106 protein-coding genes and 1 pseudogene (1 of these 107 cut by a window edge) are annotated in these 230,686 nt (G+C 74.9%); 67 read left to right on the forward strand and 40 right to left on the reverse strand.

Annotated features, from left to right (window positions below):
- Positions 1-189 precede the first annotated feature (189 nt).
- Complete coding sequence (locus ACIQCH_RS00005; protein ID WP_402576170.1) at positions 190-960, reverse strand: GAP family protein; 771 nt, start codon at positions 958-960, stop codon at positions 190-192.
- A gap of 393 nt (positions 961-1,353) precedes the next feature.
- Between ACIQCH_RS00005 and ACIQCH_RS00010 the strand changes: the two genes are divergently transcribed.
- Entirely contained in the window at positions 1,354-2,217 is an 864-nt protein-coding gene (locus ACIQCH_RS00010; RefSeq protein WP_402576172.1) for a YhjD/YihY/BrkB family envelope integrity protein, read from the forward strand.
- A 129-nt stretch (positions 2,218-2,346) separates the two neighbouring features.
- Here the strand turns inward: ACIQCH_RS00010 and ACIQCH_RS00015 are convergent, their stop codons facing one another.
- Positions 2,347-2,781, reverse strand: coding sequence for a hypothetical protein (locus ACIQCH_RS00015; RefSeq protein ID WP_402576174.1), 435 nt, complete (start codon positions 2,779-2,781; stop codon positions 2,347-2,349).
- A 192-nt stretch (positions 2,782-2,973) separates the two neighbouring features.
- Here ACIQCH_RS00015 and ACIQCH_RS00020 point away from each other — a divergent pair, with 192 nt between their 5' ends.
- A complete protein-coding gene (locus tag ACIQCH_RS00020; protein WP_402576176.1) occupies positions 2,974-3,270 on the forward strand; it encodes an SHOCT domain-containing protein in 297 nt (98 codons plus the stop codon).
- Between the two features lie 500 nt (positions 3,271-3,770).
- Here the strand turns inward: ACIQCH_RS00020 and ACIQCH_RS00025 are convergent, their stop codons facing one another.
- Positions 3,771-4,196: a hypothetical protein gene (locus tag ACIQCH_RS00025; RefSeq protein WP_402576178.1), complete on the reverse strand. Its 426-nt coding sequence runs from the start codon at positions 4,194-4,196 to the stop codon at positions 3,771-3,773.
- 335 nt (positions 4,197-4,531) lie between these two features.
- Between ACIQCH_RS00025 and ACIQCH_RS00030 the strand changes: the two genes are divergently transcribed.
- The 4 genes from ACIQCH_RS00030 to ACIQCH_RS00045 all read left to right on the forward strand — a co-directional run bounded on the left by ACIQCH_RS00030 (position 4,532) and on the right by ACIQCH_RS00045 (position 8,543).
- Positions 4,532-5,146 (forward strand): HdeD family acid-resistance protein, encoded by a 615-nt coding sequence (locus tag ACIQCH_RS00030; protein WP_402576180.1) that lies wholly within the window; start codon positions 4,532-4,534, stop codon positions 5,144-5,146.
- 106 nt (positions 5,147-5,252) lie between these two features.
- The gene (locus tag ACIQCH_RS00035) at positions 5,253-6,233 is read left to right on the forward strand and encodes a hypothetical protein (RefSeq protein WP_402576182.1); all 981 of its coding nucleotides are present in this window, start codon (positions 5,253-5,255) and stop codon (positions 6,231-6,233) included.
- Between the two features lie 150 nt (positions 6,234-6,383).
- Complete coding sequence (locus tag ACIQCH_RS00040) at positions 6,384-7,109, forward strand: hypothetical protein (RefSeq protein WP_402576184.1); 726 nt, start codon at positions 6,384-6,386, stop codon at positions 7,107-7,109.
- A 300-nt stretch (positions 7,110-7,409) separates the two neighbouring features.
- Positions 7,410-8,543 (forward strand): glutamate--cysteine ligase, encoded by a 1,134-nt coding sequence (locus ACIQCH_RS00045; protein ID WP_402576185.1) that lies wholly within the window; start codon positions 7,410-7,412, stop codon positions 8,541-8,543.
- A 57-nt stretch (positions 8,544-8,600) separates the two neighbouring features.
- Here the strand turns inward: ACIQCH_RS00045 and ACIQCH_RS00050 are convergent, their stop codons facing one another.
- Positions 8,601-8,906 carry a hypothetical protein gene (locus tag ACIQCH_RS00050; protein WP_402576187.1) on the reverse strand — a complete coding sequence of 102 codons (306 nt, stop codon included), beginning with the start codon at positions 8,904-8,906 and terminating at the stop codon, positions 8,601-8,603.
- 274 nt (positions 8,907-9,180) lie between these two features.
- Between ACIQCH_RS00050 and ACIQCH_RS00055 the strand changes: the two genes are divergently transcribed.
- The 6 genes from ACIQCH_RS00055 (at position 9,181) to ACIQCH_RS00080 (ending at position 15,975) form a co-directional block, all read left to right on the forward strand.
- Positions 9,181-10,881, forward strand: a complete 1,701-nt coding sequence (locus tag ACIQCH_RS00055; protein WP_402576189.1) for a hypothetical protein — start codon at positions 9,181-9,183, stop codon at positions 10,879-10,881.
- A 206-nt stretch (positions 10,882-11,087) separates the two neighbouring features.
- Positions 11,088-11,615, forward strand: a complete 528-nt coding sequence (locus tag ACIQCH_RS00060) for a DoxX family protein (protein WP_402576191.1) — start codon at positions 11,088-11,090, stop codon at positions 11,613-11,615.
- 285 nt (positions 11,616-11,900) lie between these two features.
- On the forward strand, positions 11,901-12,977 hold the full coding sequence (locus ACIQCH_RS00065) for a winged helix DNA-binding domain-containing protein (protein ID WP_402576193.1): 1,077 nt from the start codon (positions 11,901-11,903) through the stop codon (positions 12,975-12,977).
- A 174-nt stretch (positions 12,978-13,151) separates the two neighbouring features.
- Positions 13,152-14,582, forward strand: coding sequence for a polysaccharide lyase family 1 protein (locus tag ACIQCH_RS00070; protein ID WP_402576195.1), 1,431 nt, complete (start codon positions 13,152-13,154; stop codon positions 14,580-14,582).
- A 146-nt stretch (positions 14,583-14,728) separates the two neighbouring features.
- The gene (locus ACIQCH_RS00075; RefSeq protein ID WP_402576197.1) at positions 14,729-15,253 is read left to right on the forward strand and encodes a SigE family RNA polymerase sigma factor; all 525 of its coding nucleotides are present in this window, start codon (positions 14,729-14,731) and stop codon (positions 15,251-15,253) included.
- Positions 15,253-15,975, forward strand: coding sequence for a hypothetical protein (locus ACIQCH_RS00080; RefSeq protein WP_402576199.1), 723 nt, complete (start codon positions 15,253-15,255; stop codon positions 15,973-15,975). The genes ACIQCH_RS00075 and ACIQCH_RS00080 overlap by 1 nt, the downstream gene beginning before the upstream one ends.
- Positions 15,976-16,048: 73 nt before the next feature.
- On the opposite strand, the gene ACIQCH_RS00085 is transcribed toward ACIQCH_RS00080, so the two are convergent.
- The 3 genes from ACIQCH_RS00085 to ACIQCH_RS00095 all read right to left on the reverse strand — a co-directional run bounded on the left by ACIQCH_RS00085 (position 16,049) and on the right by ACIQCH_RS00095 (position 18,893).
- Positions 16,049-17,194, reverse strand: coding sequence for an RNA polymerase sigma factor (locus ACIQCH_RS00085; RefSeq protein ID WP_402576877.1), 1,146 nt, complete (start codon positions 17,192-17,194; stop codon positions 16,049-16,051).
- Between the two features lie 62 nt (positions 17,195-17,256).
- Complete coding sequence (locus tag ACIQCH_RS00090) at positions 17,257-17,664, reverse strand: YciI family protein (protein WP_402576201.1); 408 nt, start codon at positions 17,662-17,664, stop codon at positions 17,257-17,259.
- Positions 17,665-17,777: 113 nt separating this feature from the next.
- Positions 17,778-18,893: a PP2C family protein-serine/threonine phosphatase gene (locus ACIQCH_RS00095; protein ID WP_402576203.1), complete on the reverse strand. Its 1,116-nt coding sequence runs from the start codon at positions 18,891-18,893 to the stop codon at positions 17,778-17,780.
- A 269-nt stretch (positions 18,894-19,162) separates the two neighbouring features.
- On the opposite strand from ACIQCH_RS00095, the gene ACIQCH_RS00100 reads away from it, so the two are divergent.
- The 5 genes from ACIQCH_RS00100 (at position 19,163) to ACIQCH_RS00120 (ending at position 23,653) form a co-directional block, all read left to right on the forward strand.
- The gene (locus tag ACIQCH_RS00100; RefSeq protein WP_402576205.1) at positions 19,163-19,948 is read left to right on the forward strand and encodes an alpha/beta fold hydrolase; all 786 of its coding nucleotides are present in this window, start codon (positions 19,163-19,165) and stop codon (positions 19,946-19,948) included.
- A 103-nt stretch (positions 19,949-20,051) separates the two neighbouring features.
- Complete coding sequence (locus ACIQCH_RS00105) at positions 20,052-20,585, forward strand: GNAT family N-acetyltransferase (protein ID WP_402576207.1); 534 nt, start codon at positions 20,052-20,054, stop codon at positions 20,583-20,585.
- Between the two features lie 120 nt (positions 20,586-20,705).
- Positions 20,706-21,653, forward strand: a complete 948-nt coding sequence (locus ACIQCH_RS00110) for a hypothetical protein (RefSeq protein WP_402576209.1) — start codon at positions 20,706-20,708, stop codon at positions 21,651-21,653.
- A gap of 89 nt (positions 21,654-21,742) precedes the next feature.
- Positions 21,743-22,777, forward strand: a complete 1,035-nt coding sequence (locus ACIQCH_RS00115; protein ID WP_402576211.1) for a DUF6215 domain-containing protein — start codon at positions 21,743-21,745, stop codon at positions 22,775-22,777.
- Between the two features lie 168 nt (positions 22,778-22,945).
- Positions 22,946-23,653, forward strand: a complete 708-nt coding sequence (locus ACIQCH_RS00120) for an alpha/beta fold hydrolase (RefSeq protein ID WP_402576213.1) — start codon at positions 22,946-22,948, stop codon at positions 23,651-23,653.
- A 27-nt stretch (positions 23,654-23,680) separates the two neighbouring features.
- Here ACIQCH_RS00120 and ACIQCH_RS00125 read toward each other — a convergent pair whose 3' ends face one another.
- The gene (locus ACIQCH_RS00125; protein WP_402576879.1) at positions 23,681-24,325 is read right to left on the reverse strand and encodes a GAP family protein; all 645 of its coding nucleotides are present in this window, start codon (positions 24,323-24,325) and stop codon (positions 23,681-23,683) included.
- A 771-nt stretch (positions 24,326-25,096) separates the two neighbouring features.
- On the opposite strand from ACIQCH_RS00125, the gene ACIQCH_RS00130 reads away from it, so the two are divergent.
- Both ACIQCH_RS00130 and ACIQCH_RS00135 read left to right on the forward strand, forming a co-directional pair.
- The gene (locus ACIQCH_RS00130; protein WP_402576215.1) at positions 25,097-26,698 is read left to right on the forward strand and encodes an FAD-binding oxidoreductase; all 1,602 of its coding nucleotides are present in this window, start codon (positions 25,097-25,099) and stop codon (positions 26,696-26,698) included.
- A 155-nt stretch (positions 26,699-26,853) separates the two neighbouring features.
- On the forward strand, positions 26,854-27,741 hold the full coding sequence (locus ACIQCH_RS00135; RefSeq protein WP_402576217.1) for an oxygenase MpaB family protein: 888 nt from the start codon (positions 26,854-26,856) through the stop codon (positions 27,739-27,741).
- A gap of 37 nt (positions 27,742-27,778) precedes the next feature.
- Here ACIQCH_RS00135 and ACIQCH_RS00140 read toward each other — a convergent pair whose 3' ends face one another.
- The 3 genes from ACIQCH_RS00140 to ACIQCH_RS00150 all read right to left on the reverse strand — a co-directional run bounded on the left by ACIQCH_RS00140 (position 27,779) and on the right by ACIQCH_RS00150 (position 32,061).
- On the reverse strand, positions 27,779-28,999 hold the full coding sequence (locus ACIQCH_RS00140) for a glycosyltransferase (protein ID WP_402576219.1): 1,221 nt from the start codon (positions 28,997-28,999) through the stop codon (positions 27,779-27,781).
- Positions 28,996-29,832, reverse strand: coding sequence for a MerR family transcriptional regulator (locus ACIQCH_RS00145; RefSeq protein ID WP_402576881.1), 837 nt, complete (start codon positions 29,830-29,832; stop codon positions 28,996-28,998). Before ACIQCH_RS00145 ends, ACIQCH_RS00140 begins: the two co-directional genes overlap by 4 nt.
- Before the next feature lie 135 nt (positions 29,833-29,967).
- Positions 29,968-32,061: an MMPL family transporter gene (locus ACIQCH_RS00150; RefSeq protein ID WP_402576221.1), complete on the reverse strand. Its 2,094-nt coding sequence runs from the start codon at positions 32,059-32,061 to the stop codon at positions 29,968-29,970.
- A gap of 72 nt (positions 32,062-32,133) precedes the next feature.
- On the opposite strand from ACIQCH_RS00150, the gene ACIQCH_RS00155 reads away from it, so the two are divergent.
- Positions 32,134-32,631, forward strand: a complete 498-nt coding sequence (locus tag ACIQCH_RS00155) for a MarR family winged helix-turn-helix transcriptional regulator (protein WP_402576223.1) — start codon at positions 32,134-32,136, stop codon at positions 32,629-32,631.
- Between the two features lie 93 nt (positions 32,632-32,724).
- Here the strand turns inward: ACIQCH_RS00155 and ACIQCH_RS00160 are convergent, their stop codons facing one another.
- Positions 32,725-33,969 (reverse strand): SUKH-4 family immunity protein, encoded by a 1,245-nt coding sequence (locus ACIQCH_RS00160; RefSeq protein ID WP_402576225.1) that lies wholly within the window; start codon positions 33,967-33,969, stop codon positions 32,725-32,727.
- 192 nt (positions 33,970-34,161) lie between these two features.
- Between ACIQCH_RS00160 and ACIQCH_RS00165 the strand changes: the two genes are divergently transcribed.
- Positions 34,162-35,712, forward strand: coding sequence for an alpha/beta hydrolase (locus tag ACIQCH_RS00165; RefSeq protein ID WP_402576227.1), 1,551 nt, complete (start codon positions 34,162-34,164; stop codon positions 35,710-35,712).
- 33 nt (positions 35,713-35,745) lie between these two features.
- Here ACIQCH_RS00165 and ACIQCH_RS00170 read toward each other — a convergent pair whose 3' ends face one another.
- The gene (locus ACIQCH_RS00170) at positions 35,746-36,006 is read right to left on the reverse strand and encodes a hypothetical protein (RefSeq protein WP_402576229.1); all 261 of its coding nucleotides are present in this window, start codon (positions 36,004-36,006) and stop codon (positions 35,746-35,748) included.
- A gap of 582 nt (positions 36,007-36,588) precedes the next feature.
- Positions 36,589-36,753, reverse strand: a complete 165-nt coding sequence (locus tag ACIQCH_RS00175) for a hypothetical protein (RefSeq protein WP_402576231.1) — start codon at positions 36,751-36,753, stop codon at positions 36,589-36,591.
- Here ACIQCH_RS00175 and ACIQCH_RS00180 point away from each other — a divergent pair.
- The 4 genes from ACIQCH_RS00180 to ACIQCH_RS00195 all read left to right on the forward strand — a co-directional run bounded on the left by ACIQCH_RS00180 (position 36,752) and on the right by ACIQCH_RS00195 (position 40,821).
- A complete protein-coding gene (locus ACIQCH_RS00180; RefSeq protein WP_402576233.1) occupies positions 36,752-37,231 on the forward strand; it encodes a ricin-type beta-trefoil lectin domain protein in 480 nt (159 codons plus the stop codon). The two genes, ACIQCH_RS00175 and ACIQCH_RS00180, sit on opposite strands and share 2 nt — an antisense overlap.
- Positions 37,232-37,804: 573 nt before the next feature.
- Positions 37,805-38,881: a hypothetical protein gene (locus tag ACIQCH_RS00185; protein WP_402576235.1), complete on the forward strand. Its 1,077-nt coding sequence runs from the start codon at positions 37,805-37,807 to the stop codon at positions 38,879-38,881.
- Between the two features lie 53 nt (positions 38,882-38,934).
- The gene (locus ACIQCH_RS00190) at positions 38,935-40,023 is read left to right on the forward strand and encodes a hypothetical protein (protein WP_402576237.1); all 1,089 of its coding nucleotides are present in this window, start codon (positions 38,935-38,937) and stop codon (positions 40,021-40,023) included.
- Positions 40,024-40,413: 390 nt separating this feature from the next.
- A complete protein-coding gene (locus tag ACIQCH_RS00195; RefSeq protein ID WP_402576239.1) occupies positions 40,414-40,821 on the forward strand; it encodes a transglycosylase SLT domain-containing protein in 408 nt (135 codons plus the stop codon).
- A gap of 87 nt (positions 40,822-40,908) precedes the next feature.
- On the opposite strand, the gene ACIQCH_RS00200 is transcribed toward ACIQCH_RS00195, so the two are convergent.
- Both ACIQCH_RS00200 and ACIQCH_RS00205 read right to left on the reverse strand, forming a co-directional pair.
- The gene (locus ACIQCH_RS00200) at positions 40,909-41,937 is read right to left on the reverse strand and encodes a hypothetical protein (RefSeq protein WP_402576241.1); all 1,029 of its coding nucleotides are present in this window, start codon (positions 41,935-41,937) and stop codon (positions 40,909-40,911) included.
- 28 nt (positions 41,938-41,965) lie between these two features.
- Entirely contained in the window at positions 41,966-42,706 is a 741-nt protein-coding gene (locus ACIQCH_RS00205) for a CBS domain-containing protein (protein WP_402576243.1), read from the reverse strand.
- Between the two features lie 176 nt (positions 42,707-42,882).
- Between ACIQCH_RS00205 and ACIQCH_RS00210 the strand changes: the two genes are divergently transcribed.
- Entirely contained in the window at positions 42,883-45,321 is a 2,439-nt protein-coding gene (locus ACIQCH_RS00210) for a glycoside hydrolase family 65 protein (RefSeq protein ID WP_402576245.1), read from the forward strand.
- A 213-nt stretch (positions 45,322-45,534) separates the two neighbouring features.
- On the opposite strand, the gene ACIQCH_RS00215 is transcribed toward ACIQCH_RS00210, so the two are convergent.
- The 4 genes from ACIQCH_RS00215 to ACIQCH_RS00230 all read right to left on the reverse strand — a co-directional run bounded on the left by ACIQCH_RS00215 (position 45,535) and on the right by ACIQCH_RS00230 (position 49,025).
- Positions 45,535-46,536, reverse strand: a complete 1,002-nt coding sequence (locus ACIQCH_RS00215; RefSeq protein ID WP_402576247.1) for an Acg family FMN-binding oxidoreductase — start codon at positions 46,534-46,536, stop codon at positions 45,535-45,537.
- A 20-nt stretch (positions 46,537-46,556) separates the two neighbouring features.
- Complete coding sequence (locus ACIQCH_RS00220; RefSeq protein ID WP_402576249.1) at positions 46,557-47,318, reverse strand: CBS domain-containing protein; 762 nt, start codon at positions 47,316-47,318, stop codon at positions 46,557-46,559.
- Between the two features lie 211 nt (positions 47,319-47,529).
- On the reverse strand, positions 47,530-48,249 hold the full coding sequence (locus ACIQCH_RS00225) for a response regulator (RefSeq protein WP_402576251.1): 720 nt from the start codon (positions 48,247-48,249) through the stop codon (positions 47,530-47,532).
- 131 nt (positions 48,250-48,380) lie between these two features.
- Entirely contained in the window at positions 48,381-49,025 is a 645-nt protein-coding gene (locus tag ACIQCH_RS00230; protein ID WP_402576253.1) for a CBS domain-containing protein, read from the reverse strand.
- A gap of 202 nt (positions 49,026-49,227) precedes the next feature.
- Between ACIQCH_RS00230 and ACIQCH_RS00235 the strand changes: the two genes are divergently transcribed.
- Positions 49,228-49,518: an SHOCT domain-containing protein gene (locus tag ACIQCH_RS00235; protein WP_402576255.1), complete on the forward strand. Its 291-nt coding sequence runs from the start codon at positions 49,228-49,230 to the stop codon at positions 49,516-49,518.
- Between the two features lie 32 nt (positions 49,519-49,550).
- Here ACIQCH_RS00235 and ACIQCH_RS00240 read toward each other — a convergent pair whose 3' ends face one another.
- The 3 genes from ACIQCH_RS00240 to ACIQCH_RS00250 all read right to left on the reverse strand — a co-directional run bounded on the left by ACIQCH_RS00240 (position 49,551) and on the right by ACIQCH_RS00250 (position 52,061).
- Positions 49,551-51,026 carry a hypothetical protein gene (locus tag ACIQCH_RS00240; RefSeq protein WP_402576257.1) on the reverse strand — a complete coding sequence of 492 codons (1,476 nt, stop codon included), beginning with the start codon at positions 51,024-51,026 and terminating at the stop codon, positions 49,551-49,553.
- 1 nt (position 51,027) lies between these two features.
- Complete coding sequence (locus tag ACIQCH_RS00245; RefSeq protein ID WP_402576259.1) at positions 51,028-51,660, reverse strand: hypothetical protein; 633 nt, start codon at positions 51,658-51,660, stop codon at positions 51,028-51,030.
- A 119-nt stretch (positions 51,661-51,779) separates the two neighbouring features.
- The gene (locus ACIQCH_RS00250; protein ID WP_402576261.1) at positions 51,780-52,061 is read right to left on the reverse strand and encodes a pyrimidine/purine nucleoside phosphorylase; all 282 of its coding nucleotides are present in this window, start codon (positions 52,059-52,061) and stop codon (positions 51,780-51,782) included.
- Between the two features lie 171 nt (positions 52,062-52,232).
- On the opposite strand from ACIQCH_RS00250, the gene ACIQCH_RS00255 reads away from it, so the two are divergent.
- Complete coding sequence (locus ACIQCH_RS00255) at positions 52,233-52,877, forward strand: dihydrofolate reductase family protein (RefSeq protein WP_402576263.1); 645 nt, start codon at positions 52,233-52,235, stop codon at positions 52,875-52,877.
- Positions 52,878-53,012: 135 nt separating this feature from the next.
- Here ACIQCH_RS00255 and ACIQCH_RS00260 read toward each other — a convergent pair whose 3' ends face one another.
- Together ACIQCH_RS00260 and ACIQCH_RS00265 are read right to left on the reverse strand one after the other, a co-directional pair.
- A complete protein-coding gene (locus ACIQCH_RS00260; protein WP_402576265.1) occupies positions 53,013-55,355 on the reverse strand; it encodes a collagenase in 2,343 nt (780 codons plus the stop codon).
- 286 nt (positions 55,356-55,641) lie between these two features.
- On the reverse strand, positions 55,642-55,788 hold the full coding sequence (locus ACIQCH_RS00265; RefSeq protein ID WP_402576267.1) for a hypothetical protein: 147 nt from the start codon (positions 55,786-55,788) through the stop codon (positions 55,642-55,644).
- Here ACIQCH_RS00265 and ACIQCH_RS00270 point away from each other — a divergent pair.
- Positions 55,787-56,458, forward strand: a complete 672-nt coding sequence (locus tag ACIQCH_RS00270) for a HutD family protein (RefSeq protein WP_402576269.1) — start codon at positions 55,787-55,789, stop codon at positions 56,456-56,458. The genes ACIQCH_RS00265 and ACIQCH_RS00270 overlap by 2 nt on opposite strands.
- Before the next feature lie 61 nt (positions 56,459-56,519).
- Here the strand turns inward: ACIQCH_RS00270 and ACIQCH_RS00275 are convergent, their stop codons facing one another.
- A complete protein-coding gene (locus ACIQCH_RS00275; protein ID WP_402576271.1) occupies positions 56,520-56,810 on the reverse strand; it encodes a hypothetical protein in 291 nt (96 codons plus the stop codon).
- A 260-nt stretch (positions 56,811-57,070) separates the two neighbouring features.
- Here ACIQCH_RS00275 and ACIQCH_RS00280 point away from each other — a divergent pair, with 260 nt between their 5' ends.
- From ACIQCH_RS00280 to ACIQCH_RS00290, 3 genes are all read left to right on the forward strand, one after another.
- Positions 57,071-58,543, forward strand: coding sequence for a sialidase family protein (locus ACIQCH_RS00280; RefSeq protein ID WP_402576273.1), 1,473 nt, complete (start codon positions 57,071-57,073; stop codon positions 58,541-58,543).
- 28 nt (positions 58,544-58,571) lie between these two features.
- Positions 58,572-58,970: a DUF6924 domain-containing protein gene (locus tag ACIQCH_RS00285; RefSeq protein ID WP_402576275.1), complete on the forward strand. Its 399-nt coding sequence runs from the start codon at positions 58,572-58,574 to the stop codon at positions 58,968-58,970.
- Positions 58,971-59,040: 70 nt separating this feature from the next.
- The gene (locus ACIQCH_RS00290) at positions 59,041-59,646 is read left to right on the forward strand and encodes a hypothetical protein (RefSeq protein WP_402576277.1); all 606 of its coding nucleotides are present in this window, start codon (positions 59,041-59,043) and stop codon (positions 59,644-59,646) included.
- Positions 59,647-59,697: 51 nt separating this feature from the next.
- Here the strand turns inward: ACIQCH_RS00290 and ACIQCH_RS00295 are convergent, their stop codons facing one another.
- Positions 59,698-60,870 carry a hypothetical protein gene (locus tag ACIQCH_RS00295; RefSeq protein ID WP_402576279.1) on the reverse strand — a complete coding sequence of 391 codons (1,173 nt, stop codon included), beginning with the start codon at positions 60,868-60,870 and terminating at the stop codon, positions 59,698-59,700.
- A 283-nt stretch (positions 60,871-61,153) separates the two neighbouring features.
- Between ACIQCH_RS00295 and ACIQCH_RS00300 the strand changes: the two genes are divergently transcribed.
- On the forward strand, positions 61,154-62,143 hold the full coding sequence (locus ACIQCH_RS00300) for a helix-turn-helix domain-containing protein (RefSeq protein ID WP_402576281.1): 990 nt from the start codon (positions 61,154-61,156) through the stop codon (positions 62,141-62,143).
- A 41-nt stretch (positions 62,144-62,184) separates the two neighbouring features.
- Here ACIQCH_RS00300 and ACIQCH_RS00305 read toward each other — a convergent pair whose 3' ends face one another.
- A complete protein-coding gene (locus tag ACIQCH_RS00305; protein WP_402576283.1) occupies positions 62,185-63,114 on the reverse strand; it encodes a LysR family transcriptional regulator in 930 nt (309 codons plus the stop codon).
- A gap of 147 nt (positions 63,115-63,261) precedes the next feature.
- On the opposite strand from ACIQCH_RS00305, the gene ACIQCH_RS00310 reads away from it, so the two are divergent.
- Positions 63,262-64,314, forward strand: coding sequence for a YncE family protein (locus ACIQCH_RS00310; protein WP_402576285.1), 1,053 nt, complete (start codon positions 63,262-63,264; stop codon positions 64,312-64,314).
- Positions 64,315-64,559: 245 nt separating this feature from the next.
- Positions 64,560-65,723 carry an aminotransferase class V-fold PLP-dependent enzyme gene (locus ACIQCH_RS00315; protein ID WP_402576287.1) on the forward strand — a complete coding sequence of 388 codons (1,164 nt, stop codon included), beginning with the start codon at positions 64,560-64,562 and terminating at the stop codon, positions 65,721-65,723.
- Positions 65,724-65,833: 110 nt separating this feature from the next.
- Here ACIQCH_RS00315 and ACIQCH_RS00320 read toward each other — a convergent pair whose 3' ends face one another.
- Complete coding sequence (locus ACIQCH_RS00320; protein ID WP_402576289.1) at positions 65,834-67,144, reverse strand: SgcJ/EcaC family oxidoreductase; 1,311 nt, start codon at positions 67,142-67,144, stop codon at positions 65,834-65,836.
- Between the two features lie 97 nt (positions 67,145-67,241).
- Here ACIQCH_RS00320 and ACIQCH_RS00325 point away from each other — a divergent pair, with 97 nt between their 5' ends.
- Positions 67,242-67,772, forward strand: coding sequence for a MarR family winged helix-turn-helix transcriptional regulator (locus tag ACIQCH_RS00325; RefSeq protein WP_402576291.1), 531 nt, complete (start codon positions 67,242-67,244; stop codon positions 67,770-67,772).
- A gap of 47 nt (positions 67,773-67,819) precedes the next feature.
- Here ACIQCH_RS00325 and ACIQCH_RS00330 read toward each other — a convergent pair whose 3' ends face one another.
- From ACIQCH_RS00330 to ACIQCH_RS00350, 5 genes are all read right to left on the reverse strand, one after another.
- The gene (locus ACIQCH_RS00330; RefSeq protein WP_402576293.1) at positions 67,820-68,974 is read right to left on the reverse strand and encodes a hypothetical protein; all 1,155 of its coding nucleotides are present in this window, start codon (positions 68,972-68,974) and stop codon (positions 67,820-67,822) included.
- Positions 68,971-70,857 carry a ferritin-like domain-containing protein gene (locus tag ACIQCH_RS00335; RefSeq protein ID WP_402576295.1) on the reverse strand — a complete coding sequence of 629 codons (1,887 nt, stop codon included), beginning with the start codon at positions 70,855-70,857 and terminating at the stop codon, positions 68,971-68,973. The genes ACIQCH_RS00330 and ACIQCH_RS00335 overlap by 4 nt, the downstream gene beginning before the upstream one ends.
- Before the next feature lie 20 nt (positions 70,858-70,877).
- Positions 70,878-72,293 (reverse strand): radical SAM protein, encoded by a 1,416-nt coding sequence (locus ACIQCH_RS00340; RefSeq protein WP_402576297.1) that lies wholly within the window; start codon positions 72,291-72,293, stop codon positions 70,878-70,880.
- Positions 72,290-73,672, reverse strand: a complete 1,383-nt coding sequence (locus ACIQCH_RS00345; protein WP_402576299.1) for a hypothetical protein — start codon at positions 73,670-73,672, stop codon at positions 72,290-72,292. The genes ACIQCH_RS00340 and ACIQCH_RS00345 overlap by 4 nt, the downstream gene beginning before the upstream one ends.
- 298 nt (positions 73,673-73,970) lie before the next feature.
- Positions 73,971-74,402 carry an OsmC family protein gene (locus tag ACIQCH_RS00350; protein WP_402576301.1) on the reverse strand — a complete coding sequence of 144 codons (432 nt, stop codon included), beginning with the start codon at positions 74,400-74,402 and terminating at the stop codon, positions 73,971-73,973.
- A gap of 472 nt (positions 74,403-74,874) precedes the next feature.
- Between ACIQCH_RS00350 and ACIQCH_RS00355 the strand changes: the two genes are divergently transcribed.
- Together ACIQCH_RS00355 and ACIQCH_RS00360 are read left to right on the forward strand one after the other, a co-directional pair.
- Positions 74,875-75,282 (forward strand): transglycosylase SLT domain-containing protein, encoded by a 408-nt coding sequence (locus ACIQCH_RS00355; protein ID WP_402576303.1) that lies wholly within the window; start codon positions 74,875-74,877, stop codon positions 75,280-75,282.
- A gap of 92 nt (positions 75,283-75,374) precedes the next feature.
- The gene (locus ACIQCH_RS00360) at positions 75,375-76,004 is read left to right on the forward strand and encodes a class I SAM-dependent methyltransferase (RefSeq protein WP_402576305.1); all 630 of its coding nucleotides are present in this window, start codon (positions 75,375-75,377) and stop codon (positions 76,002-76,004) included.
- Positions 76,005-76,157: 153 nt separating this feature from the next.
- On the opposite strand, the gene ACIQCH_RS00365 is transcribed toward ACIQCH_RS00360, so the two are convergent.
- The gene (locus ACIQCH_RS00365) at positions 76,158-76,976 is read right to left on the reverse strand and encodes an isocitrate lyase/phosphoenolpyruvate mutase family protein (RefSeq protein WP_402576307.1); all 819 of its coding nucleotides are present in this window, start codon (positions 76,974-76,976) and stop codon (positions 76,158-76,160) included.
- A gap of 221 nt (positions 76,977-77,197) precedes the next feature.
- Between ACIQCH_RS00365 and ACIQCH_RS00370 the strand changes: the two genes are divergently transcribed.
- The 3 genes and pseudogenes from ACIQCH_RS00370 to ACIQCH_RS00380 form a co-directional block, all read left to right on the forward strand.
- Positions 77,198-77,497, forward strand: coding sequence for a DUF6247 family protein (locus tag ACIQCH_RS00370; protein ID WP_402576309.1), 300 nt, complete (start codon positions 77,198-77,200; stop codon positions 77,495-77,497).
- 186 nt (positions 77,498-77,683) lie between these two features.
- Entirely contained in the window at positions 77,684-78,850 is a 1,167-nt protein-coding gene (locus tag ACIQCH_RS00375) for a serine hydrolase domain-containing protein (protein ID WP_402576311.1), read from the forward strand.
- A gap of 17 nt (positions 78,851-78,867) precedes the next feature.
- Positions 78,868-78,978: pseudogene (locus ACIQCH_RS00380) on the forward strand (transposase); the annotation flags it as partial.
- Between the two features lie 85 nt (positions 78,979-79,063).
- On the opposite strand, the gene ACIQCH_RS00385 reads toward ACIQCH_RS00380, so the two are convergent.
- Positions 79,064-79,759 (reverse strand): DUF998 domain-containing protein, encoded by a 696-nt coding sequence (locus tag ACIQCH_RS00385; RefSeq protein ID WP_402576313.1) that lies wholly within the window; start codon positions 79,757-79,759, stop codon positions 79,064-79,066.
- 378 nt (positions 79,760-80,137) lie between these two features.
- Between ACIQCH_RS00385 and ACIQCH_RS00390 the strand changes: the two genes are divergently transcribed.
- From ACIQCH_RS00390 to ACIQCH_RS00420, 7 genes are all read left to right on the forward strand, one after another.
- Positions 80,138-81,193: a magnesium and cobalt transport protein CorA gene (locus ACIQCH_RS00390; protein ID WP_402576315.1), complete on the forward strand. Its 1,056-nt coding sequence runs from the start codon at positions 80,138-80,140 to the stop codon at positions 81,191-81,193.
- Positions 81,194-81,329: 136 nt separating this feature from the next.
- Positions 81,330-81,968 (forward strand): nucleoside-triphosphatase, encoded by a 639-nt coding sequence (locus ACIQCH_RS00395; RefSeq protein ID WP_402576317.1) that lies wholly within the window; start codon positions 81,330-81,332, stop codon positions 81,966-81,968.
- A gap of 300 nt (positions 81,969-82,268) precedes the next feature.
- Positions 82,269-83,339, forward strand: a complete 1,071-nt coding sequence (locus ACIQCH_RS00400) for a ferritin-like protein (protein WP_402576319.1) — start codon at positions 82,269-82,271, stop codon at positions 83,337-83,339.
- 78 nt (positions 83,340-83,417) lie between these two features.
- Entirely contained in the window at positions 83,418-84,293 is an 876-nt protein-coding gene (locus ACIQCH_RS00405; RefSeq protein ID WP_402576321.1) for a hypothetical protein, read from the forward strand.
- Positions 84,294-84,490: 197 nt separating this feature from the next.
- Complete coding sequence (locus tag ACIQCH_RS00410) at positions 84,491-85,258, forward strand: polysaccharide deacetylase family protein (RefSeq protein WP_402576323.1); 768 nt, start codon at positions 84,491-84,493, stop codon at positions 85,256-85,258.
- A gap of 137 nt (positions 85,259-85,395) precedes the next feature.
- A complete protein-coding gene (locus ACIQCH_RS00415; protein ID WP_402576325.1) occupies positions 85,396-86,607 on the forward strand; it encodes a glycoside hydrolase family 3 N-terminal domain-containing protein in 1,212 nt (403 codons plus the stop codon).
- A gap of 204 nt (positions 86,608-86,811) precedes the next feature.
- Positions 86,812-87,360, forward strand: a complete 549-nt coding sequence (locus ACIQCH_RS00420) for a GNAT family N-acetyltransferase (RefSeq protein ID WP_402576327.1) — start codon at positions 86,812-86,814, stop codon at positions 87,358-87,360.
- Between the two features lies 1 nt (position 87,361).
- Here the strand turns inward: ACIQCH_RS00420 and ACIQCH_RS00425 are convergent, their stop codons facing one another.
- The gene (locus tag ACIQCH_RS00425; protein ID WP_402576329.1) at positions 87,362-88,162 is read right to left on the reverse strand and encodes an alpha/beta fold hydrolase; all 801 of its coding nucleotides are present in this window, start codon (positions 88,160-88,162) and stop codon (positions 87,362-87,364) included.
- Between the two features lie 270 nt (positions 88,163-88,432).
- Between ACIQCH_RS00425 and ACIQCH_RS00430 the strand changes: the two genes are divergently transcribed.
- A complete protein-coding gene (locus ACIQCH_RS00430; RefSeq protein WP_402576331.1) occupies positions 88,433-89,821 on the forward strand; it encodes a GH1 family beta-glucosidase in 1,389 nt (462 codons plus the stop codon).
- Positions 89,818-91,101: an MFS transporter gene (locus ACIQCH_RS00435; RefSeq protein ID WP_402576333.1), complete on the forward strand. Its 1,284-nt coding sequence runs from the start codon at positions 89,818-89,820 to the stop codon at positions 91,099-91,101. Before ACIQCH_RS00430 ends, ACIQCH_RS00435 begins: the two co-directional genes overlap by 4 nt.
- A gap of 54 nt (positions 91,102-91,155) precedes the next feature.
- Here ACIQCH_RS00435 and ACIQCH_RS00440 read toward each other — a convergent pair whose 3' ends face one another.
- Positions 91,156-91,596, reverse strand: coding sequence for a VOC family protein (locus ACIQCH_RS00440; RefSeq protein ID WP_402576335.1), 441 nt, complete (start codon positions 91,594-91,596; stop codon positions 91,156-91,158).
- A gap of 491 nt (positions 91,597-92,087) precedes the next feature.
- On the opposite strand from ACIQCH_RS00440, the gene ACIQCH_RS00445 reads away from it, so the two are divergent.
- From ACIQCH_RS00445 to ACIQCH_RS00470, 6 genes are all read left to right on the forward strand, one after another.
- Positions 92,088-94,499, forward strand: coding sequence for an ADP-ribosyltransferase domain-containing protein (locus ACIQCH_RS00445; RefSeq protein WP_402576337.1), 2,412 nt, complete (start codon positions 92,088-92,090; stop codon positions 94,497-94,499).
- Positions 94,500-94,702: 203 nt separating this feature from the next.
- Positions 94,703-95,770 (forward strand): helix-turn-helix transcriptional regulator, encoded by a 1,068-nt coding sequence (locus ACIQCH_RS00450; RefSeq protein WP_402576339.1) that lies wholly within the window; start codon positions 94,703-94,705, stop codon positions 95,768-95,770.
- 140 nt (positions 95,771-95,910) lie between these two features.
- A complete protein-coding gene (locus tag ACIQCH_RS00455) occupies positions 95,911-96,297 on the forward strand; it encodes a hypothetical protein (protein WP_402576341.1) in 387 nt (128 codons plus the stop codon).
- A 111-nt stretch (positions 96,298-96,408) separates the two neighbouring features.
- Entirely contained in the window at positions 96,409-97,500 is a 1,092-nt protein-coding gene (locus ACIQCH_RS00460) for a polyprenyl synthetase family protein (protein ID WP_402576343.1), read from the forward strand.
- 274 nt (positions 97,501-97,774) lie between these two features.
- On the forward strand, positions 97,775-98,539 hold the full coding sequence (locus ACIQCH_RS00465) for a thioesterase II family protein (RefSeq protein WP_402576345.1): 765 nt from the start codon (positions 97,775-97,777) through the stop codon (positions 98,537-98,539).
- 215 nt (positions 98,540-98,754) lie between these two features.
- The gene (locus ACIQCH_RS00470) at positions 98,755-101,748 is read left to right on the forward strand and encodes an AAA family ATPase (protein ID WP_402576347.1); all 2,994 of its coding nucleotides are present in this window, start codon (positions 98,755-98,757) and stop codon (positions 101,746-101,748) included.
- A gap of 146 nt (positions 101,749-101,894) precedes the next feature.
- On the opposite strand, the gene ACIQCH_RS00475 is transcribed toward ACIQCH_RS00470, so the two are convergent.
- Both ACIQCH_RS00475 and ACIQCH_RS00480 read right to left on the reverse strand, forming a co-directional pair.
- Positions 101,895-102,527, reverse strand: coding sequence for a response regulator (locus tag ACIQCH_RS00475; RefSeq protein ID WP_402576349.1), 633 nt, complete (start codon positions 102,525-102,527; stop codon positions 101,895-101,897).
- The gene (locus tag ACIQCH_RS00480) at positions 102,520-103,770 is read right to left on the reverse strand and encodes a sensor histidine kinase (RefSeq protein WP_402576351.1); all 1,251 of its coding nucleotides are present in this window, start codon (positions 103,768-103,770) and stop codon (positions 102,520-102,522) included. The genes ACIQCH_RS00475 and ACIQCH_RS00480 overlap by 8 nt, the downstream gene beginning before the upstream one ends.
- Positions 103,771-103,942: 172 nt before the next feature.
- On the opposite strand from ACIQCH_RS00480, the gene ACIQCH_RS00485 reads away from it, so the two are divergent.
- From ACIQCH_RS00485 to ACIQCH_RS00535, 11 genes are all read left to right on the forward strand, one after another.
- Positions 103,943-104,455, forward strand: coding sequence for a hypothetical protein (locus ACIQCH_RS00485; protein WP_402576353.1), 513 nt, complete (start codon positions 103,943-103,945; stop codon positions 104,453-104,455).
- 57 nt (positions 104,456-104,512) lie between these two features.
- The gene (locus ACIQCH_RS00490; protein ID WP_402576355.1) at positions 104,513-105,013 is read left to right on the forward strand and encodes a PH domain-containing protein; all 501 of its coding nucleotides are present in this window, start codon (positions 104,513-104,515) and stop codon (positions 105,011-105,013) included.
- Positions 105,010-106,572 carry a PH domain-containing protein gene (locus ACIQCH_RS00495; RefSeq protein WP_402576357.1) on the forward strand — a complete coding sequence of 521 codons (1,563 nt, stop codon included), beginning with the start codon at positions 105,010-105,012 and terminating at the stop codon, positions 106,570-106,572. The genes ACIQCH_RS00490 and ACIQCH_RS00495 overlap by 4 nt, the downstream gene beginning before the upstream one ends.
- A 607-nt stretch (positions 106,573-107,179) precedes the next feature.
- Complete coding sequence (locus tag ACIQCH_RS00500; RefSeq protein ID WP_402576359.1) at positions 107,180-132,016, forward strand: type I polyketide synthase; 24,837 nt, start codon at positions 107,180-107,182, stop codon at positions 132,014-132,016.
- A 73-nt stretch (positions 132,017-132,089) separates the two neighbouring features.
- Positions 132,090-142,628, forward strand: coding sequence for a type I polyketide synthase (locus ACIQCH_RS00505; RefSeq protein WP_402576361.1), 10,539 nt, complete (start codon positions 132,090-132,092; stop codon positions 142,626-142,628).
- Positions 142,629-142,649: 21 nt separating this feature from the next.
- On the forward strand, positions 142,650-163,118 hold the full coding sequence (locus ACIQCH_RS00510; RefSeq protein WP_402576363.1) for a type I polyketide synthase: 20,469 nt from the start codon (positions 142,650-142,652) through the stop codon (positions 163,116-163,118).
- Between the two features lie 168 nt (positions 163,119-163,286).
- On the forward strand, positions 163,287-168,296 hold the full coding sequence (locus ACIQCH_RS00515; RefSeq protein ID WP_402576365.1) for a type I polyketide synthase: 5,010 nt from the start codon (positions 163,287-163,289) through the stop codon (positions 168,294-168,296).
- A 275-nt stretch (positions 168,297-168,571) separates the two neighbouring features.
- Positions 168,572-184,426, forward strand: a complete 15,855-nt coding sequence (locus tag ACIQCH_RS00520) for a type I polyketide synthase (protein WP_402576366.1) — start codon at positions 168,572-168,574, stop codon at positions 184,424-184,426.
- Between the two features lie 124 nt (positions 184,427-184,550).
- A complete protein-coding gene (locus ACIQCH_RS00525; RefSeq protein WP_402576368.1) occupies positions 184,551-200,894 on the forward strand; it encodes a type I polyketide synthase in 16,344 nt (5,447 codons plus the stop codon).
- A gap of 119 nt (positions 200,895-201,013) precedes the next feature.
- On the forward strand, positions 201,014-210,682 hold the full coding sequence (locus ACIQCH_RS00530) for a type I polyketide synthase (RefSeq protein ID WP_402576883.1): 9,669 nt from the start codon (positions 201,014-201,016) through the stop codon (positions 210,680-210,682).
- 45 nt (positions 210,683-210,727) lie between these two features.
- Positions 210,728-230,686: the 5' portion of an SDR family NAD(P)-dependent oxidoreductase gene (locus ACIQCH_RS00535; RefSeq protein WP_402576370.1), read on the forward strand. The gene runs 2,784 nt beyond the window's last position; only the first 19,959 of its 22,743 coding nucleotides appear in the window; the start codon lies at positions 210,728-210,730; the stop codon falls past the right edge of the window.

The following is a 230,686-nucleotide window of genomic DNA, read 5'->3' on the forward strand; positions in this document are numbered from 1 at the left end:
CGACGATGATGGTGGTGATCTGGACCGCCGTGATCGTCCTGGTCGGCTTCGCCCTCCGCGAGTTCCTCGACACCGGACCCACCCCCACCCCCACCCCCACCCCCGCCCCCACCGCCTAGAGCACGGACGTCCCCGGGCCGGCCGGCCCGGGGACGTCTGACCGGGTCGGTCCGGGCGCGGGGTGGTCGGTCAGGACGTCAGCTGGTGGATGCTGCGGGCGACCAGGAACAGTCCGACGATCAGGACGACGACCACGATGGCCTGCTCCTGGTGGCTCTGGAGCCAGCGGCGGAGGCGGCCGAGACGTTCGCGGGCCGCGTCGGGGGCGAAGGTGGTGTAGAGCTCCATCGTCAGGAGGCTGCTGGTGGCGATCAGGCAGTAGACGAACAGGGCGACGAAGGAGGAGGTCTGGGACAGGTCGGCGTTGACGACCGTCGCGGCGCCTGCTGCCACCATTCCCCAGGGCTGGAGCAGCGGCCCGAGTCCGGCCGCGGTCCACATCGAGATGTGGTCGAGCTCCGCCGCCATCCCCCCGGAGGGCTTCCCCGCCGGCCCGTCCTTGCCCGCCTTCGGCGTTTCCGCGGCCTCCGGGGCTCGTAGGGCCTCCCCGGCGTCCCGTGCCTGCCCGGCCCCCCGTCCTTCCGGTGCTTCCGAGACGGGGCCGGCCCGCCCGTCGGTCCGGCGCCTGTGCCGCTGCCAGCCGTACACGACCAGACCGATGCCGATGGCGAGCTTGAGCGCGGAGGCCGCGGTGGAGGGCGGGGACTTGGGGGCGGGGGGTTCGCCGCCCGTGGTCAGCAGGACGAGGGCCAGGACGCCGACGAAGCAGGCGAGCCAGGCGAGGATGAACGCCAGGCCCTTCCAGACGCCCCGGTCGGTGGACAGGACCAGGACGAACGCGGCGACCGACAGGGGGAACACCGCGATCCCCAGTCCGATGATCACCAGGTCAAGGACCATCACGGCTCCCGGGCGCTCGCGCGGGCCCGGCACCCGGGCCGCTCTCGCTCATGCCCCCATCGTCACCGCCCCGCCACGACCCCACAAATCCCCGGCCCCACCCCCTGCCGCCGTGCCTCCCGCACCCGGCGGACGTCCCCGTGTGGCCTGCCGGGATCTTCACCCGTTGTCCGCGCATCGCGAGCCGGGTGGACGCGGGAGCGGCAGGCTGGCTGTATGGAGCCAGGGTCGGGGGCCGGTGGGGACCCCTCAGGTGGCCGGTCGCGTCGTGCCCGGAGGCCGGACGCCGCCGCCTCCTCGCAGCCGCCGCAGCAGCCGCGGCCCGCGTCGCGGTTCGTACGGTTGCGGGCGTGGGCGGTGCAGGTGCGGCCGCGGGCCGAGGCGCGTTTCCCGTTGATCACGCACTTCATGGAGCAGCTGGTCTCGGTGAACGTGCTGGACTCGGCGACCCGGCTGGCCGCCCAGACGTTCCTGACGGCGGTCCCGCTGCTGTTCGTGGTCGCCTCCGTCGCCCCGGACGAGCTGCGGGACCAGTTCGTCAGCTCCCTGGAGCACCTGTTCGGCCTCTCCGGCGCTGCCCAGAGCGAGCTGGACAAGGTCCTCCAACAGGCCAACGGCCCCTCGGACGAGGTGCGGCAGACCACCGGCGTGGTCAGTGGCCTGATGGTGTTGATCTCGGCGACGGCCTGCAGCCGGGCGATGCAGCGGTTGTGCGAGCGGGCGTGGAGCCTGCCGAAGGCGGGCGTGCGCGTGGCGGCGTGGCGGTGGGTCGCGTGGCTGGTGGCCTGGCTGGTGATGATCGGAATGCAGGGGAGCCTGCTGAGCGGGTTCGGCGCGGGCGAGACGCTGGGGGTGGTGCTGCTGTTCGGTGCGGAGGTCGCCCTGTGGTGGTGGACGCAGCACCTGCTGCTGACCGCGCGCGTGCCGTGGCTGCCGCTGTTGCCGGGTGCGCTGCTGACCGGGGCGGCCCTGAGCGTCCTGTCGGCCACCGCCTCGCTGTACGTGCCGCGGGTGCTCAACCACAGCCTGGACACCTACGGGTCGCTCGGGGCGGTCTTCACCCTGCTGTCGTGGCTGATCACCCTGTGCGCGGTGGTCACCCTGTGCGTGACCGCCGGCGCCGTGCTCGCCCGCGAACCCTGGGTCGCCCGCAGTCTGGGTACGCCCCCCAAGCCCCCGCCCCCGGTGCCCGGCCGCCCCCCGTCCCCGCCTCCCCCGCCGGACCACCCGCGGCCCGACGGATCCCCGTCGCCGTAGCGGGCAGCCACGGTCGTTGCGTGACGGAGGGTTCCGGCCTCCCGTGGGGAGTCGGAACCCTCCGTCGTTCCTTCCTGCCGGCCACTGCGGCGGCAGCAATGACAGCGGCGTCTCCGCCTGCCCGGTGCTTCAGACCTGCAAGGCCTCCCGGTCCCTGCTGGGGCCGACGCACAGGGCCCAGATGACGAATCCGTCGATGATGATCAGGAGGATGGCCCAGAACGGGTACCAGGGCAGCCAGGCGAAGTTGGCGAGCATGGACAGGCCGGCCAGTGCGATGCCCACCACCCGCGCCCACGCGGCCCCGCTGAACAGGGCGATGCCCGCCAGCACCACCACGATGCCCAGGATGAGGTGCAGCCAGCCCCAGCCGGTCAGGCTCCACTGGAAGGTGAAGTTCCGCGTCGAGACGAACACGTCGTCCTTGGCGATGGCGGCGATCCCCTCGAAGACGGCCATGATGCCGCTGAAGATCATCATGATCGCGGCGAACATGGTCCAGCCGGACACGGCCGACCACCCGTGCGCACCGCCGCCCGACATTCTCGCGCTCTGCGTCGTCATTTCGTGCTCCTTTTGACTGGGGCAAAACACGCACTCCCAGCCTGCCACGGTTCATCCCACCCGGCAGATTCACCGTGAAGGTGCACGTCAGGGATATTCCGAGATGCCGTCAGATCAGGCCGGTGCTCTAATGGACACAGCTTGGGTGGACCGACCGTGTTCACCATCGATTCCGGGTGAGAGGCGATCACCATGCCAGGTCTTCTTCGCGGAGTCGCCCGCACCGCCGTGGTCGCGGGCACGGCGACCGCGGTGTCCAACCGCGTCTCACGCCGTCAGGCCGGCCGCTGGGCCGCCCAGTCGGCCCCCCAGTCCTACGAGGAGCCCCAGGCCCCTCCGCCGCCCGCCGCCCCCGCGGCTGCCCCCGCGCCCGCGGAGGACAGCATGAGCGACAAGATCGACCAGCTCAAGAAGCTCGGCGACCTCAAGGCCCAAGGGATCCTCACCGACGCCGAGTTCGAAGAGCAGAAGCGCCGCCTCCTCGCCTGACCGGGCGGCCGAGCGGCACGACGAGAAACCCGTGTCGAGCCCGCGGTGCGCACGCGCCCGCCGGCTCGACCGCTACGGCGGGGGCCGGACCCGGCAGGGCGGCGCCCCGCACCCCCGTACCGGGGTGCGGGGCACTCCCGTACCGTCACCCTGCCGAGGGGCCCCGGGGCCGGACGCTCCGCAGGGTCGTGGACGTGCATCAGGGGAGGACCGGCAGGACCGACAGCACAGCACAGCACAGCAGGGCAGAGCAGAGCACAGCACAGCAGGGCAGAGCAGAGCACAGCACAGCAGGGCCGGGATCCGAGATCGTCCGCGACATGGGGAGCATGCGCGGCTGTGACGGCAACCGCTCGACCGGGTTTGCGGACCGGCGGTACCCATTCCGTGAGTAGACCCGCACAGCACCTTCCGGAAACGCCCCGCGAGCGTCGAAAAGGGGCCGGCCGCCAGGCCGGCCCCTTTTCGGCCGCTTCTCCCGCCCGGGGGAGGGGGTCAGCTCACTTGCCGAGCTTGGCCTTCAGCTCCGCCTTGACCTGCTCCTTGATGTCCTTCTTCGACACCGTGCCGCCGGTACCGGTCGCGTCCCCGCTCACGGAGGTCGCGTCGCCCGTGTTGACCGCGTCGGCGCTGGCGTCGCCGCCCGTGGCGTTGCCGGTGCTGATCGTGCACTTGCCCTTGCAGCTGTTGCCGCCGGTGTCGGCGCTCCCGCCGGTCGCGGTGCCGCCGACGGTGGTGTTCTCGGCGTTCGAGTCGCCACTCGTGCCGATGCCGTCCGCGCTGTCGGCGTGGGCCAGCGACACCACGCCCTGCGGAGCGGCGGCGGGAGCGGCCATCGCGGTCGCCGGGAGGGCGATACCGCCACCCACCAGGGCCACGGAAGCACCGGCCAGAACGATACGACGGGAAAGAAGGCGCTCGAACATCACAATTCTCCACTCGGCATGAGAAGGGGTTTCCGGTAACCACGGCCCCGTGAATTGGGGTGTGATTCCTGCCCCCGGTTACCGGGGCCTTTCCCCGGTGAGGGCGTGCTTCAAATAAACCCCGCCGCCGCACCGGGGTCACGCCACTTCAATACGGGACTTGACAGACCGGGCCGGAGCGAATCAGACGGGCCCGGGTCGGGCGAGCGGCCCCGCGATTCCGGTCCGTGGCCGCTTGCGGGCGGGTCGCACCGCGGAGGAATAAAATGACCGAAAAGGTCCATCCGGCGACCTTGAGGGCCCTCCAGGGTCCTCGGCTGGCCTGGGAGGTGGGGATGTCCGTACCCTCCGCTGCATCACCGCAGCGTCCGCAGAGCGACCCCGAGGACGTCCTGAGACAGGTCGGGGGTTCGTGGCACTGGGCACTGGGCTTCGCCCTCGCCACCCTGATCCCGGGCATCGTGGTGCTCGTCTGGCCCGACGAGACGCTCCACGTCCTCGCAGTGATCATCGGCCTGCAGCTCCTGGTCGCGGGCGGCTTCCGTTTCGTCGCGGCCTTCTCCCACAGCAGGGACGGGGGCGGCAGCAGACTGGCGGGCATCCTGGTCGCCCTGCTGGCCTTCCTGGCGGGCGTGCTCGTGCTGCGCCACCCGATGCAGACGATCGGCGCCCTGTCCCTGATCGTCGGGGTCTTCTGGCTGCTGACCGGAGTGATGACGGCGTACGTCGCGATCGCCGACCGCGCACTCGTCCACCGGGGCCTGCTCTTCGGCCTCGGTGCCCTCGGGGTCGTCGCCGGAATCGTCGTCCTCTGCTTCCCCGTGGACTCCGCGGTGGCCCTGACCCGGCTGCTGGGACTGTGGCTGGTCCTGCTCGGTGTGTTCGAGCTGGTGATGGCCCTGGCACTGCGCTCCGCCCTCCGCAGGAGCACACCCGCGCCACCGGCATGAGTGCGGCCCGTCCGTCCGAGCGGCAGTGGGCAAAAGACGTGGACGCCCCGCCCACCGCGTGGCAGGCTCCGCACATGATCTACGGAATCGAGTCCCACCCCACCCGGTGACCGCCCGGGACGAGCGCAGCGCGCTCACCACCCCGCCCACCCTCTACGCCCGGGCGCTCCGCCTGAGCAGCGAGTCCACCGACGCACTCCCGCCCCAGGGCGGCCACACCCTGCCACCCGCGTCGGCACCTGCATCGGCACCCGGGCCGACGCCCGCGACGAGCGGCGCGCGCATCCCGTGGGACGAGGCCCGGCGCGCCCTCGGGGAAGCGCTCACCCCGCTCCCGGCCGACCCCGCGACCCTCCTGAGGCGCTTCGCCCGCCTCGGGCTCCGGGACCGCCACCACCGTCTCGTCCGGTACGCCGTCGCCGACCTCCCGCTCCCGGCCGGGGAACGGGCGGCGGCCCGTACCCTGGCCCGACAGCTGACCCGGTCGGGCACCACCGTGCTCACCGTCACCGTCGGCCTCACGCTGCTCGAGCGCCTCGGCGGGCCCGAGGACGTCCCCCACGTGTTCGCGCTCGGGCTGCTCCGGCCCCTCACCGGTCCGGCGGTCGCGGCGCTCGACGTCCTCGACCGCCGGTCGGCAGCCGTGCTCTGGCTCGTGCTGCACGCCCGCCGCGAGGAGTTCGGCCCCTTCCTCCGTGCCCTGTGGGCGAAGGACCGGCAGGCCGTGTCCCGGGAGCTGCTCGCGTGCCCCACCACGCCCCGTTCCGTCGGCAGTGGGACGGCCCGCCGGATCGCGGACGCGGCCCCGCTGGCGGACCTGCTCGCCGACCGCCCCACGGACCCGGACCTGCTCGCCCGGGCGGCCCTGCTGCTCGTCCGCATGGGCTGCACGCGCTACGACGCCACCGAGCTCGCCTCCTACCCCGAGGCGACGTGGGTGTACGAGGCCGTCGTCACGCGGGCCGACCTGTTCCCGCCCACCCTCGAGAACGCCGCCCTGCTGCTGTCCCTCGCCCAGGACCTCAGCAGCGGTGGCCCGGTACTGCTGGACTGGCCGCCGGGACGCCGCGAGGCGCTGCTCGAGTGACTGGGACGCTCGGCCGCCGACCCTCGCTGGGCACGGGCGGGGGCCGGCGCGACCACGCCGGACCGGCGGCGGCGGGCCGAGTGGCTCCGGCGCACCGGACGACGGCCGTTCGACCTCGCCACCGGGCCCGGGCCACTGCGCATCGAGGTCGTGGCCGGCGACCCCGAGGACCGGTACCCGGTCGAGTGCCGCATCCTGATCGACGGCCGTCCCGTCGTGCCAGAGCACTTCCGCCTGGGAACCGCGCACGCTCCCGAAGACCTGCTGGACCGCGGCGGACTACGGGCCACCGCGGAGCCCCGCGAGGTGCAACTCGCGGAGGCCTCCTGCACGGAGGGCTGCTGCGGCGCGCTCCACGTCACCATCCGGCGGGACGGAGACCACGTGGTGTGGGAGAACTGGCGCAGGCCCCTCACGCTGCCGGGTTCCCGCGGCCGCGTGCCCGAGCTGCCCGCCCGCCGGTTCGACGCGGCCGCCTACGACGCCGAGGTCGCCCGCGCGGAGGCCGACCGCTCCTGGTCCTGGCCGGCCCGGACCACCGCCCGCCTCATCGCGGCGGGGCTGACCGAGCGGCCGGAGCTGCTGCGCCGGTGGGACGCGGACCCGGGCTGGGTGAGCACCGACTGGCAGGACCCGGACACCACCGTGGTGACCTTCCGCCACGTGCCCGGGCTGGGCTCCGGCGATCCGCAACGGGCCGACTGCCCGCTCCAGTTCCGGTGGGACATCCCGGACGACGGTGCGCCGCCGGAGGCGCAGGCCGCCGCAGCCCTGCGCCGCCTGGCCGAGGAGGACCCGAAGTCGTACGGGCGGGTGTGCGGCGGCAGCCGCGAGCGCGCCGCGGAACTCGGTTTCCCCTGGCCGCTCGACGGCTGACCGTTCCCGGTGTGCCGGGGCCGGCCGGAGTCCCCGCACGCCCGGTACCCGCACGCCCGGTACCCGACGCCCGTGCCCGGAGCGCCCCGACCCGGTCCGGGCAGCCCCCTGCGCCATGCTGGTGTGCCGGCCGGGACCCGAACCGGCCGGCACACCGGTCCGCATGCCGGTGGCAGGTCCGGGCAGGCGGTGACGACCGGTCTCCGGACGGAACCCGGCGCACGGCACACGGGCGCAACGGCGCGCGGAACACGGCACACGGCACTCGGCACACGGAACGAGAGAACGATGGGCGGTTGCATGCGAAGCGTGGGCTTGGAGGAAGAGCTGCTGCTGGCGGACGCGGAAACGGGTGAGCCGCTGGCGGTGTCGAGCACGGTGCTGGCGGCGGCCGACCGGGCCGGGGCCGTGGACGGGGGCACCGGCGCGGAGGAGGGCCACGCGTTCGAATCCGAGCTCCAGGAGGAGCAGCTCGAGTTCGCCACGAAGCCGGTGACGCAGATGGGCGAGCTGATGGAGGAGGTCGTCCGGTGGCGGGCCGAGGCCGCGCGACACGCGGCGACGGCGGGGGCGGTCGTGGCGGCGCTCGGCACCTCGCCGCTCGCCGTCCGGCCCTCCAGGTCACCGGGACACCGCTACGAGTGGGTGTCGCGGCAGTTCGGGATGACGGCGCAGGAACAGCTCACCGGCGGCTGCCACGTCCACGTGTCGGTCGCCTCGGACGAGGAGGGGGTCGCCGTCCTGGACCGGATCCGGCCCTGGCTGGCCGTGCTGACCGCGCTGAGCGCGAACTCGCCCTTCTGGCAGGGCGAGGACACCCGCTACGCCAGCTACCGCAGCCGGGTGTGGAACAGGCTGCCCGCGGCCGGGCCGGTGGACGTGTTCGGCTCCGCCGACCGCTACCACGCGGAGGTGCGGGCGATGGTGGAGTCGGGGGTGCTGCGCGACCGGGGGATGATCTGGTTCGACGCCCGGCTGTCCGCCACCTACCCCACGGTGGAGATCAGGGCGGCGGACGTGTGCCTCGACGCGTCGTCCTCGGTCCTCCTGGCCGCTCTCGTACGGGGACTGGTGGAGACCGCGGCCGGTGAGTGGCGGGCCGGCCGGCCGCCGTCCCGCGTCAGCACCGGGCTGCTCCGGCTCGCGTCGTGGCAGGCGGGCCGGTCGGGTCTGGACGGTCCGCTGCTGCATCCCGACACGTTCCGGAGCACCGAGCCCGAGGGTGCCGTGGACGCGCTCTACCGCCACGTCGGCCAGGCACTGGCGGACTGCGGCGACGAGGAGTTCGCGCGCGCCGGGATCGCCCGCCTGCTGGAGGACGGCAACGGGGCCCGGGTCCAGCGCTCGATCCTGCGCGCGGAGGGGGACCTCGCCGCGGTCGTACGCCAGTGCGCCCGCAGGACCGTCGACGACGGTCTCCGCGGGGCGCCCTGAACCGGCACGGGGACGGGACCCGCCCGCCCTGCGGGCCCGGCCGTGCGAAACGTGGGCCTACAGGGCCTCGGACTCCGTCACGTCGCAGTCCGTGAAGGCGGGCGGCCGCGTGGAGAGCGCCGCGAGCCGTGCGGCGAGCTCGGCCGTCTCCGGCGCGTCGCTGTTGGCCATGGCCTCCTCGTACGAGTCGAACTCCACCACGGCCAGGTAGCGGTTCGGATTGGCGCGGTCGCGCAGCAGCGTGCGGTGCGTGGGGCCGAGCGTACGGCCCGACGCCCGGGCCTTCTCCTCGTACTGGCGGATGAGTTCGCGCATCTCGTCGGCGCGTTCGGTCTCGAAGTCGATGATCTGCGCGAACTTCACGTGGTCCTCCCGGTCCGCGGCGCCCCCGCGGGCCGGGGGCTCTCGTCCCCGTCCAAGCAAGCACCGGTCGACGGGTACGGCAACTCCGCGCGCGGCGGACCGGTGCGCGCGCCGGGGTGGATGCACCGAGCGCCCCCCTCGCGGCGGAGCGCCCGGGAACCCCCGACCGGCTGCGGAGGGAGGAACACGGCCGAATCAATGACTTGGCATGTCCAAGTCAATCCGGCAGGGTGTCGGTCCGTCCGCACACCGGTCACCGTCCGCTTGGAGCGCCATGAGATCCGCATTCCCGCCGAGGCCGCGGTCCCTGTTCACCGGCTGTCTGGCAGCCGCCGTGGCCGTGCTCGTCGCCGCCGGCGCCGGCACGGCCGCCCCGCTGCCGGCCCCGGCCTCCGCAGCCGGCACCGTCCTGCCCTCCACGGCCGCCGAACCCGCCGCGGGAACCGCAGCCGCCACTGCGGCGGCACCGGTCGACCTGGCGAACTGGATGGGGCAGCGGGCCGCCCAGCTGCACGACCGACCCCTCAACGCCATCGCGATGCCCGGCAGCCACGACTCCGGCAGCTGGAGCATCCGCCCCGGCAGCGGCCTGTGCACCTCCGGGGACGCCTACGACGTGGCCCGGGCCTACCCCGCCGTGGCCGCGAGCATGGCGCGCACCCAGAGCGGAAGCCTGGTCGACCAGCTCGACGGCGGCGCCCGCGTGCTGGACCTGCGCCTGTGCAAACAGGACGGCCGCTGGTACACGTACCACGGCTCGCCCCTGGGCAACCTGTTCTTCGACGCCGACGGGCGCCCGGGCGAGGTGGCCGCCCTGGCCGACTGGATCCGCCGCCATCCCGCGGAACTCGTGGTCCTGCGCCTTTCGGTCACGGCGCCGGCCGCGGAGCTGGCCGCCGCCCGCGGTGCCGCGGCGGACCTCCTCATGGACGCGGTCGGCCGGGACCGGATCGCCCCGCGGTCCGCGTACGACCCGCAGAGCCCGCTCGGGGCGTTCGTCGACGCCGGGCGCCACGTCGTCGTCATGGGCGACGGGCGGGAGGACCAACGCGGCCTGCTGTGGCCGGCGTCCGACTCCACCGACCGCGGCAGCTACGCCTACGCCTCGCTGTCCTGGTACGACTACCTGGGCGCACTGTTCGACAGTGCGGGGGCCGCGGAACGCACCTACGCCTCGGCCGTCACCCTCGACGACCTCGCCCTCAACTGGCCCCAGTCCGCACGCCCGACCGGGTTGTTCTCGCTCAGCGGCCTCGTCACGCCCGACCTCACCGTCCCGGGCGCCGTCCTCGCGCAGTGGGGCGCGGCGATCGGGGCCGTGCCCCGCGAGGTGGCCGACGCCTACATGCTGAACCTCGCCCACGGCTTCAACGCGCGGTTTCTCACGCTGCTGACCGGCCCGTGGCAGCTGCACCCGGCGGTGGACCAGTTCAACGTGGTGATGACGGACGACGTGAACCAGAACGGCGCGGGCGTGCCCGCCGGCGCCCTGCAGCGGGCGGTGATCGCCCTCAACGACGTCGCCCGGCAGGACGCCTGCGGTGACCCCGAGGGCACGCCGGCGCGGCCGGGGCGCACCGTTCGCTACCAGGCGCACCTGCGGGACGTCGGCTGGCAGGCCGTCACCGGGGCGGACGGCGCCGGGGTCGGCACGGTGGGCCAGAGCAGGCCGGTGGAGGCGCTGCGCCTCTCGGCCACGGGGACCGGCGGCCTGTGGGTCCGCGCCCACGTCCAGAACGTCGGCTGGCAGCCGTGGGTCAGGATCCCGGACGGCGGCACCGCGGAGGTGGGCACCACCGGCCGGGCCCTGCGCCTGGAGGCGCTGGAGGTGCGGACCGACCGCGGGACGCTGACCGGCCGGGCGCACGTCCAGGGCCTCGGCTGGCAGCCCAGGACCCGCGGCCAGGAGATCCACCTGGGCACCACGGGCCGCAGCCTGGCCGTCGAGGCCCTGGCGCTGGCCGCCTGCGACTGACTCCTGCACCCGGACGGGGCGTGCACCCGCCGGGCCTGCACCTGGCCGGGCCGACGCCCGGCCAGGTGTCCCCGCCCCGTGCGGACCGGCCCGCTCCGCCACCGGGGCTCGCCCGTTCGGCGGACGTACGCCGGGACGCGGGGCGTGACCGCCCGGAAGGGATAGGGATGTCCCGGCATCCGCCCCGTCGTCCCTGGGAGACTCCGATGACCCGCATCAACCGACGCGACCTCGCGCTGCTGGCCCTCCGCGCCGGAACCGGGGCCGTACTCATGGCGCACGGCACGCAGAAGCTGTTCGGCTGGTTCGGGGGCGGCGGTCTGGACCAGACCGCGGTCGCCATGGAGCACATGGGCTTCACGCCGGGCCGGCACAGCGCCCTGGCCGCAGGGCTCGGCGAGACCGGCGGCGGGGCCCTGCTCGTGCTGGGTCTGGCCACGCCGGCCGCGGGCGCCGCGGCGGCCGGGGCGATGGCGGGTGCGGTCTCCGTACACGCCCCGGCGGGCTTCTTCGCCCAGGCCGGCGGCTTCGAGTACCCGGCGTTCCTCGGGTTCACCGCCGCCACCATCGGCCTGGCCGGCGCGGGCCGCTACTCCCTCGACCACGCCACCGGCCACACCTTCGACCAGCGGTGGATGCTCGCCCTGGCCTTCGCCGCGAGCGCCGTCGCGGCAGCCGTGGTCGTCACCAAGCGGGCCGTGGGCCAGCAGGACTCCGACGCGGCGACCGACTGACGACACCCGGGCCGGCGGCGGCTGCGAGGAGGACGGCGGCGTCGAGCAGCGCGCGGTCGTCGCGGCTCCAGACGGCGAGCAGGTGGTCGAAGGACTCGGCGGGGGCCGCCCACGTGGATCCGGCAGGCCATCACCGGCAGGGCGGCGACGTACGGTCAGGGGATGCGACATAGATCACTCGGCATTTCAGGGCGGATTCTGTCGGCCGATGCTGTCCGCGCCCGCCGAACTCGCCGGCATCCTCGACGCGGCCGTCTCCTGACCGCGCTGGCCGAGAGGCACACGATGCTTGACCACGAAAGCGTCCGCCAGCTGCGCGCCTGTGCGCAGGCCCTTGCCTGCGGGGCACGGGAGGCCTCTGCCGAGGCGGTCGTCCGACGAGTCTTCGCCGTCCAGGCCCAAGACGCCACGGCTGCCGACCTGGGCATCCGGGCACGCGGGCTGAACATCACCGCCGGGGCCATCCGCGCGGCGTACCAGGACGAGCGGAGCATCGTCCGCAACTGGTACATGCGCGGCACCCTGCACACCATCCCCAGCGACGACGCCCGTTGGGTCCTGCACCTGCTCGCCCCTCGGATCCTTGCCACAACCAGCCGCCGCTACCAGCAGCTGGTCCTGGGCGAGGGTCTGCGCCAGCGCGCCGACCATCTCATCCGGCGGGTTCTCGCCGCGCACGGACCACTCACCCGGCCCGAGCTGACCGAGCACCTCGCCACCCTCGGTATTCCGCCGGACGGGCAGGCGCCCTTCCACCTGATCCGCCACGCGGCACTCACCGGCACCCTCTGCCACGGCCCACAGCGCGCCGGTGAGGCCACGTATGTACTGCTCGACGACTGGCTGCCCACCACCGGGCGCTTCCGGTGGGAGGGAGACGCTGCTCTCGCCGAGCTGGCCCGCCGCTACCTGGCCGCGCACGCCCCCGCCACCTTGGAGGACTTCGGCGCCTGGTCCGGGCTGCCGGTCACCTGGGCTCGCAGGGCTTGGAAACTGCTGGCGGAACGGGGCGCGATCACCGAGTACGGCGCGTTGACCATGCTCGCCGGGCGGGTGAAAGAACTCCCAGCCTCGTCTGACACCCCCGACGTTCGCATGCTGCCCGCCTACGACAATTACCTGATCGGCTACTGCACCCGCGAGGTGTCCGTCCCCGCTCTCCACCAGGCCCGCGTCTGGCCAGGAGGCGGCCTCATCCGGCCCACCGTCATCGCCAACGGCCTGGCCATCGCCACCTGGACCCGTGGCTCCGGCTCGCGCTCCATCCAGGTGGATGCGTTCGAACCTGTCCCGCCCCAGATCGAGCAGGGTATCGACGTGGAGAAGGAGGCCGTCGTCGGCTTTCTGCGGCCAACCGCATAGCCGACCCACATCCCGATCCAAGAACAGGGCGGCCGCGTAGGCGAGAACGTTGGGCCAGGCGGCCTGGCCGAGGGTGACGCACGCCACAGCGGCCGTCCGGTGGGCGGCGGCAACCCGGGGCCCCGCGGCGGCAACTGAGGAGCAGACAGACCGGCCCCCACCGGAAGGACACCCGTGCCCCTCGCTCCCCATCGCCGCCCCCGGGCCCGCCGCCGCACCGCACTCGCGGCCACCGCCGTGATCGGCGCGGCCGGCCTCGCCGCCGCCCCGCTCGTCGTACGGGCGGACGCCATCCCCGCCACTCCCGCCGCCGGCACCGCGGCGGCCCTCCCGCTCGGCCGTGCGGTGCTGCCCGCCGGGGACGGATGGGCGTCGAGCGGCTCCGGCACGACGGGCGGGCACGCCGCCGACGCCGCGCACGTGTTCACCGTCGGCACCCGCGCCGAACTGGTGCGGGCCCTGGGAGCGGGACCCGCCGGCGCACCGCGCGTCATCCAGGTACGGGGCCGGATAGCCGCCGACACCGACGCCGCCGGGCACGCCCTGACCTGCGCCGACCACGCCAAGGGCACCGGATACTCCCTCGCCGCCTACCTCAAGGCGTACGACCCGGCCGTCTGGGGCCGCCGCGAACTGCCGTCCGGTGCGCAGGAGTCCGCCCGGAAGTCGGCGGCGGCCAGGCAGGCCGAACGGGTCCTGCTCGACGTCCCCTCGAACACCACCCTCGTCGGAGTCCCCGGCACCGACGCCGGCATCGAGGGCGGCAGCCTGACGGTCAAGAAGGCGGACAACGTCATCGTCCGCAACCTCACCCTCGCCGACACCCGCGACTGCTTCCCGCAGTGGGACCCCACCGACGGCGCGCAGGGCAACTGGAACTCCGCCTACGACGCGCTCACGCTGCGCGGCGCGACCCATGTGTGGGCCGACCACAACACGTTCACCGACGGCCCCCACTTCGACGCGGCCAACCCCCGGTACTTCGGCCGCGAGTACCAGGTGCACGACGGCGCGCTCGACATCACCAACGCCTCCGACCTGGTCACCGTCTCCTACGACCGGTTCCTCGACCACGACAAGACGATGCTGATCGGCAGCAGCGACCGCGACACGAAGCTGCGCGTCACCCTCCACCACAACGTCTTCCAGGGGATCGTGCAGCGCGCCCCGCTGGCCCGCGTCGGACAGGTCCACCTGTACAACAACCACTTCGACACGACGCCGCGGCACGGCTACGCGCACGGCTACAGCGTGAACGTCCGGGCCGGCGCACAGGTGGTGTCCCAGTACGACCACTGGACCCTGTCCCCGGACCGGAAGGTGTCCGACCTGCTGTCGGGCGACGGCACCGGCGCCTTCGACGGCACCGGCACCCTGGTCGACGGCCGGGCGACCGACCTGGTCGCCGCGTACAACCGGGCGCACGCGAAGGGGATCCGGCCGCGGGCGGACTGGCAGCCCCGGCTCACGACCGGCCTGGAGACGTCCGCCGCCCACCTGCCCGAGTCCCTCGCCCGCCGCGCCGGCGCGGGCGTCCTGACGGCGCGCGGCACCGTCGGCGCCCCGGCCGCCGCCCGGACAGGCGCGCAACGGCAGCCGCGGTGACGGGTATGCTCACCGCCTCCCCGTCCGGCGCGGGGCCCGCCCCCGGCACGGGCGCACCACACACCACGGGCGCCCCGCCCGTGACGAGGGCCACCGCCACCACGGTCACCCGGCGCGCCACGGGCACCCCACACGGAGACGCCGCCTTGCTCCTCGACGACGCTTCCGCGGAGTTCCACGACTTCTTCGAGCGCCACCACGCGGAACTGGCCCGCCTCGCCCACATGCTCACGGGCGAGGCGGACGCCGCCGACGACCTGGCCGCCGACGCCCTCGTCGCCCTCTGGCACCGTTGGGACCGGGTCAGGGAGGCCGCGCACCCGGTCGCGTACGCCCGCGGGGTCGTCGCGAACATGGCACGCGCGAGGATCCGCGCCCTCACCAGGGAACGACGGCGCGTCACCCTGTTCTGGGCCCGCGTCCCCGAGCGCGTCGAGGACACCGACGTCGCCGCCGTGATGGACGTACGCCGGGCCCTGGACCGGCTGCCGTTCCGCAAACGCGCCTGCGTCGTGCTCCGCCACGCCCTGGACCTGTCGGAGAAGGACACCGCCCTCGCCCTCGGCGTGTCCGTGGGCACGGTGAAGAGCCAGACCTCCAAGGGAACGGCCGAACTGCAACGCCTGCTCGGGGCCCGCGCCACCGAGGAACTGACGGGGAGGCGGATCTGATGGAGGACCTGCAGGCCCGACTGCGCGACGCGGCCCGGGCCCACCACCCCGACCGCGCCCGCATGCGGGCGCGCGTGGAGCGGGGCGTGCGCGACGCCGTCCCGCGGGGCGCCGCCGGGCGCCGCCACCACCCGGTGTCCTGGCCCCGCATCGGCCTCGCCGCCCTCGCCACGGCCACGGCCCTCGTGATCGGCGGCGTCGCGGCGCACACCCTCGTCCACGAGAACGGGACCGCGCACGGGGTGGCCGCCCGGAAGGTGGCCACCGGTCCGGCCGTGCCGCGACCGGGCCGACCCACCCCGGCCACCCCCCGGGCCGGCATCCCCGGCCCCACGCCCTCCAGCGGCCCCCTGCGGTCGCGCGGCGCCGTGGACCCCCACAGCAACGCCTACTGGGCCCAGAGCGACATCACCCTCACGACCGGCGCCCCCCTGACGGCCCTCACGCTGGAGGTCCGCATCGACCAGACCGGCGGCGTCGCCTCCACGGGCGCCTGGCGGACCCTGCCCGAGGCGGACTTCACGCTGGTCACACAGCGGCGGCCGGACGCGGTCGTCTACCGCTGGACGCTCAAGCCGGGCAGGACCGTCCCCGCGGGCGAGCACGTCTTCGCCGTCCAGTACGACCACGCCCGGGGCACCCGCCGGACGGCGGCGGACGGCTACACGGCCACCGCGCGGACGACGGACGGCACCGGACACACGGTCTCCGGCGCGTTCTGACGGCCGCGCCCCCGTGACGGACCCGAGGTCACGGGGGCGCGCCCGTGCCGCGGGACGAACCGGGCGCGACCCGTCAGCGACGCCCGCGGGCGTTGAGCCGGGCGGCCTGGCGGGTCAGGTGGTCACGCTCGGCCACGTTCGTCGCCGCCCGGGCCGCCTCGGCGTACAGCCGCGCCGCGGTCACCGCATCGCCGTCGCGCTCGTGGAGGTACGCCGCCACCGCGGCGTGGCGGGGCAGCCCGTCGTCCAGCTCCGCGAGCGCGGCCAGGCCGGCGCGCGGCCCGTCGGCCTCGCCGACGGCCACCGCCCGGTTGAGCCTCACGACCGGGCTGTCGGTCAGGCGCGTGAGCTCGTCGTACCACTCGACGATCTGCACCCAGTCGGTCTCCTCGGCGGTGCGCGCGTCCGCGTGGAGCGCCGCGATGGCCGCCTGCGCCTGGAACTCGCCCAGCCGGTCGCGGGCGAGGGCGGCCTGGAGGATCCCGACGCCCTCCGCGATCGACGCCGTGTCCCACCGGTCGCGGTCCTGCTCCGCGAGGGGTACGAGGCTCCCGTCGGGCGCCGTCCGGGCGGCGCGCCGCGCGTGGTGGAGCAGCATCAGCGCCAGCAGCCCGGCCACCTCGGGGTGGTCGATCGCGGCCGCGAGCTGCCGGGTGAGTCGGATCGCCTCGGCGGCGAGGTCGACGTCGCCGGAGTAGCCCTCGTTGAAGACCAGGTAGAGGACCCGCAGCACGGTGGCCACGTCACCGGGCCGGTCGAACCGGACGGCGGAGACGGTGCGCTTGGCCCGGCTGATGCGCTGCGCCATCGTCGCCTCGGGCACCAGGTAGGCCCGGGCGATCTGCCGGGTCGTCAGGCCGCCGACGGCGCGCAGCGTGAGCGCGACCGCGGACGACGGCGTCAGCGCGGGATGGGCGCAGAGGAAGTAGAGCCGGAGCGTGTCGTCGGCCGTGGCGGCGGGACCGGCGGCCGGCTCCGCGTCGACGAGGTCCTCGCGCCGGCGGCGCGCGGTGTCCGCGCGGGTCGCGTCGAGGAACTTGCGCCAGGCCACGGTGACCAGCCAGCCCTTCGGATCGCGCGGCGGCCCGTCCGGCCAGACGCGGACCGCCTCGACCAACGCGTCCTGCACGGCGTCCTCGGCCGCCGCGAAGTCTGCTCCGCGGCGGACGAGGACGCCGAGCACGCTCGGCGTGAGACTCCTGAGCACGGCCTCGTCCATGGGGTCCATGCGTTCCAGGCGTTCCATGCGCTCCATGGGTTCCATGGGTTCCGTGGGTGGGGTCACTCGGTGATGGTGGGCGGCGCGGCCAGGAAGGGGCGCACCTCCAGCCACTCGTGGATCGGCCTCCCGCCCGCCCCGGGGGCGGCCGACAGCTCCCCGGCCAGCTCCACGGCGCGCTCGTAGCCGTCGACGTCGATCACCATCCAGCCGGCGATCAGGTCCTTGGTCTCGGCGAACGGGCCGTCGGTGACCGGCGGGCGCCCTTCACCGTCGTAGCGGACCCACGAACCGGTGGGAGCGAGCGCCTGGCCGTCGACGAACTCGCCGGTCTTCTCGAGCCGGGCGGCGAAGTCGTTCATGTACTGCAGGTGGGCCGAGATCTCCTCCGGCGTCCACCGGTCCATCGGCACGTCGTTGACCGGAGCCGGCGCGCCGCGGTAGTGCTTGAGCAGCAGGTACTTGGCCATGGTGGTTCTCCTCGCTGGTGCGACCCGTGGTGGTCGCGTTCGGAGCGGGGACGGAGCCGGTCACCGGTTCTCGACATCGCCGTCCGGAAACCCTTTGGTCCTTCCGGGTGAGCCTAGGCGAGCGGACCCGCCGTGTCCGACTGATCACCCAGGCGGACGGCGAGGGCGGCGATGTCGTCGTCGAGGCGTCCTCTGCTGTGACGCAGGAGGTCGCGGTGGAGGGCCGTGAGCAGTTCACGGGGCGGTGTCGGGGGCTGTCGACGCATCCAGGCCGCCAACGGGAAGAACTCGCCGTCGCGGGCGCGGGTCTCGGCGATCCCGTCGGTGTACAGGAGCAGCAGGTCGCCGGGGGAGAGGTCGAAGGTGTCGACGGTGTAGTCGTCCCCGATCAGCTCGGCGAGGCTGAGCAGGGGCGAGGGGGCCGCGGTCTCGAGGACGCGCAGTCGCCCGCGGTGCAGGAGCAGTGGCGGTGGGTGTCCGCAGTTGAGGATGTCGATGCGGTTGCCGCCGTGCGGGATGTCGACGAGGAGCGCGGTGGCGAAGCGCTCCATGGGTCCGTCCGGGGGAAAGGCGGCGTTGTAGCGGGTGCTGCTGGCGTCCAGCCGGCGGGCGATGTCGACCATGTCGAGTTCGCCGTAGGCCGCCTCGCGGAACGCGTTGACGATCGCCGCGGCCGCCCCCACGGCCGGCAGCCCCTTGCCCCGCACGTCCCCGATGAGCAGCCGCACCCCGTACGGCGTGTCGACCACCTCGTAGAAGTCGCCGCCGATGCGGGCCTCGGCCGCGGCCGCGAGGTACAGCGACTCGATCTCGACGTTCCCGATGCGGCGCGGCATGGGGCTCAGCACGACCTGCTGCGCCGCGTCGGCCACGAGCCGGACCTGGAAGAGGGTGCGCTCCCGCTGGAGCCGGACGTGGCTGCCGTACGCGGCCGCCACGGTGACCGCGATGATGCCGGCGGCCGTCCACCACGTGCCCAGATCGGGGAAGACGAGGCTGAGGCCGATCATCAGGAGGAGGCAGACCGTACCGAGCAGGATGGTGGGGAGGATCGGCCACATGGCGCCGGCCAGGGCCGGCGCCGCGGGCAGGAGGCGACTGAAGGCCATTTCCGGCGGTGTGTTGTACGCCAGGCTGGCGATGACGACGGTCAGGATGACCGGCGACAGCCGCACAAGTCTTCCCGGACCGGGGCGCCGACGGAGCCGCGGCCGTCCGGACTCGATCACACCTCACAGAATATCTATGCCGGGAGAGCGCGGCGCTCTGACCGCCGCCAGGGGGCTGCGCGACGACGGTCCGTCGACGGGTGGCGCCCGAGCGGAGCCGACCGTGTCACCGCCGTCCGCGAATCGAATCCATGCGCGATGAACATCCGTGAGGGGCGCGGGTGCGTAGGGCGGTCGTTTCCCGCCTTCCTCCGGCTCCCCGCAGTCGTGACCTGCTACGAGACGCTCGCCAAGATCCCCACGCGGGACACCGTCCTAAGATCCACCCCATGCGTGAGTTCTTCGTAGTGGGTGGGCGCAAGCTGTCGTACCTGGACTTCGGTGGTCCGGGGGAGCCGCTCGTGGCCCTGCACGGGCACTACAACGAGGCGTCGGCGTTCGCCCCGCTCGCGGCGGCGCTGGCGCCGCGGTGGCGGGTGATCGCGCTCGACCAGCGCGGTCACGGGGAGTCCGAGCCCGCGGCGAGTTACGGGCGGGACGACTACGTGGCCGACGTCCTCGCCTTCCACCGGCATCTGGGGCTCGGCCCGGTGGTCGTGCTGGGGCACTCGCTGGGCGGCCTGAACGCCTACCAGTTCGCCTCCCGGCACCCGGACGCGGTCAGTGGGCTGATCGTGGAGGACATCGGGGCGGTCGTCGACTGCGACTGGTCGTTCACCACGCGCCTTCCCCGTCCCGCGCCGTCCCGGGAGGCGCTGGTCGAGGCCCTGGGCGCGGCCGCGCCCTACCTGGAATGCTCGTTCCGGCAGCAGGGCCGGGGCTGGGGGTTCTCGTTCGGCATCGACGACACCGTGACGTCCCAGAAGGCGCTGAGTGGCGACCACTGGGCCGACTGGACGGCGGTGTCCTGCCCCACCCTGCTGGTCCGTGGGACGCGGAGCGACGAGCTGGCGGCCGATCACGCCCGCGACATGATCACCCGCCGCGGCGGGCGGGCCCGCCTGGTGGAGCTGGACGCCGGTCACGTCGTGCACCACGACGCCCCGGAGCGGTTCGCCGCCGCCGTCACCGACTTCCTGACGGAGCCCGGCCGAGCCGCGGATCGGCGGGGCTGATCAGCCGGCGCCGAGACCGCCCCGGGGCTACCGGCCGCCGGGGCGGGCGTCCGCCGTCACCGTCCCTGTTGGCACGGCGCCATGCGAAGTGGATCATGGAGGGATGTCTGATCACCTGTCACACGCGTCGCCCGGCACGATACGCCTCACTCACTACACGACGGCGGACCAGAGCGAGATCCTCGGCGGCGGGGCCGATCCGTTCGGCGTCGCGCACACCGGTCTGACCTGGCTTCCGAAGGACGAGCACTTCGGCATCCGGCTCGGTGGCCGCCTCGTGGCGCACGCGGGCCTGCTCCGACTGCCGGTGTCGATCGGCGAGGTCGCCACCGAGACGGTGGGCGTGGGCGGCGTGGCCGTCGCGCCCGACCTCCGGGGCCGGGGCCTCGCCCGACTGGTCATCGGTGCGGCCCTGGACCATGCCCGGACCCTGGGACCCGAGCACGGGATCCTGTTCTGCCGAGCGCCCCTCGTGCCGCTCTACGAGCGGCTCGGCTGGCACGCGCTGGACCAGGACGTCCGTGTCGAACAGCCGGGAGGCCCCGTACCCATGCCGCTCCGAACCATGTGGACGCCGCTGCACAAGGGCGTGAACCGGCCGACCGGAACCCTGCGGGTGCACTCCTTCCCGATGTGACGGCGCAACGAGCCGACGCACCTCGATGCGCCGGCCGGGATCCGGCGACGTTCGTACGCGGGGACCCGCGCCCCGCCATGCTGGATCCTCCGGCTCAGCACTCCACAGGGGGAGAGGATCATGGCCGAGAACATGACGCGGCGAGCGGCGGCCCCGGTTGCCGCGCTGATCGCGTGGGGCGCGCTGCTGGGGGTGGCGCCGGGCGGTGCCGTCGCGGCGACCCGGGCGCCGGACACCGCCTACATGGCGTGGCGGGGGACCGGCAACGACCCGAACATCTACTGGTCGCGCCTGGTGAACGGGCGGTGGACGCAGCAGCAGGGGTTCCCGGCGACCACCGCCAGGGAGCCCGACCTCGCGTACCTCGACGGCCGGGCGTACATGGCGTGGCGCGGCTACGGAGCGGACAACCACATCTGGTGGTCGAGGTACGACGGGCAGCACTGGACCAGGCCGCGGCAACTGGCCGACCGCCGCAGCACCTACGCGCCGGCGCTCGGGGTGGTGGGCGGCAAGCTGGTGATGGCCTGGCGCGGGGCCCAGCCGGACGACCACATCTGGTGGTCCACCTTCAACGGCACCTCCTGGTCCGCCCAGCGGGTGTTGGACGACCGTCGTGCGGTGGGCGCGCCGGCACTCGGGTCGGCCAACGGCAAGCTGGTCATGGCCTGGCGAGGCACGGGGACGGACGACCACATCTGGTGGTCGACCTTCAACGGCTCCTCGTGGTCCGGTCAGCGGGTGCTGGCGGACCGTCGGACCGGCGCCTGGCCCACCCTGGGCGCCCACGGGCGGACCCTGGTGATGGCCTGGCGCGGTACGGGGGCGGACGACCACATCTGGTGGTCGACGTTCAACGGCACCTCCTGGTCCGGCCAGCGGGTGCTGGACGACCGGCGGACCGCCAACTACCCGGCACTGGGAAGGGGCGCCGGCCGGCTGTACATGGCCTGGCGGGGGGCCGGCCCCGACGACCACATCTGGTGGTCCTCGTTCAACGGGTCCACCTGGTCGGGACAGCGCGCGCTCCTGGACCGGCGCACCAGCGGATCGCCCGGGATGAGTTGACGGGACGGGCCGGGACGAGGCCGGTGCGCGATCTCGGAACTGTGGCTTCCACCATGGTCAACACGGTGCCGCGCTGATTAGATCACCGGATGCTCGGTCTCATCCTCCGCATCCTGCCGTTCTGGATCCGTGAACCCCTGCTCATCGTGTTGGGTTCGGTCCTCGGCGCGCGCCTCGTGTACGTCGACCTCCCCGCTCACGACTGGCTCGGGGTCGGTCTCGGCCTGCTGTTCCTGGCGTTCACCGCGGTACGGATCAACTGGGTGGTCCGGGCCCTGCGAGCACGCCGGAACCCGGCCCCGGCGACCCCGGCTCCGGCTCCGGGGACCCCGGTCGCGGCGACGCCGGCCGAGGCCGCCGGACCGGCCCGGGCCGCGGCCGTACCGCGTCCCGGCCCGGCCGCTCCGGTGAAGGAGCCCAACGCCTGGGGCCAGGCCTTCGCGGCCGTGGCCCTGATCGGAGGCCTCGCGGCCGCGGCGTGGGTGGGGCCGCGCTTCCTGCCGTCCGACGAGATCACGCCGCCGCCGCCCGCCTCGTGCGAGGACGGGGAAACGAAGGAGCCGCCGACGGCCTTCCCGAAGCCGCCCCGTACGCCCCGCGCGGTCACCGGCGACGAGCTGTGCCGAGCGCTCGACCTGCCCGGCCTGGCCCGGCTCCTCGGAACCCCGGGAGAGACCGCGACCACGGTGTCGAGCTCGAACGGCACCGCGCCCCTGACGGGCGGGAAGATCGCCCAGCCGGAGGTCGAGGTCGCGTTCGACACCTACTCGGTGAACGTCTCCGCCACGTACAACGACCTGTCGATAGGCCAGTACGTGAAGCTGATGAAGTTCGGGAACGAGATCGACGTCAAGACGCGCTCGGTCATGGGCCGGCCCGCGGTCCTCTCCTCGGACCACACCATGAAGATCAGCATCAATCTGGGCGGTGCCGGCGGCTCCGGCGGCCCGGTCGAACAGGGCCCCCTGGCCCGGACGCTCTCCGTGGCGCTCGACCGCAAGGACCGGGGCGGCTACTGCGAGATCACCGTGTGGAGCAAGACCGGAGTCCTGCCGGACGACGGCGTCCTCCTCGCCATCGCCGACAAGGTCCTTCCCGTCATCCCCGAACGAACGGGCCGCTGAGGACACCGACGGCACCCGCGCGGACACCACTCCGGGCCGCCGGCGAAGACCGGTCCACGGGCGGCGGTCCGTCATGATGACGGAACGGCCCGCCCCGGCGCGCAGCCGATCACGGCCTGCGCCGCCGCCGCGGGGGCCGGTCGCGTCGCCGGGAGGACGGAGCCCCGCGTGAGTACGTTCGCACTGATCCACGGTGCCGGTGACTCCGGCTGGTACTGGCACCTGGTCGCGGCCGAGCTGCGGGCGCGGGGGCACGCCGTGGTGGCCCCGGACCTTCCGGCCGACGACGACGAGGCGACGCTCGACGACTACGCGGACGCCGTGCTCCGGGCGGTCGGCGACCGCCGGGACCTGGTGGTCGTGGGCCAGTCGTTCGGCGCCTTCACCGCGCCCCTGGTCGCCGCCCGCCGGCCCGTCTCGTCGCTCGTCCTCGTCGCCGGGATGGTTCCGGCGCCGGGCGAACCACCGGACCGGTGGTGGAGCAACACCGGCTACGCCGAGGCCGTGCGGCGCCGGGCCGGCCGGGACGGCGGCCGTACCGGCAGCGACGACCCGTGCGTCGCGTTCTACCACGACGTGCCCCGGGCACTCGCCGACGAGGCGATGGGCAGGGAACGGGCCCACCCGTCGCCGGCCGCGTCGGCCCAGCCGTGGCCGCTCGACGCCTGGCCGGCCGTCCCGACCGGGTTCGTGCTGTGCACCGAGGACCGCTTCTTTCCCCCCGACTTCCTGCGCCGGCTCGTGCAGGACCGTCTCGGCGTGGTCCCCGAGGAGATCGCGGCCGGCCACTGCGTCGCCCTGAGCCGTCCCGTCGAACTGGCCGACATCCTGACGACCCGGGGGCCGGTGGCCGGTTCGGTGACGGGCGTCTGGTGACGGGTGACGGGTGACGGGTGTCAGGTGTCAGGTGACGAGCGCGTAGATGCTGCTGGCGGTCAGCCAGAGGCCGGCCAACAGTGCGAGAGTGATGATCAGCTGGTTCTGGTGCCGTTCGAGCCAGGCCCGCAGGGCGTTCAGCCGGGCCTGCGCGGCGTCCGGCGCCCAGACGGTGTACATCTCCATGACCAGGAGACTGAGGGTGGCCAGCACGCAGTAGCCCGTCAGCGCGAGCCAGTCGGAGAGGGACGAGAGGTCGGCGTCGACGACCGTGGCCGCGCCGGCGCCGACCAGGGCCCAGGGCTGGAGGAGCCAGGCCAGTGCGGCGGCGGTGCCGAGGGAGGCGTTGTCGATGCGGCCCGTCCAGCTCGGCGGCCGGTGCGGGCGGGGTGGCCGCCGGAGCCGGTAGCCGCCGAACAGCACCAGCCCGACGCCGATCGCGAGCTTCGCGGCGAGCGCGGTGGTCGACGGCGTGCTGTGGTGGCGCGGCGGCGTCCCGCCGGTCAGCAGCATGACGCAGGCGATCACCGCCACGAGGTTGGCCAGCCAGGACAGGACGAAGGCCAGGCCCTTGCGCACACCACGGCGTGACGCGAGCAGCAGGATGAAAGCGCTGTTGTGCAGGGGGCCGAAGGTGATGGCCGTGCCGATCACGATCAGGTCGACGACCATCGGCACGGCGGCTCCCTGAGGACGGGCCCGCCGGCGTCTCCGGGCGGGCACCGTCCACGGGCTTGCCCGACGAGCAGGGGTGCGGTCGCCCGCGCGGCGCCGCATCCCGACTCTGCGGCTCCGGGTCCCGGCGGGTCAAGCGGGCCACGCCGACGCCGGACGGCCCGTTCCCCCGGAGACGCCCCACTCACCCTCACGGCCGCGTCAGCGAGGACCGCAGGGCCCCCCATCAGCCCCTCGCGCCTTTCCCGGAAGGCCCGGCGCGCCTGGGCGCACGCGGGATCGTCCCGCGTGTGGCCGGCCATGACCGCGTCCTGGTACAGGAGCAGGTGGTAGGTGGTGTCCTTCGCCATCCGGCCGATCTCAGGGCTGGCCAACAGCTCGAGCTGGTACTGCTTCGCGTGCACGGCGTGAGCCGAGATGCTCGCGCGGGCGAGCTGGGCCCGCTCGTCGGCGGGGAGACCCTCCCTGCGGCTGGCGTCGCTTATGGCGTCGCGAGCGGCGGTCAGGGCCTCCAGGAACGCGGCGGAGACGGTGCGTAAGGTCTCCCGGTCACGTTCCACCGTGTCCCTCCGCCACCGTACGCGGTCCGTGGTGAGGGTGGTGCCCACGCCGATGACCGCGCCGACGAGCGTGGCCACGAGTGCTGTCCATTCCATGGCCGGAACACTAGGGGCCCGTCTGACGGCCCGACAGGGGATCGCGCGGAACCGCCAACCCCCGTACGCCCTCTGTTTGGTCATGAGCACAGCACCACGATCGGAGGCCGCCATGAACAGGCGCACCATGCTCGCAGCGGGCACCGGCTTCGCGGCGGCCGCCGCCTGGACGGTCGGCTGGGGCAACGGCGAGGGCAACGCCGCCCCCGGCCGCGGCTCCGCCACCGGCCGGCAGGCACTCCCGGGCACCACCTCCGCCCGGTCCGGCGCCCACCCGGGCCCGCCGGGCGCCGCGGACTGGTCCGCGCTGGGCAGGGGCCTCCAGGGCGGCCTCGTACGCCCCGGCGACGCCGACTACACGACCGCCCGCCAGCTGTACAACACCCGCTTCGACGGACAGCGCCCCGCCGCCGTCGCCTACATAGCCAACACCGCGGACATCGCCGAGTGCCTGGCCTTCGCACGCAAGCACCACACCCCCGTCGCCATACGCAACGGCGGGCACTCCTACACCGGTTGGTCCAGCGGCACCGGGCGCCTGGTCGTCGACGTCTCCGCGCTGAAGTCCGTACGCACCGCCTCCGGCAGCGCCGTCATCGGCGCCGGCGCCAAACTCATCGACGTCTACACCCAGCTCGGCGCGCACGGCGTCACCGTCCCCGGCGGTTCCTGCCCCACGGTCGGAGTCTCCGGCCTGACCCTCGGCGGCGGCCACGGCGTGGTCTCCCGCGCCTACGGCCTCACCTGCGACAGCCTCACCGGCGCCCGCATCGTCACCGCCGACGGCAGGACCCTCGACGTGTCCAAGGACCGGGAGGCCGACCTGTTCTGGGCGCTGCGCGGCGCCGGCAACGGCAACTTCGGCGTCGTCACCGAACTGCGCTTCCGCACCCACAAGGCCGCCGACGGCGTCACCGCCTACCTGACCTGGCCCTGGTCGAAGGCCGCCGCCGTCCTGCGCGCCTGGCAGGAGTGGGGCCCCACCCAGCCCGACGAGATCTGGTCGGCGCTGCACCTGTCCGCCGCCCCCGGCCGCACCCCCACCGTCTCCGTCGCCTGCTTCTCGCTCGGCACGTACGGCGGGCTGCAGAACGCCGTCGACCGCCTGGCCGACCGCGCCGGCGGCCCCGGCCCCGCCTCCTCCGTCACCCTGCGGCGGCGCGGCTACCTCGACACCATGCGGATGTACGCGGGCTGCGCGACGAAGTCCACCACCCAGTGCCACCTGCCCGGCAAGACCCCGGGACGGCAGCCCACCGGCCTCCTCCAGCGGGAGACGTACGCGGCGCGCTCGGACTTCTTCGACCGCTCGCTGAGTCCCGCCGGCATCAGGGCGCTGCTCGACCAGGTCGAACGCTACGGGCGCCGGACCGGCGGCGGCGGAGCCGTCTCCGTCGCGCTCACCGCGCTGGGCGGGGCCGTCAACCGCGTCTCCCCGCAGGCCACCGCCTTCGTACACCGGCGCTCGCGCTTCCTGGCGCAGTACACCGGATCCTGGCCCGCCGGCGGCTCCGGCAGCGTGCAGACGGCCTGGCTGGACGGCGCGCACACGGCGATGCGGCGCTACGCCTCGGGCGCGGCGTACCAGAACTACGCGGACGCGTCCCTGAAGGACTGGCGCGCCGCGTACTACGGCCCGGCCGCCGACCGGCTGACCAGGCTGAAGAAGCGTTACGACCCGGACCGGCTCTTCGACTTCCCGCAGGCCCTGTGAGCCGCCGGAGGCGTGGCGGGACCCGGGACGGCCGGGCGGCGTGAAGGTCGCCGCCCGGCCCGGCCCGTCGTACGGCGCACCGCCCGGTGACACGACCCCGCCGCGCGCCGGCGACGCGGTTTACGGAGCGGGCCGTCCGGCGTGACACTTGAACGGTGGACCGGTCGGAGGCGCTGAACCGGCTGGTGTCGCCGCGGGCCCGCGACCGCCTCGGCGACGCCCTGTTCCAGCGCGTCGCCGGCCCGTCCGGCCGGGAGAACCGGGCCAGGATCCACGGTGCCCCGGGCCCGCGGTGGTTCGCCCCCGACGAGCCGATCCGCCGCGTGCACGGGGACGCCTCGATGTTCGTCGGCGGCCTGAGCGCCCTGCTGCTGCAGTCCCTGCACCCGCGGGCCATGGCGGCGGTCGCGGCCCACTCGGGGTACCGGGGGGACCCCTGGGGTCGCCTCCAGCGCACCAGCACCTTCCTCGCCTTCACCACGTACGGCACCGCCACCGACGCCCAACGGGCGGTGGACCGGGTGCGGGCGGTCCACGAGCGCGTCCGCGGCCGCACCCCGGACGGGGAGCCGTACCGGGCCGGCGACCCGCACCTCCTCGAATGGGTGCACGTCGCCGAGGTCGACAGCTTCCTGCGCGCCTACCGGCGCTACGGCGCCCGGCACCTGGACGCGGCCGAACGCGACGCCTACGTCGCCGGTGCCGCCCGCGTCGCCCGCGCCCTGGGCGTGGCCGACCCGCCCGGCACGGTCGCCGAGCTGGTGGAGCGCATCGAGGCCTTCCGGCCGGAACTCCGCGGTACCGAGGAGGCCCGTGCGGCGGCCCGTTTCCTCCTGCTCCACCCGCCGCTGCCGTGGCCCGCGCGGCCGCCCTACGCGCTGCTGGCGGCGGCCGCGGTGGCCCTGCTGCCGCCCTGGGCGAGGGCGCCGCTGGGCCTGCCGCTGCTGCCGCGGACCGAGCGGTGGTGCGTACGGCCCGCCGGTGCGGCGGTCACCGGCACCATCCGCTGGGCGATGCACCCGCCGCCACCGGGCGCCCGCTGACCGGGACCGCCGGTCCCCGGTGCCCCGCCCGCGGCCGTCACCCGGCCAGCCGGCGTACGGCCGCCACGACGGCGCCCGCCCCGTCCTCCGCCGCCATGTGGCGCGCCGCGACCGCGGCGGCCGTCGCGTACGACGGCTCCCGCACCACCCGCGCCAGCGCGTCCCCGAGCCCCTCGGCGGTCAGCGAGCGGAACGGGATCGGGGCCGGGGCAGCGCCCAGCGCGGCGAGCCGCCCGGCCCAGAAGGGCTGGTCAGCGGCCACGGGCACGGCGACCGACGGCACCCCGGCGCGCAGCGCCGCCGCCGTGGTGCCGGCCCCGGCGTGGTGGACGACGGCGGCCAGCCGCGGGAACAGCAGGGCGTGCGGGACATCGCCGACGGTCATGACGTCGTGCCCGTCGCGCCCGTCGGCGGCGAGGCCGGCGCTGCCCGACTGCAGGATGCCGCGCAGCCCCGCCCGCCGCAGTGCGCGCACGGCGATCCCGCTGAGGCGCTCACCCTCTCCGGCGGCCATGCTCCCGAAGCCGACGAGCACCGGCGGCGGCCCGGCCGTCAGGAAGTCCTCCAGCTCCGCGGGCAGCCGCCGGTCCGCACCCACGTACGGCCACCAGGGACCGGTCACCGACAGTCCGGCCGCCCAGTCGGACGGCCGCGGCACCAGTGCCGTACTGAAGCCGTGCAGGACGGGCCACCCGGACTCGTCCCGGTGCCGGCGCATGCGTGTCGCGGTCAGCGCCGGCAGCTCCAGGCGGGCCCGCAGCCGTGCCACCGCCGGCTCGAAGACCCGGTCGGCCATGCGGAGGGCGAACCGCCCGGCCGCGCGGTTGCCGAACCGGCCCAGCGACCGCGTCCCCGTCACGGTCGGCGGGAAGTCGCCCGTCGGGGCGGTGGGTTGGAGGTACACGCCGAGGCTCGGCGTCCCGGTGGCCTCCGCGACGTGCCAGCCGAGCGGTGCGGTGGTGGCCGACAGCAGGAGCAGGTCGGTGCCCCCGTCCACCGCGTCGGCGAACCCCTCGCCCAGTTCGGTGACGAACGAGGCGGCGGCCCGCAGCAGTTCGCGCTGGGACCGGGCACCCCCGTGTCCCCGGTGGTCCGCCGGCAGCGGTCGGAACTCCAGCCCGGCCTCGGCGGCCAGGGGCGCGAAGCCCTCCGTGGCGGCCAGCGCCACCTCGTGCCCGGCACGGCGGAGTGCGACGCCCAGCCCGGTGTAGGGAGCGACGTCACCGCGCGAGCCCGCCGTGGCGATCAGGATCCTCATCGGTCTTCCTCACGTGTGATGCGTTGGGTGCGGGCAGAGGGCCGGGCAGGGCTGGGTTGGACACCGCCGCGGCGCGACGCGTTCGCGTGGACCGCCTCGTGCAGGTAGGCGGCCAGCCCCGGACGCTGCTGCGAGGGCGGCACCACGAGGGCGAACGCGCGCGGGTCGGTGGCGAAGTCGGCGGCGATGCGCCGGTGCATGTCGGGCGGGCACGGTGCGAACCAGCGGGTCACGTGCAGCCGGTGCGCCTCGGCGACGTCCATCGCCCGTTCGCCGTCGGCCGGTTCGCCGTCGTCGAAGGCGGCGAGCAGCTCCGCCCGCCAGGCGGCCGCCTCGCCCATCAGCCGCCGCCAGTCCTCCTTGGTGTGGGCCGCGGCCCGGGCCGTCGCCTGCCGGTGCCCCTCGGAGTCCTGCCACTTCAGGTGCGCCTCGGTGGCGTAGCTGAGGTCGAAGACGATCTCGCCGAAGACCTCGAACCGTTCCTCGGGCGTCAGGGACACCCCGGTCCGCTGGACCTCGACGGCCCGCTCGGCCACCTCGGCCAGCCGCTGCAGCCGGGCGATCTCCTCGGCCAGCCGCCGCTGCCGGGCCTTCAGGTGCTCCAGCGCGTTCGCCTGGGGGTCGGCCAGTATCTCGGCGATCTCGTCGAGGGCGAAGCCCAGTTCGCGGTAGAAGAGGATCTGCTGGAGCCGTGCGAGGTCGGCGTCGTCGTAGCGGCGGTACCCGGCCCGGCTGCGGTCGCCGGGCGAGAGGAGCCCGGTCCGGTCGTAGTGGTGAAGCGTGCGCACGGTCACCCCGGCGAAAGCCGCGACCTGACCGACGGTGTAGCCCATGGACCTGCCCTTTCGTTCGCTCACAGCCTCGAGCCTGACGTAAGGGGAGGGTCAACCCGGCGGGCGGGTGCCGCCCGCCGGGAGCCGTTGCGTGGCCACCGCTGCTCGGTTCCCTACGAGCGGCGGCCGCCCGCATCAGGACCGAGTCGACGGTGCGGACCGGGCGAGGGCGCTGGGCCACCAGGCGCGCGGGCCGATGTCGACGACCAGCGCCGGTACCAGCAGCGACCGCACGACGAGCGTGTCCATCAGGACGCCGAACGCGACGATGAACGCGATCTGCACGAGGAACGCCAACGGGATCACCATCAGCGCGGCGAACGTCGCCGCGAGCACCACCCCGGCGGAGGTGATCACCCCTCCGGTCGTGACCAGTCCCCGCAGCACGCCCTCGCGGGTGCCGTGGACCAGGGATTCCTCGCGCACCCGCGACATCAGGAAGATGTTGTAGTCCACGCCCAGTGCCACGAGGAACACGAACCCGTACAGCGGCACCGACGCGTCGGTGCCGCCGAAGCCCAGCAGGTGCTCGAAGACCAGCGCGGACACCCCGAGCGTCGCCAGGAAGTTCAGCGCGACCGTCGCCACCAGCAGGACCGGCACCAGCACGGACCGGAGCAGTGCGAGCAGGATCAGCAGGATGATGCCGAGGACGACCGGCACGATGAGGGTGCGGTCGCGCCCCGCCGTCTGCTGGGTGTCGTACTGCTGGGCCGTGTACCCGCCGACCAGGGCGTCGGCTCCCGGGACCGCGTGGAGGCGTTCCCGCAGCCGCTGGACGGTCGCCTTCGCGGCGTCGCTGTCGGCCGCCGCGTCGAGCGTGGCGTCCAGGCGCACCCGGCCGTCCACCACGAGGGGGTCGCCGGTCCCCGGCCGGCCGGCCGCCGTGACGGCGGTGACCGCGGCGACGCCCTCCGTGGCCTCGGCGGCCGCCCGTACCCGAGCGGCCCGGCCGGCGTCGGTGATGATGACGGCCGGGTTGCCCGAGCCGCCGGGAAAGTGCCGGGCCAGGGTCTGCTGGGCGCCGACCGAGGGGGCGTCGTTGACGAAGATCTCGTCGAGCGGGACGCCCTTGGACGACAGGGCGGGGGAGAACGCGGCCAGGACCGCGAGCAGCAGGGCCGTCGAGGCCCACACCCGCCGCGGTGCCCGGTCGATCAGGCCGGCGACGCGGCGCCACACCGCGTGGCCGTCGGCGGTGGAGGCGGCCGGGCCGGGCGTGGCCGGCCAGTAGGCCGCGCGCCCGAGCAGCACCAGCACGGCCGGCAGGAACGTCAGCGTGCTCAGCACGGCACAGCCGATCCCGATCGCGCCGACCGGCCCGAGCGCCCGGTTGTTGGTGAGGTCGCTCGCCAGCAGGGCCAGCAGGCCGAGGGCCACCGTGGCCGCGCTGGCGGTGACGGCTCCCGCGGACCGGCGCACCGCGGCCACCGCCGCGCCCGCTCGGTCGCCCCGCACCGCGAGCTCCTCCCGGAACCGCGCGGCGAGGAGCAGGGCGTAGTCGGTGGCGGCGCCGATCACCAGGATCGACAGGATCCCCTGCACCTGGCCGTCCACGCGGACCGCGCCCCGGTCCGCCAGCGCGTAGACCACCGCGCAGGCGAGGGCGAGGGCCAGGACGGCACTGACGATGATCACCAGGGGGAGCAGCACGCTCCGGTACACCAGCAGCAGGATGAGGAGCACCGCCCCGAGCGCGACGCCGAGCAGCAGCCCGTCGATGCCGCCGAACGCGTCGGCGAGATCGGCCCGGGCCGCGGCCGGACCGGCGATCTGCACGACCGTGCCGGGCACCCGCCCGGCCGCCCGCCGCACCTCGTCCAGTACGGCCGGGAGTTCCTCGCCCAGGTCGGGCGCGAGGGGTACGACGGCCTGGATCGCCAGACCGTCGCGCGAGACGACGGGCGGGGAGGGCGTCCCGACGGTCCCGGGCCGGCCGGCGAGGCCCGCGAGGGCCCGCCCGGCAGCCTCCCGCCGCGAGCCGCCGACCCGGTCCCCGTGCGCCGTCCACACCAGGACGGCCGGGACGGACGGTGAGGCCTCGAAGGCCTTCCGGGCCTCCAGGACCCGCGTCGACTCGGCGCTGCGCGGCAGGAACGCGGCCTGGTCGTTCGTCGCCACCTCGCCCAGCCGGCCGGCGTACGGGCCGAGGGTCGTGCCCACCCCCAGCCAGACGAGCAGCAGCACGAGCGGCACGGTCCAGAAGGCCCAACGCGGTGTTCTTCTCACTCAGGATCCTCGAAGCAGGAGATAGCTCGACAGTAAAGAATCTCAATCATCGAGACATCTTATGCTGAAGCCATGCCTGCGACGATCGACGACTCCACATCTCCCCTTCCGGCCGACGACCCCATCGGGTTGCAGTCCTTCGCCGTTCTGCTGCGCCGGATGAACGCGGAGTTCAACCGGATCGCGCAGGACTTCGCCCACGAGCAGGGCCTCCACCTCACCGACGTACAGGCACTGATCGCCGTACTGGACGCCGCCGACGACGAGGCCGACGGCCGCATGACGCCCGGCCGGCTGCGCAAGCAGATGAACCTCACCTCGGGCGCGATGACGGCATGCCTGGACCGGCTGGAGCGGACCGGACACATCCGCCGCGTCCGGGCGGCCGACGACCGCCGCGTGGTCCACCTCCACTACGAGGAGCGGGCCCGCCAGGTGGCCCGCGCCTACTTCCGCCCCCTGGCCCACGGTACGGACGCCACCCGCGCCGGCTTCAGCGACGACGAACTGCGCGTGGTGGTCCGCTTCCTGGCCGAGATGAACCGGCACCTGTCCCTCATCGGCCGCTGAACCCGCGGACCGCCCCCGAACAGGGCCCCGAACAGCCGAAACGGCCCGCCGGTAGCGGCGGGCCGTCACGTCCTCCAGGTGGGGTGTCCGGTGTCAGAAGCCCCACGGGCTGAGCTCGAGGATCGCCGCGAACAGGTGCCCCCACACGTCGCCCGCGGGCGACTCCTCGTCCACCGCCAGCGGTTCGAGGGCGGCGACCTCGCGCAGGAAGTCCCCCCGGCCGTCCTCACCCGGGTACGGGTCCCAGCAGGCACCCATGTACCGGTACACGGCCTCCAGTAGACGCACGAAGGTCTCGGTGTCCCGGGCGAAGGGGAACGGCCCCGTACCGTTGCGGACCATCGACACCGCGCCCGTCCCGGGGTGGACGAGTACCAGACCGGTGTCGCCGTGCCGGAGGTCGAAGGTGCCCAGGTGCAGCAGGCCGTTCCCGTCCGGCTCCAGCCCGTGCGCCTTCCCGTCGGCCCAGGCCAGCCCGAACGAGGCGACACCCGCGGCGAACCACGTCGGCAGCCCCGCCGTCACCGCCAGCTCCCGAGTGGGCTCGTGCACCAGCGCGGCGGGCAGCTGGTCCTGCGTCAGCAGCACCGTCCCGTCCGCGTCGAACGCCGCCACCAGGCGGGCCGCGTCGAGGGGTGCCTCGGCCGCCGTCGGCCCCGCGAACCACGGGGCGCCCTCGCCCCAGGAGACGGCGCCGGAGCCCGCCGGCCCGTCGTCCGCCGCGCCGTTGCGCTCCAGGACCACGACGCCGCGCGGCTCGAAGAACATCACGCGGCCGCCGCCGAGGGGAGCGGGCTCCTCCCAGGTCTCGGGCTGGTGGAGGCCGTGCTCCTCGTCCGGGTCGAAGAGGACCGGGCCCTCGACGGGGGCGTCGTACGGCCGCTCGGTGAACTCGCCGTCGGCGGGCACGGGAAGCCGTTCGCCGGTGGCCGGATCGAGCCAGCGCTCCTGGGTCCACTGGGACCACAGCCTCAGCAGGACACGCCCGTCCGGCCCCTCCCGGACCTCGACGTCGACGTCCCCGCTCAGGTTCGGCTCGGCCCGGTAGGCGCCGAGCGGCCGCCACCAGGCCCAGACGGTCCGCCACGGCATGCCCGGCTCGGCTTCGGCGACCCGGTCGGCGTAGGCGTCGTGGCCCAGCACCTTCGCGGCGAAGTGCAGCCACGAGGCGAACTCCGCCCGCGGCACCTCGACTCCGCCGAGGATCGCGACGGCCTGGGCATGGACCTCGCGACCCGCCCCGCCGCCGGTGGCGGGCAGGTCCCCCAACCCGTCCCGGCCGGCCGCGAGCAGGGCCGCGGGGGAGGCGAACAGCGTGTCGAGATCGTCGCGAGTCATACGGACATGCTGCCAGCCCCCACCGACAGCCCCGTTCGCAGCCCGTCTTCGAACCTCGCCCCCCGTCGGCGGCGGGGGCGCCGGCGGCGCGGGACCCGGAGCTCCGCATCGTCCCGCTTAGGGGACGACCCCACCCGGTTTCGGGGATTTCCCGGAGTGTGGCGAGGTGTCCGCCGCTCCTAGGGTGCGGGCATGCCAACTTCCCGACGCATCAAGGCCTTCGTGGCCTGCGTGGCGCTGCTCGCCGCCGCCACGACGGCCACGGCCGGCATCACCACCACGACCGCCGCTGCCGCCCCGGATCCGTTAGCGCGCTTCCACGGCCAGCACGTCGACTGGCACGCCTGTGCCGTCGGCGCCGACGACGAGCTGGGCCGGGCGCTGGACGCCGCCGGCGCCGACTGCGCCGACATCACCGTGCCGCTCGACTACGCCGCCCCCCGCGGTCGTACGATCACCGTCGCCGTGTCCCGCCTGAAGGCCACCGACACCGACCACCGCGTCGGCCCGCTGCTGCTGAACGACGGGGGACCGGCCGGGCCCAGCCGCCACATGCCACTGACCACGTCGAAGGTGATGGGGGAGGTCGCCCATCGCTACGACCTGATCGGCATGGACCCGCGCTTCGTCGGCCGGAGCACCCCGCTGGACTGCGGCTGGGACCTCGGCTCGGCTCCCCTGCGCTCCGCGGGCGCCGACCGGGCGGCGTACCGCCGGGAGGTCGCCGTCGCCCGCGACCTGGCCCGGCGGTGCGCACGCGCCCACGGCGACGTGCTGCCGTACGTCACCACCCGCAACACCGCCCGCGACATGGACGTCATCCGCGCCGCCCTCGGCGCGGACACCCTGTCCTACCTCGGCTACTCCTACGGCAGCTACCTCGGCGAGGTCTACACGCAGCTCTTCCCCGGCCGTACCGACCGCATGGTGCTCGACGGCGTCAACTCCCCGCGGCTCTACCAGCAGACCCTGCTGCGCAGCGCCCAGGCGGCCAACGAGGCGGCCCTGCGCGCCTGGGCGTCGTGGGCCGCCGCACGACACGGCACCTACGGGCTGGGCAGCACGCGCGCCGAGGTCCTCGGGACGGTGGCGCGCATCCTCGACGCAGCCGCGCACGAGCCGCTGCGGATCGGGAAGGGGAAGCCGTACCTGCTGGACGAGCACGTCCTCCCCGCCGTCCTCGTCGGCGGCCTCGGCAGCGACCTCGACGGGCGGCGCGCCGACCTCGCGGAGACCGTCCGCCTCCTGGCGTCCGCAGCCGACCGGAAGCCCGTCGAGCCGTCCGAAGCCCTCGCCGGTCAGCTGGAGTTCCTGCTGACCCGGGCGGGCTCGGCCCCCGCCAGCCAGATGACCGCGATCGTCTGCGGCGACGTCGCCGAGCGGCGCGGCGTCGGCAGCTACTGGCGCGCGGTCCAGGCCTCCCGCGAGCGGTTCCCCCTCGCCGGCCCACTGGCCAACAACATCACCCCCTGCGAGTTCTGGAGCCGGCCCTCGGAGGAGCCGACGGTGCTCGACAACGACGTGCCGGCCCTGCTCGTCGCCGCCACCGGCGACCCCCGCACCGTCTACGCCGGCGCCCGGGCCGTGCGCGTGCAGTGGCCGAGCTCCCGGCTGCTCACCGTGGACGGCGCCCGCCAGCACGGCCTGTACGGCGAGTACGGCAACGCCTGCGTCGACGGCCGCGTCAACGCCTACCTGCGCACGGGTCGGCTACCCGTGCACGACCCGACCTGCCGGGCGTAGCCCCCGCGGCGGCGGCCGGCGTCACGGGTGCGGTCACCACAGGGACGGGAAGCACCTGTTCATCCACGCGTGAGGCGCTTCGGTTCCGTCCCACCCGCCCTCGGGGCGACCGGCCACCACCTCGATCGCGTCCAGGCGCGCGCCGGGGTGGGCCTCGGCGAGATGGGCGCGCCCCGCCGCGTACAGGCCGTCCAGGGAGTCGTCGAGGGCGGCGGCGGGGCCGGGGCGCAGACACAGGCCGCAGCGGGCCTGGAGGAAGGCGCTGTGGTCGGGAGGGAACAGGTGCCAAGTCACATGGTGCCTAACGACGTCGAGGGTGCGGTGGGCACCCTGCCCGCCCCGGACCGTTCGCCTCGCGGGTGCGGTCCGCGGCGAGGAAGTGGCTGCCGTCTCGCGCCGGTCATTCGGCCGAGGTCCCCTCGCTCCGTTTCCGGACATCGCGTCGCGGCGGACCGGATCACGTGTTTTCGGTGACGTTGGCCGAAGCGTCGGCACGCGTTCACCGGGCGCATGCATTCGGCTCGATATCGCGCCTGCCGGTGCGGGTGTGAGATATATCGAAGTGATGCGTCCAAAACGTTTCGGCAAGTCGAATACCGAGTCCGGCCGCCGCGGTGTCCGCGTGGAATTCACGGGTGCCCGGCGCGAGGGGGAGGGATTTCGGAGGGCGGGATTCGACCCCTCCGCGCAAGCGGAGCTTGTCCGGAAGCTGGGGATCGGGTGTGGTCAGACGGTGTGTCGCCGGGCTCTGAGCCGGCCACGACGCGCACGGCCAGCCCGATATGCGAGCCGCCCTTTCCGGCCATTTTTCGGCGGGGGCGTACTGCTTAATTCGATGCGTGCGTGGCGTGAATTCCTAAGTCCGTGATCATCTGATCATCCGCCGACTAGCTGTTTCGGGTGAACGAAGTGTGCAATTTTACTCATGGGTGCGTGATCGCTGGTATCAATTTCCATGTGCTCGGATTCGAGCCGGATAACGCCGTTATTTGGTCGCGCGTAAATCGCGCCGACCTGCATCGAGATGGGAATCCGCGTCATGGGAATCACCCTCCGCAAGACCCTCGCCCTCACCGCGCTGGCGCTGGCGGCCTCCCTCCTGCCGGCCGGTTCGGCGGGGGCGGCGAGCGCCGCCCAGCAGGCCGCACGCACCCCCGGCCGGTACTGCCTCGCCAACGCCTGGGGGACCCCGAACATCTCCTCGAAGCCGTGCGACGCCGCGGACCAGGGCCAGCACTGGACGGTGTCGGGTAACCAAATTTCCCTCACCAACGCGCGCGCCTACTGCCTGGCCAACACCTGGAACACCGCGCAGGTCTCGACGAAGCCGTGCAACCCCAACGACCCGGGGCAGTACTGGAACGTGTCGGGCCAGCAGATCTCCCTCACCTTCGCCCCGGCCTACTGCTTCGCCAACGCCTGGGGGACCCCGGACCTCTCCACGAAGCCGTGTGACGCCGCCGACCCGGGGCAGAAGTGGGTGGTCTTCAACGACCAGATCAGCCTCGCCAACGCCTGATCCTCGAGGCCGCGCCCGGGGCGGGCCCGCACCTCCCCGGGCGTGGCCGTCGGGGATCGGGTCCTGGCACCTGTGATCCCCGCGATCCCCGCGATCCCCGCGATCCCCATGGTCCTCGTGGTCCTCGTGGTCCTCGTGCGGAGCCTCCGCCCACCGTCGGGCGGAGGCTCCGTCGTTTCCTGTCCGGCGCGGTCCACGGCGCGGATTCGGGGCCCGTCGGTCACCCCCCGCCGGCTACTCGAGAGTCACATTCAGAAGTTCCGTATCTGCAATCCGAGATTCGAATAGACCTAGTAGATGCGAGGCTGAGTGGCTGTTAGAGTCCGCATGCGCTGCTCGTCACCGAGCGGCGAACTGGCCGGTCCGAACCCCTGGTCTGCCCCTGAGCGGCGTACATCCGCGAGGCAGGCAGCCGTTGCGATGCCGTGGCACCTCCGCACCTGACGCCGTCCGTGCCCCACCGTCCGGATTCCGCTTCGTACCGCGCCGTCCAGCCTTCGACGTCCGGCGCTCGTCCACCGTCGCGTCGCGCGCCGCTCGTCGTCCGTCGTCCCCCAGTAGGGAGAAATCCACGTGAACACAGGACTGCCACGCCGCTTCGCCGCCGGTAGGACGCTCCTCCTGGGCGCCGTACTGGCGCTGGCCCTGCCGGGAGCCGCGTACGCCAACACGGTGAGCGTCACCGTGAAGACCCCCGGGGCCACCAGCGGGCCCGGCTCCGCCAACTCCGAGATATCGACGCACGCGGACTGCTCCGCGGGCCTCGTCTCCGGCGGCGGGATCAACCAGGCCATCGGCACCGGCTCGGGCGTGAACGGCAACCACGTCAACGGCACCGCGCCCAGCTCCAACGGCACCAGTGAGTACACCGGCACGACCGGCGTGGTCGGCACCGACGTGACGCACTGGCTCGGCATCGGCGGAAGCGGCGGCCAGGTCAACGCCTCCTTCTCCACCACCCCTTACGCGATGTGCTTGACCAGCAACCTGATCAACCACACGCAGGTGGTCATGAACAAGGCCAACACCCCCACCACCGGGGCCACGGTCGGCCTCGTCGTGGCGACCTGCCCGGCCAGCACGCGCCTGCTCGGCGGCGGTGCCCGGACCACGCCCGGCAACACGGGCAGCTACAAGACCATCGCGAGCTTCCCCACCTTCAACAACGCCGCCCACGACTACGGCCAGAAGGCCGCGGCCAACGGAGAGACCAACCCCGACTCGTGGGCCGCCGTCGGCTGGGACGGCAACAACAACAGCGCCAACTACACCTACGCGTACGCGATCTGCAGCGGAAGCGGCATCGGCGTCAGCGGCGCCACGGTCACGGTCCGCCACAGCGAGGTGAGCGGCCCCACCACCGGGAGCACCGGCCAGACGGCCACCGTCGGCTGCGGCCAGGGCGACGGCAAGCTGATCAGCGGTGGTGCCGCGATCAGCGGAGGCAGCGTGACGACCACCGACTTCACCGGTCCCGGCTCGGGCGGCGACCACCTCAACGGCAGCTTCCCCAGCACCTCCGGCGGCGCCGCGGTCGGCGACGGGACGACCACGGCGGCCTACTGGACGGCCTCCGCCCACACCGGCGGGCAGAGCTCGCCCGGCACCCACACCGACGTCTGGGCGCTGTGCGCCGACGACGGCGTCTGAGGCAGCGGTTGCCGACGACGGGCCACGCACGAGAAGACGAGGAAGAGAACCCGATGAACACGAACCTCCGGCGGAGCTCCGCCACCGCCAAGGCCCTGCTCCTGGCCGGCCTCCTGACCGTGGCGGTGCCGGGCGCCGCCTACGCCAAGACCGTCGACGTCACCGTCGTCACCCCCGGGGCCACCATGGGTCCCGCGACCCCCTTCACCGGGGTCACCTCGCACGCCGACTGCCCCGACGGCCTCGTGTCCGGCGGTGGGGCCGACCAGGCCATCGGCAGTGACGAGATGTCCAACGGCAACCACGTGATGGGCATGGTGCCCAGTGCCGACGGTGCCACCGAGTACGTCGACGCGCCCGGGACCGTCGGCACCGACGCCACGCACTGGATGGCGTTCGGCGGCAGCGGGAGCCGCAGCAGCGACGCCTTCTCCACCACCCCGTACGCGATCTGCCTGCAGAGCAACCTGATCCGGCACACCCAGGTGGTCATGAACAAGGCGCCGGGTCCCACCAGCGGGCTCTCGTCCAAGCTCGTGACGGCGACCTGTCCGACCGGCACCGTCCTGATCGGCGGCGGTGCCCGTACCACCCCCGCCAGTGTCGGCAGCCTCAAGCCGATCGCCAGCTTCCCCACCTTCGACGACGCCGAACACCACTTCGGCTCGATCGCGGCGGGCGACGGCGAGCGCAACCCCGACTCCTGGACGGCGGTCGGCGGGATCGGCGGCGGACGCGGCGCGGACAACATGACCTACGCCTACGCGATCTGCAGCACGGACGACGTCAAACTCAAGCACGTGGCCACGACGGTCCACTTCACCGAGGTCAGCGGCCCGGACACGGCTTCCACGGGTCAGACGGCGACGACCGGCTGCTCCCGCGAGGACGGCCGGCTGGTCAGCGGCGGCGCCGCCATCAGCGGGGGCAACGTCACCACGACCGACTTCTCGAAGGCGACGTCGGGCGGCCCCCACCTCAACGGCAGCTTCCCCAGCAACGCCGACGGCACCCCGTCCGCCGACGGGAGCTCCACCCCGTCGTACTGGACGGCAGCCACCCACAGCGGCGGTTCGCCCTCCCAAGGCAGCTACTCCGATGTCTGGGCGCTGTGCCTCGACGTCCGGCAGGGGCGCGCGTAAGGAGCGGCCCGGGACGCACACCTGAGGGGGTGCGTGTGGTCACGGAGGGTGAGTTTGGGGGGTGGGGGCGGTGAGGCGGCCCACAGGGCCCAGGTCACATCCGAGGGGGGATAGTAGGTCCGTGCTGCCGTGGTGTCCGGCCCCTTGTGTGTGCTCTGAGCTGCGGTTTCTCGGCTTGCGGGGGGTTGGGGGTTGGGTGGGGTGGCTGCGGTGCGGGGTAGTAGGTGGGGTCGTTGCCTTGGGGTCGGGGGCCTGGCTAACTGGTGTTGTCGCAGGGCGGCCGGGGTTCGGCCCCGCCTCGCCGACGATCCCCTCTCCCTCGTGTGAGTGGCTCTCGCACGCCTTCTGGGTGTGTCTGTGACGGTCCTTGTTGTCTTCGGAAGGTTCTACGTGTCCTACGCCGTCATCCGCCGCATCGCCACCTCCAAGAAGACCCTCGCGGGCACCGTGGTCGGCCTTGCCGCCGCCGGTTCCCTGCTCGCCACGGTGCCGGCGCAGGCCGCCGCTCCGGCGGGTGCCAAGGCGATCGCGCAGCAGATGATCAAGGACCCGGCGCAGTTCGCGGCGTTCAGCAAGATCGTGGAGCACGAGAGCGGCTGGAACCCTTCGGCGACCAACGCTTCCTCGGGTGCGTACGGTCTGGTGCAGGCGCTGCCGGGTTCGAAGATGGCCTCGGCGGGCGCGGACTGGAAGACCAACCCGGCCACGCAGATCAAGTGGGGTCTGGACTACATGAACTCCCGTTACGGCTCCCCGGTCGGCGCGTGGAACTTCTGGCAGGCCAACCACTGGTACTAAGCCACCAGCGGGCAAAGACGTGCGAAGGCCCCGGTGGCCGGCCTCCCCAGGCCGGCCACCGGGGCCTTCCCCCATCCCCGACCGTCCCTAGAACTCCGCTCTGGCGAAGGGCTCGGTGCCGTCCTGTGCCTGCTGTGCGCGGTCCGACAGCATCCGGGCGAGCGAGGTGAGGGCCGACGGGCTGAGCTCCCCGCTGCCCGTGGTGTACGTGACCCAGGTCACGACGGTCCCGACGCGTACGCCCGCCTCCGCCTTTTCGGCGTTCACGACTCCTCGCCGAAAGGCGACGCTTTCGTTCCCCATCGGAGGCAGGGACATGGTGGAGGAGTCGTCCCTGTCCGAGCGCAGGTCTTCGAACCGCTGCGCGGCGTGGGCCGCGGTGTCGTACGCCTGGACGTAGAAGTACGCCGAAGCGGCCGCCTCCTCGTTCCCGTACCCCACCCCTGCCGTGAACCGGACTCCCTCGCAGGAGGAGCTGCAGTCGGCCGGGACACCCTCCGTCACCTCGGCCGCCCGTGCCACCCGCCAGCCGGCCGGAAGGCTCCCGGAGTCGGGCAGCACCGTCTCGGTGGTGGCGGAGTCCTTGAGCGTCGCGACCTTCCCGGTGCTGCCCGACCTGCCGGGGCTGCCGTCGGCGCCGAAGCCGTCCAGGACGCTGCGGAAACCGATGACGAGCAGCACGGCGAGGACCGTGCCGACGGCGGTCAGGGCGATCACCACGCCCCTGGTCCGGGGGAGCTGCACCGGACCGATCACGATGGTGCTGCGATTCGCGTTGCCTCCGATGTGGATCCCCTGGGTGACCGCCGTGGGCGGCTGAGGCGGCTGGGGAGGCTGGGGCGGGAGCGCGGCCGGTTGAAGGGCGGTCCACAGTCGGCCGGAGAACTCCGGATCGGCCTCCAGGACGAGCACGAGCCGCTCCCGCACGGCGCTCGCCGCACCGTCGGCCGCGGGCTCGGTCTCGAAGCGCTCCATCGCGCTCCGCCCGTCGTGGGACTCGCCCAACCGGGACCGGACCAGCTCCTTCACCTCGTCGACGACGGCGCTCCCGGCGCTCGAGGCGATTCCCGTGGTCATGGCCGTGACGGCCATGGTCGCTAACTCTGCTGCTGACATGTGCACAGTCTGGCGTGCGCATGCCCGATCAGGACCTGCCGGGCCCGAAATCCAGGCGCTGGTCGTCACCGCGTCGGCGGGCTGCGCGGACCGACGCGCCGGGGCGAGTGCGGTCACGGTGTCCCTCGGGCGCGGGCGCGGACTCGTGGAGTCGGCAGCGGACGTCGACGACGCCCTCGACGGCCCGGGCCAGCCGTTCGGCCAGGGGGATGAGATGCCCCTCCCCGACCTGGCCGGTCACGGTGGCCACGCCCTGGGTGACGGATACCCTGACGGCGTCATGGGTGCCCGGGAACAGGCGCTCGACGACACTGCGGCGGATCTCGGCCGCCAGGTCGTCGTCGGAGCGGAGGAAGACCTTCAGGAGGTCGACCCGGCTGACGATGCCCTTGAGGGTGCCGTCGGCATCGACGACCGGGAGGCGCTTGACGCGGTGCTCGGCCATCAGCCGGGCGGCTCGGGACAGGGTGGCGTCGGGGCGGACCGTGACGGCCGGGGCGGTCATCAGGTCCTCGGCGCGGTCGGAGCCGGCCTTGGCGGTGTCGTCGAGGCGGCGCATCTGCTCGACCAGACCGGGGCGGTACTCGTGGAACTCCTCCTTGGGGAGCAGGTCGGCCTCCGAGACCACGCCGATCACGTGCCCGTCGCGTTCGACGACCGGGACGGCGGTGACCTTCCAGCGCCCCATGACGGCGGCGATCTCCTTGAAGCCGGCCGCCGGCGTGACCGCCACGACCTGCTTCGTCATCACGTCGGCAACGCTGTACATGGCGTACCTCCCGGTCCTTCCCCGAGCGTCGGCCCCGCGGCCCGCCCTCCGCGAGGGCCACGAGGGCCCGGCCCGGGGGGCCGTTCGGCCCCACTGGCGCCGGGGCGGACCGCCCACGGCACCGACCCGAGCGCCGCGCACGACGCCGTACCGGTGAACGCGGGGGTCGGGCACCCGTGACGGCGCACCGGAGCTGGGAGTGGACGTACGACCGCTACGACCCGAAGACGGAGCGGCTCGTCGAAGCCCTCTGCACCCTCGGCAACGGCCGCTTCGCCACCCGGGGGTCCGCCCCCGAGACGCTGGCCGGCCCGGTCCACTACCCCGGTACCTACCTGGCGGGCTGCTACGACCGGCTCACCTCGGACGTGGCCGGCCACCGGGTGGTCAACGAGGACACGGTCCGGCTGCCCGACTGGACGGCACTGCGCTACCGCTGCCTCCCCGAGGACGGCCCGCCCGGCCCCTGGCTGACACCGGACGACCCCGGCCTGCGTCGCTACCGCGTCCTCCTCGACCTGCGCGCGGGCACCCTCACCCGCCGGATGCTCTTCCACGACGCGCAGGGTCGCCGCCTGGGAGTCGTCCACACCCGGCTCGTGCACATGGGCGACCCCTACCTGGCCGCCCAGCGCACCACCTTCCGCGCCTACGGATGGACCGGCTCCGTCGAGATCGAGTCCGTCCTGGACGGGGACGTGGCGAACACCGGCGTCGAGCGCTACCGCGACCTGGCCGGCCGGCACCTCACCCGGCACCGGGCCGGCGTGGCCGCAGAAGGGGTGGCGTGGCTGACCTGCGCCACGGCCTCCTCCCGGATCCGGATCGCGGTCGCGGTCCGCACCTCGGTCAGCCCCCTCGCCCCCGTGCACCCGCAGTGCACGGCGAGGACGGCCACACAGCGGTACGTCGTTCGGTTGCCCCGCGGCCGCCCCGCCGTGGTCGTGAAGACCGCGGCCCTGCACACCTCCCTGGACCGCCCCGCCTCCCGGCCGCTCCGCCAGGCCCTCGACCGGGCGGCCCACGCACCCGCCTTCACCACCCTCCTGGCCTCCCACCGGGCCACCTGGGAGCGGCTCTGGGGAGCGGGCGAGCTGCGGGCCCCGGGCGAGACCGGCCGGATCCTGCGCCTGCACGCCTTCCACGTCCTGCAGACCCTCTCCCCGCACACCGCCGAGCTCGACGCCGGCGCCCCGGCCCGGGGCCTGCACGGCGAGGCGTACCGGGGGCACGTCTTCTGGGACGAGCTGTTCGTCCTGCCGTACCTGACCCTGCACTTCCCCGAGACCGCGCGCGGCCTGCTCCAGTACCGCCACCGGCGCCTCCCGGCGGCCCGCGAGGCCGCCCGCCGGGCCGGGCTGACGGGAGCCATGTTCCCCTGGCAGAGCGGGAGTTCCGGCGCGGAGGAGACCCAGACCCGGCACCTCAACCCGCGCTCCGCGCGCTGGCTGCCCGACCACTCCCACCTCCAGCGCCACGTGGGATCGGCCGTCGCCTGGAACGTCTGGCAGTACGCACAGGCCACCGGCGACCTCGGCCACCTGCACGGCCCCGGCGCCGAACTCCTCCTCGGCATCGCCCAGTTCTGGGCCGGCACCGCCACCTGGGACCCGGACCTGGGGCGGTACCGGATCCGCGGCGTCGTCGGCCCCGACGAGTACCACGACGGCTACCCGGACGCCGCCGTCCCCGGCATCGACGACAACGCGTACACCAACGCCACCGCCGCCTGGGTGCTCGCCCGCGCCCTGGAGACGTACGCCGGGCTGCCCCGCGCCCACCGGGCCGAACTCCTCGCCCGGACCGGGGCGCACCCCGGGGACCTCGACCGCTGGCAGGACGTCTCGCGCCGCCTGTACGTGCCCTTCCACCGGGGCGTCATCAGCCAGTTCCACGGGTACGGCGACCTCGCCGAGCTCGACTGGGACGGCTACCGGGCCCGCTACGACGACATCCGCCGCCTCGACCGGATCCTCGAGGCCGAGGGCGACACCGTCAACCGCTACCAGGCCTCGAAGCAGGCCGACACCCTCATGCTCGGCTACCTCTTCGGCCCCGCCGAACTGCACGCGCTCTTCGACCGCCTCGGCTACCGGCTCGACGACGACACCTGGCGCGCGACCGTGGCGTACTACCTGCGCCGCACCAGCCACGGCTCCACCCTCAGCAGCCTCGTCCACGGCTGGATCCTCGCCCGGCAGCAGGGCCCGGACGCCTGGCGCTACTGCGAGGAGGCCCTGCTCAGCGACGTGGCCGACGTGCAGGGCGGCACCACCGGCGAGGGCATCCACCTGGGTGCCATGGCCGGCACCCTCGACCTCGTCGAACGGGGCGTCATCGGTCTCGAACCCCGCCCCGACGGCCTGCGGATCGACCCCGTGCCGCTCGCCGGCGTGCCCCGCTCGGCGTTCACGCTCTGCTACCGCGGACACCGGGGGATCGACGTCCGCTTCGTCCCCGGCCGGATCGGCATCCGCGTCCCCGCCTCCCCGCTCGGTCCCGTGCCCCTGCTCCTCCCCGGCGGGCGGCGGGTCGTCCTCGCGGCGGGGGAGGAACGGTGGTTCAGCCTGCGACCGTCCACGGGCAGGGCCGAACGGCCCCCTCCGGAGCCTTGACGGCCCGAGCGCCGCGGGGCCGCGCCGGAACAGAGTGGACAGGGGGACCGCACCGCGGGTACCGCCGGGTGACCCGCACGACGAGCGCCCGGCGCCACCCCCGAGAAGGGAGGAACGCCATGGACGGCAAGCGGGTCCTGGTCGCCTACGGCACCAAGCACGGCGCGACCGCCGGGATCGCCGAGGAGATCGGCAAGACCCGGCCGGCGGATCTCAGCGCAGCGTGAGGACCTCGGCGGCCGGGCGGCGCGGTGTGGCGGGTCCGGGGGGCCCGTAGCCGAGGCGGAGGACCATCTGGACGTGGCCCTTGCCCGCGAGCGGGTCGCGGGCCGTCCAGCGCAGTTGGGGCCACTCGAGGGGCTGCGAGGTCATGGAGGTCGCCAGCCCGTCCGCCGTGGCCTGGAGCAGTACGCGCTGCAGGGCCTGCCCGGCGCGCAACCAGTCGGCGGGGGCGTCGCCGTCCGAGGTCAGGAGGGCGAGCTGCGGCTCCTTCTCGAACGACGCCCAGGACCGGCCGCGTACGGGCCGGACGCGGCCGAAGTCGCGGACGGTGGCCGTCCCGGTGGTGGCGCGCGGGCCGAAGGCGGTCACCGGGATGCCGTCGGTGCGGCCCCCGGTACCGGGCCCGGCGTGGGTCCAGACCGCGGTCTCGGCGCGTGCGACCGGATCGATCTCCTCGCGGTGCTCGGCGTCGCGCGCGAGCTCCAGGACCGTCTGCACGTGCCACGGCTCGGGAACCGTGAGGTGGCAGCCCTCCAGGCGGGCGGCGCCGGCCAGTGCGTCGAGGAGCGGGGTCGGTACGGGTTCGTCGCGGAACGGGAAACGGCTGGTGTGGCGTCGGCGCAGGGCCGGGTGGAGTCCCGTCAGGTCCTGGTCCGTCCCGGCGGGCGCGGTGAAGCCGACGGCGGCGAGCAGCCACGGGTCGGAGGCGTCGGGAAGGAGGCGTACCCGGGCCTGGAGTCCGCGGTGGGCGGCGGACACGCGCAGGTTGAACAGGGCGGCGGCGCACCCGAGGTGCAGGGCGCGGTGTCCGGGGTCGGCGTGCGCCATCGCGCGGTCGCGGTCCCCGTACAGCGCGAGGGTGCCGGTGTCCGTGCCGAAGACGAAGCGCCAGGGCTGAGCGTTGTGCATGGAGGGCGCGGTGACGGCGTCGTCGACGAGCCGGACGACGGCCGCGGGGTCGAGCAGGAGCGGGGCGGTTGCGGGAGTGGTCACGGCAGTGGTCCTGTCTGGGCTCACCACGGCATCGCGTGGCGCGAGGGGACGGTGGGAAGGGTCGGGGCGTCGTCGGTACGGGCGGTGACGCGGGAGGCCACGGCGACGACGCCGTCGACCTGTTCGACCAGGTGCCGCAGGACGGGGAGCTGGCTGGTGCGGTCCAGTCGGCCGGTGAGCGTGACGATGCCGTCGACCACGTGCACCTCGACCGCGTCGGCGGGCGCGCCCAGGACGCCCGAGAGGACGTCGTGCTCCACCCGGTGCCGGATCTCCGCGTCCGGCCGCAGGAACAGGCGGAGCAGGTCGCGGCGGGTGACGATGCCGACGAGCCGGTCCTCCACGTCCACGACGGGCAGCCGCTCGACGCCGCGGCGCGTCATCAGCCGCGCCGCGTCGGCGGCCGGCTCGTCGGCGTGCACCGTGACGGCCGGGGCGGACATGAGGTCGCGCGCGGTCCGGGGCGACGGCTCGGCGGGCCCCTGACCGGCGGCGGGGTCCTCCGGTCCCGAGCCGTCGGGCGACCGCGGTCCGGAGCCGTCGGGCCACTGGGGTCCGGAGCCGTCGGGCCACCGCACTCCGGTCGGGACGGCCGCCGCGGCCACCCGCGCCAACAGGTCGGTCTGCGACACGATGCCGAGGACCCGGTCCTCCTCGTCGAGCACGGGAACGCCGGTGATGTCGTGCTGGGCGAGGACCTTCGCCACGTCCTTGAAGGGGGTTTCCGGGGCGACCGAGACGACCTCGTCGGTCATCAGGTCCGCAACCTTGACGCGCTGCATGGGGCACCTCCCGCCGTGGCGCGCCCGTCTCCCGGGACGCGTGGGTCAGGTGTCCACCGTCCACCTCGGCCGCGGGGCGGGGGAGGGGCCGAACGGTCCCTCCGCGGGCCCGGACGGGCCCCCGGACGGCGCCACCCGTCCCGGCCCCCGAGCGGGCAGGGCCGGTCGGCCGCCGTGACTCCGTCGGTCCCGGGGCGGCCGCCGACACGTCCTAGACGTGGGAGCCACCGTCCTTGCCGTCCCGGGCGTTCCGCTCGTGTTCGTGGACCTGTGCCGCGATGACCGCGGCCTGGACGCGACGTTCCACGCCCAGCTTGCCCAGCAGCCTCGAGATGTGGTTCTTGACGGTCTTCTCGGACAGGTAGAGCTTCTTGGCGATCTGCTGGTTGGTGAGACCCGCGCCGATCAGCTCCAGGACCGACCGCTCCCGTTCCGAGAGTCCGGCCAGGCGGGCGTCCTCGGGCGGCTTCGACGCCTCCGGGTCGCGCAGCGACCGCATCAGGCGCGCGGTGGTGGCGGGGTCGAGCATGGACTGGCCGGTGGCGACCGTCCGTACGGCGGCGACCAGGTCGGAGCCCTTGATCTGCTTGAGGACGTACCCGGCGGCCCCGGCCATGATGGCGTCCAGCAGGGCGTCCTCGTCGTCGAACGACGTCAGCATGAGACAGGCGAGGTCCGGCATGCGTGCACGCAGCTCGCGGCAGACGGTGATGCCGTCGCCGTCGGGAAGCCGGACGTCCAGCACGGCCACGTCGGGCCGCAGCGCCGGGCCGCGGGCCAGGGCCTGCTCGGCGGTCCCGGCCTCGCCCACGACGACGATGTCCGGCTCGCCCTCCAGGAGGTCGCGCAGGCCGCGGCGGACCACCTCGTGGTCGTCGAGGAGGAACACCTTGATCGGTGCCTCGGACGGGGCCCGCGGTGCGTCGGACATGGTCACCCCCGACCCGGTTCGTGACGTACGCGCCGATGCGCCCTGCGCGCGTCTCCTACCGGGATTGTCCCAGCAGCCGGCACGACGCACCCGACGGTGCGGGCGGCGCGGGGCCGTGGGCCCGTCCCGGCTCACGCGGCGGCCGCGGCGGCCCCGTCCAGCTCCAGCCGTACGTCCACCACGCCCTCGACGGCGCCGACCGCCCGCGCCAGCAGGGGCACCAGCGCGCGGCCCGGCAGCGGGCCGCGCAGGGTGACCACCCCGTCCCGCACGGCCACCTCCAGGGTCCCGCCGGGAACGAGCTCGTCCAGCACGAGGCCGCGGACCTCCTCCGCGAGCTCCTCGTCGGGCCGCAGGAACACCTTCAGCAGGTCGCTGCGGCTGACCACGCCCTCGAGCATGCCGATGTCGTCCACCACGGGCAGCCGCTTGACGCGCTTGCGGGCCATGATCCTGGCCGCCTCCGCGAGGGTGGCCCCCGGACGCACGGTGACCGCCGGGCTCGACATGAGGTCCGCGGCCAGCACCGCGCCCGCCTTCGAGGCCTCCTCCAGCTGGTCGGGCAGTACGGGCTGCTCCCGCCGGAACTCCTCCTTCGGCAGCAGGTCCGCCTCAGAGACCACGCCGACGACGCGGCCCTCGCCCTCCAGGACGGGCACCGCGCTGACCTTCCACTGGTGCATGATCTCGACGATCTCCTTGTACGACGCCTCCCGGCCGATGGCGACCGCGGTGTGCGTCATGACGTCGCTGACGGTGTAGGGCGCTGCGGACATGACCGGCTCCTTCGCGGTACCGAGGGTCACAGCGGGCTGCCGCTGCCGTGCCTCCAGTCTCGGCGGCCCGACCCGTCGTCCGCGTGGGTCCAGCGGTCCCGACAGGGGCCTGACCGGCCCATGCCCGGACGCCTGCCGCACGGCGATCCTGACAGCGGACGGTCGGACCGACCGCCCACCCCGCCGACCCGGGAGGCGAGCCATGTACGGGAACGGACACGACATGGACGGGTGGGGATGGTTCGCCACCTCCCTCACCACGCTGCTCCTCCTGGCCCTGGTCGTCATGGTGGCCGTCTACGTGCTCCGCCCCCTGACCGGGGACGGTGCGCGTCCGCGCGACCCCGCCGCTCCCGAACCGGAGCGCGACGCGGCACCGGACGCCGAGCAGCTGCTGGCGCAACGGTTCGCCCGGGGGGAGATCGACGACGGGGAGTACGCCCGGCGGCTCGAGGTGCTGCGGGCGCACCCGACCCGGCGCGTGCCGCTGTGACCGGCGCGACGTCCGCCGGGCCGGGCCGGGCCTCAGGTGCGGTTCAGGGTCAGGCCGAGGCGGGCGATGGTCATGGTCCGGTCGGTGACGACCACGTCGGTGTCGGTGAAGCGGGCGGACCCGAGGAGGTCCTGGACGAGGCCGCGCAGCAGCGGGTGTTGGGCGCCGGGGCCGTCGAGGACGGACTGCGGGACCTCGACGGTGCCGTAGAAGCGGCGGGGCTGCGCGGTGAGGCCGGCGGCCCGGGCGCTCTGGCGGAGCCCGTCGACCGTGTGCAGCGTGAGCCGGAGCTCCTCGTCACCCGCCCGCAGGAGCAGGCGCGTGTCCTCGACCGCGACGTCGAACGCGTCCACGCGGGCGGTCATCCCTCCCTGTGCGCCGGCATAGTCGTAGGGCGAGGGCGGCGCGAGCGTGTCCGCGGAGCGGTCCTCGGCGGTGTTCCGGAGGAGGCGGCCCTGCAGGGGCCGCCCCGTCGCCGTGAAGGTCCACCGGGACGCGGTCAGGGACTTGTGCCAGTACCCGGTGAAACCGTGGTCCCGGCCCTCGACGCGCAGTTCGCGGGCGTCCGAGCCCCGGCCGGTCTTGTGCACGGAGATCCGGTCGGTGAGCTCGCCGGCGGCGGGGACCTTGGGCTGGCGGACCCAGTCGGGCGCCGGCAGCTGGATCTTCGGGAACGCGGCCCCGCGCTGGTCCTCGTAGGAGTAGCCGAAGAACACCCGGTCGGAGCCGGAGATGTCGAAGTCGTACAGCCGTGTGTACAGGTCGCCGTAGCGGTTGACGACGAACGAGGTGGAGGCCGCGGTGGACAGCGCCACGGCCTGGAAGCGGCCGCGGTGCGGGGTGGCCATCTCGTAGCTGTGGTCGGCGGGGAGCCAGGGGTCCACGTACGTGATGCGGCTGCCGTCGGCGCTGAGCGCGAAGACGTGGGAGACCTTGGCGCCGCCGACCGGGTGGTCGTTGCCGGCCGTGTCCCGCCACACCCGGTCCTCGCCGGGGGAGAGCACCGACCAGGTCCAGCGGGTCGAACCGTAGGGGACGGTGTTGCCCTCGCCCAGCCACAGCGGGGCGCCGTACCGGTACGTCCAGTTCCACGTCCAGGGCGCGTTGAGGGCGTGGTCCATCGTGTAGATGCGGCCGTCCTCGTCGAGCGCGACGAGCTCGTCGTCGTCCACGGAGATGCCGGTGACCCGGCCGGCCAAGCAGTCGGGCAGGGCCATCGCGCGCCAACCCCCGGTGGCGGCGGCCTCCTTGACGTACGTCCGGCCCTCGCGCAGGGCGAAGGACCAGCGCCGGTTGAAGGTCTCCGTGGTGCCGCGCAGAGGGACCTGCGGGGGCAGCTCGACGGTCGCGGGCGGCAGGGCGGACAGGCCGAGGGTGCTGTCGCCGGGCACGAGGTCGGCCAGTCCTGCGGTGCCGACCGGCCGGCACGGGCCGTTCGCGGCCGCCGCACCCCCGGGGGCGAGGACGCCCACGGCCAGGACGGTGGCGGCCAGTGCGTGACGCAACACGTCAGATCCACCCCAGGCAGATGAAGACGACGACGGCGAGGGCGTCCAGGCCCAGCAGCGTGCCGACGGTGAGCGCCTTGGTCCTGACCCGGGGCATGTCGTGGACCCAGTAGCTCACCCAGAAGAACGGCAGGTATCCGAACAGCCAGACGAGCAGCGGCATCCGGGCCTGCCACCAGGGCCACTCCCAGGTGAGGGCGCCCATCGAGTTGAGGACGACCTCGACCCCTACCGCGGCCGCGGCGCCGACCCCGGCGAGCAGCCAGCGGTTGGGCACGCCGAGCACCCGCAGCTCCTTGTCGGCCGGCAGCAGCTTGGCCGCGACGACACCGAACACCGCGAACATGAAGCAGATCTCGATGTTCAGCCCGATGAGGATCAGATAGGCCGAGTCCCCGCCCGGCGCGCCCCACACGGGGGCGCGGCCGGTGAAGTGGAAGACCAGGGCGTTCCAGATCTCGTTGAACCAGTCCATGCCCCAGAACGCCAGGCCCGCGAAGAGCACGTTCCAGTTCCGCCGCTCCACCTCGACGGCGTACACGTACAGGACGATCAGCAGGAGCGGTATGACGTACCACTGGAAGGCACCCGTGTCACGCAGGTGCTCCAGCGCGGTGCGGGAGGCGTCGGTCACTGAAGCGGACTCCTTGCTCGGCCGGGAGCTGGAGTCTGTCAGCGGGTCACCGAAAAGGTGAAGGGCCGTCAACATTACTTTTTAGTAATGTCGATGGTGCGGCGGCGCGGGGGGCTGGATCAGCGGTATTCGCAGAAGTAGGCGGTCTCGACCGCCACCGTGAGCCGGAACGTGCTGTTGCCCGCGACGTCGAAGTGGCCGCCGGCGGCGAACGTCTCCCAGGCGTCGGTGCCGGGGAGCTGCACGGTCAGGGCGCCGCTGACCACGTGCATGGTCTCGGGGGCGGACGTCCCGAACTCGTACTCACCGGGAGCCATGACGCCGATGGTCGCGGGCCCCTCCTCCTGGGTGAAGGCGATCGACTTGACCGAACCGTCGAAGTATTCGTTGACCTTGAACACGAGAGTCCTTCCGGGCGTGGGCGGAGCGGGGCGGCCGGCGCGTCGCGGGCTGCCTCCGGCGAGGCGCAAGGCTACCGGAGGCGACGTTCCGGTTCCGGCGCGGCGATGAGTCCGCGGCCGCCCGGAGGTCTATCTCTATGACGGACGGAACCGACTCACCGGGAGTGCGCCATGGGGCTCATCCACATCGAGATGTTCGCGACCCTCGACCTCGTCGGGCAGGCGCCCGGCGGCCCGGACGAGGACCCGGTGGGGTTCCCGTTCGGCGGCTGGCAGGCACCGCTGCTCGACGAGGTCGCCGGGGCGCAGATCGGCGCCGCGTACGAGGGCACGGACGCCCTCCTGCTCGGCAGGCGGACGTACGACATCTTCGCCGCCTACTGGCCCCACCAGGAGGGCGGCGAGGACAACGAGATCGCCACGCTCTTCAACGGCGTCCCGAAGTACGTCGCCTCGCGCGGCACGCCCGACCTGTCCTGGGCCGGGTCCACGCAGCTCGGCCCGGACCTGGCCGGCGCGGTGCGGGAGATCCGTGACCGGCACGAGCACATCAAGGTCGTCGGCAGCCTGAACCTCGTGCAGACCCTCCTGCGCGAGAAGCTCTTCGACCGTCTCGACCTCTGGCTGCACCCGATCGTGCTCGGCGTCGGCAAGAAGGTGTTCGACGACGGCGCCGTGCCCACCAACGTCACGCTCCTCGCACCCCCGGTGGCCAGCCCGAAGGGCACCGTGTACCTGCGCTACGGGCTCGCCGACGGCACGCCCGTCACGGGGGACATGAGCGCACCCGATCGTGGTCTCGGAGGCGATGCCTGACGGGGGCGTCGCGGGCCGTGCGGGCGCCGCCGGCCGGTGGCCCGGCGCGGCGGAGCCCGCTCGTCGTACGGACGTCCGGACTACCGGGCCCCGTTCACCGGGGCCCGGTACGGCCGCCGCTGCCGGCGGACCGGCTCACCTGGTCTGCGTGGCGACGCTCACGCCGCTGAAGTCCTGCGCGGCGGCGAGGCTGAAGTACACCCAGCCGGACGGCGGGTCGTCGATCGTCAGGGTCTCGCCGTTGCCGGCGGCGGTGGACTTCGCCCGGTAGCTGCTGGTGGTGGCCCAGCTGCCGCCGCCGTAGTACAGGTCGGCGTTGCCGGTGCCGCCGCTGCTGGTGATGGTCAGCTGCTTGACGCCGGCCGGCAGGTACAGGAAGTGGTAGCTGTAGTTGCCGGTGCTGGCGGAGAGGCCGTCCCGGCGGCAGTTCTGGTCGAACTGGCGCGGGTCGCCGAAGGTGCAGGGCGGGGTGGTGGGGGCCTGCGGCAGCGGGCCGCAGTCGTCGGTCGCGCAGGTGGTCGCCAGCCAGCTGGCGAAGCCGGCGTCGTAGCCGGTGCCGATGGTCTGCTTCAGGAAGGCGCGGGCGCCGTTCCAGTCGCCGGTGCGGTACTTGCCGAGCACGGTCTGCACGTCGGCGGGGTGCGCCTGGAGCATGTAGCGGACCGCGAGGAAGCCCCAGCGGTAGACCCGGTTCGAGTTGACCGAGGGGTCCCCGTCCTGGTCGTAGACGGTGTCGAACAGGTCGCTGAGCCGGTAGGTGTTCCGGCGGGCCTCGGCGATCGCGTCGGCGTTGCGCTCGTTGCGGTAGCCGAACGAGATGTTCTCGGCGATGCCCTCGACCCACCAGATGGTCGGCGTGGTCAGGCCCGCCTCGAAGTCGCCGGCCATGTCGTAGCGGCCGTCGAGGTAGTGGGTGTACTCGTGGTTGAGGTTCCAGATCTGGAAGGCCGGGCGCAGCCAGTCGGCCTCGTGGGCGATGAAGCGGGCCTGGTTGCCGGGAGCGGCCGGGTTCCCCTCCTCGTACATGCCGCCGTTGTCGACGTCGATGTCGTAGACGGCCCAGGCGTACAGCGCGTACTGGGTGTAGTCGTCGAAGACCACGACCTCGAGATCGGTGTTCACGTCACCGGGGATCGCGCCCTTGTCGCCGATGATCCGGTGGAAGTAGGCGTCCTGGTTGACCAGACTGGTGCAGGTGCCGTCCAGCTGGCCGGGGGACATGTCCTGGGCGCGGATCCGCAGGTCCGGCGTGCAGGTGTGCTGGATGGGCAGGACCGCCGGGAGCACGCGGGCGCCGAGGTCGCAGATGCCGTAGGCCGCGCAGTTGTTCCGGTCGTACTCGCGCGTGTACCAGCCCAGGTTCATGGTGATCGGCGCGGTGGGGCCGACGTTCGGGTAGCGGTTGATCAGGTCCTTCAGCAGCGGGCGGACCCGGTCCTTGAGCTCGGGGACGTCGAGGGCGTAGCCCAGGTAGCGGCCGACGTTGCTGACGACGTCCAGGCGGTTCAGCTGCGCGCCGTTGCGGGTGATGAAGCCGGCCCAGGTGGTGAGGATCGTGGGGTCGGCCTTCAGTGCGGCCCGCCAGCCGCGGCCGTCGTTCTTGGCCTTGAAGCCGTTCTCGACGACCCACTCGACGTGCTGCATCGCGAGGTTCATCTGGCCCGGCCAGGTGGCGTCGTAGCTGCCGAGCATCCACTTCACGACGGCGGCGTACCGGCCGGCCGCGTGGGTGCTGTCGATCAGCGTGACGACCTCGTTGAAGATCTCGCCGTTGGCGTCCGTGACGTCCCTGCTGTGCGGGGCGGCGAAGAAGGCGTCCAGCGCGCCGAGCGCCGCTGCGTCGAGCGCCGTGCCGTAGTCGCCGACGACGTCCGCGTGGTTGTCCTGCACGTAGTAGCCGGCGCGCAGGAACAGCACCAGCTGTCCCACGGCGGTGCGGTTGTCGCCCGCGTAGGAGCCGGAGGCGTCGCGCAGCGCGTGGGCCACGGTCACCATCTGGGCCTCGCGGAAGGCCCTCCGCGCGTTCTCCCCGGTGAGGCCGAACAGCGGGTAGGTGCAGGTGATCCGGGGGAGGGCCGTGAGCTGCTGGACCAGGGCCGGGCCCGTCGCATTGATCACGCCGGAGAGGTCGCCGCACTCGTCCCCGGCCACGGCCGAGGACTGCTTGCCGGCCTTCGTGGGCCGGGCGGGCTCGGCGACCTTGGTGGTGGGGGCGGGGACGGGGCCGGACTCCTCGGTGCCGTCCTGCGCCGAAATGTGGAAGCGGGAGCGGTGGTTCGTCGCGTCGGGCGACTTGGGGACCGGGATCGACCGCGGCGCCGCGCTCGCGGCTTCGCGTGCGTGCGTGCCGGCCGGGGCCGCGGTGCCGACGGAGGCGGCCTGGCTCTGCGGCGTGAGCAGGCCGAGCGCGATGAAGACGGCCGCGCCGAGCGCAGGAAGTCTGCGCGCGCGGGTGTGCGATATCCGGAAGGGCTGCATCTGTGGGGGCCTCCGGGGCCGTTGTGGCCGCGTGCTGGGGACACGGGCCGCCGATGTGTGACATGTAAAATTTCACATGTCGCATTGCTCCGGAAGACTTCTGGTCAGATTGCCGGCCGCCGCAACGGAAACGTTGTCAACTTCCGTACTGCGCAGCCCCGGACGCGCGTGATCGGGGCGGGGCGGGGCGGGGACCGGGGCGGCACAACGGACGCGGGCCCGTCCCCGGTTGCCACCGGTGGACGGGCCCGCTCGCTCGCTCCTCGCGGCACGGCGGCCGCCGGACTCAGAGCACGTTCTCGTAGATGTTCCAGCCGGTGCCGAACTTCACCCGGGCGGCGAAGGTGGCGGTGCCGGCGTTGCCGGTCGAGGTGTGCAGGTACACGCTGCGCGGTGTGCGCCGTGCGCACGGGTTCGGGCAGGATGCGGTCATGGCGGAACGGGAGAGCACGGCACCGGAGGAGTACGACGTGGCGTCCGAGGAGGGTGTCCCCGCGGGGTGGACGGTCAGGGTCCTACGGGCCGTCGACCGGAGTGCCGTGCCCTGGAAGAACGGCGGCGGCGTGACCCGGGAGATCGCGGCGTGGCCCGAGGGGGCGGGCATGGACGACTTCGTCTGGCGGGTCAGCCTCGCCGACGTCGCCGCGGACGGCCCGTACTCGGTCTTCCCCGGTGTGGACCGCACGCTCACCGTCGTCGAGGGGAACGGCATCGAGCTCACGGTGGGCGGTGTCCGCCACCGGCTGGCGGAGCGGTACGCGCCGCGGGACTTCCCGGGTGACGTCCCCACGGACTGCCGCCTCCTGGACGGTCCGGTCGTGAACTTCAACGTGATGCACCGCCGGGGCGGCGCGCCCGCCGGCACGGCGGTCGTCCGCGGCACCTCGTCCCTCTCCGCCGGGTCGCACGAGATCCTGCTCGTCGTCGTCCTGGCGGGCCGGGCGGAGCTCGACACCAGGGGCCGGACCCTCGCCCTCGCGCACCACGACGCCGCCCTGCTCGGCGCGTCCGCCGTGGGCACCCTGCGCAGCCCCGGCACCACGGCGGTGGTACGCCTGCCGATCGGCGGCCCGGACCGGCCCCCGGGGGCCGGCGCGGTCTGAACGGGTGCCGGGCACCGCGAGAGCGCCGTCCGGGGCGCATTCCCCGATGCCGGCCGGGGCCTCAGTCGGCCAGCTTGTCCTGCAGCTTCTCCAGGAGCCGCCGCTTGATCTCCCGCTTGATCTCCCGCTTGACCGTCGCACTGTCCGTGCCGCCGACATCACCGCACGTGACGGTCGTGGTGCCCTGGTCGGCGACGAATTCGGCGATGTCCCCCGGGTCGAGTCTGACGATCTGCTGCGGGTCGTCCGCGGTCGCCCCCATGGCGGTCGCCGGCAGCGCGACACCGGCGCCCACCAGCACCAATGACGACACGGCCAGGACGGTGCGACGGATCCGGAAGGGCTTGGACATGGCAATTCTCCATTCGTAGCAAAGGCTGCCTGGGTTCTCCTCAAAGAGATCACGTGCGGGAACGCGACGTCATGCCACGCACATGCGGGACTTGACGCCCAGGACTCCGCCGTCCGGCCCATCAAGGGCACCGGCCACGACGCCGAAGAGGATCAGGCGGAGTCGTCCCACCCCCGCGTTCCGGTACGCCTCCGCGCCCCACGCCGTCCCGATGGCGGCGGTCCCCCACCCCGGCCGCCGAGGCCCGGAGGAGATCCTGCATGCGCGCCTTCCTGCCCTTGACCGCTGCCGCCACCGCCGCGCTCCTGCTCACCACGCTCACCGGCGCGACCCCCGCCGCGGCGGACCGGAGCCCCGACGGCGCAGCGCTGACCAAGGTCTCGCACGGCGACCCGTACGCGCGCTGCACCATCGGCGCGAGGTCCCCCGACAGCGTCGTCTACCCGGGCACCGAGGTCGAGCCGTACGTGTCCGTCGACCCGCGCGACCCCAAGCGCGTGGTCACCGCGTTCCAGCAGGACCGCTGGAACGACGGCGGCGCCCGCGGCCTGGTGGCGTCCTGGACCACGGACGGCCGCACCTTCCGCCGCAGCACGCTGCCGTTCAGCCTGTGCGCCCCGGGCGGCGCGGACTTCGAACGGGCCACCGACCCCTGGGTGAGCACCGGACCCGACGGCACCGTCTACGCCGGCGGGGAGGGCGTCGACTTCGTGAAGAGCACGCGCAGCGGCCTCCTGGCCGCCACGTCCCGCGACGGCGGCCGCACCTGGCAGAACCTCACCACCACGCACGTCGACGAGCAGCCGTTCTTCAACGACAAGCCCTCGCTCACCGCCGACCCGGTCCGCAGGGGCACCGCCTACCAGGTCTGGAACCGCCTCGACAGCCACCCGCCCGGATCCGGCTCCCTCGACGGGCCCGGCTACATCTCCCTCACCCGCGACGGCGGCCGCACCTGGAGCGAGGCCCGGCGGTTCGTCGACACCAGCGCCGTGCCCAACACCCAGACCATCGGCCACCTGATCGTCGTGGACCGGCGCACCGGCACCCTGTACGACTTCTTCGACCAGATCACGTTCGCCGACGACCTGACCACCGTCCTCGACGCCCACTACGCGGTCGTCACCTCCACCGACGCCGGGGAGACCTGGAGCGCCCCGGTCACCGTGGCCCGGGACACCTCGGTACCGGAGGTCGACCCGAACGACCCCACCAAGCTGCTGCGCGCCGCGGCCACCCTGCCCAGCCCGGCCGTCGACCCGAGGACGGGCACCCTGTACATGGCCTACGAGGGCTCGGACTTCTCCGCCGGCAGCTTCGACGCCGTCCAGCTGGTGCGCTCCACCGACGGCGGCCGTACCTGGGGGTCCCCCGAGCTGATCAGTCCCGAAGGCGTGCCGGCCTTCTCGCCGTCCATCGCGGTCGACGGACGGGGCACGGTCGCCCTCACCTACTACGACCTGCGCTTCCTCAAGCCGGGCGACACCACCACCCTGCCCACCGCCTACCAGCTGGCCACGCTGCCGCACGGAAACCCGCAGCGCCGGACCGAGCGGCGGATCTCACGGGTCTTCGACTGGCTGCAGGCGCCGTTCGCCGGGGGCTACTTCCTCGGCGACTACCAAGGGCTGGTGGCGGACGGGAGGGGCGTGCGGGCCGTGCTGACCCAGACCCACTCCGGCGCGCCACAGAACCGTACGGACGTGTACACCGCCAGTCTCCCCACCCGGTGACCGGCCCGACAGACCTGGAGATCCACGCGTGTCGACACTGCTGGTCCGCACCGATTTCGACCACCCGGAGGCCTGGGAGACGCTGTGCCAGACGCTCGAGACGCCCACGGCCGACGGGTTCCACGCGGACGTCGTGACCGTCGACGACCCCGCGTACCGCGGCCTGACACCCGAGCAGGTCCTCGACCGGGCACCCGAGGCCGCCGCGGTCCGTCTGGTGGCCGTCGCCGACACCGCCGCCCTCAGCACGGCCGAACTGCCGCTCCTGATGATCGACGTCGGCGCGGAGCAGCCCCGGAGCCTGCGGGTCATCGCCGCAGAACTCTGGTCGGTCGACAACAACCTCTCCCAGGCCGCCATGGACTACGAGGAGTTCGCCGACGCGGCCGACGAGAGCGGCGTCTTCCGGGGCTTCCGGGGCTTCTGACCGACGCTCACCGCACCGTAGGGTTCCGACCCGTCCCGTCCGTCGATGCCGCCGGAACAGGAGCACGCCCATGCGCCTCTACGCCCAGACCCGAGCACGCCTGTGCCGCCAGGTGCTGGCCGACGTGACGGCGGTGGTCCTGGTGGCCCTCGCGGTGTGGTTCGCGCTGGCCGTGCACGACGCGATCATGCTGCTGGCCGAGCCGGGCAAGAAGGTGGAGGACGCCGGCGGAAGCCTCGCGTCCGGCCTCGGCGACGCGGGGGACGCAGCCTCGAACGTACCGTTCGTCGGGGACGTCCTGAAGAAGCCGCTGCAGGCCGCCGCCGAGGCCAGCGACGGGCTCTCGGACGCCGGGCAGTCGCTGCAGGACCTGGTGGGCCGGGTCGCCGACCTGACCACGTTCGCCCTGATCTTCTTCGCCGTGGCGTTCGTACTGGTGCTCTGGCTTCCGCCGCGCGTGCGCTGGATCCGTCGCACCGCCCGGATCCGCACCCTGCTCGACGCCCCCGGCGGCGCCGACCTGCTGGCACTGCGGGCGCTGACCGGGCCGGTGAAGGACCTGGCCGCGATCCCGGTGCCGCCGGGGGGACTCGCCGACGCGTGGCGGCGCGGCGACGAGCGGGCCATCAGTGACCTCTCCCGGGCGGCCCTCAGGCGGGCCGGTCTGACCGCCTGAGCACGCCGCGCCGGGCGCGGGGCGGTGCCGTCGGGCGGTGGCGGTCGCCGGCTACGAGGAGAGCCCGCCGGCGCCGGCGGTGAGGACCCTGCCGCGGATGGTCGTGTCGCCGCCGTCCGCCATGTCCGCCCACGACAGGAACACCCTGCCCGGATCGCCGTTGCCGAACACAGCGGCGGCGCTCAGGTGGAAGCGGTTGCCGTTCGTGCCCGAGCTGGCCTGGACCTGGGGCCCGATCTCGAGCGCGGTGTCCGAGCAGAGTTGCGCCTTCACCGTCGGCACGGTCTGGAACGTGTCCGCGCTCTTCTCCACCCAGGCGAGGACGAACTGTCCCCCCGGCAGGGCCGTGAGCGCCGGCCAGCTCCGGTGGAAGTGCTGCGCCGAACCCGCGGAGGCCCTGAGGAGGACCTCGCCGCTCGCCGGATCGATGACGCTGGCCGCGGCCGTGGTCTGGAGGACCCCGAGGTCGCTCGGCACCGTCGATCTGATGTGGGCGGCGACGAAGCGCCCGTTGTCGAGGGCCGTCAGCGCGCTCCGCCCCGTGAAGCCCGTGAGGTTGGGATGCATCTCGCCGGTCCGCGGCGTGCCGTCGAACTCGAAGACGCGGTAGATGAGTCCGCCGCCGCCCACCGGGTCCCCGTTCGTCCAGGCGACGACGTAGTCCCCGTTGCTCAGGAGCGTCACGGCCGCGTCGCGGTGGAAGGCCGGGGTGGTGTTCACGGCGACCTCGGGGCCTGCCTTCTGCCCCTCGGGACCGAAACGCTGCGCGCGGATGCGCGCCTGCTGCCCGGCGCCCGTCCAGGTGACGAGGCAGCCCCCGTCGATCATACGGGTGACCGTGGGCGGGAATTCGCGGTCGATGTCGGCGGTGCTGACCTGTACCGGGGGCCCGGCGGGCTGCCCGTCGAGGAAGCGCCGCAGCACCACCACCGGGGTCGGCGGGGGCAGGTTGAAGGGTTGTTCGATCCACGCCGCGAAGGTGCTGTTGCCGACGGAGTCCAGGAAGGGCCACTGCCGGTTCGTGTTGCCGCCGGCCGGGGTCGCCGTGCTGGCGAGGAACTCCGTCCCCACCTTCGCACCGGCGACGTTCACCCGCTGCCCCTTGATGCCGGCGTCGCCGTCGTCCGCCCAGAGCGCTGTGAACAGGGCGCTGCTGTTCACCCCGTCGGCGCAGGGCTGCGACTGGCCCCCGACGACTGACGTGTTCACGATGAAGTCACCCATGATCGTCCTCCTGTGTTCCCGTTCCCGGACTCCGTGCTCCACCCGGCACGGCCTTCCCCAGCACAGCCGCGCCGCAGTGTGCCCGCAATCCGACGGCGGCCATCCAGGGGCGGCACCACCGCCCGTCGGTCCCGTCCGACCGGTGCGGGAGTCGGCCCGGGAGCGGCACGACGTCGGGGCGGCGGTGCCGGATAATCGATCATCCGGTGGTGGGGTGGGGCACGGTCGTGCGGCGTCCGGTGAGGGACGGGACCACTGCCGGGTCAAGGTGTGGGAGAAGCGCATGGGGCTGCTGGTCACGTCGGACGCCGTCGAGGCGCGGGCGCACAGGTTCGACTGGTTCTGCGAGACGGTGTCCAACGACGTGATGCCCGTCATGCTCAGCACCCGCCGTGCGGCCGACTTCCAGGCGGACGTGACGTACCTGGACCTCGGCGTGGTGGGCCTGTCCGTCGTGACGTCGTCACCCGTGATCTCGCGCCGCACCGCGGCCCATGTCCGGCGTGGCGATCCCGAGCACGTGCAGCTGGCGCTCATCACACAGGGCGCGGTCCGGATCTCGCAGCGCGACAACGAGTCGGTGGTCGCCGGGGGCCTCGTGCTCACGGACACCTCGCGACCGAGTGGCGGGGCGTGCACGGCCGAGCGGACCGAGACGGTGATCATGCAGATCCCGCGTCAGGCCCTGCCGCTGAACTCGAACCGGGTGGACCGCCTCCTCGGACAGGGCCTGGCCGCGGACGCGGGGACCGGAGCGATCCTCGCCGACTTCCTGAAGACGCTGGTCGCACGCGGCCCGGGCTGCCGCCCGGAGGAGCTGCGGGCGATGGGGACCGTCGCCCTCGACGTGGCAACCGCGTTCCTCGCCCAGCAACTCGGCGACCCCGGTGAGGCGCCGGCCGAGGCCCGGGCGCAGGAGACGCTGCAGCGGATCCACCGTTTCATCGAGAACAACCTGGGCGACCCGGACCTGACGCCCCGGGCCATCGCCGAACGGCACAGCATGTCCCTCCGGCGCCTCCACACCCTCTTCGGCGACCAGCCCCTGACCCTCGCGGCCCACATCCGCCGAACCCGGCTGGCGCGCGCCCACTCCGAGCTCGCGCGCGAGGACCTGAGCGGCCAGCCCGTTCAAATGATCGCGAACCGCTGGGGCTTCTCCAGCGCCGCCGCCTTCAGCCGGGCGTTCCGGGACGCGTACGGCATCACCCCCACCGAACACCGGGTGCTCTCCCGGACCGCCGCACACCTCGGCGGACGGTCGCTGCCGTAGCCCGCGGCACCTTCCGGGAGCGCGAGCCGGGCGGGTGCGGTTCAGCCGGGAGTACGAGCGGCTGCCGACCCGCGCCCCGGCCCGGCCGGCGCCAGCACGGCGGACGCGAGGTGTTCGCGGAACCAGCGGTGCCCCGGGTCCGCCGCGTTCCGCGGGTGCCAGGCCATCCCGAGGTCCAGGGGCTCCAGGTCGAGGGGAACCGGGAACGTCCGCAGGCCCATGGCCGAGATGGTGCCGGGAAGCCAGTCGGCCAGGCTGAGCGCGACGAGGTCGGTGTCCCGGGCGAGCATCATCGCGCTCGTGTGGCTGGGCACGACGACCGCGGTACGACGGCGCAGTCCGAGTTCGGCGAGCGCGCTGTCGATGGGCCCGAGGCGCTTGCCGAGGCGGGAGATGCCGATGTGGTCGGCCGCGGCGAAACGACGGGCGTCGATCCGCCCGTCGAAGAGGGGATGCCCGCTGCGGGCGACGCCGACCAGCGGCATCCGGGCGAGCTGCCGGGTCCGGATCTCCGGGTCCAGGTGTCCCAGGACGCCCAGTTCGACGTCCACCGAACCCTGCCGCAGCCCGGGACCGCCCTCCAGCGCCTCCGGCAGGAAGACGACGTCCACCTGCGGGGCCTCCGCGTGGATCCGCTCCATCAGGCTCCCGGCCACGCCCGCCAGGAGCAGGTCCGTGGCCTGCACGGTGAAGGTGCGCTGCAGGTGCGCGGCGTCGAACCCGGCACCGGGCCGCAGCACGTCGTCGCAGCTGCGCAGCAACGCGCCCACCTCCTCGCGGAGTTCCACGGCGCGCGGGGTCGGGACCAGCCCCTGACCGGCTCGGACCAGCAGCGGATCGCCGACGGTGCGGCGGAGCCGGGCCAGGGTGCGGCTGACCGCCGCGGGCGAGGTGCCGAGGCGCTCGGCGGCGCGGGTCACGCTGTTCTCGTGGAGCAGGGCGTCCAGGACGCGCAGTAGGTTGAGGTCCATCAACGAGCCTCCTGAGCTGGGTTCTTGCACGTGCGGCAATGATTGGTTGCCCATCTTTGCATTGCTGCCGCAGTCGCCGGCACCGGAGAGTGGAGACGCCCGCGAAGACGCGTGGCATTCCCGCTTCGCCCCGTTCAAGGAGCCGCTGTGCAGCAGTCCCCCCGTACCGGTCGAGAGGGCGACGTACTCGCCGTCGTCAGTCAGAGCGGACCGACGGTCTCGTTCTTCGACGCCGCCTCCGACCGGCACCTCGGCGTGGTGCAGGTCCCCGCCGAGCCGCACGAGTTGTGCTACGACCCGACGCAGCGACTGCTGTGGTGCACCCTGACGTACCACTCGGGCTACTACCACGCGAACGGCGGCCGGCGCACCGAGCTGGCCGTCATCGATCCCGACAGCCGCCGCATCGTCGAGGTCGTCGACCTCGCCCCGGAACACGGACCGCACGGGCTGGCGCTGGACACGGCGCGCGGGCGGCTCTACGTCAGCGTGGAGGCCGGGCAGGACCGGCCCGGCGGGGTCGTGGTGATCGACACGGCGACCCGCCGGCCCCTCGGCCGGATCGACACGGACGCACCCGGCCCGCACTGGTTCGCGATCGACCCGGCCGGGCGGACGGGCTACGCCACCAACAAGGAAGCGCCGTTCGTGTCCGTCGTGGACCTCGAACGGGGCGTCCTCACCGCCAAGGTCGAGGTCCCGGGGAGCGAGGGGCTCGCCGTGTCCGCCGACGGCGCCCACGCCTTCGTCGCCGCGCCGTACGGCAACTTCTCCGCCGGCGCCGAGGGGCGGCCGGCCCCCGGAATCCGCGTCGTCGACCCCCGGACGGCGTCCGTCGTGGACACCCTGCCCACGGAGAACGTCATCCTGCCGGTGCACCTGACGTCGACGGGCAGGCTCCTCGCGGGCGAGCTGCGCATGACGGCCGACCCGGGGGCGCAGCTCGGACGCCACGCCCCGGGCCGCCTCACCGTGTTCTGCGCCGACACCCGCAAGCAGCTCGGCCAGGTCGAGGTCGGACTCTTCCCGCTGACCATCACCTCCTCTTCCGACGGCCGGCTCGGCTACGTGTCCTGCGTCGTCTCCTCGACCGTCGACGTCGTCGACCTGGAAACGCTGGAGCGGCTGGCCCGGCTGGACATCGCCAAGCTCGGCGAACCCGGCGCCCACGGCCTGGCCTACGTCCCGCGCCCCGCCTGACCGCTCGACCGCCCGACCGTCCGCCCGGTCCGACGGGGCAGGGCGGTGAGTGGCGGGACCTCTTCCCGCACCTGACCTGGCGCCCCTCGTGCGGTGCGTAGCCGCTCCGGGGCGTCGGCCGGGGCGGCACGACGGGTGATCCTGCGTCGGCTCCGTGCGGCTCCCCGGTGCGGTCGCGGCCCTCGCGGGACCGTGTGCTGGCACGGTGGGGACGAGTCGGTCCGACGACGTCCGGGGGATCCATCATGACGAGCGACAGCCACACGACGTTCGGTGCCGGTCGGGACCTCTTCGACATTCCCGACCACGTCGCCTACTTCAACACCGCGTCCCTCGCACCCACCCTGCGGGCCGCCCGCGACGCGGGCGACGCTGCCCTGCGCAGGCGCGCCCAGCCGTGGCGCATCCGGGCCGCCGACTGGTTCGACGGGGCGGAGGAGCGCAGGGCGCTCTTCGCCGGGCTGATCGGGGCGACCGCCGACGACATCGCCCTGGTCCCGGCGACCAGCTACGGCCTCGCGGTCGCCGCCGCCAACCTCACCGCGCCCGTCGGAAGCCGCGTCCTGGTCCTCGACGGCGAGTACCCCTCCGGCATCTACACCTGGTGGCGGTTCGCCGAACGGACCGGGGCCTCGCTCCTCACCGTCCGGCGGGACGGCGGCCGGACGTGGACCGAGGCGGTCCTCGGAGCCCTGGACGAGACCGTGGCCGTGGTCTCGGTACCGCAGGTCCACTGGACCGACGGGGCCCTGCTCGAGCTGGAACCGGTCGCCCGGGCCGCCCGGGCGGCCGGGGCCGCGTTGGTCGTCGACGCGAGCCAGTCGGCCGGAGCCATGCCGCTCGACACGCGCGTGCTCCGCCCCGACTTCGTCGTGAGCGTCGGCTACAAGTGGCTCCTGGGACCCTTCGGGCTCGGCTATCTCTACGCGGCTCCCGAGCACCAGCAGGGGCGGCCGTTGGAGGAGAACTGGATCCTGCGCGCGGGCTCCGAGGACTTCGCCCGGCTGGTCGACTACCGCGCGGACTACCAGCCCGGCGCCCGCCGCTTCGACGCGGGCGGCCGGACCGCGTTCGAACTCACCCCGATGGCCACCGCCGCCCTGCGGCAGCTGTCGGCCTGGACCGTTCCCGCCGTCGCCGAAGCCCTGGCGGCCGTCACCGCCCTCATCGCCGCCGAGGCCCGCGAACGGGCGCTGCCCACCCCCGTCCCGCGCGGACCGCACATGCTGGGCATCACCGTCCCCGAAGAACTGCGGGGGCGCGTGGTGGCGGAGCTGGCGGAGGCGGACGTGTTCGTGGGGGCCCGCGGCACGTCGATCCGCATCAGCCCTCATCTCCACACCACCCGCCGGGACGTCGAGCGACTCTTCGACGTCCTCGACGGCGCCCTCGCGCGGCCCCGCGGTTGATCCGCGGTCGATCCGCGGACGGGGCGTGCGGACCCCGACCCCCGTGCGGGCCCGCACGCCCCGGCGGCCGCGCCCCCGCGCCGGCGGGGGCGGGGGCGCGGGGTACGGGGTCAGTCGACCGCGACGGTGTTCTGCGCGGCGCCGACGCGCCAGGCGCCGTCCTCCTTGACCAGGACGTAGAACGGGCGGCCCTCGGGCCGGTCGGCGATCCGGCTGCCGTCGTGGTGGACCGGCCGCTGGCGGACGTTCACCGCGGCGACGTCGGGCCGCAGGAACAGCACGCGCTCGACGTCGTAGACGGCGGTGGACTCGATCATCGCGCCGGGCAGCACCTTCCGGGTGAAGGTGTCGATCTCCTCGAAGCCCGACAGCCGCTTGCCGTGGCCGGTGGTCCACACCGGGTCCTGCCGGCGGAAGACGCCCAGGAACCGGTCGACCAGCTCGTTCTGCTGGGCGTGCTCGACCTCGGCGACCAGGAGGCGGATCGCGGCCACCTCGGCGTCCGTCTCCGGGCCGTCGGGGGCGCCGAACACCTCGACCGGCCGGTACGAGCCCGACACCAGCTCGGCCACGACGCCCGGCCGGACCGGCCGCCAGCCGAGGGCGGTGCGGGCGGCGGCGCCGCTGACGCTCTGGTCGAGGGCGAGCGCGTCCGCGAAGAGCGGGCCGAAGACCTCGGCGGCCTGCGCGACGGGCACCGCCTGCGGGGCCGCGAGCACCCCGGCGGCGCGGCCGGCGGCCCGGGCGATGTCGCGGACCGGTACGGCCGGCTCGCCGACGCCGTGCCACACGGTCCCGGCCTCGGCCCGCTCGACGGCGGCCACGAACAGCTCGGCCAGGTCGTCCACGTGGACGGTCGGCCAGCGCACGCCCTCCTCGCCGTAGTGCTCCGGCACCCCCTGCTCGCGGGCCCGGTCGACCAGGATGGCGGGGATGCCGCCGCCACGCCCGTACACGATGCCGGGCCGGACGACGACCGCGCGCACGCCCTCGGCGACCTCGGCCAGCACCCGCTGCTCGATCCGCGGGCGGTAGCCGACGATGTCGATCGGGTCGGTCGGGGCCCCCTCGCCGACCTCCTGGTCCTCGCCGGTGGCGCCGAGCACCCAGACGCCGCTGGTGTAGACGAACGGGCGGCCGGTGCCGCGCAGCGGAGCGGCGAGCGCCTCGACGACGGCGGTGTCCACGTCGGCGTCGCCGCTCGGGGGAGCCAGGTGGATCACGGCTTCGATCTCCGGTGTCACCGCGTCGGCCAGCGAGGCCGGGTCGGCGGTGTCGCCGACCACCTGGGCGTGCCAGCCCCGGCCGGGCTGCGGCGCGGAGCTCCGGGTGAGTGCGACGACCTGGTGGCCGGCGGCGGCGAGGTGGTCGGTGACGGCGGAACCGATGTAGCCCGTGGCGCCGGTGAGCAGAACCCTCATGACAATCCCCCTATGTCGAAAAGTTCGATGTCGAAACCGTAGATCGCATGGGTCGCCGATGTCAAACATTTCCATGTCGAGATGTTAGGCTCGGGGCATGACAGAGCAGCAGCCGCAGCGCGACGGCGTCGACCGCATCACCGCACAGTGGCGCGCGGTCCGCCCCGACCTGGACACCTCTCCCATGGCCGTGATCGGCCGCCTCTCCCGTGCCTCGCGCCTGCTGGAACGCGGGATCAAGGAGAACCTGACCGTCCACGGGATCGAGCCCTGGGAGTTCGACGTCCTGGCCACCCTGCTGCGCTCCGGCCCCGGGCACGTCCTCACCGCCGGCGAGCTGAGCTCCGCCGCGATGGTCAGCTCCGCGGCCCTCACCAACCGCATCGACCACCTCGTGGGGAAGGGCCTCGTCGACCGGGCCGTCGACCCCGCCCACCGGCGCCGCGTGCTGATCTCCCTGACCGACGCCGGCCGGGAACTGACCCACCGCCTCGTCGAGCACCACCTCGCCGGCGAGGAACGCCAGCTCGCCGGGCTCACCACCGCCGAACGCGACCAGCTCGCCGGCCTGCTGCGCCGCGTGCTCCTCACCCTCGGCGACCACGGCGAGGACCCCGACCGGCGGTAGCGGCCGGTCCGCCGCCCCGCCGGGCGGGGGAGCGGGCCCGGTTCAGGTCACCGCCGTCCGGGCGCGGCGCACGCCCGGGCGGCGTCGAGTTCGTCCGACCAGGCGGGCCCGGGGAAGGCGCTCCCGTACAACCGGGCGCAGGTGCGCTGGTGTTCGGCGTACGCGGCGCGCAACCGGGCGGCGTAGTGCGCGCACAGCGCGCTCGGCGGGGCGGTTCCGCGCGCGGCCGCGTCGACGACGGCCGCGGCGAGGATGCCGGTACGCAGGGCCTGCGCGGTTCCGGTGCCGCTGAGGGGGTCGTACCGGATGGCTCCGGCCCCCACGATCAGGCGGCCCGGGACGTCCCCGACGGGCGCCGTCGCGGGGGACGGGTGCAGCTGCGGGGCGGCCGGCACGGCGACGGCGGACCGGGGCGGGCGGCGCAGGAGCGCACCGAGGCCGGTCTCGGCGGCCAGGCGGGCCAGCAGGGCGACGGGGTCCCCGGCCGGACCGGGCACCATCGCCTGCACGAGCGCGGCGCCGCACCCCAGCGGGGTGAGGTGCGCCCAGCCCCCTTCGGCGGTGCCGAGGACGGCGGTGCGCTCGTCGGCGCCGGCGCGCAGCGGGGCCGTCCCGGCCAGCAACCGGCGGCGCCCGGCGACCCGTACGGGCTCCGGGGCGCACACCGGAACGGGGGACGGGACCGGGGGCGGGACGGCCGGCTCGGCGGGTGGCCCGGCCGGCTCGCCGTCGGTCGGCGTGCGGCTCGTCGAGGAGCCCACCGGCGACCGGTCCGCGCGGGCGGCCACCACCCAGCCGGGCGGGTCCTCCTCCGGATCCGCCGGACTCGGTTCCGTGTCGTGCTCCGCCAGCCGCTCCCGCATGCGGAGGGCCACGTCGACCCCGTCCACCACCCGGCCGGGCTGCGTGAACCGGGCCGGCGGCCCTTCGCCCCAGCGCACCTGGCGGTGCGTCACCTCCCAGGTCCCGTCGAGGAGTCCCGGACCCCACAGGGAGTCCAGCAGTTCCAGGGCCGGCCCGGTGAGCAGCAGCGGCCGCGGCCCCGTCGTGCCCGGCCCTGCCGCACCCTGCCCTGCCGCACCCTGACCTCCCGTGCCCGGCCCGGGCGGCGGCAGTCGGACCCGGTGCCCTAGCCCGGCCAGCAGCCGGGCGCAGGTCAGCTCGGCCAGTCCCGCCCCGCCGATCTCGACGGGGCCCCTCATGCCTGGAGGTCCAGCACATCCAACAGGGCTGCGGTCTCGATCTGCTGACTGTTCGCCATGTCCCGCAGGTCTCCGTCGAGTTCGCGAATGGCGCTGAGGGCCTGGATCGCCGCGACGGCCGCTTCCCTGGTGGCCTGGCCGTTGGCGAGCTCCGGCGGCATCCCGCCCGCGTCCGGCCCGAAGGCCGGCGGCAGGGTGAAGCGGGGCGCGATGCCGCGGGACGCGAGGAGGTGGTTGATCTCGTGGAGGTTCTCCATCGTGACCCGGGCCTGGCCGATCAGCAGACCACCGGCCTGGTCGCCGAGTGCGAAGGTGGCCCGGAGGGTACCGAGCAACGCCGCGTAGTACCGGTCGCTGAGGTCGAGCAGCGTCCGGCCCAGCTGGTCCTGGGCGCCGGGCCGCCGCAGCGGGCGCAGGTACACGAGGGGATCGAGGCCCGCCAAGTGCTGCTTCACCGCGGTGAAACGACGGAAGTGCTCCTCGCCCTCGTCGATGACGAGCTTGATCAGATGGGCCAACCTGTCGGCCTCGGGGAACACGTCCGGCTGCTTGACGATGCTCCGGTGAAGCTGGACGTACATGCCGTCGAGGCCGGTCCCCACCTGCTGGCTGGGGGCCTCCACGTCGATGAACCACTGCAGTTGCGCGGGGGTCATCGGGCGGAGCTCGAAGGGATGGACCGTGTCGCGCACGATCTCCGCCGCCCGCCCGACGACGGGCGCCTCGCCCAGGGTTCCGAGGGCCTCGTTGACCCAGCGCAGGTGCCGCATCTCGTCGACCGCGACCTCGAACACCTCGAAGGCCGCTGCGTGGATCCGCCGCATCAGCCGGCTCGCCGACTCCGGCAGCTCCCTGGGCGCGTTGAGCGTGTAGTGCGCGTACAGGTACTCCACGCTCAGGGCGTGCTCGACGGTCGCCAGTCCCTTGAGCTTGCTGATCACGGTCGCACGGTCCAGCAGCGGGACGTCGGGCGGCGCCGGGTTGCCGATGCCGTCGTCCTCACGGCCGTTGAGCACCACGGGCAGCACGCTCCAGTCGCTGATCATCCGGGCGTACCCGAACTCCAGCCGCCTGCGCGGACCGCCGAGGTCCCGCGCGTCCGTGTCGAGGTCCGGGACCGGTGTGCGGTCCGCGCGCAGGTAGTTCATCTGCGGGATGCTCTCGTCGGCGTTGCTGGCGACGTCGGGTTTCGACGCGGCCCAGTAGAAGCAACCGCAGTCGCGGAAGTCGTACTGCCAGGGGGCGCACAGGCTGCGGGTGAGGTCTCCGGGCTGGTAGGCCTCCGGGTCGATGACCCCGTTCTCGTCCAGGTAACGGGCCCGGTCAGAGACCAGCACGGCCAGCTGGAACCGGCCGTCCGGGGCACGGCGGACGAAGCTCTCGCCGCGCATGCGCAGCGCGTTGAGGTTGCCGACCGCGGCGGCTCCGAGCGTGGCGACGGACGTCTGGCGCCCGAGCAGGAGCACGGCGATCCGGCCGGGCAGCAGGTCGTGCACCTGACGCCAGACGTCCAGGCCGCCGCGTTCCCGGCAGTCGACCGGCTCCAGGTGGGCGTCGGTCTGGTCGACCCGGGTCCGCCCGCACAGGGCCCCGATGAAGACCTGGTTGTCGCCGGTCAGGTCCGCCGTGGTCAGCCCTTCGGCGGCGGCGACCCCGCCGGTGACCTCCAGCGCCCGCGAACCGTTGTAGCGGTGGAAGTCGAAGAGCATCCCGGGGAAGAAGGCCTTGTCGAGGTTGCGCTGGTCGAACTCGAGCCCCGGGAAACAGTTGTCGACCCCGCTCTCCGGGCGGGTGTTGGCGGGGTTGCCGCGTACGACGTGGTCCGCCCGGGCGGTGAGGTTGCGCGGGAGGATCTTCCCCGCGGGAGTCGGCAGGTCGGGCATGGACGGGCTCCTTCGGGCCTTCAGACGGTGCTGGCACTGCTCGTGAACGGGGACGCCGCGGACCGCCGCTCGAAGAACCCGGGCGCGGCCTGGCCGAGTTCGACGTAGGCGCGGAGGCAGAAGGCCAGCCAGCCGCGGATGTAGTCGCAGCCGGGCCGGCCCCGCCGGCTGACCTCGTGGTAGCAGCCGCCGCCGCACAGGTATCGGGCCCAGCAGGACCGGCAGGGCTCCTGCCGGTCCACGTGGCGCTCGGCCAGGTGCCGTCGTCGGGCGACGGCGTCGGGTCCCGCGGCCAGCGACCCCATGGCGAAGGCGGGGTCGTCGACCAGCCGGTGGCAGGCGTACAGGTCCCCGTCCGCGGACGCGCTGAGATACCCCGCACCGGCCCCGCACGGGTAGGGGCGGTGGGCCCCCCGGTGCAGTTGCTCCATGGCGGTCTGGAAGTTGCCGAACGGGTAGGCGCGTCCGGCCGAAAGCTCCGCCAGGGCCCGCTCGCCACATGCGGTCATCTGGTCGAGGAAGCCGGCGAACGCCTCGGCGGTGATCTCGTACGCGGCATCGGGGGCGCTCACCACGGCCCCGAAGCCGACCTCGTCGAAGCCCAGCGCGATGCCGTGCTCGAGGACGTCCAGCAGTCTGCCGGTGTGCGGAGTGACGCTGACGCGTGCGGAGAGGTGCCGGGGGCGGCCGTGGCGGGCGAGCGTGTCGAGCCCCGCCCGCAGCCGGTCGTACGCGCTGGCCCCGCCCGGCGCCCTGCGCAGCGCGTCGTGGCCGGCGCGGTCCCCGTCCAGGCTGACCGTGACGGTGAACGGGTGCTCGGCGAACAGCGCGGCGTCGTCGGGCCGTACGGTCGTCAGGTTGGTGGTGAGGGAGAAGCGGACCCGGTGGCCGGTGGCGGCCCCGGCCCGGACGCCGTACCGGACCACCTCGTGCACCAGGTCGCGGGCGAGCAGCGGCTCGCCGCCCATGAAGCCCACGACGACGTCCGAGCCCGGAGCGGCCTCGGCGAGCAGCCGGTCCACCGCCGCGAACGCGGTGGACCGCGGCATCGCCCGGGCGGTGCCCCCGAACCGGCCCTCGTCGGCGTAGCAGTGACCGCAGCTCAGGTTGCAGGCCTGCATCACGTTGAGGGAGATCGAGGACAGCGGGGGCGGTGCGGCGGGAGAGCCGTCGATCCGCGGCGTCCCCCACAGCGGGAGGTCCAGCTCGCGGGCCAGCTCTTCGAGGGAGCCCTCCGGGGCGGAGAGCCACTCCTCCAGCCGGACCGCCAGCGCGTCGGGCAGGTCGTAGAGGCGGCTGCCGTCGACGACGAAGAGATGGGCCCCGTGCGCACTCCGGACGACCCGCACCTGTGCTCCGGGCCCGTCCAGGAGCCGGCCGGCGGCCTGGGCCGGCAGGTCCGGGGGCCGCCGCCCGATCTGGAGCAGTACGCTCACGTGCCCGGCTCCGTCCGCTCGCGCAGGCCCTGGGCCCAAGCGGTCAGCAGGTCGTACTGCCGCCGGGTCAGGTGCAGCGGCCCGGCGTCGGCACCCCGCATCCCGATCGGCATGCGGCGGTCGGTGTAGCTGGGCGGGAGGTCTTCGGCGGGCGGCCGCACCACGCGATCGAGCAGGTCGGGTTGCTCACGCACCATGTCTTCCAGTGCCTCGAGCGCCACGAAGCGGCGGTGCCGCCGGCGGCCGCGGTCGGTGAGCGCGAGGATGACGCCGGTCAGCGGCTCGGGAACCGTCCACGCGACCCCGTCGTAGGTGTCGAGGACGCGCTGGTTCTGCACGTCCACGTTCATGTTCCCCATCGTCTCGAGGATCCGTTCGAAGAGATCGCGGATCTCGAGCGCGGTCCGTCCCTCGTCGGCGACGTAGGCGGGATCGCTCACCTCGGCCCGCTTGACCCGGTCGGCGAGTCCGTCCGCGAGGGAGACGAAGGGCCTGCGGTCCGGTGCGAAGTCGGGTGGGCTGGCGACGATGCGGGCGGTGGCGGTCAGGCCGCCCGGCAGGGTCACGGTGACCGTGCCGTCGCAGACGTCGTCGACCATGCCCAGGCTCGCCTGGATCTGACGCTCCGCCCCCGCGAAGAGGCCGGGGGGCGAGGTCCGCTCGTCGTCACTGATGTCACTGAGCCGCCACGTGCACCACGACGCCTCGGGATTGAGGACGAGCCGCTCGGGTGGGAGCTGGTACGCGGTGTTCGCGGCGAGCTCGGCCAGGTTCGTCGGCCCGTACACGAACCCCTTCCCCGGCGTGAACCGCAGCCGCAGTTCGGGGAGTTCGGCGTTCGGTGCGGGTACCTGGACCGAGCCGAGCGGGACGGACGCGCCGGTCGGGACGAGCGGCTGGGCGGCGCCCTGCGGGGAGTGCCCGGAGAGCGGGTGGCGCTGGTGGTCGTCGCCCCGGACCTCGACCTCGGCCTCGACGCGGTCGTCCGGCTCCTGGGTGAGGTGGTGCGCCTTGAGGTTGGCGACGGAGACCTGCCAGCGCACGTCGCCGAGGCCCAGCCCGAAGGCGGCGAGGACGTCGGCGGTGAGGACCCCCGTGCGGGTCTCGCCCTCGGCGGTGGTCCAACTGCCGTGCACCTCGAAGAACGGGCACACCGGCCGCCAGCCGTCCGCGTCCTTGAACAGGACCTTCTGCGGCGTGCGGGTGGTGAGGGTGCCGTCGGCGGCGAGGTCGAGGCTCTCCACCGGCTCCGCGGTGGTCTTGCCCGTACCGCGCGGGGTCAGGTCGCTCGGTCCGTAGCGGTAGTTGTCGCAGGGCACCGGCGAGGAGCCCAACCGGGCGATGGCGAGGGGTGGTTGAAGCCAGATGCGGTCGATCACCGGCACCTCCTGGCGGGCGTGCCGCCGGCGGGGCGGCGGTGTGCGGCCGACCCCGGAGCGCGGTCCACCCCGTGCGGTAGCGTAACGGGACGTGATCGAACGTACGAGATTCGTCACCCTGTGTCACGCGTGACACGGCGTCGTCGTCGCCGGTGCCCCTCGGGGGCGCCGGTGGGCGGGCGCCGGACCGCCCCGCTCCGGCCCGCGCGCCGGCCCGCCCCGGTGTGGGGGCGGGCGCGCGTTCGGTGCGGGGTCCGCGCACGTTCGGTTGCGGTGGCCGCGCCCGCCTCCCGCCGGCTCAGTCCCCGTCGACGACCTCCACGGCGACCGGTGTCCCGGCCTCCACCGTGCGGCTGACCGTGCAGAGCTTGTCGTGGGAGGTCTTCACGGCGCGGGGCAGGATCGCCCGGGCCCGGTCGCCGCCCTCGCCGTCGGGGAAGCCGACGGTGAAGGCGACCTCCAGGTCGGTCATGAGGTTGCCGCCCTCGTCCTGGACCTTGTGGCCCTCGACGGTGACGGAGAAGACGCTCGGCTCGGCGTGGCGCGTGGTGGCGACGTCCACGTCCGCCGCGGAACAGCCCCCGATCGCGGCGAGGAAGAGCTCGACGGGGCTGAAGCCGCCGGCCGAGCCGGTGGCGAAGGTGAGGGTGTCGCCGCGGGAGTTGGTCGCGGTGAACCGGCCCGGTCCGGTCCGCTCGACGGTGACGGAGCGCAGGGAATCAGTGGTCATCCCCCGACAGTAGCGACGGGAGCCGCCGCGCAAGGACCCGGAATCCCCGCCCCTGTGGCCGCCGTGTCCTTGGATTCGGGGGCCGGAGTGACTCAGGGCATACACCTGAGGGGGTGTGTGCGGTCACGGAGGGTGAGTTTCCGGGGTGGGGGCGGTGAGGCGGCCCACAGGACCCAGGTCACATCCGAGGGGCGGTAGTAGACCTGCGGCTCTCCGTGCGTCCGTCCCTCATGCGTGCCCCACCTGCGGTTCTTTCGCCTAGGCCGGAGCGGGTCGGACGGCTCGTGTTCCGGTGCGGGGTAGTAGGTGGGGTCGTTGCCTCGGGGTCGGGGGCCTGGCTAACTGGTGTTGTCGCAGGGCGGCCGGGGTTCGGCCCCGCCTCGCCGACGATCCCCTCTCCCTCGTGTGAGTGGCTCTCGCACGCCTTCTGGGTGTGTGTGCGACCGTCCTTGTTGTCTTCGGAAGGTTCTACGTGTCCTACGCCATCATCCGCCGCATCGCCACCTCCAAGAAGACCCTCGCGGGCACCGTGGTCGGCCTTGCCGCCGCCGGTTCCCTGCTCGCCACCGTGCCGGCGCAGGCCGCCGCCCCGACGAGCGCCAAGGCGATCGCCCAGCAGATGATCAAGGACCCGGCGCAGTTCGCGGCCTTCAGCAACATCGTCGAGCACGAGAGCGGCTGGGACTACACCGCCACCAACGCCTCCTCCGGCGCCTACGGCCTGGTCCAGGCCCTGCCGGCCTCGAAGATGTCCTCCGCCGGCGCGGACTGGAAGACCAACCCGGCCACCCAGATCAAGTGGGGCCTGGACTACATGAACTCCCGCTACGGCTCCCCGGTCGGCGCCTGGAACTTCTGGCAGGCCAACCACTGGTACTAAGCCACCAGCCGGCACCACCGGTGCCGAGGCCGACGGAATCGATCGCCCACCGCCCCGGGCTGTGAGCACGCGCGGGTGTTAGCGTCTGCGGCGTGGCGGAACACCAGGACGAGACCAGGATCGCCTACGACGGCATGGCCGAGCTGTACGCGTCGATGTTCGCCGACCGTCTGGAGACGCGACCGTTCGCCCGCGCCATGCTCGCCACCTTCGCCGAACTGGTACGCGCGACGCTCACGCTGCGGACCGCCGACGTGGGGTGCGGGCCCGGCCACCTGACGGCCATGCTGCACGACCTCGGGCTGGACGCCTTCGGGCTCGACCTCTCCCCGGCCATGGTCGACCACGCACGGCGGGCCCACCCGGCCTTGCGGTTCGAGGAGGGGCGGATGGAGGCCCTGCCGGTCGAGGACGGCACGCTCGGCGGCGTCCTGGCCCACTACTCCATGATCCACACCCCGCCCGCGGCACTGCCCGCCCTGCTCGCAGAGCAGGTGCGCGTCCTGGCCCCGGGCGGCCTGCTCCTCGTCTCGTTCTTCGCGACCGACGGCCCCGAACCGATCCGCTTCGACCACAAGGTGACGCCCGCCTACAGCTGGCCGGTGGACTCGTTCGCCGAGTTGCTGACCGGGGCCGGGCTCGTCCCGTTCGCCCGGCTGCTCCACGACCCGGCCTCCGAACGCGGCTTCCTCGACGCCCACTTGATGGCCCGCCGTCCCTAGGGAACGTGCGTACGGCCGGCGCGGGCCGGTACCCGTCCCGCCGTCGGGAACGTCGCGCCCACCTGCGAAGTCCCGGCCCGAGGGCACCTTCCCGGCCGCCACGCGGGAGCGCCGATTCCTGAGGGCGTGCTCCGTCGTGTGCCGGACCCGCCCTCAGCGCGGCCCGGGGAACAGGCCGTCGAGCTCGGGGAAGGGGATGGCGCCGGCCAGCGGGTGGTAGGAGCCGGTGCCGTACAGGTTCTGCGCGGCGTGGCGGGTGGCGGTGTACGCGGCCTGGGCGACGCCCGCGCCGAGGCTGACGCGGGCGACGCCGAGGGCGCCCAGCCCGGCGACGTCCGGCATTCCGGGTACGGCCATGACGTTCAGTGGTACGGGGATGCCCGCGGCCAGTTCCGCGATGGCGGCGGGGTCGGTGACACCGGGGACGAAGATGCCGTCGGCGCCCGCGTCCACGTACCCGCGTGCCCGCTCCAGGGTGTCCTGCAGTCGGGTGGCGGGGTCGCCGAGGCCGAACAGGTACGTGTCCGTACGGGCGTTGACAAAGAGGGGTACGCCCGCTCGGTCCGCCGCAGCCCGGGCGGCCGTCAACCGCGCCCTGAGTTCGGTCGTCGGGCGGCTGCCGTCCTCGATGTTCACGCCCACGGCACCGGCTTCCAGCACGCGCGTGACGGTGTCGGCGACTCCGGCCGCGTCCCGTGCGTACCCGCCCTCGATGTCGGCGGTGACCGGTACGTCGACCGCCGCGACGATGCGGGCGATCAGCTCCGGCACCCGGTGGGGAGAGAGGGCTTCCCCGTCCGGATGGCCGAGCGACCAGGCGATCCCGGAGCTGGTGGTGGCGATTGCGGGCGCCCCCGTGGTCTCGATGACCCGGGCACTCGCAACGTCCCAGGCGTTGGCGAGCGCGAGGGGCCGCGCGGAGTCGTGGAGGGAGCGGAAGAGGACGGCCTTGTCCGTGTGCGCTGTGGTCATGCGGTCAGCCAACCAACGACCCGAGGCTCCTGTCCGGCAGGAATCCGACCTCGACGTCACCCGGTCGGTCCCGGCCCGGCCCGGCCTGGTCGGTGGGCGGACGGGTCTTGCCGGACCGTCAACCGGCCCGCTCCGGGCGAGGGTCCGTGAGCGTCGAACCCCTCTCCCGACAGCGGCGCGCGCCGCTACCGTGGCGGTAGGACGTCTTGCAGGAGGAGAGCGTGAGCGCGCAGCCCGAGGAAGCCCCCGCACCGCCGCCGGCCCCCGCGGCGGCCGCCCACCTACGGGCCCGGCTGCGCGAGGACCGCCGTGCCGAGGTGTGGCTGCCCGCTTTCGAGCGGGACTGGGCCAAGGCCGCCGAGGACTCCCGCCACAGCTACAGCCTCGCCCCGCTCCACGACGTCGTACGCGCGTGGCAGCAGCGCCTCGCCGCGGCCCCGGCCGTGGACGCGTACCTGGAGTCGGGCCGCGACGAGACCGGCTACGTGGACCTCGCCGACGTCCTCGGCCCGCGCCGGTGACCGAACCGCTGCGCCGCCTGACCGCTCTGGTCCGTCCCTCCCCGGGGCCAACCCTCCCCCTCCCCGGGGGCTACCCCCACCCCCTCTCCGGGGGCAGGCGCGATCGCCCCCACGGCTCCTCCCCGCGCATGCTGGACGCGGCGGAACACTCCGCCGCATTCCCAGTCGATCCAGAGGAGTTGACCCATGCGCGAGCACGTGCGGACCGGGCCTTGGTGGCGTCCGACCGGCCGACGGACCGGCCGTAGGCGCACGGTGGTCGCGGCCGCGGCCGCGGTGGCCGCCGGCGCGCTGACGCTGGGGGCACTGGCACCGCCCGCGGCCGCCGCCCGGCCGGACACCGTGCAGCGGGGACTCGACTCCCTGGTGCGCGCGGACGGCCTGCCGGCCGCGCTGGCGACCGTCACGGGGCGCGACGGCCGTGCCCGTACGTACACCGCGGGCGTCGGCGAGATCGCCACCGGCTCGAAGGTGCCCCGGGACGGACAGGTGCGGGTCGGCAGCAACACCAAGACGTTCACCGCGGTGGTCGTGCTGCAACTGGTCGCGGAGGGGAAGGTCGGCCTGGACGCCCCGATCGAGACCTACCTCCCGGGGCTGGTCCGCGGGAAGCGCATCGACGGACGCCGCATCACGGTCCGTCAGCTCCTCCAACACACCAGCGGGCTGCCCAACTACACCGAGTACGACCTGCAGCCGAGGTACTACGAGCCGCGCGACCTGGTCGACATCGCCCTGCAGCACGAGGGCCACTTCCGGCCGGGCACGAAGTGGGAGTACAGCAACACGAACTACGTGCTGGCCGGGCTGATCGTGCAGAAGGTCACGGGCCGGCCCTTCGCCAGGGAACTGGAGCAGCGCGTGATCCGGCCCCTGGGACTGCGGCACACGTACTTCCCCGCGCCCGGCGAAACGAGCATCCGCGAGCCCCATCCACACGGCTACTACCAGGAGTCGGCGGGCGGCCCACTGAAGGACATCACCGAAGTGGACCCCTCATGGGGCTGGGCGGCCGGCCAGCTGGTCTCCACCAACTCCGACCTCAACCGCTTCTTCACCGCACTCCTGGGCGGCCGTCTGCTGCCCGCGGCCCAACTGGCCCAGATGCGCACCACCGTCCCGGCGGAGGACACCTTCGGTCCCGGCGCGCGGTACGGACTGGGCATCGCGAGCAGGCCGCTCTCGTGCGGCGGCCTCTACTGGGGCCACGGGGGCAGCATTCCGGGATACGAGACCCGGGGCGGTGTCACGGAGGACGGCCGCGCGGCCGCGATCGCGGTGACCGCGCGGCCGGTCGACGAGGCGCCCCTGAAACGAGCCGAACGGCTCGTCGACACGGCCCTGTGCCCCTGACGACCCGGCCGGGACCGTCCGTCGCCCACCTCGCCGCCTAGGCCGGCCTTGCCCCGGCAACCCGCAGCTCGGGCTCCTCGGTCCGAGGAGAGCAACCCTCCGGGAGAGGAAACAAGCAGCTCAAACGGCAGGTCGACCGGTTCCTGGTCGGCGCCGTTGCGCCCGCAGCGGCCGCGGTGCTGGTGGCGACAGGGTGGTGGGCGGCGGCGTCGATCAGGGGCTGCCCGTCGCGGCACGGCGCGGTCGCGTACGTGGCTCCGTTCTCCGCCGGGACGCGAGCTGCGGGACGTGTCGCTGCACGTACTGGCCGACGACGCCGAGCACGGCCACCTCGCAGCCGAGCAGTACGCGTTCGACCAGGCCGATCAGCTCCCGGCCGCCCGGGCCCGCCGAGTAGGCCATGACCGCGGCGCCGCCCAGAGCGGCCCACGAGAGCAGGCGCAACCATCGGGCCGCGCCGCCCGCGCGGGGGTCGCCGCCGATCCGTCGTGCCAGGAGCAGCCCGGCGATCGGCAGCGCGGTGAACGCCGCGACGGAGGCGTAACGGTGCACGAGCGCCGGACCGCCCAACTGGGCCGTCAGGGGATCCGTCGGCACGACGGCGGCGACGACGAGTCCCAGCCCCCAGACCGCGAGCAGGACGGACGGCACGCCCCGCACGGCGGCCGGCCGTATCGCTCCGGCCGCCGTCAGCAGGACCAACGACGCCACTCCCAGCACCGCCATTCCCGTCTCGATCGGACCTCCGCGATCCAGGGCCGCGAAGTCACTGACCGTCAGGGACGACGCACTGAGGTGCGGATCGGTGTCCGAAGGCGCCCACAGAGCCGCGAACACGGCGCAGAGCACGGCGGACCAGACCCCGAGCGCGAGAAAGCGACCGAAGCGGTGGCGTTCCGAAATCGACATGGCCCCATGGTCGAGCCCCACGAGCCACCGCAACACCGGCAGCACCCGGAGTCGACCCTGACTCCGAACCCCGACCCGCACCGGGGAACCCCGCCCCCCGCTCCCGTCCACCGCGCCTGACCGCGGGCCGGTGCCCCGCGGCGGTGGGCGCCCGGGGCGACCGGCGCGCGTGGGTCGCGGGGGGCTCGGCGCGCCCGGGCCTCCCGGGAAGCCGGACGTTCTAGCGTGGGACGGGCCCACTCCGGCCCGGCGACCGGGCGCCGGCGTGCCGCGACGGTCAGCGGAACCGCCGCCTTCACCGGGGCGGGTGCGGAGCACGCAGAGGACACGTCCCGCCGCTGCCGGCCGCCGGTCCGCGGTCGGCCCAGGAGGAAGACCATGATCGTCGACTGTGCCCACTACCGGGACGGACGCCGGCAGCACCAGGGTCCGATGCCGCTCGAGGAGGCCGCCGCCCGCCGCGGGCAGGGCGGATTCGTCTGGCTGGGCATGTTCGAACCGGGCCCCGAGGAACTGGCCCGCGTACGCGAGAGCTTCGGCCTGCACGAACTCGCCGTCGAGGACGCCCAGGCCTTCCACCTGCGGCCGAAGGCCGAGCAGTACGAGGACGGGACGGAGCTGATCATCCTGCGCACCGCACGCTACGACGACGAGCGCGAGGAGATCGACACCGGCGAGATCAGCGTCTTCCTGGCCGAGCACTTCGTGATCACCGTCCGCCAGGGCATCGCCAGCGAACTGACCGGCGCCCGCGCCCGGCTCGAGCACCGTCCCGAACTGCTACGGGCCGGGAGCAGCTCGACACTGTGGGCGATCCTTGACCAGGTCGTCGACAGCTACGCCCCCGTCGTGGCGGAGCTCGAACGCGACATCGAACAGATCGAGGCCACGGTGTTCTCCGGGGCGGTCGCCCCGACCGAGCGGATCTACTCCCTGCGCCGTGAGGCCACCGACTTCTACCGGGCCGTGCACCCGCTGCTCGCCGTGCTGGCCCGACGGCTGCTGCCCGGCAGGTCGCCGAACGGGCTCCTGCCCTACTTCCGCGACGTGCACGACCACTTGCTGCTGGTCAACGAGGAGGTCGCCGCCCAGCGCGACCTCCTGACCACCGTCCTGGAAGCGAACATCGCGGTGATCTCCGTCGAGCAGAACAAGATCAACCTCAGGCAGAGCGCCACGATGGAGCGGCTGACGATCGTCGCGACCGTGTTCCTCCCGCTGTCCTTCGTGGTCGGCTTCTTCGGGCAGAACTTCGCCTGGCTGGTCCGCCACATCAACACCTTCACCGCGTTCCTGGTCCTCAGCGTCTGCGGCCTGGTGCTGCCCTGCCTCGTGCTGTACGTCTGGCTGCGCCGCCGGCACCGCCACTCGGCACCCCGGGCGAACGACGTGGGCAACGCCCTCCGGCCCGTCCCGCCGGACCGTGCGGCGTGAGAACGGCGGTGTCGGCCCCGTGCGGCTGGCCCCACACGTGGCCGGCCCCCGTACCGCCATGGCCCCTCAGCCGGGCCCGCCCGGCCCGCTGCCAGGAGCGCGGCGTGGGAGGGGAGGGAGGGGGAAGGATGGCAGTGTGACGACCCGGATCCTGCTGGAAGGCCGCCCCGGCTCGGGCAAGACGACCGCCCTCCGCCGACTGGCCGGGCTGCTGCCCGCCCACGCGGCCACCGGCTTCACCACGGAGGAGATCCGGCAGTCCGGCCACCGGGTCGGCTTCGCTCTGGAGACCCTGGCGGGCCGGCGGGAGGTGCTCGCCCATGTCGACCTCCCCGGTCCGCCGCGGGTGGGGAAGTACGGCGTCGACCTGGACGTCATGGAACGCCTGGCGCTGCCGTCGCTCCGGACGCCGACGCCGACGCCGACGCCGACGCCGACGCCGACGCCGACGCCGACGCCGACGCCGACGCCGACGCCGACGTCGACGCCGGCACGCACCGCGGCGACGGGCCGGCTGGTGCTCATCGACGAGCTCGGGCGGATGGAGCTGGCGTGCGAGGCGTTCCGGGACGAGGTCCTCACCCTGTTCGCCACGGACGTCGACGTCGTCGCCACGGTCCACGCACACCGCGATCCGTTCACCGACGCCCTCAAGCGGCACCCCGACATCGAGGTCGTCCACCTGACCCCGGCGAACCGCGACGCCCTGCCCGGGGAACTCCTGGCCCGGCTGCAGGCGCCCCGGACGGGCGACGCGCCGCCTTCCCGCTCCTGAGGATCCGTACGGGGAGTGCCGCACGGTCGACCGGGACGCCGGCCGGACCGCGGCGGCGCGCCGACCGCGGCGCTCCGCCCTACCATGGGTGATGGCGTGAAGAGCGAACTCCCGGTCTCGGGAGCACCCTGCAGGACCGCAGATGCACCCCTCTTCCCCCCTCCCTCCTCGGCTCACCCTCCTGCGCCTGCACGCACTCGACACGCTCTCGGAGCGGCCGGCGCGACAGGACGACTGGTCCGCCTTCGCCCGCCCTCGCCCGCCCCGCCCTGGAGGGAATGGTCCGGAAGGAGACCGCTGGTGAACCCGCTTCTGTATGCCCGGAGCAACCGCATCGTCGAACTGATGGAGCAGCCCGCGGAGGAGCGTGACGCCGACTGGATGCGGGAAGCGGCCCAGCAGGCGGTCCTGCTGGAACTCGCGACGCTCCCTCCGTACCTGTGCGGCCTGTGGTCGATCGACACCTCCACGGGGGACGGCTCCGTCTTCGACACGATCCGCGAGATCGTCTTCGACGAGATGTCGCACTTCGGTCTGGCGTGCAACCTGCTCACCACGCTGGGCGGGGACCTCGTACTCGCCGACGAGAGGGTGGTGCCGACGTACCCCGGCCCGCTGCCGGGAGGCGTACGGCCCGAACTCTCCGTCTTCCTCAGCGGATTGACGAAGGACTCGGCCTACATGTACTCCCGCATCGAGGAACCGGACCATCCGCTGGTGCTGGCGGTGGCGGAGCACACGTCGATCGGGGCCTTCTACACCGCGCTCCTGGAGGCGTTCCGCGCGCACCCGGAGCGGATCACCGGCGCCCGGCAGCTGACCCTGAACATGCCCCATCACGGTGCGGGGAACGACGTCAAGCCGCTGCGCACGCTCGCCGCGGTCGAGGCGGCCATCGACGTGATCAAGGAACAGGGCGAGGGTACGTCGGCCTCGCCCGACAACCCGTTCCCGGGGATGCAGGGAGAACGCGCCCACTACTACGCCTTCCTGGAGATCTTCCACCAGCACAAGCTGAAGGAGAACCCCGTGACCGGGAAGTTCGAGTTCGGGGGGGCGGAGATCCCGATGCCCGACGCCCTGCCGATGGGGATCGTGCCGGAAGGGGGCTGGCCCCGCACGGGGCCTTCCGCTCCGGACGCCGCGACGACGCAACTCCTCGACGAGTTCAACCGGCTCTACAGCACCCTGCTGAGCACGCTGGGAAAGGCGTGGCTCGAGCAGGACGAGTCCGAGGGGCTGGGGCGGCTGTTCGACGCGATAGGGCAGATGTCCGAACTGCAGGATCCGGCCCAACGGCTGATGGCGGTCCCGCTCCCGGACGGCAGCGGCAAGAACTACGGGCCGGAGTTCCGCTTCGTGACCTCCTGACGGAACGTCACGCCACCGCAAGGAGGGGGGAGGGGGACGCCACCGGCCGCACGCCCGCGTTCAGGAGGCGAACGACAAATGGCCGAGAACATCATGAAGAGTCAACAGGACGACCTCAGTTCGCTCATGGAGCGGGCGTCGAAACGCGCATCCACCGTCCCCTTCGAGGGCTACGCCCGCGATGACGGGAACATCCCGGGCAACATCCTGATCGTCGAGTCCGGCGACCGTGTCTACTCCTTCGCCAAGTCCGACATCATGGACCGGGAGACCCTCGGTGAGGACCGGATCCGAGTGCACGTGCGAAGGGGTGCCACGGCGTTCCGCCTGGGCCGGATGCGCGCCGGTGAACCACTGGACACCTTCACGGTCGCCATGGAGGACATCGCACCGCCGCCGAGCCCCGTGACGCCGGGCGGGCCGAGGCCCGCGAGCCGCCCGTTCGGGCCCGCGAACGCGGAAGCGATGGAGCACCTGGCTCCACCACCGGTCACGCACGTGCCGGGCGCCCCGCGCTACGGGGCAGCGGGCGGGGGACCGGAACCGGCGATCCGGACCCGGGTGCTCGCCCCGCCCCTCTCCACCGTCGGGAGCCACTGGACGAACCGGTGCGTCGCCGGCGACGCCTTCGTCAACAACTGCGCCCATTTCCTCTCGGACGCGTTCATCCGCGCCGGATACACGGAGCTCTCCGATCCCAACCCGTACGTCCACGCCCGGTGCTACACCTACGCCCGCCGGCCCATCCGGGCGCGGGACATGTGGTCCTGGTTCAAGTACAAAGCGGTCCGCACGAGCGACACGCCGACGAAGGACACCGGGTGGTGGGCGGTCTTCCAGCTCGACGAGAGCGTGTACTGGGGCGGCCACGTGGTGCTGCTCGACACCGACACGTGGACGTACTACGGCACCGGCCATCACGACACGTGGCACCAGTACATGTACCAGTGGTGAAGGAGAGAAAAAGTGGCGTGATGTGGCGGTACGCACATTTTGGTCCTGCTTGTGGTGGGCCGGGTGGCGGCTGGCGCAGAATCGGTTCGGGGGCTTTGCGTACCCGGCTCTGAGGGGGGCGACAGCGGCCGGGGACGACCCGTGCGTTGCCTGGGGCTTCCGGGCGGGGACTCCGGTGCGACACGAGAGCGACATCCATGGCCATCAGCAGTAGGCGTATCCGTCGGCGGGCACACCGTGCCACCCTGGCAGCGGCCGTGCTCATCCCCGGGGTGCTCCTCTGCGCTCCGTCGTACGCCGCGGTGGGCGGCGGCGGGGAGGTGGCCAAGCCGTCGAAGGCCCGGCCGGCGAAGCCGCCCATGACGATCACCCGGGCGGCCACGGGTGCCGAGCGCTCGGTCGCCATCACCATCGACGACGGACCCGACCCCGTCTGGACCCCCAAGGTTCTCGACGTCCTCGACCGCTACCAGGTCAAGGCCACCTTCTGCATGATCGGCAAGCACGCGCAGGAGCACCCCGACCTGGTGCGGGAGGTCGCCGCCCGCGGGCATCGGCTGTGTGATCACTCGGTCGGCCACGACACGGCGATGGACCACAAAGCGGTCGCCTACCAGGAGCGGGAGATCGTCGGCGGCAAGGAGATGATCGAGAAGGCGGCCCCGGGCGTGCGCGTGGACTACTACCGCGCACCGGGTGGCGCCTTCACGCCGGACAGCCGCCGGATCGCCGCCGAGCACGGGATGCGGCCGCTGGGCTGGAGCGTGGACCCGAGGGACTGGAGCCGTCCGGGCGTGCCGTCGATCATCGACTCCGTGGAGAACCTGCTGGTCCACCGCCCCACCGTGCTCTTCCACGACGGGGGCGGCGACCGCTCCGAGACGGTGGCCGCATTGCAGCGGGTGCTCCCGTGGTTCGCCAAGAAGGGCTACGCCTTCACCTTCCCCGCCGTGGACACCGACTGACCGGGCGCCCCGCACCCGGCCGCGCCCGGGCCCCGAGGCGGCCGCCCTCGGATGGAGGTACGTTGGGTGGGCCGGCCACGTGATCTCGACCGGGGAAACGGCCCGGGTCCGCGGTCAGCGTCCCGGAAGGGGCTCGTATGACAGCGCAGCAGGCGGCTTCCCCCGGCGCGAGGACGACCTGGCGCATCCCGCTCGTGGCGGTTTCCCTCGTCGCCGCGTGCCTCGGCTGCGCAGGCCCCTCCAGGGCCGTGGTCGAGGCACCGCCGCCCGGCGCGGCGGCCGCTACGACGAAGGCCGCGACCTGTGCCGACACCGTCTTCGACGCGATGACGGAGCCGCAACGGATCGGCCAGCTCTTCATGGGCGGCGTCGCCGCCGCACGGCCCGACCCGAGTCAGATCCGAGTGCTGCAGGAGAACCACGTCGGGTCCGTCTTCCTGGCCGGGCGGAGCACGGCGGGCACGGCAGCGACCAGGACCCTGGTGGACGGCCTCCAGGCCGGCGCGGACACCGTCGCCGGACGCCCGGTGCGCCTGCTGGTGGCCACCGACCAGGAGGGCGGCCAGGTGCAGGTGCTGTCCGGCCCGGGTTTCTCGACCATTCCGAAGGCGCTCACGCAGGGGACCTGGTCGCCCGAGGTCCTGCGCTCCCGCGCCGAGCAGTGGGCCGAGGAGCTGGAGTCGGCCGGCGTGGACCTCAACCTCGCGCCCGTCGCCGACGTCGTACCGGCGAGCCTGGGCACGAAGAACGCGCCGATCGGCCGGTTCGGCCGGCAGTTCGGCTTCACGCCCGCGACGGTGACCGTCCACAGCGACGCGTTCCTGAAGGGCTCCGCCCAGGCCGGCGTACTGACCACGCTCAAGCACTTCCCCGGACTCGGCAGGGTCACCGGCAACACCGACACCACGGCGGGCGTGACCGACACGGAGACGGGCACGGGGAGCGCGAGCCTGGAGCCGTTCCGTTCGGGGATCAAGGCGGGCGCCTCCTTCGTCATGGTGTCCCTGGCCACGTACAGCAAGATCGATCCGCACCACCAGGCGGTGTTCTCCGCCCCGGTGATCCAGGGCATGCTCCGTACGACGATGGGCTTCAAGGGCGTGGTGATCTCGGACGACCTCGGGAACGCCGTGGCGGTGAAGGCCGTGCCCCCGGGCAACCGCGCCGTGGACTTCCTGAAGGCCGGCGGCGACCTGGTCCTGACCGTCAACCCGAGCCTGGTCCCCACCATGGCCAAGGCCGTACGGACGCGTGCGGCCCAGGACGCGGCGTTCGCCCAGCACGTGGACCAGAGCGTCCACCGGATCCTGTCGGCCAAGGCGCAGGCGGGCCTGCTGTCCTGCGGTTGAATCCGGGACTGCCCGAAGCGCCGGCCGTTAGGCCGCCTCTTCCGGATCTTGCCTGACCCGCGCCGCCCGGCACCGCACCTCGCCGCGTTGTCGAGGCACCCGAGTACGCCCAGTCCACGGGAGCCTCTCCGCCTTGCGATGTACGGCACCGGACGACGCGGGCTCGACCGGCAAGATCCGAAAGAGACGGCCTAGGCTGCGGGCATGTCGAACCTGGGACCCGTAGCCCTGCCGCCGCCCGAGCCGATCAGGACCGACAGGCTCGTCCTCCGCGGGCCCGAGCCCCGGGACCGGGCGGCGTTCATCGACCTGCTCGCCTCGCCGGAGGTGCACACCTACCTCGGCGGCCCCCGCCCACGTGACCAGCTCGAGCGCGAGATGCCGGAGGTGCCCGAGCCGCGGGCCGGCAGTTTCGTCGTCGATCTCGACGGGTCGATGATCGGCCAGGTCCTGCTCAGGAGGGTGACGGAGCACGGTCGCCCGGCCGCCGTCGGGAAGGTCGATCTCGGCTACCAGTTCCTGCCGACCGCGTGGGGATGCGGATACGCCGCCGAGGCGTGCGCGGCGGGCCTCGACTGGCTGGACGGTGTCCTTCCCGGCGAGCCGGTGGTGCTCGCCACCCAGACCGCCAACGCACGCTCGATGCGCCTCGCGTCGAGGCTGGGGTTCGCCGAGGTGGAGCGGTTCCACGCGTGGGGCGCCGAGCAGTGGCTCGGCCTCCGGTCCCCGGTCGTGCCGCGGGACGCCCCGTGATTCAGTCCCGTACGGCGCGGGTCGCTTCGACGATCACCTCGACGACCCGCGCCGGCTGCTCCACCAGGACCATGTGGCCCGCGTCCGGGACCGTCACCAGCGTGATCCGGGGCGCCGCCTCCAGGAGGCGGCGCTCCTCGTCCGTCAGGCCGATCTCGTCGTGGTCGCCCCGGACGACCCAGGCCCGGACTCCGGAGTCGCGCAGGCGGGGCGCCAGCGCGGGGTGCCGGTCCAGGTAGTCGTAGTAGTGACGCACGACCCGGCGGCAGAAGGCGGGGTCGTTGTTGCCGAGATCGTCGGCGAGCACCCGCGCACGGTCCGCCGGAACGTTCCCCTTCAGCATCTCCTTCCGCATCATCCGGGGCATCGTCCCCAGCATGACCGTCCATGCCAGGGGACCCAGGGCCGGCACCCGGCCCACCCGGTCGAGGACGCCGAGGAAGGCAGCCTCGTCCGCCTTGGAGAACGTCGGTGACAGCAGGACCAGGGGGCCGGCGAAGACGCCGAGGGCGGCCATCTCGATCGCGACGTTCGCCCCCATGCTGTGCCCCACCACCACGTCACAGCTTTCGGCGGCCGCCACGTCGCCCATCAGCCGCGCGTAGTTCTCCATCGACAGGTCCACTGGCGGTACGGTCCGGCCGAAGCCCGGCAGGGTCACCGCCGTCATCTCCAGCCCGGCCGCGGCCACCGCGGGCTGGGCCAGCACATCGCCGTAGAACTCGTCGGTGCACAACCCACCCGGCAGCAGCAGCGCCCGGTGCCCCGCACCCTCCCGCCGCGCCCCCGGACTCTCGTTCATAGGTCCACCGTGGCCCTGCCACGGGGATTCCGCGACCGAGCCCCGGTCACCGGCGGGCGGGCGGCGGACGGCCGCTCCGGCGGCGCGGCCGCGGACGCCCTGCCCGAGCCGCTTCGGTACGGCCCACCGCCTGCCGGCAATAGTTGAGAATTGTTCACTTTCCATTGACAGGGCGGGTCCGGGGACCCGAAAGTGCCGTGAGCAACCCCTCCGTCAGTTCCGCGCGGCCCTGTTCGGGAGTCCGTGCCCCGCCGACCGAAGCGAGTTCGCATGACCGCGCCCGTACCCGAGTTCCCGGCCGGCTTCCTCTGGGGAGTCTCCGCCTCCGCCTTCCAGATCGAGGGTTCCCCCACCGCCGACGGGCGGGGCGCCTCCTCCTGGGACGCCTTCACCCGGGAACACGGGCGCGTCAAGGACGGCTCGCACGCGGACGTGGCGACCGACCACTACCGGCGCTACCGCGAGGACGTGGCGCTGATGGCCGAACTCGGCGTCGGCGCCTACCGGTTCTCGGTCTCCTGGTCCCGCGTCCTGCCGGACGGCCACGGTCGCGTCAACCGCGAGGGGCTGGACTTCTACGACCGGCTCGTCGACGAACTGTGCGCCTCGGGCATCGCCCCGGTGCCCACGCTCTTCCACTGGGACACCCCGCTCGCCCTGGAGGAGCGCGGCGGGTGGCTCGACCGCGACACCGCCGAGCGGTTCGCGGCGTACGCCTCGGTGGTCGCGGAGCGCCTCGCCGACCGCGTCCCCATGTGGATCACCATCAACGAACCCGCCGAGGTCACGCTCCTCGGATACGGCCTCGGCGAACACGCCCCCGGCAGACGCCTCGTCTTCGACGCCCTGCCCGCGGCCCACCACCAGCTCCTGGCCCACGGCCTGGGCGTACAGGCACTGCGCGCCGCCGGCGCCCGCCGGATCGGGATCGCCGTCTCCCACAGTCCCGTCTGGGCCGCCGGTGACGGTGCGGCCGACCGGGAAGCCGCCGCGTTGTACGACACGCTCACCAACCACCTCTTCGCGGACCCCGTACTGACCGGCGCGTACCCGGACGAGGGCCTGGCCTCGCTGCTCCCCGGGCCGGTGGCGGAGGACCTCAAGACGATCTCGGCGCCGCTGGACTGGTACGGGATCAACTACTACAACCCGATGCTCGTCGGAGCCCCCCGGCCGAACGCCTCCTCCGCCTCCGCCGCCCCGTCCTCCTTCGGCGGCATCGAGATACCGTCGGACCTCCCCTTCGAGATCCGGCAGATCGAGGGAGGCGAACTCACCGACTTCGGCTGGCCGGTGGTCCCGGACGGCCTGCGCGAACTGCTCGCCACCCTGCGCGAGCGCTACGGCGACCGGCTGCCTCCCGTCTACATCACCGAGAACGGCTGCTCGTACGGTGACGGGCCGGACCCGGAGACCGGCCGCATCGACGACGCACGCCGGATCGCGTACCACGACGGCCACGTGCGGGCGCTGCACGAGGCGATGGCGGAGGGCGCCGACGTCCGCGGCTACTTCATCTGGTCGATCCTCGACAACTTCGAGTGGGCGGAGGGGTACCGGCAGCGGTTCGGGCTGGTCCACGTCGACTTCGAGACGCTGGAGCGGACGCCCAAGGAGTCGTACGCCTGGTACCGCGACCTGATCAAGAGCGGCAGATGACCGCCGAAGGCACGGCGGCCCCGAAGCCGGGGGCCGGGGCTGGGGCTGAGACCGGGGTAGGGGCAGGGGCCGGGGTCGCGGTCGGCGGACGCTGGGTGGGCGCGCTCTCCCTCGCCAACCTCGGTGTCTGGATCGGCTGGTTCGGACCCCTGCAGCTGCTCCTGGCCCGCCAGGCCGAACAGCTCGCCCCCGACCACAAGGCCGCCACCCTCGCCCTGGTCACCGGCGTGGGAGCCGCCGTCTCGATGGTCGCCAACCCCGTCTTCGGCGCGCTCTCCGACCGCACGACGGCAGCCGTGGGCCGGCGCATCCCCTGGGTCATCGCCGGCACGGTGGGCGGAGCCGCCGGACTCCTCGTCCTCGCCGGCGCACACCGCGTCGCCACCGTGATCGCGGGCTGGTGTCTGGTCCAGCTCGCCCTCAACGCGGCGTTCGCCGCCCTCACCGCGGCCGTCCCCGACCAGGTGCCGCCCCGGCAGCGCGGCCTGGTCGGCGGCTGGCTCGGCGTCTCCCAGGTCGCCGGCATCCTGGCCGGTACGGCGCTGGCCACGGTCGCGGGCGGCGTGGCCGCCGGCTACGCGGTCTGCGCGGTCTTCTCGGTGCTGGCGGCCGTACCGTACGTACTGATGCGGCGCGACAGCCCGCTCTCCCCGCACGCACGGCCGGACTTCCGGTGGGGGGCGTTCCTCCGCGGCTTCTGGATCGACCCGCGCCGCCATCCCGACTTCGGGTGGGCCTGGCTCACCCGGTTCCTGATGAACCTCTCGTACTCCATCAGCACGATGTACCTGCTCTACTACCTGACCGATGCCGTGCACTACGGGGACGACGCGGACGACGGCGTACTGATCCTCACGGCGCTCAACGCGCTCACCCTGCTCGCCACCGTGGTGATCGGCGGCATCCGGTCGGACCGCAGCGGCCGACGGAAGTCGTACGTCATCTGGTCGGGGCTGGTCATCTCCGCGGCCACCGCGCTGCTCGCCGTGTGGCAGACGTGGACCGGCGCGGTCGTCGCCTCGCTCGTGCTCGGCCTCGGTTTCGGCGTGTACACCGCCGTGGACTTCGCCCTGCTCACGGACGTGCTGCCGACCGCGGAGGACCGGGGCAGGGACCTGGGCCTCATCAACATCGCCAACGCGCTGCCCCAGGTGCTGGCCCCCGTGATCGCGGCCCCGATCGTCACCCACTTCGGCGGGTACACGGCCCTGTACGCGCTCGCGGGAGCCCTGGCCGTCGCGGGCTCCGTCCTGGTCCGCCGCATCCGCTCCGTTCCCTGAGCCGGCCCGTGCCGCCGCGCGCCCCGGCCGGCTCCGAGACGGCTGACGGCGGACTCAGCGCAGTTGCTCGGCGAGGCCGACGATGATGCCCTCCGGCCCGCGGAGGTAGCAGAGCAGATAGCTGTCCTCGAACCGGGCGATCTCGCCGACGAGTTCGGCGCCGTGCGGGCGCAGGCGGGCCACGGTGTCCTCGATGTCGTCGACGGCGAACATGACGCGGTGGGTGCCCAGGACGTTGTGCGGCCGGTTGCGCGGCCCGTCGCCGATCGCCGCGGGGCTGCGGTACTTCGCCAGCTCGATCCGGCTGTGACCGTCCGGGGTCCGGACCATCGCGATGTCACAGCGCACGCCGTCGAGTCCGGTGCACCGGTCGGCGAAGAGGCCCTCGACCTCCGCCCGGCCCTCCAGTTCCATGCCGAGTTCCACGAAGAACGCGATGGCGGCGTCCATGTCCTCGACGACGATGCCGACGTTGTCCATCCGCTGGATCGCCACGCTGGTCCCTCCGTCTTCCTCGTGCGGCCGGTGGTGGGCCGGCAGGGCTCAGAGCACGTGCATCAGGATGATGACGGCCGCGTCGGCCACCACGACGAAAAGGACCAGCGCCACGGTCGCCCAGGCGCGCTGCGACTCATCCCAGGACATGGTTGCCGCCCTCCAGGGCCGGTCCCCGGCGGTCCGGCCGGTCCCGTCGATTTTACGCCGTGGACCCGTGGCGGGCAGGAACGGCAAGGAGGCGGGCGCGCCCCGCCGACATCCGGTCGAACGTCTCCGGCGCACGCCGTACGCGCGGCGCTCGTGGTGGTCACGGACAGTGGTCGCAGCCGGCACCACTGCCGGCGCGGCGGGCGTGCGCGGGTCACCCGTCGGTGCGGGGCCCACCGGAGCATGACGGCAGGTCACCAGACCCTCACCCGTGCTGCGTTGTCAGTGGTGGGAGATACGTTCGAGGTCTTGGAAGCGCTGTTGCACGACAGGAGTGGACGATGACCGAGAGCAGTGTGCTGCCCGCGCTCAGGGTGGTGCTGACGGACGTCAACGAGCGTGTGGTGGAGGCGTGGCGTGCCGCGTTCGCCGACACCCCCGGCATCGAGATCCGCAAGGGCTCGATCCTCGACGAGGACGTCGACGCCTGGGTCACCCCCACGAACTCCCGGGGCCGGATGGACGGCGGCGTCGACGCCGTCATCAAGCGGTACCTGGGGTCCGGCATCCAGGTGCGCGTCCAGCGGGCGATCCGCGACCGGTTCGCCGGACCCCTGCCGGTGGGCAGCGCGGTCTGCGTCCCCTCCGGCGCGACCGTCCCCCGGTACCTGATCTCGACGCCGACGATGGTGCGGTCCTCGCAGAACGTGAGCGCCACGCTGAACGTGGCGCTGGCGTGCGCCGCAGCCTTCCAGGCCGTCCACCGGCAGAACCGGAAGCAGCCCGGCAGCATCCGGTCCGTGGCGCTGGTCGGGCTGGGGGCGCAGACCGGCCAGGTGCCGGCCCGGGTGTGCGCCAACCTGATGTGGACCGGCTACACGCTCTTCCACGACCACTGGTTCGAGGACGACGACGAGCTGCGCTCCACGATCACCTCCCAGCTCCACGGGATCGAGAACGCGCCCGTCGACCATCGGGTGCGCATCGTGCCGCCGGCGGCCGTCACGCCGCTCGCCCCCGCGCCGGCCCCCGGAACCCCGGCTCCCGCACCCGGCGCCGCCCCCTCTTCTCCCTCTGCCACGACGAGCGGAAGCGCCTCCGACATGACCGGATCGACGACCGGCGCCCCGGCGCCCGGCCAGCCGCCGCAGCCCCAGCCCGATGCGAACGACCCTCTCGCCCTGACCGAGCTCTTCGACGGCGGCGGGGAGGCCTGGCTCCCGCTGCTGAAGCCGGTCATCGAGGCGCAGCCGGACGCCGAGCGGTTCATCGGCAAGGGCCGCAGCCACGAGGTGGTCCCGGTCCGCGAGCTGACGTTCCAGGCGCTCAAGCCGAACCCGCCGCACAAGTGGAAGGTCGTGGTCTTCGGCCAGAACCCGTACCCGCGGCCGGAGAGCGCCACCGGCATCGCCATGTTCGACAACACCTTCAACGACTGGAAGGACAGCCAGTTCGGCCGGGTCGTCAGCATCCGGTGCCTCATCAAGGCGGCGGCGATGTGGAAGTACGGCATCGCCAAGAAGACCCCGATCGCCGACGTGCGGGCGCTGCTGAAGGAGCGGGACACGGTCCAGCCGCCGGAGTGGTTCCAGGCGATGCTGACGCAGGGCGTGCTCCTGCTGAACGCGTCGCTCACCGCGAGCGGCGACGGGGCGATGGGTGCCGACCAGCACACGGCGTTCTGGCGGCCGGTCGCCGAGCGGATCGTCGAGGAGATCCTCAAGGCCAAGCAGGAGGCGGCCGAGGAGGACCGCGGGGTCGTGTTCGCGTGGTGGGGGGTGCACGCCCGCAGCCTGAAGCGGGTCGTCCTGCGGCTCCAGCAGAAGTACCCGGACGTCGAGGTCCGCCACCTCGACCACGCGAACCCGGCGGCACAGGGCGACATCTTCTGCGAGGGCGACCACTTCGCCCAGGTCAACGACGCCCTGACCGCCCTGGGTGCCGACCGCATCGACTGGCTGCCGAGCAAGGGGTGGAACGAGACGGCGGCCGGCGCGGGCGGTGCGGACGGGGGCGTCGCGGCGCGCATGGGCGCCTTCATCGAGTCGACCATGAACCTGCACCAGCTGTACCTGGAACGCCTCACCAGCGTCAAGGACGAGGGCCTCGTCCTGCCCGCGATCACCGGTGTCTTCGACACCCCGTTGATGGACTTCCAGGACGCCGTCGCCCCGGTCTCCGCGGCGCTGTCCGGGCTGAACGGCCACATCCTGCGCTCCCGCGACTTCGGCAAGCAGCGTACGGACCAGGCGGCCGGCGGCGGCCTGTCCGCCGACGCGATCGCCGCGCTCCACCTCTACACCTGTGAGTCGGCCTTCTACCGCGAGATCAACAGCGTTCTGCGCTCGCCCGACCGCACCAGGGTCACGCCCTACCTGCCGTACCTGCGGCTGCTGTTCTCGGCCGTCTCGGAACTGCCGTCCTACACGCAGCCGCTGTGGCGCGGGGTGTCGCTGGACCTCCGGGCGCAGTACCCGGTGGGCCGGACGGTGACCTGGTGGGGCGTCTCCTCGTGCACCTCCGAGCTGAAGGTGGCCAAGGCGTTCCTGGGCAGTCGCGGCAAGCGGACCCTCTTCGAGGTGACACCGGCCCGGGCCGTCGGGATCAAGAGCTTCTCCGCCTTCACCGGCGAGGAGGAGTACATCCTCACGCCGGGTACCCAGCTCAAGGTGACGGAGGTGAAGAGCGAGCCCCGCGGGCTGTGCACGGTCCGGCTGAGCGAGGTCACGGACGCCACTCCCGTGGTGTCCTGAACCGCCTCCCGTTCCACGATCGCCATGGTCCCGGTTGCCGGACGCGCCCGCGCCCGGCAGCCAGGTGGCGGGGGCCGATCGTCGTCGCGCGGCCGTCCTCGTGGCCGGCGACGGCGTGCCGGCAGGAGCGGACCGGCCCGGATCTGCTCGACGCCGGGCCGAGCCCGCGCACGGAGCGGCCGCCGGCGGGATAATGGGAGCTTGTGGCCCTCACGTTCTTCGACGCGGGACGGCTGGCGCGTGACCTGCACGCCGCCGCGAGCCAGAGCACGGACTCCGGCGGGCGGGGGGCCGCGATCTCCCGGGTACTCGCCCCGCTCCTGCCCCACGACGGACTCAGTCTGGTGGCCACCGACCCGGCGACGGGCCTCGGCCTCGGGAGCTTCAGCTTCTGGCACGAATACGCCCCCTCGCTCGTCACCGACCTCGTCATGCACCGCTACCAGGGCGGCGACCCGAACCGCCCGGCCGCCCTCGCCGGTCTGACCACCCCGGCCACCGTCGTGGGCCCACCGGGCGACGGCGCCTTCGACCCGCGGGTGCGCGAGATCCTCACCGCGAACGGGGCGGGCTCCGAGCTGCGGCTCCTCCTCCAGGACCGGCACGGGGTGTGGGGCGCGCTCGGGCTGCTGCGCTGCGCCGGTGCCGGCCCGTTCGGCCCGGACGACCTCCAGCGGGCGGCCCGCCTCGGACCGGCGCTCGTCGCCGCCCTCCGCCGCTACGTCACCGAGGGCCCCCTCTTCCCCACGGTGCCCGCGCTTCCCGCCGGGGTGGTGACGGTGGGCCCCGACCACACGGTCACAGCGGTCAGCCCCCAAGCGCGGGACTGGCTGGACCGCCTGTCCTCACCGAGCGGGCACGTCTTCCCCGAGTGGGTCCCCGACGCGTTCCTCGTCGCCCTCTCCCTCGCCGCACGGTCCCGCGCACACGACGCCGACGCCTGGGTTCCGCTGGTGTGCGCCCCTCCCGTCGTCTGCGGGCGGTGGATGACCCTGCAGGGCCAGCCGCTCGACGCGGACGCCACCGGCGACGTCGCCCTGGTCCTCCAGGGAGCGGCCGGAGACCTCGTGATGCCGTCGTTCTGCGCCTGGTACGGGATCACCCCCCGCGAGCGCGCGACCCTGCGCGAACTGCGCACCGGCGCAGCCGTCAAACAGATCGCCCGGCGCCTCGAGCTGTCTCCGTACACGGTCAACGACCACCTCAAGTCCCTCTTCCGCAAGACGGGCGCCGACGGCCGCGACGAACTCATCGCCGCGCTGACCGGCTGACCGGCTGTCACGCCGACGGGCAACCCGTCCATCCCCCGTTTCAGGGGGTCGCCGCGGCACCGGACCGGCCCACCATGGGAAGGGAGTCCGGAACGTGCGGGGGCGGTCCGGGATCCCCACCCCATCGAAGGGAAACGGACATGAAGCACACCGATCTCCGCGAGCCCACGACCGGACGGGCGGTCGGCGGCAACGACGCGAACACCGCTTCCGACGAGGCGATCGCGCCCGACAGTGACGGCCGGGGCAAGGCGCGGGCGGACCTCCAGCACGTCGGCTTCACCTACACCCTCCGCGGCCGCGGCGTCTTCGAACGGCTGCTGGCAGCGCCCGGCGTGTCGGCGTTCACCGACGTGGTCGCAGGCGTCACGGAGGTGTACGACCCCACCAACAAGCCGTTCATGGGAGGCGCGGTCATGACGGTGCACAACGTGGTGCCGCTCGACGGCGAGCAGGTACGGATCCGCGTGGACTCGGGCTGGCCGCAGGACGTCAGCCTCAGGGTCAGCCTCCAGTACTTCGCCTGACCCCGCCCGACCCACCCGGCGACACCGACCCGGTGTCGCCGGGCGAGGCGCGACCGGTGCCCGGGGACGGGCGATTCGTGCGGGCCGCGCGATCAGTGCGAGCCTGGGCGGGTGAACGAAGACCTCTCCGCTGCCCTGCAGCGCGCGTCCGGCCACCGGCGCCGGTTCGAAGCCCGCTTCGCGGCGTACTTCGACTCCCTGACCGACCCCGCGGGCGGGACGCTCGAGACCCCGGCGCACGGCGCGTTCCCCGCCCGTGCCCTCGACCTGGTGCGCGACATGTCGCTGCGCGGCGGCAAGCGGCTGCGCGTGGTCCTCCTGCACGAGGCGGCCGCGCTGGTGACCGACGAGGACATACCGGGGCTGGACGAAGCGGCCATCAGCATCGAACTGCTGCAGACCCACGGGCTGATCCACGACGACATCATCGACGACGCGCCCGTACGCCGCGGTGGCCCCTCCACCTACTACGCCTACCGCCACGAGTTTCCGGACCGGCCCGGCACCGCCCTGGCCCTCGCCCTCCTCGCCGGCGACCTCGCGGCCTTCCTGTCCACGCGCGTCCTGCTCACCAGCGGTCTGCCCGCCGACCGCGTGCTGGCCATGGCCGCCGTCCACGCCGACACCGGGGCCGTCACGATCGCCGGGCAGATGATCGATCTGGAGCGCGACTTCCACGCCGCTCCGGACATCGAGCTCCTGCATGAGGTGACCGAGTACAAGTCCACCCGCTACTCCGTGCTCGCCCCGCTGCGCCTGGGCCTGCTCGCCGCCGGTACCGAGATCGCCCCGCACGACGGCGAACTGCGCGCCTACGCCAGCGCACTGGGGATCGCCAACCAGATCCACGACGACTGGCTCGACCTGTTCGGCGATCCGCAGGTCCTCGGCAAACCGGCCGGCTCTGACATCCGTTCCGGTCGCCGCAGCTACGCCGTCCGTGCTCTGCTGGCGGCCTGTGACGGGACCGGGCAGCAGCTGCTGAACGCATCCCTGGGCGATCCGGGGTGCGACGACGACACCCTCGACCGCATCCGCCACATCGCGCGCACGCACGGCATCGACCGGCAGCTTCGGGCCGACGCCGACCGTCATGCCCGCGAGGCCGCGGCCCGGGCGGCCACGTGGCGGGAACGCTGGCGGCCGGACGCGGTGGCGTTCTTCGAGCACATGCCGGCCTGGAGCGTCACCCGCGACCGCTAGGGGCTCGGGCGGCTCGAGAACCCGTCGTGCGGGGGTGTCGTGCCCGCGACGGGGACCGTGGCATTTCGCGCTCGGTGCTTTCCGGCCACCGTTGACGTTTTTCGGTCGTCAAGGGGCGTCGAGGGCTTCTCTAGGGGTTCAAGGTAGGGGTACGAGCCGCCTGATCGTTCTGCTAGACATAAGGCAATGGAACGTGCGTGCGGAGGCGGCGAACGGGTCCGGATAACCGAACTCGCCCGCTGCGTCCGGACCGGAAGCCGGAGTTTTCATCCCCTTGATCGCCAAGCAGAATGCCGATGGCTGGATCCGCCGCTATCACGCCGCGGACGAAAGCCCGATCCGACTGGTCTGCCTGCCGCACGCCGGCGGATCCGCCTCCTTCTACTTCCCCGTGTCCCGGGCCCTGGCCCCGGCGGTGGACGTCCTCTCCGTGCAGTACCCGGGACGCCAGGACCGCCGCCACGAGCCCGGGTTCACCGACATCCACGCCTACGCCGACGCCCTGACCAGCGCACTCCTGCCCTGGCTGGACCGGCCGACGGCCCTCTTCGGCCACAGCATGGGTGCCGTCCTCGCCTTCGAGGTGACCCGCCGACTGGAACGCGACCACGGCATCGCGCCCGTCCGCGTCTTCGCATCCGGCCGCCGTTCACCGTCGAGTTTCCGCCCCGAAAGCGTCCACCTGCGCGATGACGACGGCATCGTGGCCGAAATGCGCGAGCTCAGCGGAACCGACGCCGCGATTCTCGGCGACGAGGAGATCCTCCGCATGGTGCTGCCCGCCATCCGGAGCGACTACACCGCCATCGAGAATTACCGGGCGGCGCCCGACGACACGGTGAATGCCGACATCACCGTACTCACCGGGGAGTCCGACCCGCGCACCAGCCGGGAAGAGGCACAAGCCTGGGAAGCGCACACCACGGGCGGGTTCGACATCCACCGTTTTCCGGGTGGCCATTTCTTCCTTGCCCAGCAACAGGCGCACGTCTTGAAGATCATTTCCGAAAGGCTCGTGGCCACCGCCCACCAGGGCTGAGCCGCGCGCCGGGCCCGCCGCCTGACCGACGGCGGGCCCGGCGGCGAACCGACAGCAGGGACTCCGACGCCGGCCCGGCCGCCTCCCCGCAACGAGAGGCCGATCCCGCCCGGACCGCCCCAGAGAACCACCCCGCCCGCCCGGCGGAGCACGAGGAGGCACGAGCAGTGCAGTTCAGGGCAATCTCAGGTAGCCGGGGGAAAGGAAGCGCCGCAGTGGCAGCACCGGTCGAGCGTGAGAAGGAGTGGGACACGCTGGCCGACCTGCTCGGCAGCGCCCGCCGGGGCCGCGGACGCGTCGCCGTCGTCAGCGGTCCAGTCGCCGGCGGCAAGACCACCCTGTTGGAACGCTTCACCGAACACGCCCTGTCCGAAGGGGCGCTGGTCCTGGAAGCCGCCGGGTCCCGCGCCGAACGGTGGCTCCCCTTCGGCATCCTGCGCCGCATCCTGGACAGCGCCGCACCGCTGGACCCCGTGGTGCACGCCGAGGCCACCGCACTGCTCGACGCCGTCAGCACCCCCTCCCTCCCCGCCCCCGGGGGTCCCGCCCGCCCCGCCGCCGTGCACCCGGACCTCGGACACCCCGCCACCGGGTACGGCGCCGGATACCCGGCCGTCCCGTACCCCCGCGGCGCGGTGGCGCACGGGGACGCCGCGGCCGGCGTCGAAGCGGGCATGCAGGTCCTCCCGCACGTCTGCGCCTCGCTGCTGCGCCTCGCCCGCGACCGCACCGTCGTCATCGCGGTCGACGACGTCCACCACGGCGACGAGCTCTCCCGCGCCTTCCTGCTCTGCCTGGCCCGCCGGGTACGCCAGGCCGGCGTCCTCATCGTGCTCACCGAGGCGGTGCGCCTGCTGCCCGCCCAACTCGCCTTCCACGCCGAACTGCAGCGTCAGCCCAACTGCACCAGCATCAGGCTGCCCCTGCTCAGCGCCGACGGCACCGGCCGCGTCCTGGCCGAACGCCTCTCCACCGCCGCCGCCCAGCGACTGGCCGCCGACTGCCAGGACGCCACCGGCGGCAACCCCCTGCTGGTCAAGGCCCTGCTGGAAGACGGTGTGACCGCCCTCGGCGACAGCGAGCCGTTCCAGCCGCTGGCACCCGCCGAGACCTTCGAACGCGCCGTACTGGACTGCCTCCACCGCGGCGACCCCGAGACGGTCGCCGTCGCACGGGGCATCGCCGTCCTCGGCGACGCCGGCGCGCCGACCCTGCTCAGTCGGGTCAGCGGCACGCACGCCAAGACCGTCGAACTGGCCGTCCAGGACCTCAACCGGTGCGGGATGCTGCGCGACGGCGCCTTCCGCCACACCGCCACCCGCGACGCCATCCTGGCCGCCACCCCGCCCGGCGAACTCTCCGCCCTCCACCGGCGCGCTGCCGGCCTGCTGCACCAGGAGGGGGCGGCCGCGCTCCACGTGGCCCGGCACCTGCTCGCCGCCCGTACCCCGGCGGAGGACTGGGCCATCCCGGTCCTGCAGGACGCCGCCGAGTACGCCCTCGTCGACGACGACCCCGGACTCGCCCTGCGCTGCGGTGAACTGGCCGTGGACTCCTGCCCCGACGGCCCCCGCCGCACCGCCCTCAAGTCCCGCCTCGTCAGCATCGTCTGGCGCAGCAGCCCGGTCGCCGCCGAGAGCCATCTGCGCCAGCTGTCCCGCGAGTTCTGCGCCGGCCGGCTCACCGACCGCGACCTCCTCCACGCCGTGACCTGCCTGGCCTGGATGGGAGAGGCGCGGCAGGCGGCCGAGGCCGTGCGCGGCCTGCAGGCCGCCGCCCGCGAGGCGCGGGAGGCGGACGTGCCGTTCGCCTACGCCACCGGCACCCTCGCCGCCGCGCAGAGCTGGCTGTCCGTGGTGAGCCCCCCGGTCGCGGCCGTCTTCGCCGACCCCGGTCACCCCGACCCCCTGCGCGGCGGAGCCCCGCACCCGCCGGCGGGCACTTCCGCCCCCGGCACGGCTCCCGCCCCCTACGACATGCCGGACGACGCGCACGTGCCCGCCGGCCAGGCGCTGCGCACCGCGATGTGCGGCGGCCAGGGCGAGGCGGCCGTCGTCGAGGCCACCCGGGTGCTGCAGCGCTACCACCTGAGCGACCGGACCCTCACGCCCCTCGTCCTGGCCGTCCTCGCACTCGTCTACGCCGGCCGCATCGACCTCGCCCTCGCCTGGACCGACCGGCTGCTCGGCGAGTGCGCCACCCGCAGCGCGCCGACCTGGCAGGCGGTCCTCGGCGCCGTACGGGCCGAGGCCGCCCTCCGGCAGGGCGACCTGCCGGGCGCGGCCGCCCAGGCCCGCAGGGCCATGTCGCTCATATCGGTGCCGTGCTGGGGTGTGGGCATCGCCCTGCCGCTGGCCGTGCTCATCGAGGCCGAGACCCGGATGGGCAACCTCGACGAGGCGATGAGCCTGCTCGAGCAGCCGGTCCCCGAGACCATGCTGGAGACGCACATCGGACTGCACTACCTCCAGGCCCGCGGCCGGGCCCACCTCGCCACCGGTCGCCACCACGCCGCGCTGCGCGACTTCCTCACCTGCGGTGAGCTGATGCAGGCGTGGGGCATGGACGGCGTGGAACTGGCGCCGTGGCGGCTGGACGCCGCCGAGGCCTGGCTGGCCCTGGGCAACGTGCCGCGGGCCCGGGAGTACGTCGAGCAGCAGCGGCTGCGCGAGGCCGGACCGGCCGGCAGCAGGCCGCGCGGGTCCCTGCTGTACGCGCTGGCCCGCACCAGCGGTGACCTCGCGTACCGGCTGAAGCGGCTCACCGAGGCCGTGGAGATCCTCGAGCAGGGCGACGACCGCCTGCAACTGGCCCGGACGCTGGGGGAGCTGGGCAGCGCCTACCGCGCCGCGGGCGACTTCAACCGGGCCCGGATGCTCGTACGCAAGGCCTGGCACGTCGCCAAGTCCTGCGGGGCGCAGCCGCTGTGCCAGGAGTTCACCCCCGGCCAGGGCGACGGCGAGTCCGTGGCGGTCGCCGGACGCGAGGCGGAATCGCCCCGTGAGGCCGAGGTGCTGTCCGAGGCGGAGGCCCGGGTCGCGCTGCTCGCGGCACGCGGCCACACCAACCGGGAGATCGCCACCAAGCTGTACGTCACCGTCTCGACGGTCGAGCAGCACCTGACCCGGATCTACCGCAAGCTCCAGGTGAAGAGGCGCCGGGACCTGCCCGCCCGGCTGTGGGACCTGAGCCTGCCCGGCATCGCCTAGCGGGTGCGGTGTGGGGTGGGGGCGCGGGGGAGCGGCGGCCCGGGCGGGGGGCGGCGTACCGGGTCCCCCGCCCCGCACGCCGTGCCCCCCCCCGCCCGTACGCCCCCAGCCCCCCTGCCCGTCCGTCCGCCGGTCCGCGGTCCGGATCAGGACAGCAGGCCGCGGTCCAGGGCCGCCATGACCGCGGCGGTCCGGTCCGATACCGCTAGCTTCTTGAACGACCGCAGCAGGTGCGTCTTCACCGTCGCCTCGCTGATGAACAGCCGGCGTCCGATGTCCGCGTTGGTCAGGCCCTGCCGGACCAGTTGGAGCACCTCCCGCTCCCGATCCGACAGCACCGGCGGCTCCACCACCCGGGCCCGGAACAGCTTCGGCGCCAGGGACGGAGTCAGCACCGTCTCACCCCGCGCCGCCGCCTTCACCGCGTGCACCAGCTCCTCCCGCGAACTGCCCTTGAGCAGGTACCCCGCGGCGCCCGCCTCCACCGCGCGCAGGATGTCGGCGTCGTCCTCGTACGTGGTGACGATGACCACCTTCGTCCGCGGCAGCGCCCGCAGGATGTGCCCGGTCGCGGCCACCCCGTCCATCGCACCCATGCGCAGGTCCAGGAGGACGATGTCCGGCTCCAACCGGGTGGCCTGGAGCACGGCCTCCTCGCCCGAACCGGCCTGCCCCACGACCTCGATGCCCCCGTCCAGGTCCAGCATGGCGGACAGGCCCTCGCGGACCACCGGGTGGTCGTCGGCGAGCAGTACCCGCACCGGCGCGTGCTCAGCCATCGACCCGCTCCTGCGCCCCGGTGCCGCACGGCACCGTCACCTCGATGAGCGTGCCCTCTCCCGAGCCGCTGCTGACCTGAGCCATCCCGCCGATCTCCTCCACCCGGGCCCGCATCCCGCGCAACCCGAAACCGTCCCACTCGCCGTCCGTGTCGAAGCCCGCGCCGTCGTCGCGGACCACGAGCCGTACCGCGTCCGGCACGTACGCCACCAGCACCTCCACCCTACGGGCGTCCCGGGCGTGCTTGCGCACGTTGGCGAACGCCTCCTGCGCCGTCCGCAGCAGCACCACGTTCACCGCCATCGGAAGGGGCTGCTCCTCGCCCCGGGCCGTGCACCGCACGGTCAGCCCGGTCTCCTCCCGCAGCAGGTCCGCCTGCCGGCGTACGGCCTGCACCAGCGAGCTCTCCCGGAGCGCCGGCGGGGTCAGCGCGGAGACGAAGCCGCGGGCCTCCGCGAGGCCGTCCTTCGCGACCCGGCCGGCCAACCCGAGCCGGGTCCTGGCCCGTTCGGGGTTGTCCTCCACCTCCGACTCGGCGGCCTGGACCAGGCTGATGATGCTGGTCAGGCTCTGCGCGAGGGTGTCGTGGATCTCCCGGGCCAGCCGCTCCCGCTCGGCGGACACACCTGCCCGGTGGGAGAGCAGGGCCTCGCGCTCCCTGCTGCGCCGCAACTCCGCGATCAGCTCGGCCCGGTCGGCGCTCTGCCGCACCACCCGGGTGATCCACAGGCCGAGCAGCACCGACAGCGCGATGCCCAGCAGCGAGATCGGCAGCACCGAGAGGATGTGCGGGTCGAACTCGCCCCCGCGCAGCCACACCACCGTCACCGGCCACAGGTTGGCCACGACGACCAGGACGATCGCGGACGGCATCGGCAGGCTCATCATCAGCATCGGGACCACTGCGAACAGCGCGAAGGAACCCGCGAGGTCGAGCGTGCTGGACGTGGTGAAGAGCAGGAACAGGCCGGCCGAGAAGACCGCGTTCCGCCGGCCCTTCGTCGCCAGGACCATCGGTCTGCGGCCGACCCCGGCGTACCAGGGAACGATCAGCGTCAGCGCGCCGATGGCGAACGCCCGGTGGGTCTGGTTCTCGTCGGAGGCGAACAGCAGGGCGACGGTGACGAGGTAGGAGATGGCGAAGTAGCCGTCCCACAGGCCGAACCAGCGCCGCCCCGAGTCGGGGCCGTGGTACGCGGCCGTGCGCGGGTCCTCCATCTCCTCGTCCGTTTCTATGTACACGCCACCAGTCCTACCACGAGCCCCGCCGGTGTCCGTCGATCGGTGGACAGCCGGTCCCACCGATCGGTCGGCACCGGCGCGCCGACCGCGGACCTACGTTGGAGCAGGCGGAGGGAGAGCCGCGCAGGGGCCCGGGAGCACCGGGAGGACACGGGAAGGGCGGGGCGGGGACGTGGGGCAGTTCACGGCGGCACTCATCACCGGCGGATCGATCCTGATGGCCGTCCTCGCGACGGACTCCGGCAACCGCCGCATCACCGCCGTGAGGGTCGCCGCCCCCATGCTGGTGGCGGTCGGCGCCGCCACGGCGTGCGTAGACTCTTTCCCGACGGCGGGGAACGACCCGTCGCTGCACCTCGCCGGCATCGGCGTGGGCGCCATCTGCGGGCTCGTCGCGGGCTCGCTGCTCCCCGCCCACCGGGGCGGCTCGGGGGAGGCCCGCAGCCTCGGCGGTCCCGCGCACGCGGCGGTCTGGACCCTCCTCGTCACCGTGCAGGCCCTCTTCGCGTACGGCAGCGAGCACTGGTACGCGGCCGGCATCGACCGGTTCACCACCGACCACCAACTCAGCGGCAGGGACGTGCTCGTGAGCGCGCTCGCCGTCATGTCGCTGTCGGCGGTGGCGGCCCGGACGGCCGTCCTGCTGTCCCGCTGGCACGCGGTGCGCACGGCGGGCCGGCCATGACGCGGGGCGCGTCCGACCGGCGTCGGTCCAAGATCATCAAGGAACTAGGGTGAAGCAGTGGTACACAACACAGAACTGAGGCTCCGTCCGCCTCGCAACCGGGTCGACAGGCGTGCGATCGGCTGGTGGACCCTCCAGTCTTCGCTGTTCGCCCTCCCGCTGCCGCTCGTCTTCGGCATCCTCTACCTGTCCATCCCCCCGGCCCGGTTCGTCTTCGTCTGGCTGTTCCTCGCCACCCTGGTCCCGGGACTGCTGTACATGGGCGCGATGCCCCTCTGGCGCTACCGCGTGCACCGCTGGGAGACCACGGAGGAGGCCGTCTACGCCGCCTCGGGCTGGCTCTGGCAGCGGTGGCGGGTCGTCCCGCTCTCCCGCATCCAGACCGTCGACCTCCTGCGCGGCCCGCTCCAGCAGATGTTCGGACTTTCCGGGATCACGGTCACGAGCGCCTCCTCGGCCGGCGCCGTGAAGATCAAGGGGCTCGAGCACGCCATGGCCGCCGAACTCGTCGAGCAGCTCACCAGGTCCACCCAGGCCGTGCCGGGAGACGCCACATGATGTCGGACGCCGCCGCGCCCGCCCGGGCCGGTACGCCGGACGAGGAGTGGGGACGGCTCAACCCCCGCCTCCTCCTGGTCAACCTGAGCGTGGTCGGAACGCCGCTCGCCACCTTCGCCGCGGCCCTCCTCCTCAACGACGGCCGGGTCGACCTCCAGGTCCTGATCACGCTCGGCACGCTGCTGATCACCGCCCTGGTCATCGCCGGCATCAGTCTGATGCGGCTCGCCACCACCCGCTACCGGGTCACGGCCGACCGCGTCGAGGTCCACAAGGGCCGGTTCTTCCGCAGCGAGCGGTCCGTTCCCGCCGACCGCATCCGCAGTGTCGACCTCACCGCCAACCCCCTGCACCGGATCTTCGGCCTGACCTCCCTGAAGGTCGCCACCGGCGACCAGGGCTCCGCCGACGGCGGGCTGTCCCTGGACGGCCTGAGCCTCGCCGACGCGACCGAACTGCGCCGGCGGCTGACCGAACTCCGCCGGGCCGCCCAGGACGCGCACCACCCCGAGGCGGGCGCCGACCCCACGATCGCCGCACTCGACTGGGCCTGGCTTCGGTACGCCCCCCTGACCCTGTGGGGCGTCGGCGGCGTCTTCATCGCCGTCGGCAGCGTCTACCGCACCCTGCACGAGATGAAGATCGACCCCCTGGAACTCGGCATCGTCAAGGACCTCGAGGAACGCTTCGGCTCCGTGCCCCTCTGGTACGGCCTCCTCGTGACCGCCCTGGTCATCGTCGCCGTCGGGGTCGCCGGCTCGACCGCCACCTTCATCGAGGGCTGGGGCGGCTACCGCCTGGACCGCGAGGAGCCCGGCCTGCTGCGGGTCCGCCGCGGCCTGCTGATCACCCGCTCGGTCAGCGTCGAGGAACAGCGCCTACGCGGCACCGAGGTGGCCGAGCCGATGCTGCTGCGCTGGGCCGGGGGCGCCCGGGTGAAGGCCGTCGCCAGCGGCCTCGGCGACGAGGACGAGAACAGCAGCCGCAGCCGGCTCACCCCGCCCGTCCCGCTGGCCCTGGCCCGCCGCGTCGCCGCCGACGTCCTCGGCGAGACCGTCGCCCCCACCACCGCGGCGCAGCTCGTCCCGCACCCCCGGGCGGCGCTGCGCCGCCGGATCAACCGTGCCCTCCTCTGGTCCGCGCTCGCCGCGGCGCTGCTCGCCGGCCCCGGCCTGTGGCTCACCCCCGTGCTGGTGCACACCGGTTGGATCACAGGGCTGGTGCTGCTCGCCGCCGGCACGGCCCTGGCGTTCGACGCCTACCGCAGCCTCGGGCACGCCGTGCACGGCCGCTACCTCGTCACCCGGTCCGGCACCTTCACCCGCCGCACCGCGGCCGTCCGGCGCGACGGCATCATCGGCTGGTCCATCACCCGCTCGCCCTTCCAGCGCCGGGCCGGCCTGCTCACGCTGGGCGCCGCCACCGCAGCCGGGACCGGCGTCTACAAGGTGCGCGACGTGGCCGTGTCCGACGGACTGGCCCTCGCCGAAGAAGCCGTCCCGGACCTCCTCGCCCCGTTCCTCGAACACCGCCCGCGCGGCACGGCCGGTACCCGGTAGTCCGGACCACCGGGTACCGGCGGGCCGGACCCGCCGGGCCGGACCCGCCGGGCCGGACCCGCCGGGCCGTCCCACCCCCGGGCGGCGGGACGGGAGGGGAGGGGAGGGAGGGGAGCGAGGGACGGGCGGTCCCGTCGACCGTCCCCTGCCGCCCCTCCCGCCGCCCGGCCGCGGTCCCCGACCACCGCGAGCGCGTCCCGCTGTAGGGGCCCGTAGGGGAGGGGACCCGAGCGGGGACCGCACGCGCGCGGCCGTCCGCGCCCGTCCGGTGGACGGGCGCGTCCCGGGAACGGCCGGGGCACGGCCGCCCGACCCCTGCGGTGCCTTTCGCGGGCGCACGCACATTCATTCACCGTGCTTGTCAATTCCGAATACCGGCGGCATTATTATGCGGTCGCACCCGCATAGGTCCACCGCGTCACGACGTGCGCCGAGACGGCGCTCCGACCGCTTTCCTCCCGGACGATTTCCGGTCGCCGTACAGGGGTTGAACCAGGAATCACACTAGGGGCCGCTAGGGGACCGATAGGGGTTTCTGTCGCGACATCTCCGTGCCAGGGTCATGACCGATCCCCGGTTTTCTCTGCACGGATTGATGGAGCGCGCGATGTTGAACGAGTCCCCGGATTTCGCAGCCGAAACCGACGGCGCCTCCCAGGCCGGCGGAAACCGGGACCTCCGTGGCGACGCCACCCCGGAGGGCTGGCGCGCCCTCCTCACCGGACTGACCGACGGCGAGCAGCACACCCTGCTGCTCGACCGCGTCTCGGCCCTGGTGACCGCCTCCCTGCGCGACGCCGCCCCCGACGTCCTCGACCCGCACCGCTCCTTCATCGACCTGGGGTTCGACTCCCTGGCGGCCGTCGACCTGCACGCCCGGCTCGTCGCGGCCACCGGCCTGCGCCTGCCCGTCACGCTGGCCTTCGACCACCCCACCCCGGCCCGTCTCGCCGAGCGCGTCCGCGCCCTGCTCCGGGGCGGCGCCGCTCCCGCCGAGGCCCCCGTCACCGCCGCCGTCAGCAGCGACGAACCCATCGCCATCGTCGGCATCGGCTGCCGCTTCCCGGGCGGCGTGCATTCCCCCGAATCCCTCTGGGACCTCGTCGCCGCCGGCACCGACGCCATTTCCGAATTCCCCACCGGACGCGGCTGGAACCTCGACGGGCTCTACGACCCGGACCCCGACCGCGCCGGCACCAGCTACACGCGCGAAGGCGGATTCCTCCACGACGCCGACCAATTCGACGCCGCGTTCTTCGGAATTTCCCCGCGCGAGGCCACGGCCATGGACCCGCAGCAGCGACTGCTCCTGGAAACCTCCTGGGAGGCGTTCGACCGGGCCGGGGTCGACCCCGCCGCGCTCCGCGGCGAACAGGTCGGCGTGTTCGTCGGCGCGGAAACGCAGGAATACGGCCCCCGTCTCCAGGACGCCGCCGACGGGTACGAGGGCTACCTCGTCACCGGCAACGCCGCCAGCGTCGCCTCCGGCCGCATCGCCTACACCTTCGGCTTCGAGGGCCCCACGGTCACCGTTGACACCGCCTGCTCCTCCTCCCTGGCCGCCCTGCACCTCGCCGTCCAGGCCCTGCACGCCGGCGAGTGCTCCCTCGCCCTCGCCGGCGGCGTCGCGATCATGGCGAGCCCCGGCTCCTTCGTCTCCTTCAGCCGCCAGCGGGGTCTCGCCCCCGACGGCCGCTGCAAGCCCTTCGCCGCCGCCGCGGACGGCACCGCCTGGGGCGAGGGCGCCGGCATGCTGCTGGTGGAGCGGCTCTCCGACGCCCGCGCCAAGGGCCACCAGGTGCTGGCGATCGTCCGCGGCACCGCCCTCAACCAGGACGGCGCCAGCAACGGCCTGACCGCCCCCAGCGGCGCCGCCCAGCAGCGCGTCATCCGGCAGGCCCTGGCCAACGCCGGCCTGTCGTCCGGCGACGTGGACGCCGTCGAGGCCCACGGCACCGGCACCCGGCTCGGCGACCCCATCGAAGCCCAGGCCCTGCTCGCCACCTACGGCCAGGACCGCCCCGCGGACCGCCCCCTCCTGCTCGGCTCGCTGAAGTCCAACATCGGCCACACCCAGGCCGCCGCGGGCGTGGCCGGCGTCATCAAGATGGTCATGGCGATGCGGCACGGCGTGCTGCCCCGGACCCTGCACGTCGACGCCCCGACCCCGCACGTCGACTGGACGGCCGGCGCCGTCTCGCTGCTCACCGACCCCGTCGAGTGGCCGGCCTCCGGAACCCCGCGCCGCGCGGGCGTCTCCTCGTTCGGCATGAGCGGCACCAACGCCCACGCGATCATCGAGGAACCGCCGGCCGCGGAGGCGCCGGTCGAGGCCCCGTCCACCGGCGAGCCGGCGGCCGCGGAAGCGGGCGTCGGGAACGCGGGCGTCGGGGCCGCGGCGGTAGGGGAAGCGGCCGTGGGCGAGGCGCCCGACGGAGAGCCCGGGACCGAACCCGATGCAGGTCCCGGGGCCGGTCCCGAGGCGACGCCGGCACCCGCGGTCCTGCCCTGGGTCCTGTCCGCCAAGACGCCCGAGGCCCTGCGCGCCACCGCGCGCCGTCTGGCCGACTGGGTCGACGCCCACCCCGGGGCCACCTCCCTCGACATCGGCCACTCCCTCGTCGCCACCCGCGGCCGGTTCGAACACCGGGCCGTGGTCCTCGGCGGCGACCGCACCGCGCTCCGGCACGGCCTGCACGCCCTGGCCGACGGCACCGCCACCACTGCCTCTGCATCTGCCTCCGCCACTGCCTCGGCCGGCGTGTGCGGGCCCGCGACCGTCGTCCGGGAGGAGCCCGCCGCGGGGCGCACCGCCGTGCTCTTCACCGGCCAGGGCAGCCAGCGCCTCGCCATGGGCCGCGAACTGTACGCGACGCACCCGGTCTTCGCCGACGCGCTCGACGACGCTTGCTGGTACCTGGACGAGCAACTCGAACACCCCCTCCTGGACGTCCTGTTCGCCGAGGAGGGCAGCCCCGGTGCCGCCCTCCTGCACCAGACCGCCTACACCCAGCCCGCGCTGTTCGCGCTGGAGGTGGCGCTGTTCCGGCTCGTCGAGTCGTGGGGCGTGCGCCCCGCCTTCCTGGCCGGGCACTCCGTGGGCGAGATCGCCGCCGCTCACGTGGCGGGCGTGTTCTCCCTGGAGGACGCGTGCATGCTGGTCGCGGCCCGCGGCCGGTTGATGCAGGCCCTGCCGACGGGCGGAGCCATGATCGCGGTGGCGGCCTCGGAGGACGAACTCCTGCCGCTCCTCGACGAGCGCGTGACCGTCGCCGCGGTCAACGGCCCGCGGTCGGTCGTGATCGCGGGCGACCAGGACGCCGCCACCGCCGTCGCCGAAGCCTTCGAGGCCCGGGGCCGGAAGACCAAGCGGCTGACCGTGAGCCACGCGTTCCACTCGCCGCACATGGACGGCATGCTCGACGAATTCCGCCGCGTGGCGCAGGTACTGGACTACGGCACCCCCACCCTCCCGGTCGTCTCCCTCCTCACCGGGACCGCCGCCACCGCCGCCGAACTGGCCGACCCCGAGCACTGGGTGCGGCACGTGCGCGAGCCGGTCCGCTTCCTGGACGGCGTCCGCACCCTGCGGGCCCGGGGCGTCGACGCCTTCCTGGAGCTGGGCCCCGACCCCGTCCTGACGGCCATGGCCCAGGACTGCCTGCCCACCGACGCGCCGGCCCCCGCGCCCCCCGTCCTCGCCGCCGCGCTGCGCTCCGGCCGTCCCGAGGCCCGCACCCTCCTCGACGCCGTCGCCCGCGTGTTCGCACGGGGCGCGGACGTCGACTGGCCCGCGTTCTTCGCCGGTACGGGCGCGGGCCGCGTCGAGCTGCCGACGTACGCCTTCCAGCGGCAGCGCTACTGGATGGACGCCCACACCCCGGCCGCCGGGCCGGCCGGGGTCTCCGGACCCGGCACCGGTCCGGCCGACACCGCGTTCTGGGAGGCGGTCGAGCAGCAGGACGTGGCCGCCCTCGCCGCCGCGCTCGAACTCGACGCGGACGGCGAACAGCCCCTGATCGAGGTCGTCCCGGCCCTGTCGGCCTGGCGGCGCCGGGTACGCACCCGCTCCGAGGTGGACGGGTGGCGCTACCGGACGTCCTGGAAGCCCCTGGCGGACGCCGCGGCCGGCGGCGCACGGCTGTCGGGTGCATGGGTCGTGGTGACCCCCGGGGCCCCCGGTGTGGACGACGCGCCGGTGGTCGCGGCGCTGGCCGGGCGTGGTGCGGAGGTCCGTCGGGTCGTGGTCGGGGCGGATGGTGCCGACCGTGCCGTGCTGGCGGGTCTGCTGGCCGGCGAGGACGCCGCGGGCGTCGCCGGTGTCGCCGGTGTGGTGTCGCTTCTGGCCCTGGACGGGTCTGCGGGTGTGGTGGCCACGGCGGGCCTGGTGCAGGCGTTGGGTGATGCCGGGGTGGGGGCGCCGTTGTGGTGTGTGACCCGGGGTGCGGTGTCGGTGGGTCGTTCGGATCGGTTGGTGTCTGCGGTGCAGGCTCAGACGTGGGGCTTGGGTCGTGTGGCCGCGTTGGAGGTGCCGGAGCGGTGGGGTGGTCTGGTCGATCTTCCCGAGGTGTGGGACGAGCGGGTGGTGGGCCGGCTGGTCGGTGTGCTGGCGGGTGGTGCGCCGGGTGAGGACCAGGTCGCGGTGCGGTCGTCGGGTGTGTTCGGACGCAGGCTCGTCCGGGCCGCTTCCGGAACGGGCGATCGGTCGTGGGAGCCGTCAGGGACGGTCCTGGTGACCGGTGGTACGGGTGCGCTGGGTGGCCGTGTGGCCCGGTGGCTGGCGGGTGCGGGGGCCGAGCGGCTGGTGCTGACCAGCCGCCGGGGCGCCGATGCTCCGGGTGCTGCGGAGTTGGTCGCGGAGCTGTCGGAGTCGGGTGTCGAGGTGTCGGTCGTGGCGTGTGACGCCGCTGACCGGGAGGCTCTGCGGGAGCTGCTGTCCGCCGAGGTGGAGGGCCTGACGGCGGTGGTGCACACCGCCGGTGTTCTGGACGACGGTGTTCTGGACTCCTTGACGCCCGAGCGTTTCGAGAGCGTGCTGCGGGCGAAGGCCGACTCGGCGCGCAACCTGCATGAGCTGACGGTCGAGCTGGGCATCGAGCTGTCCGCCTTCGTGCTGTTCTCCTCGATGAGCGGAACCATCGGTGCGGCCGGGCAGGCCAACTACGCGGCGGCGAACGCCTACTTGGACGCGTTGGCGGAGCTGCGGCGGGCGGCCGGGCTGGCGGCGACGTCGCTGGCGTGGGGTCCGTGGGCCGAGGGCGGCATGGCCGCCGACGGGGCGATGGACGCCCGGATGCGCCGCGAGGGCGTGCCCCCCATGGCCCCCGAGGCCGCCGTCGCCGCGCTGGCACAGGCCGTCGGCGCCGGCGAGACCGCACTGACCGTCGCCGACATCGCCTGGGACCGCTTCGCGTCCGTGGTGGCAGCCGTCCGCCCCAACCCGTCGGTCGCCCAGTTCGTCACCGTCGCGAAGGCGGTCGAGGCCGTGGCCTCCGGCCACGGGACCGTCGTGACGGGCGCCGACGTCGCGGGGGCCGCTTTCGCGAGGCTGGCCGAGCTGCCCCGGGCCGAGCAGGAGCGTGAGCTGCTGGGTCTCGTCCGTACGCACGTCGCGGCCGTCCTCGGCCACGACAGCGCCGACGCCGTGGGCGCCGAACGCGCCTTCAAGGAACTCGGCTTCGACTCGCTGGCCGCCGTCGACCTGCGCAACCGCCTCGGCGCGGCCACCGCGCTGCGGCTGCCCGCCACGCTCGTCTACGACTACCCGACCTCGGCGGCCCTCGCCGCGTACCTGCGCGGGGAGCTGGCCGGCGGCGAGCGGTCCGCGGCCACCGCCGAGCCGGTCGCCGTCGACGAGGACCCGATCGCCGTCGTGGCGATGAGCTGCCGCTTCCCCGGCGGCGTCCGGAGCCCGGAAGACCTCTGGGGTCTGCTCGCCCAGGGCGCGGACGCGGTCTCCCCGTTCCCGGTCGACCGCGGCTGGGACCTGGACGGCCTCTACAGCGCCGACCCGGACCGGCCCGGGACCTCGTACACGCGCGAGGGAGGCTTCCTCCACGACGCCGCCGACTTCGACGCGGACTTCTTCGGGATCTCGCCCCGCGAGGCCCTCGCCATGGACCCGCAGCAGCGTCTGCTGCTGGAGACCTCCTGGGAGGCGTTCGAGCGCGCCGGCATCGACCCGGCCGTGCTCAAGGGCAGCCGCGCCGGCGTGTTCGTCGGCACCAACGGCCAGGACTACCTCTCCCTCGTCGCCGGGGACGCCGACGGCCTCGAGGGCCACGTCGGCACGGGCAACGCGGCGAGCGTCGTCTCCGGCCGCCTGTCGTACGTCTTCGGCCTCGAAGGCCCCGCGATCACCGTCGACACCGCCTGCTCCTCGTCGCTGGTCGCCCTCCACCTGGCCGTGCAGGCCTTGCGCCAGGGCGAGTGCACCCTGGCTCTGGCCGGCGGCGTGACCGTGATGTCCACGCCCGACGCGTTCATCGACTTCAGCCGTCAGCGGGGGCTGGCGGAGGACGGCCGGATCAAGGCGTTCGCGGCGGGTGCGGACGGTACGGGCTGGGGCGAGGGCGTCGGCATGCTGCTCGTCGAGCGGCTCTCCGACGCCCGCCGCAACGGTCACCCCGTGCTGGCGGTGGTGCGTGGTTCGGCGATCAACCAGGACGGTGCGAGCAACGGGCTGACGGCTCCGAACGGTCCGTCGCAGCAGCGCGTGATCCGTGCCGCGCTGGCGAGCGCGGGCCTCGGTGCCGCCGACGTGGACGCGGTGGAGGCGCACGGTACGGGTACGCGGCTCGGCGACCCGATCGAGGCGCAGGCCCTGCTGGCCACGTACGGCCAGGAGCGGGTCGGGGGCCGGCCGCTCCTGCTGGGGTCGCTGAAGTCGAACATCGGGCACACCCAGGCCGCCGCCGGCGTCGCCGGCGTCATCAAGATGGTCCTCGCCCTGCAGCACGGGCTGCTGCCGCGGACCCTGCACGTGGACGAGCCCACCCCGCACGTCGACTGGTCCGCCGGCGAGGTGGAGCTGCTGACCGAGGCCGTGGAGTGGCCGCGGAGCGACCGTCCGCGCCGCGCGGGCGTGTCGTCGTTCGGCCTGAGCGGTACGAACGCCCACACGATCATCGAGGAGGCGCCGGCCGACAGCGCTGACGGCACCGCGCCCGAGACCCGGGCCACCGACGCCGCGCCCGTCGTGCCGTTCGTCGTCTCGGGCAAGGGCGCGGCGGGGCTCCGCGCCCAGGCCGAGCAGCTCGTGGCGTGGATGACGCGGAACCTGCACGTCGCCATCGCCGACACCGCGTACTCCCTCGCGGCCGGCCGCTCGGCGTTCGAGTCACGTGCGGTGTTGATCGCGGACACCGGGGACCGCGAGGCGGTCCTCGCCGGCCTGCGCGGCCTCGCCGCAGGTGCGGAACTGCCCGGCCTGGTGCGGGGGACCGTCACGGAGGGCGGGCTGGCCTTCCTGTTCACGGGGCAGGGCAGTCAGCGGCTGGGCATGGGGCGTGAGCTGTACGACGTCCACCCCGCGTTCGCGGATGCGCTCGATGCCGTGTGCGCACGTATGGATGCGCACCTCGAACTGCCTCTGAAGGATGTTCTGTTCGGCTCTGAAGCCGCCGTGCTGGATCGGACGGAGTACGCCCAGCCGGCGCTCTTCGCGGTCGAGGTGGCGCTGTTCCGGCTGCTGGAGTCGTACGGGGTGCGGCCGGACTTCGTGTCCGGTCACTCGATCGGCGAGATCGCCGCCGCGCACGTGGCCGGGGTGCTGTCGCTGGACGACGCGTGCGTGCTGGTGGCTGCGCGCGGTCGGTTGATGCAGGCGCTCCCGGCGGGTGGGGCGATGGTCGCGGTGGAGGCGTCGGAGGACGAGGTCCTGCCCCTGCTGACCGAGGCCGACCGGGTGAGCCTCGCGGCGGTCAACGGCCCGCGGTCTGTCGTGGTCGCGGGCGACGAGAACGCGGCGGTCGCGATCGCCGAGGCCTTCGCGGCCCGGGGCCGCAAGACCAAGCGGCTCACGGTCAGCCACGCCTTCCACTCGCCGCTCATGGACGGGATGCTGGACGACTTCCGCCAGGTGGTGGAGGGGCTGTCGTTCGCGGCCCCGGAGATCCCGGTGGTCTCCAACCTGACCGGTGCCGTGGTCACCGACGAGATGGGCTCCGCCGACTTCTGGGTGCGGCACGTCCGCGAGGGTGTGCGCTTCCTGGACGGCGTCCGCGCGCTGGGGGCCGCGGGCGTGACGACGTACGTCGAGATCGGGCCGGACGGCGTGCTGTCGGCGCTGGCCCAGGAGTGTCTGACGGACGCCCGGGCCGACGTGGCCTTCGTGCCGGTGCTGCGCGCGGGCCGCCCGGAGGTGGAGACGGCTCACGCGGCCGTCGCCCGGGCGTACGTGCGGGGTGTGGAGGTGGACTGGTCCACCGCGTTCGCCGGTACGGGCGCGGAGCGCGTCGAGCTGCCGACGTACGCCTTCCAGCGGCAGCGGTACTGGCCCGATGCGGCCCTGACGGGCGGCGGTGACGCACCGGTGCGGTCCGCCGACGCGGTCGACGCCCGGTTCTGGGACGCGGTCGAGCGCGGAGATCTGGCGGCCCTGCTGGCCGACCTGGAGGTCGACGGCGACGCGAGCTTCGGCGAGTTCGTCCCCGCCCTGGCCGCCTGGCACCGGCAGAACCGGGAGCAGGCGCAGGCCGACGCCTGGCGCTACCGGGTGCAGTGGAAGCCGCTGACGGCCGTCGCGGCTCCGGAGCTGCCCGCAGGGGAGTGGCTCGCCGTCGTTCCCGAGGTCCTCGCCGACGACGCCCTCGTGGAGTCCGTCGCCGCGGCGCTGGCCGGGCGTGGTGCGGAGGTCCGTCGGGTCGTGGTCGGGGCGGATGGTCTCGATCGTGGCGTACTGGCGGGTCTGCTGGCCGACTGCGATGCCGGGGGTGCCGCGGGCGTGGTGTCTCTGCTCGCGCTGGACGAGTCCGGGTCCGCTGGTGTGGTCGCTACGGCTGCTCTCGTGCAGGCGTTGGGTGATGCCGGGGTGGGGGCGCCGTTGTGGTGTGTGACCCGGGGTGCGGTGTCGGTGGGTCGTTCGGATCGGTTGGTGTCTGCGGTGCAGGCTCAGACGTGGGGTCTGGGTCGTGTGGCCGCGTTGGAGGTGCCGGAGCGGTGGGGTGGTCTGGTCGATCTTCCCGAGGTGTGGGACGAGCGGGCGGTGGGCCGGCTGGTCGGTGTGCTGGCGGGTGGTGCGCCGGGTGAGGACCAGGTCGCGGTGCGGTCGTCGGGTGTGTTCGGACGCAGGCTCGTCCGGGCTGCCCGTGCGGAGGGTTCCGCGTCGTGGGAGCCGTCCGGGACGGTTCTGGTGACCGGTGGTACGGGTGCGCTGGGTGGTCGTGTGGCGCGGTGGCTGGCGGGTGCGGGGGCCGAGCGGCTGGTGCTGACCAGCCGCCGGGGCCCGGATGCTCCGGGTGCTGCGGAGTTGGTCGCGGAACTGTCGGAGTCGGGTGTCGACGTGTCGGTCGTGGCGTGTGACGCCGCCGACCGGGACGCCCTGCGCGAGCTGCTGGCCACCGAGGCCGAGACCCTCACCGCGATCGTCCACACCGCGGGTGTCCTCGACGACGGCACGATCGACGCCTTGACTCCCGAGCGTTTCGAGAGCGTGCTGCGGGCGAAGGCCGACTCGGCGCGCAATCTGCACGAGTTGACCGTCGAGCTGGGCATCGAGCTGTCCGCGTTCGTGCTGTTCTCCTCGATGAGCGGAACCATCGGTGCGGCCGGGCAGGCCAACTACGCCGCGGCGAACGCCTACTTGGACGCGCTGGCGGAGCTGCGGCGGGCCGCCGGCCTGGCGGCGACGTCGCTGGCGTGGGGTCCGTGGGCCGAGGGCGGCATGGCCGCCGACGACGCCCTCGAAGCCCGGATGCGCCGGGACGGAGTGCCCCCGATGCCGGCCGGGCCGGCCATCCGCGCACTCCACCAGGCCGTCGGCGCCCCCGACCCCGTCCTGACGGTGGCCGACGTCGAGTGGGACCGGTACCTCGCCGGCCACACCGCGGTACGCCGTACCGCCCTGTTCGACGAGCTCGGCGAAGCGCGCACCACCCGTACGTCGGCCGAGGCCCGACCCGGCCGCACCGCCGAGCAGGCGGACGCCCCCGCGACCCTCGCCGGACGCCTCGCCGCTCTCGCGCCCGCCGAGCGGGAGCGGGAGCTGCTGGACCTCGTACGAACGCACGTCGCCGCCGTCCTCGGCCACGGCAGCGCCGACGCGGTCGGCGCGGAGCGTGCCTTCAAGGAGCTCGGCTTCGACTCACTGACGGCCGTCGAGCTCCGCAACCGCCTGGGCGCGGCCACCGAGCTGCGCCTCCCCGTCACCCTCGTCTACGACTACCCGACCTCCGCCGCCCTGGCCGAGCACCTCCGCGACGAGCTCCTCGGCAGCCTCCCCGCCTCCCGCACCGTGCTGCCCGTCGCCACGGCGGTCGACGTCGACCCCGTCGCGATCGTCGCGATGAGCTGCCGCTTCCCCGGCGGCGTGCAGACCCCGGAGGAACTGTGGCGACTGCTCGCGGACGGGACGGACGCGGTCGCCGCGTTCCCCGCCGACCGCGGCTGGAACCTCGACCGCCTCTACAGCCCCGACCCCGACCGGCCGGGGACCTCGTACACCCGTGAGGGCGGCTTCGTCACCGGAGGGGCCGACTTCGACGCGGACTTCTTCGGCATCGCGCCGCGCGAGGCCCTCGCCATGGACCCGCAGCAGCGCCTGCTGCTGGAGACCTCGTGGGAGGCCTTCGAGCGGGCCGGGATCGACCCGACCACCCTGCGCGGCAGCCGCGCCGGCGTGTTCGTCGGCACCAACGGCCAGGACTACCTCTCCCTCATCACGCGCGAGCAGGACGGCGGCCTGGAAGGCCACGTCGGCACCGGCAACGCGGGCAGCGTCATGTCCGGCCGCGTCTCGTACGTCTTCGGGCTGGAAGGCCCGGCGGTGACCGTCGACACGGCGTGCTCGTCGTCGCTGGTCGCGCTGCACTGGGCGGCCCAGGCGCTGCGCAACGGCGAGTGCGACCTCGCCCTGGCCGGCGGCGTCACCGTCATGTCGACGCCCGAGAACTTCATCGACTTCAGCCGTCAGCGGGGGCTGGCGGAGGACGGTCGGATCAAGGCGTTCGCGGCGGGTGCGGACGGTACGGGTTGGGGTGAGGGTGTCGGCATGCTGCTGGTGGAGCGGCTGTCGGATGCCCGGCGCAACGGTCATCCGGTGCTGGCGGTGGTGCGTGGTTCGGCCGTCAACCAGGATGGTGCGAGCAACGGTCTGACGGCTCCGAACGGTCCGTCGCAGCAGCGGGTGATCCGGGCCGCGCTGGCGAGTGCCGGCCTGTCGGCCGCCGATGTGGATGTGGTGGAGGCGCACGGTACGGGTACGCGGCTCGGTGATCCGATCGAGGCGCAGGCGCTGCTGGCGACGTACGGCCAGGACCGGCCCGCAGACCGGCCGCTGCTGCTGGGTTCGGTCAAGTCGAACATCGGTCACACGCAGGCCGCCGCCGGCGTCGCCGGCGTCATCAAGATGGTTCTGGCCATGCGGCACGGGGTGCTCCCGCAGACCCTGCACGTGGACGCCCCGACCCCCCACGTCGACTGGTCGACCGGTGACGTGGAGCTGCTCACCGAGGGCCGGGAGTGGCCGGCGACCGGACGTCCGCGCCGGGCCGGCGTCTCCTCGTTCGGCATCAGCGGCACCAACGCCCACACGATCATCGAGCAGGCCCCGGACGTCGAACCGACGGTGGACGCCGGGCCGCGCCCGGCGGACCGACCCACATCCGTCCGCGCCCTTCCCCACATCCCCTACCTCCTCTCCGGCCGGACCGACGAAGCCCTCCGGGCCCAGGCGGCAGCGCTGGTCGCCCACTTCGACACCGCCGGGAACGACGCCGTGGACGCGGCCGACGTGGCCTACTCCCTCGCCACGAGCCGCGCCCACCTCGACCACCGCGCCGCCGCCGTCCTGGCCCTCGAGAACGGCGAGGACCTGCGGGACGCCCTGGCCCGACTCGCCGCCCCCGAGACCGCTTCCCGGACGGCGACGGGCACGGCCGGTGACGGCCGCACCGCCTTCCTGTTCACGGGGCAGGGCAGTCAGCGGCTGGGCATGGGCCGTGGGCTGTACGACGTCCAGCCCGCGTTCGCGGATGCGCTGGACGCCGTGTGCGCCCGTATGGACGCGCACCTCGAACGCCCGCTGAAGGACGTCCTGTTCGGGTCGGATGCTGCCCTGCTGGATCGGACGGAGTACACCCAGCCGGCGCTGTTCGCCGTCGAGGTGGCGCTGTTCCGGCTGGTGGAGGGCTGGGGTGTGCGGCCGGACTTCGTGTCCGGGCACTCGATCGGTGAGATCGCCGCCGCGCACGTGGCGGGGGTGCTGTCCCTGGACGACGCGTGCGCGCTGGTCGCGGCCCGCGGCCGGCTCATGCAGGCGCTCCCGGCGGGCGGGGCGATGGTCGCGGTGGAGGCGTCGGAGGACGAGGTCCTGCCGTTCCTGGGCGAGGACGACCGGGTCGGCGTCGCCGCGGTCAACGGCCCGCGATCGGTGGTGGTCGCCGGTGACGAGGGCGCGGCGGTCGCGATCGCCGGGGCCTTCGCGGCGCAGGGTCGCAAGACCAAGCGGCTGACGGTGAGCCACGCGTTCCATTCGCCGCTCATGGACGGGATGCTGGACGACTTCCGCGAGGTGGTGGCGGGCCTGTCCTTCGCCGCGCCCCGGATCCCGGTCGTGTCCTGCCTGACCGGTGCCCTCGTCACCGACGAGATGGCCTCGGCGGAGTTCTGGGTGCGGCACGTCCGCGAGACCGTCCGCTTCCTCGACGCCGTCCGCGCCCTGGAAGCCGCGGGCGTGACGACGTACCTCGAACTCGGACCCGACGGCGTGCTCTCCGCCCTCGCCCAGGACTGCCTGACCGGCACCCCGCACGCCGTCTTCGCCGCGCTGCTCCGTTCCGGCCGCTCCGAGGTCGAGACCGTGGTCAGTGCCCTGGCCCAGGCGCATGTCCGTGGTGTGGGGGTCGACTGGGAGGCGTTCTTCGCGGGTTCGGGTGCGCGGCGGGTGGACCTGCCGACGTACGCGTTCCAGCGGCAGCGGTTCTGGCCGAGCGCGTCGGTGTTCGCGGCCACGGATCCGGAGTCGATCGGTCTGGGCGACGCCGGGCACCCGCTGCTGGGTGCGGCGGTGGCGCTGGCCGACTCCGAGGGCGTGCTGCTGGCGGGCAGGCTGTCGCTCGACACCCACCCCTGGCTCGCCGACCACACCATCCACGGCTCCGCCCTGCTGCCCGGCACCGCCTTCGTCGACCTGGCGATCCGGGCGGGCGACCAGGTCGGTTGCGAGGTGCTGGAGGAGCTGACGCTGGAGGCGCCGCTCGTGCTGCCCGAACGGGGCGGCGTACAGCTCCAGCTCGTGGTCGAGGCGCCGGACGCCGCCGCGCGGCGGTCCTTCGCGGTCTACTCGCGCCGCCAGGACGCGCTCGCCGACGAGCCGTGGACCCGCCACGGGTCCGGTGTCCTCGCCACGGGCGCCGGGTCGGAGGCCGCCGTCCAGGGCTTCGACGGGCTGGCCGAATGGCCGCCGGCGGGCGCCGAGCCGGTCGACGTCCGTGGACTCTACGAGGAACTGGCCGCGCAGGGAGTCTCGTACGGGCCGCTGTTCCAGGGGCTGAAGGCCGCCTGGCGTCGCGGGGAGGAGCTGTTCACCGAGGTCGTCCTGCCGGAGGACGGTCGTCGGGACGCGGCCCGGTTCGGGTTGCACCCGGCCCTGCTCGACGCCGGTCTGCACGCCATCGGCCACGGCGCCCCCGCCGAGCGGGCCGAGGCCGGTGCCCTCCTGCCCTTCGCCTGGTCGGGCGTCTCGCTCTACGCGGTCGGCGCGTCCGCTCTGCGGATGCGCCTGGCTCCGCCGTCGTCCGGGGACCCGCACACGCTGGCGCTGCTGGTCGCCGACGAGACGGGCCGGCCGGTGGCGGCGGTGGAGTCGCTGACGCTGCGCCCGGCCTCCGCCGACCAGGTCCACGCGGCCGGCGGTGGCCTCGAGTCGCTGTTCCGGGTGGAGTGGCTGCCCGTGTCCGCAACCCCCGCGCCATCCGCCTCCGGAGACCTCCGCTGGGCCGTGCTGGGGCAGGACGCGATCGGCCTGGACGGGCCGGTAGGGCCGGGTGCGCGGGTCACGGAGTACGCCGACCTGGCCGCGCTCGGTGCGGCCCTCGAGGCCGGCGAACCGGCTCCCGACGCCGTGTTCGTCATGCCGGCAGACGGAGACGGGCAGTGCGCGGACGACATGGTCGGCCGGGTGCACAGCACCGTGAACGCGGCCCTGGTGGCGGTGCAGGAGTGGCTGGCGGACGAGCGGTTCGCGGGCACGCGCCTGGTGTGGCTGACGTCGGGTGCGGTGGCCGTGGAGCGGGGCGCGGGGGTGGCGGACCTGGTGGGCAGCGCGGTGCGCGGTCTGCTGCGCTCGGCGCAGTCGGAGAACCCCGGCCAGCTCCTCATGCTCGACCTCGGTGCCGACGTCGACGCGGCGTCGCTGGCCGCGGTTCCCGTCGCGTTGGCGGCGGGGGAGCCGGAGCTGGCGATCCGTGCCGGTGCCGTCACCGCGCCTCGCTTGGTGCGCGTGGCGTCGTCCGAGAGCGCGGGCGAGGTGTCGGCCGCGGCGATGGGCGATCCGTCCGGGACGGTTTTGGTGACGGGTGCGACCGGTGGTCTGGGTCGGTTGTTCGCCCGGCATCTGGTGGCCGCGTACGGGGTGCGGCGTCTGCTGCTCACGAGTCGGCGCGGTCCGGACGCGGCCGGCGCTGCCGAGCTGGTGGCGGAGCTGGAGGGGTGGGGTGCGGAGGTCGACCTCGTCGCGTGTGATGTGGCCGATCGCGAGGCCCTGGCCGCTCTGCTGGCGTCCGTGCCCGCGGAGCACCCGCTGACCGCTGTCGTCCATACGGCAGGCGGGCTGGACGACGGTGTCCTGGCGTCCCTCACGCCGGAGCGGGTGACGACGGTGCTGCGTCCGAAGGTGGACGCCGCCTGGAACCTGCACGAGCTGACCCGGGACCTGGGCCTCTCCGCTTTCGTGCTGTTCTCGGGTGCGGCGGCCGCGTTCGGTGCGGCCGGTCAGGCGAACTACGCGGCCGCGAACTCCTTCCTGGAGGCGCTGGCCGAGCGGCGTCGGGCGGAGGGTCTGCCGGCGACCGCGCTCGCCTGGGGCCTGTGGGCCCCGCAGGACGGCGCTGACGGGGGCATGGCGGGGCAGCTCGACGAAGTCGATCTGCGCCGCATCGCCCGGGACGGCGTCGCCGCCCTCACCGCCGCCGAGGGCCTGGCCCTCTTCGACACGGCGGTCACGGTGGATGCGGCGGCGGTGCTCGTGCCGATGCACCTCGACGTGGCGGTACTGCGTGCGCAGGCCGCGTCAGCCGGCTCGACCCCCGCCCTGCTGCGGGCGCTCGTACGGGTGCCCGCCCGCCGCACGGTGGAGCGGCTCGCCGGGAGCGGCGGTGCGGACGCCCTCTCTCCGCTGGTCGCCCGCCTCGCGGCGGTGCCCGCCGCGGAGCGTGAGGGGGTGTTGTTGGAGGTGGTGTGCGGTCGGGTCGCGGCCGTGCTCGGTCACTCCGGTGCCGATGCGGTGGCTGCCGAGCGTGCCTTCCGCGACCTGGGCTTCGACTCGCTCACGGCTGTCGAGCTGCGGAACGTGCTGAAGGCGGAGACGGGCCTGCGCCTGCCCCCGACGTTGATCTTCGACTACCCGACGCCGGTGGCCCTGGCCCGCCACCTCCTCGCCGAGCTGGCGCTGACGGCCGACGTCGACGGCGGGGCCGGAGTACGCGCAGGCCTGGTGGCGCCCGTACGGCCGACCACCGCCCTCACCGACGACCCCATCGTGATCGTCGGCATGGGCTGCCGCTTCCCCGGCGGCGTCCGCACCCCCGAGGACCTGTGGCAGCTCGTCGCCACGGGCGGCGACGGCATCACCGCCTTCCCGGCCGACCGGGGCTGGGACGCCGAGGCCCTGTACCACCCCGACCCGGACCACGCGGGGACCTCGTACACGCGGGAGGGCGGCTTCCTGCTCGACGCGGCCGAGTTCGACGCGGACTTCTTCGGGATCTCGCCGCGCGAGGCCCTCGCCATGGACCCGCAGCAGCGTCTGCTGCTGGAGACCTCGTGGGAGGCCTTCGAGCGGGCCGGCATCGACCCGGCGACCGTGCGGGGCAGCCGTACCGGTGTCTTCGCGGGCGTCATGTACCACGACTACGTATCGGGCATCGGCATCGGCATCGGTGACGGTGCGGGCTCCGGTGAGGAACTGCCCGAGGGCGTCGAGGGCTACCTCGGCACCGGCAACTCCGGCAGCATCGCCTCCGGTCGCGTCTCGTACGCCTTCGGGCTGGAGGGCCCGGCGGTGACGGTGGACACGGCGTGCTCGTCGTCGCTGGTCGCGCTGCACTGGGCGATCCAGGCGCTGCGCAACGGCGAGTGCGACATGGCGCTCGCCGGCGGTGTCGCGGTCATGGCGACCCCGGAGACGTTCGTCGACTTCAGCCGCCAGCGCGGGCTCTCGGCCGACGGGCGCTGCAAGTCGTTCGCGGAGGGTGCGGACGGTACGGGCTGGGCCGAGGGTGCGGGCATGCTGCTCGTCGAGCGTCGGTCGGACGCCGTGCGCAACGGCCACCCGATCCTCGCCGTCGTGCGCGGCTCCGCCATCAACCAGGACGGTGCGAGCAACGGCCTCACCGCACCCAACGGTCCGTCGCAGCAGCGCGTGATCCGCGAGGCCCTCGCCGCGTCCGGCCTGTCGGCTGCCGATGTGGATGTGGTGGAGGCGCACGGTACGGGTACGCGGTTGGGTGATCCGATCGAGGCGCAGGCGCTGTTGGCGACGTACGGGCAGGACCGGCCGGAAGGTCGTCCGCTGCTGTTGGGCTCGATCAAGTCGAACATCGGTCACACGCAGGCTGCGGCGGGTGTCGCGGGCGTCATCAAGATGGTCATGGCGATGCGGTACGGGGTGCTTCCGCAGACCCTGCACGTGGATGCCCCGTCGAGTCGTATCGACTGGGAGGCGGGCGACGTCGAGCTGCTGAGGGAAGCGGTGGAGTGGCCGGAGACCGGTCGTCCGCGCCGGGCCGGTGTCTCCTCGTTCGGCATCAGCGGCACCAACGCCCACACGATCATCGAACAGCCGCCCGTTGCCGACCCTGCGGATCAGCCCGGCGCCGACCGGGCGCTGCCGGTCGTCCCCTGGGTGCTCACGGGCAAGGGCGAGCTGGCGCTCCGTGCGCAGGCGCGTCGGCTCCTCGACTTCGTCCTGTCCGCGCCGGAGGCGCTGCGCGCGGTGGACGTCGCGTGGTCGCTGGCCGCAGGGCGGGCGCGGTTCGAGGACCGTGCGGCGGTCGTGGCCGCGGATCGCGAGGGTCTGCTGGCGGGCCTGGCCGCGCTGGCGGAGGGTGGTGCGGCCGCGGGCCTGGTGACGGGTTCGCCGGTCGGCGGGAAGACCGCCTTCCTGTTCACGGGGCAGGGCAGTCAGCGGTTGGGCATGGGCCGTGAGCTGTACGACGTCCAGCCTGCGTTCGCGGATGCGCTGGACGCCGTGTGCGCCCGTATGAACGCGCACCTCGAACGCCCGCTGAAGGAGGTCCTGTTCGGGTCGGATGCTGCCTTGCTTGATCGGACGGAGTACGCCCAGCCGGCGCTGTTCGCCGTCGAGGTGGCGCTGTTCCGCCTGGTCGAGTCGTGGGGCCTGGAGCCGGACTTCGTGGCCGGTCATTCGGTCGGTGAGATCGCTGCTGCGCATGTGGCCGGTGTGCTGTCGTTGGACGACGCGTGCGTGTTGGTGGCTGCGCGGGGTCGGTTGATGCAGGCGTTGCCTCCGGGTGGGGCGATGGTCGCGGTGGAGGCGTCGCAGGACGAGGTCCTGCCGCTGCTCTCCGAGGGTGTGAGCATCGCCGCGGTCAACGGTCCGCGGTCGGTCGTGGTCGCGGGTGACGAGAACGCGGTGGTCGCCGTCGCCGAGGCCTTCGCGGCCCAGGGTCGCAAGACCAAGCGGCTGGCGGTGAGTCATGCTTTCCATTCGCCGCTCATGGACGGGATGCTGGACGACTTCCGCGAGGTGGTGGCGGGTCTGTCCTTCGCAGCGCCCCGGATCCCGGTCGTGTCCTGCCTGACCAGTGCCCTCGTCACCGACGAGATGGGCTCCGCCGACTTCTGGGTGCGGCACGTCCGCGAGGCCGTCCGCTTCCTGGACGGGGTGCGGGCCCTTGAGGCCGCGGGCGTGACGACGTACCTCGAACTCGGACCCGACGGTGTGCTCTCGGCCCTGGCGCAGGAATGCGTGACGGGCGAGGGCGCCGCCTTCGTACCGGCCCTGCGGACCGGTCGGCCCGAGGCCGACACCGTCGTGGCCGCGCTGGCCCGGACCGATGCACGTGGTGTCGCGGTGAACTGGGCCGCGTTCTACGGTGGTTCGGGTGCACGGCGGGTGGAGCTGCCGACGTACGCCTTCCAGCGCCAGCGCTACTGGCTGCCGATGGCGGGCGGTGGCACGCGGACCGGCGCCGCAGACGAGCTGGACTCCCGGTTCTGGGACGCCGTCGAGCGCGAGGACCTGGAGTCGCTCGCCGCCACCTTCGACGTGACCGACGCGAGCGCCTGGAGCACGGTCCTGCCGGCGCTGCCGGCCCTGTCGGCGTGGCGCCGTGGTCTGCGCACGCAGTCCGAGGTGGACCGCTGGCGCTACCGGGTGTCGTGGCAGCCGCTGGCCGACGGTACGTCCGGGGCGCGGCTGACCGGCTCGTGGTGGGTGGTGGTTCCGGCCGGCTGTGTCGACGACACCGCCCTGGTCGAGGCCCTGGCCGGGCGGGGCGCCGAGGTCAGGCGCGTCGTCCTCGAGGCCCGTGCGGACCGCGCCGCGCTGACCTCACTGCTGGCCGAGTGCGACGCCGACGGCGTCGCCGGCGTGGTGTCCCTGCTCGCGCTGGACGAGTCTGCGGGTGTGGTGGCTACGGCAGGCCTGGTGCAGGCGTTGGGCGACGCCGGGGTCGACGCGCCGCTGTGGTGCGTCACCCGGGGCGCGGTCGGCGTCGGCCGCTCCGACCGCCTCGTCTCGGCGGTGCAGGCGCAGACGTGGGGGCTGGGCCGGGTCGCCGCGCTGGAGCTTCCCGCGCGCTGGGGCGGTCTGGTGGACCTGCCCGAGACGTGGGACGAGCGCACCATGGCCCGTCTGGTGGGCGTACTGGCCGGCGGCACCGGCGAGGACCAGGTCGCCGTACGCTCCTCCGGTCTGTTCGGACGCCGCCTCGTCCGTGCCGCCGGCGGACGCTCCGACCGTGCCTGGTCGCCGTCCGGGACGGTTCTGGTGACCGGTGGTACGGGTGCGCTGGGTGGTCGTGTGGCGCGGTGGCTGGCGGGTGCGGGGGCCGAGCGGCTGGTGTTGACCAGCCGCCGGGGCCCGGATGCTCCGGGTGCTGCGGAGTTGGTCGCGGAGCTGTGTGAAACGGGTGTCGAGGTGTCGGTCGTGGCGTGTGACGCCGCCGATCGGGAGGCCCTGCGCGTGCTCCTGGAGGCCGAGGCCGGGGCGTTGACCGCGGTGGTGCACACCGCCGGTGTGCTGGACGACGGTGTTCTGGACTCCTTGACCCCCGACCGTTTCGAGAGCGTGCTGCGGGCGAAGGCCGCCTCGGCGCGCAATCTGCACGAGTTGACCGTCGAGCTGGGCATCGAGCTGTCCGCCTTCGTGCTGTTCTCGTCCATGAGCGGCATGACCGGTTCGGCCGGACAGGCCAACTACGCCGCGGCCAACGCCTACTTGGACGCACTGGCCGAGCAGCGGCGGGCCGCCGGGCTGGCCGCGACCTCGTTGGCGTGGGGTCCGTGGGCGGAGGGCGGCATGGCGGCCGACGAGGGGCTCGACGCGCGGATGCGGCGCGAGGGCCTGCCGCCCATGGCGCCGGAGACGGCAATGGCCGTGCTGCGGCAGAGCGTCGCGTCGCCGGACGACGCGGCGGTGCTGGTCGCCGACGTGGACTGGGACCGCTTCGGGCCTGCCTTCACGGTGGTACGGACGAGCACCCTCTTCGCCGAGCTGGTGGAGTCCCGGCCCGCGGAGCCGGCCGCCCCCGGCGAAGTCGTGGGTGGTGCGGCGGTCGAGCGGTTCGCCGGGCTCGGTGCGGTGGAGTTGGAGCGGGAGCTGCTGGGGCTGGTGCGTGCGCAGGTCGCGGCGGTTCTGGGGCATGGCGGTGGTGATGCCGTGGGTGCGGAGCGGGCGTTCAAGGAGCTCGGGTTCGACTCCTTGACGGCGGTCGAGCTGCGCAACCGGCTCGGTGCGGCGACCGGTGTGAGTCTGCCGGCGACGCTGATCTTCGACTATCCGTCGGCTTCTGCTCTGGCGGGCTTCTTGCGGGACGAGCTGCTGGGGACGGGGGTGGAGATCGCCGGTCCGGTGGCCGTCGCGGGGGCTGGGGTGGCGGATGATCCGATCGCGATCGTGGCGATGAGCTGTCGTTTCCCCGGTGGTGTCCGTACTCCTGAGGAGTTGTGGCAGCTGCTGGCGGCGGGTGGGGATGCGATCGGTGCGTTCCCGAGTGATCGGGGTTGGGATCTGGAGCGGCTCTACAGCCCGGATCCGGACCGGCAGGGCACGTTCTACGCCCGTGAGGGTGGGTTCCTCTACGACGCCGCGGATTTCGATGCGGACTTCTTCGGGATCTCGCCTCGTGAGGCCCTGGCCATGGATCCGCAGCAGCGGCTGCTGCTGGAGACGTCGTGGGAGGCGTTCGAACGGGCCGGCATCGACCCGGCGAGCGTCCGCGGCAGTCAGGCGGGCGTGTTCGTCGGCACCAACGGCCAGGACTACGGGACCATGCTCGACTCGGTTCCGGACGGCATCGAGGGTTTCCTGGGGACGGGTAACGCGGCGAGCGTCGTCTCCGGTCGGCTGTCGTACGCCTTCGGGCTCGAGGGTCCCGCCGTCACCGTCGACACCGCCTGTTCCGCCTCCCTGGTCGCGCTGCACTGGGCCATCCAGGCCCTGCGCAACCGCGAGTGCGACCTGGCCCTGGCCGGCGGTGTGACGGTCATGTCCTCGCCGGGTGCCTACATCGACTTCAGCCGCCAGCGAGGCCTCGCCGAGGACGGCCGCATCAAGGCGTTCGCGGCCGGTGCCGACGGCACGGGCTGGGGCGAGGGCGTGGGCATGCTGCTCGTGGAGCGGCTCTCCGACGCCCGGCGCAACGGGCACCCGGTCCTCGCGCTCGTGCGCGGCTCCGCGATCAACCAGGACGGGGCCAGCAACGGCCTCACCGCCCCGAACGGCCCCTCCCAGCAGCGCGTCATCCGCGCCGCCCTCGCCAACGCCGGCCTGTCGCCCGCCGAGGTCGACGCGGTCGAGGCGCACGGCACCGGCACCCGCCTCGGCGACCCCATCGAGGCCCAGGCCCTCCTGGCCACCTACGGCCAGGACCGCCCCGCCGACCGGCCGCTGCACCTCGGGTCGATCAAGTCGAACATCGGTCACACGCAGGCCGCCGCCGGCGTCGCCGGCGTCATCAAGATGGTCCTGGCCATGGACCACGGGGTGCTCCCGCAGACCCTGCACGTCGACGAGCCGACCCCGCACGTCGACTGGGAGGCGGGGGAGATCGCCCTGCTGACCGAGCGGCGCACGTGGCCGGAGACCGGTCGCCCGCGCCGGGCGGGCATCTCCTCGTTCGGCTTCAGCGGCACCAACGCCCACACCATCATCGAGCAGGCCCCGGCGGCCACCGAAGAGACCGGACCGTCCGGTAGTCCGCGGCAGCGGCCCGAGCTCCTGCCGTGGGTGCTGTCGGCGAAGACCGGTACCGCTCTGCAGGTCCAGGCCGAGAGGCTGGCGACCCGCATGTCCTCGGACGAGTCGCTCGAGCCCGTCGACGTGGCCTACTCGCTGGCCACCTCCCGCTCGGCCCTCGACCACCGGGCCGTCGTCGTCGCGGACGAGCGCGAGGAGTTCCTGGCGGCGCTGACGGCCCTGGCCACCGGTGAGCAGGTGGCGGGGCTCGTCAGCGGACGGGTGTCCGCCGGTGCCACGGCGTTCCTCTTCACGGGGCAGGGCAGCCAGCGGCTGGGCATGGGCCGTGAACTGTACGCAGCCCAGCCCGCGTTCGCGGACGCGCTGGACGCCGTGTGCGCCCGCATGGACGCCCACCTCGAACTCCCGCTGAAGGACGTCCTGTTCGGCTCTGAAGCTGCCGTGCTGGACCGGACCGGGTACACCCAGCCGGCGCTCTTCGCCGTCGAGGTGGCCCTGTTCCGACTGGTCGAGAGCTGGGGCGTGCGGCCGGACTTCGTGTCCGGGCACTCGGTCGGCGAGATCGTCGCCGCGCACGTCGCCGGGGTGCTGTCCCTGGACGACGCGTGCGCGCTGGTCGCGGCCCGCGGCCGGCTCATGCAGGCGCTCCCGGCCGGCGGCGCGATGATCGCCGTCCAGGCCTCGGAGGAGGAGGTCCTCCCGCTGCTGTCGGAGGGCGTGGGCATCGCCGCGGTCAACGGTCCGCAGGCGGTGGTCGTCTCCGGTGACGAAGACGCGGCCGCAGTGATCGCCGCGGCGTTCGAGGCCCGGGGCCGCAAGACCAAGCGGCTCGCGGTCAGCCACGCTTTCCACTCGCCCCTCATGGACGGGATGTCGGACGACTTCCGCAAGGTCGTCGAGGGGCTGGCGTTCGGCGCCCCGCGGATCCCGGTCGTCTCGAACCTGACCGGCGCCCTGGTCACCGACGAGATGGGTACGGCCGACTTCTGGGTCCGCCACGTCCGCGAGGCCGTCCGCTTCCTCGACGGCATCCGCACCCTCGAAGCTGCGGGCGTGACGACGTACCTGGAACTCGGGCCCGACGGCGTGCTCTCCGCCCTCGCGCAGGACTGCCTGACCGAGCCGGCCGAGTGCGCACCCGTGTTCCGTGCGGGTCGTCCCGAGGCGGACACCCTCGTCGGTGCCCTCGCCCGGGCGTACGTCCGGGGCGTGGCCGTCGACTGGGCGGCGTTCTACGCCGGCACCGGCGCCCGACGCGTGGACCTGCCCACCTACCCGTTCCAGCGCAAGCGGTACTGGCTGGACGAGGGCCAACGCGGCACTGCCGCGACGCCCGCGGTCACGGACGGCGGGGCGGCGGACGCGGCCTTCTGGGAGGCCGTCGACAACGCCGACCTCGGCGCCCTCACCACCACCCTCGACATCGACATCGACGCCGATCAACCGCTGAGCGCCCTGCTGCCCGCCCTGTCCGCCTGGCGGCGGCAGCGCACGGAGCGGTCGGTCGTCGAGGGCTGGCGCTACGCGGTGACCTGGAAGCCGCTCGGGGAACCGGACGCGGGCGCGCGCCCCGCCGGGACCTGGCTCGTGGTCACCGCCGGTGCCGGCGCCGGGGCCATCGGACCCGACGGGCCCCCCGAGGTCGCGGACGCGCTGCGCGCCCACGGCGTGGACGTGCGGGAGGTTCCGCTCGGCATCGAGGCGACCGACCGGGCCGCCGTCGCGGACCTGCTGCGCACGGCGCTCGCCGGGACCCGCGCCGACGGCGTGGTCTCCCTGCTGGCCTTCGCCGAGGACCCGCACCCGGCCCACCCCGCGGCACCCGCGGGACTCCTGCTGACCGGGGCGCTGGTCCAGGCCCTGGGCGACGCCGGCGTCGACGCCCCGCTGTGGTGCGTCACCTCCGGCGCCGTGGCCACCGGCCCGGCCGACCGGGTCCGCAGCGCCGCCCAGGCCGGGCTGTGGGGCTTCGGCCGGGTGGTCGCCCTGGAGCACCCCGAGCGCTGGGGCGGCCTGGTGGACCTGCCCGCCCGGGCGGACGCGCGGACCCTCGACCGGCTGCTGGCCGTACTCGGCGGCGCGGCCGCCGGGCGCGGCCAGGTGCACGGGCGCGGGCAGGCGCACGGGGACGGGCCGGTGCCCGGACTCGGGTACGAGGACCAGCTCGCCGTACGCTCCGCCGGGCTCCTGGCCCGCCGGATCGGCCGGGCCCCCGTCCCCGCCCCCGCGGCCGGTGCCGCCGGCGTGGACCGTGCGCCCTGGCGGCCGCGCGGCACCGTCCTCGTCACCGGTGGCACGGGCGCGCTCGGCGCCCACGTCGCCCGCTGGCTCGCGGCGAACGGCGCCGAGCACCTGGTGCTGGCCGGCCGACGCGGGCCGCAGGCACCGGGGGCCGAGGCCCTGGTCACGGAACTGGGGCGGCTCGGCGCCCGCGCCACGGCCGTCGCCTGCGACGTGACCGACCGGCAGGCCGTACGCGACCTGCTCGTCGCCCTCCGCGACGACCCCGGCGCCCCCGCCCTCACCGCGGTCTTCCACACGGCGGGCGTCGGCCAGCTCGCGCCGCTCGCCGAGACCGGACCGCAGGACACCGCCGCCGTCCTCGCCGCCAAGGCCGCGGGCGCCGACCACCTCGACGAGCTGCTCGGCGACACCGAGCTGGACGCCTTCGTCCTGTTCTCCTCGATCGCCGGCGTCTGGGGCAGCGGCGGGCAGGCGGCCTACGCGGCCGCCAACGCCCACCTTGACGCCCTGGCGCAGCGGCGCCGGGACCGCGGCCTGGCGGCCACCGCCGTGGCCTGGGGCCCCTGGGCCGAGGGCGGTCTCGTCGCCGATGAGGAGGCCGCCGGGCAGCTGCGCCGCCGCGGGCTGCCGGTGATGGCCCCCGAACGGGCCGTCGCCGCCCTCCGGCAGGCGCTGGACGCGGGGGACACCACCGTCACGGTCGCCGACGTCGACTGGGACCTGTTCGTCCCGGCGTTCACCGCGTCCCGGCCGCGCCCGCTGATCGCGGACCTCCCCGAGGTGCGCCGCGTGCTCGACACCGAGGACCGCGCCGGCACCGCACCCGGCGGCGACGGAGCCGCCGGGGACGCGGACCGGCTGGTGGCCGAGCTGCGCGCCGCCGGCGCCGACGAGGCCGAACGGATCCTGCGCGACCTGATCCGCACGCACGTCGCCGCGGTGCTCGGGCACGACGGGGCCGCCGCGGTCGAGGCGGGCCGGGCCTTCAAGGAGCTCGGCTTCGACTCCCTCACCGCGGTCGAACTGCGCGCCCGACTCGGCGCGGCCACCGGACTGCGGCTGCCCGCCAGCCTCGTCTTCGACCACCCGACCCCCGCCGCCCTGGCCGCGCACCTGCGGGCCGAACTCCTCGGCGAGGACACGGCGCCCGCGCTGCCGGCGCTCGCGGAGATCGACAAGTTGGAGTTCGCCCTCGCCTCGGTCCCCGTGGACGACGCCGCCGAACGCGCCCGCGTCACGGCCCGGCTCGAAGCGCTCCTGGCCGACTGGAACAAGGCCGAACGCGCGGCCCACGCCCTGGAGGACGAGGAGGCGGCCATCGAATCGGCGTCCGCCGAGGACCTCTTCGACATCATCAACAACGAATTCGGAAAATCCTGACCCTTGATGCCCGATCCGATGCCCCAGCCGAATCCCGCATGCATTCCGCATTTCTCCAGGAGGTGACGTTCCAGTGGCCGGCACGAACGAAGAAAAGCTTCTCGAAAACCTGAAGTGGATGACCACGGAGCTCCGGCGGGCCCGCCGCCGTCTCCAGGAGGTCGAGCAGGACGCCCACGAGCCGCTCGCCGTCGTCGCGATGAGCTGCCGCTTCCCCGGCGGCGTACGGTCCCCCGAGGACCTGTGGCGACTGGTGTCCGGGGGCGGTGACGCCATCACCGGATTCCCCGACGACCGCGGCTGGGACGTCGAGTCCCTCGCCGACCCCGACCCCGAACGCAAGGGCACCTTCTACAACACCGGCGGCGGATTCCTCGACGACGCCACCGTCTTCGACCCCGGATTCTTCGGCATATCGCCGCGCGAGGCCCTCGCGATGGACCCGCAGCAGCGCCAGATCCTGGAAACCTCCTGGGAGGTGTTCGAACGCGCCGGCATCGATCCGGCGTCCGTGCGCGGCAGCCGCACCGGTGTCTACATCGGCGCGGGCGCCATGGGGTACGGGGCCGACCTCAGGGAGGTTCCGGAGGGCCTCGAAGGACTCCTCCTGACCGGTGGCGCCACCAGCGTGCTCTCGGGCCGGGTCAGCTACGTCCTCGGTCTGGAGGGCCCGGCAGCCACCATCGACACCGCCTGCTCCTCCTCCCTGGTCGCCCTGCACCTGGCGGCCCAGGCGCTGCGCGGCCGCGAGTGCTCGCTCGCCCTCGTCGGCGGCGTGTGCGTGATGCCCGGCCCCGACGTGTTCGTCGAGTTCAGCCGCCAGCGCGGGCTGGCCGCCGACGGCCGCTGCAAGTCGTTCGCGGCCGCCGCCGACGGCACCGGCTGGTCCGAGGGCGTCGGCGTCCTGCTCGTGGAGCGGCTGTCGGACGCCCGCCGCAACGGTCATCCCGTCCTGGCCGTCGTCCGCGGCTCGGCCGTCAACCAGGACGGCGCCAGCAACGGCCTCACCGCCCCCAACGGCCCGTCGCAGCAGCGCGTCATCCGCCAGGCCCTGGAGAACGCCCGGCTCTCGGCCGCCGAGATCGACGCGGTCGAGGCCCACGGCACCGGCACCCGGCTCGGCGACCCGATCGAGGCCCAGGCCCTGCTCGCCACCTACGGCCAGGACCGGCCCGCCGGCCGGCCGCTGTGGCTGGGCTCCCTCAAGTCGAACCTCGGCCACACCCAGGCCGCCGCCGGGGTCGCCGGCATCATCAAGATGGTCATGGCGATGCGCCACGGCGTCCTCCCGCAGACCCTGCACGTCGACGAGCCCACCCCCGACGTCGACTGGTCGGCCGGGGCGGTGGAGCTCCTCACCGAGCCCGTGCCCTGGCCCGAGACCGGGGCACCGCGCCGCGCGGCCGTGTCCGCCTTCGGCGTCAGCGGCACCAACGCGCACACCGTCATCGAGCAGGCACCCGAGGAGGCACCGCAGGACACCCCCGCCGGTGCCCCGGCCCCCGCCGCGGCCGTGCCCGTGGCACCGATCAGGCCCACCGTGCTGCCCTGGACCCTGTCCGGCCGCACCAGCGCCGCGCTCCGCGCCCAGGCCGCCCGCCTGATCGCCGCCCGCGCCGGGGACTCCGCCGGCACCCCGGCCCTCGACCTCGGGTACGCCCTCGCCACCGGCCGCGCCGCCCTGGAGCACCGCGCGGTGCTCCAGGGCCGTACGGACGACGACCTCGACGCAGCGCTCGCCGCCCTCGCCGCCGGCGAGGACGCCCCGGGCCTCGTCACGGACACCGCCACCGAGGGCAAGCTGGCGTTCCTGTTCACCGGGCAGGGCAGTCAGCGGCTCGGGGCGGGCCGGGAACTGTACGCCGCGGAGCCGGTGTTCGCCGGAGCCCTGGACGCGGTGTGCGAGCGGGTCGACCCGCTGCTCGGACGTCCGCTGAAGCAGGTGCTGTTCGGTTCCGACGGGGACCTGCTGGACCGGACGGAGTACGCCCAGCCGGCCCTGTTCGCCCTCGAGGTCGCCCTGTTCCGCCTGATGGCGAGCCGGGGACTGCGCCCGGACGCCCTCGCCGGGCACTCCATCGGCGAGATCGCCGCCGCCCACGTGGCCGGCGTGTTCTCGCTGGACGACGCCTGCACCCTGGTCGCCGCCCGCGCCCGCCTCATGGGCGAACTCCGCCCGGGCGGAGCGATGATCGCCGTCCAGGCCGCCGAGGACGAGGTCCTGCCGCTGCTCACCGACGGGGTGTCCGTCGCCGCCGTGAACGGCCCGCGGTCGGTCGTGGTCGCCGGCGACCGGGACGCGGCCACCGCGCTGGCCGAGGTCTTCGCGGCGCGGGGCCGCAAGACCAGGCGGCTGGCGGTCAGTCACGCGTTTCATTCGCCGCACATGGACGGCATGCTGGACGACTTCCGCCGGGTGGTGGAGGGGTTGTCCTTCGAGGCCCCGCGGATTCCGGTGGTGTCCTGTCTGACGGGTGCGGTGGTCTCGGACGAGATGGGTGCGGCGGAGTTCTGGGTGCGGCACGTCCGCGAGACCGTCCGCTTCCTCGACGCCGTCCGCGCCCTGGAAGCCGCCGGTGTGACGGCGTACGTCGAACTCGGCCCGGACGGCGTCCTGTCCGCCCTCGCCCAGGAGTGCGTCACCGGGGAGGGGGCCGCCTTCGTCCCCGCCCTGCGCGCCGGGCGGCCCGAGCCCGAGACGGCCCTCGAGGCCCTCGCCCGCGCCCACGCCCACGGTGCCCCCGTCGACTGGGCGGCGTTCTTCGCCGGCACCGGCGCCCGGCGCGCCGACCTACCCACCTACGCCTTCCAGCACGAGCGCTACTGGCTCGAGCCCGGCGCCGCCGCCGGCGACGTGACCGTGGCCGGCCTCGACCCGGCCGCGCACCCGCTGCTCGGCGCGGCCGTCACCCTCGCCGGTACCGACCGCGTGCTCTGCACCGGCCGGCTCTCCCTGCGCACCCAGCCCTGGCTCGCCGACCACGCCGTCGCCGGTGCGGTGGTGCTCCCGGCCGCCGCCTTCGTCGAACTCGCCGTGTCCGCCGGCGACCGGGCCGGCTGCGGCCGGCTCGTCGAGCTGGCGCTCGACACCCCGTTCACGCTGCCCGCGGACGGCACGGGCGTACGGGTCCAGGTCCTCGTCGAGGACGCGGACGCCGAGGGCCGCCGCACCTTCACCGTCTCCGGACGGCCCGAGCACGACGACCGCGACGCGCCCGGCGGCCCGGCCGCGGGCACCGGCACCGGCACCGGCATCGGTGTCGGTGTCGGCCTCCGCGAGGGCGACGGATGGACCTGCCACGCCCGTGGCGTCCTCGCCCCCGGCACGCCGGACCCGACGCCCTCCGTCCCGGCCGGGCCCGCCGCGTGGCCGCCCGCCGGGGCCGAACCGCTCGACCTCGACGACCTGTACGCGGCCGACACCGCCGCCCCGCTGCGCGGCCCGCTGTTCCGGGCGGTCGAGGCCGCCTGGCAGCTGGACGGCGAGTACTTCGCCCAGGTGCGCCTGCCCGAAGGCGCGCCGGCAGCCTCCGCGTTCGGCCTGCACCCGGTACTGCTGGACGCCGCCGCGCACGCCGCGGTCGCTCTGGCGGGCGGGGACGCGGAGACCGACGGCGGCCGTGCCGGCGCGGGCGCCGGGCCGGCCGGCGTCTGGTCCGACGTGACCCTCCACGCGGTCGGCGCGGGCGCCCTGCGCGTCCGCATCCGCCCGACCACCGACGGCACGTCGGACCCCGCCTTCGCCCTCGACCTGGCCGACGACCACGGCGACCCGGTGGCCACCGTCGGCCGCCTGACCCCGCGGCCGTACCCGGCCGCCGAGGACACCGGCACCCCGCGGCCGGTCCCGGCCGTGGTGCGCGAGGCGCTGTTCCGGCTCGACTGGGCCCCGCTCCCGCAGCCGCTGCCCGAAACCGCCGACGCGGCGGCCGGACCCGCCGGCGGCTGGGCCGTCCTCGGCCCGGACGGAAGCGCCCCCGGCGGGATCGGCAACGCCGCCCACCACGCCGACCTCGCGGCCCTGGCCGCGGCGGCCGACGCCGGCACCCCCGTACCGGCCTACGTCCTGGCCCCCTTCACCCCGCAGCCCGCCGCCACCGGTCCGGACGCCCTGCGCGGCGCCGCGCACGGGGCCCTCGCACTGGTCCAGGCCTGGCTCGCGGACGACCGGTTCGCGGCCTCCCGCCTGGTCGTCCTCAGCAGCGGCACCGTCGCCGCGCCCGACGGCGGCGGCGAGGACCTGCCGCTCGCCGCCGTTCGCGGACTGCTGCGCTCCGCCGAGACCGAGCACCCGGGCCGCTTCGTCCTCGCCGACGTCCCCGATCCCGCCGACCCGGCCGCCCCGGCCCACCTCGCCGCCGCCCTCACCACCGGCGAACCGGAGCTGCTGCTGCGCGACGGGGCCGTCCACGCCCCGCGGCTGCGCCGGACCCGCGCCGCCACCGCCCCGAGCGACGCCGTGGCCACCGTCGACCCGGCCGGCACCGCCCTGATCACCGGCGGTTCCGGCACCCTCGCCGGGATCGTCGCCCGCCACCTCGTCACCGCCCACGGCGTACGCAACCTGCTGCTCCTCGGCCGGCGCGGCTCCGCGGCGCCCGGCGCCGCCGAACGCACCGCGGAACTCGCCGCCCTGGGGGCCGAGGTCACCTGGGCCGCCTGCGACGCCGCCGACCGCGACGGCCTGGCCGCCGTACTCGCCGCGATCCCCGCCGCACACCCGCTCACGACCGTGGTCCACACGGCGGGCGTCCTCGACGACGGCGTGATCGACTCCCTCACCCCGGAACGCCTGGACGCCGTCCTGGGGCCCAAGGCCGTCGCGGCCCTCCACCTGCACGAGCTGACCCGCCACCTGCCGGTCACGGCGTTCGTGCTCTACTCCGCCGCCGCCGGTACGTTCGGCAGCGCCGGCCAGGCCAACTACGCCTGCGCCAACGTCGTCCTCGACGCCCTCGCCGAACACCGCCACCAGCAGGGCCTGCCCGCCACGGCGCTGGCCTGGGGCCTGTGGGCGGAGGCCAGCGGCATGACCGGCGGACTCGACGAGGCGCACCTGCGCCGCATGGAGCAGCAGGGCATGGGAGCCCTCACCGCCGCCGACGGCATGCTCCTGCTCGACGCCGCACTGGCCTCCGGCAGGGCCACGCTCCTCCCGGCCCGCCTGGACCCCGCCGCCCTGCGCGCCGCCGCCGCCCCCGGCCCGGTCGCCCCGGTCCTGCGCGAGCTCGCCGGCCCGGCGGGGCGCCGTACCGCGCGCACCCGCGCCGACGGCGGCACCCCGCTCGCCGAACGCCTCGCCGGCCTCGCCCGTCCCGCCCAGGACCGCACCCTGCTGGACCTCGTACGGGACCAGGTCGCCGCCGTACTGGGGCACGCCTCGGCCGACGGCATCGAGCCCGCCAAGGCGTTCAAGGAGCTCGGCTTCGACTCGCTGACCGCCGTCGAGCTGCGCAACCGGCTCGGCGCCGCCACCGGCCTGCGCCTGGCCAGCACGCTCGTGTTCGACCACCCGACGCCCGCGGCCCTCGCCCGCCACGTGCGCGCCGCACTCCTCGGCGACGACGCCACCACCGACCGGCACGCCGACGCGGCACCGGGCGCCCCCGCGACGGTCGCCGACGACGACCCGATCGCGATCGTTGCCATGGGCTGCCGCTACCCCGGCGGCGTCCGCACCCCCGACGAGCTGTGGGGGCTCGTCGAGACCGGCGGCGACGCCATCGCCGGACTCCCCGGCGACCGTGGTTGGGACGGCGCCGAGCTGCGCGCCGCCGAGGCCGGTCACGGCCGGCCCTTCCAGGGCGGGTTCCTCCACGACGCCGACGCCTTCGACGCCGACTTCTTCGGGATCTCGCCGCGCGAGGCCCTCGCCATGGACCCCCAGCAGCGTCTGCTGCTGGAGGCCTCCTGGGAGACGATCGAGCGGGCCGGCATCGCCCCCTCGTCGCTGCGCGGCAGCCGGGCCGGTGTGTTCGTCGGTGCCTCCTACACCGGCTACGACGCCCAGCTGGAGCGGTCCGCCGACGCGGACGGCGTCCTGGGCCACGTGATGACCGGCAACGCGGGCAGCGTCCTGTCCGGCCGCGTCGCCTACGCCCTGGGCCTGGAGGGCCCGGCCGTCACCGTCGACACCGCCTGCTCGTCGTCGCTGGTCGCCCTGCACTGGGCCATCCAGGCGCTGCGGGCCGGCGAGTGCACCCTGGCGCTGGCGGGCGGTGTGACGGTCATGTCGACGCCCGGCACGTTCAGCGAGTTCAGCCACCAGGGCGGCCTGGCCCCCGACGGCCGCTGCAAGGCGTTCGCGGCGGGTGCGGACGGTACGGGTTGGGGTGAGGGTGTCGGCATGCTGCTGGTGGAGCGGCTGTCGGATGCCCGGCGCAATGGTCATCCGGTGCTGGCGGTGGTGCGTGGTTCGGCCGTCAACCAGGATGGTGCGAGCAACGGTCTGACGGCTCCGAACGGTCCGTCGCAGCAGCGGGTGATCCGTGCCGCGCTGGCGAGTGCCGGTCTGTCGGCCGCCGATGTGGATGTGGTGGAGGCGCACGGTACGGGTACGCGGTTGGGTGATCCGATCGAGGCGCAGGCGCTGCTGGCGACGTACGGCCAGCACCGGCCGGAGGGCCGTCCGCTGCTGCTGGGTTCGATCAAGTCGAACATCGGTCACACCCAGGCCGCCGCCGGCGTCGCCGGCGTCATCAAGATGGTCCTGGCCATGCAGCACGGGGTGCTGCCGCAGACCCTGCACGTGGACGGGCCGACCCCGCACGTCGACTGGACCGCCGGCGATGTCGCACTCCTGACCGAAGCCGTGGCCTGGCCCGAGACCGGCCGTCCGCGGCGCGCCGCGGTGTCCTCCTTCGGCATCAGCGGCACCAACGCCCACACCATCATCGAGCAGGCACCCGAGGCACCGGAAGCATCGGGGGCACCGGAGCCCGCGGACCGGCCCGCGCCGGCCGCGACGCCACCCGCCACCGGTCACTTCCCCTACGTCCTGTCCGCCGCGAACCCCCGGGCGCTCCGCGCCCAGGCCGCCCGCCTGCTGCCGGTGGCCGAGGCCGTCACGGAGGCCGGGGGCGGGAACGGCTCCGGCCTCGTCGACCTGGCGTACTCCCTGGCCACTTCCCGCGCCGGCCTGGAACACCGGGCGGCGTTCGCCGCCGCCGACCGCGCGGGCCTGCTGGCCGCGCTCACCGCCCTCGCGTCCGAAGGGCAGGCCCCGGGGCTGACCCGCGGCACCGTCTCGGGCGGCCGGCTGGCCTTCCTGTTCACGGGGCAGGGCAGCCAGCGGCTCGGCACGGGCCGTGCACTGTACGGCTCCCAACCGGTGTTCGCGCAGGCGCTCGACGCGCTGTGCGCGCGTATGGATGTGCACCTCGAACTCCCTCTGAAGGAGGTCCTGTTCGGCTCCGATGCGGCGGTGCTGGATCGGACGGAGTACGCCCAGCCGGCGCTGTTCGCGGTCGAGGTGGCGTTGTTCCGGCTGCTGGAGTCGTGGGGCGTGACGCCGGACTTCGTGTCCGGGCACTCGATCGGCGAGATCGCCGCCGCGCACGTCGCCGGGGTGCTGTCCCTGGACGACGCGTGTGCACTGGTGGCTGCGCGGGGCCGGTTGATGCAGGCGCTCCCGGCGGGCGGGGCGATGATCGCGGTCCAGGCCTCGGAGGGCGAGGTCCTGCCGCTGCTCTCCGAGGGCGTGGGCATCGCCGCGGTCAACGGTCCGCGGTCCGTCGTGGTCTCCGGCGACGAGGCCGCGGCCGTGGCGGTCGCGGAGTCGTTCGAGGCGCAGGGGCGCAAGACCAAGCGCCTGACGGTCAGCCACGCGTTCCACTCGCCGCTCATGGACGGCATGCTGGCCGACTTCCGCAAGGTCGTGGAGGGGCTGTCGTTCGACGCGCCCCGCATTCCGGTCGTGTCGAACCTGACCGGTGCCGTGGTGACCGACGAGATGGGCTCCGCCGACTTCTGGGTGCGGCACGTCCGCGAGGCGGTCCGCTTCCTGGACGGCGTCCGGGCCCTGGAGGCCGCCGGGGTGACGACGTACCTGGAACTCGGGCCCGACGGCGTGCTCTCCGCCCTTGCGCAGGACTGCCTGACCGGGCCCGCCGAGTGCGCACCCGTGATCCGTGCGGGTCGTCCCGAGGCGGACACCCTCGTCGGTGCCCTCGCCCGGGCGTACGTCCGGGGCGTGGCCGTCGACTGGGCGGCGTTCTACGCCGGCACCGGCGCCCGACGCGTGGACCTGCCCACCTACCCGTTCCAGTCGCGGCGCCACTGGCCCGAGCCGGCCGCCGCGCCCGCGGCCGGAGCGGCGCGGGACGGGTCCGCCGCGAGCGCGGCCGACGCCAGGTTCTGGGACGTCGTCGAGCGGGCCGACCTGGCCGCCCTCGCCGAGGAGTTCGGCGTCGACGGGGACCAGCCGCTCGGCACCGCCCTGCCCGCGCTGTCCGCCTGGCGGCGCGGCCGGCAGGCCCGGGCGCAGGCCGACTCGCTGCTCTACCGCGTCACCTGGCAGCCGTGGACCGGCGCCCGGTCCGCCACCGCCGCGCCCGCCACCGCCCCGGTCCCCGGCGGCACCTGGCTCGTCGCCGTACCGGCCCCGCAGGCCGAGGACCCGTGGGTCCGCGCCCTGACCGGCCACCTGCGCGACGGCGGCCGCCGGATCCTCACCCTCGCGCTCGACACCGCCGACGCGGACCCGGGCGCCCTGCGGGCCCGACTGGACGAGCGGCTGAGCGAGGATTCCGCGGCCGCCCCGGTCGCCGGCGTCCTGTCGCTCCTCGCGCTCGACGAGCGGACCCACCCCGGGCACCCCGGGGTGCCCGTCGGACTCGCCCTCGGCCACGTCCTCGCCGCCGTGCTCACCGACCCCGGCGCACCCTCCGGCCTCGCCGACGCGCCCCTGTGGTGCATCACCCGCGACGCCGTCGCCGCCACCCCCGGCGACCCGCTCGGCGGCGCCGTCCAGTCCCAGGTCTGGGGCCTGGGCCGGGTCGTCGCCCTGGAGCACCCGACCCGCTGGGGCGGGCTCGTCGACCTGCCCGAGGCCCTGGACGAGCGGACCCTGTCCCGGCTCACCGAGGTCCTCACCGGACCCGGCGACGAGGACCAGCTCGCCGTCCGCCCCGCCGGCACCCTCGTACGCCGCCTGGTCCGCGCCACCCCCGCCGACACCAACGCCCCCGCGCGGTGGACCCCGCGCGGCACCGTGCTCGTCACCGGCGGCACCGGCGCCCTCGGCCGCCGCGTGGCCCGGCACCTCGCCGAGCGCGGCGCGGAACGGCTCGTCCTCGTCAGCCGCAACGGCGCCGACGCACCCGGCGCGGCCGGGATCCGTACCGAACTCGAAGCCCTCGGCGCGGACGTGGTCCTCGCGGCCTGCGACGTCGCCGACCGGGACGCGCTCGCGGAGCTCGTCGGGGGCCTCGCGGCCGCCGGCACCCCGGTCCGCGCCGTCGTCCACGCCGCGGGCGTCTCCCAGCCGCCCGGCACCGGCACCGACCTCCCCGGCTTCGCCCGGGTCGTCACCGCCAAGACCGCCGGCGCCGTCCACCTCGACGCGCTGTTCGACGCGCCGGACTCGCTCGACGCGTTCGTGCTGTTCTCCTCCGTCGCCGGCACCTGGGGCAGCGGCGGCCAGGGCGCGTACGCGGCCGCGAACACCTTCCTCGACGCGCTCGCCGAACGCCGCGCGGCCCGCGGGCTCGCCGCCACGGCGATCGCCTGGGGACCCTGGGCCGACGGCGGCATGGCCGCCGAGGGCGACGCGGAGGAGCAGCTCACCCGGCGCGGACTGCCGCCCGTCGCCCCGGCCGCGAACCTGCTGGCGCTGGAGCGCGCCGTCACGGGCCCGCACCCCGCGGTGACCGCCGCGGACGTGGACTGGGCGCGCTTCGCCCCGGTGTTCGCCGCGGCCCGGCCCCGGCCGCTGGTCGGCGACCTGCCCGAGGTACGGGCCGCGCTGCGCCAGGACCCCGCGGCCGACGGCGGCGACGCGACCCACGACCCGTCCGCGGACCTGCTCGGCCGGCTCGCCGGCCTGTCCGGGGACGACCGCGGGGCCGTGCTCCTCGACCTCGTGCGCGAGCACGCGGCCGCCGCCCTCGGCCACCCGTCCGCCGAAGCCGTCGCGCCCGACCGGGCGTTCAAGGACCTCGGCTTCGACTCCCTGACCGCCGTCGACCTGCGCAACCGCCTCGGCGCCGCGTGCGGACTGCGGCTCCCGTCCAGCCTCGTCTTCGACCACCCCAGCCCGCAGGCCCTGGCCCGGCACCTGCTGCGGGCCCTCTCGCCGGCGGAGACCGCCGGCGCTGCGGCGGCCGGCCCGGCCGGCGCCGACCCGGACACCGACCCGCAGGACGCCGAACTGCGGCGGGCCCTGGCGACCGTCCCCATGGGCCGCATCCGCGCTGCGGGACTCCTCGACACCCTCCTGCGGCTCGCCGCCCCCGACACCCCGGCCGCCGACGCGGCCGGCCCGGACCCCGCCGACCCGGTCGCGTCCATCGACGAGATGGACCTCCAGGACCTCCTGGACCTCGCCCTCGACGGCGGCGGCCCCGACGACGGCGACACCACCGGCGACACCACCAGCACCAGCAACTCCTGACGTGCCCGAAGTGCGGAGCAAATGATGACCACCCAGAACGAAAAAGTCGTTGAAGCGCTGCGGGCCTCCCTCAAGGAAACCGAGCGGCTGCGCCGCCGGAACCAGGAGCTCACCGACGCCTCCCGCGAACCCGTCGCGATCGTCGGCATGAGCTGCCGCCTGCCCGGCGGAATCGCCTCGCCCGAGGACCTGTGGAAGCTCGTCGAGAGCGGCGGCGACGCCATCGCGGGCTTCCCCACCGACCGCGGCTGGGACGTCGAGTCGCTGTATGACCCCGACCCCGACCACCCCGGCACCACCTACGCCCGCGACGGCGGATTCCTCTACGGAGCGCCCGAGTTCGACCCGGCGTTCTTCGGGATCTCCCCGCGCGAGGCCCTCGCCATGGACCCCCAGCAGCGCCTGCTGCTGGAGACCACCTGGGAGGTCTTCGAACGGGCCGGCATCGACCCGGCGACCCTGCGCGGCAGCCGCGCCGGCGTCTTCGTCGGCGCCTCCGCCAACGCGTACGGCTCGGGCTCGGGCGACCTGCCCGACGGGGTGGAGGGCCACCTCCTCACCGGCACCGCCTCCAGCGTGGTCTCCGGCCGCCTCGCCTACGTGTTCGGCCTGGAGGGCCCCGCCGCCACGGTCGACACGGCCTGCTCGTCCTCCTCGGTCGCCCTGCACATGGCCGTCCAGGCCCTGCGGCAGGGCGAGTGCTCCCTGGCCGTCGCGGCCGGCGTGACCGTCCTCGCCGGCCCCGACGTCTTCGTCGAGTTCAGCCGCCAGCGCGGACTGTCGCCCGACGGCCGCTGCAGGTCCTTCGCCGAGGCGGCCGACGGCACCGGCTGGTCGGAGGGCGTCGGCGTCCTCCTCGTCGAGCGCCTCTCCGACGCCCGCCGCAACGGCCACCGCGTCCTGGCGCTGGTCCGCGGCTCGGCCGTCAACCAGGACGGCGCCAGCAACGGCCTCACCGCCCCCAACGGACCCGCCCAGCAGCGCGTCATCCGCCAGGCCCTCGAAAGCGCCCGCCTGACCCCCGCCGACATCGACGCGGTCGAGGCGCACGGCACCGGCACCACCCTCGGCGACCCCATCGAGGCGCAGGCCCTGCTCGCCACCTACGGCCGGGACCGGCCCGCGGACCGGCCGCTGTGGCTGGGCTCCCTGAAGTCCAACATCGGGCACACGCAGAACACCGCCGGCATCGCCGGCATCATCAAGATGGTCATGGCGATGCGGCACGGGGTCCTGCCCCGGACCCTGCACGTCGACGCCCCGACCCCGCACGTCGACTGGACGGCCGGCGCCGTCTCCCTGCTCACCGAGCAGCGGCCGTGGCCGGACACCGGGCGCCCGTACCGGGCCGGCGTCTCCGCGTTCGGCGTCAGCGGCACCAACGTCCACACCATCATCGAGCAGGCGCCGGAGGCCGACCGTGCCGCCGCGCAGCCGGCCGGGGACACCGCGCCGCAGGCCCCGGGGGTCGTGCCGTGGCTGCTGTCCGCCAAGGGCCGGGACGCCCTGCGCGAGCAGGCCGCACGGCTCCTCGCGTACGCCCGCGAGCACGACGGCACCGCCCCGCTCGACGTCGCGTGGTCGCTGGCCGCGGGGCGGGCCCGGTTCGAGGACCGGGCGGCGGTCGTCGCCGCCGACCGCGAGGGCCTGCTGGCCGGCCTCGCCGCGCTGGCCGAGGGCGGCTCCGCGGCCGGCGTGGTGCACGGCTCGCCCGCCGGCGGGAAGGCCGCCTTCCTGTTCACCGGGCAGGGCAGCCAGCGACCCGGCATGGGCCGCGAGCTGTACGCGACCCGGCCGGTGTTCGCCGCCGCGCTCGACGCGGTGTGCGAGCGGCTGGAACTCCCCCTGAAGGACGTCCTGTTCGGCACGGACGCGGGGCTCCTGGAGCGGACCGAGTACACCCAGCCGGCCCTGTTCGCCCTCGAGGTGGCCCTGTTCCGGCTGCTGGAGGGCTGGGGCCTGCGGCCGGACTTCGTGGCCGGCCACTCGATCGGCGAGATCGCGGCCGCGCACGTGGCGGGCGTGCTGTCGCTGGACGACGCGTGCGCACTGGTCGCCGCCCGCGGTCGTCTCATGCAGGCGCTGCCGACCGGCGGCGCCATGGTCGCGGTGCAGGCCTCGCAGGACGAGGTCCGGCCGCTCCTGGCCGGGGCCGAGGGCGTGGACATCGCCGCGGTCAACGGCCCGCGGTCGGTGGTGCTCGCGGGCGACGAGGACGCGACCGAGGCCCTCGCGGCCGGTTTCGCGGCGCGGGGCCGCAAGACCAGGCGGCTCACCGTCAGTCACGCGTTCCATTCGCCGCACATGGACGGCATGCTGGACGACTTCCGCCGGGTGGTGGAGGGGTTGTCCTTCGAGGCCCCGCGGATCCCGGTCGTGTCCTGCCTGACCGGCGCCCCCGTCACCGACGAGATGGGCACGGCCGACTACTGGGTGCGGCACGTCCGCGGGACCGTCCGCTTCCTCGACGCCGTCCGCGCCCTGGAAGCCGCCGGTGTGACCTCGTACGTCGAACTCGGCCCGGACGGCGTGCTGTCCGCCCTCGCCCAGGAGTGCGTCACCGGGGACGCGGTCTTCGTGCCCGCCCTGCGCAAGGGCCGCGACGAGGACGAGGCCCTCGTGACCGCCCTCGCCCGGGCCCACGCCCACGGCCTGCGCGTCGACTGGGGCGCCTTCTTCGCCGGCACCGGCGCCCGCCGCGTCGACGACCTGCCCACCTACGCCTTCCAGCGCCAGCGCTACTGGATCGAGCCCGGCAGCCGGATCGGCGACCTCACCGCGGCCGGCCTGCACGCGGCGGCCCACCCGCTGCTCGGCGCCATGGTCGCCCTCGCCGACTCCGACGGCTTCGCCTTCACCAGCCTGCTGTCCGCGGCCACCCACCCCTGGCTGGCCGACCACCGGGTGATCGGCAGCGTGCTGCTCCCGGGCACCGCGTTCGTCGAGCTGGCGGTCTGGGCCGGCGACCAGGTCGGCTGCGGCACCCTCGAGGAACTGACCCTCGAAGCCCCGTTCGTGCTGCCCGAACGCGGCGGCGTACAGCTCCAGATCAACGTGGGCGCACCCGACGCCGACGGCTCCGGCCGGCGCTCCGTCCGGCTCTCCTCCCGCCCCGCGGACAGCACCGCCGACGAGCCGTGGACCCGGCACGCCGACGGCGTCCTGGCCCGCGCCGCCGGCCCGGCCCGGTCGGTGTTCGCGGCCGGCCAGTGGCCCCCGGCCGGCGCCGAGCCCCTCCCGACGGACGACCTCTACGCCGAGCTGGCCGCCGTCGGCATGGGTTACGGCCCCGCCTTCCGGGGCCTCACCGCCGCCTGGAGGCACGGCGACGGCGTGTGCGCCGAGGTCGCCCTCCCCGGCGGATCGGCGGCCGCTGCACGGGACTTCGGCCTGCACCCGGCCCTGCTCGACGCGGCCCTGCACACCCTCGGCCTCGGCGTCCTGGGCGGCACCGAGGGCGAGGGCCGGCTCCCGTTCGCCTGGACCGGCGTGACCCTCCACGCGAGCGGTGCCGACGCACTGCGCGTCCACCTCGCGCCCACCGGCACCGGCGACGCCGTCCGCCTGGAGATCGCGGACGTGACGGGCGCACCGGTCGCGACCGTCGACTCCCTCGTCCTGCGGCCCGTGTCGGCCGAACAGGTCCACGCGGCCCGCACCGCCCACCACGAGTCGGTCTTCCGCACCGAATGGCGGGCCCTGCCGGCCGCCACGACCGCCGCCGAAGCCGCGCCCTCCGACGACGACGGCGGCGACGGCGCCACGGCGGTGGCGACGGACACGGAGCCGCGCGGCCGCTGGGCGGTCCTGGGAACGGCCGCCCCCGCCCTGCTCCCCGGCCCGCACGCCGGCCACACCGACGGCGACCTCGCCGTGTACGCGACCCCGGCCGACCTGGCCGCCGCGGTCGACGCCGGAGCCCCCGCCCCGGACACCGTGTTCGCCGCCTTCGCACCGGCCGGCCCCACCCCGCCGGAGCCGACCGCCGACGCCGTGCACCGGGCCACCCACCAGGCCCTCGCCCTCGCCCGGACCTGGCTGGGGGAGGAGCCCTTCACCGGCGACGCGTTCGCCGACACCCGCCTGGTCGTCCTCACCACGGGCGCGGTCGCGGCCGGCGACGCCACCCCCGGTACGACTTCCACCCCCGGTACGACCGCCGGCACCGGCACGACGGCCACCCCCGGCCCGACCGCCGGTACCGTCACCGACCCCGTGCACGCGGCCGTCCGCGGCCTGCTCCGCTCCGCACAGGCCGAACACCCCGGCCGGCTGCTGCTCCTCGACACCGACGGCACCGAGGAATCCCTCCGCGCCCTGCCCGCCGCCCTCGCGGCCGCCCGTGCCGCCGGCGAGCCGGACCTCGCCCTGAGGGCCGGCGCCGCCCTCGTCCCGCGCCTCGCACGCGTGCCCCGGCAGCCCGGAGGCGAAGCGCAGCCGACCCCCGAGCGCGCCGCGTACGCCCCCGACGCGACCGTGCTGATCACCGGTGCCGGCGGTCTCCTCGGCGGACTCGTCGCCCACCGCCTCGTCGCCGAACACGGCGTACGGCACCTGCTGCTCGTCGGCCGCCGCGGCGGCTCCACCCCCGGGGCCGGCCGCCTCACCGACGAACTCACCGCCGCCGGCGCCTCGGTGACCTGGGCCGCCTGCGACGTCGCCGACCGCGCCGCACTGGCCGCCGTGCTGGAGGCCGTCCCCGCCGAGCACCCGCTCGGCGCGGTCGTCCACACCGCCGGCGTACTGGACGACGGCGTGGTCACCTCCCTGACTCCCGAACGCCTGTCGGCCGTCCTGCGCCCCAAGGCCGACGCCGCCCTGCACCTGCACGAACTGACCCGCGACCTCGACCTCTCCGCCTTCGTGCTCTTCTCCTCCATCGGAGGCACCTTCGGAGGCGCCGGCCAGGGCAACTACGCCGCGGCCAACGTCTTCCTCGACGCCCTCGCCCACCACCGCCGGTCCCTCGGCCTCCCCGCCACCTCGCTCGCCTGGGCCCTGTGGGCCGACGGCACCGGCATGGCCGGGAGCCTCACCGACGCCGACATCAGCCGCATGACCCGGGGCGGGCTGCCCCCGCTGACCTCGGCCGAGGGCCTCGACCTGTTCGACCTCGCACACCGCCTCGACGAGCCCGCGCCCGTCCTGATGCGCGTCGACCCCGCCGGGCTCCGACCCCAGGCCCAGGCCGGCACGCTCTCCCCGCTGCTGCGCGAGCTCGTACGCGTCCCCGCCCGCCGGTCCGCGGCCGCGGCGGGCGGCGGCGCCCCGGGGCTGCGCCGGCGCCTGGCCGGCCTCCCGGCCGCCGAGCAGGAGCGCGCCCTCCTCGACCTCGTCCGCAAGCAGGTCGCCGCCGCCCTCGGCCACCCGAACGCCGCCGCCGTCGAACCGGGCCGCTCGTTCAAGGAACTGGGCTTCGACTCGCTCACCGCCGTCGAGCTCCGCAACCTGCTGGGCGAGGCCACCGGCCGGCGCCTGCCCGCCACCCTCGTCTTCGACTACCCGACGGCCACCGCGCTCGCCCAGTACCTGCGCGAGGAGCTGCTCGGCGGCCCCGCCGACGGCGCCGGCACCGACCGGCTCCCGGCGCGCCGACGCGCGGCGTCCGCGGCCCGCCCCACCGTCGCCGGGACCGGCGCCGAGGACGACCCGATCGCCGTCGTCGCCATGAACTGCCGCTTCCCCGGCGGCATCACCTCACCCGAGGACCTGTGGCGGATGCTCGCCGAGGGCCGCGACGGCATCACCGCCTTCCCCGCCGACCGCGGCTGGGACCTCGACACCCTCTACAGCGACGACCCCGACCGCGAAGGCACCAGCTACGTCCGCGAGGGCGGCTTCCTCCACGGGGCCGCCGAGTTCGACGCCGCCTTCTTCGGCGTCTCCCCGCGCGAGGCCCTGGCCATGGACCCGCAGCAGCGCCTGCTGCTCGAGACCACCTGGGAGACCTTCGAGCGCGCCGGCATCGACCCCACCACCCTGCGCGGCAGCCGCACCGGCGTGTTCGTCGGCTCCAACGCCCAGGACTACCTCCAGCTGTGGCTCGACGACGGCGACGGCCTCGAAGGCCACCTCGGCACCGGCAACGCCGCCAGCGTCGTCTCCGGCCGCATCTCCTACACCTTCGGCCTCGAAGGCCCGGCCGTCACCATCGACACGGCCTGCTCCTCCTCGCTCGTCACCCTGCACCTTGCCGCCCAGGCCCTGCGCCGCGGCGAGTGCACGATGGCCCTCGCGGGTGCGGTCACGATCATGTCCACGCCCGGCGCGTTCACCGAGTTCAGCCGCCAGCGCGGGCTGGCCGCCGACGGCCGCATCAAGGCGTTCGCCGCGGCGGCCGACGGCACGATCTGGTCCGAGGGCGTCGGCCTGCTCCTGCTGGAGCGGCTCTCCGACGCCCGCCGCAACGGCCACCCCGTCCTCGCCGTGGTCCGCGGTACGGCCGTCAACCAGGACGGCGCCTCCAACGGCCTCACCGCCCCCAACGGCCCGTCCCAGCAGCGCGTCATCCGCGAGGCCCTCGCCGACGCCGGACTGACCACGGTCGAGGTCGACGCGGTCGAGGCGCACGGCACGGGCACGCGGCTGGGCGACCCCATCGAGGCGCAGGCCCTCCTGGCCACGTACGGCCGGGACCGGCCGGAGGGCCGGCCGCTGTTCCTGGGCTCGGTGAAGTCGAACATCGGGCACACCCAGGCCGTCGCCGGTGCCGCCGGCGTCATCAAGATGGTCCTGGCCATGGAACACGGGGTGCTCCCGCAGACCCTGCACGTCGACGAACCGACGCCCTACGTCGACTGGTCCGTCGGCGACATCGAGCTGCTGACCGAGCAGCGGGCCTGGCCGGAGACCGGCCGCCCGCGGCGCGCCGGCATCTCCTCCTTCGGCTACAGCGGCACCAACGCCCACGCCGTCATCGAACAGGCCCCGGAGCACGCCGCCGCCCCGGTCGCCCCTGCGGTGCCGGGCGCGCCGGCCGTGCCGCTCGTCCCGCTCGTCCCGTGGACCGTCTCCGGCCGCACGGCGTCCGCCCTGCGCGCCCAGGCGGCCCGCCTGAGCCCCCTCGCGGCCGACGTCCTGGCGGCCTCCGGGACCCGGGGCGCCCTCGACCTCGGCCACACCCTGGCCGTGCACCGGGCCGCCCTGGAGCACCGCGCGGTGGTCCTCGGCGACCCCACGGACGGCGGGACGTTCCTCGCCCGCCTCGACGCCCTCGCCGCCGGCGAGCAGGTTGCGGGCCTGGTCCAGGGCGCGGTGTCGACCGGCACGCCGGCCTTCCTCTTCACGGGGCAGGGCAGCCAGCGCCTCGGCATGGGCCGCGAGCTGTACGACGCCTTCCCCGTGTTCGCCGGGGCCCTCGACGCCGTCTGCGAGAAGCTCGAACTGCCGCTGCAGGACGTGCTGTTCGGCTCGGACACCGGTGCGCTGGACCGGACGGAGTGGGCGCAGCCGGCGTTGTTCGCCGTCGAGGTGGCCCTGTTCCGGCTGGTGGAGTCGTGGGGTGTGCGGCCGGAGTTCGTGTCCGGTCACTCGGTGGGTGAGATCGCCGCCGCGCACGTGGCCGGGGTGCTGTCGCTGGACGACGCGTGCGTGCTGGTGGCTGCGCGCGGTCGGTTGATGCAGGCGCTCCCGGCGGGTGGGGCGATGGTCGCGGTGGAGGCGTCGGAGGACGAGGTCCTGCCCCTGCTGACCGAGGCCGACCGGGTGAGCCTCGCGGCGGTCAACGGCCCGCGGTCTGTCGTGGTCGCCGGTGAGGAGGCGGCGGCGGTCGCCGTCGCCGAGGCCTTCGCGGCCCAGGGTCGCAAGACGAAGCGGCTCACGGTCAGCCACGCCTTCCATTCGCCGCTCATGGACGGGATGCTGGACGACTTCCGTCAGGTGGTGGAGGGGCTGTCGTTCGACGCGCCCCGTATCACGGTCGTGTCCTGCCTGACGGGGGACGTCGTCACCGACGAGATGGGCTCGGCGGACTTCTGGGTGCGGCACGTGCGCGAGGCCGTGCGCTTCCTGGACGGCATGCGGACCCTCGAGGCCGCGGGTGCGACCACGTACGTCGAGATCGGGCCGGACGGCGTGCTGTCGGCGCTGGCCCAGGAGTGCCTGTCGGACGGCCGGGCCGACGTCGCCTTCGTGCCGGTCCTGCGCGCGGGCCGTCCGGAGGGGGAGACCCTCGTCGCCGCCATCGCCCGGGCGTACGTCCGCGGCGCCGACGTCGACTGGTCCGCGTTCTTCGCCGGTACGGGCGCGCAGCGCGTCGAGCTGCCGACGTACGCCTTCCAGCGGCAGCGGTACTGGCCCGAGAAGTCCCCGTCCAGCGGCGGAGCGGCTCCGGCCGCGGCCCCGGACGCGGTGGACGCCCGCTTCTGGGCGGCGGTGGAGGACGGGGACCTGGTCTCCCTCGCCGCCGAACTGGAGGTGGCCGCCGACGCTCCGTTCAGCGAACTCGTCCCCGCCCTGTCCGCCTGGCGGCGCCAGGGCCAGGAGCAGTCCGAGGTGGACCGCTGGCGGTACCGGGTGTCGTGGCGGCCGCTGGCGGACCTCGGCTCCGGGGTTCGGCTGTCCGGCTCGTGGCTGGTGGTGGTTCCGGCCGGCGGTGTCGACGAGACCGCCGTGGCCGACCTCCTGGCCGGGCACGGCGCCGAGGTGCGCAGGGTGGTCGTCGAGTCCGGTGCCGACCGTGGTGCCGTGGCCGGGCTGCTGGCCGATGTGGCGGGTCCGGTGGCGGGTGTGGTGTCGCTTCTGGCCCTGGACGGGTCTGCGGGTGTGGTGGCTACGGCGGGCCTGGTGCAGGCGTTGGGTGATGCCGGGGTGGGGGCGCCGTTGTGGTGTGTGACCCGGGGTGCGGTGTCGGTGGGTCGTTCGGATCGGTTGGTGTCTGCGGTGCAGGCTCAGACGTGGGGTCTGGGTCGTGTGGCCGCGTTGGAGGTGCCGGAGCGGTGGGGTGGTCTGGTCGATCTTCCCGAGGTGTGGGACGAGCGGGTGGTGGGCCGGCTGGTCGGTGTGTTGGCGGGTGGTGCGCCGGGTGAGGACCAGGTCGCGGTGCGGTCGTCGGGTGTGTTCGGACGCAGGCTCGTCCGGGCTGCCCGTGCGGAGGGTTCCGCGTCGTGGGAGCCGTCGGGGACGGTTCTGGTGACCGGTGGTACGGGTGCGCTGGGTGGTCGTGTGGCGCGGTGGCTGGCGGGTGCGGGTGCCGAGCGGCTGGTGCTGACCAGCCGCCGGGGCCCGGATGCTCCGGGTGCTGCGGAGTTGGTCGCGGAGCTGTCGGAGTCGGGTGTCGAGGTGTCGGTCGTGGCGTGTGACGCCGCCGATCGGGAGGCTCTGCGCGGGCTCCTGGAGGCCGAGGCGGAGGGCCTGACGGCGGTGGTGCACACCGCCGGTGTGCTGGACGACGGCGTCCTGGATGCCCTGACGCCCGAGCGTTTCGAGAGCGTGCTGCGGGCGAAGGCCGACTCGGCGCGCAATCTGCACGAGTTGACCGTCGAGCTGGGCATCGAGTTGTCCGCGTTCGTGCTGTTCTCCTCGATGAGCGGAACCATCGGTGCGGCCGGGCAGGCCAACTACGCGGCGGCCAATGCGTACTTGGACGCGTTGGCGGAGCTGCGGCGGGCGGCCGGGCTGGCGGCGACCTCGTTTGCGTGGGGTCCGTGGGCGGAGGGCGGCATGGCCGCCGACGACGCCCTCGAAGCCCGGATGCGCAAGGGCGGCGTGCCGCCCATGAACGCCGACCTCGCCCTCGTCGCGCTCCGGCAGGCCGTCGGTTCCGACGAAGCGGCGCTGACCGTCGCGGACTTCGACTGGTCGAGGTTCGCGCCCGCCTTCACGGTCGTACGCGCCGGCCGGCTCCTCGGAGACCTGCCCGAGGCCGTGGCCGCCACCGGCGGCGCGTCGTCCGACGGCGACCGTACCGACCGCCCGGGCACCACGCTCGCCGCGCGCCTCGTCGACGTCGCCGAGGGCGAGCGCGAGACGATCCTGCTCGACCTCGTACGCGGCCTGGTCGCCGAGGTACTGGGACACTCCGGCGCTGAGGACGTCGAGTCCGCGCGGGCCTTCCGCGAGATCGGGTTCGACTCGCTCACCGCCGTCGAGCTGCGCAACCGGCTCGCCGCCGCCACCGGGCTGCGGCTGCCGGCCACGCTCGTCTACGACTACCCGACCCCGGCCGCGCTCGCCGCGTACCTCCTCGCCGGGCTCGTCGGCACCGGGGCACGGGCCACCGGCCCTGCGGCCGCGGCCGCCACCGCCCCCGCCGCCGACGACGACCCGATCGTGATCGTCGCGATGAGCTGCCGCTTCCCCGGCGGGGTACACAGCCCCGAGGACCTCTGGCGACTGCTGGCGACCGGCACCGACGCGATCTCGGACCTCCCCCTCGACCGCGGCTGGGACCTCGACGCCCTGTACGACGCCGATCCCGGCGCGCAGGGCACCTCGTACACCCGTCAGGGTGGCTTCCTCTACGACGCCGCCGACTTCGACGCGGACTTCTTCGGGATCTCGCCGCGCGAGGCCCTCGCCATGGACCCGCAGCAGCGCCTGCTGCTGGAGACCTCCTGGGAGGCGTTCGAGCGCGCCGGCATCGACCCCGAGACCCTGCGCGGCAGCCAGGCCGGCGTGTTCGTCGGCACCAACGGTCAGGACTACCTGTCGGTGCTCCTGGAGGACCCGTCCGGCCTCGAGGGCCACCTGGGCACGGGCAACGCGGCGAGCGTCGTCTCCGGCCGCCTGTCGTACGTCTTCGGCCTCGAAGGCCCGGCGGTCACCGTCGACACCGCCTGCTCCTCGTCGCTCGTCGCCCTGCACTGGGCGATCCAGGCGCTGCGCAACGGCGAGTGCGACCTCGCCCTGGCCGGCGGCGTCACCGTGATGTCGACGCCCGGTACGTTCATCGAGTTCAGCCGGCAGCGCGGACTGGCCGCCGACGGCCGGATCAAGGCCTTCGCCGCGGCCGCCGACGGCACGGGCTGGGGCGAGGGCGTCGGCATGCTCCTCGTGGAGCGGCTCTCCGACGCCCGCCGCAACGGCCACCCCGTCCTCGCCGTCGTGCGCGGCTCGGCGGTGAACCAGGACGGCGCGAGCAACGGCCTGACCGCCCCCAACGGCCCCTCCCAGCAACGCGTCATCCGCGCCGCCCTCGCGAGCGCCGGCCTGACGGCCGCCGACGTGGACGCGGTCGAGGCCCACGGCACGGGCACGACCCTGGGCGACCCGATCGAGGCGCAGGCCCTGCTGGCCACCTACGGCCAGGACCGGCCGGCCGACCGGCCGCTCTTCCTCGGCTCGGTGAAGTCGAACATCGGGCACACCCAGGCCGCGGCCGGCGTGGCCGGCGTGATGAAGATGGTGCTGGCCATGCAGCACGGAGTGCTGCCGCGGAGCCTCCACATCGACGCGCCCTCGACCCGGGTGGACTGGGAGGCGGGCGAGATCGAGCTGCTCACCGAAGGCCGCGACTGGCCCGAGACCGGCCGCCCGCGCCGGGCCGGCATCTCGTCGTTCGGCTTCAGCGGCACCAACGCCCACACCGTCATCGAGCAGGCCCCGCCGGCACAGCCGGCGTCCCCGGCGGACGAGACCCCGGCGCCCCGGCCCGAACCGGTGTCGCCACCGGTGCCGCTCCTGGTCTCGGCCAAGAGCCGGGACGCCCTCCGCGCCCAGGCCGACGGCCTGCGCGCCCGGCTGCTCGCCGACCCCGCACTCCGCCCGGCCGACGTCGCCGCCGGCCTGGCCGGCGGCCGCACGGTCTTCGACGAGCGCGCGGCCGTGGTCGCGGCCGACCGCGAGGGCGCGCTGGCGGGCCTGGCCGCGCTCGCGGCGGGCGACCCGGCGACCGGTCTGGTCACGGGCTCGCCGGTCGGCGGCAAGCTCGCCGTCCTCTTCACGGGGCAGGGCAGTCAGCGCATCGGGATGGGGCGTGAGCTGTACGACGCCTTCCCGGTGTTCGCGGACGCGCTGGACGCGGTGTGTGCGCGGTTCGACACCCACCTCGCGCTGCCCCTGAAGGACGTCCTGTTCGGTGACGACGCGGAGCTGCTCGACCGGACGGAGTGGACCCAGCCGGCGCTGTTCGCCGTCGAGGTGGCGTTGTTCCGGCTCGTGGAGAGCTGGGGTGTGCGGCCGGACTTCGTGGCCGGTCATTCGATCGGTGAGATCGCTGCTGCGCATGTGGCCGATGTGCTGTCGTTGGACGACGCGTGCGTGCTGGTGGCTGCACGTGGTCGGTTGATGCAGGCGTTGCCTCCGGGTGGCGTGATGGTCGCGGTGGAGGCGTCGCAGGACGAGGTCCTGCCGCTGCTCTCCGAGGGTGTGAGCATCGCCGCGGTGAACGGTCCGCGGTCGGTGGTGGTCGCGGGTGACGGGGACGCGGTGGTCGCCGTCGCCGAGGCCTTCGCGGCCCGGGGGCGCAAGACGAAGCGGCTGACGGTGAGTCATGCTTTCCATTCGCCGCTCATGGACGGGATGGTGGACGACTTCCGCGAGGTGGTGGCGGGTCTGTCCTTCGCCGCGCCCCGCATTCCGGTCGTGTCCTGCCTGACCGGTGCCGTGGTCTCGGACGAGATGGGTGCGCCGGAGTTCTGGGTGCGGCACGTCCGCGAGGGCGTGCGCTTCCTGGACGGCGTCCGCGCGCTGGAGGCGGCGGGCGTGACGACGTACCTGGAACTGGGGCCGGACGGCGTGCTGTCCGCCCTCGGCCAGGACTGCGTGCGGGAGACCGCGGCCGCCTTCGTGCCCGCGGTCCGCAGGGGCCGGCCGGAGGCCGAGACGGCCCTGGCCGCCCTGGCCACCGCCCACGTCCGTGGGATCCCGGTCTCCTGGCACGCCGTCCACGGCGCCGGTGGGGCGTGGGTCGACCTGCCGACGTACGCCTTCCAGCGCCGCCGGTACTGGCCCGAGCCGGTACCGGCACGGCCGTCCGCGGCCGCGACCGGCGGTTCGGAGGCGGACGGCCGGCGCTACCGGGTCGTGTGGAAGCCGCTTGCCGACGCCACGTCGGGCGTGCAGCTGCCGGGTGCGTGGGTCGTGGTGACCCCCGGGGCCGCCGGTGTGGACGACGCGCCGCTGGTCGCGGCGCTGGCCGGGCGTGGTGCGGAGGTCCGTCGGGTCGTGGTCGGGGCGGCGGGTGCCGACCGCGGCGCGCTGGCGGGGCTGCTGGGCACGGGCGAGGACGTCGCCGGTGTGGTGTCTCTCCTGGCGCTGGACGAGTCCGCGGGTGTGGTCGGCACGGCTGCTCTCGTGCAGGCGCTGGGTGATGCCGGGGTGGAGGCGCCGCTGTGGTGTCTGACCCGGGGTGCGGTGTCGGTGGGGCGCTCGGACCGGCTCGTGTCCGCGGTGCAGGCGCAGACGTGGGGGCTGGGCCGGGTCGCCGCGCTGGAGCTCCCCGGACGCTGGGGCGGTCTGGTCGACCTGCCCGAGACCTGGGACGAGCGCACCATGGCCCGCCTGGCGGGCGTACTGGCCGGCGGCACCGGCGAGGACCAGGTCGCGGTCCGGGCGTCGGGTGTCTTCGGACGCAGGCTCGTCCGGGCCGCTTCCGGAACGGACGATCGGTCGTGGGAGGCGTCCGGGACGGTTCTGGTGACCGGTGGTACGGGTGCGCTGGGTGGTCGTGTGGCGCGGTGGCTGGCGGGTGCGGGTGCCGAGCGGCTGGTGCTGGCCAGCCGCCGGGGTGCTGACGCGCCGGGTGCGGACGAACTGGCCGCGGAGCTGTCGGGGTCGGGCGTCGAGGTGTCGGTCGTGGCGTGTGACGCCGCCGACCGGGACGCCCTGCGGCAGCTGCTGACCACCGAGGCCGACACCCTCACCGCGATCGTCCACACCGCCGGTGTCCTGGACGACGGCGTCCTGGACGCCCTGACGCCCGACCGTTTCGAGGCCGTGCTGCGGGCCAAGGCCGACTCGGCCCGCAACCTGCACGAACTGACCGTGGAACTCGGCATCGACCTGTCCGCCTTCGTGCTGTTCTCGTCCGTCACCGGGACGTGGGGAACGGCCGGACAGGCCAACTACGCGGCCGCGAACGCCTACCTGGACGCGCTTGCCGAGCAGCGGAGGGACGCCGGGCTGGCCGCGACCTCGGTGGCGTGGGGTCCGTGGGCCGAGGGCGGCATGGCCGCCGACGAGGCCCTCGAAGCCCGGATGCGCAACGGTGGCGTACCGCCCATGGACGCCGCCTCGGCCGTGACCGCCCTCCAGCGTGCCCTCGACGCGGACGACACCGTCGTCGCCGTCGCGGACGTGGACTGGGAGCGGTTCGTCCCCGGCTTCACGGCGGTGCGTCCCAGCTCGCTGCTCACCGAACTCCCCGAGGTGCGGGGCACCCTCGCCACCCACGGCGGGGCCGAGGGTCCGGGGGCCACTCCGGGAGCCGGTGGCCGGGACTCCCTCACGCACCGGTTGGCGGGCCGGTCCGCCGCCGAACGGGACCGGGTGCTGCTCGACCTCGTGCGCAAGGAGGTCGCCGCGGTCCTCGGGCACACCGGTGCCGAGAGCATCGCCGCGGGACGGGCGTTCAAGGAGCTCGGCTTCGACTCGCTGACCGCCGTCGAGCTGCGCAACCGACTCGGCGCGGCCACCGGGCTGCGCCTCCCCGCCACACTGATCTACGACTACCCGACCTCCGCCGACCTGGCGGACCACCTGCGCGCCGAACTCCTCGGCACGGAGGTCGAGTCGGACGCCGCCCGCACGGCCCGCACGGCCCTCCCGGCCCTCCGGGCCGACGCCGACGACGATCCGATCGCGATCGTCGCGATGAGCTGCCGCTTCCCCGGCGGGGTCCGCACCCCCGAGGACCTGTGGGAGCTGCTGGCCGCCGGGGGTGACGCGATCGGCGCCTTCCCGGACGACCGCGGCTGGGACGCCGAGGAGCTCTTCGAGCCGCGGTCCGGGCAGGAGGCCTCGTACGCCCGCGAAGGCGGATTCCTCTACGACGTCGCGCAGTTCGACCCCGCCTTCTTCGGGATCTCGCCGCGCGAGGCGGTGGCGATGGACCCGCAGCAGCGCCTGCTGCTGGAGACCTCCTGGGAGGCGTTCGAGCGGGCCGGCATCGACCCCACGTCGATGCGGGGTACCCAGGCGGGCGTGTTCGTCGGCACCAACGGGCAGGACTACCTGTCCCTGGTGCTGAACTCCGCCGACGGCGGCGACGGCTTCATGAGCACCGGCAACTCCGCCAGTGTCGTTTCGGGTCGACTCTCGTACGTCTTCGGACTCGAGGGCCCGGCCGTCACCGTCGACACCGCCTGCTCGGCGTCCCTCGTGGCGCTGCACCTCGCGGTGCAGGCGCTCCGTAGCGGGGAGTGCTCGATCGCCCTCGCCGGCGGCGTCACCGTGATGTCGACGCCCGGCGCCTTCGTCGAGTTCAGCCGGCAGGGCGGCCTCGCCGCGGACGGTCGGATCAAGGCGTTCGCGGCGGGTGCGGACGGTACGGGTTGGGGTGAGGGCGTGGGCATGCTGCTGGTGGAGCGGCTGTCGGATGCCCGGCGCAACGGTCATCCGGTGCTGGCGGTGGTGCGTGGTTCGGCCGTCAACCAGGATGGTGCGAGCAACGGTCTGACGGCTCCGAACGGTCCGTCGCAGCAGCGGGTGATCCGGGCCGCGCTGGCGAGTGCCGGCCTGTCGGCCGCCGATGTGGATGTGGTGGAGGCGCACGGTACGGGTACGCGGTTGGGTGATCCGATCGAGGCGCAGGCGCTGCTGGCGACGTACGGGCAGGACCGGCCGGAGGGCCGTCCGCTGCTGCTGGGTTCGGTCAAGTCGAACATCGGGCACACCCAGGCCGCCGCCGGCGTCGCCGGTGTGATGAAGATGGTTCTCGCGATGGAGCACGGGGTGCTGCCGCGGACCCTGCACGTGGACGGGCCGACCCCGCACGTCGACTGGACCGCGGGAGACGTCGAGCTGCTCACCGAGGGCCGGGACTGGCCCGAGACCGGGCGCCCGCGCCGGGCCGGCGTGTCGTCGTTCGGCGTGAGCGGGACGAACGCCCACACCATCCTCGAGCAGGCCCCCGAGGTGTCGCCCGCCCCGGCCACCGAGACGGACGGGTCCGACGGCCCCGGCCCGTGGCCGTGGATCCTCTCCGGCCGGACCGAGCGGGCCCTGCGCGACCAGGCCGCCCGGCTCCTCGTGCACATCGACGGACCCGGCGGGCGGTCCGGGCACGCCGGGGCGCGGCCGGTGGACGTCGGCCACTCGCTCGCGGTCGGCCGGACGGCGTTCGACCACCGCGCCGTCGTCGTCGCGGGTTCGGAGGAGGAGTACCGCGAGGCGCTGGCCGCGCTGGCGGCGGGCGACTCCGCCGGGCGGCTCAGCCGCGGCGTCGCGCGGGCGGAACGGCAGGTGGCCTTCCTGTTCACCGGCCAGGGCAGCCAGCGCCTGGGCATGGGCCGTGAACTGTACGGTTCCCACCCGGTGTTCGCGGAGGCGCTCGACGCGGTGTGCGCCCGTATGGACGCCCACCTCGAACTCCCGCTGAGCGAGGTGCTGTTCGGGTCCGACCGGGCCCTGATCGACCGGACCGCGTTCACCCAGCCGGCGCTGTTCGCGGTGGAGGTGGCGCTGTACCGGCTCGTCGAGAGCCTCGGCCTGCGACCGGACTACCTGTCCGGGCACTCGATCGGTGAGATCGCCGCCGCGCACGTGGCGGGAGTGTTGTCGCTGGACGACGCGTGCACCCTGGTGGCCGCCCGTGGCCGGCTGATGCAGGCGCTCCCGGCCGGTGGCGCGATGATCGCGGTCCAGGCCTCGGAGGAGGAGGTCCTGCCGCTGTTGACGGAGGGCGTGGGCATCGCCGCGGTCAACGGCCCGCAGTCGGTGGTCGTCTCCGGTGACGAGGCCGCGGCGGTCGCGATCGCCGAGGCCTTCGAGGCGCGGGGCCGCAAGACGAAGCGGCTGACGGTGAGCCATGCCTTCCACTCGCCGCACATGGACGGGATGCTGGACGACTTCCGTGAGGTGGTGGCGGGTCTGTCCTTCGCCGCGCCCCGGATCCCGGTCGTGTCCTGCCTGACCGGTGCCCTCGTCACCGACGAGATGGGTTCGGCGGAGTTCTGGGTGCGGCACGTCCGTGAGGCGGTCCGCTTCCTGGACGGCGTCCGGGCGCTCGAGGCGGCGGGCGTGACGACGTACCTCGAACTCGGGCCCGACGGCGTGCTCTCCGCCCTCGCGCAGGACTTCCTGACGGGCGACGGGGCCGACGCCCCCGTCCTCGTACCCGTGCTCCGCAAGGACCGGCCCGAGGCCGAGGCGCTCGTCACCGCCCTCGCCCGGGCCCACGTCCACGGCGTGACCGTGGACTGGTCGGCGTACTTCGGCGGCACCAGCACCAGCACCAGCACCGGCGCCGGCGCCCGCCGGGTGGACCTGCCCACCTACGCGTTCCAGCGGGAGCGGTACTGGGTCGACGCCTTCGCCGCGCCCGAGGACGCCGCATCCCTCGGCCTCGACACGGCCGGGCACCCGCTGCTCGGCGCCGCGGTCGAACTGCCCGGCACCGGCGGGTTCCTGTTCACCGGCCGGCTCTCCCGCCGGACGCACCCCTGGCTGGCCGACCACGTCGTGGCCGACTCCGCGGTCGTGCCCGGAGCGGCCCTCGTCGAGCTCGCACTGCGGGCCGGGGACGCGACCGGCTGCGGGCACCTGGAGGAGCTGACCGCTGGCGAGCCGATCGTCCTTCCGGAGACGGGGGCCGTACAGCTGCGGGTCACCCTGGGAGGGGTCGACGGCACCGGCCGCCGCGCGGTGGACGTCCACAGCCGTACGGAGACGGGCGACGGCGACGGGCTGTGCGCCGGGGCCTGGACCCGGCACGCCACCGGGTTCCTCACCGAAGCCGCGGATACGGACTCCGTTGCGGAGTCGGCCGCGGACACGGACGGGACCGGCCGCACCGGCCGCACCGGTGACGCCGCGTCCTGGCCGCCCGCCGGAGCCGACGAGGTCGCCGTGGAGGCGGTCCGCGACCGGCTCGCAGCCTCGGGGCTCTGCCACGGGCCCGCCCTGCGGACCCTGACCCGGGTCTGGACCCGGGGCGAGGAGGTGTTCGCGGAGGCCCGGCTGTCCGATGGACTGAGGCCCTCCGCCGACGGGTTCGCCGTGCACCCGGCCCTGCTGGACACCGCCGTGCAGGCGCTCGCCGCGACCACGGCCGACGGGGCCACCGCCGCCCGCGAAGCCGCAGGCTGGGGCGGGATGGCGGTGTACGCGGTCGGCGCCGACGCCCTGCGCCTGCGGATCTCCGCTCCCGATGGCACCGGGGCGGTGTCCGTCGACCTGGCCGACGAGCAGGGCGCGCCCGTCGCGTCCGTCCGGGCGCTCGCGACCCGGGAGCTCGACGCCCAGCGGTTCGCCACGACCCCGGACCCCGTCTCACGGGACGGGCTGTTCCGCCTCGACTGGGTGCGCACGACGGCGCCGGCCCGCCCGGCCGCCGGGACCCTCGTGGTGGTCGGCGACGCCTCGGACACGACGGCGCACTCGCACCTGGCCGAAGCCCTGGGCCGCGCCGGGGCCGCCGTCACCGCGTACGACGATCTCGGCACGCTGGACGCGGCCCTCGCGGCCGGCCGGCAGCCGATGCCCGACACGGTGGTGGTGCCGTTCATGGCGGAGCCCCCCGCCGCCGCGTCCGCGGCCGCTGCCGCCGTCGGTACGGGCACCGGTTCCGCGGCCCCGGACGCCGACCGCCTTGCGAGGGACGCCCGGGAGGCCACGTACCGCGTGCTCGAGACCGTGCAGGCATGGCTGGACAACGGCCGCTTCGCCGGCGCCCGCCTGGCCGTCGTCACCCGCGGCGCGGTGGCCGCGCACCGGGACACCGAGGCGGGCGACCTCGCCCGCACCCCGGTGTGGGGCCTGCTGCGGGCCGCCCGGACGGAGCACCCGGACCGGTTCGTGCTCGTCGACTTCGACGGCATGCACGCCTCCGGCCGGGCCCTGCCCGGTGCGCTCGCGTCCGCCGAGCCGGAACTGGCCGTACGCGGCGGTGTCCTGTACGCACCGCGCCTGGCCCGGGTGGAATCCCCGGCCCCGGCGACGGCGACGGCGCCCCACACCCCGGCCGGCCGCATCGCCGCGGACGGCACGGTCCTCGTCACCGGCGCCGGCGGCGGACTCGCCGGCCTCCTCGCCCGCCACCTGGTCACCGAGCACGGCGCACGCCACCTGCTGCTCACCGGCCGCCGGGGCGCCGACACCGAAACGGCACCCGAACTCACCGCCGAGCTGACGGCGTTGGGCGCGGAGGTCACCTGGGCGGCCTGCGACGTGGCCGACCGGGACGCGCTGGCCGCGCTCCTGCGGTCCGTACCGGCCGAGCACCCGCTGACGGCGGTCGTGCACACCGCGGCCGTGCTCGACGACGGCGTCGTCGACCTGCTCACCCCCGAGCGCGTCGACCGGGTCATGCGGCCCAAGGTGGACGGGGCGCTGCACCTGCACGAGCTCACCCGGCACCTCGACCTCTCGGCGTTCGTCCTGTTCTCGGCCGCCGCCGGCACCCTGGGCTCCGCCGGCCAGGCCAACTACGCCGCGGCGAACGCGTTCCTCGACGGTCTCGCCCGGCACCGGCGGGCCCACGGCCTGCCCGCGCTGTCCCTGGTGTGGGGGATGTGGGCCGAGGAGCGCGGCATGGCGGGCCGGCTCACCGGTCCGGAGCGGGAGCGTGCCGCGCGAGGCGGGGTCGCCCCGCTGTCCGCCGCGGAGGGCCTGGCCCTCTTCGACGCCGCCCTGGCAGCGGACGGCGAGCCGGTCCTGCTGCCCATCGGCCTCGACCTGCCCACCCTGCGGGCCCGGGCCGCGGACGGCGGACTCCTGCCGGTCTTCCGTGGACTGGTGCGGACTCCCGTCCGGCACGCGCGGGCCGCGGCCGCGGCCCCGACCCCGCCCGGCGCGGACCGGGCGGACGGGACGGCCGGGGCGGACGCCTCCGGGACCGCCGGCCGGACGCTCACCGAGCGGCTCGCCGCCCTCCCGGCGGCCGAACGGGAGCGGACCGTGGTGGACCTGGTACGCGGTCAGGTGGCCGCCGTCCTCGGCTACCGGTCCGCCGAGGTCATCGGCGAGGAGCAGGCGTTCAAGGAGCTCGGCTTCGACTCGCTGACCGCCGTCGAGCTGCGCAACCGGCTCGGGGCGGCCGCCGGCCTCCGACTGCCCGCCACCCTCATCTACGACTACCCGACCCCGGCCGACCTCGCCCGGTACCTGCTGGACGAGGTCGCCCCGGACGGGACGGCGGAGCGCAGGCCCTCCGTACTCGAGGAACTCGACCGGCTGGAGAGCACCTTCGCCGCGCTGGACCCGGCGGACCCGGCAGGGACGGCCGGGGACGACGCCGCGCACGCGCGCGTCGCCGTACGCCTGCAGGCGCTGCTCGCCCGGTGGAACGACGTCCGCCGGACGGACGGGGCGGCGACCGCCGCGGACGAGATCGAGGACGCGAGCGACGACGAGCTGTTCGCGCTCATCGACAAGAAGTTCGGCCAGGGCTGAACCCCACCCGCCCCCAGGCCGTACCGCCGGAACCCCTGTTCCGGCGGTACGGCCCCGTCCCGCCGAATTCCCTCACATATCCTCGGGGGCCCTCCGCGGTTCCCCGAACTCTCTTGAATTCCCCTGAGTCCCTCCACGGTCTCGACCATGCGAATAGGTGAAGCCCCAGTGGCGAACGAAGCAAAGCTCCGCGAATACCTCAAGAAGGTCACGACGGATCTCGACGAGGCGTACGGACGCCTGCGGGACATCGAAAGCCAGGCGCACGAGCCCATCGCCGTCACGGCGATGAGCTGCCGCTTCCCCGGGGGCGTCGCGACCCCCGAGGCGCTGTGGGAACTCCTCGCCTCCGGCGGCGACGCCCTCACCGAATTCCCCACCGACCGCGGCTGGGACCTGGAGCACCTCTTCTCCGACGACCCCGACGACCAGGGCACCTCGACCACCCGCGAGGGCGGCTTCCTGCGCGGTGCCGCCGCCTTCGACGCGGACTTCTTCGGGATCTCCCCGCGCGAGGCCATGGCCATGGACCCGCAGCAGCGGCTGCTGCTGGAGACCTCCTGGGAGGCGTTCGAGCGGGCCGGCATCGACCCGGGCGGACTGCGCGGCAGCCAGTGCGGCGTGTTCGTCGGCATGAACGGCTCGGACTACCTGACCCCGCTGCTCGAGGCGGCCGAGGACTACGCGGGCCACCTCGGCACCGGCAACGCCTCCAGCGTCCTGTCCGGCCGGCTCTCCTACACGTTCGGGCTGGAGGGGCCGGCCGTCACGGTCGACACCGCCTGCTCGGCCTCGCTGGTCGCGCTGCACCTGGCGGTGCAGGCGCTGCGGGCGGGGGAGTGCACCCTGGCCGTCGTGGGCGGCGTGCACGTGATGTCCACCCCCGGCCTCTTCGTGGAGTTCAGCAAGCAGCGCGGGCTGTCCGCGGACGGCCGGTGCAAGGCGTTCGCGGCCGGAGCCGACGGCTTCGGCCCCGCCGAAGGCGTGGGCGTGCTGCTGCTCGAACGCCTCTCCGACGCGCGCAGGAACGGCCGCCCCGTCCTGGCCCTGGTCCGCGGTACGGCGATCAACCAGGACGGTGCCTCCAACGGCCTGACCGCCCCCAACGGGCCCTCGCAGCAGCGCGTCATCCGCCAGGCCCTCGCCAACGCCCGGCTCTCCGCCGACCAGGTCGACGCGGTCGAGGCGCACGGTACGGGCACCTCGCTCGGCGACCCGATCGAGGCGCAGGCGCTGCTCGCGACGTACGGGCAGGACCGCCCGGCGGACCGGCCGCTGCTGCTGGGGTCCGTCAAGTCGAACATCGGGCACGCGCAGGCCGCGGCGGGTGTGGCCGGTGTGATGAAGATGGTGCTGGCCATGCAGCACGGCGTGCTGCCGCGGAGCCTCCACATCGACGAGCCGTCCCCGCACGTGGACTGGGAGTCCGGCGCCGTCGCCCTGCTCGCGGAGCGGACGCCGTGGCCCGAGACCTCCCGTCCGCGCCGTGCGGGTGTGTCGTCGTTCGGGTTCAGCGGGACGAACGCGCACGTGATCGTGGAGCAGGCACCGGAGCAGGCGCTGGAGGAGGCGGGAGGCGACGCGGGGGCGGCGACCCCGGGCGGTGCCGAGGCGCGCTCCGCGGTGCCGGGGTCGGCGGTGCCGTGGGTCCTGTCGGGCCGCACCGCGGCCGCGCTGCGGGCGCAGGCCGAACGGCTCGCGGACCGCGTGGCCGGTGACCCGACGGCGGACCCGGTGGACGTGGGGTGGTCGCTGGCGGTCACCCGCGCTGCGCTGGAGCACCGGGCCGTGGTCTTCGGCGACCACCGTGCGGGGGTCGGTGCGGTGGCGTCGGGAGGCCTGGCCGCGGGTGTCGTGTCCGGCTCGGTGGTCGGTGGGAAGACGGCGTTCGTGTTCCCGGGGCAGGGTTCGCAGTGGGTGGGCATGGCGGCGGGGCTGCTGGATTCCTCGCCGGTCTTCGCCGCCCGGATCGGTGAGTGTGCGAAGGCGCTGGAGCCTTTCACCGACTGGTCGTTGGTGGACGTGTTGCGTGGTGTCGATGCCGCGCCGTCGCTGGACCGGGTGGACGTGGTGCAGCCGGCGCTGTTCGCGGTGATGGTGTCGCTCGCGGAGGCCTGGCGTGCTGCTGGGGTGCGTCCGGGTGCGGTGGTGGGTCATTCGCAGGGTGAGATCGCCGCGGCGTGCGTGGCGGGGATCCTGTCGTTGGAGGACGCGGCGCGGGTGGTGGCGTTGCGGAGTCAGGCCATCGGTCGGGTGCTGGCGGGCCTGGGCGGCATGGTGTCCGTGCCGTTGCCGGCTGCGCAGGTGCGGGAGCGGATCGCGCCGTGGGGCGAGGAGCGGATCTCGGTGGCCGCGGCCAACGGGCCCTCGTCCGTGGTGGTGTCCGGTGAGGCGCAGGCGCTGGACGAGTTCCTGGCCGCGTGTGGGGCCGAGGGTGTGCGGGCGAAGCGGATCGCGGTGGACTACGCCTCCCACTCGGCGCAGGTGGAGTTGCTCCGCGAGGAGCTGGCGGAGCTGTTGGCGCCGATCGCGCCCCGGGATGCGGAGGTGCCGTTCCTGTCGACGGTGACGGGGGAGTGGGTGAAGGGGCCGGAGCTGGATGCCGGGTACTGGTTCCGCAATCTTCGCCGGACCGTGGAGTTCGAGTCGGCGACGCGCACGCTCCTCGAGCAGGGCTTCGGTGTGTTCGTGGAGTCGAGTCCGCATCCGGTGTTGACGGTGGGCATCCAGGAGACGGTCGAGGACGCGGGTCGTGAGGCGGCCGTTCTGGGCTCGTTGCGCCGGGACGAGGGTGGCTTGGAGCGGTTGTGGCTGTCGCTGGCCGAGGCGTGGGTGCGTGGTGTGGGGGTGGACTGGGGCACGGTGTTCGAGGGCACCGGGGCAGGTCGGGTCGAGCTGCCCACGTACGCGTTCCAGTCGCGGCGGTACTGGCCGGAGGCGGCCCCGGCCGAGGCTGCGGGGCCGGTGGCGGAGAGTGTGCTGGACGCCCGCTTCTGGGACGCCGTCGAACGCGAGGACGTGACGGCCCTGGCCGAGGCACTCGCCCTCGAAGCCCCGGACACGGTCCGGTCGCTCGGCGAGGTCCTTCCGGGGCTCTCCTCGTGGCGGCGCCGGAGTCGTGAGGAGTCCGCGGTCGACGGCTGGCGCTACCGGGTCACGTGGAAGCCGCTCGCCGAGGCCGCCGCCACCCGCATGTCCGGGGCCTGGCTGGTCGTCGTGCCCGAGGGGCCGTCCGGCCCCGGCGCCGACGCGGTCGACGCCGTGCCGGGCGCCCTCGCCGAGCGCGGCGCGGAGGTGCGTACCGTGACCGTCGCGACGGCCACCGCCGACCGCGCGACCCTGACCGCCGCGCTCGAGGCCGCCGCCGGAGAACCCGCCTGGACCGGCGTCCTCTCCCTCCTCGCCCTCGGTGGCGGGGAGCACTTCGGCGCGGGCCTCGCGCTGTCCCAGGCGCTCGGCGACGCCGAGGTCGCCGCGCCCCTGTGGTGCGTCACGCGCGGCGCGGTCGCCGCCGGGCGGTCCGACCGGATCGAGGACCCCGAGCAGGCCCTCCTGTGGGGTCTGGGCCGTGTCGCCTCCATGGAGCAGGGCGGCCGCTGGGGCGGCCTGGTCGACCTGCCCCCGCAGGCCGACGCCCGGACCCTCGACCGGCTCGTGACGGTGCTGGCCGGTGACGGTTCCGAGGACCAGGTCGCCGTACGCCCCGCCGGGATCCTCGGACGACGCCTCGTCCGCGCCCGCCTGGAGGGGACGCCCCAGGTCCGTGACTGGCGTCCCTCCGGGACCACGCTGGTCACGGGCGGTACGGGCGCGCTCGGCGCGCACGTCGCCCGCTGGCTCGCGGCGAACGGCGCCGAGCACCTGGTGCTCACCAGCCGCCGCGGCCCCGACGCCCCGGGCGCCGCCGCACTGCGCGAGGAACTCACCGCGCTCGGCACGCACGTCACCCTCGCGGCCTGCGACGTCGGCGACCGCGACGCCCTCGCCGCGCTCCTCGCGGACATCCCCGCCGACCGGCCGCTCACCGCCGTGTTCCACGCCGCCGCGGCCGTGGACGACGGGGTCATCGAGACGCTCACCCCCGAGCGCGTGGCCGCCGTCCTGCGGGTCAAGGTCGACGCCACCCGGCACCTGCACGAGCTGACCCGGGACCTGGACCTGTCGGCCTTCGTGCTCTTCTCCTCCTTCGCCGCCACCTTCGGCGCCCCCGGCCAGGGCAACCAGGCCCCCGGCAACGCCTTCCTCGACGCCTTCGCCGAGTACCGCAGGGCCGCCGGCCTCCCCGCCACCTCCCTCGCCTGGGGCCCGTGGGACAGTGCGGGCGGGGGCGGCGGTGCGGCCGGTGACCGGATGCGGCGGCACGGCATCCTCGCCATGCAGCCCGAACGGACCCTGGCCGCCCTCCGGCACGCCCTCGACCGCGACGAGACCGCCCTCACCGTCGTGGACATGGACTGGAAGCGGTTCACCCTCGCGTTCACCGCCGACCGGCCCCGGCCGCTCCTGCTCGAACTCCCCGAGGCGCGGCAGACCGTCGAGAGCGCGGAACGCGACTCCGTCGAGGACCTGACCGGGGGAGTCCCGCTCGCCCGGCAGCTCGCCGGGCTGCCCGAGGTCGAGCAGGAGCGCCTGTTGCTCGACCTGGTCCGCGCGGCCGTCGCGGCCGTCCTCGGCCACCCCGACCTGACCGCCGTCGAGGCCGCGCGCGCGTTCAAGGACCTCGGCTTCGACTCCCTCACCTCCGTCGAGCTGCGCAACCGGCTCGGCGCGGTCAGCGGCCTGAAGCTGCCGGCCAGCCTGGTGTTCGACCACCCCACCCCGGCCGCCGTGGCCGCGTACCTGCGGGCCGGGATCGTGCCCGACGCGGCGGCGGGCGGCGCGCCGCTGCTGGAGGAGCTCGACCGGCTGGAGACCGTCCTGGAACGCGGGACCTCCGACGGCGTCGTCCGGGCACGGGTGACGATGCGGCTGCAGGCGCTGCTGGCGAAGTGGAACGACGGCGAGGGGCCGGTCGGCGGCCCGGCCGCCGGTACGGCCGCCCGGGACGGCGCGGGGACCGGGCACGGCGGTGCGCAGGGTGCCGACGCCGACGGGGTGCCGGACGGGGTCGACCTCCTCCGGGACGCCAGCGACGAGGAACTGTTCGCCTTTATCAACGAGGACCTCGGACGTTATTGACGATTCGTCGTCCCAACGGTGAAGATGGCCAGCCCCCTGCGAATTCGAGCAGGGGGCTGGCCCCATTTCGCAGCTCAATGCAGGGGTGCCTAGGGGGCGGCTAGGGGTTGTAGCCGGGATTGCGCCGTCAATAGCCTGCCCCCGAGCAGTCACTCCGATATCCACGCTCCGGCACATCGTCCCGATCGGTCGAGCCGGACGGCGGAGCGGCCGCCTTTTCCAATTCGTTCTCGGCTCAGCACAGTATTCCGATGCCGTCGGCTGCAAATGGGTGGTTGCGTTACATGGCGAATGAAGAGACGCTGCGGGACTACCTGAAGCTGGTCACGGCGAACCTGCGGGAGACGCGCCAGCGGCTCCGCGACGCCGAGGCGAAGAGCCAGGAGCCCATCGCCGTCGTCGGCATGGGCTGCCGCTACCCGGGCGGGGCCGCCTCGCCGGAGGAGCTGTGGCAGCTGGTCGTCGACGAGACCGACGCCATCAGCGGGTTCCCCGCCGAGCGCGGCTGGGACCTGGAGACCGTCTACCACCCCGACCCGGAGAACCCGGGCACCAGCTACGCCGACCAGGGCGGCTTCGTCCGGGACTTCGCCCGCTTCGACCCCTCGCTGTTCGGGATCTCGCCGCGCGAGGCCCTGGCCATGGACCCGCAGCAGCGGTTGCTGCTGGAGACGTCCTGGGAGGCGTTCGAACGCGCGGGAGTCGACCCGACGTCGCTGCGCGGCAAGCAGGTCGGCGTGTTCGTCGGCACCAGCAGCCACGACTACCTGACGGCGCTGCTGAGTTCCTCCGAGAACGTGGAGGGCTACCTCGGCACCGGCAACGCGGCGAGCGTCGCCTCGGGCCGCCTGTCGTACACCTTCGGCCTGGAGGGTCCGGCCGTCACCGTCGACACCGCCTGCTCCTCCTCGCTGGTCGCCCTGCACCTGGCGGTCCAGGCCCTGCGCAACGGCGAGTGCTCGCTCGCCCTCGCCGGCGGCGCCACCCTGATGGCCGCCCCCGGCACCTTCATCGACTACAGCAAGCAGCGCGGCCTCGCCGTCGACGGCCGCTGCAAGGCGTTCTCGCCCGACGCCGACGGCTTCAGCCTCGCCGAGGGCGTGGGCGTCCTCCTCGTCGAGCGGCTCTCCGACGCCCGCCGCAGGGGACACCACGTCCTGGCCGTCATCCGCGGTTCGGCCGTCAACCAGGACGGTGCCTCCAACGGCCTGACCGCCCCCAACGGGCCCTCCCAGCAGCGCGTCATCCTGCAGGCGCTCTCCAACGCCCGGCTCACCCCCGACCAGGTCGACGCCGTCGAGGCGCACGGCACCGGGACCGGCCTCGGCGACCCGATCGAAGCGCAGGCGATCATCGCCACGTACGGCCAGGACCGGCCCGACGGCCGCCCGCTGTGGCTGGGCTCGCTCAAGACCAACATCGGCCACGCCCAGGCCGCGGCGGGTGTCGCCGGCGTCATCAAGAGCGTGATGGCCATGCGGCACGGACTGCTGCCGCGGACCCTGCACGTGTCCGAGCCCACCCCGCACGTCGACTGGTCCGCGGGGGAGGTGTCGCTGCTCACCGAGGCCCGGCCGTGGCCGCGCACCGAGGGCCCCCGCCGGATCGGCGTCTCGTCCTTCGGCATGAGCGGTACCAACGCCCACCTCATCCTGGAGAGCGGCGACGAGCCCGCCCCCGACGGCAGCACCCCGGACGAGCCCGCCCCCGACGCCACCGCAGCCGCGGCCGTCCTGCCGGTCGTCCTGTCCGGCAAGACCGGGGCCGCCCTGCGCGCCCAGGCCGCCGCCCTGCACACCCACCTCACCGCCCGGCCCGGCCTCCAGGTCGAGGAGGTCGCCCCCGCGCAGGCCCTCACCCGGGCCGCCCTCGACCGCCGTGCCGCGGTCGTCGCGCAGGACCGCGACGGGCTGCTCGCCGGGCTGGCCGCGCTCGCCGAGGGCCGCCCCTCGGCCGACGTGGTCGAAGGGACCGTCACCGAGGGCAAGCTGGCGTTCCTCTTCACCGGGCAGGGCAGCCAGCGGCTCGGGGCGGGCCGGGAACTGTACGCCGCGGAGCCCGTGTTCGCCGGAGCCCTGGACGCGGTGTGCGAGCGGGTCGACCCGCTGCTGGCGCGCCCCCTGAAGGAGGTGCTGTTCGGGACCGACGCGGCCCTCCTGGACCGGACGGAGTACGCCCAGCCGGCCCTGTTCGCCGTCGAGGTCGCCCTGTTCCGGCTGGTGGAGTCCTGGGGACTGAAGCCGGACTTCCTGGCCGGCCACTCCATCGGCGAGATCGCCGCCGCCCACGTGGCCGGCGTGTTCTCGCTGGACGACGCCTGCACCCTGGTCGCCGCCCGCGGCCGGCTGATGCAGGCGCTGCCGACCGGTGGCGCGATGATCGCCGTCCAGGCGTCGGAGGACGAGGTCCTCCCGCTGCTGGTCGGGACCGAGGGCGTGGGCATCGCCGCGGTCAACGGACCGCAGGCGGTGGTCGTCTCCGGCGACGAGGCCGCGGCCGTCGCGATCGCCGGGGCCTTCGAGGCGCAGGGCCGCAAGACCAAGCGGCTCACCGTCAGCCACGCCTTCCACTCCCCGCTGATGGACGGCATGCTCGACGCCTTCCGCGAGGTGGCCGAGCGGCTCACCTACCGGACCCCGCAGATCCCGGTCGTCTCCTGCCTGACCGGCGCCCTCGCGGGCGCGGACATGGCCTCCGCGGACTTCTGGGTCCGGCACGTCCGCGAAGCCGTCCGCTTCCTCGACACCGTCCGCTGGCTGGAGAGCCGCGGCGTCACCGCGCACGTCGAACTCGGCCCCGACGGCGTCCTCTCCGCCCTCGGCCGGGACTGCCTGACCGCCACCGGCCCCCGCGCCGCCGCGTTCCTGCCCGCCCTGCGCCCCGACCGCCCCGAGGCCCGCTCCCTCACCGCCGCCGTGGCCGGCGCCCACGTCCGCGGGCTCTCCCCGGACTGGACCGCCCGCTTCGCCGGGACCGGCACCCGCCGCGTCGAGCTGCCGACGTACGCCTTCCAGCGCGAGCTGTACTGGCCCCGCGACCCGTTCACCGACGCCGCCGCGCCCACGGACGGCCGGGCGACCGGCGCCCTCGACGCCCGGTTCTGGGCGGCCGTGGACAGCGAGGACCCGGGCGCGCTGGCCGGCATCCTCGGCGTCGCCGGCGACGAGCCGCTCAGCGGCGTGCTGCCCGCCCTGTCGGCCTGGCACCGCCGCCACCGCGACCACGACACCGTCGCCGGCTGGCGCTACCGGATCACCTGGAAGCCGCTCGCCGACAGCGCCCCCGCTGCCCCCGCCGGCGGCCACTGGCTCCTCGCCGTGCCCGCCGACCACGCCGCCGACCCCTGGGCCGTGGCCGCCGCCGAGGCCCTGGCCGCCCGCGGCGCCACCCTCGCCACCCTCGCCGTCGACACCGCGTCGGACGACCGGGCCGCCCTCGCCCACCGGATCGCGGCACTCGCGGCCGACACCGGCACGCAGGCGCCCGCCGGCGTGCTCTCCCTGCTCGCCCTCGACGAGCAGCCGCACCCGGAGGACCCGGCGCTCACCGCCGGACTCGCCGCCACCCTCGCCCTCGTCCAGGCCCTCGGCGACGCCGACGTCCACGCACCCCTGTGGGCCGCCACCCGGGGCGCGGTGTCCACCGGCCGCTCCGACCGGCTCACCGCACCCGCCCAGGCCGCCGTGTGGGGCTTCGGCCGCACCGCCGCCCTCGAACTCCCGACCCGCTGGGGCGGCCTCGTCGACCTGCCCCCGACCCCCGACGAGCGGTCCGCCGCACGCCTCGCCGACGTGCTCGCCGGCCCCGGCACCGAGGACCACCTCGCCGTCCGGTCCACCGGAGTCTTCGTCCGCCGACTGGTCCGCGCCCCCCGCGACCAGGCCCCCGCCGCCGACCGGACCGCCTCCGGCACCGCCCTGATCACCGGCGGCACCGGCGCCCTCGGCGGCCACGTGGCCCGCTGGCTCGCCCGCAACGGCGCCGCCCACCTGCTGCTCGTCAGCCGCCGCGGCCCCGACGCCGACGGCGCCGCCGACCTCGCGGCCGAACTCCGCGGCCTGGGCGCCCGCGTCACCCTCGCCGCCTGCGACGTCACCGACCGCGACGCCGTCGCCGGGCTGCTCGCCGGCATCCCGGCCGAACTGCCGCTGACCACGGTCGTCCACGCCGCCGGCGTGCTCGACGACGGCGTCCTCGACGCCCAGACCCCGGCCCGCCTGGCCGGCGTCCTGCGCGCCAAGGCGTACGCGGCCGGGATCCTGCACGAGCTGACGCGCGGGCCGGACCTCTCCGCGTTCGTGCTCTTCTCCTCCGTCGCCGCCGCCTTCGGCGCCGCCGGGCAGGCCAACTACGCCGCCGCCAACGCCTCCCTGGACGCCCTCGCCGAGGTGCGCCGCGCCGAGGGACTGCCCGCCACCGTCGTCTCCTGGGGCGCCTGGGCCGACGGGGGCATGGCCACCGACCGGGCGGTCGCCGAGCGGCTGCGGGCCGCCGGCCTCCCGGCGCTCGCCCCCGAACTCGCCCTGTCGGCCCTGCACACCGCCCTGACCCTCGACGAGACCTCGTCCGTCGTCGCCGACATCGACTGGGAGCGGCTGGCGCCCGGCCTGACCGCCGTACGCCCCTGCCCGCTGATCGCCGACCTGCCCGAGGCGGTACGCGCCCTCTCCGCGACCGGCACCCCCGACACCGCGGCCGCAGACCCGGCCGCCGACTCCCTCGCCCACCGGCTCGCCCACGCGCCGGCCGCTGAACGCGACGCGCTCGCGCTGGAGTTCGTCCGCACCCAGATCGCGGCCGTCCTCGGCCACCCCGGCCCGGCCTCCGTCGATCCGGCCCTCGCCTTCCGCGACCTCGGCTTCGACTCCCTCACCGCGGTCGAGATCCGCAACCTCCTCACCGCCCGTACCGGCCTGCGCCTGCCCGCCACCCTGATCTTCGACTACCCCAACTCCCTCGCCCTGGCGGCCTTCCTCCAGGACGAGCTGCTCGGCGCCGCCGACCCGGCCGCCGCGGGCGCCGCGGCGCACCGGCCGGCCCCCGGGGACGCCGAGGACGACCCCATCGCGATCGTCGGCATGAGCTGCCGCTTCCCCGGCGGGGTGGACACCCCCGAGCGGCTGTGGGAGCTCCTCCTCGACGGGCGCGACGCCGTCGCCGGATTCCCCACCGACCGCGGCTGGGACCTGGAGGGCCTCTACGACCCGGAGTCCCGCACCGAGAACACGACGTACGTCCGCGAGGGCGGGTTCCTCGCCGACGCCACCGGGTTCGACCCGGCCTTCTTCGGGATCTCCCCGCGCGAGGCCCTGGCCATGGACCCGCAGCAGCGGCTGCTGCTGGAGACCTCGTGGGAGGCCTTCGAGCGGGCGGGCATCGCCCCCGCGAGCGTGCGCGGCGAGCGGATCGGCGTCTTCACCGGCACCAACGGGCAGGACTACCTCGACGTCATCCTCGCCGCTCCCGACGGCACCGAGGGCTTCCTCGGCACCGGCAACGCGGCGAGCGTCGTCTCCGGACGCGTCAGCTACGTGCTGGGCCTGGAGGGCCCGGCCGTCACCGTCGACACCGCCTGCTCGTCCTCGCTGGTCGCCCTGCACTGGGCCATCCAGGCCCTGCGGGCCGGCGAATGCACCATGGCGCTGGCCGGCGGCGTGACCGTGATGTCCACGCCCGCCTCGTTCGTCGACTTCAGCCGCCAGCGCGGCCTGGCCGCCGACGGCCGCATCAAGGCCTTCGCGGCGGCCGCCGACGGCACCGGCTGGGGCGAGGGCCTCGGCATGCTGCTCGTCGAGCGGCTCTCCGACGCCCGCCGCCACGGCCACCCGGTGCTGGCCCTGGTCCGGGGCTCGGCCGTCAACCAGGACGGCGCCAGCAACGGGCTGACCGCCCCCAACGGGCCGTCCCAGCAGCGCGTCATCCGCCAGGCGCTGGCCGGGGCCGGGCTGTCCGCCGCCGACGTGGACGCCGTCGAGGCCCACGGCACCGGGACCCGGCTCGGCGACCCGATCGAGGCCCAGGCCCTGCTGGCCACCTACGGCCAGGACCGCCCCGCCGACCGGCCGCTGCTGCTCGGCTCGATCAAGTCGAACCTCGGCCACACGCAGGCGGCCGCCGGCGTCGCCGGCGTGATCAAGATGGTGCTCGCGATGCAGCACGGGGTGCTGCCGCGGACCCTGCACGTCGACGAGCCCACCCCGCACGTCGACTGGACCGCCGGCGACGTCGCCCTGCTGACCGAGGCGACGGCCTGGCCGGAGACCGGACGCCCGCGCCGCGCCGGCATCTCCTCCTTCGGCATCAGCGGCACCAACGCCCACACCATCGTCGAGCAGGCCCCGACGACGGACCCCGCGACCGCGACGCGACCCGGGACCGCGGCGGCAGCGGAGACCGCGACGGGACCCGATGTCGCAACGGAACCCGATGCCGCAACGGAACCCGGGACCGCGTCGGGAGCCGGGACCCGGACCGGGTCCGAGGCGGAGCCCGCCGACCCCCGCCCGGCCGCCCCCCTCCCGTGGATCCTGTCCGCCCGCACCCGGGACGCCCTGCGCGACCAGGCCCGCGCCCTGCACGCCCACGCCCTCCGCCACCCCGCCCTGCGCCCGGCCGACCTCGGCTTCTCCCTGGCCGTCGGCCGCTCCGCCTTCGAGCACCGCGCCGCCGTGGTGGCCGCCGACCGTGCCGCGCTGCTGTCCGCGCTGCGGACCCTGGCGGACGGCGGCCCGTCCGCCGCCCTCGTCGAGGGAACGCCGCTCGCGGGCCGGACCGCGTTCCTGTTCACCGGGCAGGGCAGCCAGCGCCCCGGCACGGGCCGCGAACTGTACGCCGCCCACCCGATGTTCGCGGACGCGCTCGACGCGGTCTGCGCCCGCCTGGACGCCCACCTCGAACTCCCCCTGAAGGACGTGCTGTTCGGCGCCGATGGTGACCTCCTCGACCGGACGGAGTACACCCAGCCGGCCCTGTTCGCCCTCGAGGTCGCCCTGTTCCGGCTCGTGGAGTCGTGGGGCCTGAGGCCCGACCACCTGGCCGGCCACTCGATCGGCGAGATATCGGCCGCCCACGTCGCCGGAGTGCTCACGCTCGACGACGCGTGCACGCTGGTCGCGGCCCGCGGCCGCCTCATGCAGGCGCTGCCCGCCGGTGGCGTGATGGTCGCGGTGGAGGCCGCCGAGGACGAGGTGCTGCCGCTGCTCGCGGGGCGGGTGTCCGTCGCCGCGGTCAACGGCCCGCGGTCCGTGGTGCTCGCCGGCGACGAGACCGCGGTGGCCGCGGTCGCCGACGCCTTCGAGGCGCAGGGCCGCAAGACCAAGCGGCTCACCGTCAGCCACGCCTTCCACTCCCCGCACATGGACGGCATGCTCGACGACTTCCGCCGGGTCGTGGAGGAACTGTCCTTCGAGGCCCCGCGCATCCCGCTCGTGTCCTGCCTGACCGGCGCCCCCGTCACCGACGAGATGGGCACGGCCGACTACTGGGTGCGGCACGTCCGCGGGACGGTCCGCTTCCTCGACGCCGTCCGCGCCCTCGAAGCCGGCGGAGTGACCTCGTACGTCGAACTCGGCCCGGACGGCGTGCTGTCCGCCCTCGCCCAGGAGTGCGTCACCGAGGACGCGGTCTTCGTGCCGCTCCTGCGCAAGGGCCGCGACGAGGCCGGAACCCTGGCCACCGCCCTCGCCCGGGCCCACGCCCACGGCCTCCGCGTCGACTGGCGGGCGTACTTCGAGGCCTCCGGCACCGGCCCCCGGCGCGTGGACCTGCCCACCTACCCCTTCCAGCGGCAGCGGTACTGGCCCGCGGTCCCCGCCGGCGCCTTCCACGGCGACGTCGCCGCCATCGGCCTCGACGACGCCGCCCACCCGCTGCTCACCGCCGGCGTCGCCCTGCCGGACTCCGACGGCATGGTCTTCGCCGGACGCCTCTCCCTCACCACCCACCCCTGGCTCGCCGACCACGCCGTCCTCGGCAACGTCCTGCTGCCCGGCACCGCCTTCGTCGAACTCGCCACCCGGGCCGGCGACCAGCTCGGCTGCGACCACCTCGAAGAGCTCACCCTCGAAGCACCCCTGGTGCTGCCCGAGCACGGCGGCGTCCGGCTGCGCCTCGGGGTCGGCGCCGCCGACGCGGCCGGCCGACGCCCGTTCGCCCTGCACTCCCGCGCCGAGGGCCTGGCCGCCGAGGAGCCCTGGACCCGGCACGCCGTCGGCGTCCTCGCCGAGGACGGCCGCCCGGCCGCCGCCTTCGAGCTGACCGCGTGGCCCCCGCCCGGCGCCACCGAACTGCCGCTCGAAGGCCGGTACGAGGCGCTCGACGCCATCGGCTTCGCCTACGGCCCCGTCTTCCGCGGCCTGGCCACCGCGTGGCAGCTCGACGGCGCCGTGTACGCCGAGGTCCGGCTGCCCGAGGGCGCCGAGGACCAGGCGGGCCGGTTCGGCCTGCACCCCGCGCTGCTCGACGCCGCCCTGCACGCGATCGGCCTGGCGGGCATCGGCGCCGACGACGGCCGCGGCCGGCTGCCCTTCGCCTGGAGCGGGGTCTCGCTGTACGCGGGCGGGGCCGCGGCGCTGCGCGTCCGCCTCACCCCCGCGGGAGCCGAAGGCGTCCGGCTGGAGATCGCCGACGCCGCCGGCGCCCCCGTCGCGCTCGTCGAGTCGCTGGGCCTGCGCCCGGTCAGCGCCGACCGGCTGCACACCGCCCGCACCCACCACGCGTCCGTGTTCCGCCAGCAGTGGACCCGGCCCGCCGGCCCCGCCGCCCAGGACCCCGCTCCCCGGAACCCGGCCACCACGGCCCGCTACGCCGTCCTCGGCGCGGCGGACCCGGTGTGCCCCGCGGACGCCGAGCGGTACCCCGACCTCACGGCGCTGGCCGCGGCGGTCGACGCGGGCGCGCCCGTACCGGACGAGGTCGTCCACGTCCTCGCCCCGGCGCCCGGACCCCTGACCGCGCAGGCCGTGCACGCGGCGGCCCACGACGCCCTGGCACTCGCCCGGGCGTGGCTCGCGGACGCGCGGTTCGCGGCCGCCCGGCTGGTCTGCGTCACCCGCGGCGCGGTCGCCGCGGCACCCGGTGAGGACGTGACCGACCTCGCCGCCGCCACCGTCTGGGGCCTGCTGCGCTCGGCCCAGACCGAGAACCCCGGGCGCATCGCCCTCGTCGACGCCGGGACCGGTGCCGACGAGGCCGCCCTGCGGGCCGCGCTCGCCACGGACGAGGAGCGGTTCGCCCTGCGCTCCGGCACCGTGCTCGTCCCGCGCCTCGCCCGCGTCGAAGTGGCCGGGACGAACGCCCCCGGCGCCACCGACCGGACCGGCGATCCCGCCGCCACCGACCGGACGGACCGCACCGACGGCGCCGCCCGTACCGCCGCCCCCGACCGCACCCCGGCCTTCGGCCCGCACGGCACGGTCCTGGTCACCGGCGCCACCGGGGCCCTCGGCGGGCTGGTCGCCCGCCACCTGGCCGCCGTCCACGGCGTACGCCACCTGCTCCTCGTCGGCCGCCGCGGCGCCGACGCCCCCGGTGCCGCCGAACTCGCCGCCGACCTGGCCGGATCGGGTGCCACCGCCACCTGGGCCGCCTGCGACGCGGCCGACCGGGACGCGCTCGCCGCCCTGCTCGCCGGCATCCCGGCCGAGCACCCGCTCACCGGCGTCGTCCACACCGCCGGCGTCCTCGACGACGGCGTCCTCTCCTCACTGACCCCCGACCGGGTGTCCGCGGTGCTGCGCCCCAAGGTGGACGCGGCCTGGCACCTGCACGAGCTGACCCGGGACCTGGACCTCACGGCCTTCGTCCTGTTCTCCTCCACCTCCGGCCTGTTCGGCGGCCCCGGCCAGGCCAACTACGCGGCCGCCAACTCCTTCCTCGACTCCCTCGCCCAGCACCGCCGGGCCGCCGGCCTGCCGGCCACCGCGCTCGCCTGGGGCCTGTGGGCCGTCGCCGACGGCATGGCGGGCGCCCTGGACGCCGCGGACGTCAACCGGATGCGCCGGGCCGGACTGCCCCCGCTGACCGCCGCCGACGGCCTGGAGCTGTTCGACACCGCCGTCTCGCTCGACGAGCCGTCCGTGGCCCTGATGCGCGTCGACACCGACGCCCTGCGTCCCCTGGCCGCCGCCGGCGCCATCGCCCCGCTGCTGCGCGGCCTCGTCCGGGGCGTGGCACGCCGGTCCGCGGCCGCCGCAGCCGCCGACGGCGAGTCCGGGCTGCCGGCCCGGCTGGCCGGGATGACCGGCCCCGAACAGGACCGGGCCCTGCTGGACCTGGTGCGGACGCAGGTCGCGGCGGTGCTCGGACACGCCGGGCCGGCCGAGGTCGACTCGGGCCGGGCGTTCAAGGAGCTGGGCTTCGACTCGCTCACCGCCGTGGAACTGCGCAACCGGCTGGGTGCCGCCACCGCCCTGCGGCTGCCCGCCACCCTGATCTTCGACTACCCGGACCCCACCGCCCTGGCCCGCCACCTGCGGACCGAGCTCATCGGCGACCCGCAGCCGGACACCGCGGCCGGCCCCGTGGTCCCGTCGCCCCCGGCGGCCGTGGCCGACGACGAGCCCGTCGCCATCATCGCGATGAGCTGCCGCTACCCCGGTGACGTCCGCACCCCCGAGGACCTGTGGGAGCTGCTGGCCGCCGGCGAGGACGGCATCACCCGCCTCCCCGAGAACCGCGGCTGGGACACCGAGGCCCTCTACCACCCCGACCCCGAGCACCCGGGCACCTCGTACGCCCGCGAGGGCGGCTTCCTGCACGACGCCGCCGAGTTCGACGCCTCCTTCTTCGGGATCTCCCCGCGCGAGGCCCTCGCGATGGACCCCCAGCAGCGCCTGCTGCTGGAGACCACCTGGGAGGTCTTCGAACGGGCCGGCATCGCCCCGTCCGCCGTCCGCGGCACCCGCACCGGCGTCTTCGCCGGCGTCATGTACCACGACTACGGCGCCCGGCTCCACGCCGTGCCCGACGGCGTCGAGGGCTACCTCGGCACCGGCAGCTCCAGCAGCGTCGTCTCCGGCCGCGTCGCGTACACCTTCGGCCTGGAGGGCCCGGCGGTCACCGTCGACACCGCCTGCTCCTCTTCGCTGGTCGCCCTGCACCTCGCGGCGCAGGCCCTGCGCAACGGCGAGTGCTCGCTGGCCCTGGCCGGCGGCGTCACCGTCATGTTCACGCCGGGCACCTTCATCGAGTTCAGCCGCCAGCGCGGCCTCGCCGCCGACGGCCGCTGCAAGTCCTTCGCGGCCGCCGCCGACGGCACCGGCTGGGGCGAGGGCGCGGGCGTGCTCCTGCTGGAGCGGCTCTCCGACGCCCGCCGCAACGGCCACCAGGTCCTGGCCGTGCTCCGCGGCTCCGCCGTCAACCAGGACGGCGCCTCCAACGGCCTGACCGCCCCCAACGGGCCCTCGCAGCAGCGCGTCATCCGCCAGGCCCTCGCCCACGCCGGCCTCACCGCCGCCGACGTCGACGTCGTCGAGGCCCACGGCACCGGCACCACCCTCGGCGACCCGATCGAGGCACAGGCCCTGCTGGCGACGTACGGCCGCGAGCACGACGCCGACCGGCCGCTGCTGCTCGGTTCGGTCAAGTCCAACCTCGGGCACACCCAGGCCGCCGCCGGTGTCGCCGGCGTCATCAAGATGGTCATGGCGATGCGCCACGGCGTGCTCCCGAAGACCCTGCACGTGGACGAGCCGACCCCGCACGTCGACTGGTCGGCGGGCGCCGTGTCCCTGCTCACCGAGCAGGTGGCCTGGCCCGAGACGGGCCGCCCGCGCCGCGCCGGCGTCTCCTCCTTCGGCATCAGCGGCACCAACGCCCACGCCATCATCGAGGAGGCCCCCCGGCCCGCCCCGGCCCCCGCCACCCCCTCCGCCCCGGAGGCCGTCCGGCCGCCGGTCGTGCCGGTCGTCCTGTCCGCCCGCGGCGAGGACGCCCTGCGCGCCCAGGCCCGCCGCCTGCACACCCGCGTCCTCACCGACACCGGCCTGGACGCCGCCGACCTCGCCCTGACCCTGGCGGCCGGCCGCTCGGCCCTGGAGCAGCGGGCCGCCCTGCTCGCCACGGACCGCGACGGACTGCTCCGGGGCCTGGACGCACTCGCCCGCGGCGAGGAGGCCCCCGTGCTGGTCCGCGGCACCGCCCGCGAGAACCGGACGGCGTTCCTCTTCACCGGGCAGGGCAGCCAGCGCCTGGGCACCGGCCGTGAGCTGTACCACGCCCACCCCGCCTTCGCGGCCGCCCTGGACGAGGTGTCCGCCGAACTCGACCGCCACATCGAACTCCCCCTGAAGCAGGTGCTGTTCGGATCCGACGCCGCCCTGCTGGACCGGACGGAGTACGCCCAGCCCGCCCTGTTCGCCGTCGAGACCGCCCTGTTCCGACTGCTCGACGGCTGGGGCCTGCGCCCCGACCTGCTCGCCGGCCACTCCATCGGCGAGATCACCGCCGCCCACGTCGCGGGTGTCCTCTCCCTCCAGGACGCCGCCGAACTGGTCGCCGCCCGCGGCCGGCTGATGCAGGCCCTCCCGGCCGGCGGCGTGATGATCGCGGTCCAGGCGTCGGAGGACGAGGTCCGCCCGCTGCTGACCGACCCCGACCGCCTCGCCGTCGCCGCGGTCAACGGCCCGCGGTCGGTGGTCGTCTCCGGAGACGGGGACGCCGCCCTCGCCGTCGCGGCCGCGTTCGAGGCCCGCGGCCGCAAGACCAGGCGCCTGAGCGTCAGCCACGCCTTCCACTCGCCGCACATGGACGGCATGCTCGCCGACTTCCGCAAGGTCGCCGAGGGACTGGTCTACGAGGCCCCGCGCCTGCCCGTCGTGTCCCTGCTGACCGGCGCGCTCGTCACCGACGAGATGACCTCCGCCGACTTCTGGGTCCGGCACGTCCGCGAGGCCGTCCGCTTCCTCGACGGCATGCGCGCCCTGGACGCGGCCGGCGCCACGGCGTACGTCGAACTCGGCCCCGACGGCACCCTGTCCGCGCTCGCCCAGGACTGCCTCGTCGACACCGCGGAGCCCGCCCCGTGCGTCCCCGTGCTGCGCACGGACCGCCCCGAGGCCGAGACCCTCGCCGCCGCCCTGGCCCGGGCCCACGTCCACGGCGTCGCCGTCGACTGGACCGCGTTCCTCGCCGGCACCGGCGCCCGGCCCGTCGACCTGCCGACCTACCCCTTCCAGCGCAAGCGCTACTGGCTCGACGTGGGCGTCTCCGTCGAGGACGTGCTGGCCGCCGGCCTCGACACCCCCGACCACCCGCTGCTCGGCGCCGCCGTCCCGCTGCCCGCCTCCGACGGCCTGGTCCTCACCGGACGCCTGGCCGTGACCACCCACCCCTGGCTGGCCGACCACACGGTCATGGACACCGTCCTGCTGCCCGGCACCGCCTTCGTCGAACTCGCCCTGCGGGCCGGCGCGGACGTCGGCTGCGACACCCTCGAGGAACTGGCCATCGAGGCGCCGCTGACCCTCGCGGACCAGGGTGCCGTCCAGCTGCAGGTGGCCGTCGACGCCGCCGACGACGCGGGCCGCCGCACCCTGACCCTGCACGCGCGGCCGGCCGACGCCCCCGCGCACGAGCCGTGGACCCGGCACGCCACCGGCGTCCTCGTCCCCACCGCCCCGCACCGCCCCGCCGACCTGTCCCAGTGGCCGCCGGCCGGCGCCGAACCGGTCCCCACCGACGGCTTCTACCCGGCCGCGGCCGCGGCCGGCCTCGGCTACGGGCCGGTGTTCCAGGGCCTGCGCGCCGCCTGGCGCCGCGACGGCGAACTCTTCGCCGAGGTCACGCTCGACGAGGCGTACGGGACCGACGCAGCCGACTACGGCGTGCACCCGGCGCTCCTCGACGCCGCCCTCCACGCCATCGGCCTCGGCGCACCCGGCGACACCGGCGCACCCGGCGACACCGGCGCACCCGGCGACACCGGCGCACCCGTCGGCACCGGCGCCGAACCGGACGGCGCCCGGCTGCCGTTCGCCTGGACCGGCGTCCGGCTGCACGCGGCCGGCGCGACCGGACTGCGGGTCCGCATCACCGCCGGCGCCGCCGGCGGCCTCGCCCTGGACCTCGCCGACCCCGCCGGCGTCCCGGTGGCCTCGGTCGAGTCGCTGGTCCTGCGACCCGTCGCCGCGGACGCGCTGGGCACCGACCGGAGCGCCCACCACGAGTCCCTGTTCGGCGTGGAGTGGACCGGCCTCCCGCCGGCCGCCGGCGCGGTCCCGGCCGGCGAACGCTGGGCCGTGCTGGGACCGGACCGGGCGGAGTTCCGCATCGGCGGCGAGCCGCTCGACGCCCACCCGCACCTCGCCGCGCTGCGCGAACGGCTCGCCGCGGGCGCCCCCGCACCGGACGTCGTCATCGTCCCGCTGACCGGCACCGCCGGCGCCGACGGCCGGGGCACCGCCGCCCGCACTGCCGCGCACCACGCACTCGCCCTGGTCCAGGAATGGCTGGCCGAGGAGCGGCTCGACGGCTCCCGGCTGGTCCTGCTCACCCGGGGCACCGTGGCCGCCGTACCGGGGGACCACGTCACCGACCTGGCCCACGCCACGGTCTGGGGCCTGGTGCGCTCGGCCCAGTCGGAGAACCCCGGCCGGTTCGTCCTGGCCGACACCGACGGCTCGGACGCCTCCCTCGACGCCCTGGCCGCCGCGCTCGCCGGCGACGAGCCGCAGTTCGCCCTGCGGGCGGGCCGGGCGTACGCCTTCCGCCTGCGCCGCACCGCCCGCAGGGAGGCCGGCCGGCACCGGGCCGACCGGGCCCGCCCCGACCACGCCGCGTCCGACACCGGCGGAACCGTCCTGGTCACCGGCGCCACCGGCACCCTCGGCCGGCTCGTCGCCCGCCACCTCGCCGCCACCCACGGCGTACGGCACCTGCTGCTGCTCGGCCGCCGCGGTGACGCAGCGCCCGGCGCGGCGGACCTCGCCCGCGAACTGGCGGCCCTGGGCACCGAGGTGACCTGGGCGGCGTGCGACGCCGCCGACCGGGACGCGCTGGCGGCCGTCCTGGCCGCCGTACCCGCCGACCGGCCGCTGACCGCGGTCGTCCACGCGGCCGGCGTCCTGGACGACGGCATCATCGACTCCCTCACCCCCGAACGCCTCGACACCGTCCTGCGGCCGAAGGTCGACGCGGCCTGGAACCTGCACGAGCTCACCGAGGGCCACCCGCTCTCCGCCTTCGTGCTGTTCTCCTCGGTCGCCGGCTCCTTCGGCGCTCCGGGGCAGGGCAACTACGCCGCCGCCAACGCGTTCCTGGACGCCCTCGCCCAGCACCGGGCGGCCCGCGGCCTGGCCGCGAGCTCCCTGGCCTGGGGCCTGTGGGCCACCGCCGACGGCATGGCCGGCGCCCTCGACGAGGCCGACCGCACGCGGATGGCGCGCGCCGGTGTCACCGGACTCGCCCCCGACGAGGGCCTGGCCCTCTTCGACGCCGCCCGGAGCGTGGACGAGGCCGTCCTCGTCCCGATGCGCGTCGAACCGGCCGTCCTGCGCGCCCAGGCCGCCGACGGCACCCTGCCGCCGCTGCTGCGCGGACTCGTCCGCACCCCGGCGCGCCGGGCCGCCGCCCCCGCGGCCCGGGCCGCCTCCGGGCACGCCGCCGAACCGGCGGGCACCCTGGCGGACCGGCTCGCGGGCCTGTCGGCCGCGGACCGGGGCCAGGCCCTGGACGAGCTGGTACGCGGCCAGATCGCCGCGGTCCTCGGCCACGGCACGGCCGACGACGTCGACGCCGAACGGGGCTTCCTCGACCTGGGCTTCGACTCGCTGACCGCGGTCGACCTGCGGAACCGGCTCACCGCCGCCGCCGGGCTCCGGCTCCCCGTCACGCTGATCTTCGACTACCCGTCACCTGCGGCGCTCGCCGCGTACATCGGGGAGCGGATCGGCCGTGACGGCGCCGGCCGCCCCTCCGTCCACGCGGAACTCGACACGCTCGAATCCCTCCTCGCGGCGGTCGCGCCCGACGACGCCGACCGCGCCGGCATCACCGCCCGGCTGCGAGACCTCATGGCGAAGTGGAACGACACGCACAGTGCACCGGACGGCACCGCCGGAGAGCGGGACATCCAGGCCGCCACGGCCGACGAGCTCTTCGACCTCCTCGACGACGAACTCGGCCTGTCCTGACCGGCGCCGAGACCACGGGCACCGCGACCGGCGGAGCCCGGACCACCACCTGCACGGAACGGCCGTGGCCGCTCCGACGACCTTGACGACTCTGACCACTTCGAGCACGGGGATGGCGTAAGACATGGTGAACGAGGAGAAGTACCTCGATTACCTCAAGCGGGCGACGGCCGATCTCCGCGAGGCGCGCCGCAGGCTGCGCGAGGTCGAGGAGCGCGACCAGGAACCGATCGCGATCGTGGCGATGAGCTGCCGCTACCCCGGCGGCGTCGACACCCCCGAGGCGCTGTGGGAGCTCGTCGACGGCGGCCGGGACGCCGTCACGCCGTACCCCGCCGACCGGGGCTGGCCGCAGGAGGTCCTCTTCGACCCCGACCCGGACAGCGGCATCGACGCGTACGAGCAGGTCGGCGGATTCCTGCACGACGCCCACCACTTCGACCCCGGCTTCTTCGGGATCTCCCCGCGCGAGGCCCTCGCCATGGACCCGCAGCAGCGGCTCCTGCTGGAGACCTCGTGGGAGGCCTTCGAACGGGCCGGCATCGACCCGACCTCGCTGCGCGGCAGCCGCACCGGCGTCTTCGCGGGCCTGATGTACCACGACTACGCCGCCCGGCTGTTCAGCGTCCCCGAGGAGGTCGAGGGCTTCCTCGGCAACGGCAGCTCCGGCAGCATCGCCTCCGGCCGGATCGCCTACACGCTCGGGCTCGAAGGCCCGGCCGTCACCGTCGACACGGCCTGCTCGTCCTCCCTCGTCGCCGTCCACCTCGCCGCCCGGGCCCTGCGCAGCGGCGAGTGCACCCTCGCCCTGGCGGGCGGCGTCACCGTCATGTCGACCCCCGGCACCTTCACCGAGTTCAGCCGCCACCGCGGCCTGGCCGGCGACGGCCGCTGCAAGTCCTTCGCGGCGGCCGCCGACGGCACCGGCTGGGGCGAGGGCGCGGGCATGCTCGTCCTGGAGCGGCTCTCCGCCGCCCGCGCCAACGGGCACCCGGTGCTCGCCGTCATCCGCGGCTCCGCCGTCAACCAGGACGGCGCCAGCAGCGGCCTCACCGCCCCCAACGGCCCCTCCCAGCAGCGCGTCATCCGCGACGCGCTGGCCGGTGCCCGCCTCTCGCCCGCGCAGATCGACGCCGTGGAGGCGCACGGCACGGGTACCACGCTCGGCGACCCGATCGAGGCGCAGGCCCTGCTCGCGACGTACGGGCAGGACCGCCCGGCGGACCGGCCTCTGCTGCTCGGCTCGGTCAAGTCCAACATCGGGCACACGCAGGCCGCCGCCGGTGTCGCGGGCATCATCAAGATGGTCATGGCGATGCGCCACGGCACGCTGCCCAGGACCCTGCACGTCGACGAGCCCACGCCGAACGTCGACTGGACGGAGGGCGCCGTACGGCTGCTCACCGAGTCGGTGCCGTGGCCCGAGACCGGGGCCCCGCGGCGGGCCGGCGTCTCCTCGTTCGGCATCAGCGGCACCAACGCCCACACCGTCATCGAGCAGGCCCCGGACGGCGCGGGGACCCCCGATTCCGCGGAGGCCCCGGTGCTCCCCGGCGCGGAGCGACCGGTCGGCCCGACCGCCGCCCGCGCGGACCGGACCCCCGTGCCGCCGCTGTGGACCCTCTCGGCCAGGTCCCCCGCCGCCCTGCGCGCCCAGGCCCGGAAGCTGCACGCGCACCTGACGGCCCACCCCGACCTGCGCGCCGGGGACGTGGCCCACTCGCTCGCGAGCGGACGCACCGCCTTCGACCACCGGGCGGTCCTGACGGCCGCCGACGGGACCGGCCTCCTGCGCGCCCTGGAGTCCCTCGCCGACCTCGGCCCGGAGGACTCCGCCCCCGGTGTCACCCGGGGCCGCCCGGTCGCCGGGAAGCTGGCCTTCCTCTTCACCGGCCAGGGCAGCCAGCGCCCGGGGGCGGGACGCGACCTGTACGCGGCGCACCCGGTCTTCGCCGCCGCGCTGGACGAGATCTGCGAGCGGTTCGACGCCCACCTGGAACGTCCCCTGAAGCAGGTCCTGTTCGGCACCGACGCCGACGTGCTGGACCGGACGGAGCACGCGCAGCCGGCGCTGTTCGCGGTCGAGGTGGCGCTCTTCCGGCTCCTGGAGTCGTGGGGCGTGACGCCGGACTTCGTGTCCGGCCACTCGATCGGCGAGATCGCCGCCGCGCACGTCGCGGGTGTGTTGTCGCTGGACGACGCCTGCACGCTGGTCGCGGCCCGCGGGCGGCTCATGCAGGCCCTGCCGACCGGCGGCGTCATGATCGCCGTCCAGGCCTCCGAGGCGGAGGTCGCGCCGCTGCTCACCCAGGGCGTGGACATCGCCGCGGTCAACGGACCGCAGGCGGTGGTCGTCTCCGGCGACGAGGCCGCGGCGGTCGCGATCGCGGACTCCTTCGAGGCCCTCGGCCGCAAGACCAAGCGCCTCACGGTCAGCCACGCCTTCCACTCGCCGCACATGGACGGCATGCTCGACGCCTTCCGCCGCGTGGTGGCGGGCCTGTCGTTCGCCGCCCCGCGCATCCCGGTCGTCTCGAACCTGACCGGCGCCCTCGTCACCGACGAGATGGGCTCCGCCGACTTCTGGGTCCGGCACGTCCGCGAGACCGTCCGCTTCCTCGACGGCGTGCGGGCCCTCGCCGCCCGCAACACCGTCCACTTCGTCGAGATCGGCCCGGACGCCGTCCTCACGGCCCTCGCCCAGGACTGCCTGCCCGAGCACACCGACACCGGCGCCTTCGTCCCCGTCCTGCGCACCGGCCGGCCCGAGGCCGAGACCCTGGCCGGCGCCCTCGCCCGGCTGCACGTCCGCGGCGCCGCCGTCGACTGGGACGCGTACCACGCCGGCACCGGGGTCCGCCGCGTCGACCTGCCCACGTACGCCTTCCAGCGCGAGCCCTACTGGCTCGACGCCGGACGCCCCGCCACCGACCTCCTGGCCGCCGGCCTGGGCACGGCCGGACACCCGTTGCTCGGAGCCGCCGTCGCCCTCGCCGACCTCGACGGCGTCCTGTGCACCGGCCGGCTCTCGCTCGACACCCACCCCTGGCTCGCGGACCACGTCGTCCTGGGTTCCGCCGTCCTGCCCGGCAGCGCCTTCGTGGAGCTGGCCGTCCGGGCGGGCGACCAGGTGGGCTGCGACCTCCTGGAGGAACTCACCCTCCACGCACCGCTCGTACTGCCCGAGACCGGCGCCGTCCAGGTGCAGCTGTGGGTCGGGGCCCCCGACGCCACCGGCCGCCGCACCCTCGGCGTGCACTCCCGCCCCGAGCCCGCCGACGGCGCCGCGGCCGGCGCCGACGCGGCCGAGCCGGCGTGGACCCGGCACGCGGAGGGCGTCCTCGCGACGGGCGCCCCCCAGCCGTCCTTCGCCCCCGGGACCTGGCCGCCGGCCGACGCCGTCCCGCTGCCCGTCGACGGACTGTACGCCGGGCTCGCCGAGGCCGGCCTGGACTACGGCCTCGTCTTCCGGGGCGTCCGGGCCGCCTGGACCAGCGGTGACGCGACCTACGTCGAGATCGGGCCGGCCGGTGAACCCGAGCCCGGGGCCGACCGGTTCGGCCTGCACCCCGCCCTGCTCGACGCCGCCCTGCACACCATCGGCCTCGCCGGACTCGTCGAGGACACCGGCGGCAGCCGGCTGCCGTTCTCCTGGAGCGGGGTGGCCCTGCACGCCGCGGGCGCCGCCACCCTGCGCGTGCGGCTGTCCAAGGCCGGTCCCGACACGGTGTCGCTGGCCCTGGCCGACGGCGCCGGAGCGCCCGTCGCCGACATCGCCGCACTGACCCTGCGCACGGTGTCGCCCGAGCACCTCGACGCGGGTACCGGCGGCCCCCGCGACCACCTCTTCCACGTGGACTGGACGCCGTTCACCCTCCCCGCCCCCGGCACGCCCGAGCCGCCGGCGCTCGTCCTCGACGGGCCGGCCGCCGCCGAGGCGCTGGCCGCGGCCCTCGACTCCGGCACCCCCGCCCCGGGCACCGTCGCGGTACGCCTGCCCGCCGCACCCGGGCTCACCCCCGAAGCCGTGCACACGGCCGCGCACGACGCGCTGCACCTGCTGCGGACCTGGCTCGCCGACGACCGGCTCGCCGACAGCCGACTCGTGCTCCTCACACGGGGCGCGGTGCCGGTCCGGAGCGACGACGGCGCGGCCGACCCCGTGGCCGCAGCCGTCCGGGGCCTGGTGCGCTCGGCGCAGTCCGAGCACCCGGGCCGCTTCGTCCTCCTCGACACCGACGTACCGCACGGCGAACTCCCCGGATCCGCCCTCGACGCCGTCCTGGCGTCCCGGGAACCGGAGGTCGCGCTGCGCGCGGGCACGGCGCACGCCCCCCGCCTGGCCAGGACGCCCGCCGGCAGCGGCACCGGCACCCCGGTCGCGGCCCCCGCGTACGACGCCGACGGCACGGTCCTGGTCACCGGCGCGGCCGGCACCCTCGGCCGGCTCGTCGCCCGGCACCTCGTGGCCGAGCGCGGCGTGCGGCACCTGCTGCTCCTGAGCCGCCGCGGGGCCACGGCGCCCGGCGCCGCGGACCTGACGCGCGACCTGACCGACCTGGGCGCCGAGGTCACCTGGGCGGCCTGCGACGCCGCGGACCGCGACGAGCTGGCCGCCGCCCTGGCCGGCATCCCGGCCGAGCACCCGCTGACGGGCGTGGTCCACACGGCAGGCGTCCTGGACGACGGCGTCGTCGACTCCCTCACCCCGCAACGCCTGGACTCCGTCCTGCGGCCCAAGGTCGACGCCGCCCTCCACCTGCACGAACTGACCCGCGACGCCGACCTGTCGGCCTTCGTGCTGTTCTCCTCCGCCGCAGGCGTGTTCGGCGCGCCCGGCCAGGGCAACTACGCCGCCGCCAACTCCTTCCTGGACGCCCTCGCGCAGCACCGCCGCGCCCACGGGCTCCCGGCCCTCTCCCTGGCCTGGGGCCTGTGGGAGGACGCCGACGGCATGGCGGGCACCCTCGACGAGACCGACAGGGAGCGCATGCGGCGCGGCGGCGTGCAGGGACTCACGGCCGCCGACGGCCTCGCCCTCTTCGACCTCGCCGACACCCTCGCCGCGGCCGGGACCACGGCCGTCGCGGCCGGGACCACGGCGGCCGAGGCCGCGGCAGGCGGTGCCGAGAGCGGGGACGGTGACGGGCGCGCTGCCGGCCGGGCCCACCTCGTGCCGATGCGGCTGGCCCTGCCCGCCGCCGGATCGGGCGTGCATCCGCTGCTGCGCGGCCTGGTCCGTACGCCGCTACGGCCCACCGCCAGCGGCGCGGCGCCCGACGGCCGCATCCCGACGGAGCCGTCCGGCCTGGAACGGAGCCTGCGCGGCCTCGACGCCGCCGGGCGGGAGAAGCTGCTCCTCGACCTCGTCCGGGGCCACGTGGCCGGCGTCCTCGGCCACGGCACGCCCGACGCCGTCGAACCCGAACAGGCCTTCAGCGAGCTGGGCTTCGACTCCCTCACCGCCGTCGAGCTCCGCAACCGGGTCGGCGCGGCCGCCGGCCGCCGCCTCCCCGCCACGCTGGTCTTCGACTACCCGACCTCGCTGGCCCTCGCCCGCCACCTGGCCGCCGAACTCGGCGGGGACGACGACCGCCCGACCCCCGCGGCGCCCGCCCCGGGGCACGCCGGCCCGGCCGGTGCCGACGACGCGATCGCCATCGTCGCGATGAGCTGCCGCTACCCCGGCGGCGTCACCAGCCCCGAGGAGCTGTGGCGGCTGCTGGCGGGCGGCGGCGACGCGATCACCAGCTTCCCGGCCGACCGCGGCTGGGACGTCGAGGCCCTGTACCACCCCGACCCCGACCACCCCGGCACCTCCTACACCCGCCACGGCGGCTTCCTGCACGACGTCGCCGGGTTCGATCCGGCGTTCTTCGGCATCAGCCCGCGCGACGCGGTCGGCACCGACCCCCAGCAGCGGCTGCTGCTGGAGACCACCTGGGAGGCCTTCGAGCGGGCCGGCATCGACCCCGCCGACGTGCGCGGCACCCGCACCGGTGTCTTCGCCGGCGTGATGTACCACGACTACGCCACGCTCCTCGAGCGGTCCGCCGACGGCGCGGACGGTTCGCTGGGGTCCGGCAGCACCGGCAGCATCGCCTCCGGCCGCATCTCGTACACCTTCGGCCTCGAAGGCCCCGCCGTCACCATCGACACCGCGTGCTCGTCCTCGCTGGTCGCCCTCCACATGGCCGTCCAGGCCCTGCGCAGCGGTGAGTGCGACATGGCGCTCGCCGGCGGCGTCACCGTCATGGCCACCCCCGGCACCTTCGTCGGCTTCAGCCGCCAGCGCGGCCTCTCCGCGGACGGCCGCTGCCGCGCCTTCTCCGCCGACGCCGACGGCACCGGCTGGGGCGAGGGGGTGGGCATGCTGCTCGTCGAGCGCCTGTCGGACGCCCGCCGCAACGGTCACCCGGTGCTCGCGGTGGTGCGCGGCTCGGCGATCAACCAGGACGGTGCGAGCAACGGCCTCACCGCCCCCAACGGCCCGTCCCAGCAGCGCGTCATCCGCGCCGCGCTCACGAGCGCCGGCCTGGCGGCCACCGACGTGGACGCCGTCGAGGCCCACGGCACCGGCACCACCCTCGGCGACCCCATCGAGGCCCAGGCCCTCCTGGCCACCTACGGCCAGGACCGCCCCGCCGACCGGCCGCTGCACCTCGGCTCGATCAAGTCGAACCTCGGCCACACCCAGGCCGCCGCCGGCGTCGCCGGTGTCATCAAGATGGTGCTGGCCATGCAGCACGGTGTGCTGCCCCGCACCCTGCACGCCGACCGGTCCTCGCCGCACGTCGACTGGTCGCAGGGCGCCGTCAGCCTGCTCACCGAGCCCGTGCCGTGGCCCGAGACGGGCCGCCCGCGCCGGGCCGGCGTCTCCTCGTTCGGCATCAGCGGCACCAACGCCCACACCATCATCGAGCAGGCGCCGGCCGCCGAGCACCCCGCCGCGGACCCGGTGCCCGCGTCCCTGCCGGCCGAGGCCGTGGCGCCGCTGCCGCTGCGCCTCACCGGGCGCACGGCGGAGGCGCTGGCCGACCAGGCCGGAGCCCTGCGCGCGCACCTGGACCACCGGCCCGACCTCGCGCTCGCCGACCTCGCCCGCTCCCTGGCCACCACCCGCGCCGCCTTCGACCACCGCGCGGTGGTCGTGGCGACGGACCGCGCCTCGGCCGCCACCGCCCTCGACGCCCTCGCCGCCGGCCGCACGGCCGCCGGACTGGTCCGGGGTACGGTCGCCAGGAGCGCCGGGACCGCCTTCCTGTTCACCGGTCAGGGCAGTCAGCGGCTCGGTGCGGGGCGTGAGCTGTACGGCGTCCAGCCGGTGTTCGCGGCGGCGCTGGACGCGGTGTGCGCGGAGCTGGACCCGCGGTTGGACCGGCCCCTGAAGCAGGTGCTGTTCGGCGCGGATGCTGCTGTGCTGGACCGGACGGAGTTCGCCCAGCCGGCGTTGTTCGCGGTGGAGGTGGCGCTGTTCCGGCTGCTGGAGTCGTGGGGGGTGCGGCCGGACTTCGTGTCCGGCCACTCGATCGGTGAGATCGCCGCCGCGCACGTGGCGGGTGTCCTCTCGCTGTCCGACGCGTGCGAACTGGTGTCGGTGCGTGGCCGGTTGATGCAGGCGCTGCCGGCCGGTGGCGTGATGATCGCGGTGCAGGCGTCGGAGGAGGAGGTCCTGCCGCTGCTGTCGGAGGGCGTGGGCATCGCTGCGGTCAACGGACCGCAGGCCGTCGTGGTCTCCGGTGACGAGGCCGCGGCGGTCGCGATCGCCGCGGCCTTCGAGGCGCAGGGGCGCAAGTCCAAGCGGCTCACGGTCAGCCACGCCTTCCACTCCCCGCTGATGGACGGCATGCTCGACGCCTTCCGCGAGGTGGCGGAGGGGCTGTCGTTCAGTGCACCCCGGATCCCGGTCGTGTCGAACCTGACCGGTGCCGTGGTGACCGACGAGATGGGTGCGGCGGACTTCTGGGTGCGGCACGTCCGGGAGGCGGTGCGCTTCCTGGACGGCATGCGGACCCTGGAAGCCGCGGGCGTGACGACGTACCTCGAACTCGGCCCCGACGGCGTCCTCTCCGCCACGGCCGAGGACTGCCTCACCGGCGACGCCGCGGCCTTCGCTCCCGTGCTGCGCGCGGGCCGACCCGAGGCGGAGACCCTCACCACCGCGCTCGCCCGGGCCCACTGCCGGGGCGTCGACGTCGACTGGAACGGGTACTTCGCCGGCACGGGCGCGCAGCGCGCGGACCTGCCCACGTACGCCTTCCAGCGGGCGCGCTACTGGCCGCAGACCGGCACCCCGCTCCCCGGCGACGCCACCGGGCTCGGCCTCGCGGCCGCCGCGCACCCGCTCCTCGGCGCGGCGGTGTCCCTCGCGGACGCCGACGGCCGCGTCCTCACCGGCCGGCTCTCGCTGCGCACCCACCCCTGGCTCGCTGACCACGCCGTCATGGGATCCGTCCTCGTCCCGGGCACGGCGTTCGTGGAGCTGGCGCTGCACGCCGGTGAACGCGTCGGCGCCCCCGCCCTGGACGAGCTGACCCTCCAGACCCCGCTGGTCCTGCCGGACGGCGGCGGCGCGGTGCAGGTCCAGGTCACCGTCGGCGCGCCGGACGACTCCGGTCGCCGCCCGGTCGCCGTGTACTCCCGCCCGGCCGACACCGACGCCGACGCCGAGGACCGGCCGTGGCTGCGGCACGCGGCGGGTCTGCTCGCCGCGGAGGTCCGCGCGGCCGGCGTCGACCTGGGCGTCTGGCCGCCCGCCGGTGCCACCCCCGCCCCCGTGGACGAGGCGTACGAGCAGCTCGACGCCTCCGGGCTGCGCTACGGGCCCCTGTTCCAGGGGCTGACGGCCGCCTGGCGGCACGACGGCGCCCTGTACGCCGAACTCGCCCTGGACGGACGCGCGCGGTCGGACGCCGACGCGTTCGGACTGCACCCGGCCCTGCTCGACTCGGCCCTGCACGCCCTCGCGCTCGACGGCGGACTCCTGGCGACCCCGGCCGCCACCCCCGGTGCCGGCTCCGACGCCGCCGCGGCGCGGCTGCCGTTCGCCTGGAGCGGCGTACGGCTGCACGCCACCGGAGCCTCGGCGGCGCGGGTCCGCCTCGCCCCGGCCGGCCCCGGAGCGGTGTCCCTGGAACTCGCGGATCCGGCCGGTCGGCCCCTCGCCTCCGTGGACGCGCTGGCGCTGCGCGCCGTCTCGCCCGCGCAGATCGGTGCGGCGACCCGTGACGGCCGCGCGGAGTCCCTGTACCAGGTCGAGTGGACGGAGCTGCCGGGCGACCGCGCGGCCGCGACCACCGTCGACATGACCGACGTCGTCGTCATCGACCTGCGGACGGACGCCCCCGCCGACCTACCGGAAGCCGTGCACACCGCCACGGCGCGGGTGCTGGGGCTGCTGCAGGAGCAGCTGTCCGCCGACCGGCCCACGGACGGACGCCTGGCGTTCGTGACGCGGGGCGCGGTGGCGGCGGTCCCCGGCGAGGTCCTGCCCGATCCGGTGCACGCCGCGGTGCGGGGCCTGGTGCGCTCGGCGCAGTCGGAGAACCCCGGCAGCCTCGTCCTGGTGGACGTGGCCGCCGACGTGACCGACGCCGACGTGACCGGGGCCCTGTCGGCCGCGCTGGCCTCGGGCGAATCCGAGGTCGCCGTGCGCGGTGGGGCGGTCCTCGTGCCGCGGCTGGCCCGGGCCGCGTCGGCGGCCGCCGACGCGGCCGCCGCTGCGTGGGACCCCGACGGTACGGTGCTCCTCACCGGCGCGAGCGGTTCGCTCGGCGCCCTGCTCGCCCGCCACCTCGTCACGGAACGCGCCGCCCGGCACCTGCTGTTGGTGTCGCGCCGTGGTGAAGCGGCCCCGGGTGCCGTCGATTTGTCGGCGGAACTGGCCGGTCTGGGCGCCGAGGTGACCTGGGCCGCCTGCGACGTGGCCGATCGGGACGCGCTGGCGTCCGTACTCGCCGGGATCTCGGTGGCGCACCCGCTCACCGCCGTGGTGCACACGGCCGGCGTTCTCGACGACGGTGTGGTCGGTTCGCTGACGCCCGAGCGGCTGTCGGCGGTGCTGCGCCCGAAGGCGGACGCGGCGTGGCACCTGCACGAGCTCACCCGTGACCTGGACCTGTCCGCGTTCGTGCTGTTCTCCTCCGCCGCCGGCGTGTTCGGCAACGCGGGACAGGCCAACTACGCGGCGGCCAACACCTTCCTCGACGCCCTCGCCGCCCACCGCCGGGCCCAGGGCCTGCCGGGCCTCTCGCTGGCCTGGGGCCTGTGGGCCGAGTCGGGCGGCGGCATGGGCGCTGCCCTGGCCGCCGAGGACGTCGCGCGGCTGGGCCGCGGCGGGGCGGACGCGCTGTCCGCCGCCGAGGGCCTGGCCCTGTTCGATGCGGCCTCCGGAGCCGCCGGACGGCCCGCCCTGCTCGTCCCGGTCAAGCTGGACCCGGCGGCGCTGCGCGCCCGGGCCGGTGCCGGGACGCTCCCGCCGCTGCTGTCCGGCCTCGTCCGCACGCCTGTGCGCCGGGCCGCCGCAGGCGGTGCCGCGGGCGGCCCGGGAGGCCCGGGAGGCCCCGCCGCCCGGCTCGCCGGGATGGCGGACGCCGACCAGCAGGCGTTCGTCCTGGACCTGGTGCGCACCCAGGTGGCCGCGGTGCTCGACTACCCCGGGCCCGCCGCGGTCGAGGCCGACCGCTCCTTCCGCGAGCTCGGTTTCGACTCCCTCACCGCCGTGGAACTGCGCAACCTGATCGGCTCCGCGACCGGTCTGCGCCTGCCTGCCACCCTCGTCTTCGACTACCCGACCTCGACGGTCCTGGCCGCCCACCTGCGCTCCGAACTGCTCGGCACGGCCCCCGGGGCCCCGGCGGCACCCGTCGCCGCCGCGGTCCGTGACGACGAACCCGTCGCCATCGTCGGCCTGGGCTGCCGCTACCCCGGGGACGTGCAGTCGCCCGAGGACCTGTGGCGGCTCGTCCGCGACGGCCGCGACGTCATCTCGGGCTTCCCCGACGACCGCGGCTGGGACGTCGACCACCTGTTCGCCGACGACCCCGGCCAGGAGGGCACCAGCTACGCCCGCGAGGGCGGCTTCCTCTCCGACGCCTCCGCCTTCGACCCGGCCTTCTTCGGGATCTCCCCGCGCGAGGCGGTGGCGATGGACCCGCAGCAGCGACTCCTGCTGGAGACCTCCTGGGAGGCGTTCGAACGCGCCGGCATCGACCCGCGCACCCTGCGCGGCACCCGCACCGGCGTCTTCGCCGGCGTCATGTACCACGACTACGCCTCCCGCCTGGCGGCGCTGCCCGAGGGCGTGGAGGGATTCCTCGGCACCGGCAACGCGGCGAGCGTGATCTCCGGCCGACTGTCCTACACCTACGGCCTGGAGGGCCCGGCCGTCACCGTCGACACCGCCTGCTCCTCCTCGCTGGTGGCCCTGCACCTGGCCGTGCAGGCGCTGCGCAACGGCGAGTGCGACCTCGCCCTGGCGGGCGGCGTCACCGTCATGGCGACCCCCGCGGCGTTCGTGGAGTTCAGCCGGCAGCGGGGCCTCGCCGCCGACGGCCGCTGCAAGGCGTTCTCCGCCGACGCCGACGGCACGGGCTGGTCCGAGGGCGCCGGCGTCCTGCTCGTGGAGCGGCTCTCCGACGCCCGCCGCAACGGCCACCCGGTGCTCGCCGTGGTCCGCGGTACGGCGGTCAACCAGGACGGCGCCTCCAACGGCCTCACCGCCCCGAACGGCCCGTCCCAGCAGCGCGTCATCCGGCAGGCCCTCGCCAACGCCGGCCTGTCCGCCGCCGACGTGGACGCCGTGGAGGCACACGGCACCGGCACGACCCTGGGCGACCCGATCGAGGCCCAGGCGCTGCTGGCGACGTACGGCCAGGACCGGCCCGCCGACCGGCCGCTGCTGCTCGGCTCGGTCAAGTCCAACATGGGCCACACGCAGGCCGCCGCCGGCGTCGCCGGTGTCATCAAGATGGTCATGGCGATGCGCCACGGGGTGCTGCCCAGGACCCTGTACGTCGACGAGCCGACCCCGCACGTCGACTGGACCGCCGGAGCCGTCACGCTCCTGGACACCGCCACGGCCTGGCCCGAGACGGGCCGCCCGCGGCGCGCCGCGGTCTCCTCCTTCGGCTTCAGCGGCACCAACGCCCACGCCGTCATCGAGCAGGCCGCCGCGCCCGCGGAGAGCGGGCCGGCCCGGCCCGGGCCCGCGCGGGACGCCGGAAGCCTGCCCTGGCTGCTGTCCGCCAAGGACCCAAGGGCGCTGCGCGAGCAGGCCGCGCGCCTGGCCGCCCACGTGGCCGAGCACCCCGAACTGTCCCTCGCGGACATCGGCCACTCCCTGGCGACGAGCCGCACGGCCCTCGACCGGCGCGCGGCCGTCGTGGCCGACGACCGGGACGGCTTCCTCGCCGGCCTCGCCGCCCTCGCCGAGGGCGACCGGCCCGCCGGCGTCCTCGACGGCACGCCGGTCGAGGGGAAGCTGGCCTTCCTGTTCACCGGTCAGGGCAGTCAGCGGCTCGGTGCGGGGCGTGAGCTGTACGGCGTCCAGCCGGTGTTCGCGGCGGCGCTGGACGCGGTGTGCGCGGAGCTGGACCCGCGGTTGGACCGGCCCCTGAAGCAGGTGCTGTTCGGTGCGGATGCTGCTGTGCTGGACCGGACGGAGTTCGCCCAGCCGGCGTTGTTCGCGGTGGAGGTGGCGCTGTTCCGGCTGCTGGAGTCGTGGGGGGTGCGGCCGGACTTGGTGTCCGGCCACTCGATCGGTGAGATCGCCGCCGCGCACGTGGCGGGTGTCCTCTCGCTGTCCGACGCGTGCGAACTGGTGTCGGTGCGTGGCCGGTTGATGCAGACGCTGCCAGCCGGTGGCGTGATGATCGCGGTGCAGGCGTCGGAGGAGGAGGTCCTGCCGCTGCTGTCGGAGGGCGTGGGCATCGCTGCGGTCAACGGACCGCAGGCCGTCGTGGTCTCCGGTGACGAGGCCGCGGCGGTCGCGATCGCCGGGGCCTTCGAGGCGCAGGGGCGCAAGTCCAAGCGGCTCACGGTCAGCCACGCCTTCCACTCGCCGCACATGGACGGCATGCTGGCCGACTTCCGCAAGGTCGTCGAGGGCCTGTCGTTCGCCGCCCCGCGGATCCCGGTCGTCTCGAACCTGACCGGGGCCGTCGTCACCGACGAGATGGGAACGGCCGACTTCTGGGTCCGGCACGTCCGCGAGTCCGTCCGCCTCCTCGACGGCATCCGCACCATGGAAGCCGCGGGCGTGACGACGTACCTCGAACTCGGCCCCGACGGCGTCCTCTCCGCCCTCGCCCAGGACTGCCTCACCCGAGACGGCGCCGGCTTCGCCCCCGTGCTGCGCGCGGACCGGTCCGAGGACGCGGCCCTCGCCGCCGCCCTCGCCCGGGCCCACCTGCGCGGAGTCGACGTCGACTGGGCGGCGTACTACGCCGGCACCGGCGCCCGCCGGGTCGAGCTGCCCACGTACGCCTTCCAGCGGCAGCGCTACTGGCTGGAGGCCCCGGCCTCCGCCCTCGCCGGGGACGTCGCCTCCGCCGGGCTCGGTGCGACCGCGCACCCGCTCCTCGGAGCCGCCGTCGACCTGCCCGACTCGGACGGATTCCTCTTCACCGGACGGCTCTCGCTGCGCGCCCAGCCCTGGCTGGCCGACCACCGTGTCGCCGGCTCGGTGCTGGTTCCGGGCGCCGCGCTGGTCGAGCTGGCCGTACGGGCCGGTGACCACGTGGGCTGCGGCCGCCTGGACGAACTCACCCTCGAGGCGCCCCTGGTGCTGCCCGACACCGGCGGGCTCCAGCTGCGGCTCGCCGTGGCCGAGCCCGACGCGGACGGCCGCCGCTCCCTGCGGATCCACGCGCGCGCCGAACAGGCCGCGCCCGACCGGCCGTGGACGCGGCACGCCGAGGGCGTCCTGGCGCCCGACTCCGCCGACGCCGACGGCCGGGCCCTGGAGGAGTGGCCGCCGGCCGGAGCCGTCGCATGCGCCGTGGACGACCTGTACCCGGGTTTCGAGGCCGTCGGACTCGACTACGGACCCGCCTTCCGCAACCTGCGCCGGGCCCACCGGCTCGGGGACGAGGTGTTCGCCGACGTCGCCCTCGACGAGGACCGCCTGGCGGAGGCGACCCCCTACGGACTGCACCCGGCGCTCCTGGATGCCGCCCTGCACGCCGTCGGGCTCGGGGAGTTCTTCCCCGACGGCCCCGCGGGTGCGCGGCTGCCGTTCTCCTGGGACGGGGTACGGCTCCACGCCGCCGGTGCCGCCGCGCTGCGCGTCCGGGTGGCCCCGGCCGGCCCGGACGCGGTCGCCCTCACCCTGTGGGACGGTACGGGCCGGCCGGTGCTCACCGTCGACTCGCTCGTCCTGCGGCCGCTCGCCACGGAAGGCGCCGTCCCCGCCGGACCCGTCGGCGAGGCGCTGTTCCGGCTCGACTGGACCGTGCTCGCCCCGCCCGCGGCACGGCCGGAGCCCGGCCCCCGCTGGGCGCTGCTCGGCACCGACCCGCTCGAGGCGGGCCCGGGCCTGGAACGGGCCGGCGTCCTCGACGCCGCCGCCGACCGCACGTACGCCGACCTGCCCGACCTCGCGGAGGCCTTCGACCTCGCCGAGGCCCTCGGCGAGCCGAAGCCGGAGACGGTCCTCGTCTCCCTGGTCCCCGACCTCGCCGCCCCCGGCCGCGGCGCCGCCGTGCCCGCGACCGCGCACGCGGCCGCCGCGAAGGCCCTGGAACTGGCGCGGGCCTGGCTGGCGGACGAGCGCTTCGCCGCCGCCCGCCTCGCCGTCCTGACCCGCGGCGCCGTCGCCACCGACCCCGCCGAGGACCTGCCGGACCCGGCGCACGCGGCCGTGTGGGGGCTGCTGCGCTCCGCGCAGGCCGAGCACCCGGACCGGTTCGTCCTCGTCGACACCGACGGCGAGGACGCTTCCCACCGGGCCCTGCCCGCGGCCCTCGCCACCGACGAGACCCAGCTGGCCCTGCGCGCGGGAACCGTACGGGCCCCCCGCCTGGCCCGCGCGTCCCTCACCGCCCCCGCGGAGCCCGCCGCCGCAGCCGCCCCCGCCCTCGACCGCGAGGGAACGGTCCTGATCACGGGGGCCACCGGCACGCTGGGCGGCCTGCTCGCCCGGCACCTCGTCACCGAGCACGGCGTCCGGCACCTGCTGCTCACCAGCCGGCGCGGGGCGGCGGCAGCGGGCGCCCCCGCACTCGCCGACGAGCTCCGTGCACGGGGCGCCGAGGTCACCTGGGCGGCGTGCGACGCGGCCGACCGGGACGCCCTGGCCGCGCTGCTGGCCGAGGTGCCGGCCGGACACCCCCTGACGGCCGTCGTGCACACCGCCGGAGTGCTCGACGACGGCACCGTCACCTCGCTCACCCCCGAACGGATCACGAGCGTGCTGCGGCCCAAGGCCGACGCCGCCTGGAACCTGCACGAGCTGACCCGGGGCACCGACCTGGCGGCGTTCGTCCTGTTCTCCTCCGCGGCCGGCGTGTTCGGCAACGCGGGGCAGGCCAACTACGCGGCGGGCAACGCCTTCCTCGACGCGCTCGCCCAGCACCGCCGGGCCGCGGGCCTGCCGGCCGTCTCGCTCGCCTGGGGACTGTGGGACGACGAGGCCGGCATGGCGGCGACCCTCGACGCCCAGGACCGGCGGCGCCTGAGCCGCGGCAGCATGGACGCCCTGTCGGAGGCCGACGGGCTCGCCCTGTTCGACGCGGTCCTGCGCGCACCCACGGGCCACGGGGACGGCGCGGACCCCCTGGGGGAACCGCAGACCCCCAGCCTGCTCGTGCCCGCCCGGCTCGACCTGGCCGCCCTGCAGGCCCGGGCCGCCGACGGCGTGGCACCCGTGCTGCGCGGCCTGGTCCGCGCCCCCGTACGGCGCCGCACGAGCGCCGCGACGGCCGCGGAGGCCCCCGGATCGCTCGCGGACCGGCTGGCCCAACTGCCGCCCGCCGAACGGGACCGGGTGCTGCTCGACACCGTCTGCACGCACGTCGCCCAGGTACTGGGCCACAGCGGCGCGGCGGCGGTCGAACCCGGCAGCGCGTTCAAGGAGCTCGGTTTCGACTCGCTGACGGCGGTCGAACTGCGCAACCGGCTCGGCGCGGCCACCGGCCTCCGCCTCCCGGCCACGCTGATCTTCGACCACCCGACCCCCGAGCAGCTGGCGGCGTACCTGCGGTCCGCCCTCGCGCCGGCCACCGACGGCCCGACCGTCTTCGGCGAACTCGACCGCCTGGAAGAGGCGCTGGAGTCGCTCGGAGCGGCGGACGCCGACAGCGCCACCCGCTCGCGGATCACGATGCGGCTCCAGGCCCTCGCGGCCTGGTGGAGCGCCCGCCAGGAGCCCGGCCGGGCACCCCGTACCGGCGAGGACGCCGACGACGACCTCGACTCGGCCACCGACGACGAGCTGTTCGACCTGCTCGACGACGAACTCGGCGCCTGAGCCGCACCCCCCGACCGCCGGGCGGGGCCCTCCCCCCGCCCCGCCCGGCCCCCGACCACCCCACCACGACGGTCAGACCGACCCGTACGACCCGCCTCTCTGGCATGGAGCCCACGCACATGGTGAACGAGGACAAGCTTCGCGACTACCTCAAGCGGGCGACCGCCGATCTGCGCCAGGCCCGCAGGCGGTTGCGCGAGGTCGAGGAGCAGAACCAGGAACCCGTCGCGATCGTCGCGATGAGCTGCCGCCTGCCGGGCGGCGTGCGCACCCCGGAGGACCTGTGGCGGCTCGTCGCCGACGGCCGCGACGCGATCTCCGCGTTCCCCGTGGACCGCGGCTGGGACGTGGAGACGCTCTACGACGCCGACCCCGACAGCGCCGGATCCAGCTACGTCAGCGAGGGCGGCTTCCTCTACGACGCCGCCCGCTTCGACCCCGCTCCCTTCGGGATCTCCCCGCGGGAGGCCCTCGCCATGGACCCGCAGCAGCGGCTGCTGCTGGAGACCTCCTGGGAGGCGTTCGAGCGGGCCGGCATCGACCCGACCTCGCTGCGCGGCACCCGGACCGCCGTCTTCGCCGGCGTCATGTACCACGACTACACCTCCCGCCTGGACTCCGTCCCCGAGGGGGTCGAGGGCTTCCTCGGCACCGGCAGCTCCGGCAGCATCGCCTCCGGCCGGGTCGCGTACACCTTCGGCCTGGAGGGCCCGGCCGTCACGGTCGACACCGCCTGCTCGTCGTCCCTGGTCACCCTGCACCTGGCGGTGCAGGCGCTGCGGGCGGGGGAGTGCTCCATGGCCCTGGCCGGCGGCGTCACCGTCATGGCCACCCCGGCCACCTTCACCGAGTTCAGCCGCCAGCGCGGCCTCGCTCCCGACGGCCGCTGCAAGCCCTTCGCCGCCGCCGCCGACGGCACCGGCTGGGGCGAGGGCGTCGGCATGCTCCTGGTCGAGCGGCTGTCCGACGCCCAGCGCCTCGGGCACCCCGTCCTCGCCGTGATCCGGGGCTCCGCCGTCAACCAGGACGGTGCCTCCAACGGCCTGACCGCCCCCAACGGGCCCTCGCAGCAGCGCGTCATCCACCAGGCCCTCACCAACGCGCGGCTGGCCGCCGCCGACGTGGACGTCGTCGAGGCGCACGGCACGGGTACCACGCTCGGCGACCCGATCGAGGCGCAGGCCCTGCTCGCGACGTACGGGCAGGACCGCCCGGCCGACCGGCCGCTGCTGCTCGGCTCGGTCAAGTCCAACATCGGGCACACGCAGGCCGCCGCCGGCGTGGCCGGCATCATCAAGATGGTCGAGGCGATGCGCCACGGCGTGGTGCCCAAGACCCTCCACCTCGACGGGCCGACGCCGCACGTCGACTGGGAGGCGGGCGCCGTCTCGCTGGTCGGCGAGAACGTGCCCTGGCCGAGCACCGGCGCGCCGCGCCGTGCGGGCGTGTCGTCGTTCGGGTTCAGCGGGACGAACGCGCACGTGATCGTGGAGCAGGCGCCGGAGCCCGAGGATCCGGAGGTTGCGGAGGGTGCGGAGGCGGCCGGCGGCGCGGTGCTGCCGGTGGTGCCGTGGGTGCTGTCGGGCAAGAGCCCCGCGGCGCTGCGGGGGCAGGGCGAGCGTCTGTCGGACTGGCTCGGCGCAGCCACGGGGCGGGCGGCCGACCCGGTGGACGTGGCCTGGTCGTTGGCGTCGGCCCGGGCCGGCTTGGAGCACCGGGCGGTGGTCCTGGGCGACCACGTCACCGGTGTGGGCGCGGTGGCCTCGGGTGCGATGGCCACGGGTGTGGTGACGGGCTCGGTGGTCGGTGGGAAGACGGCGTTCGTGTTCCCGGGGCAGGGTTCGCAGTGGGTGGGCATGGCGGCGGGGCTGCTGGATTCCTCGCCGGTCTTCGCGGCCCGGATCGGTGAGTGTGCGAAGGCGCTGGAGCCGTTCACCGACTGGTCGTTGGTGGACGTGCTGCGTGGTGTCGACGCCGCGCCGTCGCTGGACCGGGTCGACGTGGTGCAGCCGGCCCTCTTCGCGGTGATGGTGTCGCTCGCGGAGGCCTGGCGTGCTGCTGGGGTGCGTCCGGGTGCGGTGGTCGGTCATTCGCAGGGTGAGATCGCCGCGGCGTGCGTGGCGGGGATCCTGTCGCTGGAGGACGCGGCGCGGGTGGTGGCGTTGCGGAGTCAGGCCATCGGTCGGGTGCTGGCGGGCCTGGGCGGCATGGTGTCCGTTTCGTTGCCGGCTGCGCAGGTGCGGGAGCGGATCGCGCCGTGGGGCGAGGAGCGGATCTCGGTGGCCGCCGCCAACGGGCCCTCGTCCGTGGTGGTGTCCGGTGAGGCGCAGGCGCTGGACGAGTTCCTGGCCGCGTGTGAGGCCGAGGGCGTGCGGGCGAAGCGGATCGCCGTGGACTACGCCTCCCACTCCGCGCAGGTCGAGCTGCTCCGCGAGGAGCTGGCGGACCTGTTGGCGCCGATCGCGCCGCGGGAGGCCGAAGTGCCGTTCTTGTCGACGGTGACGGGGGAGTGGGTGAAGGGGCCGGAGCTGGACGCCGGGTACTGGTTCCGCAATCTCCGCCGGACCGTCGAGTTCGAGACCGCGACCCGGACCCTGGTGGATCAGGGCTTCGGCGTGTTCGTGGAGTCGAGCCCGCACCCGGTGCTCACCGTGGGCATCCAGGAGACGGTCGACGACGCGGGCCGCGAGGCGGCCGTCCTCGGTTCGCTGCGGCGCGACGACGGCGGACTCGGACGGTTCTGGCAGTCGCTGGCCGAGGCGTGGGTGCGCGGCGTGGTCCTGGACTGGGAAGCCGTCTTCGCCGGCACCGGCGCCCGCCGGGTCGACCTGCCCACCTACGCCTTCCAGCAGGAGCACTTCTGGCTGGAGAGCGGCACCGTCGAAGGCACCGGGGCCGCGGTCGCAGTCCCGGCCGACACCGCGGACGCCCGCTTCTGGGAAGCCGTCGAGGCCAACGACGTGGCCGCCCTCACCAGCGAGCTGGACATCGAGGCGGACGAGGCCCTCACGGCGCTGCTCCCCGCCCTGTCCTCGTGGCGGCGGCAGAACCAGGAGCGGTCCACCGTCGACGGCTGGCGCTACCGGATCACCTGGAAGCCCGCCCCCGACCCCGCCGCCGCCCGCCTCTCCGGCACCTGGCTCGTCGCCGTACCCGAGACCCCGGCCGGCACGGGCGACGACACCGATGCCGTCGACGCCGTCCTGCGGACGCTCGCCGCACACGGCGCCGACGTACGGCGCACGACCGTCCCCGCCGGCCCGGACGCACGGACCGAGCTGACCGGACGGATCCGCGAGGCGCTAGCCGAGGGCCCCGCCCCGTCCGGCGTGCTCTCCCTGCCGACCTCCGACGGCACCGGGGCGGCCGCCGCCGTGACCGCCACGCTCGCCCTCGTCCAGGCCCTCGGCGACGTGGAGGTGTCCGCCCCGCTGTGGTGCGTCACCCGCGGCGCCGTCGCCGTGGGCCGCTCCGAGCGGCACCCCGATCCCGCGCAGGCCACGGTCTGGGGCCTGGGCCGGGTGGCGGCCCTGGAGCACGGCGAGCGCTGGGGCGGCCTGATCGACCTGCCCGGCAACGGAACCGTCGACGCCGTCGACGACGGCACACTGGCCCGGCTCGCGGGCGTGCTCGCCGGGGACGCCGCCGAGGACCAGGTCGCCGTACGCCCCGCCGGGACCTTCGTACGGCGCCTCGTCCGCGCCCGACTGGCCGACACCCCGGCCGTACGCACCTGGCGACCGAGCGGCACGACCCTGGTCACGGGCGGTACGGGCGCGCTCGGCGCGCACGTCGCCCGCTGGCTCGCGGCGAACGGCGCCGAGCACCTGGTGCTCACCAGCCGCCGCGGCCCCGACGCCCCGGGCGCCGCCGCACTGCGCGAGGAACTCACCGCGCTCGGCACGCACGTCACCCTCGCGGCCTGCGACGTCGGCGACCGCGACGCCCTCGCCGCGCTCCTCGCGGACATCCCCGCCGACCGGCCGCTCACCGCCGTCGTGCACACCGCGGCCGTCCTCGACGACGGGGTCGTCGAGGCGCTGACGCCCGCCCAGGTCGAGCGGGTCCTGCGGGTCAAGGTCGACGCGACGCGGCACCTCCACGAGCTGACCCGGGACCTGGACCTGTCGGCCTTCGTGCTCTTCTCCTCCTTCGCCGCCACCTTCGGCGCCCCCGGCCAGGGCAACTACGCACCGGGCAACGCCTTCCTCGACGCCTTCGCCGAGTACCGCAGGGCCGCCGGCCTCCCCGCCACCTCCCTCGCCTGGGGCCCGTGGGGGGACGGGGGCATGGCGGAAGGCGCCGTCGGCGACCGCATGCGCCGCCACGGCGTCATCGAGATGGCCCCGACACGGGCCGTCACGGCCCTCCAGCACGCCCTGGACCGCGACGAGACGACGCTGACCGTCGCCGACATGGAGTGGAAGCGGTTCGTCCTCGCCTTCACCTCCGGCCGCGCCCGGCCGCTGCTGCACGACCTGCCCGAGGCCCGGCAGGCCGCCGAGGGCACCCGCACCGCAGCGGCCCAGGACGACGGCGGCGCCGCCCCGCTCCTGCGGCAGCTCGCCGGACAGCCCGAGGCCGAGCAGGAGCGCCTGCTGCTCGACCTGGTCCGCACCGCGGTCGCCGGCGTCCTCGGCTACTCCGGCCCCGACGCCGTCGAGGCCGGCCGGGCCTTCAAGGAGCTGGGCTTCGACTCCCTCACCTCCGTCGAACTGCGCAACCGCCTGAACGCCGCCGCCGGCCTCAAGCTCCCGCCCACCCTCGTCTTCGACCACCCGACGCCCACCGTCCTCGCCCGCCACCTGCGGGCCGAACTCGCCGGCCGGGGCGCCGCGGACGCCGCGCCCGCACCGACCGCCGCCACCGCCCGGGCGGACGCCGAACCGATCGCCGTCGTCGCGATGAGCTGCCGCTTCCCCGGCGGCGTCCGCAGCCCCGAGGAGTTGTGGCAGCTCCTCGTCTCCGGTGGTGACGCGCTCTCCGCCTTCCCCGCCGACCGCGGCTGGGACGTCGAGGCGCTCTACGACCCCGACCCCGACGCCCCCGGCACCTCCTACACGCGCGAGGGCGGCTTCCTCAGCGACGCCGCCGCCTTCGACCCCGCGTTCTTCGGGATCTCCCCCCGCGAGGCCCTCGCCATGGACCCGCAGCAGCGGCTGCTGCTGGAGACCTCCTGGGAGGCGTTCGAACGGGCCGGCATCGACCCGGGGACCCTGCACGGCAGCCGGTCCGGCGTCTTCGTCGGCACCAACGGCTCCGACTACTCCCACCTCGTACGCGGCGCCGCCGACGGCCTCGAAGGGCACCTGGCCACCGGCAGCGCCGGCAGCGTCGTATCCGGCCGCCTCTCGTACACGTTCGGGCTGGAGGGGCCGGCCGTCACGGTCGACACCGCCTGCTCGGCCTCGCTGGTCGCGCTGCACCTGGCGGTGCAGGCGCTGCGGGCGGGGGAGTGCACCCTGGCCCTGGCCGGCGGCGTCACCGTCATGTCCACCCCCGGGACCTTCATCGAGTTCAGCCGCCAGCGCGGCCTGTCCACCGACGGCCGCTGCAAGGCCTTCTCCGCCGACGCCGACGGCTTCAGCCCCGCCGAGGGCGTCGGCCTGCTGCTGGTCGAGCGGCTGTCCGACGCCCAGCGCAACGGGCATCCCGTCCTCGCCGTGATCCGCGGTACGGCGATCAACCAGGACGGTGCCTCCAACGGCCTGACCGCCCCCAACGGGCCCTCGCAGCAGCGCGTCATCCGCCAGGCCCTCGCCAACGCCCGCCTGGCCGCGACCGACGTGGACGTCGTCGAGGCCCACGGCACCGGTACCACGCTCGGCGACCCGATCGAGGCGCAGGCCCTGCTCGCGACGTACGGGCAGGACCGCCCGGCGGACCGGCCGCTGCTGCTCGGCTCCGTCAAGTCGAACATCGGACACGCGCAGGCCGCGGCGGGCGTGGCCGGCGTGATGAAGATGGTGCTGGCCATGCAGCACGGCGAGCTGCCGCGGAGCCTCCACATCACGGAGCCGACTCCGCACGTGGACTGGACCGCCGGCCGGGTGGCCCTGCTGACGGAGCAGCGGGCCTGGCCCGACACCGGCGGCCGACCCTGGCGCGCAGGCGTGTCCTCGTTCGGGTTCAGCGGCACCAACGCCCACGCCATCGTCGAGCAGGCCCCCGCCGCACAGGGGTCCGGCGACGAGGGGGCCCCTGCACCCCTGCACCCCCACCCCCTACTGGCCGCGACCACCCCCGACGGCACCGGCACCGAGTCGCCCGCCCCGCTTCCCTGGCCGCTGACCGCCCGGACGGAACGGGCGCTCCACGGCCAGGCCGAACGTCTGCTGAACCACCTCGCCACCGACCCTGACCTGCGCGTCTGCGATGTCGGCCACTCCCTGGCCACCACCCGTGCGGCACACGATCGGCGCGCCGTCGTGATCGGCCGGAACCGGGAGGAGCACCTCGCGGGCCTCACCGCCCTGGCCGCCGGAGGCACCGCACCCCTGCTCGTGCAGGGGTCGGTCATCGGGGGGCGGACCGCGTTCGTGTTCCCCGGACAGGGGTCGCAATGGGTGGGCATGGCCGGAGCGCTGTTGGACGCTTCACCTGTGTTTGCTGCCCGGGTGGATGAGTGTGCGAAGGCGCTGGAGCCCTTCACCGACTGGTCGTTGGTGGACGTGCTCCGGGGCGCCGACGCCGCGCCGTCGCTGGACCGGGTGGACGTGGTGCAGCCGGCGCTGTTCGCCGTGATGGTGTCGCTCGCGGAGGTCTGGCGCGCCGCGGGCGTGCGTCCGGGTGCGGTCATCGGTCATTCGCAGGGTGAGATCGCCGCGGCGTGCGTGGCGGGGATCCTGTCGTTGGAGGACGCGGCGCGGGTGGTGGCGCTGCGGAGTCAGGCCATCGGTCGGGTGCTGGCGGGCCTGGGCGGCATGGTCTCGGTCCCGCTGGCGTCCGACGACGTCCGGGAGCGGATCGCGCCGTGGGGCGAGGAGCGGATCTCGGTGGCCGCCGCCAACGGGCCCTCGTCCGTGGTGGTCTCCGGTGAGGCGCAGGCATTGGACGAGTTCCTGGCCGCGTGTGGGGCCGAGGGCGTGCGGGCGAAGCGGATCGCCGTGGACTACGCCTCCCACTCCACGCAGGTCGAGCTGCTCCGCGAGGAGCTGGCGGACCTGTTGGCGCCGATCGCGCCGCGGGAGGCCGAAGTGCCGTTCTTGTCGACGGTGACGGGGGAGTGGGTGAAGGGGCCGGAGCTGGATGCCGGGTACTGGTTCCGCAATCTTCGCCGGACCGTGGAGTTCGAGTCGGCGACGCGCACGCTCCTCGAGCAGGGCTTCGGTGTGTTCGTGGAGTCGAGTCCGCATCCGGTGTTGACGGTGGGCATCCAGGAGACGGTCGAGGACGCGGGTCGTGAGGCGGCCGTTCTGGGCTCGTTGCGCCGGGACGAGGGTGGCTTGGAGCGGTTGTGGCTGTCGCTGTCCGAGGCGTGGGTGCGTGGTGTGGGGGTGGACTGGGGCACGGTGTTCGAGGGCACCGGGGCCCGTCGGGTCGATCTGCCCACGTACGCGTTCCAGTCGCGGCGGTACTGGCCGGAGGCGGCCCCGGCCGAGGTGGCGGCACCGGTGGCGGAGAGTGCGGTGGACGCCCGCTTCTGGGACGCCGTCGAACGCGAGGACCTCGCCGCCCTCACGGCCGAGCTGGACGTCGACGGCGACCAGGCCCTCACCTCCCTGCTGCCCGCGCTGTCCTCGTGGCGGCGCCGGAGCCGCGAGGAGTCGCTGGTCGACGGCTGGCGCTACCGGGTCGTCTGGAAGCCGCTCGCGGACACCACCGCCACCCGCCTCTCCGGGACCTGGCTGGTCGTGGTGCCGGAAGCCGTGTCGGGTCCCGCCGGGGACGCGGTCGCCGCCGTGCTGCGCACGCTCGCCGAACGCGGCGCCCAGGTGCATACGGTGACCGTCGCGACGGCCGCCGCCGACCGCGCGAGCCTGACCGCCGCACTCGAGGCCGCCGCCGGAGAACCCGCCTGGACCGGCGTCCTCTCCCTCCTCGCCCTCGGCGAAGGTGCCGAGGGCGCAGGAGCGTTGCGCGCCCACGCCGGGCTGCTCGGCACCGCCGCGCTCGTCCAGGCCCTCGGCGACGCCGACGTGGCCGCCCCGCTGTGGTGCCTGACCCGCGGCGCCGTCGCCGTGACCCGCTCCGAGCGGATCCAGGACCCGGCACAGGCCCTCCTGTGGGGGTTCGGCCGGACCGCCGCGCTGGAGCACCCCGACCGCTGGGGCGGACTCGTCGACCTGCCCCCGCAGGCCGACGCCCGGACCCTCGACCGGCTCGTGACGGTGCTGGCCGGTGACGGTTCCGAGGACCAGGTCGCCGTACGCCCCTCCGGCACCCACGGCAGGCGACTGGCCCACGCCCCGCTGGGCGACGCCCCCGCCGCCCCCGCCGCCTGGACGCCCCACGGCACGACCCTGGTGACCGGCGGTACGGGCGCGCTCGGCGCACACGTCGCCCGCTGGCTCGCCGCGAACGGCGCCGACCACCTGCTCCTCGCCGGCCGCCGCGGCCCCGACGCCCCCGGCGCCGCCGCACTGCACGAGGAACTCACCGCGCTCGGCACGCACGTCACCGTCGCGGCCTGCGACACGTCCGACCGGGACGCCGTCGCCGCGCTCCTCGCGTCGGTCCCCGCCGCACAGCCGCTGACCGCGGTGTTCCACACCGCCGGCGTCCTGGACGACGGGGTCATCGACGGGCTCACCCCCGAGCGGTTCGCCACCGTCCTCGCTCCCAAGGCGGACGCGGCGCTCATCCTGCACGAGCTGACCCGCGGCCTCGACCTGACGGCCTTCGTCCTCTTCTCCGGCGTCGCCGGCACCCTCGGCGACGCCGGCCAGGCGAACTACGCGGCCGCCAACTCCTACCTCGACGCCCTCGCCGAGCAGCGGCGTGCCGACGGCCTCCCCGCCACCTCGGTGGCCTGGGGCCGCTGGGGCGGCAGCGGGCTGGCCGCGGGCGGCGCCATCGGCGAACGCCTCGAGCGCGGCGGCGTCCCCGCCATGGACCCCGCCGCGGCGATCCGCGCCCTGCGCCAGGCCCTGGACCACGCCGAGCCGGCCGTCGCCGTCGCCGACATCTGCTGGGAGCGCTTCACGCCCGGCTACACGGCCGTACGGCCCAGCCCGTTCCTCGCCGACCTGCCCGAGGTACGACGACTGGCGCAGACCGCCGTCGCCGGCGCCGACGCGCACGGCGCCGACGCCCAGGGCGCCCCCGGCGAGGCGCTCCGCCGCAGGCTGTCCGCGATGCCGCAGGCCGAACAGGCCCTGGCCGTCCTGGAACTGGTCCGTACCCACGCCGCGACCGCGCTCGGCCACCCCACCACCGACGAGGTGGGTGCGGGCCGCGCCTTCAAGGAGCTCGGCTTCGACTCCCTGATCGCGCTGGAACTCCGCAACCGCCTCAACGCCGCGACCGGACGGAAGCTCCCGGCGACGCTGGTCTTCGACCACCCGACGCCCGCCGCCCTCGCCGAGTTCCTGCGCGCCGAGATCGTCCAGGACGGCTCCTCGGGGGCCGCGCCGGGGATCGCGGAGCTCGAACGGCTCGAATCCGCGCTGTCCGTCCTCGAACCGGACGGGGACACGCGTGCCGACATCGCCTCGCGCCTGCAGGCCCTCCTGGCGAAATGGGGTGAACCGCAGGCCCATTCGAGCGACGGGGCCGTGGCCGAGAAGCTCCAGGAGGCCACGCCCGACGAGCTCTTCGACTTCATCGAGAACGAGCTCGGGATCTAGCACAGCGGACAGCAGGCAGTAGCAGCGCAAGGGTTTGTGACGAACATGGGTGAGGTTCCAATGGCGGGTCAGGCGTCGGATCAGGACAAGATCCTCGGCTACTTGAAGCGGGTGACGGCCGATCTGCACCAGACGCGGCAGCGACTGCGCGAGGTCGAGGCCCAGGAGCCGGAGCCCATCGCCATCGTCGGCATGTCCTGCCGGTTCCCCGGCGGCATCGAGTCGCCCGAGGCCCTGTGGGACCTGGTCGCGGGCGGTCGGGACGCGGTCACGGACTTCCCGACCGACCGCGGCTGGGACATCGAGTCCCTGTACGACGCCGACCCCGACCGGAGCGGCACCTCGTACACCCGCGAGGGCGGATTCCTCGACCGGGTGGGCGCGTTCGACGCCGCCTTCTTCGGGATCAGCCCGCGCGAGACCCTCGGCATGGACCCGCAGCAGCGCCTGCTCCTCGAAACCTCCTGGGAGACCTTCGAGCGCGCCGGGATCGACCCGGCCGCCCTGCGCGGCAGCAAGGCCGGCGTGTTCATCGGCACGAACGGCCAGGACTACCCCGACCTGCTGCGCGACGGAGTCCCCCAGGGGGTCGAGCAGTACCTCCTCACCGGCAACGCCGCCAGCGTCGTCTCCGGCCGCCTCTCCTACACCTTCGGGCTGGAGGGCCCGGCCGTCACCGTCGACACCGCCTGCTCCGCCTCCCTCGTCGCCCTGCACCTCGCGGTGCAGGCGCTGCGGGGCGGCGAGTGCTCCCTGGCCCTCGCCGGCGGCGTCACAGTGATGTCCAGCCCGCGCGCCTTCGTGCAGTTCAGCAGGCAGCGCGGGCTCGCCCCCGACGGCCGGTGCAAGCCGTTCGCCGAGGGCGCCGACGGCACCGGCTGGGGCGAGGGCGTCGGCATGCTCCTCGTCGAGCGGCTCTCCGACGCCCGCCGCAACGGCCATCCGGTGCTCGCCCTGGTCCGCGGCAGCGCCGTCAACCAGGACGGCGCCTCCAACGGGCTCACCGCCCCCAACGGGCCCTCCCAGCAGCGCGTCATCCGCCAGGCCCTCACCAACGCCGGGCTCACCCCGGCACAGGTCGACGCCGTCGAGGCGCACGGCACCGGCACCACCCTCGGCGACCCCATCGAGGCGCAGGCCATCCTCGCCACCTACGGCCAGAACCGCGCCGAGGGCCGGCCGCTGTGGCTCGGCTCCATCAAGTCCAACATCGGGCACACGCAGGCCGCCGCCGGCGTCGCGGGCATCATCAAGATGGTCCTCGCCATGCAGCACGGCGTCCTGCCCGAGTCCCTGCACATCGACCGCCCGTCCACCGCCGTCGACTGGACCACCGGCGACGTCGAGCTCCTCACCCGTGCCGTGCCGTGGCCCGAGACCGGGCAGCCGCGCCGCGCCGGCATCTCCTCCTTCGGCGTCAGCGGCACCAACGCCCACACCGTCATCGAGCAGGCCCCGCCCGCCGACACCCCGCCCGTACCGGCGGACGCACCACGGGCGCCGGCCCAGGCCGCTCCGGAGCCGGGCGCCACGGGCCCGGTCCCGCTGCCGGTCTCCGGCCACGCCGACGCGGGCCTGCAGGCCCAGGCCGGCCGGCTCGCCGCCCACCTGCGCGCCCACCCCGGACTCGCCGCCGACCCGGCGGGCCTGACCGACCTCGGCTACTCCCTCGCCACCGGCCGCACCGCGCTGGACCGCCGCGCCGTCCTCTTCGCCGACGACCGCGAACGGCTCCTCGCCGACCTCGACGCGCTCGCCGCCGGCGAGCAGCCCGCCACCGCCGTCGTGGGAGCCGTCGGCGACGGCAACACCGCCTTCCTGTTCACCGGCCAGGGCAGCCAGCGCCCCGGCATGGCCCGCGAACTTTACGCCACCCACCCGGTGTTCGCCGCCGCCCTGGACGCCGTGAGCGACGCACTCGACCCGCACCTGCGACGCCCCCTGTACGACGTCCTGTTCGCCGCCCAGGGAACCCCTGAGGCCGCGCTGCTCGACGAGACCGAGCACACCCAGGCCGCCCTCTTCGCCGTCGAGGTGGCCCTGTTCCGGCAGCTCGAACACTGGGGCGTCACCCCCGACTTCCTCATCGGGCACTCCATCGGCGAACTCGCCGCCGCCCACGTCTCCGGCGTCCTCACCCTGCCCGACGCGGCCGCCCTGGTCGCCGCCCGCGGCCGCCTGATGCAGGACCTGCCCGCCGGCGGCGCGATGTTCGCCGTCGAGGCCACCGAGGACGAGGTCGCCCCGCTCCTCACCGACCGGGTGTCCGTCGCCGCCGTCAACGGCCCGCGCTCCGTCGTCGTCTCCGGCGACGAGGACGCCGCCGCCGCGGTCGCCGAGACCCTGCGCGCCCGCGGCCGCCGCACCAAGCGGCTCACCGTCAGCCACGCCTTCCACTCGCCGCGCATGGACGACATGCTCGGCGCCTTCCGCGAGGCCGCCGAGGCCGTCGCCTACGCGCCGCCCGTCATCCCCATCGTCTCCAACCTCACCGGCGCCTCCGTCACCGCCGAGGAGATCTGCACCGCCGACTACTGGGTGCGGCACGTCCGCGGGACCGTCCGCTTCCTCGACGGCGTACGCGCCCTGGGCGCGCTGGGCGTCACCACCTTCCTCGAGGTCGGCCCCGGCGGCGTCCTCACCGCCCTCGCCCAGGACTGCCTCGCGCCGGAGGACGGCGCGGACCGCGAGGACGCCGGACACGACGGGGCCGACGGTCAGGGCGCGACCCGCGCGAGCGCCCGCGACGGGCTCCGCGACGCCGTGTTCGTACCCGCCCTGCGCGCCGACCGCCCCGAGCCGGCCGCGTTCGCCGCCGCCGTCGCCCGCGCCCACGCCCACGGCGTCCCCGTCGACTGGGCCGCCGTCTTCGCCGGCCGCGGCGCAACCCGCGTCGACCTGCCCACGTACGCCTTCCAGCGCCACCTGTACTGGCCGGAACCGCCCACCGCCTGGACCGGCGACGTCACCGCCGCCGGCATCGGCTCCGCCGACCACCCCCTGCTCGGGGCCGCCATCGCGCTGGCCGACGGTGACGGCTACCTGTTCACCGGCCGCCTCTCCCTGACCACCCACCCCTGGCTCGCCGACCACGCGGTCATGGACACCGTGCTGCTGCCCGGCACCGCCTTCGTGGAACTCGCCCTCCGCGCCGGCGAGCACACCGGCTGCGAACTCCTCGACGAACTCACCCTCCAGTCCCCGCTGGTCCTGCCCCCGCACGGCGGCGTCCAGGTCCAGCTCTCCGTCGGCGCGCCCGACGCCGACGGCCGGCGCGCACTGACCCTGCACTCCCGCCCCGAGGACGCCGCCGACGACACCTGGGGCGAAGGCGCCTGGACCCGGCACGCCACCGGCCTCCTCGCCCCCGCGCCCGCCGCGCCGGACCGGGAGACCGGCGGCGACCTGGCCACCTGGCCGCCGCAGGGCGCGACCGCCCTGCCCGTCGACGGCCTGTACGAGTACCTCGCCGGCACCGGCTTCGCCTACGGCCCCGTCTTCCAGGGCCTGACCGGTGCCTGGCAGCGCGCCGACGAGGTGTTCGCCGAGGTCCGCCTGCCCGAGCGGGCGCACGCCGAGGCCGCCCTGTTCGGCCTCCACCCGGCCCTGCTCGACGCCGCCCTGCACGCCGTCGGCATGGGCTCCCTGCTCGAGGCCACCGAGCACGGCCGGCTGCCGTTCGCCTGGAGCGGCGTCGCCCTGCACGCCGTCGGCGCCCGCTCCCTGCGCGTCCGCCTGGCCCCCGCCGGCCGGGACACCGTCCGCGTCGACCTCGCCGACGAGGCCGGCGCGCCCGTCGCCTCCGTCGACTCGCTGCTGCTACGCCCCGTCAGCCCCGACCAGGTACGGGCCGCCCGCACCGCCTTCCACGACTCGCTGTTCCGCGTCGACTGGACCCCGCTGCCCCTCCCGGCCGCCACCACCGTCGCCCCCGGCCGGTGGGCCCTGCTCGGCGCGGCCGCCGCCGGCACCCGCCTGGCCGCCGTCCTGCCCACGGCGGTCTCGTACGCCGGCCTCGCCGACCTCGCGGCGGCCGTCGACGCGGGCGGCCCCGTCCCGCAGGCCGTCGTCGTGCCCCTCCCCGCCGCCGGCGCCACCCCCGCGACGCCGGTCGACGCCGCGCTGCCCGCGGCCGTCGCCGACGCGCTGCACCACGCCCTGGAACTGGCCCAGGGCTGGCTCGCCGACGACCGCTTCGCCACGTCCCGGCTGGTGTTCACCACCCACGGCGCCGTCGCCACCACGTCCGGCTCCGACGTGTCCGACCTCGCGCACGCCCCGCTGTGGGGCCTGCTGCGGTCGGCCCAGTCCGAGCACCCGGACCGGTTCGTCCTGCTCGACCTCGACGACCGCGAGGAGTCCCTGCGGGCCCTGCCCGCGGCCCTGGCCGCCGACGAGGCGCAGCTCGCGCTCCGGGAGGGCCGCGCCGTCGTGCCCCGGCTCGCCCGGGTCCCCGCCCTGCCCGCCCCCGAGGGCCACGAGGCCCGCCCGCTCGACACCGACGGCACCGCCCTGGTCACCGGCGCGACCGGCACGCTCGGCGGCCTGGTCGCCCGCCACCTGGTCACCGTCCACGGCGTCCGCCGGCTGCTGCTGACCAGCCGCCGCGGCGAGGCCGCCGCCGGCGCGCCCGAACTCCTCGCCGAGCTGCGCGCGCTGGGCGCCGAGGTCACCCTCGCGGCCTGCGACGCCGCCGACCGCGAGGCGCTCGCCGCGCTGCTGGCCGCCGTACCCGCCGACCACCCGCTGACCGCCGTGGTGCACACCGCCGGCGTCCTCGACGACGGCGTCCTCGAATCCCTCACCCCCGAGCGCGTCGACCGCGTCCTGCCCGCCAAGGTCGACGCGGCCGTGAACCTGCACGAGCTCACCCGCGGCCTCGACCTCGCCGCGTTCGTCCTGTTCTCCGCCGCGGCCGGCACCCTCGGCGCCGCCGGCCAGGCCAACTACGCCGCCGCCAACGCCTTCCTCGACGCCCTCGCCCAGCGCCGCCGCGCCGAGGGCCTGCCCGCCACCGCCCTCGCCTGGGGCCTGTGGGCCGAACGCAGCGGCATGACCGGCGATCTCGCCGACGCCGACCTGGAGCGGATCTCCCGCGCCGGCGTGGCCGCCCTGTCCTCCGCCGAGGGCCTCGCCCTCATGGACACCGCCCGCGAGACCGGCGGGGCCACCGCCGTCCCCCTGCACCTCGACCTGGCCGGTCTGCGCCAGGCCGACGCGAGCGCCGTCCCGCCGCTGCTGCGCGGCCTGGTCCGGCCCGCCGCGCGCCGCACCGCCGCCCAGGCCGCCGCCCCGGCCGACGGCCTCGCCGAGCGGCTGCTGCCGCTGACCGCGGCCGAACGCGACCGGCTGCTGCTGGCCACCGTCCGCGTCCAGGTCGCCGCCGTCCTCGGCTTCCCCGGCCCCGACGCCGTCGACCCCGGCCGCGCCTTCAAGGAGCTCGGCTTCGACTCGCTGACCGCCGTCGAACTGCGCAACCGCCTCGGCTCGGCCACCGGCGTCCGGCTGCCCGCCACCCTCGTCTTCGACTACCCCACCCCGCACGCGCTCGCCGCGTTCCTGCGCACCGCACTCCTCGGCGAGCTCGGCGCCCCCGCGGCCGGCGGCACGGCCACGCCCGCGCGGGCCGTCGCCGACGAGCCCGTCGCCATCGTCGCCATGGCCTGCCGCTACCCCGGCGGGGTCACCACCCCCGAGGACCTGTGGCGGCTCGTCGCCGGCTCCGCCGACGCGATCTCCCCGTTCCCCACCGACCGCGGCTGGAACCTCGACGCCCTCTACGACTCCGACCCCGGCCGCGCCGGCACCTCGTACACCCGCGAGGGCGGCTTCCTGCACGACGCCGCCGACTTCGACCCGGACGTCTTCGGCATCAACCCGCGCGAGGCCCTCGCCATGGACCCGCACCAGCGGCTCCTGCTGGAGACCTCCTGGGAGGCGTTCGAACGCGCCGGCATCGACCCGGCGTCGGTGCGCGGCAGCCGCACCGGCGTCTTCGCCGGCGTCATGTACCACGACTACCTCACCCGGCTCCCCGCCGTCCCCGAGGGCCTGGAGGGCTACCTCGGCACCGGCACCGCCGGCAGCGTCGCCTCCGGCCGCGTCGCGTACACCTTCGGCCTCGAAGGCCCGGCCGTCACCATCGACACCGCCTGCTCCTCGTCCCTGGTCGCCCTGCACCTGGCCGCGCAGGCCCTGCGCAGCGGCGAGTGCGACATGGCTCTCGCCGGCGGCGTCACCGTCATGTCCACCCCGGACACGTTCATCGACTTCAGCCGCCAGCGCGGCCTGTCCACCGACGGCCGCTGCAAGTCCTTCTCCGCCGCCGCCGACGGCACCGGCTGGGCCGAGGGCGCCGGCATGGTCCTCGTCGAGCGGCTCTCCGACGCCCGCCGCAACGGCCACCCCGTCCTCGCCGTGGTCCGCGGTACGGCCGTCAACCAGGACGGCGCCTCCAACGGGCTCACCGCCCCCAACGGGCCCTCCCAGCAGCGCGTCATCCGCGAGGCCCTCGCCCACGCCGGCCTGACCCCGGCCGAGGTCGACGTCGTCGAGGCGCACGGCACCGGCACCACCCTCGGCGACCCCATCGAGGCGCAGGCCCTGCTGGCCGCCTACGGCCAGGACCGGCCCGCGGACCGGCCCCTGCGGCTCGGCTCGATCAAGTCCAACATCGGCCACACCCAGGCCGCCGCCGGCGCCGCGGGCATCATCAAGATGGTCGAGGCGATGCGCCACGGCGTCCTGCCCACCTCCCTGCACATCGGCGAGCCCTCCCCGCACGTCGACTGGACCGCCGGCGCGGTGTCCCTCCTCACCGAGTCCGCCCCGTGGCCCGAGACGGGCCGCCCGCGGCGCGCGGGCGTCTCCTCCTTCGGCGTCAGCGGCACCAACGCGCACGTCATCATCGAGCAGCCGCCGGTGGACGTCGAGCAGCTGCCCGTCGGCATCGAGCAGCTGCCGGCCGACGCCGAGCAGCCGCCCGCCGCCGGGGCCCCCGCCGCCGGGACGGCCGAGGAGCACACCCCCGCCGCGGACGCCCCCCGGGAGACGGCCCCCGCCGGCACCCCGCTGCCGTTCGTCCTCGCCGGCCGCACCCCGGACGCCCTGCGCGCCCAGGCCGCCCGGCTCGCCGCCCACCTCGCCGAGCGGCCCGCCGCGGCCCTCGCCGACGTGGCGTACTCCCTCGCGACCGGCCGCACCGCCCTGGACCGCCGGGCCGCCGTCGTCGCCGCCGACCGCGCGGACCTGCTCACCGGGCTCGGCGCGCTCGCCGAGGGCCGCGACCACGCCCGGCTCGTCCGCCACGACGCCGGCGACGGCCGGCTCGCCGTCCTCTTCACCGGCCAGGGCAGTCAGCGCCCCGGCATGGGCCGCGAACTGTACGCCGCGCACCCCGTGTTCGCCGCCGCCCTCGACGAGGTGTGCGCCGCCCTGGACCCGCACCTCGAACGGCCGCTCAAGGACGTCATGTTCGCCCCGGCCGGCGACGGGAACGGCGACGGCGACGGCGACGCCCACGGCACCCCGCTCGACCGGACCGGGTACACCCAGCCCGCCCTCTTCGCCCTGGAGACCGCGCTCTACCGCCTCGTCGAATCCTGGGGCGTGCGCCCCGACTTCGTCGCCGGCCACTCCATCGGCGAGATCACCGCAGCCCACGTCGCCGGCGTCCTCAGCCTGCCCGACGCGGCCGTCCTGGTCGCCGCCCGCGGCCGGCTGATGGAAGCACTGCCCGCGGCCGGCGCGATGATCGCGATCGACGCCACCGAGGACGAGGTCCGGCCCCTGCTCGCCGGCCGCGAGGACCGGATCGGCATCGCCGCCGTCAACTCCGCCTCCTCCGTGGTCGTCTCCGGCGACGAGGGCCTCGCGCAGGAGATCGCGGACGGGTTCGCCGCCCGCGGCCGCCGGACCCGGCGGCTCACCGTCAGCCACGCCTTCCACTCCCCGCTGATGGACGGCATGCTCGACGCCTTCCGCGAGGTCGCCGCCTCCCTCACCTACCACGCGCCGGCCGTCCCCGTCGTCACGCACCTCACCGGCGCGGTGGCCGGCGACGAACTGCGCACCCCCGAGCACTGGGTGGCCCACGTCCGCGAGGGCGTTCGCTTCCTCGACGGCATCCGCACCCTGGACGCCGAGCACGTCACCACCTACCTCGAACTGGGCCCGCAGGGCGTCCTGTCGGGCCTGGGCCGGGACTGCCTGACTGACCCCGAGGGCGTCACCGGCGCCGCGTTCGTCCCGGCCCTGCGCCGCGACCGCGGCGAGGCCGAGGCGCTCGCCGCCGCCATCGCCGCCCTCCACACCCGGGCCGTCCCGGTCGACTGGAGCGCGTACTTCGCCCCGGCCGGAGCCCGCCGCACCGACCTGCCCACCTACGCCTTCCAGCGCCGCCGCTTCTGGCTGGAGGCCCCCGCAGGCTTCGTCGGGGACGTCGAGTCGGCCGGCCTGGGCGCCGCCCACCACCCCCTCCTCGGCGCCGCGGTGCCGCTCGCCGACGGCGAGGGCCTCCTCCTCACCGGCCGGCTCTCCCTCGACACCCACCCCTGGCTGGCCGACCACGCCGTCATGGACACCGTCCTGCTGCCCGGCACCGCCTTCGTCGAGATCGCCGTCCGGGCGGGCGACCAGGCCGGCTGCGACCTGCTGGAGGAACTCACCCTCGAAACCCCGCTGGTCCTCACCCCGCACACCGCGGTCCGCCTCCAGGTCGTGGTCGGCGCCCCCGACCGGGACGGCCGCCGCACCCTGGACCTGTACTCCGGAGCCCCGGACGCCGCCGCCGACGAGCCCTGGACCCGCCACGCCAGCGGCGTCCTCGCCACCGGCGCCCCGCGACCCGGCTTCGACCTCACCGCCTGGCCGCCGGCCGGCGCCGAGGCCGTGTCGGTGGACGGCCTCTACGAGCACCTCGGCCACGGCGGCTTCGCCTACGGCCCCGTCTTCCAGGGCCTGCGGGCCGCCTGGACCCTCGACGGGGACGTCTACGCCGAGGTGGCGCTGCCCGAGGACCGGGGGGCCGACGCCGCCCGGTTCGGCCTGCACCCGGCGCTCCTCGACGCGGCCCTGCACGCCGTCTTCGTCCGGCCGTCCCCCGAGGGGGACCGCCCGGCCGGGCTGCCGTTCTCCTGGCGGGGCGTGTCCCTGCACGCCGTCGGCGCCACCGCCCTGCGCGTCCGGCTCACCACCGGTACCGACGACGCCCTCTCCCTCCAGGTCGCCGACACCGCCGGAGCGCCCGTCGCCGCCGTCGAACGCCTCATGGTGCGACCCGTGTCCGCCGACGCGCTGGCCGGCGCCACGCGCACCGCGTTCCACGAGTCCCTGTTCCGCGTCGACTGGGCCACCCTGCCCCTGCCGGCCGGCACCCCCGACACCCGGCCCGGCGAGACCTGGGCCGTCCTCGGCACCGCCACCGGCCTGCCCGGCCGCGCCCACGCCGACCTGCCGGCGCTGGCAGCCGCGCTCGACGCGGGCGCCCCGGCCCCCGCGTACGTCCTCGTCCCGTGCCCGGCCGCGGACGGCCGCCACCCCGAGGACACGCTGACCCCGGACGCCGTGCGCGCCGCCACCCACCGCGCCCTGGCCGTCGTCCAGGGCTGGCTCGCCGACGACCGGTTCGCCGACTCCCGCCTGGTGTTCCTCACCCGCGGCGCCGTCGCCACCCAGGGCGACCGGGACCTCTCCGACCCCGTCCACGCCCCCGTCTGGGGCCTGGTCCGCACCGCCCAGTCGGAGAACCCCGACCGGTTCGTCCTCGCCGACCTCGACGCGCCCGGCACCGACGAGACCCTGCCCGCCCTGCTCGCCGCCGCCCTCGCCGCCGGCGAGCCGCAGTTCGCGGTCCGCCGCGGCACCGTCCACGCCCCCCGCCTCGCCCGGGTCCCGGCCGCCACCGCGCTGACCCCGCCCGCCGACGGCTCCGCCTGGCGCATGGACATCGAGGACAAGGGCACCCTCGACCACCTCACGCTCGTCCCCAGCCCCGAGTCCGAGGCGCCGCTGGAGCCCGGCCAGGTCCGCGTCGCCGTGCGCGCCGCCGGCCTCAACTTCCGCGACGTCCTCAACGCCCTCGGCATGTACCCCGGCGATCCCGGCTCGATGGGCTCCGAGGGCGCCGGCACCGTCCTGGAGACCGGACCCGGCGTCACCGACCTCGCCCCCGGCGACCGCGTCATGGGCATGCTGCCCGGCGCGTTCGGTCCGCTGGCCGTCGTCGACCGGCGCATGATCGCCCCGATGCCGGCGGGCTGGACCTTCGCCGAGGCCGCGGCCGTCCCGATCGTCTTCATGACGGCCTACTACGCCCTGCACGACCTCGCCGGCCTGCAGCGCGGCGAGCGGCTGCTGGTGCACGCCGCGGCCGGCGGCGTCGGCTCGGCCGCCGTCCAGCTCGCCCGCCACTGGGGCGCCGAGGTCTACGCCACGGCCAGTCCCGCCAAGTGGGACGCGCTGCGCGGACTCGGCCTGACCGACGACCGGATCGCCTCCTCCCGCACCCTCGACTTCGAGGACTCCTTCCGCACCGCCACCGGCGGTCGGGGCGTCGACGTCGTCCTGGACTCCCTGGCCCGCGAGTTCGTCGACGCCTCCCTGCGGCTGCTGCCGCGCGGCGGACGCTTCGTCGAGATGGGCAAGACCGACGTCCGCGACCCGCAGGACGTCGCCGCCGCCCACCCCGGCGTCCGCTACCAGGCCTTCGACCTGACCGAGGCCGGCCTGGACCGCATCCAGGAGATGCTCACCGCCCTCCTCGCCCTCTTCGAGTCCGGTGCCCTGCGCCCCGTCCCGGTCTCCTCCTGGGACCTGCGCCAGGCCCCCGAGGCCTTCCGCTACCTCAGCCAGGCCCGCCACACCGGCAAGATCGTCCTCACCGTGCCCGCCGCCTGGGACCCCGAGGGCACCGTCCTGATCACCGGGGGCACCGGCACCCTGGGCGCCCTCGTCGCCCGGCACGCCGTCACCGTCCGCGGCGCCCGCCGCCTGGTCCTCACCAGCCGCCGCGGCGAGGCCGCCGCCGGCGCCGCCGAACTCGCCGCGGACCTGCGCGCGCTGGGCGCCGAGGTCACCGTCGCCGCCTGCGACGCCGCCGACCGCGACGCGCTCGCCGCCCTCCTGGCCGGCATCCCGGCCGCACACCCGCTGACCGCCGTCATCCACACCGCCGGCGTCCTCGACGACGGCATCACCACCGCCCTCACCCCCGAGCGCCTCGACCGCGTCCTGCGGCCCAAGGCCGACGCCGCACTGCACCTGCACGAACTGACCCGCGGCCTCGACCTCGCCGACTTCGTCCTCTTCTCCTCCGCCGCCGGCACCTTCGGCGGCGCCGGCCAGGCCAACTACGCCGCCGCGAACGTCTTCCTCGACGCCCTCGCCCGCCACCGCCAGGCCCACGGCCTGGCCGGCACCTCCCTCGCCTGGGGCCTGTGGGCCGACGCCAGCGGCATGACCGGCGAACTGGACACCGCCGACAAGGACCGCATGACGCGCTCCGGCGTCCTCGGCCTCACCTCCGCGGAGGGCCTGGCCCTCCTCGACACCGCGCACCGCACCGGCGACGCCCACCTCGTCCCCATGCAGCTCGACCTCGCACCGCTGCGCCAGGCCGACCCCGGCATGGTGCCCGCCCTGCTGCGCGGACTCGTCCGCACCCCGGCCCGCCGCGCCGTCGAGGCCACCGCCGGCGGCACCGGAACCCCGCTGGCGGAGCAGCTCGTACGGCTCCCCGGCAACGAGCGGGACGCGCTGCTGCTGGACCTCGTGCGCGACCAGGTGGCGGCCGTCCTCGGCCACGCCACCCCGGACGCCGTCGAACCCGGCCGCGCCTTCAAGGACCTCGGCTTCGACTCGCTGACCGCCGTCGAGTTCCGCAACCGGCTCGGCGCCGCCGCCGGCGTCCGCCTGCCCGCCACCCTCGTCTTCGACTACCCCACGCCCACCGCCCTCGCCGGCTTCCTCAAGGACGAGCTCCTCGGCTCCGAGGCCGCCGCTGCCGCCGCCCTCCCGCGGCACCCGGCCGGCGCCGTCGAGGCCGACGACCCCATCGCCATCGTCGCCATGAGCTGCCGGTTCCCCGGCGGCGTCCGCAGCCCCGAGGACCTGTGGGAGCTGCTCGCCGAGGGCCGCGACGGCATCGCCCACCTCCCCGCGGAACGCGGCTGGGACACCGAAGCGCTCTACGACCCCGACCCCGACAACCCGGGCACCTCCTACGCCCGCGAAGGCGGCTTCGTCTACGACGCCCACCACTTCGACCCCGCGTTCTTCGGCATCAACCCGCGCGAGGCCCTGGCCATGGACCCGCAGCAGCGCCTGCTGCTGGAAACCTCCTGGGAGGCGTTCGAGCGGGCCGGCATCGACCCGACCGGCCTGCGCGGCCGGCAGGTCGGCGTGTTCGTCGGCCAGATGCACAACGACTACGTGTCCCGGCTGAACACCGTCCCCGAGGGCGTCGAGGGCTACCTCGGCACCGGCGGCTCCAGCAGCATCGCCTCCGGCCGCGTCTCCTACACCTTCGGCTTCGAGGGCCCGGCGGTCACCGTCGACACCGCCTGCTCGTCCTCGCTGGTCGCCCTGCACCTGGCCGCCCAGGCGCTGCGCTCCGGCGAGTGTTCCCTCGCCCTCGCCGGCGGCGTCACGATCATCACCACCCCCGACGTCTTCACCGAGTTCAGCCGCCAGCGCGGCCTGGCCGCCGACGGCCGCTGCAAGCCCTTCGCGGCCGCCGCCGACGGCACCGCCTGGGGCGAGGGCGTCGGCATGCTGCTCGTCGAGCGGCTCTCCGACGCCCGCCGCAACGGCCACCAGGTCCTCGCGGTCGTCCGGGGCACGGCCGTCAACCAGGACGGCGCCTCCAACGGCCTGACCGCCCCCAACGGGCCCTCCCAGCAGCGCGTCATCCGTCAGGCCCTCGCCCACGCCGGCCTCACCGCCGCCGACGTCGACGCCGTTGAGGCGCACGGCACGGGCACGACCCTGGGCGACCCGATCGAGGCGCAGGCCCTGCTGGCCACGTACGGCCAGGACCGGCCCGCGGACCGGCCGCTGTGGCTGGGCTCGATCAAGTCCAACTTCGGCCACACGCAGGCCGCCGCCGGTGTCGCCGGCGTCATCAAGATGGTCCAGGCGATGCGCCACGGCGTCCTGCCGAAGACCCTGCACGTCGACGAGCCCTCCCCGCACGTCGACTGGTCCGCGGGCGCGGTCAGCCTGCTCACCGAGCAGCGGGCCTGGCCGCAGACCGGCCGCCCGCGGCGCGCCGGCATCTCCTCCTTCGGCATGAGCGGCACCAACGCCCACGCCATCGTCGAGCTCCCGGACACCGCGCAGGCCGTCGGAACGGCCGCGGCCCCGGTCGCCCCGGCCCCCGCGGCGACCGGCACGACGACCGCCACGGCCGTCCCGTGGCACCTGTCCGCCCGCACCTCCGAGGCCCTGCGCGCCCAGGCCGCCCGGCTCCTCGCCCACCTGGACGCGGACCCGGCCGCCGAGCCCGCCGCCATCGGCCTCACGCTGGCCACCGCCCGAGCCGTGTTCGAGCAGCGCGCCACCGCGGTGGCGACGGACCGCGACGGCTTCCGCACGGCCCTGTCCGCCCTCGCCGAGGACCGCCCCGCGGCCGGACTGGTCCGCGGCACGCCCGCGCCCGGCGGCAAGCTCGCGTTCCTGTTCACCGGCCAGGGCAGCCAGCGGCTCGACACGGGGCGCGAGCTGTACGACGCCTTCCCGGCGTACGCGGCCGCGCTGGACGCGGTGTGCGACCGCCTGGACCTCGAACACCCCCTGAAGGACGTCCTGTTCGGAACGGACGGCGACCTGCTCGACCGTACGGAGTACGCCCAGCCGGCGCTGTTCGCGGTCGAGGTGGCCCTGTTCCGGCTGCTGGAGTCGTGGGGCGTCCGGCCCGACTTCGTGTCCGGTCACTCGATCGGCGAGATCGCCGCCGCGCACGTCGCCGGGGTGCTGTCCCTGGACGACGCGTGCACGCTGGTCGCGGCGCGCGGCCGCCTGATGCAGGCGCTGCCGGCCGGCGGCGCGATGATCGCGGTGGAGGCCGCGGAGCACGAGGTCCTGCCCCTGCTCACCGACCGCGTGGGCATCGCCGCGGTCAACGGCCCCCGGTCGGTGGTCGTCTCCGGCGACGAGGCCGCCGCGGTCGCCGTCGCCGAGGCCTTCGAGGCGCAGGGCCGCAGGACCAAGCGCCTGACCGTGAGCCACGCGTTCCACTCGCCGCTGATGGACGGCATGCTGGACGGCTTCCGCGAGGTCGTGGCGGGCCTGTCGTTCGCCGCCCCGGCGATCCCCGTCGTGTCCTGTCTGACCGGTGCCCTCGTCTCGGACGAGACGGGTGCGGCCGACTTCTGGGTCCGGCACGTCCGCGAGGCCGTCCGCTTCCTGGACGGCGTCCGGGCCCTGGAGGCCGCGGGCGTGACGACGTACCTCGAACTCGGTCCCGACGGCGTGCTGTCGGCGGCGGCGCAGGCCTGCCTCGCCGACGACACCGGCGCCGCCGCGTTCACCGCCGTCCTGCGCGCCGGGCGCCCCGAGTCCGAGACCCTGGTCACCGCCCTGTCCACCGCCCACGTCCGCGGCACCGCCGTCGACTGGCCGGCCTTCTACGCCCCGTTCGGCGCCCGGCGCGTCGACCTGCCGACCTACGCCTTCCAGCGCAGCCCCTACTGGCTCGACGCCGGCCGCGCCGAAGGGGACGTCACCGCCGCCGGCCTCGGCCCCGCCGACCACCCGCTGCTCGGCGCCGAGCTGGAGCTGCCCGACACCGACGGCCACGTCCTCACCGGGCGGCTGTCCCTGGCCGGCCACCCCTGGCTCGGGGACCACCGGGTCCTGGGTTCCGCGCTGCTCCCGGGCACGGCGTTCGTCGAACTCGCCCTCCGGGCCGGCACGCACGTCGGCTGCGAGGTGCTCGAGGAACTGACCCTCGAGGCACCGCTGGTGCTGCCCGAGCAGGGCGCCGTCCAACTGCGGCTCTCCCTCGCCGCCGCCGACGGCACGGCCGGCCGGCGCGCCCTGTCCCTGCACTCCCGGCCCGAAGGCGCCGACCCGGACGCGCCGTGGACGCGGCACGCCGTCGGCGTGCTCGCGCCCGGCACCGGCCGGACCCCGGAGGGCCTCGCCGAGTGGCCGCCGGCCGGGGCGGAGCCCGTACCGGTGGACGGCCTGTACGAGGGCCTGGCGGAATCCGGCTTCGGATACGGGCCGGTCTTCCGCGGCCTGCGCGCCGCCTGGCGCGACCAGGACGCCACCTACGCCGAGGTCGCCCTGCCCGACGGCGCCGCGGCCGAGGCCGCCCGCTTCGGCCTGCACCCGGCGCTGCTCGACGCGGCGCTCCACGCGCTCGGTCTGGGCGCCGCGGACCCGGGCGCCGGCGAAGGACGTCTGCCCTTCTCCTGGTCCGGGGTGTCCCTGCACGCGGTCGGGGCCACCGCGCTCCGCGTCCGGCTGGCCCCGGCCCGCACCGGCGAGGTGGCCCTGACGGTCGCCGACGCCACGGGCGCACCGGTCGCCTCGGTGGCCGGACTGGCCCTGCGCGCGGTCGGCCGCGACCGGCTCGACGCGGTGCCGGACGCCACCCGCGACGCCCTGTTCCGGGTGGCGTGGACGGAAGTCGCCGCCGACGGGACCGCCGAGGACTGGCGGATGCTGGACGAGGCGCGCGTGACCGGTGCGCCCGCCGAGCACGCGACCGCCCTGGTCGTGCCGTGCACGCCGCGGCCGGGCACGGACCCGGTCGCCGCGGCGCACGCGGAGACCGCCCGGGTGCTGGGGCTGCTCCAGGACCGGGCCGCGGACGACGCGTCCGCCGCGCGGCTGGTGTTCCTGACCCGGGGCGCGGTCGAGGCCGTGGCCGGGGAGGGCGTGACGGACCTCGCGCACGCGGCGGTGCGCGGTCTGGTCCGCTCGGCGCGGTCGGAGAACCCCGGCCGCCTCGTCCTCGTCGACGTGGCCTCCGACGCGACCGACGCCGACGTGGCCGACGCCCTGTCGGCCGCGCTGGCCTCGGGCGAGTCCGAGGTGGCGGTGCGCGGAGGGGCGGTCCTGGTGCCGCGGCTGGCCCGGGCCGATGTGGCGGTCGCCGACGAGTCCCCCGGCGCGTGGGGTGGGGACGGCACGGTGCTGGTGACGGGTGCGAGCGGTTCGCTCGGCGCCCTGTTCGCCCGTCATCTCGTCTCGGAGCACGGGGTACGGCGCCTGCTGCTGGTCAGTCGTCGTGGTGGAGCGGCGCCGGGTGCGGTGGAGTTGGCGGCGGAGCTGTCGGGTCTGGGTGCCGAGGTGACCTGGGCGGCGTGTGACGTGGCCGATCGGGAGGCGCTGGCGGCCGTTCTGGCCGGGGTCCCGGCGGAGCATCCGCTGACCGCCGTGGTGCACACGGCCGGTGTCCTGGACGACGGTGTGGTGGGTTCGTTGACGGCCGAGCGGCTGTCGGCGGTCCTGCGCCCCAAGGTCGATGCGGCGTGGCACCTGCACGAGCTGACCCAGGACCTGGAGTTGTCGGCGTTCGTGTTGTTCTCGTCCGCCGCCGGTGTGTTCGGTGGTGCGGGGCAGGCCAATTATGCGGCGGCCAACACCTTCCTCGACGCCCTCGCCGCCCACCGCCGGGCGACCGGCCTCGCCGGTACCTCGCTCGCCTGGAGCCTGTGGAGCGGCGTCGGCGGCATGGGCGACGAGCTCGGCGACGGCGACCGCGAGCGCATCGGCCGCGGCGGCATCGGGGCCCTCACCCCGGAGACCGGTCTCGCGCTCTTCGACGCGGCCCGGCGCACCACCGACCCGCTGCTCGTACCGCTCCCGCTCGACCTGCCGGCCCTGCGCGCCCGGGCCCGTACCGGACCGGTCCCCGACCTGCTGCGCGGCCTGGTCCGCGGCCCGGCCCGCCGGGCCGCCACGGGCCGCGGCGCCGCCGGCGACGGCAGCGCGTTCCGGGCGCGGCTGGCCGCCCTGCCCGCCGAGGAGCGGGACGCGGCCCTGCTGGCCGCGGTCCGGGCCGAGGTGGCCGCCGTCCTCGGCCACGCCTCCACCGACGAGGTGCCGGCCGACCGGGCGTTCAAGGAGCTCGGCTTCGACTCCCTGACCTCCGTCGAGCTGCGCAACCGCCTCGGCGCCACCACCGGTGAACGGCTGCCCGCCACCCTCGTCTTCGACTATCCGACGCCCGGCGCGCTCGCCGCCTACCTGATGGCGGAGGTCCTGGGTCTGTCCGCGGACGAGCACCACACCGCCGACTCCCCGGCGCCGACCACTTCACCGGGCGCCCCGCTGCACGAGGACCCGATCGCGATCGTCGGCATGAGCTGCCGCTACCCCGGCGGGGTCGAGACCCCCGAGGACCTGTGGCGCCTCGTGGCCGGCGGCACCGACGCCATCTCCGGGTTCCCGCACGGCCGCGGCTGGGACCTGGAGGCGCTGTACGACCCGGACCCGGACGGCAAGGGCACGAGCTACACACGGTCCGGCGGCTTCCTGCACGACGCGGGCCGCTTCGACCCGGCGTTCTTCGGCATCTCGCCCCGCGAGGCCGTGGCGATGGACCCGCAGCAGCGGCTGCTGCTGGAGACCTCGTGGGAGGCCTTCGAGCGGGCCGGCATCGACCCCGCGTCGATGCGCGGCAGCCGTACCGGCGTCTTCGCGGGCATCATGTACCACGACTACGCCACCCGGATCACCTCCGTGCCGGACGGCGTCGAGGGCTACCTCGGCACCGGCAACTCCGGCAGCATCGCCTCCGGCCGCGTCTCCTACGCCTTCGGGCTGGAGGGCCCGGCGGTCACCGTCGACACGGCCTGCTCCTCGTCCCTCGTGGCCCTCCACTGGGCCATCCAGGCGCTGCGCAACGGCGAGTGCACCATGGCGCTCGCCGGCGGTGTCACGGTCATGTCGACCCCCGGCACGTTCACCGAGTTCAGCCGCCAGCGCGGCCTGGCCGCCGACGGGCGGATCAAGTCCTTCGCGGCAGCCGCCGACGGCACCAGTTGGGCCGAGGGCGCGGGCATGCTCCTCGTGGAGCGGCTCTCGGACGCCCGCCGCAACGGTCACCCGGTGCTCGCGGTGGTGCGCGGCTCGGCGGTCAACCAGGACGGTGCGAGCAACGGCCTCACCGCCCCCAACGGCCCGTCCCAGCAGCGCGTCATCCGGCAGGCCCTCGCGTCCGCCGGGCTGAGCAGCGACCGGATCGACGCCGTCGAGGCGCACGGCACGGGAACGACCCTGGGCGACCCGATCGAGGCGCAGGCCCTGCTGGCCACCTACGGCCGGGAGCGCGCCGCCGACGAGCCGCTGTGGCTGGGCTCGGTCAAGTCCAACATGGGCCACACCCAGGCCGCCGCCGGCGTCGCCGGCATCATCAAGATGATCATGGCCATGCGTCACGGGGTGCTGCCGAAGACCCTGCACGTCGACGAGCCCACCCCGCACGTGGACTGGTCGGACGGCGCCGTCGCCCTGCTGACCGAGTCGATGCCGTGGCCGGAGACCGGCCGCCCGCGCCGCGCCGGCGTGTCCTCCTTCGGCATCAGCGGCACCAACGCCCACACGATCATCGAACAGGCTCCCGAGGACCTCGCCCCCGCCGCGGCGGACGGCGACCGTCCGGCACACGTGCTGCCGTACCCGATCTCCGCGAAGTCGGCGGACGCCCTGCGGGCCCAGGCGGCCCGCCTCCGGGCCCACCTGGAGACCACGCCCGAGGCCGTGCCCGCGGACGTGGCCTACTCGCTGGCCACGCGCCGGGCGGCCTTCGACCACCGTGCGGTGGTCGTGGCCGGGGACCGGGACGAGCTGCTGCGCGGCCTGTCCGCGCTCGTGGACGGCGACCCGGCCCCGCAGGGCCTCACGACCGGCACCGTGGGCGCCGGAGGAGCCGGGAAGCTGGCCTTCCTGTTCACCGGTCAGGGAAGTCAGCGGCTCGGTGCGGGGCGTGAGCTGTACGGCGTCCAGCCGGTGTTCGCGGCGGCGCTGGACGCCGTGTGCGCGGAGCTGGACCCGCGGCTCGAGGTGCCTCTGAAGGAAGTCCTGTTCGGCAAGGACGCGACGGTGCTGGACCGGACGGAGTTCGCCCAGCCGGCGTTGTTCGCGGTGGAGGTGGCGCTGTTCCGCCTGCTGGAGTCGTACGGAGTGCGCCCGGACTTCGTGTCCGGCCACTCGATCGGTGAGATCGCCGGCGCACACGTGGCGGGTGTCCTCTCGCTGTCCGACGCGTGCGAACTGGTTGCGGCGCGTGGCCGGTTGATGCAGGCGCTGCCGGCCGGCGGCGTGATGATCGCCGTGCAGGCGTCGGAGGACGAGGTCCTGCCGCTGCTCTCGGAGGGCGTCGGCATCGCCTCCGTCAACGGACCGCAGGCGGTGGTCGTCTCCGGTGACGAAGACGCGGCCGCAGTGATCGCCGGGGCCTTCGAGGCGCAGGGCCGCAAGACCAAGCGCCTCACGGTCAGCCACGCCTTCCACTCGCCGCACATGGACGGCATGCTGGCCGACTTCCGCAAGGTCGCGGAGGGGCTGTCGTTCGAGACGCCCCGCATTCCGGTCGTGTCGAACCTGACCGGTGCCGTGGTGACCGACGAGATGGGTGCGGCCGACTTCTGGGTCCGGCACGTCCGGGAGGCCGTCCGCTTCCTAGACGGCATCCGCGCCCTGGAAGCCGCGGGCGTGACGACGTACCTCGAACTCGGCCCCGACGGCGTCCTCTCCGCCCTCGCCCAGGACTGCCTGACCGACGGGCACGGTGCGGCCGGCCTCGTGCCCGCCCTGCGCGCCGCCCGCCCGGAGTCCGCCACCCTGGCCGCGGCCCTCGCCCAGGTCCACGTCCGCGGCGCCTCCGTGGACTGGGAGGCGTACTTCGCGCCGACCGGCGCCCGCCCGGCGGAACTTCCCACCTACGCCTTCCAGCGCGAGTGGTACTGGCTGGACTCCGCGACCGGCGCGCAGCACACCTCCGGGGACGCCGCCGGCCTCGGCCTCGGCGCGACCGACCACCCGCTGCTC

The sequence above is a fragment of the Streptomyces sp. NPDC093225 genome (genome assembly GCF_044753805.1).
In the GTDB taxonomy this organism is placed as follows: domain Bacteria; phylum Actinomycetota; class Actinomycetes; order Streptomycetales; family Streptomycetaceae; genus Streptomyces.

Excerpts from the sequence above, each read along its gene's own strand:
- ACIQCH_RS00005 (WP_402576170.1), bottom strand. The coding sequence starts at position 960 with ATGGTCCTTGACCTGGTGATCATCGGACTGGGGATCGCGGTGTTCCCC.
- ACIQCH_RS00015 (WP_402576174.1), bottom strand. The coding sequence starts at position 2,781 with ATGACGACGCAGAGCGCGAGAATGTCGGGCGGCGGTGCGCACGGGTGG.
- ACIQCH_RS00020 (WP_402576176.1), top strand. The coding sequence starts at position 2,974 with ATGCCAGGTCTTCTTCGCGGAGTCGCCCGCACCGCCGTGGTCGCGGGC.
- ACIQCH_RS00025 (WP_402576178.1), bottom strand. The coding sequence starts at position 4,196 with ATGTTCGAGCGCCTTCTTTCCCGTCGTATCGTTCTGGCCGGTGCTTCC.
- ACIQCH_RS00030 (WP_402576180.1), top strand. The coding sequence starts at position 4,532 with ATGTCCGTACCCTCCGCTGCATCACCGCAGCGTCCGCAGAGCGACCCC.
- ACIQCH_RS00045 (WP_402576185.1), top strand. The coding sequence starts at position 7,410 with ATGCGAAGCGTGGGCTTGGAGGAAGAGCTGCTGCTGGCGGACGCGGAA.
- ACIQCH_RS00055 (WP_402576189.1), top strand. The coding sequence starts at position 9,181 with ATGAGATCCGCATTCCCGCCGAGGCCGCGGTCCCTGTTCACCGGCTGT.
- ACIQCH_RS00060 (WP_402576191.1), top strand. The coding sequence starts at position 11,088 with ATGACCCGCATCAACCGACGCGACCTCGCGCTGCTGGCCCTCCGCGCC.
- ACIQCH_RS00065 (WP_402576193.1), top strand. The coding sequence starts at position 11,901 with ATGCTTGACCACGAAAGCGTCCGCCAGCTGCGCGCCTGTGCGCAGGCC.
- ACIQCH_RS00080 (WP_402576199.1), top strand. The coding sequence starts at position 15,253 with ATGGAGGACCTGCAGGCCCGACTGCGCGACGCGGCCCGGGCCCACCAC.
- ACIQCH_RS00085 (WP_402576877.1), bottom strand. The coding sequence starts at position 17,194 with ATGGACGAGGCCGTGCTCAGGAGTCTCACGCCGAGCGTGCTCGGCGTC.
- ACIQCH_RS00090 (WP_402576201.1), bottom strand. The coding sequence starts at position 17,664 with ATGGCCAAGTACCTGCTGCTCAAGCACTACCGCGGCGCGCCGGCTCCG.
- ACIQCH_RS00100 (WP_402576205.1), top strand. The coding sequence starts at position 19,163 with ATGCGTGAGTTCTTCGTAGTGGGTGGGCGCAAGCTGTCGTACCTGGAC.
- ACIQCH_RS00105 (WP_402576207.1), top strand. The coding sequence starts at position 20,052 with ATGTCTGATCACCTGTCACACGCGTCGCCCGGCACGATACGCCTCACT.
- ACIQCH_RS00110 (WP_402576209.1), top strand. The coding sequence starts at position 20,706 with ATGGCCGAGAACATGACGCGGCGAGCGGCGGCCCCGGTTGCCGCGCTG.
- ACIQCH_RS00115 (WP_402576211.1), top strand. The coding sequence starts at position 21,743 with ATGCTCGGTCTCATCCTCCGCATCCTGCCGTTCTGGATCCGTGAACCC.
- ACIQCH_RS00125 (WP_402576879.1), bottom strand. The coding sequence starts at position 24,325 with ATGGTCGTCGACCTGATCGTGATCGGCACGGCCATCACCTTCGGCCCC.
- ACIQCH_RS00130 (WP_402576215.1), top strand. The coding sequence starts at position 25,097 with ATGAACAGGCGCACCATGCTCGCAGCGGGCACCGGCTTCGCGGCGGCC.
- ACIQCH_RS00140 (WP_402576219.1), bottom strand. The coding sequence starts at position 28,999 with ATGAGGATCCTGATCGCCACGGCGGGCTCGCGCGGTGACGTCGCTCCC.
- ACIQCH_RS00145 (WP_402576881.1), bottom strand. The coding sequence starts at position 29,832 with ATGGGCTACACCGTCGGTCAGGTCGCGGCTTTCGCCGGGGTGACCGTG.
- ACIQCH_RS00155 (WP_402576223.1), top strand. The coding sequence starts at position 32,134 with ATGCCTGCGACGATCGACGACTCCACATCTCCCCTTCCGGCCGACGAC.
- ACIQCH_RS00160 (WP_402576225.1), bottom strand. The coding sequence starts at position 33,969 with ATGACTCGCGACGATCTCGACACGCTGTTCGCCTCCCCCGCGGCCCTG.
- ACIQCH_RS00165 (WP_402576227.1), top strand. The coding sequence starts at position 34,162 with ATGCCAACTTCCCGACGCATCAAGGCCTTCGTGGCCTGCGTGGCGCTG.
- ACIQCH_RS00180 (WP_402576233.1), top strand. The coding sequence starts at position 36,752 with ATGGGAATCACCCTCCGCAAGACCCTCGCCCTCACCGCGCTGGCGCTG.
- ACIQCH_RS00175 (WP_402576231.1), bottom strand. The coding sequence starts at position 36,753 with ATGACGCGGATTCCCATCTCGATGCAGGTCGGCGCGATTTACGCGCGA.
- ACIQCH_RS00190 (WP_402576237.1), top strand. The coding sequence starts at position 38,935 with ATGAACACGAACCTCCGGCGGAGCTCCGCCACCGCCAAGGCCCTGCTC.
- ACIQCH_RS00200 (WP_402576241.1), bottom strand. The coding sequence starts at position 41,937 with ATGTCAGCAGCAGAGTTAGCGACCATGGCCGTCACGGCCATGACCACG.
- ACIQCH_RS00205 (WP_402576243.1), bottom strand. The coding sequence starts at position 42,706 with ATGTACAGCGTTGCCGACGTGATGACGAAGCAGGTCGTGGCGGTCACG.
- ACIQCH_RS00220 (WP_402576249.1), bottom strand. The coding sequence starts at position 47,318 with ATGCAGCGCGTCAAGGTTGCGGACCTGATGACCGACGAGGTCGTCTCG.
- ACIQCH_RS00225 (WP_402576251.1), bottom strand. The coding sequence starts at position 48,249 with ATGTCCGACGCACCGCGGGCCCCGTCCGAGGCACCGATCAAGGTGTTC.
- ACIQCH_RS00230 (WP_402576253.1), bottom strand. The coding sequence starts at position 49,025 with ATGTCCGCAGCGCCCTACACCGTCAGCGACGTCATGACGCACACCGCG.
- ACIQCH_RS00235 (WP_402576255.1), top strand. The coding sequence starts at position 49,228 with ATGTACGGGAACGGACACGACATGGACGGGTGGGGATGGTTCGCCACC.
- ACIQCH_RS00255 (WP_402576263.1), top strand. The coding sequence starts at position 52,233 with ATGGGGCTCATCCACATCGAGATGTTCGCGACCCTCGACCTCGTCGGG.
- ACIQCH_RS00260 (WP_402576265.1), bottom strand. The coding sequence starts at position 55,355 with ATGCAGCCCTTCCGGATATCGCACACCCGCGCGCGCAGACTTCCTGCG.
- ACIQCH_RS00270 (WP_402576269.1), top strand. The coding sequence starts at position 55,787 with ATGGCGGAACGGGAGAGCACGGCACCGGAGGAGTACGACGTGGCGTCC.
- ACIQCH_RS00265 (WP_402576267.1), bottom strand. The coding sequence starts at position 55,788 with ATGACCGCATCCTGCCCGAACCCGTGCGCACGGCGCACACCGCGCAGC.
- ACIQCH_RS00275 (WP_402576271.1), bottom strand. The coding sequence starts at position 56,810 with ATGTCCAAGCCCTTCCGGATCCGTCGCACCGTCCTGGCCGTGTCGTCA.
- ACIQCH_RS00280 (WP_402576273.1), top strand. The coding sequence starts at position 57,071 with ATGCGCGCCTTCCTGCCCTTGACCGCTGCCGCCACCGCCGCGCTCCTG.
- ACIQCH_RS00290 (WP_402576277.1), top strand. The coding sequence starts at position 59,041 with ATGCGCCTCTACGCCCAGACCCGAGCACGCCTGTGCCGCCAGGTGCTG.
- ACIQCH_RS00295 (WP_402576279.1), bottom strand. The coding sequence starts at position 60,870 with ATGGGTGACTTCATCGTGAACACGTCAGTCGTCGGGGGCCAGTCGCAG.
- ACIQCH_RS00300 (WP_402576281.1), top strand. The coding sequence starts at position 61,154 with ATGGGGCTGCTGGTCACGTCGGACGCCGTCGAGGCGCGGGCGCACAGG.
- ACIQCH_RS00305 (WP_402576283.1), bottom strand. The coding sequence starts at position 63,114 with ATGGACCTCAACCTACTGCGCGTCCTGGACGCCCTGCTCCACGAGAAC.
- ACIQCH_RS00315 (WP_402576287.1), top strand. The coding sequence starts at position 64,560 with ATGACGAGCGACAGCCACACGACGTTCGGTGCCGGTCGGGACCTCTTC.
- ACIQCH_RS00320 (WP_402576289.1), bottom strand. The coding sequence starts at position 67,144 with ATGAGGGTTCTGCTCACCGGCGCCACGGGCTACATCGGTTCCGCCGTC.
- ACIQCH_RS00325 (WP_402576291.1), top strand. The coding sequence starts at position 67,242 with ATGACAGAGCAGCAGCCGCAGCGCGACGGCGTCGACCGCATCACCGCA.
- ACIQCH_RS00330 (WP_402576293.1), bottom strand. The coding sequence starts at position 68,974 with ATGAGGGGCCCCGTCGAGATCGGCGGGGCGGGACTGGCCGAGCTGACC.
- ACIQCH_RS00335 (WP_402576295.1), bottom strand. The coding sequence starts at position 70,857 with ATGCCCGACCTGCCGACTCCCGCGGGGAAGATCCTCCCGCGCAACCTC.
- ACIQCH_RS00350 (WP_402576301.1), bottom strand. The coding sequence starts at position 74,402 with ATGACCACTGATTCCCTGCGCTCCGTCACCGTCGAGCGGACCGGACCG.
- ACIQCH_RS00365 (WP_402576307.1), bottom strand. The coding sequence starts at position 76,976 with ATGACCACAGCGCACACGGACAAGGCCGTCCTCTTCCGCTCCCTCCAC.
- ACIQCH_RS00375 (WP_402576311.1), top strand. The coding sequence starts at position 77,684 with ATGCGCGAGCACGTGCGGACCGGGCCTTGGTGGCGTCCGACCGGCCGA.
- ACIQCH_RS00385 (WP_402576313.1), bottom strand. The coding sequence starts at position 79,759 with ATGTCGATTTCGGAACGCCACCGCTTCGGTCGCTTTCTCGCGCTCGGG.
- ACIQCH_RS00390 (WP_402576315.1), top strand. The coding sequence starts at position 80,138 with ATGATCGTCGACTGTGCCCACTACCGGGACGGACGCCGGCAGCACCAG.
- ACIQCH_RS00405 (WP_402576321.1), top strand. The coding sequence starts at position 83,418 with ATGGCCGAGAACATCATGAAGAGTCAACAGGACGACCTCAGTTCGCTC.
- ACIQCH_RS00410 (WP_402576323.1), top strand. The coding sequence starts at position 84,491 with ATGGCCATCAGCAGTAGGCGTATCCGTCGGCGGGCACACCGTGCCACC.
- ACIQCH_RS00415 (WP_402576325.1), top strand. The coding sequence starts at position 85,396 with ATGACAGCGCAGCAGGCGGCTTCCCCCGGCGCGAGGACGACCTGGCGC.
- ACIQCH_RS00420 (WP_402576327.1), top strand. The coding sequence starts at position 86,812 with ATGTCGAACCTGGGACCCGTAGCCCTGCCGCCGCCCGAGCCGATCAGG.
- ACIQCH_RS00425 (WP_402576329.1), bottom strand. The coding sequence starts at position 88,162 with ATGAACGAGAGTCCGGGGGCGCGGCGGGAGGGTGCGGGGCACCGGGCG.
- ACIQCH_RS00430 (WP_402576331.1), top strand. The coding sequence starts at position 88,433 with ATGACCGCGCCCGTACCCGAGTTCCCGGCCGGCTTCCTCTGGGGAGTC.
- ACIQCH_RS00435 (WP_402576333.1), top strand. The coding sequence starts at position 89,818 with ATGACCGCCGAAGGCACGGCGGCCCCGAAGCCGGGGGCCGGGGCTGGG.
- ACIQCH_RS00445 (WP_402576337.1), top strand. The coding sequence starts at position 92,088 with ATGACCGAGAGCAGTGTGCTGCCCGCGCTCAGGGTGGTGCTGACGGAC.
- ACIQCH_RS00455 (WP_402576341.1), top strand. The coding sequence starts at position 95,911 with ATGAAGCACACCGATCTCCGCGAGCCCACGACCGGACGGGCGGTCGGC.
- ACIQCH_RS00475 (WP_402576349.1), bottom strand. The coding sequence starts at position 102,527 with ATGGCTGAGCACGCGCCGGTGCGGGTACTGCTCGCCGACGACCACCCG.
- ACIQCH_RS00495 (WP_402576357.1), top strand. The coding sequence starts at position 105,010 with ATGATGTCGGACGCCGCCGCGCCCGCCCGGGCCGGTACGCCGGACGAG.
- ACIQCH_RS00500 (WP_402576359.1), top strand. The coding sequence starts at position 107,180 with ATGTTGAACGAGTCCCCGGATTTCGCAGCCGAAACCGACGGCGCCTCC.
- ACIQCH_RS00510 (WP_402576363.1), top strand. The coding sequence starts at position 142,650 with ATGATGACCACCCAGAACGAAAAAGTCGTTGAAGCGCTGCGGGCCTCC.
- ACIQCH_RS00525 (WP_402576368.1), top strand. The coding sequence starts at position 184,551 with ATGGTGAACGAGGAGAAGTACCTCGATTACCTCAAGCGGGCGACGGCC.
- ACIQCH_RS00530 (WP_402576883.1), top strand. The coding sequence starts at position 201,014 with ATGGTGAACGAGGACAAGCTTCGCGACTACCTCAAGCGGGCGACCGCC.